A 220572-nucleotide genomic window follows, 5' to 3' on the forward strand; every position below is an offset into this window, starting at 1 on the left:
TCTACGAGGGTGACGAGAGAGAGTTCAACCTCGCTGCTCTGGACCAGGCACTGCTCGCGTTTACGCTACGGGTGGGAACGCAGGGCTCGTTCCAGGGCCAAGGCAGTGCGGGCTCCTACACGCTCTCGTCGCAGGGGCTCAGTATCACCGTTCCCACCAAGCCTGGGCCGCGCAAGTGACCCCGGAGCGCCTCCGGGAGCGGGTGCCGCTCTTTGCCGAGGCGCGTGCGCTGGAGCTGATGCCGCTGGCCGATGGGGTGAGCCACAACAACACCAACTACAAGGTGTGGGCCGACGGCACCGCGTACTTTCTGCGGGTTCCGGGGACGGCGGCGCCGTTTCTGGGGGTGCAGCGCGACGAAGAGCTCGCGGCGCTGCGGGCGGCGGGGGCGCAGGGTCTCGCCCCCGAAGTACTCTTTGCTGCGCCCGATGGCCTGCTCGTCTTGCCGTTTCTCGCCGGCGGGCACTGGACCCCCGCCGAGGCCGCGCGCCCGGAGAATATCGTCCGCCTCGCCCAGACCCTGCGCCGCCTCCACGACATCCGCGAGGTCGCGGCGCACTGCTCGGTCTACGAGCGGATCGAGCGGCTGATCGCCAGCGCGACCCAGCTCGGCCAGGCCCTCCCCGACAACCTCCCCGCGCTCCTCGCCTGGATGGCCACGCTCCGCCAGCAGCGCGCCACCGACCCCCGCGCGAGCGTCGGGCTCTGTCACGGCGACTTCTGGCTGCACAACTTCCTCGACGATGGCAAGCAGCTCTGGCTGATCGACTGGGAGTTTGCGGGACGCGGCGATGGGCTGGTGGACTTGGCCAAGATCACGATTGGCGGGAGCAGCTACACCCCCGCGCACCAGCAAGCACTCTTGCACGCCTACGGCTACACCGAGCCGGGCGACCTGACGCTCTTGGACGAGCAGAAAACCCTCCTCCTGCTTTTTCAGGCGGTCTGGGCGCTGGTGCTCCACGGCCTGCGCGGCCCCGAGAGCGCGTTTGACTACCTCGCCCACTCCCAGCAGACCTTCCGCCAGATTAACCGTGCGCTCAGCCTCTAAGATAGCCCTGGGTGGGGAGGAGCCCGTGCGCCTTCAGGAGCGCGATCCCCTCGACAATAAAGCTCTGCGGCAGGCGCGCACCGCCGTAGAGCAGGGGCGGCTCAACTTTTAGCGCGTCATCCCCGTAGGCGCGGCAGTGGTCGAGGACTTTGTTGGCGTTGGCGAAGGCATTGCCATGGGGAAACTCCGCGACCAGCGCAAAGGCGGCGCTAACCACGGTCTCTAGTGTCTGGGAGAGCGCCTCGGCGGCGGCTTGCTCACCGCTATCGAGCAGGCGCAGGAGCTCGGCGAGCTCGGGGGCGAAGACATTGGCGGTGCTTAGAAGAAAGCCGTCGTAGGGGCCGCCGCCCGTGCGGGGCCAGGGGACGTAGCCGCCTTTTTCCGCGCCGCGCACCAGGAATACCCCACCAAAGTCCAGGCCACTCTGGGCCACACGGTCTGCGCCGCTGGTGTCCTTGAAGAGGATGACATTGGCAAACTCCGCCGTGAGCGCCGCGACTGTCTCCGGCGCGAGCTCGTTCTGTGTCACTTGTGGGAGCTGGTAGAGCGCGGTCGGCCAGCCACGGGCGAGCACCTGCGCCAGGCCCGCACGAAGCGCCTCCTGCGAGAGCTCGCTGCCCTTAGGCGGGCAGATCGTCACCCCAGCCACAGCGGGATGCGTCCGCAGCGGCTCCAAAGATTCTAAGCAGGCGAGCAGCTCCTCCACGGAGGTCTTGAGCACGCCGATCAGCACGCGAATGCCTGCCACGGCGGCGGCGTCCAAGACAATGCCTAGGAGCCGGTGAATATCATCGTCACCCATCTCCCAGCCCTCGCCGGTGGAGCCGGGGACCAGGATGCCCTTCACCTGCGGCGCGAGCGCGGTCAGGTGCGCCTGGATGCGGGTAGGATCGGGCATGTGCGCGGCCTGAAAGTGCGTCAGGGTGGGGCACCAGAGGCGTGGGATACCACCGGGGAAGAGCGCTGCCTGGAGCGCCTGGCGCTGAGAGTTAATAGTACTCATTCTTTGGTACTGACCTTCAGCGCACGGAGCGTCCCGGCAAAGCGTGGCAGGCTGGCATACGCCGAATCGACCGGGTTGGCGCTATCGAACCCCACGCAGAACGGCTCCTGCGGCTGGCGGCTGAGCGGCCCGCTGAGCTTGTGGGTAGCGACGACCTCCCCATTCACCTTCAGGCTCAGCGCACCGTCGGCGGCGATTCTGGCTTCGAGCACGGCGTTCTCTGCGAGGGGGCGGGGTGAGGTGAGGCGCACGAGCTCTCCGCCCGACGGATGGACCGCAAAGACCGCGTGGCCGTCCTTGAGGTAGAGCGCGTAGCCCGTACTCGTCCCCCCGTGGGCAACCAAGACGCCACTCGTGGGCTTGCCCTCCAGCGTGCAGGAGATCGTCAGCGGGCGATTGACAACCTGCGGAGCTTGTGCACCGCTGAGCGTGTCACCTACCTTGAGGGAGTCCAGCGTGGCGGGCTTTGTGGACGTGGCTTGGGCGCTTTCTTCAAACGGGTAGAGGGTGACGGGGTTCTTGACCTCGCCTGCGGGGCGGCGGCCGGGGCCGGGGACGGTCTCACCCAGCTCGGCGCGCATTGCCACCGCAAGGGCTTTCAGGCGAGTGACAATCTCCGGGTGCGCGGCGGCCACATCGGTGCGCTCCCCGATCTCGGTGTCGAGGTTGTAGAGGCGGGGAGACTCCAGCGAGGCAGCGACGGTTGCGCCCGCCTTGCCCATTCCCTCGCTCTGGGGCGCGATGGCGAGCTTCCAGGGGCCGGAGCGGACGGCTTGAAGCTGGTAGCCATTGAAGTAGTAGCGGGCCTCGTGCGGCGACTGTTTTGTCTTCCCCAGCAGGAGCGGCGCGATATCCTTGCCGTCGATCTTGCGATCGGTGGGGACAGTGCCCCCGGCGAGCTGGACAAAGGTCGGGAGAAAGTCGATTGTCCCTGCCACGGCATCGCTGGTGCTGCCGGGGGCGATCTTTCCAGGCCACGCGACGAGGGTCGGCTCGCGGACCCCGCCCTCCCAGGTGCTGCCCTTGCCGCCGCGTAGCGGGCCGGCCTCGCCGCTGTCCTTGCCCTGGGTCAGCCAGGGGCCATTGTCCGACGTAAAGATAACAAGCGTGTTCTTATCCAGCCCGAGCTTCGCCAGGGTCTCCCGCACCCGCCCGACACTCCAGTCCACCTCCTCCACCCAGTCCCCGACACGGCCGTTGGCGGACTTGCCGCGGAACTGTGCGCCCGGATGGATCGGCGTATGGATCGCGGTGTGGGGCAAGTAGAGAAAGAACGGCTTTTTTTGATTGTCCGTGATGAACTTAATGGCCTCGTCGGTGTAGCGCTCCGTGAGGCGGCTCTGCTCCTCGCCCGTGAGTAGCTCGATCACTTTATCGTCGCGCAGGAGTGGCACGACGGGTTGTGTGCCGCCCTTGGCCTTCTTGAGCATGTCGTTGGAGTAGGGAAAGCCAAAGTAGTGGTCGAAGCCATGGCGCGTGGGCAGGAACTCCGGCTGGTCCCCGAGGTGCCACTTGCCGATACACATAGTCGCGTAGCCCTGGTCTTTGAGTAGCTCCGCCACCGTGTGCTCGTCTTTGTTGAGCCCGTTTTTCTCGCCGGGAAAGAACACGCCGGGAATCGAGACCCGCGCCCCGTAGCAGCCCGTGAGCACCTGCGCCCGCGAGACCGAGCAGACCGGTGCGGCATAGAACGAGGTTAGCTTCATGCCCTCGCGTGCCATCTTATCCAAGTTCGGCGTGCGGTTCTTGGTCGAGCCAAACGGCCCGATATCCCCGTAGCCCATGTCGTCGATAAAGATCAGGACGATATTGGGTTTTTGTGTGGCCCCCACCTGCCCCCTGGCCCCCACCGAGTGGGGGGAGAGAAAGGAGGGGGCGGCGAGCAGGAGCGCGGCACTGGCGAGAGAAAGAAGCGTTTTCATACGATTAACCTCGGCCCACGAGGGGCATCTTGGTGGCCATGACGGTCATAAACAGGACATTTGCGTCCAGCGGGAGGCTGGCCATGTGGAGCACGGACTGCGCGACATGCTCCACATCCATCACCGGCTCGACCGCCAGGGTGCCGTCGGCCTGTGGGACTCCCTGCTGCATCTTCTGCGTGTTGTCGGTGAGGGCGTTGCCGATATCGATCTGGCCGCAGGCGATATTGTAGGCGCGGCCATCCAGCGCCGTGGACTTGGTCAGCCCGGAGATCGCGTGCTTGGTGGCGGTGTACGATGCCGAGTAGGGGCGGGGCACCTGTGCCGAGACCGAGCCGTTGTTGATGATGCGCCCGCCCATCGGGTCCTGGCTCTTCATCAGCTTGAACGCCTCTTGCGTGCACAGAAAGGTCGCGGTGAGGTTTGTCTCCACCACGGCCTGCCAGTCGTCGAGGCTCAGCGTGTCGATGGGGCCATTGCGGACGATCCCGGCGTTGTTGAAGAGCACATCGAGCCGCCCAAACGCCGCCTTGGTCTGGGCAAAGAGCGCCCGAATCGCCTCGGGGTCGCGCACATCGGTGGGGACCGCCAGCGCCCGCTCGCCCGCCTCGCCCGCCAGAGCGACGGTCTGCTCCAGCGCATCGGCGCGGCGGCCGGCCAGCGCGACGGAGTACCCGGCGTGGAGGAGCGCTAGGGTGACGGCGCGGCCCACGCCGCTCCCTGCTCCCGTGACAAGGGCGATCTTACTCATGAGTGATTTTCTTCTTTCTGCTCGGGCCAAGTGAGCGCAAAGAGCGCTGCGAGGAGCGGCAGGACACCCGCCACGAGGATCATCGGGGCGAACTTGCCCATCGCATTGGTGTGCGTGTCGGCGTAGCGGCCCACGAGCGGGTGGAGCAGGGAGTTGATGAGCCACGACGAAGCACCGACGGCTCCGAGGCACTTCGCGGTGTGCTGTGGCGAGACATCTTGCATCAGGGCATAGAGGATCGCAAAGACCCCCATGAGCCCGGCCCCGACCAGGCAGTAGAGCGGCACCATGATCTCGCGGCCGGGGAGGAAAATAAGTGGGGTTGCGAGCAGGCACAGCCCCGATGCAAAGAGCAGAATTTTCTGGCGGGCACGCTCGATCGAGCACGTGGGGGAGACCAGCTTGCGTGTGAGAAAACCGATCCCAATGCTCCCCACATCGGCCGTCAGGTAGAACGCGATCAGGAGATACTGGAGCTGCTTGTCGGTGAACTTGAGGTCGATTACCAGGTGGCGTGGGAGCCAGACGCGATAAAAATGCCAGCTCATGTTCACCGCCACTCCTAGCGCCAGCACGATCCAGAACCTGCGCTGGGTAAAGAGCGAGACAAACGGCACCGTGACTGCCTCGGTAGCCTTAGCCGGAGTGTGTGCGATCTCGCGGGCCCGCTCGCCGCGGGTGACAAGTAGCCACGCGACCACCCAGACCAGCCCGATCGCGCCGACAATCATAAACATCCTGCGCCAGCCCTCGCCATTGTCTTTGACCAGCGCAAGCACCAGAAGCGGGGTGACTACCGCCCCGACTGTCATGCCGCTATTGAAGATACTGTTGGCCAGTGCCCGAGACTCGCGCGGAATGATCCGTCCGATAATCCCCACGGCAACCGGCCAGTTGAAGGCCTCGCCGCCGCCCAGAACAATCCGGCAGACCTGGAGCTGGAAGAGGGTCTCCACAAAGCCGGTCGCAAAGCCCGCCGCAGACCAGACCAGTAGCGCGATAGGGTAGAGCCAGCGTAGGTTCACCCGGTCGGCGAGGAAGCCGGCCAGGAGCAGAAAGACCGCGTAGGAGTAGCCAAACGCCGCCTCCAGCTTGCCGTAGCCCTCCTCCCCGAGCTGAAACTCCGCCTTGATATAGGTCGAGATAGACCCCAGGGTCTGGCGGTCCATGTAGTTGATCATGGTCGCAAAAAGCATCATCGCGACGACATGCCACTTCCATTGAGGAATCGTGGATTTCGGTGAGTCGGTCATTGAGCTCAAGGGCTTTGGCTTTCTTTGCGCTTCACGGGTAGGGCGGAAGCGCCTTTAGTTTCGCCGAGAGCTCGGCAACCACCTTCGGGTGCTGTGTGGCGACATTGTGATTCTCTTCCGGGTCGCTGTTGTGATCGTAGAGCTCGTTCGTCCCATCGCTCCACTGCGTGAAGCGCCAGCGCTCGGTGCGGACACTCTGGCCGTAGCGACTCTGTCCCCGAGTCACCAGCGTAAAGGCGGCGTCTTTGAAGGGGCGCTTGGGATCGCGCAGCACGGGGCGCAGGCTCTTGCCCGCAAGGCCCGTCGGCACACTTAGCCCACACGACTCCGCGACGGTGGGGAAGAGATCGACAAACTCCACCAGAGAGCGGCTGGTCTTTCCCCCTTTGATTCCGGGGGCGGCGATAATCAGGGGAGCGCGGCAGCTTCGCTCAAAGAGGGTGTTCTTGTTCCACCACTGACGCTCGCCGGTGTGGTAGCCGTGATCCCCGATAAAGACCACCACGGTCTTGTCCCAGAGCTTGCCTCTATCGAGTGCATCGAGTACCCGCCCGAGCTGGGCGTCCATGTAGCTGGCCGTGGCGCAGTAGGCACGTAGAAACTCCAGGCGCTCTTTGTCGGTGAACTTGTCGAAGGCCTGCTGGTAGCCCCCGGCAAGCGCCAGCGGCGGCGCAGCGGTCATGTCCACCGGGTCTTTCCAGAGCGTGAGCGCCTCCGGGGGATAGAGCTCGAAGTACTTCTTGGGTGCGATAAACGGATCGTGTGGCTTGAGGAACCCACAGCCGATAAACCAAGGGTTGCTCCCCTGCTGCTCGATAAGCTTCACCACTGCCGCGGCCGTCTGACCATCGGGCTGGTCGTCGTCACCGCCCTCCGCCATTCCCCACTGGCACCAGGGAAGTGTACCCCCCGTGAGGTTGCGGCCCTCGTTTTTCTGACCCAGCTTGGTCGGAGAGAACGCGGTGGCTGCGTGCCAGGACTGGGGTAGGTCCATCCAGAGGGCCTTCTCCGCCTCGCTGGCGCCGCTCAGGTGGTAGAGCTTCCCAAAAGCTTCGGCGTGCCAGCCGTTCTCCTTAAAGTACTGCGGCAGGGTCAGCACCGCGGGGAGCTGAGAGCGCAGGCGTGTCGTGTTGTTGACGATCTTCGTCTGCTCGGGGCGCAGCCCGGTGAGCAGCGAGCTGCGGCTGGGGTTGCAGACCGGGTACTGCACATAGGCTCGCTCAAAACGCACGCCATGAGCCGCCAAGCGCGCCAGGTTCGGTAGCTTGACTCTCGCGTGCGTGAAGACCCCGCCTTCGTCCCGAAAGTCATCCGCGACAATAAAGAGCACATTGGGCTTGGCGGTTGGCTTTTGCTGTGCGCTTGCGGGCAACACTGCCTGGAAAGTCAGCAGAGAGGCAACGAGAGTGCAAGGAAGATACTTCATGTCTTTTTCTTTTTTATCGAGCGATTGTTCTCTTCGCGCATGTTGCTGGAGCCATCCGTGAACTTTAAAGTGACATCGACAAGCTGGTTGTCTTGGAGGAGGCAGTCCAGACCTTGCTGGAAGAGAAGCTCACCCGTCTCCTGGTTGCTGATCCAGTTGTTCTTGAGGACGATATTGCGGGGGCGGGGGCCGTTGGAGCCCGCGTGGAACCAGAAGCGGAAGTCTTCGAAGTGGTTGTTCTCAAAGGTCACATCGGCGCAGCGGAAGCGGGTGCTGGAGCTATCCGTGCCAATGTCGGAGGTGCTACAGCGGCGGATCACCGAGCCACGGTTGAGGCTCTCCTCGTGGAGCACGATATCGCCCGCAGCGGCGGCAGTGGGCAGCGACTCAAGAGTGACGCGAAAGGTCTGGCCGGTGCTCGTGGCATCCACCGCAACCACGCGCGCCATCCCGCGCAGGTTCTGCTGGTTGGGGGACCAGACACTGGCCCAGTCACCCTTGCGCCAGAGAAACGGCTCCTTACTCTCAAAGGTCGGGGTGAGCGTGAGTGTCGTGCCCGCCACCTCCACCAGCTTCTGCGCCCGCGAGTAGATCGCAAAGCTATCGTCGTAGGTGGCCGCGCCGTCCCAGTCGCTGTCCTCAATCAGCACTCCCCAGCGGCTATTTTTGATGTGCAGGCCATCGCGCCAGGAGACAAAGAGCTCGGTCTCGGGGTGGGCCATCTTCAGGTCCATGTTGCGCAGGGTGATGGGGCCGGTATTGTGGGTGATCAGCGACCAGAAGTGCGGCGAGCTCTCGTACCGAAGGTTGCTGAAGAGCACGCGGGCGCTGCGGGTGATGAGGTTCACCCTGCCTCGGTGGGCGTACTTCACGTGTGGCACCACGAACTCAGTCGCCCCTTGCTCGGCGGCGCGGCGCATGCGTGGCTTCATGACCGCATCGGGGGTGGCGCTGTTCAGGGCGCTCGGGCGGATATGGAGGCGCACCCGGCGCTCGCTGTCGAGGCGGGTGACCTCTTCGATATAGAGGTTGTCGCCCCGCCCGGTTCGCGCTCCAGGAGAGTCCGGGAAGAAGGAGCGCCCGAAGAACGCGGCCCGAAACTCGTTTTTCCCGACCTCTGGCACCGGGTAGCGCTCCGGCACCTCCAGGTCGATCGTCATCGCCTCCACATCGACCTTGCGGATCGTCCCCTGGTAGTAGGGCTTGGGATCGTAGTCGATCTGAAAGCCATCGAGCTGGACATTCTCCGCGTCGTCGAGCTGCGCGAAGCTATCCGGGGGATGGAGCACGACCCGAGCCCCGCCGCCCTCGATCTTGAGGTTCTTTGCTCCCTTGAGCGCGAAGAGGGCCTCCTCGGTGAAGTCGCGCAGGCCGACCGCGCGGTAGGTCTTGGAGCCATCGAAGCGCAGGATCGCGCTATCGGCCTGGCGCGTAGCGGCGACCGCTCTTTGGATCGCGGCGAAGTCATCGGTGACACCATCGCCCACGGCCCCGAAGTCGCGCACCTGGAAGACCTTGGCACCGGGGAAGGTCGGGGTACAGAGTGCGAGCTGGAAGCCGAGGCGGTAGCGGGCATTTTTCGGGGTCGCAGTAACACGGATCTCGTCACCGGCGGCGAGCCCTTCGAGCCGTGTCTCCAGCCGCGTCGGTGCCAGGCCAGGGCGCACTTTCACCGTCCGGAGCGCTCTCTTGCCGACCCGGATCGTCACCTCAACCTCCTCACCCGAGAGTGTCTCCACCCATGCCATCCCGAGCTGGTAGTCGCCCGCCTCCGCGACCCGGTGGGTCCATGTCTGGGGTTGTGTCGTGCTAGTTTGATCGACCATGTAGACAAAAGTCTTACTGGCGGGGGAGGGCATGACCTTGGTCGGGGTGCCTTGGACAAAGGGCAGCAGGCTTGCCAGCAGGAGGGCGGTCTTCATGGCGATTTGACAGCGAGGAGCTTCTTCATCGCCTCGCCCATGGCCTCCCCGATGAGATAGTAGGTCTCGGCGTTGGTGTTCCAGTGGTAGCCCTGGCCCGTGGGAGAGAGCTCCTGCGGTCGCCAGAAGTTTCGGGTGCTCACAAAGGCGACCGTGCCCTTGAGCTCCGGGCGGGCGGCGGCGGCGGCCTGGGCCTTCATCAGCGAGAGGGCGCGCGGGTGAGTCTCGGTGGGGCCGTTCATCCCGGTCTCGGCGATCACAAACGGGAGGTTCGGGGCATTGAGGTCTCTTCGCATGTCTTTAATGAAAGTGACCATGTTGCTCTCGTACTCGGCGTTGAAGGTATTGCTGATGCGGTCGTTCCAGCCCTGGTGCCAGCCAAAGCCCGCCAAGACATAGCGCCCATCGCTGCCGGGGACAAGCTCCTTGAGCCGCGCCAGAGCCGCCTTGGTGAGCGCGACCGTCTCCCGGTAGTACTTGCCGAGGCTCTCGGGGTTCTTCGCCAGCTCCGCATCGCCCTTCTCGCCCAGGGAGTAGGGGAGCTTGCCGGCGCTGGGCGGACGAAAGTCCACGGCGAGGCTCTTGCCGCCCCAGGCGCACTTAATGAGCAGCACGGGTTCATCGAGCGCCTCGCCCAGCACCCACCCAAAGCCCAGCTCCGGGCCGATCTTCTCGGGAGTCGCGCCGTAGCCCACGGTGAGCGGCCCCTTGCGCTCCAGATACGAGATCCAGACATCGTCGCGCTTCTTCCACTGCCCTGTGCGCTCTTGCAGCGGCGCGAAGTGCTTGACCGTGGCGGGGTCTTTCGCCAGAAACTCCAGGGAGCCCTTGCCACCGTTGCGCTTGGGGTCGGCCGCGATAAAGCCCTGGCCCTCCATATTGGACTGTCCCGCGAGGATAAATACCTGCACGGGCTTGGTTTGTCGTTTTATCATAGCGTTTCACCGAAGCGCCAGCCCTCGCGGGCAGGCTCTTTCACAAAGGCATTGAGCTCCGGGCGGTTGGTGATGCGCCCGGCCTTGGCGTCCCACTCGATCCGGGTGTTGAAGCGCTGGGCGAGGACTCCCAGCAGGATGATCTCGGTGAGGTTGGCCGAGACCTTGAAGTTGGAGCCGGGCTCGGGCCCCTCGCCCTTGATCGCCCGGAGCCACTCGCGGAACGAGCCACCTTGGACGCGGGGGATGGTCTTGGGGGGCGGGCTTGCTTTCCACTTCTGCTTGACCTCGTCGGGAAAGAAGACCGGCTGCCCCGCGTGGGTCCCACAGCCGAGCAAGCCCTTGGAGCCAAACAGCCAGCAAGCGCGGCCCAGCAGCGCATCGCGCTCCACCCCGAAGGTGTTGACCTGCACGGCCTTGGTCCAGTCCTGGGGGCCATCGAACCAGTCTAGAATTACCGGCCCGCGTGCTCCCTTGGCGGGGAAGTGGAAGCGGATGTGGCTGGCCTTGGGGATCACGCCCTCCAGGGATTTCTCGCGCTGGAGGCACTCCACGACCGTCGGGGGATCGAGGTCGAGCGCCCAGACGGGGGTATCGAGCGTGTGGCAGCCGAAGTCGCCGAGCATGCCGCTGCCAAAGTCGTAGAAGGCGCGCCACTTGAGCGGCAGGTAGTCGCGGTAGAACTCCCGTTTCGCCGCCGGGCCCAGCCAGAGGTCCCAGGAGAGGCCGTCGGGGATCGCCGACGGCGGCGGTGGCATGGTCGCGGGGTTGCCAAAGTGCTGCCCGCCCAGCTCCGGCCCACTGTTGCAGCAGACCACCTGCGAGACACTCCCGATCACCCCCGCCCGCACCGCCTCCACCGAGTTGCGAATGCCATCGTCGGCGTGCCCCTGGTTGCCCATCTGCGTCACAACCTTGTAGCGCTCTTTGGACTTAGCCAGCGTCCGGCACTGCCAGATATTGTGGGTGAGCGGCTTCTGCGTGTAGACATGAATCCCACGCTCCATCGCCAGCTGCGTGGCGGCAAAGTGCGTGTGATCGGGAGTCGAGACCACGACCGCATCGAGCTCCTTGTGCATCTTGTCCAGCATCACCCGGAAGTCCTCGAAGAAGGGCTGGTTGGTCCGCCAGGCCTTCATGTTCTCGGCGCACTGGTTGTGGTCCACATCGCAGAAGGCGACCAGGTTTTCCTCGGAGCAGCCGAGCTTGTAGGGCTGCTGGGCGATCCACCCGCCAGCGCCGATAAAGCCGATATTGAGCTTGCCATTGGCGGACTTGCCCGGCTTGCCGATCGTAAAAGGAGCGGAGTTTTGCGGTTTCATAGGTTGCTTCTCTGCATCATTCCTTAGCCCCGCGCCCTTTTCCTGCGAGGGCCTTCTCCAGCAGCGGCTTCAGGCGCTCGGCGTAGACCGCGTAGCCCTCGGGCGTGAGGTGGATGTTGTCGGGGGTGAAGAGCCCGGGCTTGAGGGTGCCGCTGGCGCTGGTAAAGTCGCTCCAGAGGTCTAGCACGTGGACCTTGGGATCGCTCTCCAGCTTGAGGGGATCGAGCGCAGCATTGGTCTTCTTGATGTCCTCGTAGAACGCATTGCCGGGCGCGTGGGCGGGGAGGATCTTGGCGACAATTACCTCGGCCTTGGGGAACTTTGCGCGCAGGTTCTCGACGCACGCCTTGACCCCCTTGGCGGCGGCCTCGACACCGGTCTCGGGGGTGAAGAACATGTTGTTGTTGCCGATCATCAGCACGATCAGGCGTGGCTGGAGCCCTTCGACACCGCCGTGGTCCAAGCGCCAGAGGACATTCTGGGTCTTGTCGCCGCCGATTCCGATATTGACGGTCTTATAGCTCCCGAAGTGCCTCGCCCAGGACGTGCCCCACTGCTGGGTGAGGCTATCGCCCACCAGCAAGACATCCACGGGGCCTTGATTGGCCTTCACATAGTCCACGAGCTTGGCGTGGGTATCGAGCCAGCTGGTCCCGCCCCAGAACCCCGCCGACGGTGTGGAGGGCCAGAGCGCAGGCAGGTGCTTTTTCTCGTCGGCTCCGGGCCGGCGCTCGTACTCGGGCTTGAGGACATAGGCGCGCTCCGCCTCGGTCAGCGGCCAGCCCGTTTTCTGGGGCTCGTCGGCGCGCACCAGGGAGCCGCAGAGCAGCGTGAGGCAGGCAAGCGCCTGAGACCGGGTCATCGGGGGGCCTCCTGTCGGACGGCGATGGGGACGTAGCCGCGCTCCAGGCCGCGCGGGGGCTTGACCAGTAGCGCAGGATCGAGTGTCGCGAGGGTGCCCGTGCTGGGCGGCGGCAGGTACTCTTTCTTCTCCGTCCAAGCCGCGTGGATCTTCTCAACCACGGCCTGCAAGCGCTGCTTCTCCGCCTCGCTTAGATCGGCGTCCTGGAGCGACGGCTGGTCGATAAAGCGGTACCAGTAGTAGGTCACGACACTCCCATCGGCGAGCTTGGCTTCAAACGGGCCGGCCTTCGCGCCGGGCCTCTTCCAGACACTCTCGCTGCTCTCCGGCGACGAGTAGACCTGGCCGGTGCGGGCGGGCTCGAACTGCGCGGTCTTGAGCCCGGTCTGGTCGGGGACAAGCGAGACCGTGATGGCGGTGAGGGTCTTGCCCTCTTTTTTTGTGTACTCGGGGAAGGAGCCGCGCCGCATGGTCTTGGTCCACGGCTCCAATACGGACTCGTTCCACTGGAGGCCAAAGGTGCTCTGGTCAAACGCCTTGGTCTCCACCCAACCCTCGACCCCCTTCATCGGGAGCTTCTCACTACCCTGGCGAACCACCAAAGGCCGCGCTTTGCACGGAGGCGTGTTGGACGCCTTGTCGTCGAAGCGGCTTGGAGCTTTCCCGTCTCCTGCGAGCCAGCGCTCCACTTGATGATAGAGGGCGTCTTTGGAGTAGTGGGTCAGGTTGTGCAGCAGAACTGTCCGCCCCTGCTTGTCCACGGGAAACTGCAGGCGCGGGATCTTGTTGTAGACCGCCCCCCCAACCTCGGCGCTCTGAAACCGAGGGACGGTGTTGATCTCGATCGCGCCGCCGGTCACCAGGCCGGGCCGGGCATCGAGGCCGCGTGTCACCGCGGGTGCGTGGCGGCGGGAGATACGGCTCCAGGTCACGGGAGTGTAGAAGGCAACCGGCCCCTTGAAGTTGGTCGCATTGAGAAAGAGCGTCCAGCACTGGTTGCCCGTGGGAATCGGAAGCCCCGCGGTCTGGGACTTGGCCTGGGTCAGCGGCAGGGCCATCCAGGCGTAGCCGAGTAGCTCGCCGCAGGTGCCGTCCTGGAAGGTCATGCCATCGGGCGGGACCAGAATCCGCGGGCTGAGCTGCGCGATCCCCAGCTCGTCGGGCTTGAGCGCGTTGAGCTTCCCAAACCCCCAGCCTGGCGATGCGATCTCGTGGTTGTAGCCATTGGCGGTGCCGTTCATGCGAAACTTGGCGGTGGGGGAGCCAAAGCGCGTGCTGGCCCAGAAGCCCAGGCCGCCCTCGATCGTCTGAAACACATCGCGGTAGCTGGGGCCGCGCTCGGGCCAGTTGTCCCGCGCGACCGTGCCCGTGGGCAGGAGCGGCTCGTTGATCTTGCGGTTCTCGGGGACGATCCAAATCGACGCCAGCCCGATCTGGAAGTCCCGCAGAGGCCTCTCGACCAGCGGCCAGGCATTGGCGTAGAGGCTGACACCGTAGCCAAACTCCTCGGGCGGCGCGGGGACATCCATGCTGATATAGCCGCCCAGCCCCTCCCATACCCGCTGTAGTTTCTGTTGCATCTTGATCTCTTACTTCTTTCCCTGCGCCAGGAACTCGTCCCGCGTGAGGATACCATCGTGGTTGGTGTCGAGCTTGGCGAAGCGTGCCTTGGCGGCGGCGGGGTCGGTCTTGTTGCTCAAAAACTGCTCCAGAGTGAGCTTGCCCGTCTTCTTAGTATCGAGCTTATCGAAGCGCCCTTCCAGCACCTTGTCGGTGACCGTCGCCACCGCGTCTTCTTTCTTCTTGGCCTTGCTGGCGTGGCGGCCCGTGCCATCGCCTTGGTCGAGGATGCCCCCGGCGGGGTTGAGTTTGTCGAGCGCGGCCAGCAGGCGCTTGCGGGCGGCAAGCGCACTAGGGTCCTTGGTATCGGCGGGGACAAGCGGCTCACTAAACGGGGCACCGCTCATGTCAAAGAGCTCGCCAGCCTGGTTGAGCTTCCATTTCTGCTCACGGACATACCACTGGCGGGCCAGCTCGATAAAGATCCAGTCGCGCGGCGTCCCCGGCTTGCCCAGCACGGAGGCGCTAAAGCTCTGGCCATCAAGCCGGTTTTTCGTGGGGAGCGGCGCGCCTGCCAGCGCGGCAAAGGTCGGGAAAAAATCTGTGGAGTCGATTAGCTGCTCAGAGACGCGGCCTTGGGGGGTGACACTGGGCCAGCTGACGATCAGGGGGACCAGAGCCCCGCCCTCCAGCATCATGCCTTTCTGCCCCGAGAGTGGCTTGCCCCCGATGGTCGAGGTCTTGGCGTAGCCCCCCGCGGTGCCATTATCGCCCACAAAGACAATCAGGGTCTTCTCGCGCAGCTTCAGCCGCTCCAGCTCCGCGACTAGCTTACCCACCAGCTTGTCCATGTAGACCAGGTTGTCGCTGTAAAGGTCCTTGCTCCCCGGCGCGCTGTCGGGCGTGGGCTGAATCTCCCCATGGACATGCGACATCGAGTAGTAGAGATAGAACGGCTTTGCCTGGTTTTTGTTGAGAAAGCTCACAACATGCTGGTGCATCAGGTCGGGCATGTACGCTTTGGGGCCGAGGGTCTTGCCTTGACCGTTCTCGGTATAGGCCTCTTTCTTGCCGCCCTTACTCCAGTAGACCCCGCTCCCATTGAAGCGCAGGTAGTCGTCGAAGCCAAAGTCTGCGGGGCCGAGCGGGAGCTGACCCCACTTGCCGACTGCCGCCGTCACGTAGCCCGCTTGCTTGAGCACCGTGGGCATCATGGTCTCCCCATCCGGCGTCATCTGCCCCGTGGCGTCCTGATTGGTTGCCCCCGTGCGAAAGGCATAACGCCCCGTGAGAATGCACGCCCGCGAGGGTCCACAGAGAGGGGCGGTGTAGGCGCGGGTGTAGCGCGTCCCGTTCTTTGCCAGCGCATCGATATGGGGCGTCTTCACCCCATCGGCACCATAGCACCCCACATTGGCAACCCCAAGGTCATCGGCAAGGATAAAGACGATATTGGGCTTCGCGGGCTGCGCCATGCCAGGAAGCGTGGGCAGAGCCAGCAGGGCAGCGGAGAGAAGAAGTGTGGGTTTCATTGCGAGATTGGACGTGATTTAGGTGTGGTGGTTCAAAGGGCCTAGAAACTACTCTCCCGCGTGGTGAGCGGGCACCAGCGGGTGGTGTGGAAGTGGTGCAGGAGGGTCTTGAGCGCCTCCGGGGACGCCGACCCGAGCTGCTCTAGGGCGATCGTGGCGTGGCCGCGGACGTAGCGGTTCTGGTCGGTGAGGGCGCTGGCCAGCGCGGGGACGGCGGAGACGGCTTTCTCGCGGAACTTTGCCAGACCGTAGGCGGCATTGAAGCGCGTCTGGGCGTCGGGGTCTTCAAGCAGGCGTGTCAGCGCGGGCACGGAGAGCTCGGGCTGGCTCTTGATCTGGCCTAAAGCATCCGCGAGCTGGCGCCTGACAAACGCCGAGGGATCGTCGGTGAGAGGTGTGAGTGCGGGGAGTGCCTCCGCCGCACGTGCTCCCAGATCGCCCAGCGCATAGACCGCATAGCCGCGTGTGCGCTCGCTCTCCGACGCCAGCGCCTCGGTGAGCGTGGGAAGCGCCGCCGCTCCCGCCACACTCAGCCCGTAGCACGCCGCGCGCCGGAGATCGTCGCGCTCGCCGTCGTGCAGGAGACCCTCACGCAACACAGCGACGCCCTCCGCACCGAGGCCCCCGAGCGTATAGGCCGCACTCAGCCGCGTCTCCTCCGCGCTGTCCCAGAGCTCGGTTTTGAGCGCCTCGGGATCGCCCGTGGTCTCCCACGCACTCTCGCCCGCTAGCCAGTGCCACATCTGCCGCCAGAGCGGGCTGCGAGGATTTTTCGCCAGCTCCGCGCTTAGTGGAATCTCTGCCGACTCACGCTTCCAGTGCGCCTCGCCAGGCATCGGCTCATCGAGGCGCGTGAACTGGAACTTGAACATGTAGCGCTCTCTGTCCGTGTGGTTGGGAAACGCCCGGTGCCAGAGGTCGAAGTGGATGAGGATCACGCTCCCCGCCTCGCCCGCCACGGGAAGCCCGATGCCGTCGGGATCGAGCGCCGCGACTTCAGGGCTCAGCGGCAGGGTCGGCACCCGCGACTCGTAGTACTGGCTCCCGGGGATGGCACCGGTCGGCCCGATCTCTGCAGGGGCATCTTGCGGGTAGTACATCGCCATGATCCAGCGGGGATGGTGGTCGCGCACCTTGGAGTAGCCCCAGTAGCTATCTTTATGCCAGCCGCCGCCGTTGCCGCCCGGCCCATTGGGATGCGCAAACCGGTGGACATGCATCACGTACGACGGCCCTAAAAGGCTGGTCAGCGCGCCGCGCACTTGGGGCGCATCGAAGACCTCCTGCACCTCGGGGATGCGGGGGAGGATATTGTTGCCCGGGTTGCCGTCCTCGGCGAGGATCTTCTTGGTCTTCTCAAAAACCTGCTCATGAAACGATGGCGGAAGGTCTACTTTTAACACGCAGTAGCCATTGACAATAAAATCGCGCATCGCTGCATCGTCGAAAAGAAACGCATCCAAACCCATCTGCCCTTGCTCCTTCACGCTTCCCCACCGAAAGCTTGCGGGAATGATAACAGATTCCGCGCTCCGTGTCTGCCTATTTCCCACCTTGAAGGGCGATACGCGCCGCGCCGTAGGCCACGACAAGCTCTCCTGCAGCTACCCGTTTCAGCGTGCAGGCCTCCCAGAGCTCAGGCAGGCTGTAGGCTTGTGCGGCGCTCCGGGCCGCGGCTTCGTAGCCGGGAAGTAGAAATGTCCCGCCACCGACCGCCAAGTGCGCTGGGTTGAGGAGGTTGATCACCGCCGCAAGCCCAAGCCCAAGTGCCCTGCCGCCCTCACAAATCACCGCTTGAAGCTCTGGCTCCTCCGCCCTCGCCGCAAGCTCTGCGGGCGATACGCCACACCGGGCCGCGAGGGCCGCGCCGCCCGCGAGCAGATCGAGGCGCTGGACACTCCCCTCCCCGGTAAGGGGCAGGTACCCCAGCTCCCCGGCCCAGCCCGTGGCACCACGCAAGGGCACTCCCTCCACCAGGAACGCCGCCCCGACCGCGGTGCCTACCAGCACCACCCCCGCCGTCAGCCCCGACTCTGGGTTGGCAAATTCCTCCGCGAGTGCGGCCGTGAGGTCATTGGTGACCGTGACGGGACAGGCAAGGTCACGGAGGGCTTGGGGAGCGCTCCAGCCCACCAGCGCCGGGAGCACATCGCAGGCCACCACGCAGCCGCTTGCATCGACCAGACCCGGTACTGCAATTCCAAGCGCCTCGGGCCGCTCGGGCTGGTCCCGCACAAAGGCACGTAGCGCGGCCTCCAGCGCCGCCGGGGTAAACGCTGGCCCGGTCGCGAGACGCTCCACCCGTGCGCCACAGGCCAAGAGTAGCTTTGTTCCCCCGAGATCAACCCCGACGGATTCTCTGGCCGTCATTCTGCGGGGTGTCCCCAGTGTTTGTAGGGCACGGCTGCAAGGTTGGAGTTGTAGTACCGCGCCTCGCCGGTAATCTCCGCGCCGACCCAGTCAGGGAGGGCGAGCTCTTGCGCCTCGGACTCCAGCTCGATCTCCGCGACGATGAGCCCCTCGTTGTCCCCGAGAAAGGCGTCGATCTCCCAGCACATGCCCTTGTGCTCGACCACGTGACGCAGCTTCTCCACCAGCGGGCCGTCGCAGAGTGTGAGAAGCGCCTTGGCATCGTCCAAAGGAATCCCGTACTCAAACTCCGCCCGGCTCGCTCCCGTGGTGATTCCCTTGACCGTCAGAAAGCCGTGCTCCCCCGCCACGCGGACCCGCACGGTGCGGTGCTTGTCGCGGTTGAGGTAGCCCTGGCAGTAGTAGGTGGGCGTGGTGCTCTGCCAGCCGTCGCCCGTCACCAGAAACTTACGCTCTATCTCCGTTGCCATTCTTGAACCGTTTCCTTGCTCGGGGCCTGAAAGGCCCACCACCCAGAGGGTACCCGGGCCGCGCAAGCGCGAAGCGGCCCAGGGCCGCACCCCATCTTTCTGCACGGCCCCGTCAAATGTGGGGCTTACTGCGGCGTTGCGTTCCTTCGTCGGAAGCGCTTGCCTTGTCCCGCGAGGCTCTGGTAGCCCAGTGTGACGTAGTAGGGAACAAGCTCCGGGTCGCAGACAAGGTCGATGGAGTAGACCCCGGCCAGCCGCTGCTCTATCTGCTGCACCAGGGCTTTCCCTATCCCGCACTTTTGGTGGCCGGGGCGTACCTCCAGGAGCGGGATAAAGGCGGCAAAGACTCCGTCGGAGAGGGCGGTGACAAAGCCGACAACTTCCTGTGTGTCGGTGTCGTAGGCCAGTACAAAGGCAAAGCTTCGCTCTAGAATCTCCCAGTGCTGCTCGGGGGTAGGGGGCGTCGGCCAGCCCACAAAAAAGCCGCGTAGCGCCTCGGGAGTGAGTCCCTCTAAGTGGTCTCGGTAGACAATCATCGGCTACTTGGGGGCGAGGGGGGGCGGCATGGCGTCCCAGGCGAGGAGTGCTTTCTCCGTCGCGGGACCGTTCTTCTTCAGCCATGCTGTCGCTGCCTCGCTCACATCGGTGCCATAGAAGCGGCGGGAGTACACCACCGATCCCCCGACTCTTTTTCGTAGCCGGAACCGCGTGAAGGCGAGCTCTAGGAACGCATCGGTGGCGAGCAGGGCGACAACCAGGTGTTCCGCGGGCTTGGCCTTGGTCGCAGGCACGGAGCTGGTCTTGAGGACGACGACCTTCGCGGACTTGGTTGCTTGGTAGTTGTCCAGGAGCGTGTTTGCTCTCATGGCAAGCCCCTGCGGGTCGGTGACCTTGGGATAGACCACCAGGGTGACCATGTCGATCCACTTCTCCAGATCCTCTTGGTCTTTGGGCGTGTACTCGTGCTGGTCCCCTTGGCTCCAGCGGTGGAAGTAGGGAACTCCTGCGAGGGAGAAGGAGGGGGGCTTCATGAGGCCATTATAGCATAATCATAATTCGTAGAGCTCCAGCGGGAGGCCGTCGGGGTCGGCGAAGAAGACAAAGCGCTTGCTCGTGAGCGCATCGGTGCGGACTTCCTCGACCGTGATGCCTTGAGACTCCAGAGCGCCCTTACACGCCGCGACATCGTCCACAGCAAACGCCAGGTGCCGCAAGCCCTGTGCCTCAGGGTACGACGGCCTAGGCGGGGCGCCGGGAAACGAGAACAGCTCGAGCTGTGCGCCATCGGGGAGCGCCAGATCGAGCTTGTAGGAGTTTCGGGCCGCCCGGAAGTGCTCGCTGACGATCCGCAGGCCCAGGACCTCGGTGTAGAAGCGCTTCGAGACCGCGTAGTCCGAGCAGATGATCGCCGCGTGGTGGATTCCCTTGAGCATGGGGGATTGTAGCACAGGGCTAGTGCCTAGTTGTCGCCGCCGCTGTGCGTGGGCTCCAGCAAGTCCCAGAGGTTCCCGTAGAGGTCCTGGAACACCGCGACCGTCCCGTAGCTCTCTTGTGTCGGCTCTCGGACAAAGACCACGCCCTTGGCTTTGTAGGCCGCAAAGTCGCGCCAGAAATCGTCGGTGTAGAGAAAGAGAAAGACCCGGCCACCGGTCTGGTCGCCCACCCGCGCGCGCTGCTGCTCGCTCGTCGCCCGCGCCAGCAAGAGCCCCGATTCCTTGGCTCCGGGCGGCGCGACCACCACCCAGCGCTTGTCCTGGGCAGGCTGGTAGGTGTCTTCCCGAAGCGTGAAGCCCAGCGTGTCCACATAGAAAGCAAGCGCTTCGTCGTAGTCACGGACAACCACGGAGACAAGGCCAAGAGACTGTGGCATTTAAGATGCCTCTTCCCGATCGTCTGTCGTCGCAAGGACGATCTCCGAAGACTTAATATCAAAAATAAGTGCTGCGTTTGCAGGGACGCTCCCTAGCGCCATGTCACCATAGCACAAATGGGGGCTTGCGCGAAACCGGCGTACTCCGCCCGAACGGAGCCCCTCCAATCCGTACCGAAATCCCGCGACAAAGTCCCGGTCGCCCACGGTATACATGGCCTCCTGGTCTTGGACGAGAAAATCCCCGCGACAGAGCTGAATGTCGTACCGCAGGCGCACACAGTCGCCCCTTTTTAGCTCAGGGCCACTCCCGATGGTCTCTGAGAGGATTTTGATTCCTGACTTTGGCGAGGTCATGTTTGTTCGCTTTTGTTCAAACCGCTGCAATCGACCGCTCCATGGCTCATAAAGTCCTCCCGTTTGTGCTTCCAGATACTCGCCAGACGATAAAACGGCTTGCTCGGGTCGAGATGGTGCACGAGATGGAAATTTTGCCCCAGTAGCAGCCAGGTCAGCCAAGGGGAGCTGCGCACCGAGGTCGCCTGGTAGGGTGTTGTTGCTTGGTGCGGCGCATGAGGAAGCCAGGAGAAGGTCGCCGCTAGCGTAAACAGCGCCAGGCGCGCGGGAAGAATCCAGCCCAGCAACAAGGCACGAAAGAGAGAGGGGTGGAGCAACCCTGCGCCAACGGCGAGCGCAACATAGACACTTCCGCAAAGCACAAGGTCCGCCCGTTCAAGCCAGGGCCTGGTTGTCCATCGTGAAAGGTAGAACCGCAGGTAGCCGATGTCTTGGGTCAGCCAGCGCAGAGGGACGGCCCAGCTTGGTCCCGCTCCGCACCAAAAATCGGGGTCGTCGGTGGGGACATTGGTGTGCAGGTGGTGCTCGCGGTGGAGGAAGCAATACGGGCGAAACGCTCCTGTCAAGAGTACCGAGCAGAGATGTCCCACGGCTGCATTCAGGACTTTCCCCCGAGAGACATTGCCATGCACGGCTTCGTGGATGGGGGTAAACCCGGCGAAGGCGGCCACGAATCCGATTCCCACCGATAGCCATGCGGGGAGCCAGCCTTGGAAAGCACCGACCACGGCCAGCGCCATCGCGGTGCAGCAAGCGACCGCCAGCAGCGAGATAGGGAGATCGAGAGCGGGCTTTGGGGACGGTGTTTCGGAAGGCGGGGCCGCTTGTCGCTGTAGCCACTGACGGGCCCAGCGGCCGAGCGCGCGGGCGGCAAACCGCGGAACCCAGCCGTTGGCGAACGCCATCAAGATGGCACGGATGGTTAAAAAACTGACTTTTCCGCTGGAGACGATGTACACGGGCTCCCACGCGGAAGGCTTCATCTTGTCACGAAAGCGGTACAGGCCTTCTAGGTTATAGAGCCAGCCCATCGAGCGTGCGCAGACACGCAGCAGCCTTGTGAGCCACACATGATTTTGGGAGTTTTGCTCCGCATCAAGCCCTGCCAGTGCCACCATTCCTAGGCTCACCACCTCAGCGCCTTCGTCGCGCAGCTGGCACATCACCGCATCCACCAGGGACTCCCCACAACCGGCGGGCGCCTCGGGGGGGATCATCATGTCTTCAAGAAGCCAGCCATTCCGGCCGTAGATGGGCACGCAGACAGCGAAGCCATGGACAACTCCGTCCGACTCGACCACAAAGTAGCGGCGACGTTCCGCGTGCTGAAACAGCTCTAGGGTCACCATAAAACCCATCGGGGGGAGCGCCTTTTGCTCCGCCCACGAGTCGACAATCTCTACAAAGCGCTTTCGGAGCGGCGTGCCTGGGGCGACCTCGCCACAATCAATCAGCCGGACGGTAACACCGGCTCGTCTGGCCTTGCTGAGCCGGTTGCGTAGCTTGCCAGAGCTGCCCAAAACCTCTTGCCACTGCGCCGGATTCCAGACCGCGGCAAGCCCGACCAGCAAGGCATCAAAGGAGCCGCCAAGCCGCTCAACGAGGGGCCGAGTTACGCCGAAAAAAACGACCTTACGTCCCTTCTTCCTTGCCGCTTCACGAAACGCGCTGGCAACCGCGAGGGTCTCCTCCGAGGCGCAGAGCGGCCCCCCGACCGCGACCCAGTACCCTCCCCGGTCGGCGTACGCCACCATGGCATCGCCCTTGCTCCACACCGAGAGCCCCGGCTCCAGAACCATGAACGAGTGGAGGTTGCGACCGTACTTCGCCAGCGCTTCGAGCAACCGAGCCTGCTGGGGCTCAGACTCCCTCATGGCTTGCTCTTGGGTGCACGCCCATGCGTGACGGACTGCCTACCCCTGAAGATTTCATAGGTGGTAAACCAGCTCCCAAGCGCCGCGAAGATAGGGGATTGGTCGATGCTACGGTGCGTCTTCTCAAACAGAATGTGGCCTAGATAGGGCGGGCCAAGCTGGAACCAGACGCCCAGGGCAAAGAGGGGGAGGCTCAGAAACCAGGCACCGAGTCCGCAGAAAACCAGCGCCGAGAGATTGCTCAAGAAGTGAACCCACCGGTTCAGCGGAGCAGCGTGATCGGGCAGGTAGATACTTTCGTAGAACTCACCAAAGGATCTCCGAAACTCGCCGCTAGCCATCTCAACGTCTCCTATCTTATGGACTTAGTGAGATTATACCCCTTATCGAAGTAGGCCTGGACAACGAGTGTCCGGGCTTGAGAGGGCGATCAACCCGCCTGCGGGTACCCGGCCTTCGTCGCCAACCGAATCGATTGGGCACGAAGGTGTCCGTCGCCCTTTTAAGCCCAAGGACTTGTTCCTAGGGCACTACGTGCTACTGCCGCTCCAGCCAAGGCGCGACTTTCTCGACCCAGCGGGCGGCGTGTTCGCGGAGGCCGGGGCCGCTGAAGTGGACGCCTTTGCCGCCGGTGTCACGCCACTCGGACGTGAGGGCATCGCTGTCGGGGCCTTGCAGGGCGAGGCGCTCTTTCCAGAGGGCGGCTTGGGCGGCGCGAATCTCGGGCGAGGACTCGTCACCGGGGACATGGTAGCTCACTTGGGCCACAAACCACGGCGCATTCCAGCCGATCGCCCGGCGCGAGTCGCGGATGAGCTTGGCGAGGTAGTCGTGGTAGAGGGTCCCCGCCAGGGTGCGCGTCGTGTCTCTCTGGTTGGCATCGCTCTCGCCCTGGTGCCACAAGACCGCGCGAAAGCCGCGTGTGCCGAGCGGCTTCATGCGGCTGGTGAACATCACAAACGCCTCCCCTTTGGACTCCCAGAGACCGTCGGCGCGTCTTTGGACACGGCTCTCGATGGTCGGGGGATTGGGAAACGTGCTGCCTTGGGGAAGCCATTCGCGGACACTGCTCCCCCCGATTCCGCAGGCGATAAAGCCGACGGGGACACCAAAGCGCGTCGCGATCGCGTCGCCAAACGGAGGTAGAAAGCTCCCGCCGCCGCCGCTCGCACCGGGCTGTGGGTCGTTTGCAAGCTGCCAGCGCGTGCCCTCGAAGGTGACCACATTACCTGTCTTAGTGCTCTGTTTCTCCTCACCATGGTTGGCCGAGTTGGACTGCCCCGCCACCACAAAGACCTCACCGACTCCGACATGCGCGACGCTCGCTTCGGCGAGGACGGCATCCGCGCGCATGGCCCGGACCTCCAGACGGTACCAGCCCCCCGCGGGTGCCTCCAGTGTCGCCGTAAACGCCGTGCCGTCGAACGTCGGCTTGAGCCTTTGCCACGGACGGTCGCTCAGCCGCGCCTCCAGCACGGTGCCTTTCTCGGCAGGTGCTGTGAGCGTGCCGGTGATCGTGAGCTTACCCTTCGTCCGTGACGAGCGCTGGGTCACCTGGTAGTCCAAGGGGGCCGTGAGCCGCAGGCCGGTCGCCTGCGCGATCACAAAGTCCACTAGCTCCTGGCACTGGAAGAACCCGGGCCACATGTTGTGTCCCTGGCCGGGCGGGACGATCAGCTGCATCTTTCCGCCCAGCGCCTCGTAGCGTCGCTTGACCTCACCCGCATTCTTTTCCAGCGGCACAACCGTGTCGCTATCGCCCTGGATGGCGAAGAGGGGGACCTGTGCCTTTGCCAGCCCGGCCAGCTTCTCGATCGGGTTGTGCTCCTTCAGCCTGGCGAGCAGCTCGGCTTCCGTCAGGTGGTAGGCCCCGCTTGCCTTTGCGGCGCCGGGATAGCTGGTCAGATCACAAACCGGGTAGATTCCGGCAAAGCCCGCCACTTTCTCGGGGTTCTCCACCGCCCAGCCCAGGGTCATGAGCCCGCCGCGGCTTCTGCCCAGTAGCACCGGTTTTGCCGCAAAGCCGCGCTTCTGAGTGAGCTCCGTGTGGAGCGCGGTGAAGAGTGCGCGGCCATCGGGGCTCCCGTAGGACTCGCCCACATCGATTCCCGCAACCGCGATCCCCGCCGCTGCAAAGCGCTCAAACATCCAGCGCTCCTCGGGGCCGGGCAGACCGGGGAGCGTGGGGGCGTACCAGACCCAGGGAGTGGGCCGACTGATGGGCTTGCCCTCCGGGAGAGGCGGGAGGATCACAAACGCAGGTCGCCCTGCCACGGTGAATGTCTCACCGGGCAGGGGGCGGGTCTTCGTGGGAGCTTGGAGAGGTTCTCTCATAGTAGATCGATCTCGTAGATGGACCAGTGGTAGGTGGGGCTGGTGCCGGTCTGGGTGATGCGGACGAAGCGGGCGGTCTGGGGAGCAAACGTGATGGTGGTGATCCCGAGCTCGCCCTTGCCGGTGGCGACCGGCGAGCTCCAGTGGGTGCCGTCTTGGGAGACCGTCACCGCGTAGCCCACGGGCGAGTCCCAGAGCGCCCAAGTGTTGTCTAGGACGATCTTGAAGAAGCGCTCCGGGCGCTGGAGGTCGAGCTGGAACCACTGGCCGGGGTACTGGGTCTTGGTCATGTCCCGCCAGCCCGTCCAGTGGTCGCCGTCGATGGCGCTGCTGGCCGGAACCGCGATAGGGATCTTAGCACCGCTGAAGAGAAAAGAGCTGTCGGGCACGGACGCCGACGCGACCCAGTGCTTCTTCTCCAGCGGCTTGACCTTTTTAACGGGCTTTGGCGCGGGCTTGGGCGACGTGAGCGGCAGGCTCCCGAGGCCGCGGAGCTTCCACGTGCCCGTGGGAACGGAGAACGTGACATAGTCCGCGTCCTCCCCGAGAAACGCCACCCCCACCGGAGTGCGCTGGGCACGGCCACTCTCCCAGAGCGTTCGGTTGCCGAGCTTGATCGCCTTCAGCGCCGAGAAGGCCGCCTTGGGAATCCCGACAATGGCTTTCGTCGTTGGCGGCGCTGTCACCGTGAGGGCGTACTCGGTCTTGGTCTTCTTGATCGCGACCGTCACGCTGCCCTTCACCGTAGGGACAACGAGATTTATCTCCGTCAGAAACGCCTCTTTGGGCAAGACGTGGAAGGTCGCCCAGCCGGGCTCCACCGGGGTGACACCCGTGATGCTCTGGGAGAGGATCAGCGCGGGCGGGTTCCAGCCATGGTTCAGCGACGATGCATCGTCGAAGGCGTCTATCCGCGATGCCCACCAGCGGTCGTAGTGCTCCCAGAGGGTGGTGAAGGTGCAGGGGATCATGGTCTTGTAGCGCTCGTACATCCGAAGGAGCGCGTACTCTTGCCGCCCCATCGTGCAGAGCGCCTCAAAGACCCACCGGTCGAAGAAACAGCTCGCGTAGGTCTTCTTGGTCAGGACATTCTCGTAGATCGCGTCCCACTTCCCGCGCTCCGCCAGCCCGACATTCACCGCCATCGCATTGGCACGGTCATCGGGCGTAGTGACCTGCGCGGACTGGTAGTAGCTCCCCTTCCAGAACTGGCTGTCGAAGCTCGCCTGGATCGCGGCCCGCCTCCGGTCGAGCTCGGGCACATCAGAGTCATGGCCCGTGGCGAGCGCGATCTTCTTAAGCGTGCCGAGGCAGTTGTAGAAGAAGCATGTCTCCGTTACCGCGATATCCTTGACCTCCTTGCCCCAGTCGAACCACGTCCGCTTGCCAAATGGATACGTTTCAAACAAAAACCGCTTGGTCTGCTCGTAGATCTTCCGTAGCGACTCCAGATCGCCGGTGTGCAAGTAGTAGAACCACAGCCCGTAGTCTCCGAGGAACTCCAAGTGCTGGCCGGGGTAGAACTTGGGCTCTAGCTTGCGTAGCACCAGCTCCTTGGCCAGTGTGTGCGCTCTCTGGTCAAAGACATAGAAACACTGGTTCAGCTCCGGCGTCCCATCGCCCCAGAAGCCGACCCGCTCCCGGTCGGGACAGTCGTAGAAGTGGTCCCGCATGCAGATGTAGGCCGTGCGCGCCGCCTTGGTCCAGAGCGTGTTGTAGTCGCTATCGTTGCAGACAAACGAGCCGGCAAAGCTCGTGTCGTAGCCCGTCTCGCGGTACTGCACGGCTCGAACCGTCATCCCCGCTGGAATCGTGTAGACCGCGCCCTCGCCACTGACCCAGTTCTTCGCCTCGTAGCGCTGCACGCCCGGCTTGGCCGTGCAGGTCTCCGTAGGCGTCAGATAGAGCACCAGCGGGTTGCTGGAGTTGAAGGAAATCTGCCCCCCGCTGGGGCTCTCCACCTCGATCCACGGCTGAAAGTGGCAGTTGTACGGCATCGTGCAGACCAGCTTCCACGGCACGTCCTCGACGTGCGGTAGGTCCTTCGACGTTCGCAAGTAGGGCTTCAGCCCAAAGTCTTTAATGGCCATATTTTTACTTCGCCCAATTCCAACCGGCGGCATACGGGCGTGGATAGAAATACAAATCCCTCTCTTATGGTCGCTCAGGATTGTTACACAGGCATTGAATCTGGGCCCCATCATAGGGGCTAGGGTCCTCTGGTGAACGGAGAATAATAACCCCCGTGCCGTGGCACTCGGAGCACGAGGGATTCGGAATACTGCGCTCTTTAAAACCACGATTCCATGCTAATAGCTGCCAGTCCTGACCTTCTCGAAGAAAGGGATTCTCTTCAAATTGTCCGCCGCGTTCGGCGCACTGACGGCCTTGCTCGTGGAGTGCGGCGAGATGCTCCTCAAAGTCATCGATGGCTTTCCAATGAAAGTGGGCGGTGCGTGGCTCTAGGGTGAAGGCGAAGTAGTTGCCTCCCGCGTTGGGGGGCTGGTCCCAGCGCCGACTGATCGGCTCGCCGGTCAGGTGGCAGTAGAGCAGGGTTCCGACTGCGCCGTGGGAGACAATTGCGATTGGGCCGTCGGTGGGATCGGCGGCGACCAGGGCCTCGACAGCGCTCACGATTCGGTTCTGGGCAGCGCGTGCCGTCTCCCAGCCACGCACGGACTGCTCGGGGTGGGCGAAGAAGACATTGGCGACCTGCTCGAACTCGTCGGGCGGGAGAAACCCGGTCGCCGATCGGTCGTTCTCCCCGAGGGCCTCGAGCTGCGTAAAGCCAAGACCGAGGAGATTGGCCAGCAGCTCGGCACCGTCGATGGCCTTCTGCTCCGTGCTGGAGTAGATCGCCGTGAGGGTAGGGACCCAGGGCTGGCGCAGGCCCTGCTCCATGCGCTCCCGCCCGCGCTCCGAGAGCGGCCACTGCGGCACGGGCACCGCGGGGTCGATTTTTACATTGGGGTGGGTGATGAAGTAGATGAGCTTGGGCATTTGTGGGAAGTTTAGCACAAAGGAGCTACCCGTGTTCAGGCGGCGGCTATAATAGGCCATGGAGATTTTTCCTCAGAACCTGAGTAGCCGCTACCATATCGAGCTCGTGCGGCGACGCTCTGCCAAGGGGGTTGCAGAGCCGAGGGTGGATGAGCCTATCCCCAAGCCGGAGCTGGGGAAGATGGGGCGTTACTGGGCCCAGAGCATGGAACTTACTGAGGAGCAGGCGGCTCTCGCGGCACCGGCAGCCGCACCAGGAGCCAAGAGTATGGCGGCGCTGACGATGATGATGGGAGGACTCTTTGCTGTGCTTCCCGCCATTGTCGTGGGGGCGTCGCTGCGCAACGCAGCACTGGGATTTTCTGTCTTTGGCGCGGGCACGACCGCGCTTTGGTTTCTTGCCCATGGCCCCGTTGCCCAGTTTGTCTTTCGAAAGGCGCACGAAGCACTCACACCTAAAGAAGTGGAGGACATGATCAGCCGCTGCCAGGATGAGCTGACAAAAGCCTATCTTCAGCTCGTGCGCGATGCGGTGCTGGTCGAGGCCAACGACGCGACAGCACTCAAGGTGCGCGAGGCGCTCTCGGCGCTCGGGGAGGCCATTGAGGCGCTTCCTGCCGTCGTGATCCAGCCGCAAGATAGCACGCTACTACAGCGGCAGGCGCGGGAGCTGACCGAGCGCGCTGCGACCGAGACCGACCCCGTGATCTCCGCCTCGCTCCTGCGCCAGGCCGAGTCCGCCGAGCAGCGCGCCGAGAGCCAGGAAAAATCCGCGCTCGTGGGGCGCCGCGCCACTGTTTTGCGTGAGGAGATTCTCTCCAAGATCGCCGCGCTCCGGGACGCAATCGCGGCGCAGCAGTCGGGTGCACTCGATGCCACGGCGCTCGCTGCGCTCTCGGAGTCCGCCCGCAGTGTCGCCAAAGAGTCGCAGAGCGCCGCCTCCGCCCAAGACGAGCTCGCACGCTTTCTCGCTCCCCAAGAAACGCCACTCGTACAGAAAGTCCAGCCATGAACCGTCAAGATTTCCCGCTCGTCCCTGCCCAAGAGTGCCGCCCGCGCCAGGGGCTCCCGAACTTTTTAGCAAAGGCAAAGAAGCCCGGTGCCGAGGTCAAGATCGGCTATCTGGGGGGCTCGATCACCGCGCAGCCCGGCTGGCGGCCCAAGACCCTGGCGCACTTTCAGAAGGCATTTCCTGAGGCAAAGTTCTCGGAGATCAATGCGGCCATCGGCGGCACGGGCTCGGATCTCGGGGTCTTCCGGCTCAAGCAAGACGTCTTAGACAAGAAGCCGGACTTGCTGTTTGTGGAGTTCGCGGTCAACGACGGTGGCGCGGCACCGGAGCAGATCACGCGCTGCATGGAGGGGATTGTCCGCCAGACCTGGAAGGCGCTCCCGAGCTGCGATATCTGCTTTGTCTACACGGTCACCGAGAGCCTCGTCCCGCCGCTCTTGGAGGGCAAGTTCCCCCGCGCCGCCAGCGTGATGGAGGGAGTCGCGGAGCACTACGGGATTCCCAGCATTCATCTGGCGCTTGAAGTGGCGGCGCTGGCGAAGGCGGGGAAGCTGCTCTGGAAAGCGCCTCTGCCGAAGGAGAGAAGCGCCGACGGCCCGCTGGTCTTTGCCAACGATGGGGTGCATCCCTACCCCGAGACCGGCCACGAGCTCTATCTTCAGGCTATCGTTCGCTCGCTGGAGCCGATTGCAATGGCATCGCAGCGGGCGCGGCGGCACGGGCTGCCCAAGCCGCTGAACGGAGCAAACTACGAGAAGGCAACGCTGGTTCCGGTGAGCCCGGCGCAGCTCTCGGCGGGGTTTGTGGCGCTCGATCCGGCGAGCAACCCGGTCGCGAAGAGCTTTGCGGGGCGGATGGGCGGTGGACTTTACCGCAGCACGCAGCCTGGTGCCACCCTGACGTTCTCCTTTACCGGCACCTACGCCGCGCTCTACGATATTCTGGGGCCGGACTGTGGGCAGGTGACGGTCCTACTGGACAACCAGCCGCCGCGCCTCGTGCCGCGCTTCGATGCCTACTGTACCTACCACCGGCTGGCGACTCTTCTCATTGGTGCCGATCTGCCCGACACGCTCCATACGGTCATGATCACTCTTCACCCCGACCAGCCGGACAAGGCGAAGATTCTCGCCCAGCGCAAGGAAAAAATGGACAACCCGGCACGCTTCAACGACCGAGCGCTCTATCCCGGCGCATTGCTGATTGTCGGGGAGCTGAAGAAAGGCGCGTGACTATCGCTTGGGCGTAGGGCGCTTGGGCTCGACCGTCACCGCTTTTAGGACGGCGTGTCCTTGGGTGTCCACCCGCACCTCCGCGATGAGCTGACGGTCGTTGCGGCGCCCTTCGCGCTCCAGCTCCGGGCCTTTTCCACGGGGGACAAACCAGCTCTCGATACCGTAAGCGACGCGGCAGTGGGTCTTGTCCGCGCTGGTGACCGTCCCCTTGAGGAACGCGAAAGAGTCGGTGGGGCGCGTGCGGGAGGGGGCTCCGGGCTCCACAAAGCGGCCTGAGCGCTCAAGGGGCATGTAGACCGTCTCGCCTTTCTGCAAAGGTGGCCCCGCCAGCCAGCTACTCTGCACTTCCGAAATACTATAGCTCAGCACGACATACTCGCCGCGGAAGAAGTCCACGGGGTCGATGGGCTCGACCCGGAGCAGGACCGACTGCCCCGTGCGGAGCGTCAGCTGCCGCGCTCCCAGGAGCCCGAGTATCAGCGCCACTTGGAGCGCCACGATCAGCGCGAACCGTCTTGGAAACGCTTGCATTGCCTTACTCCCTCTCCGCCAGTTTCTTGAGCAGTGTCCGTCGCATGCGCTCCAGCGCCAGCCCGCCGCCCAGCAGGACAACTCCCGCGCTCAGGAAGAAAATCTCCATCGGGAGGCGCTCCCAGAGCAGCTCGACATAGCGGCTCAGCACCTCCAGCGCAAAGAACGCCAGCGCCAGCTGCACCCACCCCGGCTCCCGTCGCTCATAGCCGACCCAGAGGACGCCTAGAATCACCAGGAGCAAGAGAATATTAAAGCCCGTCCGTAGCAGGGCCTCGTCGATGCCGCCCCCCACGAGCAAGCCTCCCGCCAGCACTGCCAGTGCGAGGAGCACCAGCCCCTCGCCCCGCTCCAGCGGCTCTTGGCCCCGCCGGAAGAGTAGCGCAAGAGTGGTTGCCAAGGTCACCGCGCCCAAGAGCACTAGCCGAAGCTTCCCACCCGGCGCAAGGTAGGCCCACTCCGCGCTAGGGGAGCTGTAAAAGGAGAGCCCAAAATCGGCGAGGAGGGTCAAGGTGGCCAAGACCACAAAGGCACCGAGCCCGGCGAGCCCGGCGAGGCGGGGGACTAAGCGGCCTAGCGCCACGAGGAGCGTGCCCCAGAGCAGGGAGACCGCGCAGAACCCGCCGGGGCTGTCGTACCAGAACGCGGCCTCCCCACCCAGCGCGACCGTGAGCAGGATCAGGCCCAGCCCGAGCATCGCCCGCGACTCCAGGAGCCAGCCCAGCGGCAGGACACCCACGGCCCAGAGAACCAAAAGCGACGGTGCCTCGGCGTTGATGTGCATGGCCTGCGCCACCAGAAAGACATTCGCGCCGTAGAGCAGGACCCCCAGAAAGAGCAAGGCATTGCCCGTCCCATGGTAGCTCTCCCCAACATAGCGCAACCGAAAGCCCCCCCCGTACGCGAGCACCATCGCCACCAGCAGGCCACCGAGCTTTGCCGCGCCGGGGATCACGGCCCAGTTGGAGGCGACAAAGACAATCATCCCGATCCCGATCAGCAGCGCCCCCAGAAACGAGAGTGCCACCGCGAGCCTGCTCCGCGCCGGGCCATCTTGGCCATCGTAGCGCGCCAGCAAGCGCTCCGCAAGGGCGGCGTCCACCAGGCCCTCGTCGTGCCAGTGTTCCACTTCGAGCTGGAGCCGCCGAACGAACTCGGATTCTTTCATGGCTTACTGTAGCCCCGTTCTGCACTCTCTGCGTGGGGCTTTCGACGGAGTTTGTGGGCACGGGGTCTGGGTACAATGCCCTATGCGGCCGATTTCCAACCGGCGGCGAGGATTACAAGAAGTATGGCAAATAACTGGCTTCAGTACGGCGGCCCGAACCGGGATTTCTCGCTTCCTCAAGCCCCCGCCCCGAGAGGTGCGCCGACCGTGCGCTGGCGTCGGGGGCTGGGCGAGGGGACGGCGGGGATTGTCGGGGACGAAAAAGCGCTCTTTACGCTCTACGCCGAGGGGTTCAATAAGAGCCGCGAGGCCGGGGTTGAGGTGGTGGTGAGCCTGGATGCGGCGACGGGTAAGACGCGCTGGGAGCACAAGACACCCGTGGCGATGCTGCCCAAGCAGGAGTCGTACACAAGTGATCCAATCCGGCCTCAGGCGACCCCGCTTCTCTGGCAGGGCAAGTTGCTGACGCTGGGCTTTACGGGCTTTCTCAAGTGCTTTGAGGCCGCGACGGGCAAGATTTTATGGGAGCGCGACTTGGTCAAAGAGCTGGACGCGACACCCGTCCAGTTTGGATTTGCCGCAAGCCCCCTCGCCTACGACGGCGCGTTTGTGGTGCACGTGGGGGGAAAGCAGGCCACACTGGTCGCCTTTGAGCCACGCGATGGCCGCATCCGCTGGAAGTCTGCGCCGGCTGAGCCAAGCTACGCCTCCCCGATGCGGGTGCGTATCGACGGCGAAGACCAGCTGGTGCAGCTCACGCGGGATGCGCTGGTGGGGGTGGCGGCCAAAGACGGTGCGGCGCGCTGGAGCTATCCGATGCCCAAGCTCGGGCTGACCAATGTCCCCACGCCTTTGGTGCTCCCGGAGCAGCGTGTCGTGATCTCGGGCCAGGGCGTGCTCGGGACGCGCCTGCTGAGGCTTACTAAAAACGCTGCTACAGAGGTCTGGGTAAACACGAAGTCCACCTACTTCTACTGCAACTGGGCCGCCACGCGTGAGCTCGTGCTGGGCTGCAACAACGGCGGCTTTATCAGCGCGTTACGCCTCACCGATGGCCAGGAGCTCTGGCGCGAGCGGGGGCAGACTGACGGCAATCTCTTGCAGCTCGGTGACGACACGCTCTTTCTGCGCGGCGATGGCTTGCTCACGCGGGGCCGAGCGACGGAAGGGGGCCTCAAGACAGAGCCCGGTGTGCCGCTCCTCACCGGGCGCTGCTGGACCCCGCCAACCGTGATCGGGGAGCTGTTCTACGCGCGCGACAACAAGGAGATTCTTGCCGCGTCGCTGAAGTAGGTATCATCATGTTCCTGACTCCTCCCGACGAGAAAGCTCTTCGCGCCACTGCCTTCGCTGCCCTGATCGCCTACGCTCTCCAGCGCGACAGTGGGATGTGCGAGTACCGCCCGAGCTTCGCGCTGTTTCAGGTGCCTAGCAAGCCCCAGCTCGTCCGTGTCCCTAAGCTCTCTCTCCCCGACGATGCCCAGCAGCAGTTCGAGGCCCACAATGGGGCGTCTCTCAAGACCGTAGCTCTCTCCCGCTCCGAGCAGGCGCGGCTCACCGAGGCGTTTCGGGTGGAGCAGCGCCGCCAGAAGTTTCTCCCCGCAAAGAAAACAATTGGGAAAGTCACGCTGGAGCTTGGCCCGAGTTGGTGGGATGGCAAGCAAGCTGTCTTGGTGAGCTTTCGCTACCAGTACTCCTTCGACGATCACTCTCTCGGGGATGGCGGCAGTGGCTCGGCGGTCTTTGGAGGGATAGTGCTGCAGGGAGAGGCGCGCCGCTGGAAGCTCTCGCAGGTCGTCCCCGTGCTGGCCGCCGGATAAAGGAAAAAGCTCTCAGACCGCCGAACTAGATCGTACAATGGCGCACGCAAGACTCCGAGCACTGGGGCTGATCGTCTGGGGTCTGCTAGCAACGGCGGCGCATGCCCAGACTGCTTTCGAGGCGAAAGTGCGGCCACTCTTGCTCAAGCGCTGCACCCCCTGCCACGGGGCAGAGAAACAGCAAGGTAACCTGCGCCTAGACTCAAAAAATGGCTGGCAAGCAAGCGGGGTGATTGTCCCCGGCAAGCCCGAGAAGAGCCGCCTGATCGAGCGCATCAAGAGCAAAGACGCCCCCATGCCGCCGACCGGCCTCCTGCCTGCGAGCGAGCAAGCCGTGCTGACGGAGTGGGTGCGCGCCGGTGCTCCCGACCCGAGGACAGCCACAGTAGCGGCGAGCCCCGCGCTGGGCCCGAAGCTGCGGAGCCGGGACTTTGCGGTCACTGAGGCGGATAAAAAGTGGTGGGCGTTTCAGCCGGTCAAGCCGCCCGCGGCCGCAACAAACATCGACAAGCTTCTTCTGGCGCGGCTCACCCCCAAGGGCCTGGCACTGAGCCCGCCGGCGACACCCCGCGAGCAGGTGCGGCGGCTGTACTTCGACCTCTGGGGGCTGCCACCAAGCCCCGACGAGGTCGCGGCGTTTGAGAAGAACCCCAGCGAGGCGGCGTGGGCGGCGCTCGTGGACAAGCTACTTGCCTCGCCGCGCTATGGGGAGCGCTGGGGGCGGCACTGGCTCGATCTGGTGCGCTTCGCCGAGACCAATGGCTACGAGCGCGATAGCGAGAAGCCCCATGCCTGGCGCTACCGGGACTATGTCATCGATGCCTTCAACACCGACAAGCCCTACGATCGGTTTATCCAGGAGCAGCTCGCCGGCGATGAGCTGGAGGGCGGCGGCGATGCGGGGATTATCGCGACGGGCTTCTTCCGGCTGCATGTCTGGGACGACGAGCCCGATAACACGCTGGTGGCGGAGTTCGACGACCTCGACGATGTGATGGTGACCACGGGCGCGGCGTTTCTGGGGCTGACGATTGGCTGTGCGCGCTGTCACGACCACAAGTACGACCCCCTCAGCCAGCGCGACTACTACCGGTTGCTGAGCTTTCTACGCGGGATCGATCCCTACGGCCAGCACAAGACCGGCGGCGGCGGGCGTGGCACGGGGCGGATCACGCGCTCGCTCGCCAACCCTACGGAGCAGGCGCTGGCGGTGAACGAGAACGGGGCCAGTGCAAAGTCAACCTACGTGCTCTCCCGCGGCGAGGTGGGCTCTCCCCGCGAGGAGGTCTTTCCCGCCTTCCCTGAGGTGCTGGCGCAGAAGCCCCCGGTGATCCTGGCGCACGGTCAGTCGTCGGGGCGGCGCACGGCGCTGGCGGCGTGGATCGCGAGCCCGAGCAACCCCCTCACGGCGCGGGTGCTGGTCAACCGGCTCTGGCAGCACCACTTTGGGGTCGGGATCGTCCCCACGCCGGATGACTTTGGCAACACCGGGCTCCGTCCCACCAATCTCCCGCTGCTAGACTATCTGGCAGGTGAGCTGGTGCGCGGCGGGTGGCGGCTCAAGCGCCTGCAGAAGCTCATGGTCACCAGCCGCGCGTATCGGATGTCATCGCGGACCGACAACCCGAGAGCCCTCGCGCTCGACCAGGACAACACGCTCCTCTGGCGGCAGAACCTGCGGCGGATCGAGGCCGAGGCGGTGCGCGACACGCTGCTCGCCGTGAGTGGGCTGCTCGACCTGAAGCAAGGCGGCCCCAGTGTCTATCCGACCCTCCCCGCCGAGATCCGCGACTCCGGCAACCCTGCCAACGCCAACTGGCACGATAGCCCCGAGGCGGAGCAGAACCGGCGCAGTGTCTATTTGGTGGTCAAGCGCGCCCTAAAAGTCCCGCTCCTGGATGCCCTGGACTTCGCCAACAGCACCTCGCCCGCGGGCGTGCGCCCGGTCACGACCACGGCACCGCAAGCCCTGATTCTCCTCAACGACTCCTTTGTCCAGAGGCAGGCCGAGGCGCTCGCCACGCGCCTGGCGACGGAGAACAACCCCGACAAGCTCACCCGCGCCTTCGCCCTCGCGCTCCAACGCATGCCGCGCCAGAGCGAGCGCCAAGCCGCCCTGCACCTGCTCGGCCCCCAGCCCGACCACGCCGCCTGGGTCGGCCTCTGCCGCGCACTGCTCAACCTCAACGAGGTGATCTATGTGGATTAAGACCAGCCCCCTAACCCCCGCCCGGCGGGGGGAATCTAAGGAATCCGATTCCAATTTGTCCCCCCGTTTCACGGGGGTTAGGGGGGCAACACCATGAACCCCGACGACCACCGCCTTCTCACGCCGCTGCCGCGCCCACTCTGGGAGCAAGGCGCGGGCTTCCCCGCCCTTGCGCTGGCTAACTTGCTCGCTGACTCCCCCTTCGCGAAGCCGGAGGGGGCTGGGGGGAGGCAAAACACGCGCAAGAAGGCCAAGTCTTGCATCTTTCTCTTTATGTTCGGTGGCCCCAGCCAAGTGGATTTGTTCGACTACAAGCCGGAGCTGCAAAAGCGCGATGGGCAGACGATTGAGAACGAGTTTCGGCGCGGGACTAAGACAAAGGCGACCCTGCAAGCAAGCCGGCGGAGCTTCAAGCAGCATGGGAAGTCCGGGCTCTGGTGCTCGGATGCGTTTCCCCAGCTCGCGCGGCACATGGACAAGCTGGCGGTGGTCAAGTCGCTCTACTCGGACTCGTTTGCCCATGGCAGTGCGCTCTTGCAGATGAACAGCGGGCGGATTCTCCAGGGGCACCCGTCGCTGGGGGCGTGGCTCTCCTACGGGCTGGGGACGCTCAATAAAAACCTGCCGGACTACGTGGTGATGCTCGACCCGCGGGGTGGCCCGACCACGGGCGCACCCAACTGGAGCAGCGGCTTCATGCCGGCCAAGTACCAGGGAACCGTGCTCCGAACCGATAGCCAGCCCATGCTGGACCTCAAGCCGTCGGCGGGGACGAGCCGCGAGCAGCAGCGGCGCGAGCTGGATTTTTTGCAAGTGGTCAATGCGGAGCACGAGCGCACCCACCCCGGCTACTCCGAGCTGGCGGCCCGGATCGCGAGCTACGAGCTGGCCTTTAAGCTCCAGACCACGGCTCCCGAGGCGCTCGATCTCTCGAAAGAGGACCCGCGCACCCTGGAGCGCTATGGCATCAACACACCCAAGCCGACCTGGCACCCGCTGGCGCAGGGGCCCGCGCCGTTTGGGCGGCAGTGTCTCACCGCGCGGCGCTTGGTCGAGCGGGGCGTGCGCTTTGTGCAGCTCTACTCGGGCGGCGGCGGAGCGGGGGGGCAGAATACCTGGGACGGTCACCATGGGATCGAGGAGAACTTGCGGCTCCACTGTCCCGAGGTGGACCAGCCAATTGCGGCGCTCTTGGAGGACCTGGAGCAGCGCGGTCTGCTCGACGAGACCCTGGTGGTCTGGGGTGGGGAGTTTGGGCGCATGCCGGTCTCGGAGACCTTCAACACAGGCGGTAAGCCGGGCGGACGAGACCACAACCCGAAAGGCTTCACCTACTGGCTGGCCGGTGCCGGTGTCAAGGCGGGCACGAGCTACGGCGAGACCGATGAGCTGGGCGAGGCGGCGGTGGTCAATCGCCACCACCTGCGCGACCTGCACGCGACCATTCTCCATCTGATGGGGCTGGACCACACGCGCCTGACCTACCCGCACGGGGGCTTGCAAGAGAAGCTCACCGGGGTCTTGCCAACAAGTATCATTCAAGGAGTCGTGGCATAACAGGGGGATATGTGCCAGAACCACAGCCCGAGGATCAGGCCGGAACCACAAGGGTTCCGGCTTGAGAGGGCTACTATATTGTCCGGGCCTGCAAACTAAGCCGCAAAGAGCTGGAGGCCGCCATCGACCCGGAGGATCTGGCCGGAGATAAAGCGTGCCTCTGGCGAGCAGAGAAACACCACCCCGTCGGCGACCTCGGCGGGGAGGCCGTAGCGGTCCAAGGTCCCCTCGGTGACCGTCATGGCCGGGTCGAGCGGGCGGGTCGCATCGAAGCGTGCGGTGCGGGTGGGGCCGGGGCTGACCGCATTGACCCGCACGGCGTGGGGCCGGAGCTGATACGCCAGGCAGCGCGTGTACTCCACGATCCCCGCCTTCGCCACCGCATAGATCACACCATCGTCGCGGCCGATATGCGCCGCACTGGAGGCGATATTGACGATCGCGCCACCCTTGCGCTCGGCCATCTTCCCGCCCACGGCCTGGCACAGAAGGATCGTCCCAATGAGGTTGCGGTTGAGCATGGCGTGCATGTCCACCAGCTTCACCCCCAGGGCATCGTTGGGCTTGGGCTTGCCCCCCGCCGCCGCGATATCGCCGCCGGCTGCATTCACCAAGATATCGATCGGCCCCAGCGCCGCCTCGATCTCGCCGATAAAGCGTGCCACGTCGCTCTCGCTGGAGACATCGCCCACGACGCCCAGCTTTGCGCCCGCCGCCGCCGCGGAGGCATCGAGGTCGGCAAACTCCCCAAACTCCGCCGGAGCCTCACGGGAGATATCGTGAATCGCCACAATCGCCCCGCGCGCCGCGAGCCGTGAGGCCATCGTGTGCCCCAAGCCGCGCCCCGAGCCCGTCACCAGGGCCACCTTGCCTGCCAAGTCCATTGTTTCCATGCCAGACCGTTTCGCGCTAGCGCCGGCTTTTTCCTGCTCGGACGAGGCGTTATTCACGGTCATTCGGTTTTGCCTCCCGGCTCGCTTAGGCTCGCCACCCTCCAGCTTCGTGAAGGGTTTTATGGGCTTGAACTACCCCCTTCGCTTGCCGGAGGGGGTCGCGCTCTAAGGCGCGGGGGGAGGCAAAAACGTGAAGACCTTATTCGAGCTCCAGGTCCTCGACCCGCAGGAGAGGGGGCGTGGGGAGGTCCTGGCTGAGGTCGAAGTCCTCGAAGCGGGGGCGGGCGTGGCGTAGCCAGTCTGGGGCGGGCGTGTCCGGGGAGGTTGGCGCGGGCTCGGTGAGCTCGAGGGGCTTGAGGAACTTGATCTCCTCCATGTGCTTCCCTGAGCGCGACATCGAGGCAAAGACCGAGAAGAAGAGCCCCACCAAGTAGCAAAACGCGAAGCCCGGCCAGTCCGGAAGCGCAGGGACGAGCCGGGGGAAGAAGGTGAAGACGATCAGGGTTACCGCAGTGACGAGCCCCAGCAAGAGGACAATCCCCATCACGAGCAGGCTCGGGCTAAAGGCATTGGCCAGCCAGAGGTGGCGGCGGACCTCCTCAGGGATGGTGAAGTACTGGCGGCGGCGGTAGCGCAGGATCCAGTGGTCGGTGTCGAGCAGGTACATCGTGTTCCAGACCAGCACCACCAGCGACCAGAGCAGCCCCCACCAGCTCCACCAGCCGAGAATGTGGTGGGCGGCCCAGCAGAAGAAGCTGGTCAGGCACATCCAGAGATACCAGGGAAGCGCAAGCCACGCGGGCACGAGATAGCCACCCACTTGCTCCGCAAGGGCGCTCTGTGCGAAGGAGCTCCCAAGATCGGCGAGTACCCCCTCGCGGTAGGCCTGGAGCGACTCCGGGCGGCGTTTTTGGCCCCAGAGCGCACGGGCGAGGCTGATAGGGAGCCCCGCACTATCGGGCGCAACCCCTAGGCCATCGCGGGCGGCCTGCTCCGCCTCCTGCCAGCGCCGTAGCCCTAAGAGCGCCTCGGCGCGTGCCTGGTGGCTATCGGGGTCCTCCGGGTAGAGCTCGGTGAGCTCCTCGCCAATCGCCAGAGCCTCTTTCCAGCGCTTGGTCTGGCCGTAGACCTGGGAGAGCACCCAGAGCGCGGCGGACTCGTGGGGATCGAGGCGGACCGCCTCTTGCGCCGCCGCCAGTGCCTCGGGCTTCTTCCCCAGAGCGAGCAGGGCAAAGGCGCGCAGGCGGTGGGGATACTCCTCAAACGGGTCTTCGACCGCGGCACGCTCCGCCCAGCGCAGGGCCTGGACATAGTCGTTGCACTGGAGATAGGCACAGGCCAGGACCGCCAGCACCTCGGGATCGTCGGGGGCCTCGCGCAGGGCATCGGTCAGGAGCGGGATGGCCTGCTGCGGGCGGTCGAGCTGGAGCAGGTGGCGGGCACGTGTCAGGCTCTCTCTGCTACGGTCTTCGCTGTCCATGGTCTCCTCCTAGAGTAGCTTCTTGGCCCTCAGGTACTCCACGAGCTCATCGTAGATTCCCCCCTCATTGGCAAAGAGGGCGTAGTTGCGCGCCATGTCCAGCCAGGGCCGGGGGCTCGGGTGGACCTCGCGCAGGGCTTTCTTGAAGTCGTCGTTGCCGATAGGCCGGACCGTGCCGCGGACGACCGAGTCCTCTAGGGCGTACTCCGCAGCGGTCTCGACCAGGTGCACCAGATCGGCCCCGGAGAAGTCGTCGGTGCGGGCGCTGAGGGCGGCGTAGTCCAGAGTCCCGACCGGCCGCTGGGCACACTGCAGGCGCAGGATCGCCTCGCGCGCCGGGGCATCGGGAGGCAAGACAAGCAGCGTGCGGTCGAGGCGCCCCGGCCGCCGCAGGGCCGCGTCGATATCCCACGGGTGGTTGGTCGCCGCCAGGACAAAGATCCCCTCGTTGTCGCTGCCAACCCCGTCGAGCTCGGAGAGGAGCTGGTTGAGGGTATCGCGGGTGGCGGACTCCCGGCGTAGGCTGCGCTTGCGGCCCAGCGCGTCCATCTCATCGAAGAACAGCACGCACGGGCGGCGACGGCGCGCCTCGGCAAAGAGGGCGCGGATGTTCTTCTCGGACTCCCCGACATACATGTCCAGCACATCGGCGAGCCCGATCGAGATAAACTGCGCGCCCAGCTCGCCTGCAACTGCGCGTGCCAGGTAGGTCTTGCCACAGCCGGGCGGGCCGTAGAGCAGCATCCCGCCGCGCAGGGACTTGCCGTACATCGCCCGGAGCTCAGGGTTCTTGAGCGGGGCCAGAAACGCGATATTGAGCCGCCGCTTCACCGCCTCCATCCCCGCCACATCGGAGAGGCGTATGGTCGACTCCTCGGCAGAGAAGATCGGCTCCGGGGCCTCGTCCCAGCCGTCGGTGCGCAGGCGAGCCGGAGCGGGGGTGGAGGTGAGGGGCGTGGGTGGCTCTGGCGCGGTTGCGCCGTCGCCACGGAGGGCACGCAGGAGCCGGCGGTAGCTATCGGCGCGGCTGCTCTGCCCGGCTTCTTCAGCCGCACGGGCGGCGTAGGTCAGTGCCTCTGTGTTGTCGGGCTGGCGGCTGAGCACAAAAGCGCTGTGCTCCAGTGCCTCGGGGTAGCGCTCCGCTTCGAGCAAGAGGCGCACCAGATGGAGCCGCAGTGCCAGGTTCTCGGAGTCGGTGTCCAGGGCGACCGTCAGCGCAGCAATAACCGAGGGATCAACAGGCATCGTGGCTCTAAATATACCAGGAATGCGCCGGGGACGAAAGCCATAGGCGGGCAGGGTGAAGGTTCTGCTAAAATGGGAGTCGAAGAGCTCAGGAGAATTAAAAATGCTACTTATCACCCCGCCTACGCTGACTGTACTCACCCAGACCGATGCCAGGCCTCAGGCTGCGCGCCCGCGCGTTGCACCCATCAAGGTTGAGCTGACCCATCTCATCCCCACGGTGCTGGTGGAACTGCTCAGCACTCCCGAGCTCGCACCGCTGTTTTTCGAGGACGAGAGCCTGAAGGCGCGGGTGTCGGCGGGGAAGGTGCCGCTCGCGGCGCGGCCTGTGGGGCTGGACAATCTTATAGCAAGCGATGCCGACCATACGCTCATTGCCCAGGGCACCCCCGAGGCCCTTAAGGAGCTCCGGGCGTTTCTCAAGAGCCTGGATGTGGAGCCTCAAGGGGTTCTGTTGACGATGCGCCAGGTGCAGAAAGGCAAGCCCGAGAGCCACCCCGTTGTCCAGACATTTAGCAACTTAAAAGCAAGCATCACGGTGGGCGGGGCGGCGGATATCCAGAGTCTCACCGTGCCCCCTCCTCTCAGCTGTGATGTCCAGAGTGTCACGGTCATCCCACACCTCAACCGTGATGGGAAGACGGTTGTGGTGGCGGCAAAGGTCAATAAAGAAAAATGGCTCGTGCAGACCGGTAAGCTCGGGGGGGAGCTGAAGTTTGTCTTTCCCCACAACCAGGAGCTGTCTCTCACCGCGACACGACAGTAGATAAGGCTCTTCCCATGCCGTTCCCCCTTCCCCCCGCACTGGTTCAGCAAGCCCTCCCGCAGGAGAAACCGCGCCTTGTCAAGATTGAGCTCCATTTCGTAGCGCCATCGGCGGCGATGAAGCGAATCGACGGGAACGGGAAACAGAAGAGTCTCCGGCCCGATGGGCTGCGTAATGTCATTATCAGCGATGTGGATAAGGTGTTAATTCTCCAAGGCACCGAAGAAGCCGTGGCGGAGTTCAAGGCGCTCCTGCGTCTGATTGATGTCAAGCCCGTCGTCCTAGAGCTGAAGGTGCAGTTTGTGCAGGAAGGCGAGAACACGATCTACCTGCGCCTGCGCACTGCCGATGCCCAGAAAACCCGCGTGACTCTGGGAGAAGATGCCCTCGCCCGTGGCCTGCTGATCATCCCGCACTTGAGCGACGACAACAAGTCTGTCACTTTCGAGATTCTCCGTGAGGTCGGGGAGCCCTCAAAGCTGGCCGATCCCAAGAAAGTGCCCCTGATGAAGGCGGGAGCCCTCGGCCAGGAGCTGCGCATCCCGCTTGACGATGGCCTGCTCTTTCTCACCGCGACACTTCTGAAGACAGAAGGAAAGTAAAAGATGCTCTTGACGCCGCCACCCGCCTTGATCTTCCTGATGCAGGCCGCTGCAGAAAAAGAGCGAGGTATCACGCGTGTGAGCTACGAGCTGCGCCATGTCCCGCCGGGTTACTTTCTGTACATGGTCGATAGGTCATCGCCAGCGACGCTACGTCCCAAAGGTGTCCAAACGATCCAGTGCGACTACACGAAGCGGCAGATCACGGTCGCTGCGACCTCGACGGGGCATGCGGATCTGAAGCTGCTCCTCACGCGATTTGATGTGGTGCCCGAGCCCGAGCCCCTTCCCGTTAAGAAAATCATCCCCATTTTTTCGGAAGTCAGCCTGAAAATGAAAGGAAAGGACACGCTTGACGGAGCCATTATCGTCCCGATTGAAAAAGAGGCGACCGCGGAGTTCCCTCTCTCTGAGCCGACAGCCGTCTCCCTCTGTCCGCAGCCTGGCCGAGCTGCGAGCGAGGTCTCTTTCTACAAGTGGCGGATCACCCCACACTTCAGCCCCGATGAGAAGACCGCCACTCTTGATATTGTCTTGGTGGCGGAACAAAAACCGAAGGATCAGCTGATCTTCCTGGGGACGCAGACCGTGACCGTGGGAGTCTACACGAAAATCACCTTCCCCGCGACCATGGTACTCCCCGACAAACAGGAGTTCTTCGTCCGTGTCCGACGCGCCAACCCCGACGACTATTAGTTCCCTAACGGGCGCAAAGGAAATATCATCGAGCTCCTGTCTTGGAGCCGGAAAGAAGATTGAAGTTATGCTCTTACCCACTCCCCCCGCATTTGTCTCTCTAATCCAGGCTGCTTCGCCAAAAGACGAGCTCACAACCGTTGTCTACGACCTGCACAATGTCTCGCCGGCCTACTTTCTCCAAGAGCTAGACAGTCCTCGGAACCCGCGTCGGCCTGATGGAGTTGCGTCCATTACGCCCGACGATGTGCGGAGCATCATCATGGTCAAGGCAACTCCCGCCGGGCATACCGCGCTGAGAGCGGTTCTGGAGAAGCTCGATACGTCTGCGCCGCCCCAGTACATCCACTTCTACCTGCACGCAACCAAAGATGGCGAGATCACGCGAGGAATTCCGCTCTCGACAGAAATAAGCGAGTCGTTGACGGTAGGCATTCAGTACAACCAGGCGGAGCTCGACGAGATGAAAAAACGCCCTTGGAACTGTCAGGTTCCTGTCAAGCCCGAGGTCGCGCTGATCTTCACGCCACACCGTGATGGCGATGATAAGACGATTCGCTTGGAGTGGCGGCTTGTGCGTTCTTTGCCGAAATCACAGACACAGACCGTGGTTCTGCCGGAGCTGACGCTCAAGATTGGGGAGAAGACCACCCTTCCCCTCAGTGATGCCCTCCCGTCTTCACTCTCCGCTCTCAACATGACCGCGTGGCTGGAGCCGAAAGTGGCGCCCAACTCCGTGGCTGCTTCCCAACAAGCCAACTCCTCGATCTATGCCGAAACCCGCGTCCAGGTAAAGAAGAAGGGCGAGCTGTTTCAGGCTCCGATCACCGCGCACGCCAAAGACGCCCCGGCTGAGTTTTACTTCGAGGAGCTACAGGCTCAGGGGCAGACACTTGGCATTGTCGCCCACTTCAGCGACGATGAGAAAACGGCGCGGCTCGAATACTTTCTGCGGGTCAAAGACAACCTTCAGGCATCGGTGATCTCGCTGGGCACGCAGACCGTGACGGTCGGGGAGAACACCAAGATGGTTCTCGACAAGCCCCTTGGCCTGACGGATGCCGATGAGTTCTACGTCCGTGTCCAGCGTGTCACCCCCGACGACTATCTGCTTCCCTAAAATAACAGTAGGCATGTCAGGGACGCCCCTGAGCATCCAGAAGAAAAGTCTGACGCACGATTCCCCGGACGGCTTTTTCTCGTCCGAGAGAATCCAGAGGATGCGCTTGACACTCCTGCTCGGACTTGGATAGAAAGTTCAGTAACACGAGGCTTCGCTTCTCGTTTGCGCCAACGGCCAAGCTCAGATAGGAGGGATCCGCGCGTCTCAGGGTGAGAACGGCAAAGGGGCTTCCCGACAGCCCGGCTGTTTTCCAGAGGGTGTGGGGATCATCAGAGGACGTGTCGGGGTTGAGAAAGCTCTCTCCGTAGAGTGTCGCCTCAATCGTCCGCCCCGGTGCAGCCTGCCGCCACCTGTCCAGCCAATCGAGAGAGGCGACACTGTCAGTGAGTCGTTTTGCCTGACGCAGAAATGTCTCACCAGTGAGCTTTGGCTTACCGTGCACAAGCGGAATGTACCAGTCAAACTGGTCAATACGCTTCCGTCGGCGTGGCTTGAGAGTCATAGAGAGAGCTGCCCCCTCTTTTGAGAGAGATTCGAGAAACATATAGCTACTCTGGTCAAAATCTGACAGCAGGTACTGCGCGTCGAGGCGCGCAAAGCCAGGGAGCCGATGGAGACGTTTTTCTGCTGCACGGGTGTTTTGCTCCTCTTGGCGCTGCGAGCGAATCTCTATAGCAGCTTCTGTTTGCGAGTGAGGAATGTCACGAAGCCAGACCTGCTGTTTGCCTTTTTGTGCTGCGTCCTTTGCCTGCTCTCCAACCCTACTCAGACTCAAAACGGGTGTGGGTGGCAAGTTCCTCCAAGCTCGCCCTTTAGGGCTCTTGTGCAGTACCGCAAGATCGTGGGGTGACGCATCCAATAGATAACCGCTGGCGCAGCTTTCGTCTTTGTAGTGCTCTTCTCCTAGTACTAGGTCGCCTTTGAGCCAGGTAATTGCCACTTCCTTGAGCTGAGTACACCCGCTCCCGTGAGGGAGGCGGTAGTAGCGGATCAGATTTTGGAGCCGCTGGACTTGCGCGGGGGTGAGCAAAACATCGGCGAGGGGCTCTGGGGATGGGTTCGGAAGAAACGGTGCCGCCTTTTCCCTGACGCTGAGATAAGGCCGAGGCGCGGGATGGTAGGTGAAAAGATAGGAGTAGAAACCCCCATCGCCATACGAGCGAAAGTCAATAGTGACAGTCTGATTCGCCGAGCAGAGCAAGTCCATATCTCTCAGAGTACCGCGTGGGTTTCTTGCTTCAATGCCAGGATAGAATAGAGTCATGTCTTCTGATGTTGTTGTGGTTGTTTCCGAAAGGGGGGTGGGCTGAGTGCCACTTCCTGCCTTTCAAAGTGATGGAAACCTGCCGGAAGGGATCTACTCTGCTAGCTGGTCGGAGCTGGCCGAGCATTTCGGAGGAACGGAACGTCGCCAGCAGCTTCTTCAGCGCTTGGAACAGCTCTACGGGCTCGCGAGCGCAACCACGTTTTTGGAGCGCTTTGTTGTCTTTGGAAGCTTTGTTACCACAAAACCAGAGCCCGGCGATGTGGATGTCATCCTGGTGATGCGTCCGGGATTTCAGAGTGCTAGAGTAGGCGAACCAGCCTGTTTTCTCTTCGATCACGATGAAGAAGACCGGCGTTTTGGAGCCAGTATTTTCTGGATTCGGACAGACTTGCTGATCCTGGAGACCGTGGAGGAGTTTCTTGACTACTGGCAAACACGGCGTGACGGGGGGCGGCGCGGTATTATTGAGGTGGTGCCATGATTCAAAATGACCAAGAACTGAGAGTAACACAGGAGCGCATTGTGCGCTTTGAGAGCTTGCTGGCCCAGCTTCGGGTCAGTGCCAGCCGGGAAGAGTTTCCGCAGGTTTCGGGAGGCTACCGACGAGAGATTGAGCGAATGCACACAGAAGTGATGGAGTATCTCACGCGGCATAGCAGTGACGCGCCGCTCGCGATACAACGATAGCCATGTCTTTTGATGTCACAGTAATCGGGGCGGGGATGGCGGGGAGCGAGGCGGCGTGGCAGGCGGCGCAGCGGGGGGCGAAGGTTCGGCTGGTCGAGATGCGGCCCAAGAAGCTGACCCCGGCGCACCAGAGCGACAAGGCGGCGGAGATTGTCTGCTCGAACTCGTTTAAGAGCAACCATATTTCGAATGCGAGCGGCTTGCTCAAAGATGAGATGCGTAAGCTCGACTCGCTCATCGTGAGCTGCGCCGATGCCACTTCCGTTCCCGCGGGCGAGGCGCTGGCCGTGGACCGGGAGGCGTTCTCGGAGCTGGTGACCGAGCGGCTCCTGGCGCACCCGAGTATTGAGTTTGTCCGCGACGAAGCCACGGAGATTCCGGGCGAGGGAAAGGTGATTATCGCCAGCGGCCCGCTGACCTCCGATGCGCTCGCGGCCCAGATTGGGCAGCTCACCGGGCGCTACGATCTCTATTTCTACGATGCGGTCGCGCCGATTGTCGATGCCAGCACGATTGACTATACGAAGGTCTTTCGGGCGTCGCGGCGGGGCAAGGGGCTGGAGGCGGACACGTCGGACGATGCGGCCTACCTCAACTGCCCGATGAACAAGGAGGAGTACACCGCGCTCTGGCAGGCCATCACGGAGGCGGAGCTGGCACCGGTTCACGACTTCGAGGACATCAAGTACTTCGAGGCCTGCTTGCCTGTCGAGGAGCTGGCGCGGCGCGGCGAGCGGACGCTCTCCTTTGGCCCGCTCAAGCCGGTCGGGCTGGAAGACCCGCGCACGGGGCGTCGCCCGTGGGCCGTGGTGCAGCTGCGGCAGGAGAACAAGGCGGGGACTCTCTACAACTTAGTCGGCTTCCAGACCCGCATGAAGTGGGGGGCGCAGAAGAAAGTCCTCCAGCTCATCCCCGGCCTGGAGAACGCGGAGTTCGTGCGCTTTGGGGTCATGCACCGCAACACCTACATCCACTCCCCGAGCCTCCTCGACGCCACGCTCGCCCTCAAGTCCGACCCACGGATTCGCTTCGCCGGGCAGATTGTCGGGGTGGAGGGGTATCTAGAGTCCGCCGCGATGGGCCTGATCGCCGGCCTTAACTCCAGCCGTGAGACACCGATCATCTTCCCGCAGAGCACGTCGCTGGGGTGCCTGACGCACTATGTCGCCCACTACGAAGGCAAGCCCAAGGACTTCGCGCCCATGAACGCCAACTGGGGCATGATGCCTCCTCTGGAGGGCGACCGCATCCGAGACAAGAAAGAGCGCGGCCGCGCCATGGCCGCCCGAGGCCAAGCTGATTTCGACAAAGCACGGGAGCAGGTGGGGCTATGAGCCGCCCGACCATGACCGAGGCACTGGCGGCGCTTCGACAGCTCCCGTTGACTTTTTTCCCCGGAGCGGATAGCGTAGACTTGGAGCAACTGGACGAGGTGCCGGGAGCTACGTCGCCCGATCCCGTGCGTGCGCTGTACGCCGATCACAATGGGTTTTCCGACGACGGTTGGCCAACAGAGAGCGCCGAGTTCGCAAGGGGGCATGGAACCCGCTTCACCCTGATGCCCGTGGCGGAGGCGCTGGAGACACGCAGGGCGATTCTGGAGGAGTGGTTTGAGACGGAGGAAGAGGCCGCCCTCTACACAAACCTGTTGCCTCTGTGGACGGATAGTGCCAACTACATGTGTTACTTCCTTGCAGGTCCCTTGCAAGGCAGGCTGGGCTTTCTCTTCCACGAGGATCCGTACTTTATTCAGCCGCTCTTCCGAGACATCCCCGCGTTCCTCTGCGACCTTGTCCGCGAGGCACGAACAGGCAACAACGCTTTCGACTACCCCGCGCAGACGCCGCGCCCGGAGTGGGACGTGGTAGATACCGCGCTCTGTCAGGGATTTATCGAGGAGTATCTCACCTCGGAGAACCCCTTTCTGCAGCAAAACGCCGCCCGAAATGCCATCTACCTCTGTCCACCGGATCGTCTCTCGCTTCTGGAGCCTCTCCGAACAACCCCAAGAAACCTGGACGACTACGACTATGAAACCCTCCTGCGTGTGCTGGCAAAACGTGAAGCGGGGGAGCTGACCTAGGAGCGCGTCGATGGGCCTGGTTCTCGCACGGATCGAGTGGGCACTGGCGCACCCTTGCCCCTTGCGCGACCCGAACAATTCGTACGGGGGTGAGGTTGGATACGCGGCTACTCATAGTGATGCACTGCGCTGTGACATCGCAAACCCACCCTATGTAACCCGACAAGCCTACCAGGACATCTATCTGCTTTGGGATTCCTGCAAATTTGCAACGGGCTCTTTGGGAAGTCGAGCGGACGGCAGAGGGTGGGCGTATCCGGCATGGGGATTCTCCGTGGATCGGCGCTACCGAAAGCAGGGAGGCTGGAAAGGCTTGCAGATGCTCTGCGGCTCCTGCCCGGCGTGCTCGACAATAGAGGTTGTAGGGTGTACAGGAGGCTTTTCCGATGACGATCACGATGAGGAATATGGGTTTGTCGAAGACCCTGACCCGTTCGATCTGCTCGTCGAGGAGCAGGGGCTTCGGGGCGAGCTTGCCCGATATTTTCCGGTTACGACGCCACTCTGGTTTGGTCTCTGGATTCAGCCCATCATGCCTGCGGGGGGCGTCTCTGTCCTCCGTCAGCTCTTCGAGACGATGGAACGCAACGAAGGCAGCCGTAATGGCTGGGAGCTCTTTGGGCAAGCGGGTTTTCTGCGGGCATTGAAGACGGCGGAGAGAAATGGTCTGGAGCTCCATGTCCATCGCACAGCCGGAGGAACGATTGCGGGACCTAGGCCGCACTGCCCTCGTTGTAAAGCCGGTATGGAACTCGGTGAGAACTTGACCTGTAAGGTTTGTGGCAATGTCTGCTCCCCACAGGTGGGTAAGTGGGGCACGGGTCGGCGTGCTCCCTTGAAACCCTTGCTCAAAGAACTGGGCGAGGCACGTTTTATAGAGCTCGTGCGCTGGAGCCTGCTCCCGCAAAAAGCCCCTGAAGCGCAGCTTGACGAGCTGATGGAAGCGATTCTGGAACGAGAGCGCACGCGGCCGGTGTGGGAAGCGGAGAAGAAACAGTCGCTGAAGGCCATGATCGCTCGTGCACGAGTCTCGACACCGTAGACTAGCCCGCACCCGGAGGGTACCCGGGCTTTGCGGCGCGAAGCGTCACTGCAGACGCCGGTTTCCAACCGGCGGCACTAGCGAGCGGGGGCGGCGAGGCGGATTCCGGTGTTGTCGTTCTGGGTGTTGGGGGTGGCCCCGCTCCGGTGGCTGCACTGGAACTTGTCGGTGAAGTCTGCCCAGCCGCCGCCACGTAGGACACGGAAGTGCTTGCGGGAGGACGCCGGCCCGGTGGGGTCTTTGAGCGGGGATTTTTTGTAGTAGTCCTCGTCGTACCAGTCCGCGCACCACTCCCAGACATTGCCCGCCATGTCCAATACCCCGTAGGGCGAGGCGCCCTTGCGGTAGCGCCCCACGGTGGCGGTGCCAACCCGTGGGAGGTTGTTGCTGAAGTTTTTATTGCGCATGAGCAGAAGCGGGAAGTGCCCCCGCGCCGACTCGGGCTTCGACGGTCCCCACGGGTAGAGGCGGCCGTCGGTGCCGCGTGCCGCCTTCTCCCACTGCGCCTCGGTGGGGAGAGTCAGCCTCGCCCAGTCCGCCAGCGCCCTGGCATCGTCCCAGCTCACATTGACAATGGGGTGGTCCTTCTTGGTAAACCCAGGATTGAAGACCGGCGCCTTGGGCAGGGGGCGCTTGGTGGCCCGGCAAAACTCTTCGTAGAGCGCGACGGTCACCAGGTTCTTTCCGATACGGTAGGCACCAAGGGCCAGCTTCTGGGCGGGCTTTTCATCGCCGGTAGTGCCCCCCCGGAGAAACTCGCCCTCAGGGATCAGGATCAGCTCACGTCGGTACTGGTCCAGCATTGGGGTGTTATCACGAAATGGCATGGAACTCTCCTGTGGGGGATTTTACCACTGGATTTCTCTCTTGTGGGAATCTGGTGGAAGAGAGCAAGACACTCCTTGAAGGCTTGGCTTGCCGTTAGGGGGCAATGGAGCAATAATAGAAACATGAAAGCACAGGCGCAAAAGGTGGAACTCACTCCCAAGCAACAAAAGGATCTGCTTCCTAATCCCCTCGGGGTGGGCGAGCTACGCCCTCTGGCGGGTATTCAGCTACTGGGGACGTTTCGAACCGCTGCCGAGGTCGAGGAGCCTGAGGTCAAGGTTGCCTCCGAGGGCGACCGGGTGGTGGCGATCTGGCGGGCGAAGGAGCTACTCCAGGTCGCGGTGAGCACGGATGGCGGGAGCCGCTACACCGTGACCGCGCTCTCTGTGGGGGCACAGCCAAGCTCGATTGAGGGCTTCGCTTGGCAACCTCAAGTCGCACTGGGCGACGGGTTTATCCTGATTGCCTATGTCCAGCGACGGCACTTGCTGGTGCAGACCAGCACCGATGGGAGCCGCTTTAGCCCCCCTGTGATCGTCGCGAGCAATCTCTCAGAACAGCTCAATCGGACCGTGGGGGAGCGCTACCCGCTCCTCGCCTACAGCGAGGGGGGCTTTGGGATTGTCTGGCTGGAGACGGTTGGGATGCAGGATCAGGTGAAGTTCGCTCGACTGGAGCCGCGGAACTTCGCGCGCCAGAGTGTGCCTGAAGGGGGAACCCGACTCTCATCGGTACCGCTTCGTCGTCTCACCCTTACGCCCACCACCCTCAGCCGCGCTGAGTTCTCGGCTAGTGCGCCCCAGATTCTCGTGTCGGGCCGGGAGCTACGGGTCTTCTTTACCGAGGATCAGAACCCGGAGTACGTACTGGCAATGGCGACCAGCCACGACGGCGGGCGCACCTTCGATACCCTAGCCTCCGCGGCGGAGGGGGACAGTGGGCTCTTGGGGGAGCGTCGCCGCAAAGGCACCGTGGGGAGTGTCACCAAGCCGCTGACAGAGCAGATGCCCTTCAAGTTTGCGGCTCCGGTTCTGCTACCGGGGCGCGGGGAGTTTCTGCCCACCCGTCTCAAGGCCTATCGCGACGGAGTACCCCTCTGGGTGCTGGCTCCCGAGAGCGCGGCCCAGGGGCTGTTCCGGGGAAGGCTACGCAACCTGGTGATTCCCCAGACCTCGGCTCGCCCCGAGCCGGAGGCACGGCGAGAAGAGCGCCGCTTTGAGCGCTTCTGGCCTCAGAACTTCCAGGTTGTTCCCAGTGTCGCTGGCGTGCAGGTCTTCTATGTGGATGGCTGGGAGAACCCGACTCGCCAGCTCACGCGGGTGTGGACCTCCGCGATTGTCGAGGGACGTGGGGTCTCTCCCAACGTGTCCTTCTCCGACGAAGGAATGCTCTCGCTCGGGTCGGGCGTCTCGGGGGAGCAGGCGGTACTTCTGGCGTGCCAGAAGACTGCTGAGGGCTTTGCGCTGAGGTCGCGCTGGGTACGCGGGGCCAACCCACTGGGAGACTGGCAGCTCGTGACATCGGTTCCCGGGGCCGTCACGTTCTTCCTGCTCACTCCCACGACACGGGGGATGGCAGCGCTCTGGCTGGAAGGGCTCAAGCTCCAAGCGGCCTTCCTCCCTGCACCCCGCCTTTAGCACCCAGCGCTCCGCCATCGATAAAGCCCTCACGATGAAAGATGACCTGGGCGACCGTATGAAGCGCGACTACGAGAGCCGCACGCGCTTCCTACTACCGCGCCGCACTTACACGCTGCTCCGTATCGACGGTAAGGCGTTCCACACCTACACGCGCGGCTGCGCCCGCCCCTACGACCTGGAGCTCATGGCCGATATGGATCGGGCTGCCGCCGCGCTCTGCAAGGAGGCGCAGGGTGCCGCGCTCGGCTATGTCCAGAGCGATGAGATCAGCGTGCTTCTGACAGACTTTAGCGACACGGGCACCGAGGCGTGGTTCGACGGCAACCTCCAGAAGCTGGCCTCGATCTCGGCGAGCCTTGTCACCGCGCACTTCAACGCCGCCCGCATTGCCCGTGGTGTTGCGGATAAACTAGCTGTCTTTGATGCGCGGGTCTGGACCATTCCAATGCCAGTCGAGGTGGAGAACTACTTTATCTGGCGCCAGCAGGACGCCACCCGCAACGCGATCTCGATGACGGCGCACGCCCACTTCTCGCACGCCTCGCTCCAGGGGCTCTCCACGGATCAGCTGCAGGAGCGGCTCTTTGCGGAGAAAGGCATCAACTTCAACGACCTGCCGGTCGGCTTCAAGCGTGGCCGGGTGATCGAGCGCCAGACCCGCGAGGAGCCCGTGACCTACACGCATAAGCGTACCGGCGAGGAGCAGAGCGCGCTGGCTCTGCGGAGCGCCTGGGGCTCGGTCGAGCCGCCCGTCTTCACGCGGGATCGCCCGTGGTTGAAGGAGCGCATTCCGGTACACTAGGCGCATGGATGCTAGGCAAGTAGAGCTTCTTCCCACCGGCTACGACGCGCTCTTGAAGGCCATCAAGGAGCGAGTGAGCACCGTGCAGGTCCGCGCCGCCGTGGCGGTCAACACCGAACTGGTCCGTCTGTACTGGAGCATTGGGCACGACATTCTTCAGAAGCAACAAGCAGAGGGCTGGGGCAGCAAGGTGATTGACCGCCTCTCCCGCGACCTAAAAGCATCGTTTCCGACGATGCAGGGATTCTCGCGAACAAGCTTGTTGTATATGCGCGCTTTTGCTGCCGCTTGGCCAGACGAGGCAATTGTCCAACGGGTCGTTGGACAATTGCCATGGCGGCAAAACATCGCCTTGCTGGACAAGCTCAAAGACCCGGAGCTGCGGCTCTGGAGCTAATCGAGGGAAACTAACGCGATGCCGACACTGATTGTCCCGGATCGGGCGAGCAACCCGGATATCAAGGCGCTGCAGGAGGCGGCTGTCGCGCGGGGGTGGCGGTTTGCTCCCGTGCGCTACCAGCTCCCTGAGGGCTTTGCGTCCGATCAGCCGGTCCTCTACGGCGACCCGCTGTTTTGCGATATTGTCGCGGCGCAGCTGGGGGTGCGGCTCTTGGAGCCCGCCGATGATTTCCTGGTGCGCCTGCCGGATGCGTGGCGACTGCGCCACGTCGCGCTCACGACCCTGACCGAGGCGCGGCTCTGGGAGAGTGGCCCGGTCTTTGCCAAGCCCGCGGCGGATAAGTCGTTTCCGGCGCGGGTCTATGCTAGCGGTGCAGCGCTCCCGGGTGAGGAAGTCGTTCCCGGAACGACGCCCGTCCTGCTCTCCGAGCCCGTCCACTGGGAGGTCGAGTGGCGGCTGTTTGTGTGTGCGGGTAAAATCGTCACCCGCTCGCCGTACTTCCGCGACGGCAAGCTAGACTCGGTGGCGCGCCCCGACGAGCTCGGGGAGCTGCGGAGCTTCACCAAGGCACTGCTCCCCGAGCTTGAGGGACTCCTGCCTCCCGTGATGGTTCTCGATATCGGCAAGATTGTGGGCAAGGGCTGGGCGGTGGTCGAGGCCAACCCGGCGTGGGCCAGTGGGCTCTACGCCTGCGATCCGAAACAGACACTCACCGCACTCGCGCTGGCCACGGTTCCCGGCGATACCCAAAGCGCTTGGCTGCGCCCCGCCGCGCTTCTGGAGTAGAAGGCTAATCAGGAAACTTGATCTTTTTCAGCAGTGCCTGAAAGCGCGGCTCGTTGCGGATACTATCGAAGAGCGGATCGACCTTGAAGTTCCCGCACGAGCCGTCTTGCTGGTCGTAGCTCTTCTCCAGCCAGTCGAGTGCCTTCTCTTTTTCTCCCAGTCCGAGGTAGATCATGGCACGGAGACCAGGGGCCACAAAGCGCGTTTGGGCTTGGGTCTCTAGGTCCCGCAGAACCTGTTCTGCCTTGGCACGCTCGCCGATTCGGGCATAGGCGTAGCCGAGGTCCGTCAGAAACTGTGGCTGGGTATCGAGAGCTCTTGCCTTTTCAAAGTGGACAATCCCGGCGGCAGGGTTGCCCTTCCAGACCTCCGCCCAGCCTAGGAGATGGTAGGCAAACGAGAAGTTGGGATCTATCGTCAGCGCCTTCTTTGCCTGTAGGATCATCTCATCGTAGCGCCGGGCATACTCCAGATAAAAGGCATAGTCCGCGTGAAACAAGGCGGAGAGGGGGTCTAGCTCGGTTGCCTTTTGGATGAGAGAGAGCCCTTCGTCGAAGTCTCCACAGACGGTCTTAACCCAGCCCAGCTGATCGTAGGCAAAGGCAAGGTTAGGATTGAGGGCAATGGCCCGCCGGAGAGCCTTCTCGGCTTCCGTCCAGTCAAACGTGCTGGCGAGAACGATGCCAAGCGAGAGGTGCGCCTCCGCAAGGTTAGGATCGAGGGTGAGGGCTTTCTGCGCCAGCTCCTTTGCCGTTGCCCAGGCTTTCTGACTCTCCACCAGCGCGATACCGGCCCAGGAGTAGGTATCGGCAAGCCCGGTGTAGGCCAGTGCGTAGCCGGGATCACGCTGGATCGCCTGCTTAAAATACTTGAGCGCCTCCTTCCAGCCCGCCTCGGTGTTCTTTAAAAAGGCACGATGTCCCTTGAGATAGAGCTCGTAGGCGGGAATACTCTTCGTGGGCTTTTTGGCCAGCTGCTGCGCATCGTCGACACCGAGCTTGCCCTTGAGCGCGGCGACGACTTTCCCCGCGATCTCGCTCTGGATCGTGAGGACGTTGGTCATCTCGCGGTCGTAGGTCTCCGACCAGACATGGAAGCCGTCTGCCGCTTTGATAAGCTGTGCAGTAATGCGGAGCTGCTTGCCTGCCTTGCGGACGCTCCCCTCCAGCACAAAACGGACGTGCAGTTTCTCACCGACATCGCGGAAGATGGCTTCCCCACTCTTGCCCTTGAACGCAAAGCAGGAGGTGCGACCCGGGACACGGAGGTTCGGGACCTTGGCGAGGGCATTGAGCAGCTCCTCGGTCATTCCATCGCTGAGGTACTCGTCGCTTTTATCGGCGCTCATGTTGACAAACGGCAAGACCGCAACCGATTTTTGATCGGGGGGCTCTCCCACGCTCGCTGGCGGTGTCTTGGGCTGGCTGGTCCGACGGGTGAGCAGCCAGCCTGCGCTCCCCAGCGCGGACACGGCGACCGCGCCCAGCGAGAGCAGCTTCCGTCGGCTTGGGCTCGGTTTGACCGGGTCAGCAGGAAGGGGCTCTTGCCAGGGAAGCAGGACCCGGTAGACCCCTAAAGGCATGTCGATGTTCTTGAGCTTGGGAGAGTCCAGCGGGGCGAGCGCCTCCTCAAGCTTGTTGTGCACCTGCGCGTAGACGGTCTCAGAGAGGCAGATGCCCCCCCCGACAGCCAGCGGCTCGATCCGAGCGGCGATATTGACCCCATCCCCGTAGATGTCACTGTCGCGCTGCACGACCTCGCCGACATGGATGCCAATACGCACTTGGAAGGCATGGCTGACAGGCTGGGTGGTGTTGTGCTGGTGGAGGGCTCTCTGAAAGGCGATAGCACACTGGGTCGCCTGGAGGGCACTGGGAAACTCTGCCAGAAAGCCGTCGCCGGTGGACTTGACCTCGTGGCCGTGGAAGAGCGCAAAGTTCTCCCGCTGGAGGCGCTGGCTGGTGCGAAGGAGCTCCAAGGCAACGGTCTCGTTTTCTTGGGCCCGCTTGCTGAAGCCCACCATGTCCGTAAACATAATGGCCGCGAGCCGACGTCGCTCGGTGGTTTCAGAGGACATGGCAGTATTTAACCACAGAAGGTTTTGGAGTAGAAGCTGTTGTACACTGGACTTGAAAATGCATACCGTAACTTGGCGCTGGGCAAAAGAGGACTGGGAAGTCTGGTACCACTCGTATGTGCAGGGAGAGACCTACCGAGACCAGTGTCGGCAAGCAAAGACTGTCGGAGCGGTGGCGGGAGTTTTTGTAGGGCTTTTGGGGCTACGCCTGCTGACTAACTGGTTAGAGTTGGTTGGAGTGTTGCTCGCAGGTGGGCTACTGGGCTTCACGGTTGTGAGTCTCTATCTTGCTATCTACACGCGCCGCTCGATCGCGAAGCTGATTCAGGATGGTCTGGCTCAGTATCCTGTCACGGAGAGCTACACAATGAGCCTGGAGCCTGAGGGAGTGCGCTTTAAGCTCACGGGCTCGCAGCACCTTTACGAGTGGAGTGCGATTGAGTGCCTTGGGAAGATCCATGGAGAGTTTCTCTGGTTTCGTATCCAAGGACAGGACTGGTATCTTCCTCCCTCGGCCTTCCCCGATACAGAGCTTCGTACCGCTTTTCTGGAGACAATCGAGCGTGCAAAAGTGGCAGGGGGAGCCTCACCGACAAGTGCTCCTTGGTGGCGACAGGGTCAGGGAGCTTAGCGTATGAACCTAGCCCTGCTCCCCGAAACCTACGCGATCTGGAAGCTCCCTGCCTCGGCTCCGTTGCCGCAAGTGCCGTTCTTCGCCGCGATTCGCACGGGTGAGGAGCTCTCGCTGGTCACGGAGGAGACATAGGCCCCGAGCGGTGTCCCCTGCGAGCGGGGCTGGCGTGCCCTCAAGGTCGCCGGGCCGCTGGACTTCTCGCTCACTGGGATTCTCGCCGCCCTCGCCGCTGCCAAGGTCCCCATCTTCGCCCTCTCCACGTTTGACACCGACTACGTCTTGGTGAAAGAGACCCAGCTCACCGCCGCCGTCGCCGCGCTGGAGGCGGCTGGGCATATTTGCGGCGGGGGCTAAAAGTCCCCGCCTCGGATTTTGGGAGCGTCCCGAGGACGCGCAGAAACCAAGCCGTTTCCGCGCCCTCGGGGCGCTCTCTCTGGGAGACGGGTATTTTACTGCCCGGCGAGAATCGCGGGGGCGAGCCAGGTGGCCCAGCAGTAGGCTTCTTTCCCGTTGGCGTTGGTGGTGAAGGTGAGCGCGATCGCGCGGCCGGCGTAGGGCGTGAGGTCCAGCGCGTGGGGAGTGGGCTTGCCGCAGTCGGTGAGCGTGGTGCTCCAGATTTCTTTGCCGTCGATGCGGACGCCGAAGGTGATGCCTCGGGGCGCGGGTTCTTTGGCGCTGTTGAGCACCTCGAAGCGGAGTGTTAGGCGCGTGGCCTTGGGGAGTGTCACGGGGAAGCTGGCCTCGGCCACTCCGACCGCTTTCGGGTGCTGGAAGAGGCCAGGGACACGCTTGCCGGTGCTGGTCTTCTCCTTGGCCTGCCGCCAGTCCAGGCAGTTGGTGGGAGTTGCCGTCCAGAGCTGCTTGACCCCATCCCAGACCACCTCGCCAGGATAGAGGCTCTCCACCCCGACCCCGGAGCGCTCCCCGATGCGTTTTGTGGTGGGCTTGGCATCGTCCCAGCTCTTGAGGCCCGTGAGCGGCAAGAGCGGCGCGATCGTGGCGGCCCACTCGGAGGTCTCGGCCTTCTGGCAGACACTCCACATCGGGCGGCGGCGGCCCTCTAGGTCGCGCAGACCGAGCTTGAGGCCCCCTTCTGCCGGATGATCCTGGTGGCGGTGGAGAATAAAGGCATCGACTCCGGGCATGTGCCGCACCTTCTCAAAGGCGTAGGCATAGGCCGCCGCCTGGACTTTTTCGGCCTGCTCGCCGCTGCCCTTGCAGTTGAAGCCCTGCTCGGAGAGGATCACCCGCCGCGCTGCATTTTTGACGCGCTGGCCGGGCTGGTTGAGATAGGCGAGGAGCACTTCCAGGTTCTTGAAGGTGACAATCGGCGTGTCGAAGCCCAGGCCCGCGTCTTCGTCGTCCCAGAATACCGGATCGAAGAGCCCTTGGGGGTACGGGTGATGTGCCACATGCCAGTCGAAGTCCCCCTCGGCCTTGGCGAGCGCATTGAGACCGTCGATGAGCTGGCGACCGGGCATCGTCCGGTCCGGCGCTTCGTGGCGGTCGGTCCAGTAGTAGTCCATCGAGACATAGACTCTGAGGTCGCGGTGGGCGCTCTTGACCGCGAGCCAGGCAAGGCGTAGCGCATCGGCGTACTCGCGCACGAGCGTCTCGGGTGTGGCCTTCCCCAGGTTGTACCAGTGCCAGTGGCTCTGGACTTCGTTGCCGATAATGAAGCCCCCGACCCGCCCGAAGCGCCCCTCGGGCTCGGTCCAGCGCTTGGCGAGAAACTGCAAGAGCCCCCGGTAGAGCCGCTCGCTCTTGGGGTTGCTCAGGTTAAACGCCGAGAGGGGGTTGGCCGCGCCTTTTTTGTCGCAGTGCGGGTGGATCAGCAGGTCACCGTCGGCGGCGTCGCGCGGGAAGTAGTTGAGAAAGATCACGGTCACCAGAATCCCGGCCTGGGTGAACGCCCGGACTTCGTCGTCGTAGCGGGCGAGTGCTCCTGCGGCTAAGGGAATCTTCTCGCCGTCCACCTCCATAAACTCCACCGGGCCGCCGTAGGGGCCGCCAACTGCGGGCAGGAGCACCTCGCGGATGCTGAGGTTCATCCCGACATGCTTGGCCCCGAGCGCCACGGCATCGGCGCGGTCTACGACACACTGAACCCCTTTGATGCTCTTGGGCCACGGCAGTGGGCTTGTCCGCGTCGCTGTCTCCGCCAGCTCCGTCACCCACTGCGACGCCTCGGTCTCACTGGTTCGGAAGCGCCAGAACAGCCGATCCCGCCCGGCGCTATCGAACCGAGGGAGGGTAAAGTCCTTCCCCGCGATCCGCTCCACCGCCAGCGTCTCCCACGCCGCCGCCCCGACACCCTGCCCGAAGAGCTGGCGGGGCACTTGGTGGTTGGAGCGAATCGTAAAGGTCAGAGACTGCGCATCGGCACGGATGCGGGCAAGCGGCGTCGGAGTTTCCATAGCTGATTATACGGTGCTACTTGTCTCGATCCATGGGCTTGGCTATACTTCGTTCCATGAAAGCAACCCCACTGACCATCTGGCGCCCGCCTGCCTTCTTGCCCTATCTTCAGTCCACGCTCACTCCTGAGCTCGTGGCGCAGGCGGAGCAGCGGCTTGGCGTCACTCTTCCGGCGGAGTACCTTGCGCTGCTGGAGGTCCAGAATGGGGGCTACATTCGCTACGGTCTTCCTGACTTGGTGCACAACGTGATTCGTGGAATCGGCCCCCACTATCCCAACCTGCTGGACGTCGACTGGGATCACTTAGACGATGCGCCGAGCTTCCCTCTTGAGGGCTTGATTCCCTTTGACGGCGATGGGCACTGGTATCTGTGTCTCGACTATCGCGATCGCTCGCAAGAGCCTGCTGTCGCCTATATTGATGTGGAGTGCGATGAGCAGCTTGAGCTCGCCCCGAGCTTTGCAGCGTATCTGGCGCTACTGGAGTACGACGCCCCCTCCGGAGTTGTCCTCACACCCGTTGCGGAGATTGCTACACTGGTTGCTACTCTCGAAGCTCATTTGAAGATCACTTTTGAACCACCGAGCTCTTCGAACCATGGGTATCCCGTCTATCGCGCCCAGCTGGGGACAAAGGCTCAGCCGGAGTGGATTTGGCTCAGTCCCAATACCGTTCCTCGTGGCTTTGTCCGTGAGAGTGATCGTCGGTACTCCGAGCTCCGCGACCTCTTGCCCGGGACGGCGCTACGCTTCCTCGAGCTTCCTCCAGAGAGCTATCTGTTGGTAGTAGACGCCAAGCGCCAGAGTGCAGTACTCGCCGCCTGTGCAGAGCTCGGACTAGCCGCTCGACCCGCGGAAGACTATGCCTCATGAGCTCAAGTGAAGGGGTGGTGCGGCGCTTCTGGGAGCTGATGGCTACCAATGATTTTTCCTCCGTGGCCGAGGTCCTCGCCCCGGAGTTCGTGCTGGAGTGGCCGCAGTCGGGCGAGCGCCTGCGCGGGGCGGAGCGCTTTGCCCAGATGAATGCGGAGTACGAGAGCCATGGCCCGTGGCGCTTCACGATCCATAAGATTGTCGCCAGCGAGACCGAGGCCGTCAGCGATGTGTCCGTGACCGATGGCGTCCAAAACGCCCGAGCACTCTCATTTTTTACGATCAAGGATGGCAAGATCACGCGCCTGGTCGAGTTCTGGCCCGAGCCGTATCCCGCCCCTGAGAGCCGCAAGCACCTGACAGAACCCCTTGAGCCTGTGTAAAATGGATCGGTTGCCGCCGGTTCGAAACCGGCGTCTGCAGTGGCGTTCCGCCGCAAAGCCCGTGCCGGGCTACCGAACTTAGCTCCCTAGCCCGGCACGGGCTTTGCAGCCGCAGGCTACTGATGACGCCTAATTTCATTGGGCGAACCAAAATGGAGGCGTTAGACGAATCATATGCAGGTACCTTTGAAACCGTCCTACGACACAGAGCTCACCAAGAAAGTCGCGCAGGTGCTCCAGGAAGTACAGAAGCTCAAGGTGGGCATGACCCGCGCCGAGCTGCTCAATACCTTCACCACGGAGGGCGGGCTCTCGTCGCGCACCTGGCGGCGCTATGTCTCCCAGCGCTGTCCCTACATTAAAATCGATGTCGAGTTTGCTCCCGTTGGCCCACGAGTGGGTGTAGGGGATGAGAGCCCCTGCGACAAAATCACGAAGCTCTCACCTCCCTTTCTGGAGTGGAGTATCAAGAACTAATCCCAAAAGGGGAACCACACCGGAAAAGCGTCATAGGAGGTGCTTGGAGAGAATATGAATAAAACTCAGCTCAAACAACTCAGCAACCTCTGTTTCGCTTTAGGGTTCGCCTCGATCATCGGCTCTATCGCGATCTGGTTTTTTACGGGGGGGAAAGAGGCCGATACCCAAGCACACGCCGAGCGTTTTGGCATCTTTGTCGGGCTCTGGGCCCCAACTTTCTTGATCCTATCCAATCGCTTTGACCGCTATGCAGAGACAGGCGTGTAGAGTCGGAGAGGGGGTGCAACCGAATCCCCAAGACAAGAGTCTGAGACGACGTTGCCGGGCAGGTACGTCTGGCGTGGAGGATTTTTGTATGAAACCGGTTGCGATGATTTCGCTGTTAGCTGTCTCTTTACTGGCGTGCACTCCCAGTACACAGGCGCAGACACGTGTCCAGGAGCTCTACGGCAAGGCCCAACAAGCCCTCAAGGCAGGAGATATCCCGGGGGCAAGCAAGCTCGCGCGTGAGGTTCTCCAGAAAAACACGGACAAGAAAGCCTGGTACTACGGGAACCTGGTCTACGAAGCCAATCAGCTCTTGGGGCTGGTGGCGCTACGCGAGGGGAAAGTTGCCGCGGCAAAGAGCTATCTGCTTGCCGCAGGGAAGACCCCCGGCTCGCCACAGCTAAGCTCCTTCGGCCCGACAATGACCTTGGCGCAGGAGCTCCTGAAAAAAGGCGAAAAACAAGCGGTGCTGGACTTTCTGGACGAGGTCGCAGCCTTCTGGGCGACGCCCAAACCGGGGCAACCTGCTTCCCTCAAGGCGCTCATGGACGGTCATGCTGCGCAGCTTCGCCAGTGGAAAGCGGAGATTCGTGCGGGGAAACAACCAACCCTCAATCGTGTCCGGTAGAATCTAGTCACTATGGCGCTCTCTTCTTATCTCGAAACCTACCCGACCCTTGGCGAGCGGGTCTTTGTGCACGACTCCGCGCAGGTGATCGGCGATGTGACTCTCGGGGCAGATGTCTCGGTGTGGTGCAACGCGGTGCTGCGCGGCGATGTGCACAAGATCGTGATCGGGAAGGGGACCAACTTCCAGGACCTGGCGATGGGGCATGTTACCCATGTCGGCTACAACGGCTCGAAGGGCGCGCCGCTGACCATTGGGGAGTACGTGACCGTGGGGCACTCGTGCGTTCTCCATGGCTGCACGATCGGGGACGAGTCTCTGGTGGGGATGGGCTCGATTGTCTTGGACAACGCCGTGATCGAGCGCCATGTGATGCTCGGGGCGGGGAGCTTGGTCTCGCCGGGGAAGGTCTTGGAGAGCGGGTTTCTCTACCTGGGACGCCCCGCGGTTAAGATTCGGCCCCTCACCGCCGACGAGATTGCGTTTCTGCGCTACTCGGCGGAGCACTACATCCAGACCAAAGACAACTACTTGCGCACGGTATAATCGGCGTATGCTTTTTTCAAGACAGTCCCAACAACGAAGTGACAGACCGGCGCGCAGTGAGGTGATCACGCCGATCCGCAACGAGACATTCAACAAGAACGGCACGGCCAAGGAGCGCAGGCAGGGCGGCAACCCGCGCACGGTCAATGGGGTCTTTGCCTTCGATGGCTCGATGGACGGCAACCGTCAAGTCGACCCGCAGATCGCGGTGGGCGGCGGCTTTGTGCTCCACGGTACCAACAGTGGCCTGGTCATCTACGATAAAAAAGGCAACTATCTACAGGGGGTCTCACAGAAAGCCTTCAACGATGGCATCGACCCGAAGCTCTTCTTCGATGTCCACAACAAGGTCTTTGCCTTCGATCTCTGGTGGTACTACGACAAGGAGAAGACCAAGCCGGTCAATATCTCGGTCTCGGAGACATCCGACCCGCGTGGCGCGTGGAACACCTACCCGATCTCGATCACGCAGGCGGTCGATGGCGGGGGCAATGGCTACAGCCGCAAGTGGTTTGGCTACAGCTTCCCCGGTGGCCCGGAGCGGACGATTGTGATGAAGATGGCGGAGCTCAAGTCCGGCAAGCCCGCCACGGCCTGGCACTTTGCCGGCAGCCTCGGGCACCCGGTCAACACGCTCGACCCCATCGACGATCTCTACTTCGTGGACTTGACCGAGAGCGAGATCGTCCTGACCCGCGTCACCGATGCGGGCGATGGGACGCCCAAGATCGCGTCGGTGGTCCGCAAGCCCCATGGCTTCACGCACTTTGGCTGGCCGCCGCAGTCGCCGCAAAAAGGGACTCCGCAGAAGACGTCATCGGGGGATCGGAATCCCAAGAACCTGGTGATCCAGAACAAGCACCTCTGGTTCTCGCACGTGGTCAGCTTCGAGGGCCGCGCCGCCGTGCAGTGGCACCAGTTCACGCTCGATGGGGCCGAGGTGCAGGGCGGGCGGATCGCGCACCCGACCAATGGCTACATCCAGACCACGATCGCGGTCAATAAAAACAACGATGTCCTGATCGGCTTCCAGGAGGCCGGCCCCGAGATGTTCATCAGCCCGCGCTACGCCACGCGCAAGGCCAGCGATCCCAAGGGCACGACCCGCCCGGTGCAGAGCCTCGGGGAGGGCGAGGGCGCGACCGACGGGGTTGCCTGGGGTGACTACTCCTGCACCGTGCTCGACGGCGACAACCGCACCGACCTTTGGACCATCCAGAGCCGCGCCAACTCCAAAGGCCGCGGCGAGTGCGTCATCGCCAAGATCACTGTGAAATGACCGGAGACTGTCCCGAGTTTATCGAAGCCATTCGCCTGACTCGGGACTTCTTCCCCGAAGCAAAGCCCTACATTTCGTTAGAGCGAGGCCTTCACTGGGATCACCTCTGGCAGGCACTCTTGGATGCCGGGGCAAGGATGGATTTCTCCTGCGACTCTGGCTGCCACCGACCTGGGGAGCATGCTTTAGTGCACAAGCTTCACCGTCCCGAGGTCGTCAGCGACGATGAAATCTACCGGGTACTTTTAGAGCACACCGGCTTTTCTCCCACGGGGAGGGTTGTCGTGATCCCGGATGCCTCGTGGCGGCCAGGCTTCGTCCCAAGCGCTCGCCTGCCTTTTGTCTGTTCGTCTCAAACCGTCGCGACACGCCTGCATGAGTACGACGACCTCTTTTTCCAGGGCAACGACACCGTTTTTGTGTTTGAGTCTGGTGAGGCTTTCCTACTGAACCACGACGAAAAGTTTATCTGGGCTAAGTCCAAACAGCGTAAAGGATAACGATAAACGATGGAGCTCTCGGTCCACGATAACTTTCTGATCTCCTACGAAGTGCTCTGCGAGAGGCGCGAGATTCGCCTGCACACGGAGTTTCGCGATGTCGCGCTTGGTGCGCCTTTTGAGTACACCGACGTGGTTTTTCGTGGGGTCTTTGCGTATCACTTCAAGCAGGACACCCTGACGAACCTCCTTTTTGATATCGAGGAAGTCGCTGTTTCCAGCATTCTGGAGGAAGCCCAAGCACTCCTAGACGCCGGTCGCCCCTACGGCTGGCCTCGGGTGGAGGGGAGCCCGTCTCCCACTCTGGAAGCCTATCTGAGTGCAAACGACGTGCGCGGTTTTGAAATTGCATCGTCGTACGGGCTGGACGGCTGGGTGCTGGCCCAGAGCATGGAGTTTATCGCGGTGACGCCGTCGGTGTAGTCATGGAACCCTCCCAAACGAGCATCTTCTGGCCTTTCTCCGAGAGGCGCTTGGCGTGCCCATCGGCGAAGGTGAAGCCTAGGCTGCTCCCGTGCCGCCTCTGGGAGACTGTCGTTCCATTGTCGCTCTCGAAGAAGAGCACAACGTCGGCGGTACGCTCTAGCTCCTCTAGCTTTTTCTTGCTGAGAGCCTTGTTCATCGCGTAGCCCACCTCTCCCTTCGACAACGGGCACTTGGGTAGCGTCTTTAGATACGGCTTCAGAGCGTCTTCCCAGTTTTCGGCAGGGGGAAGTGTCTCGTGGTGATCCTGTGCGTACATCACCGCGGCGGTTCCCAGCATCTTCATATTCGAGAGGCACTGGGTCTCGTTGGCCTTCGTGGCCGCGCAGGCAACGTGAAAGACCCCGGCAAAGACCAGCCAGAGACTGGTGAGTAGCGAGACCCAGATACCGACTAAGCCGAGAAGCAGCTCGCGGTGCCGGGTCTGTCGCCAGCGCAGCTCCACACGATATGCCGCAAACCCCAGCGCGACGGCGGCGATTACCGGGACAATACCCCAGGCCGTATGGCTCAGAGCGCCATAAAAGGCGATACTCCGCTCGCTCATGGCCTATTCTATCTGAGATTAGACCAAGTGGGTGCCATTAGGTACAGGGCGCTCGGGCTGGGCGAGGATGATCGCGCCGGTTTCGTCGGTGAAGCCGGTGACGAGAACTTCGCTCATAAATGAGGCGATCTGTTTCTTGGGGAAGTTCAGTACGGCGATCACCTGACGCCCGAGGAGCGATTCGGGCGTGTAGTGGACCGTGATCTGCGCCGATGACTTGCGCACGCCCAGCTCCGGCCCGAAGTCGATCCAGAGCTTGATCGCGGGCCGTCGCGCCTCGGGGAAGGCCTCGGCACGGACAACGGTCCCGACACGCAGCTCCACGCGCTCGAACTCCTCCCAGGTCAGGTCGTTGCTCACTTTGCCAGCTCCGCGAGCTCGATCAGCTGCCGCACGAGGGGCTTGCCAAGCGTTTTGGGGACACTGGTATTGACTTGGAGAGCCATGCTGAGCTTGTGCTCGGGGAAGTAGAGGAGCTCGGTGAGGTAGCCGGGGAAGTAGCCACTGTGGCCCCAGGCAACTCCCAGCGGTGTGGGGCGGATCATGGTCCCCAGGCCATAGGTGACATTAGGTCCGAGCTGAGCGGGAACCCCGTGCACCTGCTCCTCGTGCAGCTCCTGCGAGAACGCCTTTGCCTCATAGAGCCGCTTACCCCAGCGGGCGAGGTCCTTGGCGGTGGATGCCATGCCACCGCCGCACCACTCCACCTGGGGATTGAAGGCAAGCTGGCCGTCTTTGAGCATGGTATCGGAGCCTCCGAAGGGGTTGTCTTTTCCGGCGTAGCCCTGCACCAGGCGGGGAATCCGGCGGCGGTCCGAGGGGAGGGTGTCGCTGAGCTGGAAGGGCTTCAGGAGCCGCTTTTTTGCCTCGTCGTAGTAGGTTGACCGCGTGGTGTGCTCGATCACCATGCCCAGCACGATGTAGTTGGTGTCGGAGTACTCCCAGCCCTGGCCGGCGGCGAAGGGGGCTTTGGTGTCAAAAATATAGGCTAACCGCTCCTCGGGCTTCCAGACTTTGTCGGGGTGGGCGAGCAGGTCGCGGATAAACTCGTCTTTGAACTCGAAGCGCACGAGCCCGCTGGTGTGGTTCATGAGTTGGCGGATCGTGAGCTCGGCGGCGTTGGGCAGGCGTGAAAACCAGGACTCTTTCCCCAGGTAGACCGAGAGCTTCTCATCGAGGACGAGCTTCTTCTCCTGCACGAGCTGGAGCGCAACCGCCGCGACATAGGTCTTGCCGACACTCCCTTGGAGCATCCGGTCGGTGGGCTTGAGAGGGATCTTGCGCTCCTTGTCCGCCCAGCCGATCACCAGCCCCTGCGGCGCTTCATCGCCGCGCACGATACCAAGGCTTGCCCCGGGAAAAGAGACGGACTCCTGCCAGTGCTGCAGTGCGGCTTGAAGAGAGGTCTGTTTCATGCGTGCCATTATACGGGGCCTGAAAGTCCCCGTCTAGGACCGCCTTCGGCGAAGCGGGCCGAGCCCGCGGAGAATGCTTCCTCGGTGCGGGCTCGGCCCGCTTGACGCGAAGCGTTGCCCCGGGTACCCGTTGGGTGGTGGGACTTTCAGGCCCCGACCCCTCCATCATTTTTGGGGTGGCTGGCTGGTGAGCTGGACGAGGGCTTCGAGGACGCGGGCCTTACGGACGGGGTCCAGGATCAGGAAGCGGTCGCGGCCTCCGTTCTTGGGGGTGAAGCGTGTGAAGCCATCGCCCTCGACTGTCACCTGGCCGGGGGGAGAGAGCGCGAAGTAGTCCCGGTCGGGCTGGGCGGCGTAGAGGCAGCTTGCCAGGTCCCAGCAGGGGCGCTCCTCGCCCGGTTGGCAGTAGACCTTGTAGGCCAGCGGGATCGGGTGGGCGGGGACATACGAAAAGTCCTGCTCGATGCTCTTGACCGGGTAGCGCAGGGCGTAGCCGATCTCGAAGCCGCCCCAGACAATCGGGGTGGGCCAGCCCTGCGCGAGCTTCTGCGCGGCGGGGATGTCCTGGGTGACATTGTACTCGCAGAAGTGATTATTACTATCAACGGTTGCGAACGCCCCTGCCATGATCGAGAGGAGCTTGACCTTGCGCTGGACCAGCTCACGGTCCTTGGGATCGTCCAAAAGTCGCGCTAAGTTGGAGAAAAAGCCGACCTGAGCAATCGCGACCGAGCCATCGGGCTGGGACTGGAGGGTCTTGCGGAGCAGCTCGACAGCATCCGGGGCGCGGTCCGGGTTGATCCGGTGGGGGAACTTCTCGGCCACCTTGAGATAAGCGCTCGGGTCGCCGGGCTTGCCGTCGCGCTTGACCCCAATCGGAGTCTCGGGGCGTCCATAGAACGTGTTGACCGCGTCCGTAAAGCGCGCCGACCAGGGATCGACTCGGGTGAGCGTGACTGCGAGAAGCTTGCACGCGCCCCGGCTCTGGAGGCTGTGCAAGACCGCAAGGGCGAGGGCATCGTCCACATCGTTGCCCATGTCGGTATCAAAGATCAATGGTGTCATGGTGTATTCTTTTTATCGCCCCGGTTGGAGCGGGGCGTCAACGGGCGTCGCAAGCTCCGCCGCAAAGGCCTTCGGCCATAGGGCTTTCTGATGGCCGAAGGCCTTTCCAGCCGTAGGCTCGTTGACGCCCCGCTCTAACCGGGGCGATCATAATGGGAGCGATAACAGCTCCCGTGCTGCGTGTTCTACCTGATCCGGCGTGATCGCGTCCAGCGCCGCGCGGATGGCATCGTCGGTGGGCTTGACTCCTTCGGCGAGGGGAGAGACCAGGCTCCGGTGCCGGGGACCGTCGTAGTGCCAGCGGGTGTACTTGGTCGGGCCGAAGATTCCCACGGTGGGCAGGCCGACACCCGCGGCAAGGTGCAGGAGGCCACCATCGTTGCCGATCCAGAGCTCGCAGCAGGAGATCAGGGCCATGGCCTCGCGGAGCTTGGTCTTTCCCGCCAGCATCAGGGGCTTGTGGCGCATCGCCGCCTCGACCGCCTCCGCCGCCTTGCGCTCGGTATCGGTGCCGAAGAGAACCACCCGCGCCCCGAGCGTCTCACTCAGCCGATCCCCGACAAGGGCGTAGTGCTCGGCCTTCCACTCTCGCACATAGGGGTCGTTGGCACCGGGCTGCATCCCGATAAAGCATGTGCCTTCGGGTGCTAATCTAGCTTGCGCGGCGGCTTTTTCGTCGCCTTTGACCCAGAGAATGGGGCTGGGATCGTAGGTGCCGGGGGTAATGGCTTGCAGTAGGTCTAAATAGGCAACAATCTCGCGCTTGTCCCAGAGATACGGGACCCGGTGCGTGAGCATAAACCCGCGCCCTTCGGCGTTGAAGCCGACCCGCTGCTTGGCACCGCACGCCACCCCGAGCATCGCGGCACGAAACGAGCGGTCCACGAGAAAGCAAATGTCAGGCTTGGCAAGCTTCTGGGCGAGCGCAAAGAGGCCATCGTCTTTTTTGTAGGCCAGGAGCGTGTCGGTGTAGGGGCAGTTTTCGAGAAGCTGCACCGCCGCGCCGCCCGCCATCAGGGTCACGTGGCTCTCGGGGTAGGCTTGCTTGATCCCCCGCAGGAGCGGAGTAACAATGAGCGTGTCGCCCATGTACTTGTGCTTGGTGACAACGGCAATTCTCTTAGGCATCTTTCGCCCACTTTACCGTAAATTCTAGAGGGAGATCACAAACATGTTTGGAAATCTGTTGTGGGTGACCAGTGCCTTCTTACTGTCAGGGGAGAAGAACATCTCAAAGCCCATGGAGGAGGCTGCAGCGTTTTCTTCGGTGAGTGGCTCGCGCACAAGACAGCGCCGGCTGCTACCATCGCGGGCGACGAGCCAGAGCTCATTGAAAGCGATGGGTAGCTTCCGCTTGAGGAGCACTTCCCAGGTCCCTTGCTCGGGGAGCTGCTGGGGGACGGCGCGACTAATCAAGACTGTCTTGCTATCGGGGCTCATCACAAAGTGGTGTAGCTGCCCGGTGAGGAGCTTGTCGTGCACCACGACATTTTCACACGGCCGCGCTCTGTCGCGCTCACAGAGTTGGAGGGACTCCTTACCACTGTAGCAATAAAAGAGAAAGCGTCCGTCGTCTTGGATCTGGATTGGCCAGGATACGTACGATGTCTGCGGCTCGGGGGGCTTGGGAAGGACGCTATAGAGCTGGGTGTTGTGCCCTGGGCTTGCTTTCGTGAAGTCCCGCCAGACGAGCCAGCCGGAGCTATCCGGGAGCCAGAGCGGAGCGCTCTGCAAGCCGTTGTTTGTGACGGGGATACGCCGCAGACCACTGCCGTCGGGGTGCACCAGAGCGTAGCTTTTATGGGTAAGCCCCTTTACATCCATAAGGGTCTCTGGGTAGAGAAGCCACTTGCCATCGGGCGAGGGGAGAGACTGCTCACGAAAGGTCGCAGGTGGAGAGAGGCTTTTGGCTGGTCGCACACTGCCCATCCCTACCATCCCGTACGGAGAGATCTCTAGTGGCAGAGGGCGCAGCTTTTGTGTCCTTAGGTTGTAGATGCCTTGGGCACTGACCACTTCCTCCAACCCAAGCCAGCTAAAATAAGACAGAGACGGTAGCTTCTGCCCCGCGCTTTCGAGCCGTGGGGGCGAGGCCACGCGAACCGCCACGCCGGTGACGGCTGTGACAAAACCGAGGGCGGCGACGAGAAGCTTTGTCTTGGTGCGCATGGAGCAATAGTACCTTATGGGAACCACGCGAGTCCGGAGGAACGAGTCCTCCGGCTTAAGAGGGCGACGGCTGCCTTCGCAGCCAACCGAGCTTACTGCTCGCGAAGGCGAGCGTCGCCCTCTTAAGCCCGGACACTTGTTGTTCGGGTTTGGTCTTGGTGCGCATGGCGTTTTAGTTTCTCTGTCTCGACAAATGGTTCACTCCACCGTAAACTGCGCGGCGTGGAGCTGGGCATAGACCCCATTTTGCTCCAAGAGCTCGCTGTGGGTGCCGCGCTCGACAATCTTTCCGGCCTCCATCACCAGAATCAGATCAGCGGCGAGGATGGTCGAGAGACGGTGGGCGATTGCAAAGGTCGTGCGGCCCTCGGAGAGGCGCGTCAGGGCGTCTTGGATCAGCCGCTCGCTCTGGGTGTCTAGGGCGCTGGTGGCTTCGTCGAGGATCAGGATCTGCGGGTTCTTGAGGATCGCGCGGGCGATTGCGATGCGCTGCTTCTCTCCGCCCGAGAGCTTGTAGCCGCGCTCCCCGACCACGGTATCGTAGCCGGCGGGGAGGCTGGCGATATGGTCGTGGATCGCGGCGGCCTGCGCGGCGGCGATCAATTGCTCATCGGTGGCATCGGGGCGGCCGTAGCGCAGGTTCTCACGGATCGTGTCGTGGACGAGATACGTCTCCTGGGTCACCACCCCGATTGCCTGCCCGAGCGTGGCCAGCGGTAGGCGCTTGATCTCGTGGCCGTCGATTCGCACGATCCCCGAGTCGGCATCGTAGAGGCGGGGAATCAGGTAGGTGAGCGTCGTCTTGCCCGAGCCGCTGTGCCCGACCAGCGCGACCAGCTGTCCCGGCTTGGCCGTGAACGTGATCTCCGAGAGCGTTTGCTTGTCGTCGTCGTAGGCGAACGACACATTCTCAAAGCTCACCTCGCCGCGTACCTCCTCGGGCTTGAGCGCGACCGCATCGGTGGGCTCCGGGTCGCGGATCTCCTGCTTCATGTTGATGTACTCAAAGATGCGCTCAAAGAGCCCCAGCGCGGTGAGCACCTCCACCTGGACATTGAAGAGGCTGGTCAGCGGGAAGAAGAGCCGGCCCTGGAGCGCGGTGAAGGCGACAATCAGCCCGACGGTCAGGCGCTGCGACTCGCCGTGTGCCATGAAGTAGCCCGCCAGCCAGTAGACCAGCGCGGGCGTGAGGGAGAACGTCAGCGGGATCAGGCTAAAGAAGATCCGCATGATGGTCGACTGGAGAACCTGGGTCGCGGTGAGCGCCTCGTTCTCCTTGGCGAACTTGGCCAGGGTCCGTGCCTGCTGCCCGCTGGTCTTGGTCAGGAGTACCCCCGAGACCGAGAGAGTCTCCTGCATCGTCGCGGAGAGGTCGGCGTTCTGGCCCGCGGCGGTCTTGCGCATCTCGCCCATTCGCATTCCGAGCTTGGCGGAGACAATAGCAAATACCGGGAGGATACTCAGCGCCAGCAGGGTGAGCCGCCAGTCCAGCAAGATCATGGCGATCAGGGTGGAGATCACGACCGTGACATTGTTGAGGAAGTTGGCGATGGTGTCGGAGAGAACCCCTTGGACGCCGCTAACATCGGAGATCAGGCGGGACTGAATCTCTCCGGTGCGCGTGCTGGTGAAGAAGCGAAGGCTCATCCCTTGCAGGTGGTCGAAGAGCTGGAGCCGCAGGTCCCGCATGATCTTCTGGCCCACCAGCACCGAGAGGTAGCCAAACCAGAGCGAGAAGCCGCTGGAGGCGACCGTCATGAGAAGTGTCAGGAGCGTGAACTGGGTGACAATCCCAAAGTCTTGCTTGCCAAAGCCTTCATCGACAATGCGCCGCAGGTAGGCTGGCGGGTAGAGCCCCAGGAGTGCGGAGATCAGCACCAGCACGACAATAAAGGCGAGCTGGCGTCGGTACGGAATAAAGGTCGCAAAGACACGCTTGACGGTCTCTGGATTTGGCTTCTTCGGCGCTCCGCCCGGCCCGCCTGGCCCTCCCATACGAAAACCCATACGCAGATTGTATCGCAACTTAAGAGAACTTTTGTTTTTAGGGTCGGCTATGGCCAGGACGGTACTGATAGAATAGGGGGATATGTCTCTTAAACGCCGCAGTTTTCTCGGTCTGCTCTCGTTGAGTCTTCTTGGCTGCCAGAACACCGCCAAGCCGCCAGCTGCCCCCCCACCGCCGGAGGGCGCAAGGTTTGTCGAGGTTGCGGAGTCGTCTGGTCTGAAGTACGCATGGACCGCGCCGGGCAAGCGTCCCCTCAATATCCTGCAGACCATCGGCAACGGCTGTGCGTTCCTCGACTTCAACAACGACGGAAACCTAGATATCTTGCTCGTGGGTCCCAAGCCGGCGCTGTTTGCCGGCGATGGCAAGGGCAAGTTCACGGACGTGACCTCCACGGTTTTAGGGAGCTTATCGGGCTATTTTCTGGGTTGCGCGGTTGGCGACTACGACGGCGACGGGTTCGCCGATGTGTATATTTCTGGGTACCGTGAGGGACGCTTGCTGCACAACGAGGGGGGGAAGAGCTTCCAAGACGTGACCGCGAGCTCGGGGCTGAAGCCGCAGCCTTGGGGGACATCGTGCGGGTTTGCGGATCTCAATGGCGATGGAAAGCTGGATTTGTATATCGCCAACTACGCGGATTTTAACGACAAGACCGAGCCACAGCTCTGCAAGTTCCGCACGGAGAAGCACGGCGAGGTGCTGAGCTCCTGCGGGCCGACACGCTATATCGGGCTGAAGGGGACTCTCTGGCAAAACACGGGCAAGGGCTTCACGGAGATCTCGCAGGCGGCGGGGTTTGGGACGCAGAACGGGCGCGGGCTTGGGGTGGCGTTTGCCGATATCCATGGCAAGGGCCTCGTGAGTGTCGCGCTGGCCAACGACGAAGCACCGGGCGATCTTTTTAGCGCCCGTGGCGGGGGCAAGTTCGAGAACACAGGCCAGGCTGCCGGGGTCGCCACCGACTCCGAGGGGAAGGTCCACGGCGGGATGGGGATCGACTGGGGCGACTACGACAACGACGGCAAGCTCGATCTCTTTGTGGCGACCTTCCGAAATGAGGTCAAGAACCTCTACCACAACGAGGGCGATGAGGCCTTTAACGACAAGAGCAATGCATCCGGGATCGGCCAGGCGGCGCTGCCGTATGTCTCGTTTGGGGCCAAGTTCCTCGATGCGGACAACGACGGCTGGCTGGACTTGGTTGTCACCAATGGCCATGTCCAGGACAATATCGAGCTGATCGAGGACACGACCTACCGCCAGAAGACCCTATTTCTCCACAACCAGCAGGGCTTCTTCACCGATGCGGGCCAGGCCTCGGGAATCGGAAATCTCCCCCCGATCGTGGGGCGCGGTCTTGCGGTGGGGGACTACGATAACGATGGTCGGGTGGACGTCCTGATTGTCGATAGCGAGGGCAAGCCCCTCCTCCTCCACAACGAGAGTGCGCCCCAAGGCTGGGTGGGCTTTGACTGCGGTGGGCGCTACGGCGCGGTGCTGACCCTCAAGCTCGCCAGTGGCCAGACCCGCGTGCGCCAGTGCCAGAGTGCCGGCTCCTACCTGAGCGCCTCGGATTCTCGCGTGCACTTTGGGCTGGGCAAGGACACGGTGGAGAGCCTCACGGTACGCTGGCCCTCTGGCAAGAGCGAGACCTGGAAGGGCTTCCCCACCGGGAAGTACCTCACGCTGGCACCCGCCCAAGCGCCGCACTAGGGCTTCTTGGGCGTGTCGGCCGTCTCGCGCATCGTGGCGTCCATCAGGGCTTGGAGGCCACGGGCGGCTTGCTCGGGGTGGGTCTTGAGCATCTGGATCATGCCCATCTGCTGCTTTGCCTTCTCCAGCTCGCCGGTCTGCTGGTAGAGTAGCGCGAGCTTCTCGTGGATGGCGATATCGGCGGGGTGGGCGAGCTCCTGCTCCACCAAGCGCCGTACCTCGTCATCGATTCGCGAGACCTCCGTGGCGACCTCCTGAATCTCCTTGGCCTTGTCGGGCTTGCCAATCTTGCGGTAGGCCAGGGCCATCAGGCGCAGGGCACTGATGTCGCGCGGTCTTGCCTGGAGCACCTCATTGAGCAGAATTCCCGCATCGGCGGCCTGCTTGGGATCGTTTTTATCGAGGAGGATCTGCGCGAGTGCCTGCTTTGCGGAGATCGCATCGGGCTCCAGCTGGAGGGAGAGGCGCAGGTGCTGCTCGGCCTCCGCGACCCGGGCGGGGCTGCTCTGCTGGGTGGTGAGGTGGTAGCCCAGCATGTAGTGCGCCTGGGCATCGCGGGGGGCGGCGGCGAGGCGACGGCGCAGCAGGGCCTCGGACTCCGCAGGCTTGTAGTTGGCGCGCAGGGCATCGGCCATGGGGGTGAAGAAGTCCGTGCGCTCCGGGGCGAGCTGCGCGGCTTTCTGGTAGGCGGCTAGCGAGAGATCGTAGCGCAGGCCCTGGTAGAAGTAGGCCTTCCCCAGCGCGATCCAGACCTCGACGTTCTTGGGGTCCTGCTTGCTGGCCTTCTCCAGGTTCTCCAGCGCGAGCCGGTGGAGCTTGAGGAGGGTCGCGGCGCGTCCCAGACCCACCACGGCGGGGAGCCAGTCCTTGCGCTGGGCGAGAATTTTCTTGTAGGCAAGTGCCGCTTTGACGCCCGCACCCCCCGCGAGGAGGACATCGGCGCTGGCAAGCTGTGCCTCCAGCGAGTCGGGGGCGAGGGTGAGAGCCTTCTGCGCGGCCTGCTCCGCATCACGGTAGCGGCCGTTGCGCACCAGCGCCTCGGCCCAGAGGAGCTGTGCCTCCAGCGAGTCGGGGTTGGCGTGGGCGAGCCGCTCACGGTAGATAAAGCCGCTGTGGGCACGGTCCCGGCGGGCTTGGCCGTCGAAGTAGCTATTGAGGTAGCTTCCCAGGGAGTAGCGCTGGCTGACCTCGCTGGGGCCATTGGGACAGAGTGCCTTGGCGACCTCGATATCGCTTGCCCCTTTGGGCAGTGCCTCCGCTCGCTTCAGTGCCTCTTCCACCACCTCCGGCTTATCCGCACCGCCCTTGCGTGCCTCTTCAAGGACCGAGCGGGCAGCGGGTCGCTGGTTTGAGGTGGTGAGGCAGGCGGCCCAGGTACGCCAGAGGAGCTCATCGCGCATCCCGGTCTGGATCGCCTTTCCCAGGGCATCGGCGGCCTCTCCAAAGCGATTGACCTCTGCGAGCCGTCCCCCGAGCAGGGCGAGCGCCGGTCCATCGGTGGGGGCGCGCCGGGTGTAGAGCTCTAGGTCGTCCAGGTAGGACTCCCGTAGCCAGGTCGCGTGGTAGGCCTGAACCAGGGAGCGGCTACCGAGTCCTAGGGTAGCAAGAACTAAGGCCACACCGAGCCAGCGGAGGCGCTGACGCGATGTAGCCTTAGACGAAGCGTGCGGAGAGGGAGAAGACATACTTCGAGTGTATCTCGAAACTACTTCCCGCCACCCATCTGTGCCTGAATTTTTGCCTTGACCTCAGGCGGGGTATTGGGGTCGTTGAGCGCTTTGCTCATCTGACCCTGAGCCTCGGCGGGGAGCTGCGCGGGGGCACCTCCGGACTTGGCAGCATCTGCGGCAAGCGCCTTAGGATCGTCCTTAACCGGCTCCTGCTCGGTCTTGCAGCCCACAAGGCAGCTCAGGGCGGCCAGTGCGGCGATGATCAGGGAGAGCTTGTGTGTTTTTGTCATGTCAACATTTCCTTTTCACAGAGTAAAGACGCACTGCCGCTCAGGGCAGTGCGTCTGTGGAAAGTGATTTCCTACGAGCTACGGGACGAAGACCGTGGTGCTCTTGTTGTTCTTGAAGAGGTAGAAGTCGTTTGCACGAGCCGCTCCCCACTTGAGTGCCTTGACATGGCCGTCGGCGAAGACATAGTTGCCGGCGTCGAAGTGACCCTTGGTGCCTGCACTCGCGTACTGAGCATTACAGCCGCCCGAGGTCGCTGCATCCTGGCCCGCTTGACGTCCGCCGAGCTTCCAGGTGTCACATCCGGTGAAGAGGGAGCCCCAGGGCGAGCCGTAGTTGATGTCGCCACCGTTGACATCGACGACCTCGATGGTCTCTGCCGGTGCGGTCATGGCTGCGAGCGCGGTGGGGGTTCCACCCCAGTTGGACATACCGGTGTTGGGATCGGTATTGTTTCCTGCCTCACGGGTGTTGATGCGTCCCACGGAGCTGTAGGTGCGGGTCTTGGGGGCCGTGTTGAACTTACCGTCCCAGTAGTTGCCCAGGCCATAGTTTGCGCCAGCGCTACCACGAACACTGGGACACTTCCACATGTCGGTGTTCTTGGTGTAGGGCTCGATCATGGACTCAAACGGGGTAACGGCCTGGCCACCACCGTTGATGGGCGGGTTTGCCGGGAAGGCCACGGGCAGGGTCTCGTCATAGTCTTGAGCATACATCATCAGCCCAAGCCCGATCTGCTTGAGGTTGGAGATACAGGAGACGGCACGGGCGCGCTCACGTGCCTGTGCAAAAACGGGGAAAAGAATCGCGGCAAGGATCGCGATAATGGCGATAACAACGAGGAGCTCAATAAGCGTAAAAGCTCTTCGTGTATTAGAAAGACGAGTCATTTTAAACCTCTTATAAAAAACCAAGGATTAGTGCGTGATCCCAAGCCTGCGACGCCTATCACCGAGTGGATTTGATCTTCTTAGATGAGACGCTACTCTGAGCGTTTTTTGGGTTCTGGCTTAAGGATGGTTTATACCATGACAATCAAGTTCTGTCTATGACGCGTATGAAATTTGTATTAAAATTTCGGTGCGCCAGAAAAAAACGAACCCGGGCTGGTGGGCCCGGGCTGAGAAAAAAATAAGAGACGATGGGGGGCTAGCGGCCGCCGCCACCCATCTGTGCTCGGATCTTTGCCTTGACCTCGGGGGGGGTGTTGGGGTTGTTGAGAGCATCGCTCATCTGGCCCTGAGCCCCTTGGGGAACGGGAGCGGGAGCCGCGTTGCTACCTGCCTTCGCCGCATCGGCTGCAATGGCCTTGGGGTCGTCTTTAACAACATCGCCACCTTTCTGGCAGCCTACGAGACAGGGCACGGTCAGTGCGGCGACAAAGAGGGAGAGCTTAAGGGAGTTAGTCATGGAGTTGGGGTCTTTCAGAAGACGGAAGACGCACCACCCCGGGAGGCGGTGCGTCTTTTCTTGTGGCGTTACGACGAGCTACGGTACGAAGACCGCGGTGCTCTTGTTGTTCTTGAAGAGGTAGAAGTCGTTTGCACGAGCCGCTCCCCACTTGAGTGCCTTGACATGGCCGTCGGCGAAGACATAGTTGCCAGACTCAAAGTGTCCCGAGGTCCCTGCGTTGGCGTACTGTGAGTCGCAGCCACCCGAGGTTGTGGCGTCCTGTCCGGCCTTGCGTCCGCCGAGCTTCCAGGTGTCACATCCGGTGAAGAGGGAGCCCCAGGGCGAGCCGTAGTTGACATCGCCGCCGTTGACATCGACGACCTCGATGGTCTCCGCCGGTGCGGTCATGGCTGCGAGCGCGGTGGGAGTTCCACCCCAGTTGGACATGCCCGTGTTCTGGTCGGTGTTGTTTCCTGCCTCACGGGTGTTGATGCGTCCCACGGAGCTGTAGGTGCGGGTCTTGGGGTCGTTGTTGAACCGACCGTCCCAGTAGTTGCCCAGACCGTAGCCGGCTCCGGCCTTGGCGCGGGAGCTCGGACACTTCCACATGTCGGTGTTCTTGGTGTAGGGCTCCAGCATGGACTCTAGGGGAGTGACCGCCTGGCCGCCACCGTTGATGGGCGGGTTTGCCGGGAAGGCCACGGGGAGGGTCTCGTCGTAGTCCTGGGAGTACATCATCAGCCCAAGCCCGATCTGCTTGAGGTTGGAGATACAGGAGATCGCACGGGCGCGCTCACGTGCCTGTGCAAAAACGGGGAAGAGAATGGCAGCAAGAATCGCGATAATGGCGATAACGACCAGGAGTTCGATGAGCGTAAACGCTCTTTTTTGAGAAGAAAGACGAGTCATTTAGAACCTTTTCAGTAGAAAATCGTACGATAATTCGTGAAATCGTACGCCCGACGCTGGGTGATTTTAGGTCATCATTGATTCAGAGGCTTTGAATGAGTATGAGATTTTTCAAAGTATTGTAACTGATGCCAGCGTTAAGTGATTCTATACCATACTTAGTTAAGAAAAGCGATTTTTTCGAAAAACTAAATTTATTTTTCAGGAATTTTGATTTTGTGATCTGCCATTTTCATCGGTATATCCGACCCTGAGAGCGCTTTCCTAAGAGGCATATGGCAAGAAACACAGTTTGTTTTGGGATTTATAGGACATGTTTTTTGATTTGATGCGGGTGTTGAGTGGCATTTTAAACAGATGCGCTCGTAGAAAACAGGCTGTGTCTTGGCATTCTCATGGGGGTTGTGGCAGGTCACGCAAGAGAGGGTCTCCGGGCTCTTTTGGAAGCACTTACTCTCCATGAGGCCGTAGGTCTGCATCCGGTTGGTCACATCGCCCGGCAGGTGCGCGGCAGCCACATCCTCCGGTGTCCCGTGGCACTTCCCACAGCGCAGGTTGAGCTCACGGGCAGGGAGCTTGCCGAGGGACTCCATCTTGCCTTGGGTGTAGTTCCCTGCGCGGGCGGCGGCGACATGGGCGGTGCCCGAGCCATGGCAGGACTCACAGCCCACGCCAAAGAAGCGGCGCTCGGGGAGGGCGACCGGGTCGGGGACACTGACCGCGTGGCAGAGCAGGCACTTCTTGGCGTTGGCGGCGGAGTGGATCTTGCCAAGGGAGCCGGGGGCGAGCTTCTCCTGCCCGGGGGTGATGTACCAGGTTGACTTGGCCGGGAAGTAGCTCATCCGAAACTCCGCCATCTTGCTCTCGTCGAGGAAGGCGACATAGGTGACTCCGGTCTTGCCCGAGCCCAGAGCGAGCTCCAGGGGGACCGTCTCCTGGGAGAGGCCTGGGATCGCGACCGTGAGGGTCTCCGCCACTTTTTGGAGCACAAACTCGGAGCTGCCGATCTTGCCGAGGGGCGGGAGGCGCACCCCGGCCTCGTCGTGGGTGAGGAGGCTTAGGGTGTGGGCATGGTTGCTCTGGCTATGGCTCTTGGCGATATCGGGGTGGCACTCCGCGCAGGCGGCGTTGCCCACAAAGGTCACCGCCGCCGGGGTGGGCTTGGGCGACGAGGGAGTCAGGCTGGGGTCACCCAGGCACCCGGCCATCACGGCCAAGAGAACGGGGAGCCCCACCACGAGAGCTCTTTGAAGGGCAGCACGGTATCGCATCTTGCCGGATTGTACCGCAGGCGGCTACTCTTTCAGGGAGTGTACCTGATCGGCGGCGAGGTCTTTGTGCTCGGTGGTCTTGCCATCGGGCCACTTAATGCTCACGCTGGCCTTGGTGGCGCTACCCAGCCCGACATGGACACGTGGGTCCGACGCGCTCAGGTAGGAGCCATCGGTCTGGCAGTGGCGCAAGAGCTTCTTGCCGTCGGGGAGGGTGATCGTCACCAGCGCGCCGTGGCTGGGCTTCCCACTGAGGGAGAGCAGGAGCCAGTGCCCCGCTTGGGGAGTCTCGTTGTGCAGGAGCAGGGGCTTGCCCTCGCTATCGACAATCAGGACATCCACCCGACCATCGTTATCGTAGTCCCCCACCGCAAGGCCACGACCCACGATCCGAGGCAGGCTCCCGATTCCCGATACCGCACTCTTGTCGTCGAAGCGCTGCCCTTTATTGTTCTGGAGGAAGATCACCGGCTGGGGGTAGCTCTCGGTCTTGTCGATCTGGGCGATATTGTCCTGGACATGGCCATTGGCTAGGATCAGGTCGAGGAGGCCGTCGTTGTCCGCATCGAAGAACTTGATCCCAAAGGTGATAAAGGGCAAGACCGTGTCGCCGAGGCCCGAGACAGCGGCTTTCTCCTGGAAGAAGCCCTGGCCCTCGTTGTGGTAGAGCGCCTTGACCTCGTGGCTGAAGGTTGCGACCACCAGATCGGGCTTGCCATCGTTGTCGTAGTCGCCCCAGTCGATCCCCATTCCCCCGTGGGCACGTCCCTCGGTGTCGTAGGCCGTGCCGGATGCGGTCCCTTCGTTGGTGAACTTCAGGCCCGTGTTGACCAAGAGATCGCCGGGGAGCTCATCGTTGGCGATGGCGATACTGTCTTGCCCCGAGCCGTTGAAGTCGAGACACGCCACCCCGAGGCCGCGCCCTGCGACTTTCTTTGCCCCGGTCTTCTCCGCCACCTCCGCAAACTTGCCGCCGCCCTGGTTGTGGTAGAGCACACCCCGCTCGGGGTCGTAGAAGCGGGGGCCACAGGAGCTCAGGATGCCATTGAAGCTACAGAGCTGCGGCTTGGTCTCGGGGCCAAAGACCGCGTAGTTGGCCACATAGAGATCCAGCTTTCCATCGCGATCCAGGTCCGCCCAGCTCGCCGATGTTCCCCAAGGCTGTGCCTTCATCCCCGAGCTCGCCGTCACATCCGTAAACTTTTTCCCACCGTCGTTGTGCAGCAAGCGACCCTCACGATAACCCGAGAGATACACATCGGTGAACCCGTCACCGTCGTAGTCACCCACCGCGCAGCCCAGAAAATAGCCCGATAAGCTCCCTAAAACCGTGGAGGTCACGTCGGTGAACTTGCCCTTGCCATCGCCGGCAAACAGCGCCGGCTTGGGACCCACGAGCAAGATGTCTAGGTTGCCGTCGTTGTTGAAGTCTAAGAACGCGCAGCCGTTGCCGATCGTCTGTAGGATATTCAAGGGGCGCTTGCCCGGCGCGGTCCACGTGTACTTCAAACCTGCTGAATCTGCGACATTGACAAAGCGAGGGGCCGTCGTGGCCGTTGCGGGAGGAGCCGTTTTGGCGGTGTTCTGGCAGCCGGTCGCCACCAGCAGTGGGGCGAGGGCTAGGCCAGTAAGTGGGCGTTTCATTGCGGTATTTTACCTGGACTCGGGGTCTGCTTGGGGGCGCTGACCGCCTCGGTGGAGGCCAGCGCTTGGTTGAGGGCGCTCAGACCGCGCTCGGCTTTCTTGGGGTCTTTGCGGAGCATGTAGGCGGCATCGTGGTGGAGCTTGGCCTTCTCTTTTTCGCCGCCTTGTTCCAGGAGTGCGGCCATCTTCTCGTGGAGCTCGGGGCGCATGGGCTCGCGGCGGAGCTGGTCGTCGATGAAGTTGCGCTTCTCCATATACTCGGTGAGCTGGGCAAAGCTCTCTTGGGCGTCCTTGGCCTCTTGGAGCCGACCCGCTTGTCGGTAGGCCTGGGCGAGGTCTTTGGTCGCCGCCACGTGGTACATATCGTCGGCGATCACGGCCTCCAGCAGGGGGATCGCCTCGGCTGCCTGGTTTTTCCGCACGAGCAGGCTCCCGAGGCGCGCCATCGATGCCACGGCGCGGGGCTCTAGCTCCAGGGAGCGGCGCAGCAGCTTCTCCGCCTCGGCCTCGCGCTCGGGGGTTCGGTTGCTGTCCAGAAGAATAGTCGCCAGCTGAAAGTGCGCCTCGGCATCGTCGGGGACATCGGCGAGGCGCGCGCGCAGGAGTTTCTCCGCCTCGGCCCAGCGGAAGATCGCCCGGAGCGCGTTGGCGTTGGAGAGGGCGTAGTCGGTGCGCTGGGGAGCGAGCGTGCGTGCCTTGGCGAAGGCATCGACCGCGGCACCGAAGTTGAGGCGCTGGTTGTAGTGGGCGCGTCCCAGCCCGATCCAGGCATCCGCGTTTTGGGGCGCGAGGGTCGTGGCCTTGGTAAAGACCTCCAGCGCGATGGGATAGAGGGATTTCTCCAGCGAGACCTGGCCCATTCCGAGGAGAGCGGGGAGCAGGTCGGGCTGCTTCTTCAGGAGCGCGGTGTACTCCAGGCCGGCCTTGGCCAGAGCGCCTGCGTTTCGGTAGACCTCGGCGCGGAGCAGGCGGGCATCGGTGCGCTCGGGCTGTGCCTTGAGGACCACCTCAAGCTCTTTTTCCGCATCGGTGTAGCGCCCGTTGCGCACTAGCGCCTCGGCCCAGAGGGTGCGGCGGTCCAGGTTGTCGGGGGTCTCGCTTGCCCAGGCCTGGCGGGTGGCAAAGCCGCTCTGGGCGGGGCTGCGCTCCGCCTGCCAGCGGGCGTAGCCATTGAGGAAGCTCCCCCGGGTGCGGCGGGCGACAAAGGTGCTAGGGCCTTCTGGGGCGATCGCACGGGCGAGCTCCTGGCCGGTGGCGGTCGCGGGAAGTGGCTTGCAGCGCTCCAGGGCCTCTTGGGCGGCGGCGTGGGACCCGGGCTTGCTCAGCGCGAGCTTGAGCACCAGCCCCGAGCGCTCCCGCTCGTTGGCGGCGGCGAGGGCGGCGGCCCAGGTCAGCCAGACATCGCTCTGGGTCTCGCCGGCGGCGATCGCGCGCTCTAAAAGCTTAGCGGCCTGGGGGAAGTCGCCGGTCTCGGCGTGGCGTCCCGCCAGCACGGCAAGGAGGGAGCCGTTGGTGGGATCGTTGTGGGCCTGTAGCTCCAGGTCGGGGAGGTAGGCCTCGCGCAGGCAGGTGGCGTCCCAGGCCTGGCGCGTGGCATAGGCACCTCCTCCCAGGCAGAGCGTGCCTAGGAGGAGGCTGGCAGCGACACGGAGGCGCGGGGCTCTCGTGCGCGTTCCGGTGCTCATGGGCTAGCGGCCACCGTAGCCCGAAGGAGCGCCATAGCCCATGGGACGACCCATGCCACCGGGCGGGCCACCGGCATTGCCGCCACGGTTGGCGTGCTCCATGTACTGCTTCACCGACGACGGTGCGTTGGCGGGGATCTGGCTCTGGACACCCGCCGGCATTCCGGCCTGTGGCATGGGGGCGGGGGCCTGTGTCTGTGGAGCGGGGGCTGCGGGAGCCGGCTCCGAGTTGTTACACCCGGAGACGACTACCCAGAGCGCGCCACAGAGAAGGGCTCCAAGGAGAGTCTTCTTCATGTGGTTTCTTCTTCCTACGGAGTGAAGGTCGCCGTGGGCTTGACCAGCTTGAAGAGGCGCCAGTCGTTCTGGCGAACCGCGCCGTAGTTCATGGCCTTGGCATGGCCATCGGCGAAGGCATAGTTGCCCATCTTGGAGTGGCCCGGCATGGGGAGCTTCTGGGGGTGGGTGAAGTCGCCCGTACACTCGGTGGAGTTGTCGATTGCCGCAGCCGAGGGCTTCACGCGGCCGGCCAGCTTCCACATGTCACAGCCGGTGAAGAGGGAGCCCCAGGGGGTACCGACATAGAAGGTCTCGGCCTCACCGTTCTCGTTGCGGCCGTAGGCCTCGACAAGCGCGATGGTGTCGGCGGGGGAGTCGAAGGCGGCGAGGGACTTGCCCTGGCCCCAGGCGCTCATACCGGTGTTGGGATCGTCCCACTGACCACGCGCCGCGGCCTCTTTGGTGCAGATCTGGCCCACATAGCCGTAGGAGCGCTTCACCAGCGGGCGGCGGGTGGCGTAGGCACCATCGTAGAACTCACCAATCCCACGCGCAGGGCGGGGCTGGGCGTCGCTGGGGCAGCCAAAGATCTGGTCGTTCTTGATGTAGGGCAGGATCTGGTGCTCGTAGGGGATCTCGGCGCGGCCACCGCCGTTGATTCCGACGGTACCGGTCGGGCTGGCAAGGATAAAGGCCGCCGGCATGGTCTCGTCGTAGTCCTGGGCATACATCATGAAGCCAAGGCCCATCTGCTTCAGGTTGGACAGACAGGAGGTCTGGCGTGCCTTCTCACGGGCTTGTGCAAAGACCGGGAAGAGAATAGCGGCCAGAATCGCGATAATCGCGATCACCACTAAGAGCTCGATCAGGGTAAAGCCCTGCTTGCGAAGATTTATAGACATTTCTTATTCCTTTATAAGAGCAAGCTCGGTGAAGCAACAGCGACAGTGGCTTGCAGCTCGTTTCAAATTATTTTAAACAGTGAAGACGATAACAGTGCGGATCTCTCCGCGGGGATAGATGTCCGAAAAGATGGTTTCTTAGACCCTCCTTTCTGGTAAAGGCGGTGCAGCGACCGTGCCACGCTCAATCCACTCTCCAGGGAGCAGTACCCGCTGAAGAGAACACTTTTTATCTTGAATTTGTTCCAAGAGCATCTCAATTGCGTGCTCGCCGAGTGCTCTAAGGGGCTGTTGTATCGTTGTCAGCGCCGGAGTTGACTTTCGCCCAATCTCATCATCGTTAACCCCAATCAGAGAAAACTCTTCCGGGACCCGGCCCCCCCGCTCCTGAAGCGCTGTGAGAGCCCCAATCGCGATGGCATCGTCCCCACAGAAAAACGCCGTCGGGTGCTGCGCGGCAGGGAGCGTCTCCAGGAGCCGCTGGGTCTCACGGTAGCCCGATGCCTCGCTGTAGTGGCCCAGGACGGAGAGCTCGGATGTCAGAGAGATTCCCGCTTGCTGGAGAGCTGTTGTGTAGCCCGCCTGGCGCTCAAAGCTACTGCGCAGGTCGGCGTCGCCGCCAAGATAGGCGATCCGGCGGTGCCCCAGAGCGATCAGCTTACTGGTCGCCAGCTTGCCGACCGCCTCGTTGTCCATGTCGATCACGGAGACCGCGAGCTCGGGGCGGTTCTCGCCGAGGAAGATAATCGGGAGCTTGGCCTTTAGGATCGGGGCGAGCACTTTATTGGGAAAGGTCGGGGTGACAAAGATCAGCCCGTCGCAGTGGCCATCGAGGTAGCGGGAGATATTGCCCGGGAGGTCGTCCCAGTGGTCCTCGGTGATGATCAGGGCGCGCTGATGATGGCGCTGTGCACCGACAAGTAGCCCATCGAAGACGGGGCCAAAGTAGCGGTCGTGGGTCAGCGACGGCCGGTCGGAGAACGAGGCGACAATGCCGATGGTATCCATGCGCCGACGAGCGAGGCCACGTGCCACCCCATTGGGATGGTAGCCTAGCTCCTCCACGGTTTTCAAGACCTTTGCACGGGTCTCTTCGCTCGCCTGACCTGTCTTGCCGTTCAGCACAGAGGAGACGGTCATTGCGGAGAGCCCACATGCTCGGGCGACATCGCGTATTGTCGGCACCTTAGCGTTCCTTGCAATCAACCAAGCCTTACCGGTAAGGCTTGGCGAATTCTACCACCCCAAGCGTTTGGGGTGCAAGTGGGAGGCGAAATTTTTCTGAGAGATACCGCAGGGAGCTACTGCACTTCGAACTCGAACTTGAAGCGCTGGGTGCTGGCGACCGCCTGGCCACTCTTGAGCGCGGGCCGCCACTTCCACTTCTTCAGCGCCTCCAGCACGCGCTGGTCGATCTCGGGGTTGCCCGACGACGTGCGCAAATTAACCTCGAAGCTGCCGTCGGCCTCGATCTCGACCACGACACGGACAAAGGACTTAAACTCGCCCTTCTTGAGCGTATCGGGGATCGTGGGCTGGACCTGCTGGCTGGGCTCGGCCTCGCGTGTGGGGCCGCTGGGCTTGGGAGTCGGCGGTGGGGTGGGCCGAGGTGTCGGGGTGGGCTCCGGGGTCGGCTTGGGAGTGGGGCGCGGGGTGGGCGTGGGCTCTGGGGTCGGCTTGGGAGTGGGTTTGGGAGTCGCAGCGGGCGCGCTCACCGGAGGCGCGACAGTCGCCTGCACCGGAGCCTGCGCGGGCGCACTGGGGCGAGGCGTTGGCTGGGGGAAGCTATCGACCGAGGGCTGGGCACGCTGGCTGGCACTGGGCGCAGGACCACCCACTGCGGTGAGCACGGGGCGGACATCGGGAGCCGGAGCGGGCTGCTTGGGAGCGGCGACGGGCCGGAGGTTGGGCTGAGGCCGCGCGGCAGGCGGACTCGGCTGTGTGGGCGGCGGGCTGGCCGCAGTGACGGGCGGGGGCACCGGTGTCGGGGCGGGTGTCGCTTGGGGAGCGGGCGTTGCCTGGGGAGCAGGCGTGGCCTTCGGAGGCGTGCGACACTCCGGACAGTCCTGAAAGACAACCTCGACAAAGCCAGGGTGTGGGTCCTGGTGGCCCGCGTGGCCGGCGGAGAAGCGGCCCACGGCAAGCAGGAGCAGGGCATTGAGCCCCACCGAGAGCCCCAGTGCCACGCCAAAGCGAGTATTGCGGTTGTCTTTCAGGTCGGTCATGGTCTTTGCCTAGAACTTATGGGTCAGGCTGAGCAGCACGCGGCGGCCCTGCTGGAAGCGGGTGCCGGTGAAGGGCGAGTTGAAGTTCATCACGCTCCGACTATCGAGCAGGTTCTCCACCGAGAGGTCGGCTTGCAGGCCGTTAGGGAGCAGCTTGCCCCCCGTGGAGTAGCGGAAGTTGAGCTCGGTGCGCGCCTGGCGCTTGCCACCGTCGAGGGCCACGTTCTCGTCCAGCGGGCTAACAATCGGCGAGGAGAACGCGCCGCTGCCGTAGTAGCCACTGAGCGCGACACTGGAGCCATTGTGGAGCCCGTAGGTCAGGCCCGCCGAGAGGGTGTTGAGCTGGTCGTGGTCCGAGTAGGGCTCGTCGCCGCCGATCAGCTTGTTGATGGCATTGGCCCAGGTAAAGAACCCGCCCAGCCCGACCCCGTTCTTGGGGGCCTTGTCGTAGGAGAGCTCCAGGCCATTGGCAAACGAGCCCGCGCTGATATTGACCGTGGAGAACACCCCGATCTGGGTTCCGGGGATAAGAATGGCGGTATCGAGCTGGTTCTGGAACCACTTGCGGTAGGCGGCCACCTTGACGGTCTGGTTCTGGGGCAGCTGGCGCTCCAGGCTGGTCTCGACCATCTTGACACGCTGGGGCAGCACACCTGTCCCGATCAGCGCACCCTGCGCCAGCGGCGGCTGGGAGAAGAGCTGGTTGTAGGACGCCCGCGCGACGGTCTTAGGGGCAACGGTGTAGGCGAGGTTGACACGCGGAGAGAGATCGGTGACATTGACGGTGTCGCCCGCCGTGCCATCGACTGTCTGCTCGGAGCGGTAGCTATCCAGGCGCAGGCCGTAGTTGACCGTCAGCTTCTCGCTCGCCTTGAAGGTATCCTGGGCGTAGGCCGCGCCGTAGTAGCCCTTGCGCTTGACGCGGAGAGTGGGGGTGAGGCTTGAGCTGCCCAGGATGTAGTCATCACCGACCATCGTGCCGCCGGCAGGAACCAGGCGTGCATCGAGCTCATGGAGGGCGTTGAGGGCGGTCTGGCTCCCGGCGACAATCTGGTAGCTCTCGTTGCCGCGCTGGTCGGAGAAGAGGCCACCGAACTTGAGGGTGTGCTTGCCCTCGTTGACGGTCAGGTTGGCCTGGAGCTGGCTCTGGTTGTACTTGCGCCTGATGGTGGGGTGGAACTCAATCGACGAGTCCGCGGCGAGGGTACTTGAGGCGATACTCGCGCCATTGCCCGGCGTGTTGTTGAGCAGGTCCTGCTGGGACTCCGACGAGCCAAAGGTCACGACCGCGGTGGTCTTGGCGTTGAGCTGCTTGCGGTACTGGAGCGTCCCAAAGCCGTTGTTGTCTTGCTGGTAGATATCCTGACCGAGAGCATCCTGCGACGCGAGCCCATCGCTGGCGTTCTTGACACCGCCGTAGCCAAAGCCCTGCCCGACGGGAATATACTTGGAGCCCAGGCCCGTGCGGTTGGCGATCTGGGTGCGCGCCGGGGCGGTGTTGACGGTCAGAGAGAGCTTCTCCGCGCCCGAGAGGTCGTAGTCGAAGTTGGCAAAGAGGGTCTGGGAGGTCTGGCCGTTGTGGCGGCTCTGCTTGTCGGGCTGTGGGGCCTCGATGGCGTTGTTGGTGGTGCGACCGGTGTAGTTGACCAGGTAGCCCAGCTTCTTGCCCTCAGGGCCGGTCTGGCCGCCGGCGGTGAAGCTGGTCTCGCCCGTGCCAAAGCTCCCGCCCGTCATGGTCAGCGAGCGGAACGGCACCAGGGTCCCCGAGCGCAGGGTCAGGTTGAGCGCCGCCGCGGTCTCGGAGCCGTACTCGGGGGCGAATCCACCGGTGATCACGTCGATTGTCTGGAGCGCATCGGGGGCGAGGAACTGGCCCGCGCGGCCCTGGAAGGCACCCGGCAGGAGGAAGCCATTGAGGTAGATCGAGGTCGCGGAGTGCTCGGCGCGGGGGTGGATCTGGTTCACCGAGTCCTCGGCGAGGCCGGGGACGGCGCGCACGGCCTTGGTGAGGCTCTGGCGGTTGCCCGCCGTGAGCGGGAAGGTCTGCACGGACTCACGGGAGAGAGACTTGGCCGAGGTGGTCTCGCCACTGCGAATGCGATCACGCTCGGCGGTAATCTTGATGGTCTTCTCCTTCAGTGGCTCCAGCAGTACCTCGACATCGGTGGTGGCATCGGCGACCACGGTGACCGACTGGGTGTCTTTCTGGAACTCGCCCGCCGATGTGGTGAGCTTCCAGGCACGGTTCTCCAGCGGTGGCGTGAGCGCGATCCCATCGGCACCCGTGGTGACCGTCAGGGGCGCACGGACTCCCGCACTATCGGTGAGCAGGACCTTCGCGCCGACAAGCGGCTTCTCCGACTCGGCGCTGAGGACTTTGATCTTAAGACGCCCGACGACATCGGCGTGGGCAACGGAGGAAAGAGAGACTGAAAAGGCAAGCACAAGCCCGAGGCGGGCAACAGACGAAACACGCATGAAAAATCAAGCTCCTGAAAAAGAGAAATGTTGAAGAGGCGATAGCAAGATTGTGCGAGCGAAGACGCTCGGTTCAGGAGAGGCGTGTGGGCGGACCGCGTGTCGCAAGGGACGGGGCCAGCGTGCGCGGCGACGAGACCGCAGGGGGGCTGTAGACTCCGGGCAGGCACGGTGCGGGGGGCAGTAGCGGCGTGATCGCCGGCGCAAGGGAGACAGGGGCCGACTCAAGCACGCACTGTGCACACGAGTCGCTCCCCGCAAACGCCAGCGAGGCCGCATCAGGGCGGAGGTGGGACTTAAAGTGGGTGAGGGGACACCAGACACAGACAAACAGCCACAGCCCCGCAACCAGAGGCGCGAGGTGTTTTAGAAATCGTTGCTGTTTGCAAGAGATGTCCACAATGTAGCCGGTGGTTATTGTATCACGATTGCAATAGGCCGGCGAGAGACAGCAACGCCAATAGGGCTAGGGCTGGAGCTACTTAGACGAGGGCTGGGTCTGGCAGCGCTCGCAGGTTCCATGGAGGGTGAGTGTGTGGCTGGCGACCTGGAAGTTATTGGGCAGGACGGTCTGGGTGAGCATCTCCTCGACCATGCAGCCCTCAAAGTCGGCGATCGAGCCGCAGCTATCGCAGACCAGGTGGTGGTGGTGGGCGGTGTCCGAGGGGCCGGGGGCGGGCTCGTAGCGGTAGAAGCCCTCGCCAAACTCGGTGCGGATGAGCAGCTCGAGCCGCGTGAGCTCGTTGAGCGTCCGGTAGATCGTCACGAGGTTAATGTCCGAGCCGGTCTGCTCGTAGATATCCTGCGCCGAGAGCGGGGTCTCGCTGGCCGCAAGGAGGCGCAGGAGAACCCGACGAGGCAGCGTCCGTCGCAACCCCGCCTGCTCAAGGGTGGCTTCAAACCACTGGAGGCGCTCATCCTTGGTCATGGGTAGTTGAGGAGATTATATCACGGTGGGGTTTTTGGTATTGTTTTTTAGATGCTAATGAAATCTCATTGCATTAGTTATCGAGGTGCGATATTCTTCCCAGAGAGGAGGGGCCGGTGCGACAAGGATTTAGCCTCGTGGAGCTTATGGTGTGCATTGCTATTATTGCCATACTGTTGGCGATTGCCCTACCCACACTAGCGCTGGCGCGGGCACGGGGGCGGCAGACTGTCTGTGTGCGCAACTTGCAGCAGCTCACCATTGCGGCACGTCAGTATGCCGCCGACTACGAGGGAGTCCTGCCTCTCACCAGTCACTCAGGGAGTGAGTCCGCCTGGCTGAAGACACTCCAAGGCTACGGGATCACCCCAGCACAGGCTCTCTGCCCCGACGACCCTCTGCGCGGGCGACGCCAGCGTCAGGGGGGGACGAGCTACGCTTGGAACGAGCAGCTCCTTGGGGAGCTTGCGGCTGCCCACGATGCGGGAGCACGCCCCCAGGTCGCCTATCTGGCGGCACCGTCGCTGGAGCAGCTCGCACGCCCCGCCGAGACACTGCTCCTGCTCGAACAGAGCGAGGCCAGCGGCACCGACCTGCGCGGCGACCATATCCACAACCGGGCCTGGAAGCGCTTCCCCGAGCGTCTCTGTGAGCTGCTCCAGAGCGATCTAGCCCTCGCGCGACACCCCGGTGGGACACTCACGACCTGCGCCGATGGCCACCTCCAGCACTTTCCCCCGGGGGCTCTGGAGGCCCTGGCCCGCCAGGGCGACGACCCCCTGCAAGTCCCTCTCTGAAAGCACCTCTATGAAGTCCCTACGTTTTCTCTGGCTCTTTTGTCTTCTCCTTGCCGCACCTGTCTGGGCACACCCCATGCAGGTGGAGGCGGTGGTCGCGAAGCTTCGGCCCCAGGAGACCTATCTCTATATCGAGTTCGTGGGCAATGTCCAGGACATCACACAGATCCCCGGCGTCACCCTGGGCGATGACCGCCGCAACCCCGATGGCACCTTCCCCACCGACTTTCAGAAGAAGCTGGAGGGCTACATCAACGGGGGCTTCAAGCTGGAGCAGGCCGGTCAGCCCTGGCCCGGAGAGCTGACCCAGGTCCGCTACGACACGAGCCTGGATGTCACCCGCTCGCGCTTCACGCTCTCGATGCGCTACCCTCGCACCCCCGGCCAGACCCAGGCCATCACGATCACCAACACGCTCTTTGACTACCTCCCCAACGCGGAGACGATGATTGTCGCGGGAGGCACCACGCAGCGCCTGAAGACTGGTAGCCAAGCGACCGTGAACCCGGCGGACCTGACCACCAACCTGCTGCGCAATATCCAGCAGTTCCTCCTCTCCGGCATGGAGCACATCGTCACTGGCCCCGACCACCTGCTCTTTATCTTCGCCTTCCTGCTGGCCACCACGAGCTTCCGCGCGATCATCAAGACCCTCACGGGCTTCACGATCGCCCACTCTGTCACCCTGATCCTGACCACCTTGGGGATCCTGAGCTTCCCCGCCCGCTGGGTCGATGTGATTGTGGCACTCTCGATTGTGTTTGTGGGGGTGGAGAATATTATTGGGCTGCGAAAAAAGAGCGCCTTCAAGAACCGCTTCTGGGTGGCGACCTGCTTTGGGTTTATCCATGGCTTCGCCTTCGCCGGCAACCTGCGAGACATGGGCCTCCCCGAGGGAAGCGCCTTGGTCTGGAGCCTGCTCTCCTTCAACCTCGGGGTGGAGACCGCACAGGTGCTACTCTGCTGCATCGCCTTTCCTCTGCTCCTCTGGTGGCGCAGAGACACCGAGAAGCGCCCCAGCTCCAGCCTGACCTGGAAGAGCATCCAGCTGATGCTCTCCGGGCTGATCGCAGGCGCAGGGGCGGTCTGGATGTTCCAGCGACTCCTGGGCGGTTAATGTTATTTTGTTGCAATAGTATTTTAGTTGTGATATTCTTGTCGATGTGAGTTACTTGATGCGTGGCTAGTGAGAACAACTAACCCACCCGTCCCGGCGCTGTTCAGCCTCCTGCCGGGACGGCTTTTTTTGTGAGGAGATAGATGAGACCACGACGAAGCGTCTTTACGCTGATTGAGCTTTTAGTTGTTATTGCCATTATTGCGATCTTGGCCTCAATCCTCTTCCCGGTCTTTGCCCAGGCACGAGGCAAGGCGCGGCAGGCGAGCAACCTCTCGAACCTGAAGCAGATCGGGCTTGCGGTGCTGATGTATGCCCAGGACTACGACGAGACCATGGTGCCCTATCTCTTGCCGCGGGTCGGGGGAGGGACGGTCTGGTGGCATGGGGTGACCCTACCCACGAGCCCCTTGACCTACCGCCGCGAAGAGGGGTTGATCCAGCCCTACATGAAGAATGTCCAGATCCAGGACTGCCCCGTGGGAAAAGACATTCCCACGCCGTTTAACTGGGTGGGAGGCAACCTCGTGCCCGCCTACGGCACCAACGCGCTAGCCTTTGTGCAGCCAACCGCCGCCAATCCCACGACCGTGAGCCTGGCGGCGTTTCAGGAGCCCGCCAGCACGATGCTGATGCTCGATGCGGTGAATGCGGTCAATCCCGCGGCGCTGACCAAGTCGTTTTTTATCTCCCCCAACTGGACACGTAATGCCGCCGGTGCGGTAGTCGATAATGGCGGAGCGGCCAGTAGCCTTGCGCCCCGCGTGCATGGCCGCCACTCGGGCAACACGGCGTGCGTGCTCTGGGCCGATGGGCATGTGACTGTCGCGCGTCCCCAGTTCCGCCCCGCAGGCTCTGCCGCGATCAACGACAACCGCCGCGCTCGTAATGTGGGGGAGCTCTCGCCCGTGGCTCTGCCCGCCACCATCACCGCCAGCGACCCGCGTCTGGTAGAGTACAACCGATTCTTTGCACTGGATAAGACCACGGGCCTATGAAACGACGCGTTTTTCTCTTGGCGGCACTGCTCCTGCTTGCACCGCTCCTCCCCGCCAAGGCAGGCGCTCAGGCACTCTTCCCCTCGGAGTGCTTTCCTGTCGAGCGCCTGCCTGCTGCCCTTCGCCCCAAGGCTGAGGAGATCCTTCTCAAGCTCTTGGACTCGGAGGGGCTCTACACCGTGGTGGGGGGGATGAAGCCCATGTCCAGCGGGTTTGTGAGCGCCTATTTCGCGGTGGATCGGCCCGATACCGCGCGGCTGGACGAGCTGCGCCAGGTGCTGGGGGCGCTCCGCTGTGGCCCCAACCTGCGCTGTGAGCTGCTGGTCTTTCATACGGCCAACGACGGCAAGCGCTACGCCGAAGCAGTCGTGTTCTACCGGCCCGCGGTTGCTCAAATCACCCGCACCTACGAGAGCTACTTCGCCCCGCTGGGCCTCACACCCCACACCGATCCGCTCGAAGTCGCACTCTCCGTAGAGCATCTTGAGGGTGCCCCGCGCAACCGGGGGCTAGGCTACCTCTACGGCTACCCCAAGCCTGCGGTGGACTTCTTTGTGGCAGGGCAGGAGGAGTACGCCCGCACCAAGAAGATCACCCCCCGCGACTTTCGCCAGATACCCACGTTTGGCCGAGAGAGCGGCAGCTTTGTCTACGCGGTTCCCAAAGGCACGCCCGAGACCGACGAAGACCGCCGGCTCAAGGCACGTGCGGGGCAGATCCTGGCTGAGTACAAAAAGCGCCGTGCACGCTTTATCGGCCCTGGCAAGCCGGGGATTGTCGCCCTCCTGCGCGACTGGTTCACCAATGAAAAGGGGGAGTGCGCCCCGGAGAATGCACGATTCTGATAATTTAATGTAATTGCAATTATGTTGCTCTAAAGATCGAGTTGCATCCTGTCGATACTACTTGTATGCAAGATGCAACCTCCGCAGCCCTCTGGATCGAGCGGCTCTGTGTCTCCTATCGCACCAGCGCTCTCCAGCCCCCGCGCCGTGTCGTTCATGAGCTCTCCCTTGCCGTCGCACCGGGGGAAGTGGTGGGCTTCCTCGGCCCCAACGGGGCGGGTAAGTCATCGACAATCAAGGCCATCCTCGGATTTCTCACCCCCGACTCCGGCCAGGTGCGTGTCTTTGGCCAGTCCGCCGGGACACCCGCCGCCAAGCAGCGCCTTGGCTACCTGCCCGAGGTGGCGCTCTACTACCCGTTTCTCACCCCAATGGAGACCCTCTGGCTCTACGGGAAGCTCCAGAAGCTCGGGGGCAGGGAGCTCCAGCGCGAGTCCTACGACCTCCTCAAGCGGGTCGGGCTGGAGGGCTACGAGAAGCGCCCGCTCAAGACCTTCTCCAAGGGAATGCAGCAGCGCCTTGGAATCGCGCAGGCGCTCCTGGGGAGCCCGGACTTGCTTGTTCTCGACGAAGTGACCAGTGGGGTGGACCCGATTGGGCGGCGCCACCTGCGTGAGCTTCTCGCCGAGGTGCGTGCACGCGGCACGACTATCTTCTTCTCATCGCACGAGCTCGATGAGGTTGCTCAGCTCTGCGATAGGGTGCTGCTGATTGCAAAGGGGCGCTGCCTGGACGAGCGCCGGATGGACACGGCCCTACGTGCGGGGATTGGCTCGCCCCTCGAAGATTATTTTGTGACCACGATTCAGAAAGCTGCCTAAGTAAAATGCGATTTAAGCTCACTGTCTGGGGGGCACTGGCCGCCGCGGCCTGCCTGGAGTCCCTCCGCCGAAAAGACCTCTGGGTCTCGGCCATTCTCGCTGTCTTAATGATCTCCGCCGCCGCGCTAGTGGGCAAGTTCGGGGTTGCCGGGCTTGAGATGTTCCTCAAGGACGTCACCCTGACCGTGGTGAACCTGCTCTCCCTGGTGCTGGCCGTGCTCTTTGCCGCCCGCCAGCTCCCCGAGGAGCTCAGCCGCCGGACGGTCTACCCGCTGCTGGCGCGGCCGATCACCCGCTTTGACCTGATCTTTGGGAAGTATCTTGGCGCGGTGGTGCTCTCGACCCTGGCCCTCTTACTCTTTGCGCTGATCGGCTGGGGAGCGCTGAGCTGCTTTGGGCTGAAAGTGGGGGCGATCTTTGGGCAGTATCTCTGGCTGCGTTTTCTCTCGCTGCTGCTGATCTGCGCCCTGACCATGGCCCTCTCAGTCTTCCTCACCCCACAGGCCACCGTGACCATGGCGCTGCTCCTGGCCGCGGGCTCGTCGACCTTTGCCACTGCGGTGAAGCTTCTCCACGGGACGGCAGGGGCGATCGGTCGGGCACTCTTGAGCGGGGCCTACTTTGTCCTGCCACAGCTCGACCTCTTCGACCTCTCCAAGAAAGTCAGCTACGGCTGGAACCCGGTGATGCACAGCACGATGCTCTTTCTCTTGGGCTACGCTCTGGTTCATGTTGCCATCTGCCTCGCACTGGGCAGCCTGCGCTTTAGAAAGCAGGCGCTCTAGATGAAGCTTGAGCTGACTGTTTTAGGGCTCTGCGCCGTGGGCCTGAGCCTCAACTCCCGGCTCGCCGCTCAGGTGCGCCCCGACCTCGCCGCCCCGACCGCGATGAGTGTCTCCCAGCAGGAGAAGCTGGAGCAGGTGGCGTCGGCCTCGCTCTTTGGGCAGTTTCGCTCCAATATGTCCGATTTTCTCTGGCTGAAGGTGGATAAGTACCTCCACCGCGGAGTGGACATGCGTGGCCTGACAAAAGAAGAGAGGGAGCACGACTCCGCCCAGCGTGTCCAAAATGGCACCGCCGAGGCCGGCAACCGCGAGCACACCGACGAGACCACGGTTGTCCCTACGGCTCGTACGGACTGGCGCGGTGTTCTAGGCGATGTGGAGCGCGATATCAAGCCCTTTGCGAATATGGGGAGCCACACCCACCGGGACCCACGTGAGGCCCTTCCGCTCTTTCGCCTGATGACCTGGAGCAATCCAAAGTTCATCCAGGGCTACACCACAGGGGCGGTGATGATGGCGCGGCAGAAGCAGAGCAAGCAACAGGCGCTTGCGTTCCTGGCAGAGGGCCTGCGCAACAACCCCGACAGTGTGGAGATCGAGGCGACCTTTGCCTTCCTCCTCATGAAGGGGGAGGCGCGGCGCTGGGACGAGGCGGTGGACCATGCGGAGCGGGGGCTGGCAGCGCTCCAAAAACGGGATCTGCGCACCCTCAGCGACGATGAGCGGGGGGCTTGGCAGGACTGTATCCGCTGGCGGGTGCTCGCCTACCGCAACCTAGGACGCTCGCAGCAAGCGATCCAAGCGGCACAGGAGGGGCTCCGGCAGTTCCCCGACGATGCGACCTGTACGAAGCTGCTCAAGGACATGGGGCAGTATAAAAAGGCATTATAAATGCAATTGACTTGCAATAAATCAGAGGCCATGGTACCTTTAGCTCCTACCATGACCTCCTCGCCCTCTCTCTTGGATCGCCTCGGTCTTACCGCCTCGCTTGCCTGCGCGGCGCACTGTGCCCTCATGCCACTCCTGGTAAGCGCTCTGCCCCTCTTTCTCCAAGACGAGCGGCTGGAGTGGGCGCTCGTGGGAAGCTCCGCGGGTCTGGGAATCAGCTCGCTGGTCCGAGGCTACCGAAGACACCAGAGGCGCTTGGCACTGGTGGTCCTCGCGCTGGGGCTACTCCTGCTGGTGCTGGGACGGCTCACTGAGGAGGCAGGAGGACAGGGATATCGGGGGGTGGTGCTGGTCGTGCTCGGCGGGCTCGGGGTTGCGCTGGCGCACTTTCTTAATCATCACTTGAGCTGCCCACGGTCCTGAGCGGGTATGCTGAGAGAATGAATCGGCGAGCTTTACTTCTGGGGGCTGGGCTGGGCCTCACGGGCCTGGTCACACGCGGCGCACGGGCGCTTGATCGGAGCGCGGTGGCACCGGGCTACGGTCCCTTGCTCCCCACCCCCGCACGCAACACCGGTGAGGTCGTCCTCGCCCTGCCCGAGGGGTTTTCCTACACGGTCCTGAGCCGACAGGGGAGCCGCATGACCGATGGACACCTCACCCCCACCCACCACGATGGCATGGCGACATTCTCGGTCGAGGGGAAGCTGCGTCTGGTGCGCAACCACGAGGTGCCCTACACCCTCGCACGCCCCGGCACGGCGCTGCTGCAGGACGCCCATGCCTACGACCCGAGCGCGGGCGGGGGAGTGACCACCTTGACGGTCGATCCGACCACGCGTGAGCTTCTCTCCAGCCACCTGAGCCTCGCCGGCACCCACACCAACTGCGCGGGCGGCCCGACTCCCTGGGGCTCGTGGCTCTCCTGCGAGGAGACCACCCTGGGGGCGGCGCTCGGCAAAGACGAGAAGGGCAAGCCGATCGGGGGCTTTGAGAGAGAGCACGGCTATATCTTCGAGGTGCCCGCGAGCAACGAAGCCCCCGTGATGCCCGTGCCGCTGAAGGCCATGGGCCGCTTTGTCCACGAGGCGATCGCGGTCGATCCCGCCACCGGCATTATCTACGAGACCGAGGACCGCAAGACCGCCGGGGTCTACCGCTTTCTGCCCCACAAGCCCGGTCAGCTCCACGAGGGCGGGCGGCTCCAGATGCTCGTGATCGACGGCAAGCCGCAGGCCGATCTGCGCAAGGGCCAGACAGTCGGCAGGCCGCTTCCCTGTGCCTGGATCGAGATCGACGACCCCGACCCGGCGGCGGCGGGGACCAACTCCCTGGCGGTCTTTGAGTCCGGGAAGGCCAAGGGGGGCGCGACTTTTGCCCGCCTGGAGGGCTGCTGGTGGGGCAATGGCCATGTCTACCTCAATGCCACTATCGGCGGCGACAAGGAGCTAGGCCAGGTCTGGCGCTACACCCCGCAAGGCAGCGAGAAGGGGGAGCTGGTGCTGCTCTTTGAGTCGAGCGCCAAAGAGGTCCTCTGGAACCCCGATAATCTCTGTGTCACCCCCCGCGGCGGCCTGGTGCTCTGCGAGGATACCTACGGCGGAGACTGCTACCTGCGCGGCCTGACCAAAAAAGGCGAGATCTTTAGCTTCGCCCACAATGTCTACGCTGGCTACGAAGAGAGCGAGTTCGCGGGGGCCTGCTTCTCCCCCGATGGCCAGACGCTCTTTGTGAACCTGCAGCTCCCCGGAGTCACGCTGGCGATCTGGGGACCCTGGGAGCGCGGCCCGTTCTAGCCAGCGTTCTCATTTGTTTTATTGACATCTGATTTCTTTTGCAGTAGAATTGCAATTGGATATGATGCGGTCTCTTCGGCGCTACCTGCAGCACCTCACTCTCTTTCTTGGGGTGATCTTGTCGGTCGTGTACGGCCCGGTTGAGATGCTTCACTCTGCGGCGCACGCGCAGGCCATCGCCACCGCGCAGGTCCACCAGAGGGCGCAGGGAGCTGCGCCCACCGATACCCTCGCTGCGCCCACGGAGGCGTGTGCTCTCTGTGTGCTTGCGGCCCTCTTGGTTGCTCTGCCGCGGGTAGAGTGCCTCCTCCACGAGCCCCCGACACAGCCGCGACAGGTCTGCCTGGTCCTCTCCCACCCCGAGAGCCTGCGGCTGGCCGCGCCGTGCTTTCAGCCCCTTCGTGCCCCGCCTGCCCCCACTTGCTAGATAGATCGTCGTCGTTTTCTCTAGAAGTGAGGTGTTTTATGTGTTCGTCTGACAGTAGACCCACGCTGCTTGTCGCGGTTGCGGTCGCCCTGCTGGGGGGCGGGTTGCTCCAGTGGGCAGGTAAAGAGGCAGAGAGAGCCCCCGCTCCCGGCTCCGGTGCGCCCGTGCCACAGCAAGGGGGAGCTCATATCGAGACCGCCCGCCACTCGGCCAATGTCCAAGCGGCAGGGGACTACCACGTGGAGGCTCAGCTCAGTGCCTTGGGCGAGCTCACGCTCTATATCTATGGTGCCAAGGAGAAGCAGCTCCTTCCGATCCCCGCAACCCTCGCACGGACAGGGATCGAGGCTGTCACGGTGACCAGCGGCGAGGGAAGCCAGCCGCTGGTGCTGGCACCACGTCCCCTCTCCACCGACCCGCAGGGGATGTCGTCACGCTTTGTGGGGAGCCTGGGGCGGCCCGTGAAGGCGATGCAGGTTGGGCTCTCGCTGACCATCCCCCTCTTTGGCCAGACCTACCGGCTCCAGTGGCGACCCGAGTACTTGGTTCCTGGGGCCACCCTCGCGGATGCCTCCCTGCCTGCCGATGCCTCCCTGCCTGCTGCAGTGGGAGACGCGGAGGCGCAGAGGCTCTTTCTCACGCCGGGAGGGCTCTACACCGCCGCCGATATCGCTGCCAACGGCCGCCAGACCGCGACCCAGAAGTACGGCAGTCAGATGTCCCAGCACAACGCCCACCCCAAGCCCGGGGAGCGTCTCTGTCCCATCTCGGAGACGGCGGCAAGCCCCAAGTTCGCCTGGATCATTGGCGGCAAGACCTATCTCTTCTGCTGCCCGCCGTGTATCGAGGAGTTTGTCAAGCGGGCTAAAGAGAAGCCTGCGTCTATTAAATCGCCAGAAAGCTATACCAAGAAATGAAAAAAGCCTTTACTCTTATTGAGCTTCTCGTCGTCATTGCTATTATCGCCATCTTAGCGGCCATTCTCTTCCCGGTCTTTGCCCAGGCCCGTGCCAAGGCGCGCCAGACCTCGGACCTGTCGAACCTCAAGCAGCTTGCTCTGGGCTGGCTGATGTACGCGCAGGACTACGACGAGACCGTGATGCCCTCCGGGCTCCAGACCGCGCTGACGACCGGAGTGCGGGTGCAGTACTGGTACGCGGCGGTCCGCTCCGGCGCGGCCTTTGGCTCCGCTCCCGACCTAGGGGAGCAGAACGGCCTGCTCTGGCCCTATCTCAAGAACGCCTCGATCCTGGGAGACACCGCGGCCAGTGGGATGCCCTTTAGCACGCTCTGGGGGAGGGTTCACTACGGCTACAATGTCTGCTACCTGGGCGGCTACGGCACCTTTGCCCACCCCGGCGGCCCACAGCCCGGCTGGACCCAGAACCCGGCGAGCATGGCCGCTGTCGAGGTGCCCGCCGACACACTGGTCTTTGCCAACAATGGCCTCTGGAACACGGTCGAGAACCGGGTGACCCTGCACCCCTGGGCCTGGCCACCGTCGAGCCGCGCCGGCGCAACCCCCACGATCCATGCCCGCCACAACCAGAAGGCCAATGTCGCCTTTGCCGATGGGCATGCCAAGGCGTTCTCGGTGCAGACCCCTGCGACAATCGCCAATGCCGCCGCGATACGTAGCGCCAACCTCGGCTTTCTCACCCCAGGTGCCGCGATCAACGATGCCTTCTACAATGGGCGGGGGACACCGTAGCATGCAAGCAAGCTGGACATCGTTTCGCAATGGGGGGAGCGTCGGGGGCGGCATCAAGCGCCTGCCCCTGCGCTGGTCACCCACCCAGAGTATCGCCTGGAAGACCGAGCTCCCCGGCTACGGGCAGTCGTCGCCGGTGGTCTGGGGAGGGAGGGTCTTTGTGACATCGGTGCAAGGCCCGATGCGCGAGCGCTGCCTGGTGCACGCCTGCGACCTTAAGAGCGGGAAGCTGCTCTGGAGCCGCGCGTTTGCCTCCAGCCTCCCACATGAGATGAGCTACTATGTCAGCCGTGCCGCCCCGACTCCGGTGGTGGACAGCAAGGGAGTCTATGTCTTCTTCGAGAGCGGTGAGCTGGCCGGGCTCGACCACGGCGGCAAGACCCTCTGGAGCCGCTCCCTCGTCAAGGAGTACGGGACCCTCACCAATGAGTTTGGGATCGGGCAGTCGCTGGCCCAAAACACCGACACGGTCTTTGTGCTGGTCGACGATCCCGGAGTGGCGTACCTACTTGCCGTGGATAAAAAGACGGGCAAGAACCGCTGGAAGGTGAGCCGGGAGCCGCGCAAGAGCTGGACGTCGCCGGTGGTGACAAAGCAGGGAGAGAAGGAGCTCCTCCTTGTCAGCGCCAACGGCTTTGTCGAGGGCTTTGATACCAAAGACGGCACGCTGCTCTGGTCGGTGGACCGAATCACGGGAAATATCATGCCGTCGGTGTGCGTGGACGGCGACTCGGTCTTTGTGGGGGCAACCCCCGCGCAAGCGCGTCTCGCGCGGCCCGGGGGGCGGACCGCGGCGGAGTCGAACTGCTGCTTGAGGCTCATTACCAAAGACGGCAAGCCAAGCGCCGAGGTGGTCTGGGAGGGGAAGAAGGCGACCTGCGACTTTGCGAGCCCACTCGCCTACCGCGGGCTGGTCTACTATGTCACCGCCGCGGGGATCGTGTTTTGCGTGGATGCTAAGACTGGCAAGGAGCTCTACTCCGAGCGCATCGACAGCCCGTGCTGGGCATCGCCGCTGGCAGTGGGGGAGCATGTCTACTTCTTCGGCAAGAACGGCATCACGACAATTATCAAAGCGGGGCCGGTCTTTGAGAAAGTCGCGAGCAACCCGCTCTGGGACACCCAAAACCCACCCAAGACCAAAGAGCCCTTCTCGACCACGCCCAACAACCCTGCCAACGCGGGAGCGGCGCGTGCCACCAGCCCCGACTCCCTCGACCCGATCCTCTACGGCTACGCCGCGCTTGAGGGCCAGCTGGTGATCCGGCTGGGCTCGCACCTCTTCTGCGTGCGCTAGCCGACTGGCACCAGTAGCTCGGCATCGTCGTTTGCCGGCGAGCCGACACGCTTGCTGACAAAGATCGCGTCCATTTGATCGGCGGGAAAAGGAGAAAACAAAGGCGGGAGGTCGAGGGGCTTGTAGCGCCCCACCTCCAGCCACATCGCCTCGTCGTCGGGGTTTTGCAGGATCACCGGCATGCGCTCGTGGATTGGGGCGACCAGCGCGTTGGCCTCGGTGGTGAGCACCGTGCAGGTACGCAAGGGCGAGCCATCGGGCGCGTGCCACTCTTCGTAGAGGCCCGCGAAGGCAAAGAGCTCGCCGCCGCGCACACGGAAGTGCGTGGGCTGCTTGGTCTTGCGGTCCCACTCGTAGAACCCATCGGCGGGGATCAGGCACCGGCGGCGGGAGAGGGCGTGCTTGAAGCTGGGCTTCTCCTGCACGGTCTCGCTGCGGGCATTGATGAGCTTGCTGGCGATGGCTGTGTCTTTCGCCCAGAACGGCACCAGCCCCCAGTGAAGCGGCTCCAGCAGGCGCTCCGCGCGCGGCCCGTGCGCCGTGACCGCCGCGACGGGCTGGGTCGGGGCGATATTGTAGCGCGCGGTCGGCTCGAACAAGCTCCCCTGAATGTCGAAGCGCGCCATAAGCTCATCGGGGCCGTGGTGCATCGTGAATCGTCCACACATAAGTTTGTTATACCTGATGGTCCCGCCCGTTGGATCGCCCCGGGTAGATCGCCCCCATGAACGGGGGCGTCTTGCTGTCGTCGCAAGCTCCGACACGAAGGCCTTCGGCCATACCGAATTATGGCCGGAATGGCCTTCGTAGCCAAAGGCTCTCCAGTCCGGCCGTTCTAATCGGCCGGAGCTCCAACGGGCCGGGTTGGCAATATCTCAAAAATTGAGATATGATGTTTTTGGAGATAACTCAAATGGCATTTCGTGGGGACACCGAGGCACTTATTCTTGCGACTCTTTCCGGGGGGCCACAGCACGGCTATGAGATCACACGGCGGGTCAATGGGCTGGACGGCATGAAGATTCAAGACGGCCAGCTCTACCCGATCCTGCACCGGCTGGAGAGCGAGGGGATGATCACGGCGGAGTGGGTGCCCCAAGAAGGTAAGCCCGCCCGCAAGGTCTACCGGCTCACGGAGGCGGGGGGGAAGAAACTGGAGGAGAAGCGCACGGACTGGGAGACCTTCGCTAGCTCCGTCTCCGCGCTCTTGGCCAAGCCGGAGGTACGCAATGCCTAAGCTGAAAGCCGCGCCGGAGACTATCGCCGAGTACAGCGATGCCCTCCGCCAGCGCCTCGCCGGAACCCTGCCTCCTGAGAAAATCGACGAAGTGGTCGCCGAGACCCAGGCACACCTGGAAGACAGCGCCGCCGACCTACGCTACCAAGCCGATATCTACGAGCGCCAGGCCATCAGTCAGTTTGTGCCCGTGGGCACGCTCTCCCAGGGAATCAGCCGCGCGTGGGCACCCACTTTCCTGCGGCACAGCGGGACACGGCCTCTCCAGCTGGTCAGCTGCCTCCTCGCCTGCCTGGGGACTCTGGCGGGGCTGGCGGCACTCACCTGGCGGGGCTACGCAAACCCCCTCACGCTGGCGGCTGTGCTCGTCCTGCCCCTGAGCTTTCTCCTCGCAGCTCTCGCCTGCCGCCCCCAGCCGCGTCGCTTTATCCCCGGAGGAGTCGCCGCGATCCTGCTCTGTTCGGTCTGGGGCGGCTGGAAGCTCACCCTGCTCTATCCAAAGCCCATAGTTGCATTTGATCCCAGCTGGCTGGTCTCGCGCTTCGATGCGCCGGCTCAGGCCCAGCAGGCTCGCCTAGAGAGTGTCCGGACCGCCAAGCGAGTGGCCTTTCTCCATCTGGGCCTCAAGTTTATCGGGAATGCCGTGACCGACCACGAGGTGAAAAACAGCCTTGCGAGCTACCGAAAAACCGTCTGGGGAGCGGGAGGCATCCCTATCTCCAAGGCGATCTTCAATGCGGAGAGTGCCTGGTACGGGCGCCTACGGCGTGATCCCCAGCTCAAGCTCACCCGCGAGCTTGTCAATAACGCCACCACCACGAGCTTCTCTCTTATCGCTCGTTTCCTTCCCGCTGGCCTAAAGGCAGAGAGGAGCATTCTTGTCCCCCGTGAAGATGGTAGGGGCTATGACCGCGAGCCCTTTCCGATCGCGGCACGCGCCTACTGGCATGAGCGTGGCCCCCAAGACCTTGAGTTCACTGTCGGGGCCCGGATCATTGCTCAGGACGAGCTGGCCAAGCTAGAGCGGCTCATGGCGGCGCCCCGTGAGCGCTTTGAGGCGCAGGCGGCACGGCAAGTCGGAGTCCTGGCGGCGGGCTATGTCGGGAGCCTCGTTCTCGCCGACCTGCTGGGGGGCTACCTGGGAATGGCACTGCTGCGCCTGAGCCGGCGGCGGCGCACGCGGCGGGTTGGGCTGGGAGCGTAGTGGGTATACTTGGGGTAAGGAGAACAACCTATGCCTGAGTTTGATGCCCGCTCCGAGACCAATCTCGCCACGCTACGCCCCAAGGCCCAGCCCCACTTTCGCGCGCTGCTGCGCGCCCTGAAGACCTATGCCACGAGCCACGGCCTCGACGTGAAGATCATCAGCGCCAACCGGACCTGGGCGGAGCAGGACGCGCTCTTTGCCAAGGGGCGCACGGCACCGGGGCCGAAGGTCACCAATGCGCGTGGGGGCCAGAGCAACCACAACTTCCAGATCGCGGTGGATATTGGGCTCTTCAAAGATGGCAAGTACCTCGAGGAGTCCGTGCACTACGATAAGATGGGGCCGCTGGGCGAGGCACTGGGCCTAGAGTGGGGCGGGAGCTGGCACGATCTCTCAGACGCGCCGCACTACCAGATCAAGACCAATAAAAAAGTCTCCGTGCTCCGTGAGCTCGTGCGCACCCAGGGCTGGCCCGCGATCGATGCGCTCATCCCGACCTTTGTCGAGCACCCGAGCCCTGTACCTGCACCCACCCCGAGCCCTGCCCCCACTCTGGACCCGGTGACGGTCTTTCTGGACCACGGCGACGGTGCCAAGAAAATCGAGCTGGATGCCTGGTTTATCGAGAGCCGTGTCTGGGTGGCGATCCGCGACTGGACGGACTATTTTGGCGGTAGCCTGCTGGAGAAAGACGGCAAGTACTCCCTGCTCCTCAACGACCAGAGCGCGGCGATCAAGACCCAGGTGATCAACGAGCGGACCGTGGCGAAGTTTGCGGATATCAATGCCGTGCTGGGCTGGAACTTCTCCTTCAACGGTGCCGCCCGCCCAAGAACCCTCACCATCCACCCCGACAAGGACTAGCGGTGGTCCTTCATTGTGCTGTCTGTGGTATCGCCCTCACGCGGGAGCTGAGGGCTCTTACCGATCTGGCACTTCTTTCCGGCCAGGAGGAGACTCCTCTTCTACCCCAGGGATACTCCTACCAGGAGCCCGAGTCTGACTTGGAAGCGTGGCATCCTGGAGAGCTCATGGTAAACCTGGCGGACCTTCTTCAGATAAGGCACCACCCTGACCGTCGTAGGCACAATGGCTGCTGCGGGCGGGATGGGCTGGATGGCATGAACTTGGTCTGTGTCAATGGACACGAGGTAGGAACAGAGCGCTCTGACTGTTGCATGCCGCACTATGCGCATTTCCCTCCTGAGACCATACGCGTGATCGAGGACTAGCTCTGCCACTTTGCCTTGAGCGCCGCTCGGTCGTAGCCGGCGGGCCAGTGGGCGGCGTTTTTGTCGTCGAAGGCGGATTTCCAGCGGTTGTGGAGCCAGAGGTACTGCTCGGGGTAGGCACGGATGCCCTCTTCAAGCGCTACATTGATCCGCGCCATCAGGCTCGCCTCGCTCTCGCCTTCTTGCGGCCAGAGCGGGGCGTGGATGACGATCTTATAGCTGGTGTCGGGTTTCATGACACAGTAGCAGGGCATGATAGGCGCGCCTGTCTTGAGCGCGAGCGTCGCTGGGCCGCTGACCGTGCCCGCAGGAACCCCAAGAAACGGGACAAAGACATCGCCGCTGTTCTGGTCGGGGAGGATGGCGATTGCCTGCCCTTTTTTGAGGGCCACAAAGAGCTTGCGCACCGACGCGCCACCCTTGCTGACGATCTCATAGCCGCCGCTGGCGCGGATCTTCTTGACGGTCGCCCCAAAGACGGGATCGTTGGGATCGCGGGCGACCACCGTGAGCGGGACACCGCACTTGGCGGCGTAGCGTGCGAAGATCTCAAAGTTCCCCAGGTGCCCACAGACCCCGATAATGCCTTTCCCCGCCGCGAGCGCATCTTGCGTGTGCTCCCAGCCCTCGATCTCCGTCACCATCTCAAGGATCGTGTCGTCGCCGCGCATCGCCGAGCGGTAGAAGTCCAGCGTGACCCGTCCAAAGTGCTCAAAGACCTTGCGGGTGAGCGTCAGGCGCTGCGCCTCGGTGAGGGAGTCGCCGTAGATCAGGTTCAGGTTCCGCAGTGCCGTGGTGCGAGAGCGCTTGACCGCCCGAAAGCCGAGGCGGCCCAGCCTCTCCCCGAGGCGCAGGGCTTTCTCGCGGGACATGCGGCCCACCTTATCGCCCAGACGCTCCAAGGTGTGGGCAAGAAACCGCTGAAAGACAAGGGTCGAGCGTGTCATACCCCTCTATCATACCGTCCCCCCGTGATAGAATTCAGGCATCGCAATCCGCAAAGACATCTGGCAGGGAACCACGTGCCGCCGCTGTGGCCTGACCTTTGAGGCGCTCTGTGACGAGGGGCTCTTTGGCTGTGCGCACTGCTACGTGACCTTTCGCGGGCTGATCGAAGCCGCCATCCCCGAGCTCCACGGGGTCTCCGTTCCGCTTCCCTGGGCCACGCGCCGCGCGGTGCTTCTTACGGCAGAAAACGAAACGGGCGAGCAGCCCGAAAGCCACTCGCCCGTGGTGTCTCCTCTTCCTCGTCGTTAGGTCTTGGACCCATTAGTCCACCATGCAGGCCGTCTGGGTGACATCGGCGTAGGCCTGGCGGATGCCGCGGACGTGGTAGGCGACGTTCGCAGAGGTGCAGCCCAGCGAGTCGCCGATCTGCCGCCACGTTCGTCCCTCCAGGAGCCCGCGCAGGATCGCCCGCTGCCGGGTGTTGAGGCGCGTCTCCAGGATCTCCAGCATCAGCCGGGTCTCCACTTCATCGGCGCCGGGCAGGTTGGCCCGGGTCGCGAAGTTGTTCTGAGTGTGCTCCTCGGTCTCCACCGTCAGGTCCTCAAGCGCCTCGTGGGAGCGCTTCTTGTTCCAGCGGATGTGGTCCAAGATCTGCCAGCGAGCATGCTTGAGCAGGTACTGGGACGGGGTTCCGATGGTCATGTCAACCGTGGGCAGGACCTCGTAGACCGCGACCCAGGCCTCCTGAAGCAGGTCGTTGGCATCCATCCCGGTTCGGGAGGCGTAGTAGCCCGCCAGAGACTCCAGGCGGGGGGTGAGCGACTTGCGAAGGCGCTCTTGCGCCCGGGTGTCGCCCTGCTTGGCACGCTGTAAAGTGAGCGTGTCCTGGTGCAGTATTCCCTTATCGATAGTTGCAGTGTTCACGGGATTCTCTCCGTCGGACCTGCGTAGAGACACAGCTCTAGCAGGGGCGGGCAGCATAAAAAACCGGTGGCAGGCTCTGCTGAAAAACTCAGGAGACTACCACTCTGCCAGGCATAAAGCTTGAAGGCAGACCTACACAAAAGTAGGGGCTATCGCTGCGGTAAATGATGACGAATGAGCGAAAAGGCGGGATGGGTTGGGGCCTCGGCTGCTTTCTCTGCAGCGTATCCCCTCCTGCGCTTCGCTCTTACAGGCGCGTTTGGGGTAGATACCCTGGTGAGGCGGTTCCGACCTGGGTACTTTGTTTACCCTGAATCGAGCCTCTATCCCGCGCTGCGGAGAGTAGATGGAGTATGGGGGTTTCGCTACAGAGAAACGCCAGGCGGGCATCCATCGGCATACCATTATTTAAGAGCCAATTGTTGCTTACCATGTTAGTCGTTCCTCCTGAGCATTCTGATGAGCCGTCTTTAGGGGTGCCGTCGTTCACGCACGAGCCCATCGTAAGCATTATACGTTCTTCTCCCCTTTCTGCTAAAGAGTTAAAAAGAAATTTATTTTTTATTTTTTCTGGCGATGCCTCCCCCGGCTCGCTCAGGCTCTCCAGCGCCCCCGCTCCAACCGGGGGGGCTTAGGGGTATACTCAAGCCATGAGCACAACCTTGCAAGCCAGCCTTCTGGACCTCATCCGCCGTACGTCGTCTGATCTGCCCGCCGATATCCGCGAGGCGATGGAGAAGGGCCGCGCCAGTGAGCTAAAAGACAGCCGCGCCCTGATGGCTCTGGACACCATCGACTGCAATATCGAAACTGCCGCCGCCGAGAGCGCCCCGATCTGCCAGGACACGGGGATGATCAAGTTCTATGTCCACTACCCCATCGGCTACGATATCCTGACCTTTGAGGACGCTGCCCGCGCGGCCGTGGCGGAGGCGACCGCGATCGGCTACCTGCGCCAGAACTCCGTGGACTCGCTCACGGGCAAGAACACGGGCAACAACCTGGGGCCGGGGACACCGCAGTTCCACTTCCAGGCCTGGCGCAACCCCACGGTGGATGTGCGCCTGATGCTCAAGGGCGGCGGCTGTGAGAATGTCGGGGCGCAGTACAGCCTGCCGTTTGAGCTGAAGGAGCTGGGCAAGAAAGCCGGCCGCGATAGCGAGGGGGTCAAGCTGGCCGTGCTCGATGCGGTCTGGAAGGCGCAGGGCAAGGGCTGTGCGCCGGGCTATATCGGGGTGTGTATCGGCAGCGACCGGGCGCACGGGCTGGAACTGGCCAAGGAGCAGCTCCTGCGGGTGGTGGGCGACACCAACCCGGATGCGACACTCGCGGCACTGGAGAGCGAGATCACGCGCATCTGCAACGGCCTCGGGATCGGTCCGATGGGCTTTGGGGGAAACACCAGCCTGCTCGGCTGTAAGATCACGTCGCAGAACCGCCTCCCCGCCAGCTTCTTTGTCTCGGTCAGCTATGCCTGCTGGGCGCACCGGCGGCGTGGGGTCACCCTAGATCCCACCACGGATGAGATCACGGGCTGGCTCTACGAGGAGACAACTCAGGCGCTACCACACTAGGAGGAAAGTCATGACCTGGAGCGAAGCGCGCCAGCAGTTTCCTAACCGCTGGCTGGTTTTTGAGGTGATGCGTGGCCATCGCGATGCCGGATACTGGCTCGTGGATGAGCTTGCTGTTTTAGAGAACACGGATACTTCCGCTCACGTTTTCCGTCGTTATGCCGAGCTTCAGCGCACTTATCCCGGGCGAGAGTTTGGTTTCTACCATACGAGCCAAGAAGTCATCTCTTTGGAAGAGGCCACTGGTCCACGCGTTCGTCCACGCTCATGACGGCACTACGACTGGAATCAGGCTTACTGTTTGTTTCTCTGAAACTTCGTTTTGCAGGCAGGGAAGAGATGGTATACGGTGCACTCTTGGATACAGGTTCTGCCTCGACGGTTATCACTGCTCACGTTGCAGACCGGCTTGGGATCGAGCCTGCGTCCACAGACTCTTTACGGCGCCTCCAAGGAATTGGTGGGGCTGAGTGGGTATATACGAAACAGATAGAGAGTTTGCAAGTAGGACTACTTTTTCTAAATCTTCCAGAGATTGAAGTCAGTGGCTCCGATTATGGCTTTGGCATTGAAGCTATCCTTGGTACAGATTTTTTACTTTCTGTTGGTGCCGTGCTTGATCTGAGAAATCTGACGATTTCAGCATTATGAGAGAGGTCAAAGAAGATGGATAGTATTGCGCTCATGCAACTCATGCTTCGTGATCCGGTCTACCACAAGTTTTCGTGGCCTCGCTACCAGATGCCGCGTCGACCAACTACTTTGCAACAGGTAGAGGAAAGAGAAAAAGCTCTTGGAATTCGTTTTCCTCCGTTGCTTAAACGTATCTACTCCGAGGTTGCTAATGGGGGTATAGGGCCGGTCTATGGTTTGTTTCCATTAGAAGAATTGTGCAATAACCAAGCCCTTCCCGTGAGAGAAGATATCTTGCCAGGGATCCCTGTTTGTTTGGTTCGAAAAGCGGATCTAGTGCCTGATACTGCTGGGGATGACTACGAGTTGTCAATAGAGGAGCGCGACTGGATCTGGCTACCTGGACTCATTCAAGTGGCACATGGTGGCTGTCAGTATTGCTATTATTTTTATGCTAATAGCAAAAAATATCCGATATTGATGAATGAGGAGCCTATTTTCCCGCCGGATGCATTATTGGATTTTCCTGGGGAGAAAGCACTTCTGGAATATTTTGGCTGTCTTGAGGCCGACAGCTTTGATACTTGGATTTCTGATTGGATTGCTACTTTTCAGAATGAGCACAAGCGTGATTATTCAAACCTGGCCGTCCTCGCCGAACTGCTTCCCGAACCGCGTTACACCAATTAGACAAAAGCCCTCCTCCCGTGAGCTTGCGAACAAGAGGAGGAGAGGACTACCGTTTTATCAGCTTGATCTCGAAGAGCTTGCTCCAGAGCTTGCCGGTCACAAAGAGCCGGTCGGCCTTGGCATCGTAGGCGATTCCGTTGAGGACATCTTCCTGGCCGGGGAGCAGGCCGGTCAGGTCGATAATCCCGGTGACCACGCCGCTGCTGGGGTTGATGCGGATGATGTAGTCGGTCTGCCAGATATTGGCGAAGATCTCGCCCTTGACCCACTCCAGCTCGTTGATCTGCGTGACGGCTCTGCCGTTGTTGGTGACACGGATGCTCTTGACACTCTTGCCGGGGGCCTTGGGATCGAAGAAGCGGATGGTCGCGGTGCCATCGCTCATGATGAGGTGCGTGTCGTTGTGGGTGAGCGCCCAGCCCTCGCCCTGGTAGCTGAAGGTTCCCAGCTCTTTGAGGGTGTTCTTGTCGCGGATAAAGCCCTTGTGGTTCTTCCAGGTGAGCTGGTAGAGCTTGTCGCCGAAGATGGTCATGCCCTCGCCGAAGTACTGTGGGTCGATGCTGACGGTCTTCTGGTACTTGGGGTTCTCAATCGTGCGGATCCCGATCCAGGACTTGCCCTCTAGGCCCGTGCTCTCGTAGAGGAGGCCGTTGTGGAGCTCCAGCCCCTCGGTGAAGGCTGCTGTATCGTGGGGGTAGGTATTGACGACTTTAAAACCATAGACCGGGGGCTGCTTGAACATCGCGATTATCCTCCAAAGAAGGCGTGGATACTCTCTACTACAGAGACGCGCTGTGCTTCGGAGAGTTCCGGGAAGATCGGCAGGGAGAGAACTTCCTCACAGGCGCGCTCGGACTCAGGATGGTCGCCGAGCTTTCCACCGAAGCGCTCGGCGTAGGCGGGGGCCAGGTGCAGGGCCACCGGATAGAAGATACCGGTCGCGATCCCACGCTCGGCGAGAAACGCCTTGAGAGGTGCACGGGTGCCGTTGGGGACACGAACGGTGTACTGGTGGAAGGTGTGGACATTGCCCGCCCGCGTTTTAGGAAGCACGAGGCCCTCGATATCGGCGAGCGCTTGGTCGTAGAAGGCGGCATTGGTGCGGCGCGCTTCGTTCCAGGTGGCCAGGTGGGGCAGCTTGACATTGAGGATCGCCGCCTGGAGCGCATCCAGGCGCGAGCAGACCCCGACCAGGTGGTAGTCGTACTTGCCGCCGGAGCCATGGAAGTGGAGCAGCCGGAGCCGCGCCGCCAGGGCATCGTCGTTGGTGAGAATCATCCCGCCATCGCCCGCCGCGCCGAGGTTCTTGGTGGGGTAGAACGAGAGCGTGGTCAGCTCGCTCCACTGCGCGACCTCTTGGCCGTGCTGCGCCGCCCCGATTGCCTGCGCGCCATCGCCGATCAGGGGCAGGCCAAAGGCGCGGAGCCCCTCCATGTCGGCGAGCTGGCCAAAGAGGTGGACGGGGACAATGGCCTTGGTGCGGGGCGTGAGCTTCCGGGCGACATCGGCAGGGTCGAGGGTGAAGTGCACCGGGTCGATATCGGCAAAGACCGGTGTTGCTCCGAGCAAGACCACGGTCTCGACTGTCGCCACAAACGTAAAGGGCGGGGTGATGACCTCGTCGCCGGGGCCGATCCCGAGGGCCATGAGGGAGAGCAGGAGCGCATCGGTGCCATTGCCCACCCCGATCCCGTGCTTAGCCCCACAGAGGGCGGCGACCTGGGTCTCGCACGCGGTGACTGTCGGGCCGAGGATGAAGCCACCCGTGGACATCACCCGAGCGATGGCGGCATCGAGCTCGGGCTTGAGTGCGGTGTACTGAGCGGGCAGGTCCGCCATGGGAACCGTCATTCGATACGTGTCCCCTTACGCAAGACTGTTCCCGAAGCCAGCACCGACGGGACCGTGACCACCGTCTCCGCCTCGACATGGCAGCCATCGTCCAGGATCACCCCGGAGAGCTGTGCCCCTTGCCCGACAATGACCCCTTCTTGCAGGATGCAGTCGGTGAGGGTGGCGTTGGCCTTGATGCAGCAGCCCGGCCCGATCACGGTCTTGCCCGAGAGCGAGACACCGGGGCCGATCTTACTGCCGGCTCCGAGGTGCACGGTGGGGGCGATATGCGCCGTGGGGTCGACCTGGACATTCTCCATCGCCCAGTAGCCCAGCGCGGTCCACTCCCCGGCGACCTCGACCGCGATATCCCGGGACAGGATGGCCTGGGTGGCCTGGCGGTACTGCTCGGGGCGGCCGATATCCAGCCAGAATCCGCGCCGTGCGACCGCAAAGATCGGCTTGCCATCGGCGAGGAACTGCGGGTAGGTCTCGCGCTCGATGGAGACCGGGCGGCCCGTGGGGATGGCATCGAGCGCCTCGGGCTCCATGATGTAGATTCCGGCGTTGATGTAGTCCACCCCCGTGGTCTCGATATGGGGGTTGGTCGCCAGCGCCTTTTTCTGCGCCTCGCTGGGCTCGCGGAACTCCCGCACCCGGCCGTCGTCATCGGTGACAATCACGCCGTAGGGGGAGGGGGAGGGGACATCTTTGAGGGTGAGGGTGACCAGGGCGTTCTTGCTCTGGTGGAAGGCGATGATCGACGAGAGATCAAAATCGGTGAGGATATCGCCGTTGAGCACGACAAGGGTCTCCCGGCCCGCGACGGTCTGTGCGTTTTTAATGGCACCGGCGGTTCCAAGGGGAGTCTCTTCGTTGACGAACTGCATCTTTACTCCGAAACGTGACCCGTCGCCAAAGTGTGACGCGATCTGCTCGGACATGTAGTTGGTACAGAAGATGATTTCGTCGATACCGTGGCGCTTCAGCAGCGCCACTTGGTACTCCAGAAAAGGCCGGTTGACCACGGGGATCAGGGGCTTGGGGCGGGTGTAGGTCAGGGGGCGCAGGCGGGTGCCGGCTCCTCCTGCGATAATGATACCCTTCATAGTTGCAGCGTCTCTTTCAGATAAGTGCGCAACGCTGCGCCGTACTCGGGATCGTTCATGGCAAATGTGACAAAGGCCTTGAAGTAGGTCTCAAAGCCGCCAATGTCGTGACGTGTCTCTCCTGGCAAAAGTGGCACCGCGCTCCCCGGAACCCCTGCACGAAGCAAGAGCTGGAGGGCATCGGTGAGCTGAACCTCCCCGTTCTTTGCGGGCGGTGTCTTCTCAAGTGTCTCAAAGAGGGTATCGGGCAGGACGTAGCGGGCCGTTACCGCAAAATCACTAGGAGCCTGGTCGGGAGCGGGTTTTTCCACGATATCTTGGATACGAAAGGTGCTCCCCTCGGTTCCCGCTTTCGGTGCGACAACCCCGTACTTGGAGAGGCGCTCACGAGGCACTTGCTGGACGGCTATCGAGATCGGGGAGTCAGTGGCGAGGACGCGGCGGGTGAGGCCTCCCAGCTCTGGCTCCTCAAAGACCGCATCGCCCAGCGCAACTAAGAGGCGGGAGGCGCCGCTTGCAAGAGCACGCGCCTGGAGGATCGCATCCCCGAGGCCGCGCATCTCGGGCTGGAGGGCGTAGCCGAAGCTCTCGCCGAAGTGCTTCCGAAGAAACGCCTCTTTTTGGGGCGAGACCACAAAGACAATGCGCTCTACCCCCGCAGCATGAAGCTCGGCGACAATGCGCTCCAGTGCGAGCGCGCGTCCCACAGGAAGCATTTCCTTAGGAATAGCATCGCTCAGCGGCCTCAGGCGGGTGCCCAGACCGGCGGCGGGGACGATGGCGACCACAGACATAGCGACAATAAAAACACCGCACCGATAGCGCGGCGCGGCGTGAAACCTTCAGGAAAGAATACCTCAACTTCTGCGCCCTGTCAAAAATAACCCCCTCTTAACCTCAAGGCCGAGCGAATTTTGCGTAGAATAGGGGCATGAAGAAACCACTCGCCTCGCTGCTCGCTCTTGGCCTCGCTGGAGGAGGGCTCTGGCTCGCCCGGGCCCGCCAGGCCAATCCCACGACTGCCTCTCCCCTGCCGCTCTCCAATGGCAAGCGCATCACCCCGCTGGGGGAGCAGGTCAATGTCGGCTCGTTCCCCACGACCTTGCTGCCCTCCCCTGATGGAAAGTATGTCGTGGTCAGTAGCCTGGGAGCACGCTCGCAGCTCACGGTACTGGACGCCAAGACCGGCAAAGTGGTCAGCACGCTCACCCCCGAGGCGATCGGTAAGAAGAAGCCGGGGCTGTACTACGGGCTGGCCTTTGCTGGAAATACCCTCTACGCCGCGCGCGGCTCCGACGATGTGGTGAGTACCTACACGCTCTCCGACGACGGCCAGCTGAGCAAGGGGGCACTCGCCTTTGAGGCCCCCAATGCGGCAGGGGTCGCGGTGAGCACGGACCACAACCAGCTCTATGTCACCCGCAGCTACGGCGACCCGAAAGACAAGCTAAAAGGCGAGCTGCTGATCTTCGATACCAAGACGGGGGCGCTGAAAAAGAAAGTGACTCTGGCGGGCTACCCCCTCGATATCGCGGTTCTTCGTGAGAAAGTCTATGTCACCAGCGAGCAGGCGGGCGGCGTGGATGTCCTGAATGCCGAGACGGGGGCGCTGCTCCACCGGATCGAGACCGGCGCTCAGACCACCAAGCTGCTACGGGTGGGAGGGAACAAGCCGTATTTACTCGTGGCGAATGCGGGCTCGGACACGGTGAGCGTGATCGATATTATTAATGACACCGTCACCAAGACCATCCTCCTGCGCCCCGCCGAGGCACGCGGGATTCCCGGTGTCACCCCGATGGGCATGACCGTCGCCCCCCCTGCCCCCACCCGTGGGGGAGCCTCGCTTCTGTATGTCGCCTGCGCCGATCTCAATGCCGTGGCGGTGGTCGATCTGACCAGTGGAAACCTGCGGGGCTACCTGCCCGCCGGCTGGTACCCGACTGCTGTCGCACTGACCGAGGGGGGATTATTGGTTGCCAATGCCAAGGGAGTCAATGCACGCAATCCCAATGGCAAGCCCGCCGAGATCGCCAAGGGGGTGCAGCCGCAGTACATCCAGAACATTATCGAGGGGACGGTCAGCCGGATCGCGAGCCCTATGGCGACCAAGCAGACCACGGGCCAGGTGCTGACCAACAACGCGCTGAGCCAGGCGCGTGCGACTCTCAAGAACCCGGGGATCGAGCACGTGATCTATATTGTCAAGGAGAACCGCACCTACGACCAGGTGCTGGGCGACCTGGGCAAGGGCAACGGCGATCCCAGCCTGACCCTCTTTGGCCGCGAGGTCACTCCCAACCTCCACGCCCTCGCGGAGCGCTTTGTGCTGCTGGATAATTTCTACTGTGCCGCCGAGGTCTCGGGCGATGGCTGGAACTACTCGGTGAGCGGGATGGCGAGCGAGTACGTGGCGCGCAATGTGCCCTACGGCTACACCGGAAAGACCCGCCCCTACGACTACGAAGGCACCAACAATGGGGGAGTTCCGGATCGGCTGGGGGTCAGAGATGTCGCGACCGCACCGGGGGGCTACCTCTGGGATAAGGCGATCGAGAAGAAGGTCTCGCTCCGCAACTTTGGAATGTTCACCGACTCGCTCACCGCGCCCCGCACGACCGCGGAGGAAGGGACCACCGACGAGCGCACGGTGCCGGTGAAGAATGCTCTGCTGGGCGTCACCAGCGATGAGTTCCGGGTCTACGACACGAGCTATGCGGACTCCGAGGCATGGGTGAAGCACGGGCTCGCTCCCGCGCCCAAGCAAAAGCCGGTCTACGGCAAGAAGGGCGATAAGTCGCGCATCTCGGCGTGGCGGCGCGAGTACAGCGAGCTGCTGGCCACCAATAAGATGCCCAAGCTGATGCTCGTGCGCCTCGGCCGCGACCACACGGCGGGCACGGCGGCGGGGCAGTCCAGCCCCCGCGCGATGGTCGCCGACAACGACTACGCGGTGGGCCAGCTGGTGGAGACCGTCAGCCATAGCCCGCTCTGGAAGAAGACCGCGATCTTTATCCTTGAAGACGATGCCCAGAACGGCTACGACCATGTCGATGCACACCGCTCGATTGGCTTTGTGATCAGCCCGTTTGTTCCCAAGGCCAGCCACGATAGCCGCTTCTTCAACACGGACTCGGTGCTGCGGACCATGGAGCTGCTGCTGGGGCTGAACCCGATGACCCTCTACGATGCCACGGCACCCGCGCTGACGGTCTTTGGCGCAAGGCCCGACAACGATGCGCCCTACACCGCGATCCTGCCGCGCAAGGAGATTATCGGGGAGGTGAACGGGCGCACGGCCTACCGTGCTAAGGACAGCGAGCGCCTGCTCAACCCGCTCGCGGAGGAGTCCGAGGCCGATGAGGAGCTCAATGAGATCCTCTGGCGCTCGATCAAGGGGGTTAAGAGCACGCCGCCCGCCCGGCGCTACGGCCCCCTCGCCGCCGTCCACGAGAGAGACTAGAGGCGGGCTAGCTCTGCGAGGAGCTGGTCTGCCCAGGTGGAGAGACGCGTGCGGGTCGTGGTCCAGCTATCGTCGGTGTCGAGGGCGAGCCCTAAAAAGTGGCCGTCCTCGACACCGCGCGATGCCGTGAAGGTGTAGCCGTCGGTGGGCCAGTGGCCGATCAGGCGAGCCCCGCGTGCGCGCAGCTCCGCCCCAAGAATCCCCTGGGCGTCTTGGAACGTGTCCGGGTAGCAGAGCGCATCGCCCGAGCCAAAGAGCGCCACGGGCTTGCCCTCCAGCCGTAGCTTCCCGACCCGGCGCAACAGACACTCCCAGTCCCGCTGGAGCTCGCCTTCGTCCCAGGTAGGGCACCCCACGACCAGCGCATCGAACTCCAGGAGCCGCGCCGGGTCGATCCCGCTCACCGAGATCGCCCGCACCTGGGCATCGCTGCGCCCACAAAGAACCCGTGTGAGCTCCTCCGCAGCCTCTTCCGTATTGCCGGTCGTGCTACCGTAAAACACCCCAATGGAACGTACTTGCATGCGCACAGAGTAGCCGCGAGAGGGCAGAGGCGGCGTCCTCTAAATGGCAGATTTTGTGAGTTATCCACAGGTTATCCACAGGCTGTGGATAACTTTTTGGCAAAGAGCACCGCTGCCACCATTAGAAAGGCGACCGACCCAAAGAGCACGGGGCGTGGCCCGAGCGTGTCCCCGAGGGCGCCGGCGAGCAGGGTGCCCACGAGGCTCGCGCCCAGCCCTCCTACCTTGGTCACCGCGTTGATGCGGCTCAGGAGCTGCTCGGGGGCGAGCTGCTGGCGCAGGGTGGTCTGGTGGATATCGAAGATTGTCCAGCCAGGGTCGGTGAGGAGCTGGTTGCCCGCCAGAAAGACATAGCTCAGGGCGCTCCGAGCGGGGGCAAGGGGGACCAGGAGCATTCCTAGGGGGATGGTCGCAAAGCCCAGCACGGTGGCACGGGGCACCCCAAGGCGCTTGGCCAGCGGCTCGGCGAGGGTTGCGCCCAGCAGCGAGGTGACCCCGCCGATAGCAAAGACCATCCCCAGGTACTTGGGCTCCAGCGCCAGGGTGCGGGTCATGAAGAGCAGGATCAGCGGCCCCATGAGGGAGAACCCCAGCGAGAGCGCCACTTGGGCCAGGGCCAGGGCACGCAATGTCGGCTCGCCCTGCACGAAGCGCAGCCCCTCCGTCGCCTCGTGGAAGAGACCCAGCCCCTCGCTCTGGTCGGTGGGCGCAAGGACTCTATCGGGCTGGCGGATCAGGGCCAGGGAGACAGCGCTCACCAGAAAGGTCGCGGCATCGATCAGGAGCGCTTGGGGGCCGCCTAGGGTCTGCACCAGCCAGCCCGATGCCGAGAACGCGCAGATCTCCGCCACCGATGCGCTGGCGGAGAGGCGGCTATTGGCGCGGCCCAGCCCCTCGCTCTCGACCAGTTCGGGGAGGTAGGACTGGTAGGCGATCTCAAAGACCGTCGAGAGGGCACCCATGAGCGGCGCGACCGCAAAGAGATAGCCGAGGGAGAGCCTGCCCGTCAGCGCGAGCGCGGGAATGCTCGCCACCAGGAGAAAGCGCAGGATATCCGAGAGGATCATCACCGGGCGCTTGGTGCGCTTGTCTAGCCAGGCCCCCGCAAAGAGCCCGAGCAAAAAGCCGGGGAGCAGGTCGGCCAGCACCAGAAAGGCCATGTCGAGCGCCCGCGCGTGGAGAAAGAGCAGGGCGCACCAGGGCAGTGCGGTCCGGGTGATCAGTGAGCCAAAGACCGAGACCGCCTGCCCCACCCAGAGTTTTTGAAAGTCACTCACACCGGCAGTATCGCCTGGGTAGGGCGGCGCTGTAAAGTGGCGGGGATTGGAAATCCCCGCCTCGGGTTTAGGAGCGTCCCGAGGACGCGCAGAGAGCCGTGCTCTCCGCGCCCACGGGGCGCTTCCTACGGGAGACGGGGATTTCCAATCCCTGGAGGTTGTAACGAATGGTCGTGCTGGCTTGTACTAGGGGTGTCATGCAGCAGGAGGCGTCCGATGAAGCGCTGATGGAGAGGGCGCAGAGCGGGGATCGTGAGGCGTTTGCCACGCTCTACGTGCGGCATCGTCCGGCGCTGGCGGCGTTTCTGACGCGCTTCACGGGGAGTGCGACTCTGGCGGAGGACCTAGCCCAAGAGAGCTTTGTGCGCCTCTGGGAGGCGCGGGCGCGCTTTGAGACGCGGCGCAAGTTTCGAGTCTGGCTCTATGTTGCGGCGAAGAACCTGGCCCTCAATGCCCTCAAGGCACGGCAGACCCAGGCGCTCCCGGACAACTATGAGTCGGGGGAGCCGCCGCGCACGAGCCTGCTGGGTGAGGCGGTGGCCGAGGCGCTGCAAGCCCTGCCCGAGCCCCAGCGGCTGGTCTTGGTGCTGACGGTCTACGAGCAGTTTTCGCACAAAGAGGCGGCGGAGGCACTGGGCTGCACCGAGGTCAGCGCCCGCGTCCTGGCGTTCCGTGCGCGGCAGGCACTGAAGAAGCGGCTCGCGCCGCTGCTGGAGGGAGAGTATGAGACCGAGAGTATCTGAGGATGCCCTAGAGGCACTTCTGCACGAAGGCGATCCGGCACCAGCCCTAAATCCCGTCTCGGAAACGGAGAGAGTGGCGCTGCTTGCCCGCCTTTCGGAGGGGGATTGTGTGGGCGCTGCGCCTCGTCGCCGTCGGAGCGGGGCACCGGCAGTCGGGTTTATGCTCGTGTCGGCGCTGTCCCTTGCGATTTTTTGGCCGAGAGAGTCTCCTCATGTCGTGTCATCGCCTGTTTCGCCGAGCCCATCGCCTGCTTCTAGTACATCATCGTCTGGTTTTAAGTCAGCATCGTCTGATCACAAAGCTCCGATGTCTGATTTTATCGCTTCCTCATCTGCTCACAAGTTATCATCGTCTGATTTTGTTGCTTCATCGTCTGTTTCTCATACGTCATCCTCCGTTCGGAATCCATCATCACCCTCTCCCCAGCGTCAGAGAGAGGCACATGAGGCCCACTTGGTGATTGTCGCCGACGATACCTGCACGGTGGAGACACCTGTGCCGGTGACCGAGCACGTGACGATTATGGGGGATGAGACTAGTGTCGTTGCCGTTACAGAATCCATTGCCCCTACATCTAATGAAAAAACGAGAGAGGTTTCCCTATGATCTATCCTCCTGCTGCTATCGCGGCTTATGTACTGACCCTGCCCCTGCAAAAGGCAGAGCAGCTGATCAGTACGGATTTCAATAACACACCGCTCCGCTCCGCCCTAGAGACTCTGTTTAAGAGTGCAGGTATCAAGAACTATGTGATCGATAACAAGGTGACGGGCACGGTGACACTCAAGTCGAGGGAGCAGCCCTTCGATAAGCTCATGGTGCTGCTGCAGCGGGCGGCGACCCAGCCTTTTCTCTACCAAACAAGCAACGGTGTGGTGATTGTCAAGCCCTCTGTACAGACAAGCGCTGGTGGGGGAGGAGGGGGCGGTCAAGGGAGACTACCCACTATTCCTGAGGGGCCACTCTATCCCATCACCGTGCGCTATCGAACTCTGGAGGAGCTGGAGGCGGTTCTCGGGGGGATCGTTCGGCTCGCCGACTCCGATCCCCTCTCGGAGAAGCCTGCTCCGGTTGCGAAGGCTCCGGCGGGAATAAATCCGATGGCAAATCTGGGCGGCGGCTTCGGCCCCGGCTTTGGTGGCGGGGGGGGCTTTGGTGGTGGTGGGCTCTCCGCGCGCCAGAGACGGCAGCTTAGCGGTGGGGGCTCGGGCGCGCTTCGGCCACCCGGGGTCGATGCCATCTATGCACTGGCCAATGGAACCCTCTTGGTGCAGGGAGACAAGGCGGAGATCGAGGAGCTTGCACGACGCCTGAAGACCATTGATGTTCCTACCCCAACCCTGGAGTGCCGGATTGAGGTGGTGGCTGTGGGGACAGGCAAGGGACGACGCACCACGCTGCTCTCGGCGGTGGAGTCGGGCAAGTGTGGTAGGGAGATCACGGCGCTGAGCAAGTTCTCCGGGACACCCGCGCAGACATCACGGATCGAGGTGGCCCTTGTGGCGACACCGCTTGGCGATAACTACTTCGAGGTGGAGTCGCGCTGGGAGGCATCGGTTCCGCTCCTCGGGCCCCAGAAAGGCCAGCTCATTCGGCTGGAGAAGAGCTTCAGCAATACACGTCGGGTCCGGGCAGGCGAGATCGTGATGTTTGGTGGGGTGGTACTTAAGGAAGAACAAGGCGCGGTCAAAGGCGGGCAAGAGGTGCTCTTTTTTCTGACGCTCAAGCCGCTCTAACTGCTACAATAGGCTCATGTGGCGATGGCAACAGAAACTGATCCGGGTGGCGGTCTACACCGACACCGGCACGAGCAAGGACCTCTCGGCGGTGCTCAAGGCGCTGGCGGCGTTCCCCGAGCTGGCGGTAGAGACTCTCAAGGTCAAGGATATTCAGGCTGGGCGGCTCTCTGAGTTTGCGCTGGTGGTCTTCCCCGGCGGCTCGGGCGGCGGGGAGGGCAAGGCACTCGGGGACGAGGGGCGGGAAAAAGTGCGGCAGTTTGTCCGTGAGGGCAAGGGCTATATCGGGATCTGCGCGGGGGCGTATCTTGCCAGCAGCGACTATCCCTGGTCGCTGAACCTGCTCAATGCCAAGGTCCTGGACAAGCAGCACTGGGCACGGGGCAATGGGACGGTCGAGATTCGCCTCTCCGACGACGGCAAGACGGTGCTCAAGCGTCCCGAGAGCGCGTCAGTGCGTATCGCCTACCGCCAGGGGCCGCTGCTGGCACCGGCGGGGAAGCCCGGTCTGCCGCCTTATAAAGAGCTGGCGACCTATGTCGGGGAGGTGGCGCTCAAGGGCGCACCCAAGGGAGTCATGCCCGGCACGACGGCGATCGCGGCGGGGGAGTTTGGCAAGGGGCGCGTGCTCTGCTTCAGCCCGCACCCGGAGAAGACCCCCGGGCTAGAGGACTTCTTGCGCCACGCCATCGCCTGGATCCAGCAGGCTCCGTAGGTGCACGATCTGCGGTGTCTGCGGGAGCTGGGCGAGCTGCTGCCGTAGCTCCGGGCTCTGGCTGTCCAAGGCACGAGCGAGGCGGGCGAGGGCGCGGAAGTGCCGGTGCCAGCCGTCGAAGGCTAGCCGCCGCAAGAGAACGCCACAGACACGGTCTTGCTGGCTCGGGGAGAGCGCTCCGGCGCGGAGGAGCTGCCGCAGCAGGTGCGCGACATGGGGGCGGAACTTGAGCTGGGTCTCCAGCTCCTCCACCAAGGGCTCAGGATCGACCGGCTTGCCGTCTTTGTGGCGCTGGAGCGCGAGGGAGAGCTCGGTGGAGGGCATGCCGATATGGCGGAAGAGGTCCCAGTAGCTGCGGTGCACCGCCTCAAAGTGCGTGTAGGCAGCGTCGGAGTCGAGGCGGTGGAGGGTGGCGTTGCGCCACTCGTGGTAGAGCGCTTTTCCCCGGTCGTGCTGTGCCAGCCACGCCTCCCGCCGGCCGAGGGCCTGCTCGCGATCTAGGGCGTGGCGGTCTCGGTCGGCGGCAAGGCGCTCTTTCTTCTGGCTACGACTCTCCGGAAGGCGTTTCTTTAGCTTCACCCACCGGTAGTTTACCCCGAAGCTCGGCCACAAAGGTAGTGTAGTCGTCGGGGGAGGCAAACGCGCGCCGAGGGATAAGGAGGCTCTCTATCCCCAGCTTGCCAAGGCGCACCACCAGCACCCGCTCCAGCTCGATCAGCTCGGTGAGGGAGTCCCAGTAGTGGAGAATCTCGCGCTTGGCAGAGGGCTCGGCGACCCGTAGGCCGCCCAGCTCCAGGGTGACGGTCTTGAGCTGGCGCAGCTCCTCGGGCACCTGCTCTCCCGCCTTCTCCGACATCTCCAGGCGCCGACGCCATGTCGCACGCTGCCAGGGCTCTAGAAGCGGCCCGGCGGCGAGCGAGATCGCGATGGCGATCAGCACCCACGCGATCGCGTCTTGGCCGCGCTGCAAGAAGCCGTAGCCGATAATCACCAGGGTGATGATCGCCCGGAGCGGGTACTCCCGCTTGCGCTTGCTGCGCTGGTGCTCGATCCAGTCGTAGATATCCTGGAGGTTCTGCTCAAAGGTGACGGTCATGCCTCAGCCTCCTCCCCGATTCCTTGGGTGGCCTGTGCGGCGGTCTGGCGGGCCTTGAGCTCGGCGAGAAACGCGACCTTGGTATCGGGGCTCTCGAACGCGCGGGCGGGGATCACCACGACCTCCAGCATCCCAAAGGGCAGGAACAGATGGGTCTCGGCCTCGATCACCTCGCTAAAGCTGGCCCAGTAGATCAGGCGCTCGCCACGGGTGCTGACCACGCGCAGGCCGCTGTCCTCAATGGTCACGGTCCGCGAGCCCAGCCACTGCTGGAAGCCATCGGAGTTGACCCACTTCTTGCCCTTGTTCTCCCGCAGGCGGGGTAGCGACTGGAGCAGCGCGAGCCCAATCGCCAGCGCGACCAGCAGCCCCAGGCTCCCCGATGCGCGGGAGACCAGCATCCAGATCACCACGGCGAAGGCCACCGCAATCGTGTCGTTCTCCTTGCGCTCCTGATGACGTCGCTCCGGCCGCTGCCACAGGTACTTCATCAGGGCGACGCCATCATCTTTTGTTAGTTCATACGAAATGCTCATGGTTGGATTCCTTGTACCCCCAAGGATAACGCCCGAGCGGATTTGGTTACGCGCGAAACATCACTTCGCTATCGCCGAGTGCACCCCCATCTCTGGGGTGCCGCTCCCATCACGGAGCGCATCTAGTAGCTGGTGATCTTTCTTGTAGGTCCATGCCTTTGTCTGTGGGTTTGCGCCCTGCGCCAACAAGAACGCAACCGCCTCGGTCTTTCCATCCATCGCGGCACGCCAGAGCGCACCGCTGCCATTCGACGTGTCGTTCACTCTTGCCCCGCGCTGGATCAAGAGGCGCATCATGGGGAGATTGTTCTTTGCCGCCGCCGCCGCTAGGGGACTCTCATGCCAGCCGTCGCCCTGGTTGGGGTCGGCGTGGTAGTCCAGCAAGGCCTTGACAACAGCTTCGTTGCCTTCGTCCACGGCACAGTTCAGTACCGAATAATCGGCCTCTGCTTGAATCGAATCGGGATCATCGGGGAACTTGTTGGGATCGGTGCCCTGCGCCAGAAGCTGCCGTACCTGCTTGGCATCGTGCTTGTCCACCGCCGCCATCAGCGCATCGTAGGCAGGGTAGCGTGGGCGAGTAACCGGGTTGCCAAAGAGCGCGGAGAGCCCGATAAAGCAAATCCCCGCCAGCCCCAACACAACAGAAACAACGATAAGGAACACTTTGGCGACAGGGTTCATGTTCGTATTCTACGGCCAGAAGGCGTAGGTGGGGACTTCGCGGGCGATTCCGGTGAGGTTCCAGAAGCCGCCCATGAGGCACTCCCCGAGGATCACGCCCAAGAAAAACGGGACACACTTGCGGTAGAGCCCGAGGCCGCCGTAGCGCAGGATCAGAATCTTCAGCACCCACGCGATAAGCATGGGGACCCACAGGACGCTCATTCCCCAGCTCGATGCGATGGCGTAGCCGACCGGGTGGAAGGGGAAGCCGATCCAGCGCCCACGGATCATGTTGAGAACCAGTGTAAAGCCCAGCCCGCCAAGCACCGCGGCGCCCTCGCGGTAGTGGGGCGGCTCGGGGATTCCGGTCCAGTTGTTGTAGCGGTTCCACGCCTCGCGACCAAAGATCTCCATGACATTGGGCGGGGCGATTGCCCCCGCCGCGCCGTAGGCATACGAGAGGTGCAGGAGCGCCCAGAACGCGCAGAGCGGCCCGAGAATGGCGGCGGCGCAGAGAGCAAAGAACATCCCGCGTGTCCCCAGCTTGCCCTGCTCCGCCATCTTGAGCGACTCGATCCCGATGGGCATGGTGTGGCCACGGTAGGCGCGGTTGAAACCCCACCAGAAACTCAGCCCAATGTGCTCGTCGCGGGAGAACGCCGTGGGGCCGAAGATCTTGGGGAGCATCGTGTCCGCACCCGCGTGGTGCAGGTCATGAACGGGCGGCCCCAGCTCGGCGCGCATGCGGGTGATGGCGATCGCGATCCCGAGATAGATCACCAGCCCCGCCCCGATCACCAGAAAGCTCAGCCCCGAGAGGCGGAAGAAGGTCACCAGGAGGGTCAGGCAGATCAGGACGCCCCAGACTGCGGTGCGCTGGGGGATCGGGTCGTTGGGGTCGGGAGTCTCTTTCTCCTCGTTGAAGAAGACCCGCGCTAGCCAGGAAAAGTGCCGCCGCGCCGCCCAGAGCGCCCCAAACCCAATCCCCAGGTACGCCCCGAGCGCCTGGGCATCGGTGTAGGGGAAGTTGGGCTCCTGGTCCCAGGCCATCCACGCGGAGACAATCAGCTGGACTTTGTAGAACAGAAAGAAAAACCACGACGAGAAGATCAGGTCCACGGGGAGCAGCACGCCCAGCGCGATCCCAAAGGGGTAGAAGCCCACCGGGAGCCAGCCCATCGCGCTCCAGGGACGGTTGGGGAAGTTCGCCGGCCCCTGATCGACATACTTGAGCTGGATCAGCGGCACCTGGGGGTTGAGCACCGCCACCCCGTTCCAGAGCTGGAGCACCACCGAGATCGCCACGCCCGCCCAGAGGACTTTGTTCTTCAGCAGCGGTGCCCCCGGCGCGGTGAGCTCCAGCGGGAGCTGGATCAGCGGAAAGGCCAGCTTCTCGCTCTCGGTCCAGCGGCGGCGCAGCAGGACATTGAGAAACATAAACAAGATCATCAGGGTGGTCAAGAACCCGCACCAGCAGAGGGTGGGCACGAGCCAGGCCTGAAGATGGCTCGCTTCGTAGAGGCTGGAGTGGCCCTCGAAGTACGGCTTGAGCGCGTCTTTGTCCGTGACCACCAGGTGCTTGGGGAGCCGCGGAATGAGGTTTTGGTCCCAGTTGTTGGTGGCGTTGGCGCGGTAGAGCGGGTAGGCCAGGATGGGCAGGAGCACCTCGATGCTATCGTGGCCTGCGATCCCGGTGCAGATATTGAGCATCCCGTAGAGGGTGAGCATCTCCAGCCGCGAGAAGGTCGCCTTGGGGAAGAAGCGCCCGACCAGGCCATTGATCGCCAGCAGTACGCAGAGCCAGAAGATCGTGTTGTAGAACAGCGAGATCGTGGTGGGGTGCCCGGCGTAGCGCATCACCTCCGACTGGATAATCCAGAAGGCATTGATGGGGATAAGCAACGTCGCTGCAAAAAAGAACCGTCCTCGAAGACGCATAGCTCTATAATTCACCAGCCCCGAGGGATTTCCTGCCAGTGATACAATAGAGGCAACTCCATGCAGCTCTCCATCGTGATTCCTGCCTACAACGAAGCCCAGCGCCTGCCGCGTACTCTGGAGGCGACTCTGGGCTATCTTCGCACGCGCGGCCTTAGCTCCCAAGCGGAGGTGCTGGTGGTCGATGACGGCTCGCGTGACGAGACCACGGCCGTGGCGGCGGGATTTCCCGGCGTGACGGTCCTGAGCTACGGTGGCAACCGGGGCAAGGGCTACGCCGTGCGCTACGGCGTGCTCCGCGCTGCGGGAGAGCGGGTGCTCTTCATGGACGCCGACCTCGCGACCCCTATCGAGGAGCTTGTCAAGCTGGAAGCGGCGCTCGATTCGGGCGCGGCCTATGCGATCGGCTCCCGGCCCCTGCGCGAGTCCGAGCTCACCGTCCGCCAGCCGCTGCTGCGGGAGCTCTGTGGGCGGGCATTCAATAAAATCGTCCAGGTGGCGGCCACCCCCGGAATTGAAGATACCCAGTGCGGTTTCAAGCTTCTGACCCGCGATGCCGCTCAGGCGATCTTCTCCCGCTGCCAGCTCGATGGCTTTAGCTTCGATGTCGAGGCGCTCTTTCTGGCGCGGCGGCTGGGGCTTAAGATCGCGGAGATTCCTGTGCGCTGGGCACACCAAGAGGGAGCGGCGGCATTCCCCACCCGCGCGGCCTACCTCAAGGCGGGCCTGCGGATGCTGCGGGATGTCGTGAAGATTCGGACACTCCATGCCCGTGTGGAGCCCGTGAGCGCGGCGGCGGCGCCGCTCTCGCGATGAGCAGGAAAGGGCTAGGACTGGCGGCAGGGGCCGCGGCAGGGCTGGCGGTCTACGCCCTCAAGATCGAGCCGATGCTGGTCGAGGTCACCCACCCCGAGCTCTTCTTGCCGCGCCTGCCCGCCGCCTGGGATGGGGTCTCGATTCTCTTTCTCTCGGACCCGCATGTCTGGGAGTTCGGGGAGCGCGAGCGGCGCGTGGTGGAGCTCTGCGCAGGGCTGGAGCCACCCGACCTGATCCTCTGGGGCGGCGACTTCCTCGGCAGCTACCGGGGCGTGGTCCACGCGGTTCGTCTTGTCAAGGAACTCGCGGAGCTCTTTCCCGGCACGCCGACCTTCTCGGTCTGGGGCAATGCGGAGCACAAGATTCGCCCCGAGCGTCGCGCCTGGCTCGAAGCACTCCTCGCCGATGTGGGGGTCTGCACGCTCACCAACGAGAGCCTGCCGCTGACCCTGCGCGGGGAGACCATCACACTGGCGGGTTGCGACGATCCCTACTATGGGTTTGCGGACCTGGAGGCCACCTTTGCCGCGCTCACCCTGGAGCGCTTCACGCTCTTTCTTGCCCACTCGCCCCAAGTCGCGGCGCTGGCGGCACGGGCGGGTGTCGATCTGATGCTCTCGGGCCACACGCACGGCGGGCAGGTGCGCTTCCCGTTTGTCGGGCCGTGGAAGACCCAGAACCCCCTCAGCCGCCTGCTGGACTGCGGCGCGTTCGACCACGCCCGGCTCACCAAGATCCTCGGCTACGATCCGGGGGGCAACCTGACCACCTACATCTCCCGCGGCATTGGCCTCGCCTTCCTACCCTACATGCCCTGGCTTGCCCCCCGCTTCGCCTGCCGCCCCGAGGTGGCACGATTGACGCTACGGGTGGGATAGGCACTACGCCGGGCAACTCCCCCCGCATACATACACTCCCCCCGCATACCCCACGAGTGGGGCCCCTGCGACCCCCTCTCCCTCTGGCTCCGCGTTCCGCGGGAGGAGAGGGGGTGCCGAGGGACGAGGCGGGAGTGGCACCACCCCCTCGGACTCCCCCTCCCTTCGTCCCCGCGAAGCGGGAAACAGAGCGAAGGGAGGGGGCCGGGGGGAGGGATGCCCGAGGGATGCCGGAGGGATGCCACCCACAAATGCTGTAAAATGCCTCCATGATCGTGGCAACTGCGCCCGGACGCTGTGGCGTCTTGGGCAACCCGACCGACATGTACGGCGGCTCCGTTATCTCCTGCTCCCTCTCCGAGCGTGCAACCTGCACCCTCACCGACTCCGATTCCCTGATCCTTGAAGCCGACAACGGCGAGAGCCAAGTGATTCATGCACTGGCGGACTTGGAGCCCTCTGCGGAGTTTCCGCGCCTGGATTTAGCCAAGGCCGTGCTCAAGGGGATGGGGATTGTCCCGGGGACGGTTGGGTTTCACCTGACCACGAGCACCGAGATTCCCATGCAGGCGGGGCTGGCCGGCTCGACCGCGCTCATGGCCGCGGTCTACGGTGCGGTCTCCAAGAAGATCGGGCGGGTGGAGCACAAGCACGCCATCGCCGCCGCGATCCGCAAGATTGAGTACGAGATTCTGGGGGTGATCTGCGGCTTCCAGGACCAGCACATGGCGGTCTTCGGGGGCCTCAACTACATGGACTTCCGCGACAAAGGTAGCCATATCGCCATGGACGCCCAGCCCTACGCGACCGTCGAGCCGCTGATCGAGCTGGTGCCCCAGCCCCTGCCCTTTGTCTTAGCGCACACGGGGGTTAAGCACCACTCCGGCGCGGCCCACAAGCCCGTCCGCCAGCGCTGGCTCGACAACGACCCCGAGGTGCGCGAGCTCTACGACAACGTCGTCCCGCGTTTAGCACGCAACGGGAAGAAGGCGATACTGGAAGGCGACTGGGAGACAATCGCCGCCCTCATGAACCAGAACCAAGAGGTACAGTTTCGCCTGGGAGCGAGCGGTGCCGCCGTGGACAAGCTGGTAGAGGTCGCGCTGGCAAACGGGGCAATCGGAGCCAAGCTGGCTGGCGCGGGGCAGGGGGGAACTGTCCTCTGCCTCACTTTTGAGCCTGAGCGGACCATCGCCGCGCTCAAGGAGGCCGGCGCGGGACGGATCATCCGCCCCGTGCCCTCGCAAGGACTGACCGTGACCCAAGAATAAAAAATTTCCCCCGTTCAAAGGGGGCTAGGGAGTAGGCCCGATGGCAAAAAAGTGGACGAATGAAGAGTTTGAGGCCTATGTGCATCGCTTGGAGACCCAGGCGCAGCGCGATCCGGCAGCCTATCGAAAAAAGATTGTCGGCTGGATCGCTCTGGGCTATGGCTTTATTGCCCTCCTGCTACTGGGGACACTCGCCCTGCTGGCACTGGTGGTAAGTGCCATGATCTCGGGGCGCTTCTCAGGGGGGCTCATCAAGGTCGCGATTATCCTGCTGGCCTTTGCCGGGACACTGCTACGCTCGCTCTGGATCACGGTGACCGAGCCCGAGGGCGTGCCTCTCACACGCGACGATGCCCCGCAGCTCTTTGAGATGGTCGAGCGCCTGCGCCAGAAAACGGGGGCACCGGCGTTCTCCAAGCTCCTGCTCACCACGGAGTACAACGCCGCCGCGGCACAGCTCCCCCGCCTGGGAATCCTGGGCTGGCCGAAGAACTACCTGATTGTGGGCCTTCCGCTCATGCAGGCACTCTCCCCGCAGGAGTTTGAGTCCGTGATCGCCCACGAGCTAGGCCACCTGCGTAGCGGCCACGCCCACTTTGGGAGCAAGGTCTACCGCATCTTTGAGACCTGGGAGCGGCTGGCGGAGTCTGGGAAGGGCATGCTGGCGAGCTTTGCCCACTGGTACCTTCCCCACCTGAATGCCTACACGTTCCCACTGCGCCGCCAGGACGAGTACGAGGCCGATAAGATCGCGGCGGAGGCGGTGGGCGCGCGGGTGGCCGCCGATGCGCTCTGTGCCGGACGGGTGCGCTCCAGTCTCCTCACCAAAAATCTCTGGGAGCCCCTGCAAAAGCGGCTTTCGCAGGAGAGTGAGGCACCGCGGCATATCTTCCTGGAGCAAGGCCGCATCCTGCGTCAGGAGAGCTCCGATCCGACGACCGATGCCCGCACGCTACGTATCGCGCTGCTGGAAGACACCAGTTTTGTCAACTCTCACCCCGCCCTCAAGGACCGCTTGGCGGCACTGGGCGAGGAGGCACGTGTCCCCGAGAAGCCGACGCGCTCGGCGGCGGAGGCGTTCTTTGGCAACAACCTCGCTCGCCTCACGGAGATCCTGGACGGCATCTGGTACCGGTCGGCCTCTGTGGGCTGGCGCAAGGGGCACGAAGAGGCGCTGGCAGCGCGCAATAAGTTCGATGTGCTCGCCACACGCCGCGGCAATGGGGCTGTCTTCACCGACGAAGAGGCCTATGAGTACGCATCGGGGGTGGAGGAGTATGAGAGTGAGGACGCTGCCTTGCCGCTCTACCAGGCACTCTTTGACTCGGAGAAAGTGGGCAATCAGGCGCGCTTCGATGTGGGCCGGATTCTGATCGAGCGCGACGAGCCCGAGGGCGCGGCACTCCTTGAGGAGCTCAGCCAGCGCTGGCCCCTGGCCACAGGGGCGGCGATGCGCCTCCTGCGGAACTACCACAAGCGGGTCGGTGACGAAGACGCGGCGCGGCAGGCCTACACCCGCGCGCTCCGTCACGCTGACCAGGTGCAAGACTGGAACCAAGAGCGGAGCCGGCTTACCTCGAAAGACACCCTGATCGCCCATGGGCTGAGCGCCGAAAAGGTGGTCGAGCTTCGGGAGACGCTGGCGCAGTTCGAGGACCTGGGCAAGGCGTATTTAGTGCAGAAACAGGTGGTGAACTTCGCCGAGGACACGGAGTTTCTGATCCTAGTAGTGCAGCTGAAAAAGAAGTCGATGCGGATGAACGAGGAGGGGGACTGGAGAAAGCTCCTCACGGCTGTGGATGAGGCCGTCCCCATGATGGTTGTTCCGATCTATAGTAGCTACTCGTGGATTCGCAAGGCCGTCGAGGCGATCCCGAGCGCCCTTATCTACGCGGCATAGCGCCGGTCCAGGTCACGACGGAGCGGGGGGGCACCTGGAGCGCTTGCTGGGCACTCCCCAGCTCCAGAGTCTGGGTGTCACGGGTCGTGTAGGGGGTCAAGAGCACGGGCTCGCTTGGCTCTAGCGTGTGCGCGTGGTCGCTGGTGTTGACCGTCACCAGCGCCAGGCTCTCACCCGCAGGATCGCACCAGACGGAGGCATAGAGTCCGGTGGCCTCGCTCTCCGGGGGGAGTGCGGCGTCGATGCGCCGCCAGCCGGGGCGGAGAAAGCGCGCAAAGTTCCCCAGCACCCAAAGGGTCTTGCTGGTCTCGTAGGTCTGGTCGGGGCCGAGGTAGATCAGGCCGTCTTTGTAGTCGTAGGGGGAGAGCGCGAGCCACCAGAACCAGGCAGTCGCATCGGCGTGGACAAAGTCCTGGTGCACCATACGTGCCACCCGGAGCGCGGTCTCCATCCCCAGGTCGCGGCCGGGCTCCATGATACAGACCTCCGACTGCCAGAAACGGCCCCCGGGGACGTGCTTGGCAACTGTCTCCCGCACGGCCTCGCGCAGGCGCCGGCTCTCGTCTTGCGGGTCGTAGGTCCAGTAGCCGTGCCCACAGAGCTTCCCCTCACAGACCGCCGCGAGCGCCTCGGCTTGTCCGTCGATCAGGAAGCGCAGGTCGGCGGCCTCGGGCAGGTCGAGCTCGATAGAGAGCCCCCGGCGGTCCAGCACGGCACGGAGCGCGTGGGCAACCGCGAGAATGTCCAAGTTGCTGAAGCGGCAGCCCTCTTGCGTGCCATCTTCCCACGCCCACTGCGGCTCGTTGACCGGGCTGAGAGCGGTGAAGGGGAGCCCGATGCTCTCAAAGTGCGCCACGACCTCGGCGAGAAACTCCGCAAACGCCTCTTCAGCGCCGGGCAATAGGTTGGTGGTCAGGCCCTGCTGGCTCTTGTCGTGGGTGGCGCGTCCGTTCTGGGTGAGCCAGCACGGCGGGCTATTGGCAAACGCGACCCGGCAGCTCGCCCCGCGCTCGGCGGCGGCGCGCAGGAACCACTGCTGGCCGGCGTGGCAGCTCGGGTCGAAGGGGGAATCGGCGGTTCGCTGGAAGCACTTCGGGTGGCGCCACGGGTCCGCAGGGCTCTCTTCCACCCAGGCACCCCCCGCCCCGATATTGAAGCGCACCCCGGAGAGCCCCGCCCCGCGCTCGGGGCAGAAGAGCAGGTCCGCGAGTGCGGTCTTGGTCGCCAAGGGCCAGCTCTCGCCGACGGGGTCGCCGCTCCAGGCGAGCGAGGCCCCGATTCCCTCTAGGGTCTGGAAGGTCTGGCTTGGGTCGAGAGTGAGCGTCATGGGGTCTCTTTCACGGGGTTGTAGCGATTCAGTGCGGCACCGGTGACTGTCTGGGTGACCCCCGAGGGCCAGAGGATGCTGATTTTCTCAACTGTGGTGGCCGCGCCCAGCCCGACGTGGACGCGCTTATCCGATGCCGAGAGGTAGGAGCCGTCGGTGTGGCAGTGGCGCACGTAGGTCTTGCCGCCCGCTGTGACCGTCACCCGGGCTCCGTAGCCGTTGCGGTTGCTCTTGCTCCCCTCCAGCACGAACCCGATCCAGCTCTTCTGGGGGCTCTCGTTATGCAGGAGCAGGGGCGTTCCCTCGATATCGCCGATCAGCACGTCCACGCGCCCGTCGTTGTCGTAGTCCCCGACCGCGAGGCCGCGCCCGACAAGGGGCTTGGTCAGTGCCGCGCTCACGGCCTTGGAGAGATCGGTGAAGCGCGTGCCGCTGTCGTTGTGGAGAAAGACGGTCGGCTGGCGGTAGCTCTGCGACGGGTCGATCTGGGCGATATTGTCCTGGACATGGCCGTTGGCAAAGAGCAGGTCCAGAAAACCGTCGTTGTCGGCATCGAAGAACTTCACCCCAAACGAGACATAGGGCAGGAGCGCCAGGCTCGTCCCGGCAGCCTGTGCCTGGTCGGTGAAGAGCCCCTTGCCCTCGTTGTGGTAGAGCGACTTGGGCTCGTTGTTGAACGTGGCGACCACCAGGTCCAGCTTGCCGTCGTTGTCGTAGTCGCCCCAGTCTGCGCCCATCCCGCCGTGGACATTGCCATCGCGGTCGGTGTGGACCCCGGCATCGGGGGCGTGGTTGACCAGCTTTTCGCCCTCGCGCTGGAGCAAGTCCCCCTCGATCTCATCGTTGGCGAGCGCGAGCTGCTGCTGGCCCGTGCCCTCGGGATCGGCGGCGGCGGCACCGAGGCCACGGCCTGTCGTGGGGGTGGGCTCGGCCCGAAAGTGCCCCTTGCCGTCGTTGCGAAACAGCACTGCGGGAAGCGGTGGGTACTGGCGCGGCGGGCACGACGTCTGTATCGGCTTGCCGTCGCTACTCTTGGCATCGCAGAGCAGGGGCTGGCCCTGATCGGCACCAAAGCGGGCGTAGTTGGCGACAAGGAGATCGAGCTTCCCGGAGCCCTTGACACTCTCCACCCAGACACAGGCCGTGCCAAAGGGCTGCGCGGCCAGCCCACTGCCCGCCGTGACATCTTTAAAGCCCTTTCCCGTCTCATTGTGGAGCAGGACGCCCCCGCGGTAGGCCGAGAGGTAGAGATCGTCGTAGCCGTCGCCGTCGTAGTCCCCCACCGCGCAGCCGATAAAGCGTGCGCTCAAGTGGGGGAGGAGTGCCACGCGGGTGAACTTGCCCGTCCCCTCGCCCAGAAAGAGCTGCGGCGTCTCCGCGATCAGCAGAACATCCAGGTTGCCGTCGGCGTTGGCATCGAGAAACGCACAGCCGCTCCCGATTGTCTGGAGCGCGTTGAGCGGGCGCGTGCCGGGAAGCTCCGCCTTAAAGTCGAGCGCACCCACCACCTCCTGAAAGCGCACGGGCGCCTCAGGAGGCTTGGGGCTCTCGGACGATGGCGCACTGGGATGGCACCCGCTGAGTGCGAGTGTCAAGAACGCCAGAGGGAGCGACGTGCGGCAAGCCCGCACGCTAGCGACCGCCATTGGGGGCTTGCTGGCCGTTTTGTTGCATCTGCTGGACATAGTGCGCGCCCTCGCTGGGGACGTTCTGGCCGTTGACCTTCATGGCCGGCGGCGGGGTCGGGGCACCTGCATCCTCGGGCTTGTTGGAGCAGCCGGTGAGGGTGGCAAGTAGCGCAAGAGCGGCAAAGAGAGAGAGAGTTTTCATGGTCTAGGGTTTCCTTTGGGTGAGAAGATCGAGCTGTTTCCGGGCGTTGGCCTCGGTGGTGGAATCGCCTGCTTGCTGCGCGGCCTCGATAAGCTTGGCAAAGACGGCGCGCGACTCGGGGTCAAGCTGGGCGGACTTGGTGAGATAGACAAGAGCATCCTTGGGCTGTTTCCGAGCCAGCGCAAAGAGCCCACGACCGTAGAGGAGGGTGGGCGTGGCTCCCCCGCTTACCTCGGCGCGGTCGAGCAGGGCGCTGATCTGGAGGGTACGGTCCTCGGTCAGGGGCTCGCGCAGCAGGATCAGCGCCGCAAACAAGCTTCCTTTGCTATCGTCGGGGAGGAGCGCCAGCAAGCGCCGGGCATCCGTGAGGGCGGGCTCGGGCTGGCCAAGGCGGTAGTAGAGCTCCATGCGGGTGCGCAGGCTCTCCACGTGCGCCTGGTCGGCGTCCAGCGCCTTCCCGAGCTCCGCGAGGGCCTCGGTATCGCTGGGGGCGCTCTGGGCGGCGAGGAGGTGCTTCCAGGCGGGAGTCGGGTGCGCCTGCCGGTTGGCCACTGCCTCGGCGAGACGCTTTTTATAGAGCTCGCGCTGGCGGGGGGCACCATTGGTCGCCGACTGGAACGCGACCGCAGCCTCATGGATCCAGTCACGGGCGAGGTAGGCATCTCCCAGGGCCTCGTAGGCGGCGACATTGTTGGGCGCACTGCTGATGGCCTGTCGCGCGAGGGGGATCGCTGCGGCGGGAAAGCCTCCCGCGGTCAGCGATCGGGCGGCGGCGGTCAGCACCGACGGCTCATCGGGGCGCTGGCGGAGGGCGCGTGCCCACTCCTGAACCGTGCCCTCGACACTGCCGGTCTGCCCGATCAGCCCCGCGAGCTCCCGGCGGAGCGCACTGTCTTGTGGGGTGACCTTGAGCTGACTCTCCAGCTTTCGCCGGGTGCTCTGGTAGCTCTGGCGGCGCTCGTACTCGGCGCGCCAGTGCGTCTCGGTCGCGGTGTCTTGCGCGTGACTGGCGATCAGGCGCAGCTCCTGGGCCGGCAGGGGGTTGAGCGGGGCGAGGGCGGCGGCGCGCTCCAGCTCCGGTCGTGCCGCGGCTTCGTCGCCGCTTTGAAGCAGGCCCCGGCCCAGGACATAGTGGTTCTGTGCCTCCTCCGGGGCCAGCGCGACCGCTTTTTGGGCCCGCTCGACGGCTTTCTTGGCCTCACCGCGCCCCAGGCAGAAGTTGGCCCAGGCACGGTAGCTCTCGGCGTGGGCGGGAAGGAGCTGGGTGGCCTTTTGAAACTCCGTCTCGGCGCGGGCGGGGTTGCGGCTGGCCTCCAGGAGCGCGAGCTGGAGGTGGTCGAGGGCGGCGTAGGGACGGGCCTGCAGGGCGCGCTCTAGGTAGGTGCGGCCTTGGTCGATAAACTGCTGCTGAAGGCAGACATTGGCGAGCAGGGAGAGCGCTTGCCCGTAGTCCGGGCGAAGTGCGACCGCTTGCTCCAGCGCTTTCTGGGCGAGAGGCCAAGCTTTCTGGGTGAGGTGGTAGCTTCCCAGGAGATAGTGGGCCTCGGCGAGGCGGGGGTTGGTACCTGCGAACTGCTTGAGCTGGCCAAAGGCGGCCGAGACCTGCCCCGAGCCTAGGAGCGCCTGCGCCCAGGCCTCCCGGATGCGCGGCGAGCCGGGGTCGAAGCCCGCGGCCTGCTCCAGAAACGGGGCGGCCTCGGTGAAGCGACCTTGTTCGTTGAGGCGCCGGCCCAGGTAGTACAGGAAGACTGGGTCGGAGGCGCTTGTTTTTTGTTGCGGGGCGAGCTGGGCGAGCGAGAGGGCACGCCAGCGCTGGTCACGAAACCTGCCTGTCAGAGAGGGGGCTACCGCCGCCGCGAGGGCGGCGACGGCAACCCAGAGGACTACCCACGTTCGTCGTGTTGTCTTCAACTAGTTGGTGTAGTTGTGCCAGATGTCATCGGCGGAGCCGACCTTTGCGCGGAGGGAGTTGGCATTGACTGCCTTGGCATGCCCATCCGCGAAGACACAGTTGATCTTGTTCATGTGGCGACCGTAGGGGCGGCGTCCACGGCCGTAGTCGCCGTTGCCGGTGTTGTTTCCGGGAACGTCGAAGTCCCATGCCGCGGCGCGGTCCGAGATCGGCTTCCAGGCCTCGGGGGTGAGGTTGTTGAAGGGGCCACAGTTGGCAGAGGCATCGCTGGCAGACTGCGAGGCGCAGGCACCGCCACCCTGGGCCGTGACATTGCCCGCCTGAATCACGGCGGAGTCGGCGAAGGCGACCAGGCTCGCGGGCTGGTTGAGCGACGAGAGAGAGACGGGCATGAACAGGTTGAGGTTCGAGCCATCGCTCTGCCGGATGCTGGTCCAGGCATTGCCGGTGAGCGCGGACTTGTTCATCGAGTAGGACTGGCCGATCAGGTTCGCCGGGCTAAAGGGGTTGCCATCGGGGTTCTTGTTGGGCTTCCCTGCCGAGGGACAGACAAAGATCGAGCCCGTGGTCAGGCCACTATTGACCACATCCGAGCCGACCGCACCGAGCTTCTGCAGGTAGGGTCCCAGGGAGATTGTGTACATCGTCCCGCCCCACTCGCTATCACTGCCGCCGTCTTTCCAGACATAGCCTAGCGGGTAGGTCTCGTCGTAGTCCTGGATATACTGCATGGTCGCCATGCCGATCTGGCGCAGGTTCGACAGGCAGGAGATCGCGCGGGCCTTCTCACGGGCTTGGGCAAAGACCGGGAAGAGGATGGCTGCCAAGATAGCAATAATAGCAATCACGACAAGAAGCTCAATGAGGGTAAAGACGTGCTTTGTGCTCCGTTGATTTTTCATGGATTCACCTCTGAATAGCGGGGACCGGGTGTCGTGTTGTGCTGAGAAGCAGCCCCGGTCGGTACTGCTCCTAGCGTCGTTCCCGCGAGGAAGCTCGTGGGGAGGTACTGGACTTGAGGGAGAGGGCTCTCGCCTTGGACCAGCGCCACAGCCTGCGCGATCGCGGCCTCGGCGAGCGCCTCGATATCTACCTTGACCGATGCCACGGTGTGCCCGCTCTGCGTCTCCCACGGGAGGCCGTCGTAGCCCACCAGGCTGAGCTGCTCGGGGATGCGGATGCCGTGCTCGGTGCACTGGTCCAGCAGGAGATAGGCCAGGCGGTCACGGGGGCAGAAGAGGGCGGTGGGCGCTGTCTTGGCCTCTAGGTGCGCGGCGAGCTCCGCAAAGTCGGTGATACAGGTCTCCGGCAGAGCGACTCCCTGGCGGGCCAGCTCCTGGCGCAGGAACCCGACACGCTGCGGAAAGTCCGGGCTCTTGCTATCGTCGAAGAGCACCCCAATCTCCCGGTGCCCTGCCTTGAGGAGCTGCTGCGCCACCTGCTGCATCCCACCTTCGACATCCTCGACGACTTGTGGCAGGCTTCCCTCGACCTGGCCTCCGATCAGCACGGTCTTGAGGCGCGAGTTCTTGAGTAGTGCCAGCAGGGGATCGTCGGGCTGGGGCGCGAAGAACAAGACCGCATCGGCGATCCCGCCATTGAGGTGCTGGTAGATCTCCTGTGGGGAGCGTGAGAAGTCGCAGTGGATCAGCAGATCGTAGCCCAGGCGTCCCGCGGCCCGCTCCAGCGCGGTTCCCAGGGTGTTCATGTAGAGGTCCTGCGGGGTACGCGTGCGGTAGCCGTTGAAGAAGCTCAGGATATGGGTTCCCCGGCCCTGCATCGAGCGTACCAGGCGGTTGGGGGAGTAGTCTAGCTCTTGAGCCGTCTGCCGCACCCGCTCGATCACATCGGTGGAGATGCGGTACTGGCCCGATTTCTCGCTCAGCGCCTGCGAGGCTGTGGCGACCGAGACCCCGGCCTGACGTGCGACATCTTCCAGGCGGATTCGGCGAGAGGCGGGCGTTGCTACTCTGCTCATCGTTGTTGCTAAAGTATTTTAGCAACGTTTTCTACTTTATGCAAGTTTTAACAATACCCAGGGTTTTCGCAGGAAATTGCGGAGGGGGTAGCGAACCCAAGGAGCATGTCACAGACGATTCCACAACCCGAGCCGACTCCCGGCGATACGTCCTGGTTTACCCACGACCGCTTTGGTATGTTTATCCACTGGGGCCTCTACGCCCTGGGCGCGCGCCACGAGTGGCTCAAGAACCAGGAGCAGCTCACCGACGAGCGCTACGAGCGGTACTTTAAGTTCTTCGACCCCGATCTCTACGACCCCGAGGTTTGGGCGAGCGCCGCCGAGAACGCGGGGATGAAGTACTTTGTCATCACCACCAAGCACCACGAGGGGTTCTGTCTCTGGGACTCGAAGCTGACCGACTACAAGGCCACCAACACGCCCTACGGCAAAGATCTCTTGCGCCCGATGGTCGATGCCTTCCGGGGCCACGGCCTCAAGACGGGCTTCTACCACTCGCTGATCGACTGGCACCACCCGGACTTCGTGGTCGATCATATCCACCCGATGCGCAACTCCCCGGATAAAGACAAGCTCAACGAGGGCCGCGACCAGAGCCGCTACGCCAAGTACCTGCACGGCCAGGTGCGCGAGATTCTCTCCGAGTTTGGAAAAATCGACATCCTCTGGTGCGACTTCTCCTACCCGCCTGCCAAGGGCCGCGCGGACTGGGACAGCGAGAACCTCTACAAGCTCATCCGCGAGCTCCAGCCCGGCATCATCCTCAACGACCGCCTCGACCTCGACGCTGGCTGGGATATCAAGACCCCCGAGCAGTTCCAGCCGCGCCAGTGGGTGCAGTTCCAGGGCAAGCCGGTCACCTGGGAGGCCTGCCAGACCTTCTCCGGCTCCTGGGGCTACCACCGGGACGAGTCCAGCTGGAAGTCGCTGGAGATGCTGGTGCAGATGCTGATCGACACGGTGAGCAAGGGCGGCAACCTCCTGCTCAATGTCGGCCCCACCGGGCGCGGCGAGTTCGATGCCCGCGCGCTGGACCGTCTCCAGGGCATGGGCGAGTGGATGAAGCGCCACTCCCGCTCGATCTACGGCTGCACCCAAGCCCCCGCCGAGCTGGGCGACGCCCCCCGCGACTGCCGCTACACCTACAACCCGACTACCAACCGGCTCTATGTCCATGTCCTCGCCTGGCCCTTCGGACAGCTCTACCTCGATGGCCTCGACCCCGCCCGGGTGGAGTACGCCCAGCTCCTCAACGATGCGTCGGAGGTGCTCATGAAAGATATCGAGCCCTGGCAGCACGACTTCTCGGGCGACAACAAGCGCGCCTCGCTGGCCCTGCGCCTCCCGATCCAGAAGCCCAATGTGGCGGTCCCGGTAATTGAGATTTTTCTAAAATAACCCGATGATTTGGGAACGAACGACTTTTAATTCACGTTTCTGAATACGGAGGTTGTTGATGAAACGTCGTTTATTTGTCTTTGGGTTTGCTGCCTCGGTCCTTATGCTCGCGGGCTGTGGGGGTGGAGGAAGTGTCTCGTCTACGCCGGCGGGGACACGTGTCACCAAGCAGGAGATTCTGACCGCGGTCGAGCAAGGGTTCGCGTCGAAGCAGCAGGGGCAGAGCGGTGTCGCGGGTGCCTCCGGTGCCTCTCGCGCAACCCGCGCCGAGAGCCTCGCGGTCTACAATGAGTTCTACGAGCTCTGGGTTCTCCCCGTGGACGGTGGCGAGGACTTCTTCGCCGATGCCGCGCTGACCCAGCCGGCGGGGAAGATGCGCTACTTCTACACTCCCGGCGAGCAGGGGCAGTTCTCGAAGGGCTCGACGGTCGAGATCACGGCGGGGCCACAGAAGGGCTACAACGCCACCTACAGCGTGATCCTCGATAGCACCGGCCTGCGCTACGACTTCCAGGGAACCAGCCCGGAGTTTGGCCCTTTTAGCACGGTGGGCTCCAGTATCAACGGGGTGACCATTGTCAAGAATGGCTTCCGCGACCCCCAGGGCAACATGCGCTACTACGATATCGAGTACGGCACCGATAGCACGACCAAGGTGCGCTACAACAACGACAAGCTCTTCAATATCGAGCTGAGCTACACCGCAGAGGGCACCGGCACCGGAACCGTCACCGGCTCGTCGGAGCTGCTTCCTGCCACGGTCATCTGGGATCGGGATGGCACTGGAACCATCACGTTTAAGGATGGCTCCACCCAGAGCTTCACCGACTTCCGCTTCGATATCTAGCGGTACAATGGCGGCATGATCTTTCAGGATGTTGTCATTCAGCGCGAGGTCGCGTTTCTTACTCCCGACCGGAAAGAGAAGCTCGACCTCTACCTCCCGCCCGGGCGCACACCGGGGACACGCTCGCCGGGCATCGTGATTATCCACGGGGGCGGCTGGACGGGCGGGAGCAAGTCCGCGGGGCGAGAGCTCAATATCGGCACCACTCTCGCCAAGGCGGGCTATGTCTGTGTCAGTATCGACTACCGCCTGGATGCCAATGGGCGCTGGCCAACCAATGTCTGGGACTGTAAGAACGCGGTGCGCTACCTAAGAGTCAACGCCGAGAAGCTGGGGATCGATGCCGCTCATATCGGGGTGATTGGTGGCTCCGCCGGCGGGCATCTGGCGCTCATGCTGGGAGTCACCGACGGTGTCAAAGAGCTGGAGCCGCCCACCCCCTACCCCGGAGTCTCCAGCCGAGTGCAGGCCGTGGTCGATCTCTACGGGGTCTCGGATATTCGGAGCCGCAAGCAGATCTCGCCGGATGGGACGCCGCTAGAGAAACGTGTGCCGTCGGATGCTGTCTTTGGCGACAAGCCCACGCTCTCGGAGGCCGACCGCGCCCTCGCCTCGCCGATCACGCACCTCAAGAAGGGCATTCCCCCGATCCTCATCCTCCACGGCGACCGCGACACCACGGTGGATATCGATCAATCCCGTGACCTCGACAAGCGCCTCACCGAGCTCAAGCTAGAGCACCAGCTGATCGTTGTCCCCGGCGCAGGCCATACCTTTGACCTCCAGACCTGGAATAAAAAGCCCCTCGCGATGGACCTCCGCCCAATTGTCACGGGTTTCTTCGACAAACACCTCAAGACCAAGTAGCCGCCCAATCGAATTGGGCGGCTGCAATAGCCTGCGGCTACGAAGCCCGTACCGGGCTACCGAATTCGAGCCCGGCACGGGCTTTGCGGCGGAGAGACGACGCCATTGCAGCCGCCGATTTCCAATCGGCGGCTACTCCGGCGTGATGCCCAGCACGATATCAAAGCCCGCGGTAAGCTCGCCGATCTTGGAGCCCTTGAGCGGCTTAAACGTCGACTCGACCAGCTTGCGCTGCGCTACGGGGATGCCCTTGAAGACACCGTCGGTGGCGTTCTGTGCCTCGCCCGCGATGTAGCACTGGGTGATGAGCTCTTTCTTGCCCTTGAGCTTGACCGCGACATGGATGTGCGGAGCGCGGCCGGGGTAGGGGACGGGCTTGATCGTGCGGAAGAGGTATCCGCCCGTGGAGCCCGTGACAAAGCGCCCAAAGCCCTGGAAGTTCTTGTCTTGCTTGTCTTTCTTGGGCTCGCTGTCCTTGCTGTGGATATAGACCCCGTTGTTGTCGCACTGCCAGATCTCGACCGTGGCGTTGCGCACCGGGTTACCGCGACTATCCAGAATGCGCCCCGAGAGGTAGGTCACGACTCCGACCGCGGGGGTGAGGGCATCGTTGACCTGTAAGAGATCGTTGTCGGTGTCCAGCGGGAGCTTGTCGGGGTAGAACGGCCCCTCGGTCTGCTTGGGCGTGCGCGCAAGCTCGTCGGCGAACGCGCCCGGGGTGGTGAGGAGCAGGCTCCCTAGCGTGAGAAAACTTCGTCGTTGCATCGTAGGAAAAGCGTACCATAAAGCCGAATCTGTGGCCATGCAAGTTTCACGTGGCTACTCGATTCCTCTGGTCGATCTCAGTGACGATAAAAAGCGCCAGTTTTTAGTGGACCGGGAGCCGGGGCAGTATCTAGGGCACCCCACAACAGTGCTCCTCGACGATAAAAAAACGATTCTTTGTGTCTATCCCAAGGGTCATGGCAAGGGGCCGATTGTCTATAAAAAGAGCCTCGATGGCGGCAAGACCTGGAGCGAGCGCCTCCCGACCCCACCCAACTGGGTGACGAGCCAGGAGTGCCCGACACTCTTTCGGACTACAGATAAGACTGGAAAGAAGCGCGTCCTGCTGATCTGCGGGCTCTACCCGATTCGCCAGGCGATCTCCGAGGATGAAGGCGCGACCTGGAGCGAGCTGGCACCGATCGGGGACTACGGTGGGATTGTCCCGATGGGCTCGATGGTGCGGCTGGCCAACGGCGACTACCTCGCCTTCTTCCACGATGACGGCCGCTTCTACGCCAACTCAGGAAAAGCGACCGGCAAGTTCACTGTCTACTCCGTGCGCTCCGCCGATGGGGGTGTCACCTGGAGCAACCCCACCGTGATCGCGCACCTGCCCGATGCACACTTGTGTGAGCCGGGGACACTGCGCTCGCCCGATGGCAAACAAATCGCGGTGCTACTGCGCGAGAACTCCCGCAAGCACAACTCCTACGTGATCTTCTCCAACGACGAAGGCGTCACCTGGACCAAGCCGCGCGAGCTTCCGGGCGCACTCACGGGCGACCGGCACACGGGGGTCTATGCGCCCGATGGGCGGCTCTTTATCTCGTTTCGCGACATGTGCCACGAGTCTCCCACCAAAGGCGACTGGGTGGCCTGGGTGGGCACCTACGACGATATCGTCCACGGCCGGGAGGGGCAGTGCCGGGTGCGCCTGATGCACAACACCAATGGCTCGGACTGCGCCTACCCCGGTGTTCTCTGCCTCAAGGAGGGGACGATTGTTACGACCACCTACGGCCACTGGGCCCAGGGCGAGCCGCCCTACATCATGACGGTCCGCCTGAAGCTCACCGAGCTACTTGCCCGCTAGCTCCTGGTAGAGGGTGTAGTAGGCGCTGGCGATCTTCTCCCAGGTGTACTGCGCCGAGTCCGCATGGGCCGCGCGGGACATCTGCTGGAGCCGCTCCGGGCTTGCAGTGAGCTCGCGCATCGCGGCGGAGAGGGCGGCGATATCCTCGGTGTCTTTGAGGCGAATCCCGGTCTTGGGGGTGACCACCTCCGCGCCGCCCGTGGTCTCGGCGGTGATGATGGGCAGCCCCGACGAGAGCGCCTCCACCAAGACAAGGGCGCAGGCTTCGTAGCGCGACGGAAAGACAAAGAAGTCGCAGGCGCGCATGATCGCGGCGATATCCCGGCGGAAGTCTAGGAAGTGCACGCGGCCGGCGACCCCAAGCTGCTCGGCGAGGGCGGGGAAGGGGCTCTCGGCCTTCTTGCCGACGACTGCCAGGTGGAGCCCCGGGGCATCGACCAGGGCCTTGAGCACGGAGTCCAGGTTCTTGCGACCCGTGCGAATATCGCCCGCAAAGAGCGCCAAGGGAACCCCGACCGGCAGGCCGAGCGCCCCGCGGTCCTCGGTGCCGGGGTGGAACTCGGTGGGCTCGGCACCATTGAGGATCACCCGCATCTTCGACTCGGGGACCCCAAGCTCGTCATGCAGCTCACGGCGCACGGTATTGGACGCGGGCACGACAAAGCGCGCATTGCGGTACGATGTCCGCTCAATGGCCGAGTTGACCCGCGAGTAGGTGCTCTGGTAGAGGCCGTAGAAGCCCTTGTTGGTCCGCGACGGGTGCATGGCGTTCTTGAGCCAGGCGGTGTGGACAAACTGCGACGTGTTGAGCGTGTGCGGAACCGTTAGGCAGCCACCGTAGGCGTGGATGATATCGAAGTCCTTGCGGAGCCGGTTGACCAAGGGGTTTGCCTTGAGCAGAAACTCCGTGCCGTGCATCAGCCAGTTGCTCCGAATCTTGGGCTGGATCTTGATCCACTCCACCCCGTCCTGGAGCACTTCGTCGTCGACGCGGTCTGAGATCAGGGTGATCCTTGCGCCCTGCTGGCGGGCGTAGCGGACAATCTCCAGGTTCGCCCGGCCCTGACCATCTCCGCGGACGACATTATGAGTGACAACGGCTATTCGCATCGCGGCCATTATACCCACATCACTTTCGGCTCAAGCACGGGCGATGACCACGGCACCGTCGGGGTCCAGCGCGAGGGGCATCCACTGGGCCAGGACCCCGGCCTCGCGGATCGCGCCGGCCATCGCCTCCCCGATCTGCTCCTCATGGGCCTCGGTGAGGGCAAGGAGGGCGCTCCCACTGCCCGAGAGCGCGGCCCCGTAGGCTCCCGCAGCGAGTGCGGCATCGAGTGCGGCACGGAAGCCGGGGATGAGCTTCTCGCGGTAGGGCTGGTGTAGGCGGTCGTCCATGCCCACTCGCAGGAGCTCCCAGCGCCGGGAGAGCAGCGCGGTCATCAGCACCGCCACCCGCCCGAGGTTGGCGACTGTCTCCGCCCGTGTCCAGGACTCCGGGAGGGCCGCGCGCGCCTGCTCGGTGGGCAGGATCAGCTCGGGGATGCAGACCACGGCCTTCAAGCCCTCTGGCGCGGGCACCGAGACCCGGGTGATGGTTCCATCGGGCTCGCGCACCGCGATCTGGAAGCCCCCAAAGAGTGCGGGAGCGACATTGTCGGGGTGCCCCTCGATCTCCAGGGCAAGGGCGAGGATCTCCTCCCGATCCAGCGGGTCCCCTAGGAGCGCATTACCACCCAAAAGCCCCCCGACAACGGCTGTCGAGCTACTGCCAAGGCCGCGCGAGAAGGGGATATTGGCCTCGGTCTGCACAAAGAGCCTGGGGCGGGTCTTCCCAAGCCGCTCGTAGAGCCGGTTGAGGGCAAGGTGCGCGAGGCTATCCTCGCCCAGCACCAGGGTGCGGGGCCGAAGCGGCGGGGCCTTTCCCTCCACCAAGACATCGAAGTGGAAGACATTGTGCAGGTCCAGGGCCAGCCCGATGGTATCAAAACCGGGGCCGATATTGGCCGAGGTGGCGGGGACACGAACGGAGACGGAGTTACTCAAGGTGTTTTCTCAGGTAGTTTTCATAGAGTGGGCAGCGTAGGTGCGCCGTGGTCGCGCTCTCACCCACGAGGACCCCTGCGGCACGTAGGCGAAAGAACGCCTCCACCGACGGTGCCTTGCCTGCGAGGACCTGCCGAGTCGCCTCGCGGAGCAGGGGCTCCTGGCTCAAGGAAAAGAGTAGCCGCTCCAGGTGGTCGTCGAAGGTGTGGGTCGCCTCCAGGGTACCACCTGCCGCGAGCACTTCCAAGCCCCGCCGTGTCAGAAAGGGGTGGCCGGCGAGGAGGTCATAGACAGGCTGGCTCTGCGCGATCCCAAAGCGCGCGGCAAGCTCCGCGACCTCGTCGACGCTAAAGTCTGTCAGGAGCAAGCGCACCCCCACATTAAAGGGCGACTGGTTGGGATCGGTGATAAAGAGGTGCGCCTCGGTGGCGTAGGTGAGTGTCATGGTCAGGCGGCTCCATGGCCCCGCGGGGTCCAGGGTTCGGCGGTTGTGCCAGGAGCGCAGGAGCCCGAAGACCTCGCTCCCAAAGCTCAGCGGAAAGAGCCGGTCGGCCTCGTCCATGCCCCAGACCAGCGCTCGCTCGCTCGCGGCAAAGACCACGCGCCGCAGGTAGCGCTCCAGGTTCGCCGCCCCCGAGCGGCTCGCGCTCCAGTGGCTCTCGGGGGGAGTCTCCAGCTCCAGTTGCTCACAAAGCGCTTCTGCTAGGGCGCGGTAGAGGCTCTCCGCGGAGGTCAGCACCTCGCTCCCCAGGCTCTGGAAGTCCACGATCACCACCTGAGCGCCCCGCTCGCGCGCCGCCTGGAGCCCGCGTGCCAGGAGGCTGGTCTTGCCCACCTGGCGTGCGCCTTTGAGCAGCACGATCGCCTCTTGCCGCTCAAGAGCCGCATGGAATGCGCCGTCCACGGCGCGTGTGATGTAGTGCTCCGAGCGCAGCGGGACCGCTCCGCCTGGAGTCGAGGGGGGGGGCATCTCCCCGCTGGCCATCTCCCTGCCGCTGAGACGGCTTCCCTCTTCCCCTGATGGCTCGCAAGCTCGCCGGGAAGAGGGGAAGCGCTCTAAGGCGCGGGGAGATGGCCCGAAGCTGGCCAGATCTCTCCCCTGCACCTCCCAGACCCGCACCCGCTCGCCGTGCTTGGTGGCGCGCTCGCCCACGAAGCGCAGGCGCTCTCGCCAGGTATCGTGGTCTTTTACCAGCGCCATGGCCGCCTCGCTGAGAAGCACCTGGCCGGTCGTGGCGAGGTCCATCACGCGCTTGGCGGTGTTGATGCCGCTCCCGGTGACACTCACCGCGCCGTTGATATCGCTCACCCGGGTCACCGGGCCGACATGGATTCCCAGGCGCAAGGGGAGCTGTGGGCGGTGCTGGAGCAGCTGGTCGGCGCACTCCAGCGGGGCCGTGGGGTAGCGCAGGAAGACCAGCGCGACTCCGTCGCCAGTGGCAATGGGAATCAGCTCGCCCGCCTGCTCCGCCCGCTGAAACGCCGCTGTCGCGCGCACGGCCTCCAGGAGCTCCGTGACACGAGCCGCTTGGGCCTCTTGGGAGAGGAGCGAGTAGCCGACCAGGTCCAGAAAGAGAACATGGCCGGTTTCCGACGGAGAGGGCAGGGACATCTTATTTCCGGGGTTTAGGGCGCTTGGGCTTGATAAGGCCCTTCGAGTGCTCCTGCCAGAGGTGGAAGATCGCACGGGAGAGGCGCTCGGGGTCGTGGCGCACGAGCTGGGTCTCGGAGAGGAACTTGCCCGTGATGGGGTGGTAGCCCATGGTTTGCAGGACATCGGTATCGGCGGCGACCACCTCGGCGCCGGTCTTGGCATAGCGCTCCATGGCGTCCAGCGACGGCCGGGCGTCGTTGACCAGGACATAGTCTACGATCTTTTTGCCGGGGGGGAGCTGCGGCAGGTGCTTCTCGATCGCGGCGAGGTGCTGCGACGCCGAGAAGCCATCGGTCTCCCCGGGCTGGGTCATGACATTGCAGATGTACATCCGCAGCGCGCGGCTCTTAGCCAGCTCCTGGGCGATCGGGCCGACCAGCAGGTTGGGGATCACCGATGTAAACACGCTCCCCGGGCCCAGCACGACAATATCGGCATCCCGGATGGCCTCCAGGACCTCTTGGGGCGGGGCAGGGGCCTCGGGGCAGAGCTTGATCTGCTCGATCGCGGCGGGGTCCTTGACAATCCGGGTCTCCCCCGTGACCTCGCGGCCATCGGCGAGGAGCCCCACCAGCGCGACCGACTCCACGGTCGAGGGCAGGACCCGGCCACGGATCGCCAGAATCTCACTGGTCTTCTGGACTGCGGTCTCAAAGTCACCGGTGATCTGGGTCATGGCGGCGATCAGCAGGTTGCCAAAACTATGCCCGCTCAGGCCGTCGTCGCCCGCCCGTGTCTCAAACCGAAACTGAAAGAGCTCCTGCATCAGCGGCTCGGCATCGGCTAGGGCGACCAGGCAGTTGCGGATATCCCCGGGGGGAGGCATGCCGCCCAGCTGCTGCTGGAGCAACCCCGACGAGCCCCCGTCGTCGGTCATGGTCACCACGGCGGTCAGGTTCGACGAGTACTGCTTCAGGCCGCGCAGAAGCGTGGAGAGGCCCGTCCCCCCGCCGATTACGACAATCCGTGCGCCTTGGTTGAGGGTTCGCTTACGCTGGATCACCTCCGGCAGCGACTCCAGGTTCTCGGGCGAGATCACCCCGACAATGCTCCGGTTGATGGCGATAAGAGCGCTTAAGATCAGCAAGAGCCCCAGCGCGATCAGGGCGAGCCCCACGGGGAGGTAGAAGTGGGAGTCGGCGATATCGACATGCAGGTGGGTGAGGATCTGCCGGTCCAGCCAGTCGTAGTAGTCCGTGTTGCGGATATTGATGAGGAGCGCGACCCCGATCACCACAGGGATGAGCCCAATGGGGATAAGAAAGAGAAAGCGCTTGACCTTGAGGCCTGGTGTCAGCCACTTGACACCACTCACCACCATCTTACGCGGACTCGACAGGGGGGTGGCCACGCCTAGCGCCTCTCCACATCGCGGTGCTGGGTCAGGACACGGTAGCCCTGGCTGCGCAGGAAGACTGAGAGCCGCTCCGCGACAACCACGGAGCGGTGCTTGCCCCCGGTGCAGCCGATCCCAATCGTGAGGTAGGCCTTGCCCTCGGCGATATAGTGGGGAAGCGACCAGCCCACCAGCTCGGAGAGGCGCGTGAGGAACTCCGCCGTGCGCGGGTCGGACTCCACAAAGGCCTGCACCTCCGGGCCGCGGCCGTCTTTCTCCCGGAGCGCATGGTTGTAGTAGGGGTTCTTCAAGAAGCGCACATCGAACAAGAGATCTGCGTCCGAGGGCGTCCCGTGCTTAAACCCAAACGAGGCCACGGTGACCGTGATGGGCTGCTGCTGGTGCTGGGGCGCGGCAAAGCGCTCACGGAGAAACGCCCGCAGCTCGGTGGTGCTCATCCCCGAGGTGTCCACGACCAGCTCGGCCTGCTCTTTTAGCTCCGCCAGCCGCTCCCGCTCTAGGGCGATCGCGGGCAGGATTCCCCCGGCATCGAAGAAAAACGGGTGCGGCCGCCGGGTCTCTTTGAAGCGCCGCACGAGAATCTCGTCGGTGGAGTCCAGAAATACCAGGGTCGGGGTGACCGGGAGCGAGAGAATCCCCGCCGCCAGCATGTCAAACTCCCCCGTGCGCACATCGTTGACAATGCACAGGGGCTCGTCCTTGGGCAGCCCCGAGAGCAGGGGCGCGAAGAGGCGCGGCGGGATGTTCTCCACCACCTGCCAGCCCATGTCTTCAAAACAGCGTGCCGCAGTCTGCTTGCCCGCGCCGCTCATTCCGGTCAGAACCACCACAGAGGCCATCTTCGTTGTCTCCTTAGTCCTTGTCCTTGGGGATCAGCAGGTCCAGCAGCCCCGAGAGGATCGAGAGCGCAACAGAGCCGTAGAGCGCGGGCAGGAAGCCCTGCACGGAGAGCCCGAGCCCCAGCGAACCGGCGATCCAGAAGAGGAGCGCATTGACCACAAAGCGCATGAGCCCCATGGTCAGGCAGTTGAGGGGAGCGGCTAGCAGGCGTAAGATCGGCCCTACAAAGGCATTGACCAGGGTGACAACGGCGATGGAGAAAAACGCCCCGATTGGCCCATCGAGCGCCAAGCCTCTCTTCCCGCCCAGGAACGGTGCCATCGGCTGGACATAGCTCCAGGAAAACACCGTCAGGTAGAGCGCCACCGCTCCCACAATCCACCGAATGATCCAGGTCATCTTTTTTATCCTCTCCTCCTCGCATTATACGGCGTCTGTGGGGCGGGAAAGACGCCGTACAATACCGTATGACCTTCTTGCCAGTGCTGATCTTTATCGCGGCGTTTCTCTACGCAGCGGTGGGGCACGCGGGGGCATCGGGCTATCTGGCTGCGATGGCCCTGGTGGGGCTCCCTGAGAGTGTCATGAAGCCCACGGCCTTGGTGCTGAACCTGCTTGTCTCGAGCATTGGGACCGTGCTCTTTGCCCGCGCCAAGGCGTTCTCGTGGACCTTGTTCTGGCCGTTTGCGCTTGGGGCGGTTCCTCTGGCCTACTTTGGTGGGGCGATCAAGCTGGAGGGGGGCTGGTACAAGCCACTGGTGGGGCTAGTGCTACTCTTTGCCGCCGTACGCCTGCTTGTCGGAAAGCTCACTGATGTCGAGAGCCCCACGCCACCACCGGTCTGGGTGCGCGTGCTGATCGGGGCGGGGATTGGTTTTCTGGCGGGGCTGACAGGGACGGGCGGGGGCATTTTTTTAACCCCCCTGTTGCTGCTCATGGGCTGGGCAAGGGCCAAAGAGGCCGCGGGGACATCGGTGGCCTTTATCTTGGTCAACTCCCTGGCGGGGCTCGCTGCCAAACCGGGTAGCCTGGCACACCTGCCTCACAACCTCTGGCTCTGGGCACTCGCGGCGGTCGCGGGCGGCTCCCTGGGCGCGGCGCTCGGCAGCAAGCGTCTCCCGCCCCCGAGCCTGCGCCGCCTCCTTGCCCTCGTCTTGCTGATCGCCGCCGTCAAGCTCCTCTTTGCGATAAAATAGTCCCATGGAAATCGTCACGGAGACCTTGGGTGGAGAGCTGTATCAGTATGTTCCGCTGGGGGAGTATGTTGTTCGCGCTCTGGGAGTCTGTGGCGGACGACCGACGTTTAAATACACGCGAATTGAGGTTGCCGGCGCTCTCAGCCGGTTGGCTACGGGAGAGGCGATGTCGCAGATTGTGGAAGGCTACGGTGGTCGTGTCTCTCGGGAGGCCATGCAAGAAGCCGTGGATATTGCGGTGGGACGGCTTTTGGACTCTCTCCCCACAATGCCCGAAGCTACGCAGGTATGATCGTTCTCGACGAGCAGCTTCTGGGACGTGGGATTGAGACCGCGATTGCAGAGTGGTATCCCGGCACGGTGTGCTTTATCACCGAACTTCGGCCGGGGACGATCATCAAAGACGAAGCGATCCCTGCTCTTTTGGGCCAGGCCCAACAACCTCTCTTTGTGACAATCAATGTCACCGATTTCTGGCAACGGGCTGAGCTGACCCCCCGGTACTGTCTTGTCTGTGTGGCTCTCACGGACGCTCAAGCCGCACAGATCCCGGAGCTACTTCGTCGCTTGTTTCGTCACCCTGAGTTTCATACCCGAGCCGCTCGGCTGGGAAAGGCAGTGCGCCTCACACCGACACAAGCACTGTGGTACCGAAGAGAGAATTTAGTCCCACAAGCTCTGACTGACTGGTAGAGCTGGCTTTGCGATAAAATAAACGTCTATGGCTGAGCTTCCTCCGCGCGAATCCATCACCTTGCATGGGATGCGCATTGATCGTGTGACCATGGAGGGGACCCTAGAGTGTGTTGCCTCTTATATCGCCTCGGGTCGGCCCCATCACATTGTGACGGCGGATGCATCGATGGTGATGACCTACCGTGAGGACAAAGAGTTTGCCGCGATTGTCGATCAGGCCGCGCTGATCACCTCCGACGGAGCGGGGGTTCTCTGGGCCTGCAAGCGCCTCAACCTGCCCGTCCCGCCCAAGGTCAGTGGGGTCGATCTCTCCGCGATGCTGGTCGAGCTCTCGGGCAAGAAGGGCTGGCGGGTGTTTTTCTTTGGCGGTGCTCCGGGGGTGGCGGAGGCGGCGGCGCAGAAAATGCGGGAGAGGTTCCCGGATGCCAATATCTGCGGCTTTCGTGATGGCTACTACAAGCCCGACGAAGAAAATACGGTCGCGGAGCAGATCGCGGCCACGAAGCCCGATATCTTGTTGGTGGCGATGGGAATCCCACGCCAGGAAAAATTTATTCTTCGCCAGAAGGAGCGTGTGGGAGCAAAGGTCTATATCGGGGTTGGGGGGACACTGGATGTGTTCTCGGGGACTGTCAAGCGCGCCCCGGTCTGGATGCAGAGGTCCGGGCTGGAGTGGTTCTACCGGATCGCATCCAACCCCAACGCCGCTCGGCTGAAAAAACTCGCCGCCCTCCCACGGTTTGCCCTACTCACCCTCACAAAAAAATGAACATCTGTCTTGAATATGTCTCCGCTAATCCCAATAGCCCCATCACGATCCAGCACGCACGTGCCGCGGTTGTGGGGGATATTCTCTCCCGTGTCTTCGCCGAGGCGGGCCACACGGTCACCCGAGAGTTCTATGTCAACGATGCGCCGGGCACAACCCTGACGGCCTTTGCGCGCCATGTCGCCGCCGAGACCGAGCCCTTTGCCGCCGAGATCGCCAAGGCAGCGCGGGGCGCGACCCTCTCGGATATCCTGGCCGCGGTCCGCACTCGCCAGACCACCAGCCTCGCCGAGCTCGGGGTCGCCTTCGACTCATTTATCTCCGAGGCGGAGCTGCTGCGCTCCGGCGAGGTCGACCGGCTCCTGACAGACCTCACCGCTAGTGGCCACACGACGTGGCGCGGCGGGGCACTCTGGCTTAAGAGCGGCGAGCAGGACTGGCCCCTGGTGCGCACACAAGGCGGCCCCACCTACCTGGCGAGCGACCTGGCCTACCACCGCCAGAAGCTCGCACGGGGCTTCGAGCTGCTCGTGGATCTCTGGGACGACGACCACGGGGCCTATGTGGGGCGGACACGCGCCGGGCTGAGTGCGCTGGGCTGTGCACCCGAGGCGCTGAAGATTGGGCTGGTCGCGCCGGTAAGAATTTTGAAGGATGGCCAGGAAAGAAGGGTCGGAAGGTACGGTGCATCGCTGACGTTGGAGGAGACTCTGACGCTAACGACGCCCCAGCAGCTGCGCTGGTGGTTTGCCGAAGCGGATCCGAGTACCCCGCAAAACATAAACCTGGATGTGCCCACACAGGCCCCCGCGCAGCTGCATGCGGCACTTGCTCCCTTGCCGGGGGGGCAGGACGAGCAGGGGAGCGCGGCGCTCCGCGCGGCGTGTGCGGCGGTTGCTCCTGCTCTGGAGCTCGCCCGGCAGACGCTCTCTCCAAGGCCCGTGGCCGAGGCCGCACTGGGGCTGGCCACCGCGCTCACACAACACACCGACGCTTCCCCCGAGGCTGCTCTGGAGGCGCGTGAGGCGCTCCAAAAACTACGGACGATCCTGGGGTTCTGACATGCTCAATATCATCGCACTTCTGGCGCTCTCTGGCCCAGCCACCTCTGGCGGGGTCTACACCGATGGGACCGGGGAGAAGCATCCCTGGCGGGTCTCCGAGAACCACACGCTTCTCTGGGACGGCAAGCCCTTTGTTCCTGTCGGCGGGCTGTTCCAGGTGCGCTCGTGGGCTCCCGGAGCGACCGAGGCCGACTTCGCCGACGATGTCGCGGCGCTGCGGCGCCTCAAGGCCGCGGGAATCACCGATATCTACCTCCAGCCCCTCAAGGGGGGAATCACCCTGATCAAGCCCGCCGCGATCCAGCGGGTGATCGATGCCGCGGAGACCGAGGGCTTCACCTATGGCCTCTCCCTGGCCGATGGCCCCCGGACACCGCTGATTGGCTACCAGATCCTGCCGGGGCGCTACCTCCAGGACGCGCCCGCCCGCGGGGGGCTGGTGCGCTTCCCGATCAAGGGGCTCAAGGAGGCGCTCTGGTTCCTCGCCGACCCCGGGACCCGGCAGATCCTGGACTCAGGGCGCGCGGATGTGGTCGCCGAGGGGGCACGGGCATCGGTGCCCGGCAAGGAGGGGCGCAACCGCCTGGTCCTCTATCCCGAGCGGCTCTTTCTCCCCGGCATGAGCGATGTCGGGCTACCCAATGTCTGGGAGGGGTTTGATAAGTACCGCGATGAGCTGCTCACTCTCTTTGGTCAGGTGAAGCTGGGCAAGGGCTTTCGCTTCTTCTCCGATCCCTTGAGCCTCTCGCTCTCCCTGGCCGGCGAGGCGCGGCAGGTTGTTCCCTCCGGCACGGCGTTTCAGAGCGAGTGGGCGCTCTACCTCTCCCACCACTACGCGACTATCGCGAGCCTGGAGGAGAAGTGGGGCCTCACCGAGCGTGGCTCCCTCAAGGACTTCAACGATGCCGCGCTCCTCGTGCCGCTCTGGTGGGCCGAGAAGGGGCTGCCCCAGTTCTTCCATACCGGGAGCAAGTCCCTGTTCCCCGCCAAAGACGCCGCATCGAGCTTCTGGCAGGACCTAGAGAACTTCAAGACCGAGTCGCTCCGGGGCTACATGAACCAGCTCGCGATCGCCCTCAAGCGAGGGGTTGCGGAGGTGCCGGTGGTCTACCGCTCCCGTGGGTTCTCGCCGCTCTTTAGCCGGATCGACCCGCGTGCCGGCTTTGATGGGGTGGGGGTTGAGGCCTACGGTAAGGGAGTCGAGATGGTGGCCTATGCGGGGGCAGAGACCTACGCCCAGCTCACCGATGCCCCCCGTGCGCTCTGGCTGCCGGTGCTCTCGACCCAAGAGGCGCGGGTGCCCCAGACCACCCAGCCGGGCTTTGCGAGCAAGCGCCTGCTCTTCTCCGTGCTGGATGCCCTGCGCGAGACCGGCGCTCGGGGGTTCTACGTGGACGGTGCCCGGATGGCCGAGACCGCCCGCCTCCCCTACGACCTCTCCCAGCAGCCCGAGCAGCTCGGCTGGCTCGGGGACTATGCGCGCCAGCTGAGCGTGATGGGGATCGCCTCCGCGGCTCCTCCCCGTGCCCGCGCGGTCTTCTACCCCCGCACGTATCGTCCGCTCCAGCCACGCCCCCTCCAAGACGGGAGCTGGTGGCTTCCCACCGACCGGGAGTACGCCCTCTACAACTTTGGAGCCGCCGGGCGTGCCTACAGCCTGAGCGAGCCGGAGGGCCCGGTCTTCTATCTCTGGAACCCCACCGAGACCCGGCAGATCAAGCTTAAGATTCCCAAGCAGGCCTCGCTGGCAGGCGCTCCGCCGCTTGCCTGGCTCCCCGCCGAGCGCGGTGTCCGCACCAAAGACACCCTGACCCTCACCATCGGCCCTGAGCCCGTGCGCCTCTATAACTTCCCGTCGCTGCCCCTTCCTCAGGAGGCCTTCCCGGAGCTCATGGCCCGCGCCGAGACCTTGGTCGCGGCACTCAACAAGCGCAAGCTCAACGAGGCCGCGCTCTTCACCATTGAGCTCCACAACCTCAAGCAGCGCTACAAGAGCAAGAGCGATATCACCACGACCGCCTACCAGTCGCTGGTCGAGCTTCAGGGCAAGGTCGACCGGATGAACCTGCTGCTGCGGCCCTACCTTTGGATTGAGGCGGAGGATATCACCGGCTACACCTTCGACATGATCGACGAGCGCGTGGGAGCGAGTGGCGGCCGGGTCCTGGTCAGTACGAGTCGCCCCACGGACGCTACCTTCCCCGCCGCGACATTCCCGATCTCGATCAATGCGGAGAACTCTCTGCGGCTCTATATCGCCGCCACACCGGGTGCGAACTTTCGGGTCCTGCTCGATGGCCAGCCCTACGGCGGGACCGATGCGCCCGTCCCACGGCCTATCGGTGAGCCTTTTGCCGTCGGCACACTTGTCTGGTACGATTGTGGTGCGGTTGTGATGCCACGTGGCGCACATCAATTGGAGATCCGTGCCGAGGGAGCTCTCTCTCTGGACGCCATGTTGCTGACGCCTCCAGGATACGTGCCTCGTGGTCCCATGCCGCCGCCCTTCCTGCCATAAGATGAAACTCTTTATCGGATGGTTTGTCTAAACGGGCACACCCTAACTCCCTGAAAAGGAAAGAAGCAATGATCAACCTCAACCGGATCGTCCTGGCGACCCTTGCTCTCACGCTGGCGAGTAGCGCCTTCGCTCTGCCAAAGTACGCACAAAAAGAAAATAAGAAGTGTGGCTTCTGTCATGTCAACGCAGCAGGCGCGGGTAAGCGCACTGCGGCGGGCGAGTGGTACAAGTCCCACGACCACAGCCTCAAGGGCTTCAAAGAGCCCGCTCCGACCAAGCCTGCTCCCAAGAAGAAGTAGTAGGAGCTATGCAGACACCGCAGAAACCTCCTCAGGCCTCTCCCGAGGTGCCCGCTACCGATAAGATCAAGGATCTCTCGGTAGCGCTGCGGATTGTCCATGAAGAGACCAACTACGACGAGCTTAAAAAGATCGGGGGGGCTTTTGCCACCTCGTATCGTGTCCCGACCTACGAGATAACCTACAAGTGGCCGGGCAAGCTCCGTGTCGAAGGAAAAGCAGGGCCGCTCTCGGCCCTGCTGATCTATGTCGGCGATACCAAGCTGTTTCGCGTGGGGCTGATCAAAAAGACACAGGATGTCCACGGCAACCCTGGCCAGAAACAGAGCTTGATGGACGTGGGGATCTTCTCCAAGGACTGGCTCAGCACCGACTACCAGGCAGTCTTTCAAAAGCGCGAGGGGCCACTGCTGGTCTACAAGCTCGTGCAGCGCAACACGGATAACAAGAGCTACGAGCTCGCCTGGGTGAACCCCAAGACCTTTATCACCGAGAAGCGCCAGAGCCACAACACCGAGGGAGAGCTCCAAAAAGAGATTCGCTACCTCAAGCCCCGTGAGCTCCGCCCAGGGATCTTCTTGCCCTCGCGTGTGGAGATCTACAACCAGTTTGGCAAGCTCGGGGCGGTGCAGACGGTCGAAGAGGTGCGGGTCAATACAGGGATTGCGGAGAGCGTGTTCCAGCTATGAGGGGCTTGCTGGGCCTTTCGTGTGTCGTCCTGGCACTGCCTGCAGGGGCACAGCCGCAGCAGTCTACCGAGCGCCCTGATTTTTTTGCGATCTATCCCCCCGCCCCCCGTGGAACCTTCCAGCCCACTCGGCCCCCTGCCTCGACCGCCTCGCGTGACCCCGATCTGATTGGCCCCAAGCCTTTCTACCGGGACCCCGCGACCTGGCTCTTTGGCGGTGCCCTGGACTGGCGCTACCGCAATGGAAGCAACGATACCCGGGGCGGCTATATCGCGTCGGGGCGCTACACCCTCGACTACATCCGGGCCAACCCCAAGGACGGTGACGAGCGCGGGGGGGTGCGGCTTCAGGTGGTGAGTGAGTCCGAGGGACCACGGGGTACCGCCCTAAACCGGCTCCATGCGTCAGAGGCCTATGTCTTCTACCGGTTCCTACTGCCCGGTGTCGATGCCACTGTCCGCGCCGGGCAGTTTGTGATTCCCTTTGGCCTCGCCGCGGTCTACGACACGCCCTTGCAGCCGATCCAGCCGCTCTATGAAAAGTCTTTGGGCCTCCGGATCGACACGGGGGCGATGCTCGAAGGGCGCTACGGCCCCTACCGCTACTATGTGGCCGCGACAACCGGCTCGGGGCCGAACCGCTCGGACTTCGATGGCAATAAAGTGGTGATGATGCGCCTGGAGAGCACGTTTCGCACCCAGGCCGAGAGCGGTCGTCTCCAGCTAGGAGGCTCCTTGCTCACCGGGCGTGGCCCCGTGACTACTTTTGACACCCAGCTTCCGGCATCGGGGATCTCCAGCGCCCGGGACTTTATCGACAAGACCCGCATGGCCGCCGATGCGATCTACCGCCTAGAGAAGCTCGAAGCACGCGGCGAGGTTGTCTTTGGTGCCGATGGCCAGAACCCGGTCTGGGGCTACTTTGGCGAGGCGAACCTGGCAGTCGCCCGAAAGACCACGGCGGTGGGGATGCTCAAGAGCTGGAAGTTTGGCGACAAGCCCCAGTCTGCCACCGCGGTGGGCCTGGGAGCCAACTACGCGCTCACCAAAGGCCTCACGGTCCGTGCCCTCTACGAGTACGAGCGTGATGTCCCCAGCAAGACCGCCGGGGGCAAGCCGACCATCGAGCAGCGTTTTACCCTCCAGACCCGCCTGAACTTCTAGCCGCTCCCTACTCCCGCACAAGGCGAAAGCCGACATAGGGGCTCTTGAAGCCAGGGAGGTTGCCGCCGCGCTGCCCGACACGCTGCTTGGCGGGATCGAGGGCGAAGCAGCCCCCGCGGAGCACCCGCTCTGTGGCGCTGGGATCGCGCGCGAGCGGGTCGGTGAGGGGGCCGGTGGCGTAGAAGTTTTGGACATAGCTGTCCTCGCACCACTCCCAGACATTCCCACAGACATCAAAGAGCCCCCAGACATTGGCGGCTTTCTTTCCCACGGGATGCGTTCTCTGCCCCGCATTGGCAAAGACCCACGCGAGCTGCGGGAGAGTCTCTAGAGTCGCCTCGCCGGTCTTGGTGGCGGGGAAGAGCCCCGTGCTGCCCGCACGCGCGGCGTACTCCCACTCCGCCTCGGTGGGGAGGCGGAAGCGGGCACCGCCGCTGCGCTTGCTGAGCCACTGGCAGTAGGCCCTTGCCTCGTCCCAGCTCACGGAGTCCACGGGAAGGGTCTCGCCCTTAAACGCCGACGGATTGGCGCGAAACTTCCTCCACTGGCCCTGGGTTACCTCGGTCTCGGAGATAAAGAAGGGCTTGCTGATGCGGATCGGACGGGCGGGCTGCTCCTCTTGCGCGAGCCGTGTCCAGAGCCCCGCTTTCTGCAAGAGTGCCTTCTGCGGCTCGGTCAGGCCACGGGTAAAAGTCCCCGCCGGAATCTTCACAAACCAGATCCCCCCAAAGCGTGCTCGCCCAAAGTCGGGGATGCGTGCCGGGTCGTCGTCGGCGGCATCCAGCACGAGTCCCGGCGGCGGTGGGCTCGGTGTCCCCTCCACCAGGGTCACGTTGCTGATCCAGAGCACGGGGTTCTCGGGCGTGGTCTTGGCGATCGAGAAAAGCAGGAGGTTCTTCTCGGGGTCGGGGCTGCTGGCGGTGAACTGGATCGCAAAGGGCCGGTCCTCCGTCGTCAGCTTGAAGCTCTCCTCGAGCCCGATATTGCGCACGACTCCTTGGCTATCGGCGGTCGTGGTGGCGGTGAGGGGAAGCACATACGGCTGGCTCGCCCGAGCGGTGAACCAGAGCGTGTAGGTCTGGCCGTCTTTGAGCCCTTCGAGTCGGTGGCTGAGCCGCGCGACCGTCCCCGGGCGACGGGCCAGGTACTCCAGGCGCATGGTCTCGCCTTCGTAGGTCACCGACGGCCCATCGCCCACTTTCTTGGGCGTTACCTCCCACCCCGAGCCCGTGCGGTCCCGCAGGTCCGAGAGCAGGCCGCGCTTGGCGTAGCCCTGTAGCGCGTGGGCAGGCAGGGCGGCGAGCAGGCAGATCCCGCCGATCAGAACGGCGGGCCATGCCTCCCCCTGGCGGGACAGCCCGCCGACCCCCTCCGGCTTCGCGAAGGGGGTATGGGCGGCACGCCCTTCGTAGCGCGTAGCGCTCTCCAGCCCCCCCGCTCTAACCGGGGGGGACTTAAAGCGAGAAGGTCTGGTAGTCGCTCTGGTCGGGGGGGCCGTCGGTGAGGTGAAGAACCCGTGCATCCAGGTCCATAACAGCGCTGGTAACCGTGACATAGTGTTGCTCCGGGGGCTCTGCTAGGTTTCGGTGGCGGCAGAGGCCAAAGGGATCGTCCTGGGTATCGCGCAGCGCGGTCTGGATCGACTCAAGCGTGGTGGGCCGGGCGGCAAGGAGCAGCTCGGCGAGGCGGGCTTCGCGGCGGCGCGAGTAGATGCGGCGCGGGTTGGGCGGCTCAGCGACCCCCAGCTCCGCGGGATTGACAAAGTGGTTGGCGTGGGTCAGCACCCCCTCGACCGGCGCGAGAAAGCCCTCGGTGTCGGGGGCGGCCTCGATATCCAGCACAAAGCCGGGGGGCTGCGCGATCAGGAAGTTGGTCGAGCAGGCGCGTGGCTCGCCGGTGATGACCTTGACCGCATCGTTGAAGTCCCGCTGGCGCAGGATCTCGTAGAAGCGCACGTGGGCCGGGCGGGAGAAGCGCGACCAGTCGTCGTCGGTGGTGGTAATCCCATTGATCGCCAGCCCGACTCCTGCGGAGTTAAAGCCCACCTTCGCCCCGACAATCCCAGACTCCGTGAAGGCTAGGGTCTCAAGGCCATCGGGCTCATGAGTGTGCAGGACCGCGCCCTGGACCTCGGGAATCCAGTCCCAGTTCTGCCCGATAATCAGGTGCTTCTCGGTAGTCACCTCGGGGAGGAGCGCAAAGAGCGTGCAGCCATCGGCCTGGGCCTCGCGCGCCATCGCCATCTTCCCAAACTGGTAGTAGAGGATCTCGTAGCGGACATTCAGCGCGACAATATCCAGAAAGTCGAACCCACCGCCCTCCGCGACACCCTGCATCCCGGCGAAGTACTCCGGGCTCTGGCGCTCGATATGACCGGCGTACTGCGCCGCGATCTCGTGCACTTGCTCGCGCTCTAGGAGCGTCTCACGCAAGAAACGGTCAAAGTACACCGCGATATTGGCCGCGACCCGGTCTTTGAGCTGTGCGCCGTGCTGGCGGCCTTGCTCAAGCGGCGTGCCACGAAGGGTTACAAGAGGAAGCATTGTCGCTATTGTAGCATGGCGTAGCGGTAGATCGTGCGCTTCCCATCGAAGAGGCAGAGCGTCTGCCCCTCGTCGGTGAGGAAGGGAAGGGCCTCGGGAAAGGGGAGCGGCGCTTGCCAGCGAGGCTCGCCCGTCGCGGTGTAGCAGACGAGCGCCTTGTCTCCGGCAACCACGACATGTTTTCCGTCGTAGGCGAGCTCGGGATAGTCGCCGAGATTGTCGGGGAGGGGAAACTGCCGCAGAGGCTCTCGGGCTGGCGTGTAGAGACAGACCTGCTTGTCGTCCAGCAGAGCCAGCGAGCCGTCTCTTGCCACGGCCCCAGGAGCAAGACGCAGACGAATCCTATCCAGCCACCGCCCGTCGGGGCGGCGCTCCAGGGGGCGACGGTAGGGTAGCTTGGGGCGTGGGATTGGCTTGCCACGAAGATCGAACCACTCATCTTCGATCCTAAAGGTGTCGCTGGGGCCAAACGTGAGGGCAGTGCCCAGAAAAGAACGAAACGAGCTCTGTGGCTTCATCGGTCGGTAGCGTGTGCGCCAGGTTCCGTCTGCCGCGAAGAGGTGCGCGGTGGAGGTGCGCTTGTCCACCGCGAGGATGCGCCCATCGGGGTGGATCGTCAGGTCCGAGATCGCTGTCAGCGAGCGGGTATCAGGCGGCGTCCCGAGCAGTCGAACCGGGCGGCCCTTCTGATTCTGCTGCAGGAGGCAGTAGTCATCGCTCACCCAGAGGTTGCCACTCGTGGTGATGGTTGGCTGAGGGAACTCGATCGCCTGCCCTGCCAGATCGTGCGGAGTCGCCTCGGCCAGCACCCTCCCGGTCTTCGTCATCCAGATCAGCGAAGGCTCGCTGTTGAAGTCATGGATCAGAAAACCGCCGTCGGGAGTCGCACGAATATCGTTGGGGTAGCGGGGCTCACGCTTCCAGGCCTTTTGGAGCGAGATTGTCTTGAACCAGTGCCCTGCTTCGGTATAGAGATGAACCGTTTTCTGAGTGACGTCCAGCACCGCGACGGTTCCGTCTCGAAGGACGGTCGCCGACTCGGGGCTGAGAAGTGCCCGAGGTTTCTCACTGTCTCGGTAGCCATCGACGATCAGCTCCCAGCGTTTTTTGAGAGCTCCGTCGTAGGCAACAAGGGCATGAGAGATGGTATAGCGCTGGTGGATCGAGCCCAGGGTGATAAAGCCACCTCTTGGCAGGGCTGCGGCAGCTTGAAGCAAGGTCTCTTCCGAGCGGAGCGGTTTTCCAACTGTCTTCGTCCGAGCATCCACAGGGTAGGTATGGAGGAAGCGCTTTCCCTCCTTCTCGCGTTCCACAAAGACCAGAAACTGCTCGCTGTTGCGCCAGAGAAGCTGACTGAAGCGGTCCTTCTCTCTCTCCAGAGCGATGGGGGCGAGGGAGATGGTAGAGAGAAGCTTTCCCTGCTCACTGACCACAACCAGGTCTTTGTCCTCACGAAGGAACGCCAGACGGCCCGGCCCGGCGGCGATGAGGTTGCGAATCTCTCGGATCGGGTGGGCGGCTTGTGTGCTCGGGGAGCGCAGGGTGAGCGTGCCTTGGTGCGTGAGGGCGACCGTCGGGGCGGTAAAGACGAGGGGAGGCGGCTTTGGGACGACATAGGGCTCGCGGCCAGCCTCCATGACGCGCCAGGCGCCGTCAGGCTCTTTTGCGACCGTGAAGGTCACCCGCTGCTTCTCGCGCACGAAGCGCAGGGTGAACTCTCCTGGTTTCGTCGTCTCCAAGATCGCTCCGTCTCGACGAATCTCGTTGCGAAGGGAGTCTTGTGCGTCTTCATCGTGGGGGATGTCGTAGTCGGTGGGAAGCGCTTGTTTCCAGACACTCTTGCCGTTCAGGTCAATGAGGGTGAAGCGTGCGCCGGTGTGCCAGGGATCTCCGTCGGTGAAGAGCCACTGGTGAAGGAGAAAAAGGGGTGTTCCCGCAACCGACTTGGCCTTCAGAATACTGACGTGCTCCTCGTTGAAAACGAGGTCTTTGAGCCGCTTGCCGGTGCTCAGGGCATAGACAAACCACCTCTCTTCGCGCTGTTGACGGGCGTTGCCAGTAAGGATGAAGAGGCGGTCGGTGGTCTCGCTTGCCAGCACGCCCTCGCCCCAGGGACTCGGAAGCCCGTGCAGGTAGCCGGACTCGCGCGGCACGGAGGTGCGAAGCCGGGTCGTGCCATCGGGGGTGAGGATAACGACATCGAGCGTCCCATAGCCGCGTGATTGGCGTAGGCCCCAGAAACCCTCTTCGCCCTGCGAGTAGGCGTAGCCCGCCAGCGTCCCCGAGTCGGTGAGGTCGGCTTCCCAGAGGGTGAAGGGGCGTTTCCCTTCCCAGAGAACCGTCTGCCCCCGCTTGACCCGGTAGTGGGCGGGGCCGCCGCCCTCGCGGTTGGTGGGATTGACCAGCGCGGTGTACTCCCCCGACGGCGACACGTAGGTGCGTGGCTGCAAGACGGAGGGGAGGCGCTGTTTCATGGCTTAGCTACGCTCGACGGGCTTAGGGTCCTCGGCACCGACTCCGAGTCGATGAACGGCGAGCAGGTCTTCCAGGGAGTGGAGCTTGCGCACGAGGGTCTCGACATACTCCGCCGACGGTGCCTCGAAGTCCAGGCGCAGGACGGCGGTGTTCTTGGCGCGGTCGGAGCGGGTGTTGATGCCCAGGATGAAGACCTTGTTCTCGGAGAAGAGGTCGGTGACATCGCGCAGGAGGCCGTGGCGGTCGAAGGTCTCGATAATCACGCCGGTCTCGAAGCGCTCGGTGTCCGACGGGTGCCAGTCGATGGGGCTGAGGCGCTCGGCTTCGTAGGCCGCCACATTCGGGCAGCCATCGCGGTGGAGGATCATCCCCCGGCCACGGGAGACATAGCCCAGAATCTCATCGCCGGGTAGCGGCAGGCAGCAGCGCCCCCGGGTGACCGCGACCCCATCGACCCCGCCGGGAGCCAGCGCCAGCTTCTCTTTATTCCGGCGCCGCGAGAAGTCTTCGTCGGGCTTTTTCTTCTCTTTCTCCAGCTCGGGGCGCAGGCGGTTGACCACCATCCCCAGCGCCACATCGCCAAAACCCAGCGCCGCAAAGAGGTCCTCGACACTCTCTTTATTGAGCTGGTTGGCCAGTGGGAGCATCTTCTTGTTGTCGCGCAGGATCGCGGTGGAGAGCTGGAGGCGCTCTAGCTCCTCCATCAGCACCTCACGGCCCTGGATGACGTTGTCGTCGTACTTGAGCTTGCGGAAGTAGTTCTTGATCTTGCCACGCGCGTGGCCGGACTTGGAGTAGGTGAGCCAGTCCAGCGACGGCGTGGCCTGCGGGCGGGTGAGCACCTGGCAGATATCGCCGTTCTGGAGCTTGTAGGAGAGGTTCACGACCCGCCCGTTCACCTTCGCCTGCACGAGATGGTCGCCCACATCGGAGTGCACCCGGTAGGCAAAGTCGATCGGAGTCGCGCCCGCAGGCAGGTCGAGCACATCGCCCTTGGGGGTAAAGACAAAGACCTGGTCGGCGAAGAGATCGGTGCTGGCGCGGGAGAGAAACTCCCCGGGGTTGGCCTCGGCCTGCTGGGCATCGAAGAGCTGGGCGCGCAGGAAGGCCATCTTGCGCTCAAAGACATCCTTGCCCGCCCGTGCCGCCTCGCCGCGCTCCTTGTACGCCCAGTGCGCCGCGACCCCAAACTCGGCGGTCTTGTGCATGTCCCAGGTCCGAATCTGCACCTCCAGCGGCTCGCCCCGGGGGCCGTAGACCTTGGTGTGCAGGCTCTGGTAGAGGTTGGCCTTGCGCTTGGCGATGTAGTCGTCGAACTTGCCGGGGATGGGAAGATAGGTCTCGTGGACCACGCCGAGGGCGGTGTAGCACTCGGGGACCGTGGGGACAATCACGCGCAGAGCGATCAGGTCGTAGATATCGGTGAGCTCCAGCTCCTGCTTGATCATCTTGTTGTAGATGCTCCAGAGGTGCTTGGGACGGCCCTGGATATCCGGCGTGAGGCCTGCGCGCTCGAAGCCCTCCCGGAGCTTTTGGAGCGCATCGCGGATGTCCTCTTCGCGCTCGACCCGGGTGCGGGCGATCCGCTCGCTGAGCTCTTTGTACTCGGTGGGGTAGAGGTACTTAAAGGCCAGGTCTTCGAGCTGCCACTTTACCTGCCAGATCCCAAGGCGGTGGGCCAGCGGCGCGAAGATCTGCATGGTCTCCTCCGCGACCCGCTGCTGGCGCTCGGGGCGCAGGCCCTGGAGGGTGCGCATGTTGTGGAGCCGGTCCGCCAGCTTGATGACCATCACGCGAAAGTCTCGGGCGGTGGCCAGCAAGATCTTGCGCAGGTTCTCCGCCGACGAGCGGGTCTCGAGGCGCTTGCGGCGGCGTGAGTCCACTTTTCCGGTCTCCGCCTCTTTTGCTGCGGCCTCTTTTGCGGCGGCGGCCAGCTCGGGGGCGAGGCGCTCAAAGTCGGCGAGCTTGAGCTTGGTGACTCCATCGACCAGCTGCGCGATCTCCTCGGAGAAAGTCTCTTTGATCTCGTCGCGCGTCACCCCGCAGTCCTCGACCACATCGTGGAGGAAGCCCGCCGAGATACTGGCCTCGTCCATCTCCAGCTCCGCGAGGATCTGGGCGACCGCGACCGGGTGGATAATGTAGGGCTCGCCGCTCTTGCGGAGCTGGCCATCGTGTTTCTGTGTCGCAAAGTCGTGGGCGCGGCGGAGCAAGGCTATATCCGCGTGAGGGTTATAGCGAGCAACACGCTCTAGAATGCTCTCCAGACTTGCTGTCATAGGTAGGGGTTATTATAGTCTATCTGACGCTTCTTGCCCAGAGAGGCCTGGTACTCTGCATTTTGGTCTAGGATGATAAATTTTTCTTCTGTTGATAATTTTATAAGGCTGATTATCGCAAAGTGCTAAAATTTCTGGTAGAATTGGACGATTACCTGGCATAGTGATCCAAAATTAACTCTTGCCAGAAGAGAAGAGAGAGAAAATATGGGACGAAGACCAAAGGTTTTAACTGAAGGAACAGAAACCGCCACACCCGCACCTGTAGTGCGCCGCCGCCGCCGATCGACGGTAGATCATGGGGCTCAGGGGCAGATTCTCGTGGCCTCGTTGCTTAAATCGCGCGGTGAGCGTGGTGCAACGCAGGAAGAAGCGCTTGCTGTGGTGATGTGGGCTCGGGGAATTCACGAAGAGGCTGCGGAACTAAAGGCACTCTCCACCCGTGTTCGCCGTGCTAAGACCGAGAACGCCGCCGAGCGACAGGTTGCGCTGATGCTGAACCAGGCGCTCCTCGACGGAGTGCTCTCGGGCGCGCTGGCAGTCGATGTCAGCGAGTCGGGTGCGATCACCTTCAGCCAGGCCTAAGTGCCAAAAAAAGCCTCCCCGGCATGTCGCCGGGGAGGCTTTTTACTTTTCTAGAGCTTCAGCCGAATGACGTTCCACGAGGCGGCAGGGAGTGTCGCCGTGAGCGTCTCGCCGCTCACGACGGCGCCCGTCGCCTGCTGGGGCACGACATTCTCGGGGTTGGTCTCGGTATTGACGGCCTTAAGATCGGCGTGGTGCATCGTGGTCCACTCGATCACCTCGGCCTTACCAAAGCCCCGGAGCGTCGTGGTGAGCTCCAGCGGCTCGGTGAGGCTGCGGTTGATCGCAAAGATCGTCAGCGCATCGCCCGACTCACTGATAACCGCACTTGTTGCGAGGTACGGAGCCTTATCGCGAGTCGCACAGTCGTAGGTGGGGGAGCTGACTGCCGTTCGAAGCGCGGTGCCACGGCCGTACTGCGAGCACTGCTGGAGCGGGTAGAAGATGGTCTGCCGCCACGCGCCGCCACCGGGGCGAGTCATGATCGGCGCAATGACGTTCACAATCTGCGCGATACAGCCGATCTTGAGGCGATCCGCATACTGGAGCATCGCCAGCAGCATCCCGCCGACCACCAGCACGTCCTCCATGTTGTAGATGTCTTCCAGCTGCGGCCGGACCTCGTCCCAGCGCGCCCCGAGCTGGCCCCAGTCGCCGCTGTGGTACCAGACATTCCACTCATCGAAGCTGAGATTGATGGTCTTCTTGCTCTTCTTGGCTGCCTTCACCGCATCACAGAGCGCGATCGCCTCCGCGATAAAGTCGCCCATGTTCTCGGTCTCGGCGAGAAACGCGGGCGTGTCGTTGGCGCGGTTGTTGTAGTAGGTGTGCAGCGAGAGGTAGTCCACATTGTTGTAGCTCTCGTGCAGCGACTCCCACTCCCACTTGCCGAAGCTGGCCATGCCCCGCCCCGACGAGCCGCAGAGAATGGTCTCGATACTGCCATCCACCCACTTCATCAGCTTGGCGGCCTCGTTGGCGACCCGGCCGTACTCATACGCCGTGCGAGCACCCATCTGCCAGGGGCCGTCCATCTCGTTGCCCAGGCACCAGACCTTGATGCCGTACGGATCGGTCGCGCCGTGGCTCTTTCGTAAATCCGAGAGCTGCGTCCCGCCGGGATGGTTGCAGTACTCCACCAGCTGACGTGCCTCATCCGGGCCACGGGTCCCCAGATTGACGGCCATCATCGCCTCGGAGCCGACTTTCTTGCACCAGCTCATGAACTCATTGGTGCCAAACTCGTTGGTCTCGGTGATGCCCCAGGCCAGCTCCAGGCGTCGTGGACGGCTCTCGCGCGGCCCGACACCGTCTTCCCAGTTGTAGCCGCTGACAAAGTTGCCGCCGGGGTAGCGGATAATCGGCATCGAGAGCTCCCGTACCAGCGCGATCACATCCTCACGGAAGCCCTCGCTATCGGCGGTCGGGTGGCCGGGTTCGTAGATTCCGGTGTAGATATGGCGTCCCAGGTGCTCCGCGAAGCCCCCATAGACGCGTGGGTCGATCTCAGAGAGGACAAAGTCCTTGTCTAGTGTCAGCGTTGCGTTCATAAAGACAGTTTACAAAATAATCGAGGCTTATGCCAGCACCACCTCATGTGCACCTGTCGTCACCTCCCCTATCACACTCGCCGTCTCACCCGAGGCGCGGAGCGTAGCGAGGGTGGCGTCGGCGTGCTCGGGGGCGACCACGAGCACGAGGCCGACTCCCATGTTGAAGGTCCGGTACATATCCGCCTCGGGGACATTGCCGATCTGCTGGATGCGCTCGAAGATCGGGAGCACGGTGAAGCTGGACTTCTGGACCACCGCGCCGCAGTTCTCGGGGAGGGAGCGGGGGATGTTGTCGTAGAAGCCGCCGCCGGTGATATGGGCCATCGCCTTGATCGTGTCGCCCGCGTCGAGAATCGGCAGGATCGCGGGGGCGTAGCAACGGTGCGGCGCGAGCAGCTCGTCGGCGACCTCCTCCACAGGAACATTGCCGACCTCGAAGAGAACTTTCCTTGCCAGCGAGTAGCCGTTGGTATGGAGCCCCTCCGATGCCAGCCCGATCAGCACATCGCCTGGTGCGACACTCGCGCCGATGAGGATCTTGCTCTTATCCACCATCCCCACGATGCAGCCGGCGATATCGTACTCACCGTCGGTGTACATCCCCGGCATCTCCGCGGTCTCGCCCCCGATCAGGACGCAGCCACTGGTGCGGCAGCCCTCCGCGAGGCCCTTGACCACATCGGCCGCGACAATCGGGTCGAGCTTGCCGGTGGCGAAGTAGTCGAGAAAGAAGAGCGGGCGTGCGCCTTGGACCAGGATGTCGTTGACACAGTGCCAGACCAGATCGCGGCCCACAGTGTCGTGCTTGCCGGTCATGAAGGCCACTTTGAGCTTGGTGCCGACGCCGTCCATGCTACTTACCAGCACGGGCTCGCGCATCCCGCCAAAGTTGGGCTGGAACATCCCGCCGAAGCTGCCCACATCCGCTAGGACACCCTCGTTGAAGGTCGAGCGAATGTGCTGCTTCATCCGCCGTACCGCCTCGTTGCCCGCATCAATACTCACGCCGGAATCGGCATAGGTCACGCTCATAAACTAGCTCTCTTCTCCTCGCGCCCACGCACGCACTTGCTTGCGCCAGGCAATCTGTGTTGTCTTTTGGCCCTGAAGCACGAGCTCGGTGAGTCGTATTGCCTCGGCTCCCTCTAGCACCTTGCTACTTGTTAGGGCGACGAAACCTGCCTCCGTGCGGCTCAAAATTTGTAGCTTTGCCCCCCGCCAGCGCCAGATTTCCTGGACGCCTAGCGTGTGGTAGAGGCTATCCTTCCCGACCGAAGGGCTGGTGACATCCACTTCGATCACCAGATCAGGGTACATGGTGACAGGGTCGCTCTCCGTGTAGTCCTCGGAGATCTCGGCACGTGCTCCTAGTATGAAACCCGAGTCGGGTTCGGCTCCCTGGAGCCTCTCCTCGCGGGAGAACGTGGTGCTTCCGAGGGAGAGAAACGCAAGCTCGTGCTCCTCGCAGAAGAACTCCACCAGACTTTCGAGGAGGCGTTTGGGGGCTTCGTGCTTCAGAAGAGGGCTCATCTCGATTTCCAGGCAGCCACGGTCGTAGGTGAGGCGTGCCTGCTCCCCGACTTCAAAGAGAAGCCGCTGGTAGGTCTCCCAGGCCACGTTCTCCAGCACAACCGTCGACATTGTTTATCTAAAAGCTGGGTAGAGGGGCATTGGCTCTAAATCCGCCCAGCGCGTTTTCAGGATACCATACAGCTCTGCGGCCACCTGCGCGACTCCAGGCAAAAGAGCGACGAGCGGGGGCCGCGCCAGCAGGTTCTCCAGGCGGTGCAGGTGCCGCTGACGGAGCGTCACAAGCCCCCAGGTGTGGTCTTCTTCCTCCCAGTTGCCTGCCCAGTCCCACGTCAGGGTGAGCAGCACCCAGCCCGCAAGGACTAGCGTCAGCTGCTCTTCAAAATCGTCTCCGCCGGGAAAGTGCTCGCGGTAGCCGGCGAGCAGGCGCTCCGGTAGACCTTCGGGGAGCTTGCTCGTGCACCAGCAGGTGGGGAAGGGGGCGAGGAGATAGGCGGCATCTAGCAGAGCGTGGCGCATGCGTGCTCCCTCGCAGTCGAAGAAGACCACGCGCTCGCCGCGCAGGACATGGTTATCGGGGCAGCAGTCGGTGGGGCTGAAGGCGAGGTAGTCGCCGGGGCTCTCCACCACCACGCCGATCCGTGCCAGCTCCGAGACGAAGCTCTCGGGGAGCACGACCCCGTAGCGCTCCGCAAGCTCGCCAAATTTTGCTACCTCGCTCTGGAACTCGCCGGGCACGCTGGGCTTTGGTGGTGCTCCGCCGCGTGCGGTTCGTAGCGCGTCCCACTGCGCCGCGCTTTCCTGGGTCGCCGCATGGAGCGCGCCAAGGCTCCGTGCGTAGGCAAAGAGTGCGGCTTCTGCGGCTGTGGGATCGCTTCCTGTCAGCCGGTCCGCGAGGCTCTGCGCGTCCGCCCCCAGGTCCTCCATCAGATAGAAGCCACGCTCGGGATCGCCCGTGTAGGCCACCGGCCCCAGTCCGAGCGGCCCCAAGACTTCGCAGCCCGCCCACTCGTTGCAGAAGCGAGAAAAGGCACTGCGCGGGGCATCGTCGCCCACCACATATGGGTTTTCGTCGTCGCCGAGGGATGCCTTCAAGATCACGCTCGCCACGGGGCCATTTTCGACGGCGAGGCGGTAGACCCGGTTGCGGCCCTGCTCCCGAAACGTGTCGGTGATCGTGCAGGTGATCGCCTCGCCCCACAGTGTCCGCAGGGCTTGCTCCGCGGCGGATTGCCAGTTCTCGGTCTCGGTCACTTGGGGTGTACCACGAAGGTTTTGATCTCAAAGGGCCGGTAGGGAAAGGTCAGGGTGTTGTTTTTAAACGGCACGGGCATGGGGTCTTGCTCCAGGGAGTTGGTCTCGTAGGCGGCGGCGAGCTTGAAGCCGAAGGTGAGGGTTGCCTCGCCGCGGGTTTGGAGGGCTTCGTAGAGGCGGACAACCAGCGCGTTGCCGTCGGTCTCGGTGCGCTTGACGGTCTCGATAATCAGGCCTTGGTCGTCTATCGAGACAAAGTCGTAGCGGGGGGGGAGTGCGGCCTTGGGGTTCTTCGGGGCGAAGCGGGCGAGCAGCGGGTAGCTGAGCGCGTGGGCTTCATCGACCGTCTCGTTGCGCCAGTCGCCGGTGTGGGGGAGGATCGCGTAGGTGAAGCGGTGGAGCCCCTGGTCGGCGTCGGGGTCGGGGTAGATACCGGACTTGAGCAGCGTGAGCGAGAGCGTGTTCTCGCGGGCATCGTAGCCGTACTTGGTGTCCGAGAGAATGCTGACCCCGAAGTCTCCCTCGGAGAGATCGGCCCACTTATGACCACAGACCTCGAACTTGGCGGCGTCCCAGCTCGTGTTGCGGTGCGTCGGCCGCTCGATCGCGCCAAAGGGAATCTCGTAGGTGGCGCGGCTGGCGAGCACGGTGGCGGGTACATGGGCCTTGAGCAGGGTCTGGTGCTCGTGCCAGTCGATCTCCGTGACCAGCTCGACACGGGCAGAGTGCGCCCAGAGCTGGATGCGCTGGGTGATTCTGGAGTTCCGGAACTGACGCTCGACCAGGATACTCGCACGCACCGGGCCGTTCTCGATCACCTCAAAGCGGGTGACGGTGGCTTCGTCGGCGAGGGGGCAGGGGCTGTCGCGGTAGGTTGCGTCGATATTCCAGGCATCGTAGGCGGCGGGCTTGTCCTCATACGCGACCAGGGTGGCCGGGGCGGCCAGGGCCTCGCGCTCGCCGTCCTCGGTCTTGTGGACAATCGAGGCCAGCTCGCCGTGGGCAGTGAGCGTCACCCGGACAAAGTCATTTTCGAGGACATTCTCCTCGGCGACTACCGTGCTCTCATCGGCGGGGGCATCGGTGCGGCCCAGGCCAATGGTCTGGTAGCCAAGGGGCTCGACCTCCAGAAGCGTTACTAAGTACTCACGCTCCTTGCCGACCATGCGCAGGAACTGACTGCTGAGGGGCTCGCCGTCGGGGTCGGTGAAGAGGACACGGCCCTTGCGCACCAGATCGCCAGGGAGCCGGACATAGAACGAGTCGCTGGGGCGGAGCGTGTCGGTCGGGTTGAAGACAATCACGGAGTCCGTGGGCGTGGCGATATTCTGGGAGAGCTCCGTCAGTGCGGCATCTTGCAGGGCGAGAGCCCCTGAGACCACCTCACCCAGCTCGCGCTCGGCTTGCTCGACTGCAGGGCGGATGCAGGTGCCGGGGAGGATATCGTGGAACTGGTTGAGGAGCAGTGTCTCCCAGAGCGTGTCGAGCGCGGCCTTGGGGTAGGGCGTCCCCAGCTGGGTCTGGGCCAGCGCGGCAAATAGCTCGGCGCTGCGCAGGGCGCGCTCGGCGGTACGGTTGCCCTGCTTGATGCGCCCCTGCGACGTGTAGGTGCCGCGGTGGTTCTCCAGATAGAGCTCGCCGCTCCAGAGAGGCAGGTTGGTCTTGGGGAGGCGTGCAAAAAACGCATCGGCGCGGTCGAAGCCGCACGAGCCGAGGCCCGCGACACTCTGGAGCCGCCGCGCCACTTCAAGCATCCGCCGGGTCACGCCGCCGCCGCCATCGCCGTGCCCGACACAGTGGCAGATCTCTTGGTGCAGCGCCTTGTCCTGGTAGCGCTCCCAGCCACGGCGCAGCTCAAAGGGCGTCAGCTGCCCGTTGTAGGTGGAGATCTCCTGATTCAGCCCACGGTGGAACTCGGGCGCGGTCAGGAACTGGGTGAGGACCTCGGTGCCGTCGATCCCGCGCCAGCGGAACGTGTCGTGGGGCATGCGGTTGGTGTCCGACCAGGAGATCTTCGACGTCAGAAAGTACTCCAGCCCGCAGGACTTCATCAGCTGGGGCAGCGACGCGCTGTAGCCAAAGACATCCGGGAGCCAGAGAATCTTGGTCGTGACACCGAACTCTTGCTCAAAGAAGCGATTGCCAAAGAGCACCTGCCGGATGAGCGCCTCGCCCGATGCGAGGTTGCAGTCGGCCTCCACCCACATTCCCCCGGTCGGCTCCCAGCGCCCCTCGGCGACACGGGCTTTGATCTGCTCATACAGCTCGGGATAGAGCGTCTTGCACCAGGCATAGAGCTGGGGCTGGGACTGGGTGAAGGTAAACTCGGGGAACTCCCGCATCAGGCGCAGGGCCGTGGCAAAGGTCCGCCCCACTTTTTGCTTCGTGTTGGGAATCGCCCAGAGATATGCGAGATCAATGTGTGAGTGCCCCAGGAGCGCGACATGGGGCTCGGTGCTGGCGGCGGCGTGTTGTGTAAAGAACTGTGCCAGTACCGCCCGCGACTCCGCGTTGGTATCTGCCTGGAGTGCTTGCTCCAGTGCCTCCCGTAGGCTCTTGCCGGAGGGGGACCGCTCCGAAAGAACCCCGAGTAGCTCACTCGCCGTGAGGAGGTCGTAGTAGAGCCCCTCGGCCTCGCGATCGATCACGACCAGCTCGGCTGTCTGGAGTATCGCCTCGCCGCCGCGCGACGGGCTGTAGCAGGAGATCTCCAGCGTGTGGCTCTCGCCGCCGGTGGTGGGCTCGTGGAGGAGCACATCGCCGTGGTTGTAGTCCAGCGCTTGCCAGAGCTCTCCATCGACCGAGAGCAGCGGCTCGCAGCCGGGTAGCTCAAACCAGAGCCCCACTCGCTTGCCCGCCCAGTCTGGGGGAACCATGACGCTGGCACGCAACCAGCACTCTTCCTCGGTAGCGGTCCAGACAAAACCAGGGGCGACGGCTTGCACGTGCCCGGCGCGCTCAAAGGTCCAGTTGGTGATCGGGAGGCGCTGGGAGAAGACGGTGTGCTCGCAGGCGGTCAGCCACTGCTGCACCCACTCGGGGATAGAGGGAGAAATCATCGGCTCATTTTACCCCGCCCGTTGGAGGGGCTGGTCACCCCCCCGCTCCAACCGGGGGGACTACTCCGGGTCGTGCTGGAAGACTTCATCGAGGGGCTTGCCAAAGACAGCGGCGATACGAAAGGCAAGCTCCAGGGTGGGGGAGTACTTGGCAGCCTCGATAGCGATCAGGGTCTGGCGTGTCACTCCCACTTTCTCCGCGAGCGCTTGCTGCGTCAGCTCGCCGTGCTCGAAGCGGAGCTTGCGGATGTTGTTGCGGATCGGCATGGCTAGTACCCCCGCCGGTAGCCGTGGACTAGGGTGGCGTAGTGCACCAGCTCGCTCAGGACAAAGCTAAGGAGCGCGAGCTGCCCGACAAAGACCACCGAGATGAGCTGCGGAAAGACGGGCGCTAGAAAGACCCCGCCGAGCACCAAGAGCCAGAGCGCGATCACGAGAGTCCAGTGGGCGCTGCGAAAGGCCCGGTTCTCAATTGCGGTGTCCCGCTCATCGCGGGGCTCCTGGCGGGTGCGTAGCGCGATGACCGTCATGTAGACCGAGATCAAGGCTATCTGTGCCAAGACAGCGGCGACAAAGGCGACCACCACACGCGGCAGAACCAGCTCGCCGCGGCTCGCGAGCTGCGCGATAAAGGTGAAGTAGGGGACAAACACCACCCCGGTCGTGACCAGGCAGGCCCAGGCACTCTTCTCACGAAACGACATATCCATCGAAGTAACCTCCGTGGATAATGTACGGTATTTTTGACTTTATGTCAAAAATTTTTTACATTAGGTCAAGAGGGCACGGAGCTTGGCGACATTCTCCCGGTGGCCCTTGTTATCGTCCACGGGGGTCTCCACGATCAGCGGCAGGCTCTCCGGGAGGCGTGGGTCCGAGAGGAAGGCGACAAAGCCCGCATCACCAATCGTCCCCTCCCCGATATGGGCGTGGTGGTCGCGCTTGCTGGCGAGTCCGAACTTGGAGTCGTTGGCGTGGATAATCTTGAGCCGGTCAAAGCCGACCGTCGCCCCGAAGCGGTCCCAGACTCCGGTGGGATCGCCCACGAGGTCGTAGCCGGCGTCGTAGATATGGCAGGTATCCAGGCACACCACCAGGCGCTCCGGCTCGGCGACCCGGTCGATAATGGCGGGGAAGTGCTCAAAGACTCCGCCTAGGGTCGTGCCCTTGGCCGCCGTGGTCTCCAGCGCCACGCGCACATGAAAGCCCGCAGTGGCCTGGTGCACGGTGTCCAGCGAGGCCGCAAGCTGGACGCAGCCCGCGTCCTCGCCCGCGCCCATGTGTGCACCGGGATGCGAGACCAGAAAGTCCAGCCCCAGTGCCTCGCAGCGCTCCAGCTCCGCGATAAAGGCATTGAGCGATTTCTGCCGGGTCTCGGGATCGGGCGAGGCCAGGTTGATCAGATACGAGTCGTGGGCGATCAGGGGCGCAAGCTTGGTCTCGGTGGCCTTGACCTTCCAGAGCGCAATCGCCTCGTCGGTGAGGGCCTTGGCGGCCCACTGGCGCGGGCTTGAGGTGAAAATCTGAATCGTGTCGCAGGCGATATCGTGGCCCTCGATCAGGCCATTGTGCAGGCCACCGGCGACACCCGTGTGGGCTCCAAAGAGAAAACGAGGCATGTCCTAGATACTACCCGATCAGCCCGGACACGGAAAGGCGCTGCCCAGAAACTCGTCCCAGGTGTAGCTCCCGCACGACCAGCGGGTGGGGCTGGTGTTGCTCTGCCAGTCAAGCGGCTCGGCGGCGGCTTGCTCCATGGCGGCTCGGGTGAAGGCTTCGACCAGTGCCGCTCGCTGCTCCGGGCCGATGGCGTCCGGGTCGGCGGAGACAAAGAGAGGCGTGCCGCTTTTGGCAAGCAAGTCCAGCCACTGCCGGTTGTGCTCCCAGGGAACGGCGCTTGTCAGCCCCACGCAGTCGGCATCGACCGCAAAGAACGTGTTGTGCTGGGGCATCCGAAACGCCAGCGTATTGACCCCCATCTTACGCGTTCGCTCCCAGTGCCTGCCGCTGGTATCGTCGCCGGTGCGCTGGAGCTCAAACAGCCCCGCCCCTAGGTGCCCGACCGTGTTGCAGCCGATGAGATAGGTATCCCCCGCGGCCTGCCGAATGGTCTGGTAGAGCCCCGTGAGCGCCTCCGCCGTGGTGACTCCCCGATTGGCAAGGTGCCAGCCATCCGCAGTCACACTCCCGCCCATCCCAAAGCCCCAGCGCCCGGTCACATCGAAGGTCGTGAAGTCGTGCTTGAGCAGCTGGTAGCCCCAGTCCGCAAGCCGCGCGATATCGGTGTGGACAAGGTCCAGCACCTCAGGGACGGTCGGGTCCAGGTACGTCCTATCGCGCATCAACCGCCAGCTCTCCGGCGGGGCGCTGTTGAGGAGGGGACGAATCCAGATTCCAGGGCGCACGTCTTCGGACTTCATCCACGCGGCGAGGCCAGGAAGATCGGGGAACTTTGCGTTGCCCTGCTCGTAGGGGCCACCGTCGCAGCCGCTTGCCGGAAACCAGCCGGCATCGATCACGAAAAACGGGGCGTTCTCCCGGCTGGGCGAGAGCGCACGGATGAGGGCTGCGTCGCCCTTGACGGTCTCCTCGGAGATATTGCCGTAGCGGAAGTACCAGTCGTTGCCGCCATAGACCGGCTGTTTCGGAAGGCGCGGCGCGGGGCAGAGGGCGCGGCAGAAGCGGGTGGCAAAGGCAAAGGCGCTCTCACCCGGCTCCGACTCCAGGGGGATAATCCTCGCTGCCTCCAGGGTCCGCTCCCCCAGCCGGACACCCGCGCCGCCGTTTCGCACATCCAGCACGAGCGTGATTCCTGCGGCATCCACGCGCCACGACGCAAGGCTCGCGGCGCCGGTCTGCACCCCAAAGCCCCGTGTTGCCCCGGACTTGGGCTCATGAACGAGGGCGTACCACGGCAAGACGCGCTCCGCGGAGATTCCCCGCCACTCCAGGTCGCCGTAGCCCCGCTCCCAGGCATCGCCCAGCACCTGCACGCCCTCTGTCATCGGCAAGCTCCAGCGCAAGACCACCCAACAGAGCGGCTCCGAAGACGAGATCAAGACGCGCCCATCGGTAATCACAACTTCGGCGGCGGAGTCGTTGCGGCCGGTCTCGGTGAAGACGGCAAGCTGGTCGGGGGAAGAGGACAACATGCTCCAGAGATTCGGCCTGCCCCGCCCGATTCCCTGCCCTCTGATAAAATGACGACATGGCTGCCTCGACCCAAGCCGACCCTCTCCTCCTGCGCTTCCCCTTCGCAGGAGATGCCTCACTTCGCCTCCGTCCCGGCCTGAATATGGCGGACAACGAGGATTTCTTCCTCTTCTGTCAAGACAACGCCGAGCTCCAAATCGAGCGAACTGCGACAGGGGAACTCTCTATCGAAATGCCGACAAAATCTCTTACCAGCAAGCGCAACGCGCTCCTCACCACCTACCTGGGCATGTGGAACCTCCAGAACGGCCTCGGCGATACCTACGAATCCAGTGGTGGCTTTATCTTGCCCAACAGCGCGGTTCGCTCCCCCGATGCGGCCTGGATCTCCCACGAGCGGCTCGCCACCCTCACCCCCGAGCAGCGCGATGGCTTCCTGCCCCTCGCCCCGGACTTCATTGTCGAGCTGCGCTCCGAGACCGACCGGCTCCTGGCTCTCCAAGACAAGATGGAAGAGTGGCGCGACAACGGTGTCCGCCTCGGGCTACTTCTTGACCCCACCACCCGCACGGTCTACCTCTACCGCCCCGACACCGAGCCGCTCACCCTCACGGACCCTGAGGTCGTGGACTGCGCGCCGGAGCTTCCCGGCTTCGCGCTCAATGTCCGCTCGCTGTTTGAGCTGACGGTCTGAGATGTCTCTCACGACAACCTACAAATTTCCGCTTCTTGGCTCTGAGCCTCCCTACAACCACCCGATCCAGTTTTCATTGCCGACATCCTGGAAAAAAGTAAAATTTGAAGCCCCCGAGCCTCATGCGTCGCTGACGCGGCACGGCTATACCTATAGTTTCAAGCACCGAAACCTTGGACTTGATGTGACTCTTATGCTGGAAACCAGTGGGCATCGTGCGCAGACACGCAAGTGGGTTCATGAGTCACAGTTAAAACTGAAACAGGGAAAGACTTGTACCCGCTGGCTCTCCGCGACGGAGATAACCGACGATGGGATTGAGCTGTACCCGTTCTACGAAGTGGGGATGGCTATTCTCTTTTGTGAGTATTCAACGAAGCATCGGAAAGTGATGGAGCCAGTTGTCACAGAGCTGCTTCGTGGAGTGCGGTTTTAGCTGTTTTCGACCGTATACGGCGCGTAGCCGTAGTACTTGGGGCGCTTGTCGAGGCGGACATGGAGCCAAGCGACTCCCGCGCCGGCGGTGCTGAGCCAGAGTGGCGTGTCGCTGAGCTGGGCTTCGATAGTCTTTCCCATGAGCGCGAGGAGGGCGTGCTGTTGCTCCTCGGGGGCGTAGCGGACAAAGGCAGCAAGGTGGGCGTAGGTGGCGGGATGGCTGGTGGGGCAGGGGACAATCAAGGTGGAGTCGCCGCTGAGGTTGGGAAATGCGACCGCGGGCTCGGTGGGCGAGAAGTGCTCCGCAAAGGCAAGCGGGTCAGAGTCGCGCTCCAGCCAGGGGCTGTCGAGAGTCACAAACGCAAAGGGCTGGTCGAGCGTGACCCGTGTGACGGCAGGAGTCTCCCAGCGAAACGCGGTGTAGGGCTGCTCGGCGAGGAGCGTGAGAAAGTGGGTGCGAAACTCGGGGTCACGCTGCCAGAGTGTCAGTACCTCACCGTAGGATTGCTCCAGGTGACAGGGAAGGCGCTCCATCTACCCCTTCTTGCGCGAGAGCACGATGCCGTCGTCGATGGGCACGGCGACCGACTCTAGCTCGGGGTGGGCGAAGGCGAGCGCGAGGTACTCGGGCATCTGGGCGGCGAGGGAGATGGTGTCGTCGCCGATAATCAGGCCGTTGGTGCGGGTCAGGGGAACCGCGAGGCGCAGGTACTCGGCGTACTCGGGCTTCTCGGCATCCAGAAAGACAAAGTCAAAGGGCGCGGAGCCCGTGAGGGTCTTGAGGGTCTGGCAGGCATCGCCCTCGATCAGCGTGATAGTGGCGGCGAGGCCCGCTCGCTCGAAGTTCTCCCGCGCCAGCGCGGCACGGCCCGGGTCGAACTCCAGGGTCACGACCTCGCCGCCATTGGCCGCCACTGCCTCGGCGAACCAGAGAGTGGAGTAGCCATTCGACGTTCCCACCTCAAGCACACGCCTTGCGCCCATGGCCTTGAGCAGCGACGAGAGCAACACGGCGTTCTCGCGGCTGATGTTCCAGTAGGCATCCGCGGTGACTTCGAGCTCGGCGAGGAGAGAGTCGAGGTGAGACATGGCGAGAGGTTATCCTTCTTTGAACGTGAAAAACTTGGCCGCGACAAAGTTCCAGCCTAGGACCACAAACGTGGCGCAGAGCTTGGCGGCATTGAGCGCCTGACGGGTGAAGCCTTGCGTATCGTTGGCCGCCCGGTAGAGCACGAGGTGGAGGGTCTCTTGTGGGGTGTGGTGGGCATTGGTCAGGTGCCAGTGCGCCGCCAGCACGAGCGCCAGAGTCGTGACAATCAGGTTGAGGAGCCAGCCGATCCCATTGGCGGCTAGAAACCGAGAGATCTGCTTCCCCTGGTCGCCTTGGGTGGCGCGGAAGGTCCAGCGCCGGTTCCAGTGGAAGCTATTGGCGACCCCCGCGAGAAAGGCGACCGTCAGCGCCAGGAGAGTCGAGAGCCCTACCCCCAAGAGGAAGTTGTAGATCCCAAAGTCGATGATGGTGGAGGAACCGCCCACGATACAGAACTTGACAAGCTGTGTCAAGCCGGGGCGCTCGCGGAGGGCGTGGAGGATCACGCCCTCAGTATAGCACCTCCGCTTATTGCGAGCTTCCTAGCAACGGGGGATGGCGATCAATAAGCATCAGGAGGCGGCGCAGGTTTACAATCGCAGGCTCGTTCATCTGGAGACGTTCAACGGTTGCTCGTCCTATCGGGGTAATTCCCTCGATATGCACCTGCTCCTCATCCCAGCGGAAGTGCTCGCTCCAAGTGTCCCGACGCGGATGAAAGAGAGGGACGTTCTGATTCGTCTGAGGGTCAAGTGCCGTTAACGCAGCAGCTTTATGACTATTGCAGTTCCAGCAGCACCAGGCGAGATTTGCAAGGTCATCTGAGCCGTGCGCGGAACGAGGCTGTAAATGATCAATCGTGAACGATGCCGAGGAGTGATCGTCGGGCGCTAGACAGTACTCGCAGTGGCCATGGGCACGTTCCCGGACGGCTTGCCGTAGGCGCTCGGTCATTCCACAACTACCGGCTCAAGATGAAGCTCTTGCTTGAGCTGTGCGAAGGGGATCTCTCGCCGCTTGGCCAGAGCAATGGCAGCTTCCAAACGCTCATTGTGCCACTCGTTAGCTTGGCGGACAACGGCAATCAGCTCCCCACGCTCCAGCTCAGTGATGGTTTCGGATTTTTGCTTTACGACGAGTGCGCGGTAGCGCACCCAGAAACTCTCTGAGAGCTCTTGTGTGGCCCGACGTAGGAGCTCCTCATCGCTCGGAGGATTCGGAGCTGTGGCGAACTTGGCCTTTACCGCCTGACGGAGAAGCTCTACGGCAGGGACACCTGTCCTGGCTTCTTCCGCTCGCAAGAGGGACTCGGTTTCCGCGGGGATGGTTAGTGCCATGTGCGTAGTTATCCTGCGACGTTTTCCAGTGCCTTCATGACGGTATTGACATCTTTATCGCCGCGCCCGGAGAGGCAGACGACGAGAATGGTGTCTTTGGAGAGGGTGGGGGCGAGCTTGCGGACATGAGCGAAGGCATGGGCGGTCTCGAGCGCGGGGAGAATCCCCTCGACACGGGAGACCCAGCCCAGCGCATCGAGCGCCTCCGTGTCTGTCACCGCCACATACTCGGCGCGGCCTCGGAGCTTAAACGACGAGTGCTCGGGGCCGATTCCGGGGTAGTCGAGGCCCGCGCTGATGGAGTGCGCCTCCTGAATCTGCCCCCACTCGTCTTGGAGCAAGTACGTGTTGGCACCCTGGAACACCCCCGGACGGCCCATGGTGATGGTCGCGGCGTGCTTGTCGGTGTTGACTCCCGCGCCCGCCGCCTCAACCCCGACCAGCTTGACCGATGTGTCACCCGCAAAGGGGTGGAACATGCCCATGGCGTTGCTCCCGCCCCCCACACACGCGACCACGACATCCGGGAGGCGGCCCTCGACCTCCAGCATCTGCGCCCGTGTTTCCTTGCCGATGACGCTCTGGAAGTCCCGCACGAGCGAGGGGAACGGGTGCGGCCCGACCGCGGAGCCCAGAATATAGTGCGTGTCCCGGACATTGGCGATCCAGTCCCGCATCGCCTCATTGCCGGCGTCTTTGAGGGTCGCGGTGCCGCTGGTCACGGGGCGAACCTCGGCTCCGAGCAGCTTCATGCGAAAGACATTGAGCGCCTGCCGCTCGACATCGACCGCGCCCATGTAGACAATGCAGGGAAAGCCAAACTTGGCACAGACAGTCGCCGTCGCCACGCCGTGCTGCCCCGCGCCCGTCTCGGCGATGATGCGTGGCTTGCCCATACGCCGTGCCAGCAGGATCTGCCCAATCGTGTTGTTGATCTTGTGCGCCCCGGTGTGGCAGAGATCCTCGCGCTTTAAGTAGATCTTCGCCCCGCCCAGCTCACGGGTCAGCCCCTCGGCAAACGTGAGAGGGGTCTCCCGGCCCACAAAGTTCTTGAGGTGGTAGTGGAACTCGCGGTCGAACTCCGGGTCCGCCAGCGCGTCCTGCCACGCCTGCGCAAGCTCTTCCAGCGCGGGAATCAGGGTTTCCGGGACGTAGCGCCCCCCAAACGGGCCAAAGTGCCCGAGCTTATCGGCAGCAGAGACGAAGGTTTCCATACTCCCATTCTACCCGGTGCCGGGTGTCAGGGACGACACGGGCACCGCTTCGCTGCTGGCGTGCCGCCACAAAGTCGCTCCGCGACATGTTGATGCGATAAAGTGAGCAACACATTCAAGGAGGTTGTCGATGAAGTACAGCAAAGAAGTGGGTAGGATCTTGCAAGAAGGCACGCCCGATGAGGTGGCGGCGTGGCTGGAGCATGAGGAAATCGATGTCAATGCGTCGCTGGTACCCTCTACCCCTGCACTCTCTCTGACACCACTCCGGGTGGCGCTGATGGGGAGAAACGCGCCCGTGGTGAAGCTGCTGGCAGAGCGTGGGGCAGTGGTAGACGCAGTGCCGGGCGAGGAACATGCGCCTCTGGCAAGCGCCCTTGTTGCCCAGGATGCCACAACCGCGCGGGTTCTTCTGGAAGCCGGAGTCAATCCTAACTTAGTCGTCGAGGGAGTGTTGCCCCTCGTGCTTGCTCTGGTGAAGAAAGACGAAGCGCTCGTGCGGCTCCTGGTGGAGTTTGGTGCCGACCCTGACCTCGTCTACGATCAATTCGGCACCACACCCCGGCGAATGGCAACCGCCCAAAACTGGGACATCTTCGCCTAACCCCACTCCTACTACTCCCACTCCCCTGTCGCGGAGCGACTTTGCGGCGCCCCGCGCCAGAAGCGCAGCGGAGCCCGCGTCGTTCATGACGCCACGGTGTCGTGGAGGAACGTGGCGGGGACGTGGTCGGTGAGCCAGACGCCGTTGTCGGAGCAGTAGAAGAGATAGCCGGCGGCGTGCATGGCCTGGGTATCGACCGTAAAGAGATGCGGCTTGCCGTGTCGCGCCCCGACACGCCGTGCGGTCTCCAGGTCCGGGGAGAGGTGGACATGGTGGCGCTGCATCTTCTGCAAGCCCTCGTGCCGAATGGTCTCCACACTGCCTGCGCCCGTGCCGTGGTAGAGAGTCGCCGGCGGGGTCTGGGCCACCAGTGCGAGATCGACTTCTACCGAGTGCCCCTGGTTGGCGCGGATGCGCTCGCCGGTCTCATCGAAGCTAAAGCGCTGCTTGTCGTTCTGCGCCACGACCTCGTCGAGCTGGGCGCGGGAGATGGGGAAGCGGTTGCGGGTGCACGCGGCCAACAGCTCCGTCACCCCGACCCAGCCGCCGGGCTGGAGGGTGAGGCCCAGGCGCTCGGGCTGGTGCCGGAGGTGCTTGGAGAGGTACTTGCTAACCTTGACGAGTCGTTCGTCGTTCATGTATTTTTCCTTTTCCGTGGCTCGCGTTTAAGGCAGCGCACCGCCTTACCACGGGTATTGTTCTTTTTTGTTCGTGTCAATTTATCACAAATCTGAAATTGCCGCTCGAATTTAGGGAAAAATCTCGCGAGGTGCCACCAAGCGTGGCATAATCAAGACATGACCAAACTCAAGGCAGGAGTGATTGGGGCGGGCGGGATGGGCTCGACCCACGCGCGGGGCTGGGCAAAGGCCGAGGGCTTTACGCTCGCAGGGATCGCGGATGTGGATTTGTCCAAGGCGGAGGCGCTCGCGGGTAAGTTTGGAGCCACTGCATTTAGCTCGGTGGAGGCGCTACTGGCGTCGGGCGTGGACGCGGTGAGTGTCTGCTTGCCCAGTGCGCTCCATAAAAGTGTCACAGAGCAGGCGCTGGCGGCGGGGTGCCATGTGCTCTGTGAGAAGCCGATGGCGCTGAGCGCAGAGGACTGCGACTCCATGATCGCGGCAGCAAAAGCGGCGGGCAAGCTGCTCTCGGTGGCGCAGGTGGTGCGCTTCTTCTCCGAGTTCGCTAGTGCGCATCGCTTGGTGCAGAGCGGCGCGGTGGGCAACCCCGCCGTGGTGCGCACCCGGCGCGGCGGGGGCTTTCCCGGCTGGTCGAGCTGGTTTGGCGACGAGGCACAGTCGGGGGGGATTCTCTTTGACCTCGCCGTCCACGATATCGACTGGCTCCTCTGGACCTTTGGACCGGTGGTGCGGGTCTACGCCAAGGGCCTCACCGAGCGCGGGTTTGAGCGGCTCGACCACGCGCTGCTCACGCTACGGCACGCCAGCGGTGCGATCAGCCACACCGAGGTAACCTGGGCCGATCCCAAGGGCGGCGGGGCGACCTTTGAGATCGCGGGCGATGCGGGGCTCCTCTCCCACGACTCGCGCAAGGAGGTCTCGCTGAGCTTTCGGACCGAGACCCGCACCGGCACCGGCCGCCCGCTGATCCCCGAGGACGACCCCTACGACCAGCAGATTGCCGCCTTTGCCAAGGCCATCACGGAGGGCGGTCCGCTTGCCGTGACCGCAGACGAAGGACGGGCAGCGGTCGCGGTCGCCGCCGCCGCCCGAGAGTCGTTGAAGACAGGCCGCGCGATCGCACTCTAAGGAGCTATGACTATGTTCTCGTTCTCCCCTAACCCCTACACCCGCCGCCGCCAGCAGCTTGCCACGGGGCTCGCCGCGGTCTCGGGAGTCACGCTGGCGCTCGTGCTCGGCAGCACCCTCCGGCTACGTCCTCGGGCGGTGTCCCCGCGCCCCAACCTCCTCTCCACCGCGAGCTTTGGGCAGGTGGCTCTCTCCCCGGACGGGACCCGCGAGGTGGCGTTTAAGGGAGGACAGGTTGTCTTGCGGGATCGGAACACCGGTAAGCCGCTGGCGCTCTACCGCGACAGCAGTATCCAAGGCGTGCGCTTCACGCCCGGCGGGAGTGAGGTGCTGGTGCATGTCCTGAGAATGCGCCGTGTTCCCGGCCAAGCGCTGGCGCAGCTCTCAGACCACGTCATGGTGCTCGACCCTATCACCGGACAGAAAAAAGGCGAGGGGCCGTACACCCTGACCCGCTAAGCAGGGCCCCAAGGAACCATGACGATGTTTTCCCACAACTCCTCAACACGACGCCGTCAACTTATTGCCTTAGGTTTCCTGGCGAGTACTGCCCTCCTGACCGGGACTCTGCTGGTGGCCTACTCGCTTCGTCTTCCTTCCGTAAAGCGCACCAAGAACCCACGGTCGATACAGGCTCTCGGTGCGGCTCGCTCCCAGGGCAAGCTCCGGCGTGTGGGATCGGTTGCGCTCCCCGGCCGCCCGACGGCTCTTGCGATGCTCCCCGATAACCGAGTTGTCGTGGGGCTGACCCGGGACGACGGTGAGGCCTTTCTTGAGATTCGGGATGCGACAGCCAAGGCCGTCGAGCACCGCTTCTCAGTCAAGGCCCCGGTCTATCTCCTGCGGGTGGCACCCAGTGGCAAGGAGCTTGTCTACGCGACCGATCTGCCGGAGGGCAAGCTGTATCGGCTCGACCTGACCCAGATGCAGACCAGCCTGCTCGCGGTTGCAGATCATCCCAGTAACCCGTGGTGCCGTGCTGCCTACTCACCCGATAGCCAGCTCTTGGCCTTCGTGACAGGGGGAAGAACTGCCACTCTGATCGATACCAAGACCGGGGCGCAGCGCGCTCAGATTCCTCTTGTGGGCACAGGGACATATGATGATCGGATCGACTCGCTGAGCTTCTCGCCGCAGGGAGACCAGCTGGCGCTGGGCGGGGTGGTGCAGCACCAGAGTGTCCTCCAGCTCTGGGACGTCAATACACAGCAACCGAGTGTGTTTTGGGTTCCTGGCACCGGCTCACTTACCTACTCGCCCGATGGCCAGTTCGTCGCAGGCCTCGATCGCGACGGCCGCTACTACGTTCGTCGCGTCACCGATGGCCGGGCAGTTCGCCAGGGCGGCGACCTTCCTGCGATCTTTAGAGACACTCCTACGAGCTGGGGCGATGAAGCGATCCACTACCCTGGACGGGGTGGGACGCTACGCTTTCTTCCGGGGACAAACTATCTTATCTTTGCGGGCGACACCGAGGCGGGAGTGGTGGATTTGACAGGGCAAGCACAGTGGCTCTTCCTCCCGGTCTCGTTTCCCAGCCACCTCCAGCGCTACTATGGCGATGCCCACGCGGCGTGCTCGGAGGATGGCAAGCGCTTGCTGCTACATGACTTTCACTCTGTGTATTTCTTTGAGCGGGACTAAGAACAACTATGCTGAAAATTGGAATTCTCTCGACGGCGCACATGCACGCTGGGGCCTATGTCGCGGGCCTGCGTGGCTCGTCGGAGGCGCAGATCGTGGGGCTCTGGGACGACGACACGGCGCGTAAGGACCAGCGGGCGGCGGGCTTTGGGATCGCGGCCTACGAGACCCTGGAGGGCTTGCTGGACGCGTCGGACGCTGTGGTGATCTGCTCGGAGAACGTCAAGCACCGTGCCCTCACCGAGGCGGCGGCGGCAGCGGGCAAGCACGTGATCTCCGAGAAGCCCCTCGCGCCCGATGCCGACGATGCCAAAGCTATGGTGGATGCCTGCGCCAAGGCGGGCGTGCACCTCTATACCGCGTTTCCCTGCCGCTTCTCCCCAGCGTTCTGGCAGCTCAAGAGCGCGGTCGAGAACGGCGACCTGGGCGAGGTGCTGGCGGCGCGCTGCACCAACCAGGGAATGTGCCCCGGCGGCTGGTTTATCGACACCAAGCTCTCCGGCGGCGGCGCGGTGATGGACCACACGGTTCATGTGACCGACCTGCTCCGCGCCCTGCTCAACGACGAAGCCCGCGAGGTCTACTGCGAGGCCAGCAACGCCTTCGCGCACTCGGACTACGACGACGCGGGGATCTCGACGATCACCTTTGAGAGCGGCATCTACGCCAGCCTTGATGCATCGTGGTCCCGCCCGAAGTCCTTCCCTACCTGGGGCAATGTGACGATGAGCGTGGTCGGCACCAAGGGCGTGATCGAGATGGACATGTTCGCGCAAGAGTCTGTTCTCTACTCGGACAAGACCAATAAGGTCAGCTACCAGAACTGGGGCAGCAATATCGATGCCGGGATGGTGACCGCCTTTGTCCGCGCCTGCCAGGGCGACGAGGCATCGCACAAAATGCTCGCGTCGGGAATCGACGGCCTCCGTGCCGTAGAAGTGGTCGAGGCGGCCTACAAGAGTGTCACCACCCACCAGCCTGCGCTGGTGGTACGGCGCTAACCTGTGGGGCAATGTGCCGGGCATTGAAATACCCGGCACAGAGTTGGGAGCGTCCCGAGGACGCGCAGAGCTCCTGATATCCTGCGCTCTCGGGGCGTGGGCTTCGCGGAAGGCGTGATGCACCAAACCTCCCCCTTCGCGGAGCCGGAGGGGGAAAGCCGTCTAAGCGGCAGGGGGAGGCAGAGTGGCCGGGGGTAGGCAAAAAGCCGCTAAACGCTCCGCACAACACTGAGCGAGAACGGGGGTAGCTCTATGGCTTGGCCTGTGACCATGCGCTTTGTCGGAGGGAGGCTGCGGCGGGGGCGGCTCTTCTCCCCGGCGTCTTTCCAGGCGTACTCCGCGTCGCTGTAGCGCCAGGTGTCTTGCCAGTGGGGGCCGTCGGGGAGCGGGAGGCGGTAGGTGCGCCTCCGGTCCCGGTTGAGCAGGAGCAGCGCCCAGCGGCTGTCGGGGCGCTTGACGGCATAGACTCCCACATCGGGGTGGGATGCCGTGGCCTCGTAGAGCTGGTGGGGCTGCTCGCCGGGCTGTGCCCAGACCTGCGTGAGCAAGTAGGCGCTCCAGTAGGCGGGGAGCCGTGCTACGATTTTCCCTTCGTCGTCGGCGAGAAACGGGGTGAGGTTGCCCCAGCTCGCGCCCTTCATGTCTTTCTCTTTGAGCAGTGTCGCGGGCTCGTAGCCGTAGAGATAGGCCGTCGTCCCGCCGCGTAGCAGAAATCGTGCGACAATCTCGGCATTGAGGAGTGCACTCGGCAGATCGACTTCGGCGCGGGCGGCAAAGGGCGACCAGCCGTACTCGGAGATCATCCAGGGAATCTTGCGGCTCAGCCCCTCGCTCTGGAGCTTGGCGAGGGCATCGTCGAGGAGCTTGGGGTGCTGCTTGAGCTGCTTGGCGGGGTCGAGGTCCAGCGCGTCGAAGGGGTACCACTCAAACGTAAAGAAGCCAAAGAGCTCCTCGGCACCGTGGCCCTTGAGGTAGCGCAGGAAGCGGCGGTACCAGGCGCGGTCGCCGTGGGAGTCGGGCCAGTGGATCCAGCCCTCGACCGCGGTCTGGAAGCTTGGGCCACCCAGGGTGAGCTGCGGGTCGGCGGCGTGGAGGGCACGTGCCCACTGGAGATAGAGCGCCCCGTAGTCCTCCGGCGTGATGTACTGACCGTCGGGCTCTTCCCCCAACTCCAAGTGTGTCACAGGCAGCTTGTTCTCACGAAGATAGCGCAGCAGGGCCAGCGCGTTCTCGGGGGTGTCGTAGACCACGCTGACGGGCGTGAGCATCGGGAGCCCCGATGTCAGCCCGCTGGCGACCACGGTGTCGAGACCGGGCTGCTCGGTGTCTTTATCGCGGTCAACGGCGCGGTGCCAGGGATCGGTGGACGAGGCCCAAGTCGGGGTTTGCTTGTCGTGGTGGGGTGCATGGCGCACCAGCTCGCGGCCCTTGTGATCTTGCACATCGAGAGAGTGGAGCGCGTAGCCACAGGCATCGCGCGGATCGGCGGGGGGCGTCGTGGGCTCGCTGCGCTCTAAAAGCCAGAGCCGTAGGAAGCGCACCTTCTGGGGAATCGAGCCAAGGGCGATGGTCTGCACGCCGCCTGTGCCGTTTTCAATGATCCCCTTGGGGAAGACTTGCCAGGTGGTTGCTTCCTCGAAGGTCTGCTCAAAGGTCTCCGCCCCGAGTGCGTACTCCACCCGGAAGTGTGTGGCGTAGGGGGTGGCCCAGTGCAGGCGCAGGCTCCGTACCGCGACAAAGCGCCCCAGATCGACCACGACCCACTGCGGGTGCGCGGCGTTGGGCTCGTGGGTGTAGACCCGGTCCAGGTAGGGATTGCTCTTCCAGAACGAGCGCGGGTCGCCGTCGGTCAGGCGCGAGTAGCCATCGTCGTTGGCTTGGTCGATCGTGTTGCCGCGCCGTGGCAGGCGGTAGCCCCAGCTCTTGGCAATTCCGCCGGAGGGGGCGCTCACGCTCGAGGAAGAGGTCCAGTACCCGGAGCGGGTCTGTGGCTCGCTCCAGGTGCCCTCGGGGTTCCAGTGCCAGGCCTGGATCGCCAGCTCGGTGCGGAGGCGGTAGCTCAGGCGCGGCAGGCCCATCGCGCGCATCTGACGCACCACCTCAGGCCGGTAGACACGGTCGGTGATGCCTTGGTCGGCACCATCTACCCCCGCACCAAAGGCCACGTTTGGGCGAAAAATCGCGGTGGGTTTTCGGGTCGAGAGAGCAATGGTGACGGTCGCTGTCGGGGGGGTGAGTCGTGGCACGGGAGAGAGTATACCCGCTGTCAAAGTGCCCGATGCCCAACGCTCAACGCCCGGACACTCGTTGTCCGGGTGCTTGCGTCCCTACATCAACTGCGTCCCTACGGTAACCCGGGTACACTGTGAGCATGCGCACCCCAAAACTAACCGATGCCGCGGTGCAAGCGGCGCTGGCGCTCCGTGCGGGCTGGAGCCTAGAGAACGGTAGGATCTCCCGCACCTTCACGTTCCCGGACTTTGTTGCCGCGATGCGCTTTGTCAACGCCGTGGCCGACGCCGCGGAGGCGGCGGACCACCACCCAGATATCGACATTCGCTACAACAAAGTGACTCTTGCGCTCACGACCCACGACTCGGGGGGGCTGACGGAGAAGGACTTCGCGCTGGCCGCACAGGCCGATACAATAGCCGCGTGAAGTTTACGGTCCTAGCGGAGCACGAGGGAGTCGCCACGGTCGCGGGGTGGGAGCGCAGTATCGGGCAGTTTGTCGCGCAGGGCGAGCCGTTGCTACGCCTGCGAAAGACCGACGGCACGGAGCTCTCCCTCGTCTCCCCGGTCTACGGCGTGCTCTTCAAGAAAGCGGTTCTGGAGGCCGAGGCGGTCGAGGCGGGCGAGCCACTTGCGGTGCTAGCCGGTGTCACCGAGGTGAAGACAACGAGCGCCCCCGAGCCGGACTATGTTCCGGTCGGCCCCGAGACTAGGCTCCTCCCCACTGAGCGTGAGCAGCAAATCGCCCGGCACCATGCCGCCGCCCTTGCGCTTGTGCCGCACCAGTACACCACTCTCGCAGTCCATCTCACCGAGGTGCAGCGCTTGCAGGAAAAGACCGGCGCACCCCGCGTCGCGTTCTTTCTCGCCGCGGTTGCGGCCGCGCTCAAGGCACATCCCCGCTGCAACGCCGCTTGGCTCGCCCCCGACGATATCCGGCTCCGTCAAGATATTCATGTCTGCCTGCCCCAGCCCGACGGCACCTTTCCCGTGATAGTGGATGCGGACCGGCAGAGTGTCCTCGCTCTTGCACGTGCCCTCGAAGCTCCTCACAACCTACCGCCGACCCAGGCCACCTTCACGCTCACGCTTGGCGAGGCGCTCACCCAGACCCCGATCCTGCACACCCCACAGACGGCGCACCTGTATCTCGGCTCCACGGGAGTGCTCACCCTCGCCCACGACCCGCGCGTGGTGGACAGCTTCGCCGCCACTGCGTTTCTTAAAGAAGTCCAGCGCAACCTAGAAGAGACCCGCTTCCTCTTTATTTAACCTGTCGCGGAGCGACTTTGCGGCGCTCGCGCCAGCAGCGAAGCGGTGCCCCCTCGTCCATGAGGGCTTGGCCTAGGCGCCGGGGCCTTTGATGCGCCCGATACGCTCCAGAATCCGCTTGGTCTCGCCTTGGCGGTAGCGCACCCAGTCGTCCCAGAGCTTGGTCGTGCTGGGGAGGCGCTCCTTGGCGATCGCGAGGCCCTTGAGCGTGTACTCGAACTGCTCGTTGAGGAGGGTCCCGTTGGGGTAGGTCGAGCACTTGTAGCGGTGGGTCCAGCTCGCAAACGGCCCCTCGACCTGCTGGATCGCAAAGACACGTGGCTCCTCGCGCTCGCTGACGGTCGCGGTGATATCGCCCCAGGGGCCGCCCCGGAAGAGCACCAGCGCGCCCACTTGCTCCGCGATCCCCGTCGCCGTCTCTTTCTGGTCATCGGGGCAGACGCGTGCGTGGTTGCTGAGCTCGGTGACAAAGGCAAAGACCGCCTCGGGGGGGCGCTCGATAAAAAGCTGGTACTGGCGACGGATAGGTGAAGACACGGTTAATATTCTATCCGATGCAGAAAGTCTTCTAGAGCACCTTGCGGATGCCCCGGAGCCAGCGGGAGGGCACCGAGGCCACCGCCGCCGTTTGGGGTGGGCCACCAGCGGGTCTTGGTGCCGGGATAGAGCGCGACTGCGGCGAGCGTGCCGGGGATGGCATCGCGGTAGGCATGCATCGTCAGGAGATCGTCGGTGAGGGCATCGTCGTGGCTCGTGAGGCGGTACTTGGCATCGAAGTGAATACGCGTCTTGCCCAGCTCCAGGGTGATATCGGGGCGCACCGGACGGGTCCAAGTGGTGAGGGTGGGGTTGTAGGTTAGGCAGAGAGTCGGGGTCTCCAGGCGTAGCTCGGTGCCCCGGCGCAGGGTGAGTGCGGTGCCATCGCGGGCGGGCGTAAGGAGCTTGTCGTAGGGGAGCGCGACCCCAAACACGCTCTCCACCGCCTCAGCGACCTCGAAGAAGCACCAGTACTCGTAGAGCGTTGCCACATCGCGCCGGCCCGCCCCAAAGACCGCCTGACCACCGTCCCAGGAGAGCCGGAGTGCTTGCTGGGCGGCGAGCCAGGTGCGGTAGAGCTCACGGTAGCCGCTGCGCCGCTCCCAGAGCTTGCTGGAGACGGGAATCTGCGTTAAGGCCCCGACCTCGGCGAAAACCGGGTGCGCCAGAGCACGCTCCAGCCGGTGGATGAGCCCACGTGCCTCACGCTTGAGGCGCTCGGTGACGCAGCACTCCTCCAGTGCGTGCAGGAGCTGGCTCAGGGCATGGCGGACGAAGCGGTTCTCGGGGGTGTCGTAGGTCTCGGTGGGGTGGGTGTGGGGGAGCTGTTGCGGGACCGTGGTCAGGCCGCGCTCTGCCAGCCGGTGCCCTGCGGGGACAGGCTGGCGTGGTGTGGCCGTGGCGAGCCAGCGCACCGCACGGGGCGTGAGCCGCCGTGCACGACTGAGGGGCTGCTGCTCCGTTTCCGGGGTCAGCACGCGGTGCGGGTCGGCGAGGATACGCGCGAGCGCTTGCTGAAACTCCCCGCTCTCCAGCAGGCCACGCAGGAGAAAAAAGCGCTCGGTGAGACGGGCGGGGTCGGTCTGCTCGCTGGGGGTCACGGGTGAGGTGATATCGGTGCGCTGGCGCAGGAGCAGGTCGGTGGCGCGCCGTGCAATCGCTTCGAGCAGGAGGCGAAAGTCCGTGCGGTAGGAGAGCTTGGTCGAGACAATCTCCAGTCCCACACGGGCTCTCTCTCTACCCGTTTCGTCTTCCAGCACCAGAGTCAGTAAGCCGGCTTCGTTGCCCGCCGTGAGGGTGCCCGTGTGCGGGTTGGTGCGGCTACGCTGGACAGGGCCACCGTCGCGGAGCCGCCAGCCGTGGGGGGCACCCGACAGAGCCCACTCCGCCACCCCGTTCTCCCGGAGCTGCACGGGCTCCTCGCCGAAGGCGGACGCCTCGGTGGGGGAGATTTGCTGGAGGGAGTCGGAGTAGAGGATGAGCTGCCCCCCGCCCCCCGCCTGCCCCCTGCCCCCCGCAAGCGGGGGAAATATAAGGGTGTGGGGGTTACTCAAAGGCGTAGCCCCCGAAGCCATCGCGCAGGAGCCGGGCTTGGAGGGTGCGGAGGGCGGCGGTGGTCTGGGGCCAGTCCTGGGCCTGGGCGAGGGTGAGCAGGGCATCCAAGGCGGGCGCGAGGCGTCGCTGGGAGCCATGGAGGCGGGGGAGGATCTTCAGGCAGAGCGCGGTATCGAGTGCCATGTCGACCTGGTCATCCCACTGGAGCTGCTGGTAGGCGGTGCAGAAACGCAGGATCTCCGTGGCGGTACGCAGGCCGAAGCCAAGGTCGTGGGGGGTGAGGGTCTCGCTGAGGCGCAGGAGGCTTGCTTTCTCCTTTCCCAGCCCCGATGGGCTCGGGAGGGGCGAGAGAAGTGTCGTGCCGAAGCTGCTCCCTTGGCCGGCGAGCAGCTCAGGGCGGACGGGAGTCGGGTTGTCGAGGAGGGTGGCCAGGTTGGCGCTATCGACCGTCAGGACACTCGCCCGATCCAGCACCTTGGGCGAGAGTGGGTGCGTGGTCTCATCGATATTGACTGTGCCGATCAGAAAGAGATTACGCGGCCAAGCCAGAGTCTCCGGGGGGGCTCCGCCTAGAAAAATCGCCTCGCCCGACTCCATCGCGGAGAGCAGGTCGGCACCGTAGCGCTCGATCGGGCTGAGGTTGAGCTCGTCGAGGATCAGGAAGTGGGGCAGGTCGGGCTGCTGGTTGGCGGCGCGCAGGAGCTCCAGGGCGGGTGTCGTGACATAGCGGCTGGGATCGAGCGCATCGGGGTAGCCGAGCAGGGGGTCGCGGCTGGTCCAGTCCGGCCCGACCGCCACCAAAGCATAAGGCGCACCGAGCCAGCGTGCCAGCGCCTGCGCCAGCCGTGTCTTCCCCGAGCCCGAGAGCCCTGCCAGGATCACAAAGGGCTTGGCGCGCAGGGCGGCGAAGAACGCCGTGAGCCGCGCCTCGCTGTAGTGCAGCCCGACTGCCGTGCAGGCGCTCCGAAACGCAGGCACGAGCCCGGTCATATCCGCCGTCGCTGTATAGGCCACCTCGGGCTCGCGGACAACTGCTGGAGCGATAGGCCTTGCACTGACTGTCGGCTTGCGGCCCTTGCGGCGGTAGATCGGCTCGGGCTGGTCCTCGGTGAGGAGCTCGGTGTAGAGGCGCAGGCTCTCGCGCAGGTGGGCAAGGAAGCTCTCGCCGTCGAGGGTCTCGGCAAAGAACTCCTGCGGGTTGTGGAAGGCATCGTTGAAGCGGTAGGTGGGGCTGTCGACATCCAGCGCGCTCTCGGGGAGCGGCGTGCGCTTCTGCGTGCTGAGGAGCACCTCCGGGGGATGGGTCGCCGACTTCATGATCCCGGCTACCAGCCCGCGCCCGTGCGGCTCGACACTGACAGCCAGGTAGAAGCCCTCTTGGATCTTTTGCTCCGGTCCCAGGATGCAGAGCCAAGGCACCTTGACCGCCTTGCCTCGCCCTACGGAGACCTCTACGGTAAAGGGCAAGAACGACTCCGGGAGAAGCATTCGCTCGAGCTGCGCCTTGAGCTCCAAAAGCTGGGTGAGGGTCGCCTGAACACGCGGGTCTTTGACGGTAACGGCGGCGGGTGGTTCGTTCCACGCGGCGCGGCTCTGGCAGAGATCTTGGAGGATTTGGGTAAGAGACATGGGGCCTCTAAAACAAAAAAACGATCTCGCCGTTCCCCGGCGGATCGCTGTTTACTGGTTGAGTATGAATATAGTATAGCACGTCCAAGTGGTAATTTGCCACAGTATTTGTGGGATTTGGATTTTGTTCTAGTAAGGAAATAGTGGGTTTATGTTCTCTCTGAAGCTCTGGAATTTGTTTAAATTAGAAGGGATGCCCTGTAAATGCTGTATTTGTGTCTCGTAATTGTCTCATTATCTGATGTCGCGGAGCGACTTTGTGGCGCAAGCGCCAGCCGCAGAGCGGAGCCGCCCACGTTAATGTGGGCAGCTCCGAAGTATTTTAGAAGCGCACGCCGACCCCGAGGCTGAGGTTGCTGGGGTTGATCTTGTTGGTTCCTAGGCGCGGGGAGGCGGTCGCGGTGTAGGCGAGCTCGGCGACATAGCGGCGGCCAAAGCTCTGCCCGACAAAGAGACGTCCCCCCAGCACATCGGACGATGTCGTGGTGGTGGTCATGGTGGTGGTGGTCTTACCGCTGGTGTTGCTGGTGGAGAGCGACGTGCTGAGGCTGTAGATCCCAACCCCGACCCCGTAGTAGAGGGCCGGGTTGCTGGCGGAGCGCACTCGGTACTGGAATCCAAACCCTCCCGCCATCTCGTTGCTACTCACATCGTCGCCCGCGCTGTTTTCGTAGCTGCGGCTCTTGCTGACTCCCTGCGCATAGAGGCCCCAGGTGCCCTCTTTGAAGCCCCCGAGGTCGTAGCTGAGAATGCTGGAGGCGGGGCTGTCGCCCAAGAAGGTCTTCCCCGACGACGAAAGCGGGCGTGCGACTCCGAGCTGGAGCTGCCAGCGCTTCTCCTTCCCGTCGGCGTGGGCGGCCAGCCCAGTCAAAAATAGGGCGCAAAGGGTGATGCTAAGTTTCTTCATGGTTGTTGTCCTCTTTGATTTCTAGAGCTTTTTCGTGTTGTCGTCGAGCGTGCGGTCGATATAGAGGTGCTGGGGATCGACCTCCACCTTGTCGGGCTCGGCGCTGTCCGTTTCTAAGACGACACGCCCGGGCTCGGATGTGACAGTCTTCACAGGGAGCGCCTGCTCTTTTTTCCAGAGCCCGAACCCAAACCCCGTGGCGGGGCCGGCATCGGTCTCGTTGCCCTTGCCATCGGCGTACTTCTTGACAGCGGTGTAGGTGACAGTCACGCGCCACTTGCCGCCGACCTTCTCCTTCTTGGCATCGGTGAGGCGCAGGTCGTAGAGGGTGATCTTTTCAAAGAGATCGCTCAGATAGGCCTGGTCGGTCGAGGGCGTGGCGGCGCGCAGGGTCTCCATCAGCTCCAGCGCCGTCGTGTAGGGCGGCTCCTGGAACGCGGTCTTCTTCACAAAGCCGGCCAGTGCGGCGTTGAGGGTTCCCTCCCCGATTCTGTCGGCGAGGGCGCAGAAGGCGATCGCGCCCTTGGGGTAGTGGATGTACTGCTGGTGCTGCATGGTCGTCAGCGGGTTCTCCTCCTCGCGCTCGGAGCCGCGACCGCGCAGATAGCGGTCCATGTCCAGCTTGAGGAAGCGTGCCAGTGCCTCTTTGCCGTAGGCCTTTTTGAGGGTCTGGAGCGCACTGTACTCCGCGAGCGACTCGGAGAGCAGCTCACTGCCCGCGACATTGCCCCCGAGTACCTGGTGCGCCCACCACTGGTGCGCCACCTCATGGGCCGTGACATAGAACGGGATATCCAGCGCGTCTTTCTCCGTTCCCACCTTGAGGATAAACCCGATTCCCTCAGAGTAGGGCACGGTGTTGGGGAACGACTGCGCAAACTGCTGGTAGGCCGGGAACTCCAGGATGCGCAGCTGGCGGAACTGGTAGGGGCTGAAGTTCTCGGAGCAGTAGCTCAGGGCGGCCTTGGCCCCCGCCATCATCCGCTCCAGGTTGTACTCATGGCCGGGGTGGTAGAAGATCTCCAGCGCCACTTTCTTACCGTCTTTGCCCACCCACTGGTCGCGCTTGACCGCATAGCGTGCCGAGACAAAGGTGACAAAGTGACGGATGGGCGCGTCCATCTTGTAGCGGAAGCAGCGGCGCCCGTCCTCGCTCCACTCTTTCTCTAGGTAGCCAGGGGCGATCGCGGTTTGATCTGGCGCGGTGCGGACGGTCGCGGCAAAGCTCACCCAGTCGGCATCGGGGCCGATATAGGTGTTCTTTCGCGCCTCTTGGTCGCTGGCAGGGGCCATACGCGCCTTGGGGGCCAGCTTCTGCCGCCGTCGCTCGGACTCGTCGCTGAGCTCCGCCTCTGTCTGGTAGCCAAGCTGAGGGCAGGGCATGGTGACAAAGGCTCCGTTGGCCGCGATCGCCGTGTTGGGCTCACCGTTGGAGAAGCCGACTTTGTCGTAGGCGAGGGTGAAGGCGAGAGTCGTGGTCGCGCCCGGTGCGAGCGGCTGGGCGAGGGTGAGGGTGCGGAACCCACGGTCCTTGTCCGTGATCCCCGGTGTCGCAGGGGCTCCGAGAGTGAGCGCCTTGACCGTTAGGTCCGGGTCGGTCTGGACCACCAGCTCCGTCACGGGCTTGTCGGTCTTGTTCTTGAGCGTAAAGACTCCCTTGGACTCCCACTGCCCACGCTCGGGCCAGAGGGTGACATCTAGCTCCACATCGGTGATGCGGGGCTGGGGGATTTTCTCGTAGCGCGCCTTGTACTTCTGCTCAAACTCCACCCGGAGCTTGGTCTGCTCCTTCTCAGGGCGGTAGGTATGGCGGAGATTGGTATTGACAAAGATCCACCCCCCGATCGCCACAAAGCCCGCCGCACACGCCGCCGCGATAGCCCGCGCCGCGGGGGGAAGCTGCCCCACCTGCCAGCGCAGCGCCAGGCGGTCGTCCTTGCCCCGCACCCAGAGCTTGATGGCGACGATAACTAATAGCACCGATGCCAGCAGCCAGTAGCTTGCAAACCAGAACACCGGCTGGACAAACGGCCCAAAGCCATTCATGTCCGAGAGCTTGACCGTGGGAATGTCCCCGAAGAGATAGAGCTTGTGGTCGAGGCCCATGCTGGGAAGCGCCTGGGTGGCGATAAAGCTCACCAGCACCAGCGTGTGGCCCAGAAACTTCTGGTTGACCACGGTATGGACAAAGAACGCCAGCGCGGTCAGGCAGACCAGGGTGGGGTAGATCGTCCCAAAGAGGTAGGAGACATACAGCCCCAGCTCAAAGTGGAAGTAGCCCTTGGCCGCCTGCACGGCGACCCCCGCGACAATCAGCCCGCCGGTGAGGAGCGCGAGCACCAGAAGTAGCGCCATAAACTTGGCCAGCGCGACCCGGTAGGTGGGCACAGGCAGGGCATCGGCGATCTGGTCCAGCTTGACGGTGCGCTCGCGCCAGGCGAGCTCTCCGGCGTAGAAGGTGATGAGGATCAGAAAGAACAGCATGAACGAGCCGCTGACCTGCTCGACCATGACACGGGTGACCGGGTAGATGGTGTTGTCGAGGAGCTTGTCGGCCATCCAGGCGTTGGTGATGAGCAGCAGCATTCCGGCGGCAGCGATCACCAGAAACGGGACACTGCGGACGATGTCGCGGAAGTAGAAGCGCAGGAGGGCGGTGAAGCCGCTTGGCATCCCTCCAGACATCCCTCCCCCCGGCCCCCTCCCTTCGCTCTGTTTCCCGCTTCGCGGGGACGAAGGGAGGGGGAGTTCTGAGGAGGTGGGTGGGAGGGGCTTTTTGCGGATCGTCATGGCTCGGGCGGAGAACTGGAAGAGGCGGAAGCCGACCATGAGGAGCGTGGCGGCCACTGCGAGCCAGAGCAGGCGGTTGTAGAGGAGGGCGCCCGTGAGTGGGAGGAGCTGCGTGTTCTTCTCCGCCAGGGTCCAGTAGCGCGTGACCACGCCCGTCGAGGCCAGCCCGAAGGGGTCGAAGAGCGAGGCGAGCATTCGGTTCTCGACCGAGCCCAGCAGCGCTAGCGCGATCGCCCAGCCGACAAAGACCAGCACGCCCTGGAGATAGATCGCCAGCAGGCTGCGGGTCAGGGTGCCAAAGACAAAGAACAGGGCCGAGAGAAAGAGCACATTGGGGAGCAGGATGGTGAAAAAGACATTGACATAGCTCTCCAAGCGGAACGGCCCGAGGCTCGCCTTATCCACCCAGGGCATGGCGGTGCCAAAGAGGACCCCAAAGAGCAGCCCGGAGAAGACAAAGAGTGTGATGGTCAAGGCGCCTAGATACCGCCCGAAGAAGTACGATGCGCGGCTCAGGCGTGTGGTGAAGAAGAGCTCGTGGGCCTGCGCCTCGAAGTCGCGGTAGATCGCGGTGCCGACCAGGGCGCTGGCGATCACGGCACCGAACGCGCCCATGATCCCGACAATCTGGCTCAGGACAATCGGGGCGTTGACCTTGACTTGCCCATCGCCGCCGCCTATCTTGACCGCATCGGTGGTGACAAAGAGAAAGGTCAGCAGGAAGAGCACAAGAAAGAAGAGGTAGGTCGAGACCTGGCGCAGGCGGAAGCGCAGCTCGAAGAGATAGACAGCTCGCATGGCGCTACGCCTCCCCGACCGCGTGGAAGTAGGCATCCTCCAGGTCCGCGGCAATCGCCTCAAAGCCCTCGCCAGGGTCGGTGGACTGGTAGACCGTGATGACCGGCTTTCCCGCGATCAGGCGGCGGGAGATCACCCGGTAGCGCGCCTCGTACTCCGCGAGCTCGTCCTTGCCGATCACCTTGCGCCAGACACTCCCTGCCACCCGCCCGATCACCTCCTCGGGGTTGCCCTGCGCGACCACGCGGCCCTTGGCCAGAATCGCCATGCGCTCACAGAGCTCGCGGACATCCTCGACAATGTGGGTGGAGAGGATCACGGTCGCGCCCTCCCCGACCTCGGCGAGCAGGTTGAGGAAGCGGTTGCGCTCGGTGGGATCGAGGCCCGCGGTGGGCTCATCGACAATGATGACACTCGGATTTGCCAGCAGCGCCACCGCGATCCCCAGCCGCTGCTTCATCCCGCCCGAGTACCCCCCCACATTTTTCTTGCGGGCGTCCCAGAGGTTCACCTGCGCCAGCAAGCCCTCGACAATGGCCTTGCGCTCCTTGCCGTTATGGAGCCCCTTGAGCGTCGCGAAGTGGTCCAGCGTGGACTCTCCCGAGAGGGTGGGGTAGAAGCCGAACTCCTGCGGCAGGTAGCCCAAAGTCGAGCGCATGGCGTCTTTGTTCTTGAGCGTGTCGGTCCCATCCAGGCGAATGCTCCCCGTGTCGGGCTCCTGCAGGGTCGCGATCGTGCGCATCAGCGACGACTTCCCCGCCCCGTTGGGCCCGAGCAGGCCAAAGAGCCCGTGGGGAATGCTCAGTGTCACTCCGTCGAGTGCCCGTACGCCATTGGGGTAGGTCTTGGTTAGGTTCTCAATCTCCAGCGCCATGTCTCATTTACCTCGCTACTAGCACTATTTCCATTTTTGGAAACAGTGATAGCCTCTAAGACAGTGGTAGCTGGGAGAAGGTTACAAGAGCCGCGTGACAAACCAGTAGAGCCCGGCAAGGCCGATCCCAACGGAGGCGGCGCGTAGGACCTTGGCATGGAGCCCCGGCTTATCGTCGGCGAGCTTGGCGAGGGCGGGAGCGACCGCGACAACGATCAGGGCCTGCCCAAGCTCGACCCCGCCGTTGAACGCCGCCAGCGCGACTCCGAGCGCGTCTTTGGGAAGCCCCACCTCCGCGAGGGCACCCGCGAAGCCAAAGCCATGGATCAGCCCAAAGCCAAAGGCGAACCAAGGCCGTAGATCGCGCACATCCCCCCGCTCGCACCGCTCGCGACCCCCTTCGCCTGACCGGTCGTTCCTCCCTGCGAAGGGGGAGGTGAGGGATGTGGGGCGGAGCTTGCGGAGGTTCTCAGCGGCGATGGCGACAATCGAGAGGGCGATGAGCGGCTCGACGATACGCGGGGAGGGGTTCCAGAGGCCGAGCGCGGCGACCGTGAGGGTGATGCTGTGCGCGAGGGTGAAGGCGGTGATGGTCTTAAGGAGGGTCTTGAGGCCACCGCCGAGGAGCAGCAAGCCTAGCACAAAACACACATGATCGGGGCCGCCGAAGATATGCACGACTCCCTCGCGGACAAAGCGCAGAAAGACCTGCCACCGGCTCTCGGGGGGAGTGTTGCGGTGAAGCTCCAGCGCGGGATGGTCGGCATCGAGCAGCGTCTCCAACTCGGACTGGCCGTCGCGGAAGACCGAGACCACGAGCTTTGAGGTGCTGTCCTCAGGGTAGAGCCGCGCGAGAATCTCGGGTGTCTCTACAGGTTTATCGAGTGTCGCCTGCCAGGTCAGCAGGTCATTGGCGTCGTCGCGCAGGAGCTTCGTGGTGGCGGGGGTGAAGGCGCTCCCATCGAGGCGCAGCCGCACGCGCTTGCGGAGCGCGATTTCGACTTGGGGATCGGTCAGGGCGCTCTGCCCCTCTGCCCTTGCCAGTGTACTGAGATGGGTCGTCACGCTCACTGTGGTCTTCCCCCCGCCGATCAGCACCCGCAGCCCCGAGAGCTGCGGGTCGTGGGCCAGCGCGGGGAGCGTCAGGAGAAAAGTGAGGAGAAGGCATACGATCGACGTGGTATTGGCTCGGACGGTAGCCTGGGCGGTAAACGTGCGGCAAGCCAGGACGGTAAACGTCCGGCTATAGGGCCTTCGGCCGCCTCCTCGTGCCTCGTCGGTACAAGGTTTTTCCGAGCGGAGCGAGGCGGCGGAGGCACGACGCCCCCGGGTACCCTTTGGGTGCGGATGATTTCCATCCTGGCTTGTAGGGTGGGCACCACACACGCGTCTCACGGCGGCGGGAGCTCCGTCTTGCTGAGGAGCTTGAGGCCATCGGCGCTGTACTGGTAGAGGGTATTGCCGCGCTGGATGAAGAGATACTGGCCCTTGGCCGCGAGGCTTGCGGGGCCGCCACCGGGCTGGCCTCCCCCAGGTCCTCCGGGACCGCCACCACCGGGGCCGCGGCGCTGGAAGCTGGCATCGGGCTTGCCGCGGAACTTGCGGGGGATGAAGGGGAACGAGTCGGTGAGGACATAGTAGTAGGTGCCCTTGGGGAACTCTGGTGTTACCCCGTAGCGCCCGTTCCAGGGATCGAGGTCGCCGCTGCCCTTCACGAACTCAAAATCGCTCTCAAACGAGCCATCGTAGACCCCACCGGGGCCGCCTGTCTCTGTGCGCTCCCCGCTCTTGAGCTTGTAGCTGGACTTGAGCTTCTTGAGGGGGGAGCTAGCCTTGCTCGCCTCGGCGTAGGCGTAGGGGCTATAGACCGGGTAGCCGTCTGCGGCCCAGCCCACGAGCGCCATCTTGTGGGTGTAGTCGAGCTTCTTAAGCAGGCCCATCGGCATGCCGTGGTAGTGGTAGGCCCCACTCGGCTGCACGTGCGCCAGGTTCTCATCGACTCCCAGCCCGCCGCGTGCGCCCATGAAGCCGGTCATTGCTTCGTAGCGCCACTGGCGGTTGCCACTCCAGAACTCCGCGGTGGTCGGGTCGAAGGTGACACCATTGACCGCGATCCCAAAGTTCTGCCCCGTGTCGGTGCCGCCGTTCTCGTCGGGCTCGGGCTTGACGGGGACGCGGAAGGCGTAGCGTTGCGGCGAGATAGAGTTAGGGTTGCCACGGTTGGGGAACTGCCCGGTGACGTGGTCGGGAATCCCGTTGGCCGTGATGTAGCGAAAGCCCTCGCGAACCTCGATCGAGACCTCGTTTTTATACTGCGGCGTGCTCTGCGCCCGGAGCGCTACCGCGGTCGTGGTCAGCGTCAGCGCCGTGGCAAGAAGGATTGTCGTGCGTTTCATGATGGCTCTAGCGTAGGATACCCGAGTGAAGAAGTCATGAAGGCTTTTAGACCGCCCCCGTGGGAGGGGGGCGTCTCGCTGTCCTCGTGCCTCGGACACAAAGGCCTCCGGCCATACCGATACTATGGGTGCGTAGCGCCCTTCGTGTCGGAGCCTGCGACGACAGCAAGACGCCCCCCTCCCACGGGGGCGACCTAAAACGGGGGCGGTCTAAACGTGTACTCAAACGCCTTGGATGCCTCCCCGTTCTCGGTGCGCACAAACGTAAAGCCCGCTTTTTGGGGTGTTACGCTGAGCTTGATAATCCCCGAGCCATCGAGCATCTTGCCCTGCTTGTAGCCGTACTCCTCGGCGCTGCGGCTGCCACCGCCGCGCCCGTGGCTGGGTTGGGGGACACATTGGTAGATAATGCCGTCCACTTCCTGGTGCGCGAAGAGATGGTCGTGGCCGTGGAAGACCGCGCTGACCTTGTTCTTGAGCAGAAGCTGGTGGATGGGCATGTCCCAGCCGGGGCGTTTTTCTTTGAAGGTATCCGTGCCATCGGCGCTCTTGCCCCCCCACTCCCAGAGCGGCGCTGCCTCCGCGCCCCCACGGCCGTCGCGGCCCAGCCCCCCGACCAGGTTGTGGATAAAGACAAACTTCCACCTCGCCTTGCTGGTCTCCAGGGTCTTCTTGAGCCAGTCGTACTGCTCTTTTCCGAGGGTGACATACCAGTTGTCGATAATGCCATCGGCGTTCTGGCCGCCGCGGCGAGGCCGGTTGGTGGTGTGCCCGTAGGGATCGAGGCCGATCAGGAGCGCATCGCCGGACTCGTAGGCCCAGTGGTTCTCGGGGGCGCTGGGGAAGTAGCGCAGCCGCTCTTGGCGCGCCCAGGAGGCCATCTCCCGATCCGCCCCACGCTCGCCATCGTGGTTGCCCGGCACCATCAGGACGGGCACCTGTGCTTGGTCGAAGTAGTAGCGCTGGGCCACATACTGCGCGTGGGCATCCCGGAAGTTGGGGTACTTGTCGGTCATGAAGGTATCGCCCAGATCCACCATAAAGTCCGTGTCGCGCATCGCGGCCAAGGAGCGCAGGTAGACCGCCTGCACGGTGCCGCCATCGAGGTGCGAGTCTGCCTGGATCGAGAAGGTCAGGGGGCTCCCGGCGGGGCGTGCGGTCACAAAGCTGCGCTCGGGCGACGGCTCTTTCCCGCCGCTGAACGTTACCTGCCAGTAGACCCGCGCCCCCGGCGCAAGCCCCGTCAGCTCCAGCACGACCGGCTCGCCCTTAGGGAACTTGGTGAGCGGTAGGCTCTTGGTCAGCTTTCCGGGCGCACTGCCGTAGACCAGCGTTCCCTCGGAGTCCGCATAGCACAGCACACTGATCGTCGCGCCGGTCTTGGTCACCCGCCCAACCACCATATCGTAGTCATGCGCCGGAACTTCTGTGCGATAGACCACCGGCGGCCCGCCCTGGCGCCGTCCCTGCGGGTCGCTGCTCGCCTCCACCGCATCGTCGCAGCAGTCGTCTTGCCTCTCCCCGTCATTTTGCCTCTCCCCGCCGCTTAGACGGCGACCCTCTCCGGCTTCGCGAAGAGGGTAAGACTTGGCGCTAGTATTATCACTACTCCCCCCCTTCGCAGCGAGGAACGAGCGATCAGCCGGAGGGGGTGGCGAGCCTAAGCGAGCCGGGGGAGGCAAAAACGCCACGACAAGCGGAAGTGCCGCAAAGAGTGTTACTAGCTTCATAGTCCGCCACCGCCTCCTTGACCACCGCCTTGGCCCTTTTTGCGGCCCCCTTGGCCGCCTCCGCCCCCCTTGCCGCCGCGCCGGATATTGGTCTCGGCAGGCTTGCTGGGGTCGTAGCTGGGGTTGACTGTAGCGAACTGGGCGTTGATCTCTTTGAGGTAGTCGGTCAGGCGCTTCTCCAGGTCCGCGCGCTTCTCAGGCTGGGACTCCGCAAGGTCGGTGCGCTCCGATGGGTCTCTGGCGATATCGTAGAGCTGGACGCTGCCGGTCTCGTAGAACTTGATCAGCTTCCAGTTCCCTAAGACAATCGCCGATGCCGGGCCGCCGTTGTCGAAGTCGTAGTGGGGGAAGTGGAAGAAGAGTCCCTCACGGGAGCGCTTGACCGTGCCCGTGCCGCCGGACTTGAGGATCGGAAGGAGGCTCCCGCCCTCGATCCCTGTTGGCAGGCTCTTGAGCCCGGCGAGGCTGGCGATGGTGGGGAAGAGATCGACTCCCGTGGTGGGGACACTCGACGTGCTACTTGCCGCGATCCCAGGGCCTTTGACCAGGAGCGGGACACGGATTCCGCCCTCCAGCACATGGCCCTTGCCGCCCCGAAGCGGGAAGTTGCGGCCGGGGGTGCCGTGGTCGGTGGTGTAGAGGATATAGGTGTTATTCTCGGCGTTTTGGGCCTTCAGTGCCTGCATCAGGTCGCCCAGCACCTTGTCCATGTCCTCCTGCGCCTTGTCCTCTTTGCTGGCGTACTGGTCGAGCTGGAGGTAGAAGGGCTTGCCGGCCTTGAGCTGCTCGGTGATAAAGGCGACACTCTTCTGACCGGTGAGCGGGGTCTGTTCGGTGCTGGGATCGGCGCTATTGTCGGGGCCGCCGTTGTTATTGGGCCCATCGTTGACCGGGAACCCATGGCGGCTGGGGTTAGCCCGCCCGACATGCCACTTGCCAAAGTGCGCCGTCGCGTAGCCTGATTCTGTCAGTAGCTCCGCGATTGTCTTCTCGCTCTCGGAGAGCTCGGTGCTGGTCTGGGGGGCACGTAGCTTGGTGTTGCCCACATCGCCGTCGCGCTTGCCCTCGTTGACAAAGGTCATGTGCAGCTGCGCCGGGCTCTTGCCGGTGAGCAGTGCCGCCCGCGACGGTGTGCAGCGCGGTGAGGCGGCGTAGAACTGGGAGAAGCGCATCCCTCCCTGGGCCAGTGCCTCGAAGTGGGGCATCCGCACGCCGTTGTTCTTCGCGCTGGGTGTCTTGGGATCCTGGGCAAACGGCAGGCTGCTCCACCCGTGGCCCTCGCCCTGGATGACAATAAAGTTAGGCCGCTTCGTCGCGCCCTGTGCCTGCGCCTTCTGCGTGGGAGCGTTGCCCAGAAAGAGGCAGCCTCCCAGCAGAGCAAGAGAGAGAACTTTCTTCATACTCCACAGGATTTCGGGAAAAAATGAATCCCGCATTAATGCCTCGGTGAGAGATGATATTTCTACACCCTGCGACGATAATACAACAGGCAGAGGAGATATTACAGAAGGCAGAAGCCTTATGACAAAGGAGGGAAGGGTTAACGCGAGTGCCAGGGACGATAGCGCACGAGGCAGAAGCCATCGCGCAAGACAGAGAAGCGATCCTGCGGGAGGCCGATCTGATAATACGACTCCCAGAGGCGATAGGGCTACGGCTCAAGACGCGAACCCACAACGGTGAGGTGCGCGACCTTCCCCTCCCACGCGCTCCGGCTGAGCGAACTATCCGCACGGCAGACGTCGATCTTGCGTAGTTTGGTTAGCTGACCATTTTTCTCGACTTTGAAGATAGTCACTTGGTCGTTGGGGGGCGACTGCTCTGGATCGCCGTAGGTAAGGACGCAGGCAAAGCGCCCCGGGGCATCGAACCAAAGCGGGCTTGGGTTGGTTGCAACATACGTGGCGAGAGGCTTGAGGGGAACCAGTGCTCCGGCTTGCACACGGTACTGGCAGAGTGCTCCGTGCGAGCAGCTGATATAGGCAAAGCGACCACTCGGGTGAAAGCGCAGGAAGCTCGGGTGGCTATGTGCCTCGACCTGGTGGGGGGAGAGCTTCTTTAGAGCTGCATCCCGCCCTAGACGCCACTGGTAGAGCTGGGCACGGGAGCCATCCAAGCTGTAGGCAAAGTGACCCGTGGGATCGGTCTCTACCTCCCAGTCGCCCTTCATCGCAACGGTACGAAGGGGGCTGTTTTTGAAGCGCAGTCGTAGGGGCAGTAGGGACGCTGGGGTTTCCATGGTAGCTGCCGCTATTGTAACATAGCGAGTAAAATGGCTATCATGATGCGAGACAACCTCACCCCGGCGCAGCGCCGTGCACGTTTTTTGAAGCTTATCGACCGGCCTCGCGTCCCCCTCAATGTCACGATTGTGGGAAGCGAGAGTGGCATGCTGGCGATCGAGCAAGGGAAGTTTGCCAGCGAGCCGGGTGAGCGCGTCCCGTTTCTGCTCCACCGTCCCGCCGACGATAAGACCAAGCGGCCTGCGGTGCTGGTGCTCCACGGGACGGGCGGAAGCAAAGAGGGCAATAAAGCGCTTCTCACCGAGCTGGCCGAGCGTGGGTTTGTGGCGCTGGCCATCGACGGCCGCTACCACGGGGAGCGGGTGCCGGGGGGAGCCAAGAGCACCAAGGAGTACAACGAGGCGATCTTCCGCGCCTACCAGACACCCGAGCCACGTCCGCATCCGCTCTATTTCGACACGGTCTGGGACGTGCTACGCGCGGTAGACTTTCTGCAGAGGCACCCTGCCGTGGACGGCAAGCGCATCGGGGTGGTGGGGTTTAGCAAGGGGGGAATCGAGACCTGGCTCGCCGCCGCCGCCGATGAGCGCATCCAAGTTGCGGTTCCCGCGATCGCGGTGCAGTCGCTGCGCTGGAGCCTGGAGAACGAGAAGTGGCAGGCGCGCGCGGGCACGGTCAAGGAGGCGCACCTCGCCGTGGCCCGCGAGCTGGGCAAGAAAGAGCTCGACGCCGAGGTCTGTCGGGCGCTCTGGGGGAGGGTGCTTCCGGGGATCCTCGATGAGTTCGACTGCCCGCAGATGCTCACGGCAATCGCGCCCCGCCCCCTGCTGATCCTCAGCGGCGAGAAGGACCCCAACTGCCCCCTGGAGGGCGCAAAGCTCGCCTTCGCCGCCGCCGAAGAGGCCTACAAAGCCAGGCGGGACTGCCTAAAAATCGATGTCGCCACGGGAGTGGGGCACCAGGTGACGGACACGCAGCACAAGCTCTTTGTCCGCTGGCTCGTCACCTGGCTCAAACCGTAGTCGCGCTGGGGGAGGCTAGCCGCCGCCGCCCTTGCCACCCTTACCGGCCTTACCGCCACCCCCCGCACCGCCGCCGGGAGGGCCACCGACACCGCCGGGCGCACCCGGACCACCAGGTCGTCCGCCGCCGGGGCCGCCGCGCTGGCTGCTGCGAATCTCTTCCAGCTTCTTCTTCTGCTCGGCGGTTAGGACCGCATTGATCTGATCGGTGTGCTTGGTGCGCAGGGCGTTCATCTCCTCGCGCTGCTTATCGGTGATGGCCTGGAGCTTGGTCTTCTGCTCCTCGGTCAGTCCAAGCTGCTCCAGAGTCTGCATATTGATCCCACCGCCGCGCTGGCCACCGCCACCACCACGCTGACCACCGCCTCCGCCGGGGCCACCCTGGCCACGACCGCCGCCTTGACCGCGTCCCCCGCCCTGGCCACCGCCACCTGCCGGGGGCTGGGCCGAGGCCATCACACCGAGGGCCAGAACGGCCACCAGAGAAACCATCACTGATCGGGTTGTCTTCATGGAAATTTCCACTCCTTCAGGGTCGTTATAGGGCGAAAAAATGAAGAATTGATGACGGCCTCAGTGAGAGTTTTGCGCCTCCAGCACCGCCAACGCCGTCAGGTTGATGATGTCCTTGACCTCATCGTCGCGCTGGAGGATATGCACGGGCTTGCGCATCCCGACCAGAATAGGGCCAATCACATCGGCTTGGGCGAGCTGCTGCACGAGCTTGTAGCCGATATTGCCCGCCTCTAGGCTGGGAAAGATCAGGACATTGGCCTCGCCACCGAGCCGGTTGAAGGGATAGGTGCCATTGAGGATATCGGCGACCAGGGCGGTGTTGGCCTGCACCTCGCCATCCACATTGAGCTCCGGGGCGCGCTCGGCGAGGATCTCCGCGGCGCGGCGCATCTTATCGGCGCGGGGGTGGCGGACACTGCCGAAGTTGGAGAAGCTGAGCATGGCGATCCGGGGCTTGATATCAAAGCTCTGCGCGAGGCGCGCCGTGAGGAGCGCGATCTCCACGAGCGTCTCGGCATCGGGGTCGATATTGACGGTCGTGTCGGCGAAGAAGAGCACCTTGTGGCGCGTGGCGACCAGATAGACCCCCGCGACATGCTGCCCCCCCGATGCCGAGCCGATGATCTGCAGGGGCGGCTTGAGGCCATCGGAGTAGTGCGAGCCGATCCCCGAGACCATGCCATCGGCCTCGCCTAGATCGACCATGATGGAGGCGAAGTAGTCCGGGCGGCGGATCAGCTCCTTGGCCTCGCGGTGAGTCACTCCCTTGCGCTGGCGCAGTGCTAAGAGGCGGGCCACATAGTCGTCGTGGCGCTCCGAGAGCGCCGGATCGAGGATCTGAATCCCCCGCAAATCGAGGAGCATCGCGGCGGCCTTGGCGGCGATGGTCTGCGCATTGCCCAGCAGAACCGGCTTGGCGATGTGCTCCTCGGAGAGCTGGTAGGCCGCCCGGATCATCTTCTCGTGCTCGCCCTCGGTCAGGATAATCCGCTTGGGGTCGGACTTTGCCTTGTTAAAGACAATGCGCATCATCTCGCGCGACTTCCCGAGGCGCGCTTCTAAAAGCTCGGAGTACTTCGCTAGGTCGATTGGCTGCCGGGCCACCCCGGACTCCATCGCGGCTTGGGCGACCGCCGGAGCCACCCAGAGCAGTACCCGTGGGTCGAGCGGCTTGGGGATCAGATAGTCCGGGCCGAAGCGCAGCGCGTCTAAGCCGTAGGCCTTGGCGACCGCATCGGGGACATCCTCGCGTGCCAGCGCGGCCAGGGAGCGGGACGCGGCGATCTTCATGGCCTCGTTGATTCCCGTGGACCAGGTATCGAGCGCCCCTCGGAACAGAAACGGAAACCCAAGGACATTGTTGACCTGGTTGGGAAAGTCCGAGCGGCCCGTGGCGACAATCGCATCGGGGCGCGCGGCCTTGGCATCGGGGTAGCTAATCTCCGCATCGGGGTTGGCGAGCGCAAAGAGGATCGGGCGTGGGGCCATCGGGGCGATCATCTCGGGGGAGACAATGCCACCTGCGGAGAGGCCCACAAAGACATCGGCCCCGACCAGGGCATCGGCCAGCGTGCGGCAGTCTGTGGTGCGTGCGAACTCCGCCTGCACGGCGTTGGGAGCGGGCTCCCGGTCCGGGCGGAGCACGCCGTAGATGTCCACCATCATGATGTTCTCGGGCTTGGCCCCCAGCACGTGGTAGAAGCGTGCGGTCGCGATCGCCGCCGCCCCTGCCCCACTAAAGACAATCCGGACATCCTCGATCTTCTTGCCGACCAGCTCCAGCGCGTTCTGCAGCGCCGCCCCCGAGATGATCGCCGTCCCGTGCTGGTCGTCGTGGAAGACCGGGATGCTCATGCTCTTGCGGAGGCGCTCCTCGATCTCGAAGCACTCGGGGGCCTTGATGTCCTCCAGGTTGATCCCGCCAAAGCTGGGCTCCATGAGCTGAACCGCCTGGATAAACGCCTCGGGGTCTTGGGTGTCTAGCTCTAGATCAATCGCGTCTAAGTCGGCAAAGCGCTTGAAGAGAACCACCTTTCCCTCCATCACCGGCTTGCTGGCCAGAGCTCCGATATTGCCCAGGCCCAGCACGGCGCTCCCGTTGGTGATGACCGCGACCAGGTTGCCGCGCCCGGTATAGAGATAGGCCTCCTCAGGGTTTTTCTGGATCGCACGGCAGGGCGCGGCCACTCCGGGGGTGTAGGCAAGGGCGAGATCGTGCTGGGTGAAACAGGGCTTGGTGGGCACGACTTCCAGCTTGCCGCGGGGGGCGCGGCGGTGGTACTCCAGTGCCTCGATATCTAGTGGGTTCATAGTTGTGGGGGGAGGGCAGGCCGTTGGGCGTGCCGGTAGTGGGATTATATCGCGGGAACGCAACCTCGGTGGGAGAGCTTTCATGTGGGATTCATCTTTTTCGCGGCACAATGGAGGCTAGTATGCGCGTTTTGGTTGTGGAAGATGACGAGGTAATCGCCGGGCTACTCCAGCAGGGGCTGGAGGATGCCGGGTACACGGTCGTCGTGGCCTACGAGGGCCGCGAGGGGCTGCGTGAGGCGAGCGAGAGCGCGTTTCATCTGATCCTGCTCGATGTGATGCTGCCCGGCCTGGACGGCATGGCGGTCTGCAAGGCGCTGCGGGACCGGCGCAACCGGACACCGATCCTGATGCTCACGGCGCGCGATGCGGTCGATGATAAGGTGCGCGGTCTCGATAGCGGTGCCGATGACTACCTCGCCAAGCCCTTTGATTTCAAGGAGCTGCTCGCGCGGGTGCGAGCGCTCACCCGGCGGGAGCGGGCGCAGAAGAGCAACCTCATCCGGGTCGCGGACCTGGAGATCGACACGGTCGAGCACCGCGCGACCCGGGGCGGGCGGGAGCTGAGCCTGAGCCACCGGGAGTACGAGCTCTTGGTGGCGCTGGCCTCCCACGAGCGGCAGGTATTCACCCGCGAGATGATCCTGGAGCGGGTCTGGATGAGCGAGCCCACGACCTCGAATGTGGTAGATGTCTTTATCAAGTCGCTTCGCAAGAAAGTGGATGAGGGGCACGAGAGCAAGCTCATCCAGACTGTCTGGGGGGTGGGCTACACCCTGCGAGGCCCGGAGTGAGGCGCCTGCTGATCCTCTGGAACACTGTCGCGCTGCTGGTGCTCTTTGGGATCTTCGGCGTGGTTGTCCGCGGGATTGTCCGGGTGGGGATGTTTGGGGCGGTGGACCGGGACCTGCAGCTGCGCATCCGGCGCTTTATCGACTTCCCCCCCCGTCCCGATCCCAACCGCAAGCCGCCCAAAGGACAAGGGGGGCAGGGAGGCCAAGGCGAGCGTGAGCGTCCCGCCAAGGGCCAGGGCGATCCCTTCAAGCCGCACCGCTACGATCTGTCCGGGCGCTCCGTGGTTCCTCCTGGCAAGCACCCGCTCTGGGACGAAGCGGCGTTCGTGCGGGCGCTGCGGGGCGAGGCTCTCACGACAACTATCAAGCGTGACGGCGAGCCCCTGCGCGTACTCTCGGTGCCCGTGCGGGAGGGGGGACAGGTGGTGGGGGTGGTGCAGGTGCCCTACCCCGTGGTCGAGGTCGAGCGGGCGGGGATCCTGCTGGACCAGGCGCTCCTGGCGCTCATTCCTCTGGTCTTGCTTGCCGCGTGGGGTGGAGCGCTCTTACTGACGGGGCGGGTGCTTCGGCCCGTGACCCAGCTCACCCAGGCGGCGGCGACACTGGGGGCACAGAACCTCTCGGAGCGGCTTCCGGTCACCGGCGACGATGAGTTTGCGACTCTGGCGCGGACGTTTAATGGGATGCTGGAGCGGCTTGAGGTGGCCTTTGAGCAGCAGAAGCGCTTCACCGCGGATGCGAGCCACGAGCTCAAGACCCCGCTCACCCGCATCAAGGGAATCGCCAGCATGACCCTGCTGAGCACCGCCAAGCCCGAGCGCCTGCTGGTCGCCCTCGCCGATATCGACCGCGCCGCCGATACCATGGCGCAGCTTGTCCAGGACCTGCTCCTGCTGGCCCGCGGCGACTCAGGGCACCTGGGTGAGAGCCAGAAGTCCCTCTCCGTGCGAGCACTGTTCGAGCAGGCGCAGGAGCGTGTCGCCCGCCCCGAGGCCGCCCCGATCGTGCTCGATCTCACCCCCGCGGAGCTCACTCTCTCCGGCAATGAGTCTGAGCTGCTGCGGGTGCTGGTGAACCTGCTGGAGAACGCCCTGCGCCACACCCCGCCCGACGGCAAGATCACGGTCACGGCACGCCCGGGCACGCTCACGGTCACCGACACGGGCTGCGGTGTCCCCCCCGAGCACCTCGCGCGGCTTGGGGAGCGCTTCTACCGTGTCGATAGCGCCCGCACACGGCAGGGCGGCGGCACGGGGCTGGGGCTCGCCATCTGCAAGAGCATTGTCCAGGCCCACGGCGGCACCCTCACGATTGAGAGCGAGCCCGGACAGGGGACGCGTGTCCTCATTCACTTGCCTGCCTAGAGCGAGTTTGGGACGAAGATAGGTTCCAGAAAGCGGTTGAGGACTGGGTGAAAGATCGGCTCCAGAAAGGGCGGCAGGAGGGGGGCAACAAGGGAGTCTTTGAGAGGCGTGATCTGCGGGTCAAAAGCCGGGGCGGGGTAGTACGCAAGGTGAGGGAGGGCGTAGTTGCGCGAGAGAAAATCGGTCTTGGTGTAGGTGGAGTGGCACGAGATGCAATGCGTGATCCGGCCGCGTGCTTGCTCTTGCTGACCTGCCCCGTCGTAGACCAGAAACTCCCAGTCGCCGCAGGAGCGGTTGAAGCCTTTGTGCCGCTTGATCATGATGGTCAAGAGCTCCGGGGTCTTTGTCTCGGGGGACGAGAGCTTCTCTTTAACCACCACCGCTCCCACCGGGAGCGCGGGAAGTTCTGGGCAGAGGTGGCCAAAAGAGCGGGGGGCTTTTTGGCTAGCAGCATCGAGCGCTTTTTTCCCGAGGGGATTGACGTACACCCGGACATACTTCTTTGTCGTGTAGGAGCTTAGTGTCTCGGGGTTTGGTCGGCTCTGACGGAAGTGGGGATCGATCCTGAGGATCTCTTGCTGGCGCTGGGTTGGCCCAAGGCAGGAAAACTGGAAGGTTGGCGTGGTAACCAGCTCGGGCTCTTTCATCAGGCACAGCCAGGTTTTGTAGCTTGCAATCGGGTTGTCCGGCGCTTTTTGGAGGGGCGTCTGGCTGAACAGAGCTAGGGGGAGCAACAGGCACACAGCGAGCTTCATGGCAAATCTCCTGTGCTCTTCGACGGAGCTCTTGCGCGGTGTGTTCCTCACGGTAGGGTGAGGTAGTTTGGTGGAGCAGAATTTTTTTTCAACCCCCCAACTTTTTGGGGGGGCGTCTCCGATTAACCTGGTGGGGATGCCTGTTACCTCATCCCCGTTTGGATTTGGTCGTTTAGTACTCTCCCGCCGCCGCTGGTTTGGTTCACGAGCCAGTGGCGGTATTTTTCTGCCCGCTTCTAATCCCGCCGAACATAGGCCCAGCCGTCGGTCTGCTTCTTCACCAGCTCGCCAATCGCGGAGGGGACTGTCTTGACAAAGGGCAGGAGATCGCGCTTTCGTAGGTTCGCCCCGTGCATCGTGTTCTCGCAGAGCACAAAGCGCACGCCCCGCCGAGCCAGAGCCTCCGCTTGCAGGTGTATCTCCGACGAGCTACTCATCTGATTCCAGGCGACCAGTGGCCAAGCGCGGCTATGCACCAACACATGAATCTCCAGCCCCTCCGTCGCGAGCTCTTGCTGGAGCACGGAGAGCTCGTCGAGAGTTGTGGTCCACGTAGGATTGGTGCCTCCGGCAATATCGACCACGACCCGGTGGCGGCTCACCTACACTCCAAGCTTGAGGTAGGCCCAGCCGTCGGTCTGTTTCTTCACCAGCTCGCCAATCGCGGAGGTGACCGTGGCAGCGTAGGGCAGCACATCGGGCTTCTCGAGCTTATTGCGCTTCATCGTGTTCTCACAGAGCACCAGCTTCACCCCCGAGCGGATCGCGGCCTCGACCTTGGGGTGGAACTCCACGGCACCGCCTTTTTCGGGGCGCACCAGCAGCGGCCACGCCTTGCCATGGATCACGCCCTCGATCTCGACATTGTTTGCGCCTAGGTCGGCGCGCAGGTTGTCGATATTGCGGAAGACCGCCTCCCACTTATCGGCACCCTCGATCCCGATATCCAAGACCACACGGTGTTTTTTCATTTCTTGCTATCCTTATATTCTTCGTACCACGCCATTTGAATGGCTTCTAACTTAGCTTCGTTCGAGGTCAGCGGGTCGTCGTCGAAGTCCGCCAGTGCCAGCACTCTCTTGTGCAGGTCGGTGAAGCGCACGGTCAGCGGGTCGGTCTCCGGGTCGGCATCAAAGAGCTCGATCCCGATATCCTCAGCGTCGTTCCAGGTCATTTTCATGCCTTGCAGTGTACCCGCCGCCGCAACTTTTGGGTAAAGCGAGCCACAAATCCGTATGCAGAAGCAACTTTCTCGTCGTACTACTTGGCTTCTCAAGACCGCCTACTGGCTGGGCTATGGGAGTATCCCCACGGTGGGGACACTCGTCTACTATCTCTACCAGGCCCGGCTCGCTGAAGGGGCACAAAGCGCCGTGTTTTTCTGTTTCTATGTGCTCCATATCTTTTTTAGCTCCGTCTTGGGCAACTGGCTCGTGGGCACCACGGGGCACTCTCAGGCCCGGCTGCACGAAGAAATCTGGAGACGTACTCCGGGGCTGCTGCCGACATTTCCCGCTCTTGAGGTGGGGAGCGACATGGCCTTTGCGGCTCGGACCCAGCGCCGCGATCTCTTGATTGCGTGGCTGATTGCTCTTGGATTCATTGCCTATAACGCCCTCTCGGCACCGACCTACCTGGTGCGCTCGCTGGTGATGCTGAGCTTGCCGCTCGTTGTCTTTCTCTTGCGAACATCTCCCGCCGAGGCCATCGCGTGGGCAGGTCCTGAGGGAGTTCGGGGCACGGGCAGTGCCGATGCCTGGGGGCCTTGGGAGGAGCTTGCTCGTGTGGAGGTACGCCTGGAGTACGACTACCTTGGGGACCCGAAGCTACTTGCGCTCAGCCTCTTTGATGTCTTTGGGAAGAGCCTTGGCCAAGTCTGGCTAGACACCGAGCGCGCTCGGCGACCCGAGCGAGCCTCACTGGAGCGCTTCTATGAGGCGCTTCGGGAGGAGTTCGCTGTTGAGGTAGTCTCGTGAGCCAGAGGCAAGCGCCGCAGAGGGTGCCGCTCACGGAGCGGGAGAGACAGCAGCTCCTCTGGGCGTACTGGTCGGGAACGGTCCTCACGACTATCCTGGGGCTTCTCCTGTTCCTGGGCTTTCACTATCTCAAGGGAGCCTTCCCGGATGCGCTGCCCAAGTGGCTCTGGACCCTGCTGAAAGACATTGCCTTCGCCACGCCGCTCTGGGTGTTGCTCGCCCACGGTCAGGGGCAGCACCGTGCACGGGCGACCGGCCTCTCGCGGGAGGGAACGCTCACCGAAGTGTGGAGCCGTCGGCCACGCGGCTACCAGCTGCCGCGCCGGGTGGCGGTCGGGCGGGAGTATAGCGCTGTCGGAAAGGGGGGCTTGCTCCTGCTCTCCCTATTTGGCCTCTGCTTCGGGAGTTTTGCCGCGTGGTTCCTTTGGCCGCGCGCTCACACGCTCGCCACGATGGCATTTGTTATTTTCAGCTGTGGGCTGATCGCGCTCGTCGGGCTGGCCGGAATCGCCTACTTCTTCCGCCTGCGAGAGCCAAGGCTCCTGCTCGGGCTCTCGGACGAGGGGCTTGTCGGGGAGCTGGTCCTAGCTTGGGAGCAGGTGGTGCGTGTCGAGGTCACCTGTGAGTTTGACTACCTCGGGCGGGAGACCAAGCTCGGCCTGCTCTTCACCGATAGCCAAGGCGGGCTCCACCCGGTTAGCCTCTCGACCAGCCAGCAGCAGAAAGAAGAGCCAACAACCTCGCTCCAGCTCCAGACCTTCTACGTTGCGCTCCGGGCGGCATTTGAACAGCACGAAAACCAGGGAACCTGAAGCAGTGCGTGGTGCGTATTTACTCCCATGGCTCGCGCCAGGAGCAACAGCGGTGTTGCCGATCCAAAGAAAGGGGGTGGCGAGCGTGGCGAAGAAGAAAGATAAAAAAGACAAAAAAGATAAGAAAAAATAGCCGCAAGCCTTCCCTCAAGCCCCTTGAGCGGAAGGCTTCTCCGTTTCAAGCGATTCCACGTCTCCCAGCACCCCCTCGGCGAGGTGCAGACGATAGGTGGGGACAAGCCGCGCGTACCGGTCGCCGCTTTGGAGAACCTTTACCAGCTCCAGAGTGCCGGTGAAGGCCAGGGGTATCTCGGGGAAGGTGTAGATCAGGCAGGGCTTGCCCGCACCGTTTGGGGCCTTGGTTTGATGCACCTCTGGTTCGACCCCATAGATCACGGGAATTTTGGAGGACCAGACACGCGCTCCCGTCAGGAGGAGGCGCTCCGTGACAGCATAGCTGGCGGTCCAGCCGCTCCAGCAAAAAGACCCCGGTGATTTTGGGCGCAGGCCATGCAGCTCGGGGACAAAGAGAGAGCGTCCTCGGGCGTGGTGTAGCACAAAGCGTTCGCCGCGGAAGACACAGATATCCTGAAGCTGGGCAGTCATGCTCTCTTATCGGCGACGCGTGAGGTTTTACTCAGCACCCGCAACTAGGCAGAGCGCTAACACGTCTTAGTGCAACGGAGTATAATACAAATCACCATGCCTGATGAGACCACGACACCTTCTGCACCGCCGCTCCCGACCGCTGCTTCCGTTGCCAGCGCTTCGTCCAATGCCCCGATTCTCTCCCAAAACGAGGACCAGAAGCTCCGGGGAATCTCCCGCTCGCTGCTAATCGCGGTCGGAGGGACGGGCCATAAGATCCTGCTCGATGTGCGCCAGCGCATGATCCAGAAGTACGGCTCGCTCGATAAGCTCCCGATTGTCTCGTTCTTGCTCCTCGATACCGACCAGGCGATCTTTGGGAAGAACCCCAACTACTCCGATGCCGCCAACCTAGACAACGCCGACAAGATCCACTGCTCCGTGCACGGGGTTGAGCAGCTCCGGCGCAACTTAAGAGAGTACCCGCATCTTAGAGACTGGCTGGACCCCCGGACCCTCTCGGGCGATATCCACCAGGGAGCGGGCGCGGTGCGTGCGCGCGGGCGCCTGGCCTACTTCTGGAACTACGACACGATCGCCCGGCGTATCGAGGAGGAGTACACCGAGATCACCAAGGACGCTAGCAAGGCGATGGCGATCAAAAACGGGATGCAGGTCTCGGAGGGGGTGACGGTCTATGTCGTGGGCTCGCTGCTCGGCGGGACGGGCTCGGGGATGTTTTTAGACCTGGCCTACACGATCAAGGACCTGCTCAAGGACCAGCGCATGCTGGAGATCATCGGCATCTTCGGTATCCCGCCAAACACCGCCGCGGTCTCGGTGGACAACCGGCCCAACGCCTACGCCAGCCTGCTGGAGCTCAACCACTACACGGACTCGGCGTCGGCCTTTACCGCCCAGTACAAGCCCGACCAGCCCGGGATCGAGAACGCCGACCCACCGTTTCGCTACACCTATCTGGTCGATACATCGAGCCCCGCCGCCAATCTCGGCAGCGTGGATAAGATGATCGAGATGGTCGGGCACTCGGTGTTTCTGGACCTGACCAGCGAGTTCCAGCGCCAGAAGAAATCCAACCGCGACAACTTCGACCAGTTCTTGACCAACCCCGACGACCTCGGGTGCGCGCAGAACTACCTGGCGATGGGCCTGGCCGCGATCCACTTCCCGAAAGATAAAGTGCTCCATGCCTGCGCCAGCCGCCTGGCACGCCAGATCCTCACCCGCTGGACCGAGCCGCTGGCGCGTGTCAGCAACGTCGGCGCGTTTGCCGAGCAGGAGATCGGGCGCATGGGCCTCGATCCGGAGAACATCCAGCGCGGTATCCAGGTGGCCAATATCGAGTCCGGCGAGCTGATCCGCGATGTGGCCCTCGCCTACTGGAATGGGGTGAACCGCAGCTACAGCGCCGCCTACCCGGGCCACGACAATGTCGGGGCGTTTCTGATGGCGCGTCAAGAGGAGCACCAGACCCGCTTCACCGACACCGACCCCAACCCCGATATCCTCTCCAAGCAGCGTGCCAACCTTGGGGAGTATCTCTTCCAGATGCAGCAGAACCTGCGCGGGATGATCCCGGCCAAGGAGCAGGCACTGCGCAACTTTATCAGCGAGTGTGTCAACGATCCCAACCGCCGCCACGGGGTGGCCCGCGCCTTCCTGGACCATGCGGTCGAGCGCTTCCGTGCCTACGCTGTCGAACTGGGGCGGATGCGCGACGAAGCCCAGCCGACCATGGCCCCGATCGCCGAGGCGCGCGACGGCCAGGTGGCGGAGATGAACCGGCTCGCCAAGGACGCCATGCTCTCGCTGATCATGGGGGCCAAGCGCAAGGAGATCGACGAGAAGAAAGAGGAGTACCTGACCCGCGCCCGGCAGTGGGAGACCACCCTGCTGGATATCCGCACCGCGGAGCACGCGATCTACTTCTACACCGGGATGCTGGGGGTTCTGGAGAGCCTCAAGACCGAGATGGATGCCTATATCGAGCGGATGAAGGGGCTGGAGGCGTTCTTCCACAAGGAGGAGCAGACCGCAGTCGAGAACCCGGTGGATGTCAATGGCCTGGTGATCTTCGACCGGGGCCAGCGCCAGGAGCTCGAGAACGGCCAGGTGACCTATGTCAATGGCGATATCGACAAGCGCTACACGGCCTATGTCGGCAATGGCTCCGACCCGGGCAACGCGACCGTGAATACGACATCGGCGGATATTCTTTCGGAGCTGGGCACGAGCGGCAATATCTATGGCCTGCGCGATGCCGACCTCAACCGGGTGCGCTCGGGGATTATCGGGCGCTGCCGGACGGTCTTTAAGGCAGTCGAGCAGGAGTCGGTGCTAGATAAGTTCTTCGAGCGCTTCGGGGTGGGCACCGACCGCGCGATCGAGGAGCTGCGCCGCATCCACGCGCTCTCCCAACCCTTTATCCACCTGGCGGAGAACGCGCCCAACTACAAGCACCACCAGAACAAGTCCCAGACCATTGTCGGGGTCATGCACGGCTCCGAGCCCCGCTCCGACGGCGAGCAGGTCTTTATGAAGATGCTCAAGGAGACGGTGCAGGGCATCCGCGACGGCCAGATCACCAATGCGGGCGAGCAGCACCAGGTGCTCTTCCTGCGGGAGCGGGCGGCCTTCCCCCTGCGCCTGCTGGAGGGGATGGAGAACTACCAGTTCGCCTACGAGCAGTCCAAGGCCGCCGGGGCGAGCGCCAACCCGATCCACACGCGAAAAGATGTCAAAGAGTGGCTACGGATCGCACCACCGAGCTTCGAGGACCAGAAAGGTGCCTGGCAGACCTTCTGTGTCGGCTGGGCGGTGGGGGTCATCAGCGAGGAGCGCGACACGCGCTACACCGCCGCGGGTGCGAAAGAGACCATCAAGTTTATCGCCAGCTACCGAGACCGCTTCGGCATGGCCAAGACCGACCCGCTGGGGACCTTTGTCTCGATCACGGGCGATCTGGCCAAGCTGATGCAGGCCGCAGAGACCGAGGTGGAGCAGTCTAGCCGCCCGCCACGCGAGGCCCGCGAGATGGTGCTCCTGCTCTCCGACCAGCGCCAGCTCAAGGAGCAGATCGACCGCGGTATCCAGGCCAAGCTGGTCGAGCTGGGGGTGCAGCTCATGGGCCAGCAGCTCCTGGCACATGTCGAGGCGCAGAACTCCCGCAACTTCGGCCGCGCGATCCTGCGTCCCTACCAGCAGGCCATCACGGACTACCTGGAGAGCATCAACTACAACCCCGAGGCCCCCGCGGTCGTGGTTGCCCCCGTGGCACCGCCGCCTGTCGCCGCTCCCGTGGCCGTTGCCCCCCCCGCCCCCACGAGTGGGGGAGCCAGCACCGGGCCGGCCAGCTTGGGAAGCCTCAAGGAGCGCCTCGCCAACCTCCGCGAGCTGCTCACCGAAGGGCTCATCACTGAGGCGGACTTCGAGGCCAGAAAAGCCGCGATCCTCACCGAAGTGTAGCCATCTCCCCGCGCTCCACGCGACCCTCTTCCCCGGTTTGCTCGCAAGCTCGCGGGAAGAGGGCCTACTTTTCGGGAAGGTGAGTAAGAAAGCCAATGAACCCCGTCGTTCTTTTCTTCCTGGGTATGCTCGTGGGCATCGTCGCCCTCCTTGTCTTGCTCTGGTTCGTGCCTTCATCGGAGTCAAGCAAGCCCGATCCGCGCCCGACTCTTCCACCCTTTCCCCCGAACCCCGTTCCTCAAGGGGAGCATATTCTGGTGGTGGACGATAATCCCCAACTTGCCGACCAGGTCGCTGCCTGCCTCCGAGAGGCTGGCTATGCGGTCGAGATCGTCCACAGCGCCGAAGAAGCCTGGGTTTCGCTGCGTCTCAAGCTCCCCGTTCTCGTCATTACTGATGACATCCTGCCTGGCGCAGATGGCTGGGAGCTGCTGCGCTGTACTCGACGTTCCGAACTGATGGATATAATTCCAGTAGTTCGTCTAGGAGAAAAAGAGCATGAGCGATTTATGTTTGGTTATCCCGGCTTCATGTTTGACATGGAACTTGTAAAACCGTTTGACTGTGAAGAGCTGGTGTCTTTTGTGCGGCGGATTTTACAGCCTGCGTCCGTTGAAGGTGAGCGGTATCGGATCTAGCGAAGGTTAGGAAGCGACCATGGACGAGCGTCTTCTTCCACTCCCCGACAAACCCATCCCACAAGGCGAGCATATTCTAGTGGTGGACGATACGCCTGCCATGGCGAATCTGATCGCGGGCTATCTTTGCGAGGCTGGCTACAACGTTGAGATTGCCCACAACGCGGAAGAAGCCTGGGAATCGCTTTTGCAGAAGCTTCCGCTCTTGATCACTGTTGATGACTTCTTGCCAGGAGTAAGTGGACTCGGATTATGCTATCGGTTACGAGACTTGAGTGACGAGGGAAACATCTGGTCAAATACGATAATGATTGCTGATAATTCTATGCCTGAACATCTCCTTTGGGGATATAGGCAACCTCTAATAAGTATCTATCTTACGAAGCCCTTCAACCCTAAAGAGCTTCTTTGGTCTGTTCGGCGTATTTTAAAAACTTCGTCGAAGGGAGATGAGCGGTATCGGATTTAGAGGGCTGTAGAGCGGCATAAGAGGGGATTTTGCCGATACGTTTCTATGCCGCTTTTTTAAGAAGTTCCGGGGTGGGAAGGGGCTCTTCGAGGAGATCGGCATGCTTGCGAATCTCGATCCACTCCTGCTCGGGGATGCGCATGAAGGCCTCGACGAGGCGGGGCTCGAACTGCTGGCCGATCTCGCTGGCGATGATGGCGCGCGCGGTGGCGTAGTCGCGGCCCTTGCGGTAGGGGCGGTCGGAGAGGATGGCATCGAAGGTGTCGGCGATGGCGAAGATGCGCGCTGAGAGTGGGATCGCCTCGCCGCGAAGGCCATTTGGGTAGCCCTTGCCGTCCCAGCGCTCCTGGTGGGTGAGCACCAGCTCCCGCTCGCGATGCAGGTGGGGGATTCCCTGGAGCATCTCAAAGCCCAGCTGCGGGTGGCGCTGCATGACCCGGCGCTCGTCTTGGGTCAGAGGTCCTGGTTTGTTGAGGATGGCATCCGGGATACCGATCTTGCCGATATCGTGGAGGAGCGAGGCGCGGCGCAGGAAGCGTTGCTCCTCAAGCGGGAGGCCGATCTCCTGGGCCAGGCGCACCGTAAACTCCGAGACCCGCTGGGAGTGCCCCTCGGTCTCGTGGTCGCGCTGGTCGAGAGCAGTGGAGAGCACCTCCAGCGTGGCGTTGTAGCTGCTCTCAAGCTGCGTGTAGAGCAGGGCATTCTCCAGCGCGAGGGCGGCCACATCGGCAATAGCCCGGTAGAGCTCCAGGTCCGCGTGCTCAAAGACTGGGCTCTCTTGCTTATTGATCGCCTGCATCGCACCGATAACCGTGCCGCCGCGCACCAGAGGCACCGAGAGCAGAGAGTGGGTGACCCGCCCCGTGCGCTCATCGGCGAGGCGGCTATGGCGGATGTCGAGCTGGGCATCGTGGATCAGCAGGGACTGCTGGCGCATGATGGTCGCCCCCACAATTCCCTCGGTGAGGTGAAGCGAGAGGCCCTGGACCTGCTCCGCACCCGGCCCCGTGGCAAAGCGACAGGTGACCCGCTGGTTGAGGTGATCGGCCAGCCAGAGGGACTGCGCCTCGGCCCGAAGTGCGGCATTGACCTCAATAAAGAGTCGGGGAATCAGGTCCTCTAACCGGAGGGTCTGCTGGAGGTGGGCCCCGATATGATCCAGAAGGGCCCGGCGCTGCTCCGCGGCGTGCAGCGCCTTCTTCATCTGCTCGTTCTCGGTTCTGAGCCGCTCAAGCTCCTCGACGGTTAGGGACATACTTCCCCAATTATTGGAGATTTAATGATATTTCTAGAGGGATGGGGGCGCTATAATAAACCGATGAAGCGAATGTTTATGGGGACGCTGGTCTCCCCGGTGCTCTTGGGACTCGCCGCCGCCTCCCAGCCGCCCGCTGAGCTGGTGGCGCGGCATGAAAAAGAGGCAACTCCCCTGCTCAAGCAGTACTGCGTGAGCTGTCACTCGGGGGCGCAGCCCAGTGGCGGTGTCTCGCTCGACCCCGCCGATGTGGCCGGCATCCACAAGAACGCCGACAACTGGCGCAAGGGCCTGGCACGCCTCAAGGATAGGAGCATGCCCCCGCGGGGAAGCAGCCGCCCCAGCGAGCCCCAGCGCCAGGCCCTGATCGCGGACTTGACAGCGGTCCTGGACGCCGCCCCGGTGAAGGCCACGCCAGGGCACACGGTCCTGCGCCGCCTGAGCCGCCTGGAGTACAACAACACGGTCCGCGATCTCTTTGGCGTGACAACCAAGCCCGCCGACTCCTTCCCCGCGGATGGCGGTGGCGGCGGCGGCTTCGACAACAACGCCGACACGCTCTTTCTGCCGCCGGTCTTGCTGGAGCGCTACCTGGTCGCGGCGCAAGAGGTGATCGACGCTGCCCCGGCCGAGCGGCTCTTTCCGGTCAAGCCCAGCGCCAAGCTCCCCGCACGCGCGGCGGCCAAGCTCCTAATCGAGCGCCAGGCGTCGCGCGCCTTTCGCCGGCCCGTCCAGCCCGAGGAGACCGCCCGCCTGCTGCGCCTCTACGACTCCAAGACCAGCTACGAAGACGGTGTCAAGGCGGCGCTCAAGGCCGTTTTAATCTCCCCGAGCTTTCTCTTCCGGGTCGAGGAGGCACCGGTGAACACGGGCAATATCGCCCTCACGGACTACGAGCTCATCAGCCGCCTCTCGTATTTCTTGTGGTCGTCGATGCCCGATGACACGCTCTTTGCCCTCGCCCGCGAGAAGAAGCTACGCCAGCCTGGCGTGCTCACGGCGCAGGTGCGCCGCATGCTCCTAGATCCCAAGGCCCGGAGCTTCTACGATAGCTTTGTGAGCCAGTGGCTCCACACACGGGATTTAATGACGGGGATCGCCGCGCCGGACCGGGGCCGCTTCCCCCAGTTCGATACCGCCCTGCGCGATGCGATGTACCAGGAGCCGGTGCTCTTCTTTGAGAGCCTCTGCCGCGACAACGCCCCGCTCACCCAGCTCCTCTCTGCCGACTATACGTTTGTGAACGACAAGCTCGCCGCGCACTATGGGATGGAGCCGGTCTCCGGGGGCGGCTTCAAGCGGGTTCCGGTGGACACAGCAAGGCGCGGGGGGATCCTGACCATGGCGGCAACCCTGACGGTCTCCAGCTACCCCCAGCGGACCTCGCCGGTGCTCCGTGGCAAGTGGATTCTCTCCGAGGTGCTGGGGACCCCGCCGCCGCCCCCGCCGCCCGTGACCAAGACCCTGCCGCCCAGCGATAAAAAAGAGGGGGGCCTGACCTTCAAGCAGCGCCTGGAGAAGCACCGGGAGGAGCCCGCCTGCGCGGGGTGCCACGCGCGTATCGACCCGATGGGCTTTGGCCTGGAAAACTACGACCCGATCGGCCGCTGGCGGGATAAGATCGCCGACGATCCCGTGGACGCCAGCGCGAAGCTGCTCACGGGCGAGGAGTACCACAACCCGGCGGAGTTCAAGGCGCTGGTGGTCAAGCAGCAGGAGCAGTTCCTGCGCAACCTGGTGGAGAAGACCCTCGCCTACGCCCTGGGCCGCGGCCTGGAGCCCACCGACCAGCCCGCGGTGAAGAAGAT

Annotated in this window: 215 protein-coding genes and 1 pseudogene (2 of these 216 running past the window's edge); 94 read left to right on the forward strand and 122 right to left on the reverse strand. The window is 63.5% G+C overall.

Annotated features, from left to right (window positions below):
• Positions 1 to 179 carry the end of a hypothetical protein gene (locus tag HNQ39_RS09420; protein WP_184194425.1) on the forward strand. 1468 nt of this gene lie to the left of the window's left edge, so the window shows 179 of its 1647 coding nt (coding positions 1469–1647); its start codon lies beyond the left edge, outside the window; it ends in the stop codon at positions 177 to 179.
• A complete protein-coding gene (locus HNQ39_RS09425) occupies positions 176 to 1051 on the forward strand; it encodes a phosphotransferase (RefSeq protein ID WP_184194428.1) in 876 nt (291 codons plus the stop codon). The genes HNQ39_RS09420 and HNQ39_RS09425 overlap by 4 nt, the downstream gene beginning before the upstream one ends.
• On the opposite strand, the gene HNQ39_RS09430 is transcribed toward HNQ39_RS09425, so the two are convergent.
• From HNQ39_RS09430 to HNQ39_RS09545, 24 genes are all read right to left on the reverse strand, one after another.
• A complete protein-coding gene (locus HNQ39_RS09430; RefSeq protein WP_184194431.1) occupies positions 1041 to 2054 on the reverse strand; it encodes a dihydrodipicolinate synthase family protein in 1014 nt (337 codons plus the stop codon). The genes HNQ39_RS09425 and HNQ39_RS09430 overlap by 11 nt on opposite strands.
• Positions 2051 to 3976: a sulfatase-like hydrolase/transferase gene (locus HNQ39_RS09435; RefSeq protein ID WP_184194435.1), complete on the reverse strand. Its 1926-nt coding sequence runs from the start codon at positions 3974 to 3976 to the stop codon at positions 2051 to 2053. The genes HNQ39_RS09430 and HNQ39_RS09435 overlap by 4 nt, the downstream gene beginning before the upstream one ends.
• A 4-nt stretch (positions 3977 to 3980) precedes the next feature.
• A complete protein-coding gene (locus HNQ39_RS09440; RefSeq protein WP_184194438.1) occupies positions 3981 to 4727 on the reverse strand; it encodes an SDR family oxidoreductase in 747 nt (248 codons plus the stop codon).
• Positions 4724 to 5980: an MFS transporter gene (locus HNQ39_RS09445; protein WP_246385500.1), complete on the reverse strand. Its 1257-nt coding sequence runs from the start codon at positions 5978 to 5980 to the stop codon at positions 4724 to 4726. Before HNQ39_RS09445 ends, HNQ39_RS09440 begins: the two co-directional genes overlap by 4 nt.
• 31 nt (positions 5981 to 6011) lie before the next feature.
• Positions 6012 to 7406 carry a sulfatase gene (locus HNQ39_RS09450; RefSeq protein ID WP_184194445.1) on the reverse strand — a complete coding sequence of 465 codons (1395 nt, stop codon included), beginning with the start codon at positions 7404 to 7406 and terminating at the stop codon, positions 6012 to 6014.
• On the reverse strand, positions 7403 to 9328 hold the full coding sequence (locus HNQ39_RS09455; protein ID WP_221289935.1) for a glycoside hydrolase family 55 protein: 1926 nt from the start codon (positions 9326 to 9328) through the stop codon (positions 7403 to 7405). The genes HNQ39_RS09450 and HNQ39_RS09455 overlap by 4 nt, the downstream gene beginning before the upstream one ends.
• Positions 9325 to 10263 (reverse strand): sialate O-acetylesterase, encoded by a 939-nt coding sequence (locus tag HNQ39_RS09460; protein WP_184194448.1) that lies wholly within the window; start codon positions 10261 to 10263, stop codon positions 9325 to 9327. Before HNQ39_RS09460 ends, HNQ39_RS09455 begins: the two co-directional genes overlap by 4 nt.
• Entirely contained in the window at positions 10260 to 11585 is a 1326-nt protein-coding gene (locus tag HNQ39_RS09465; protein WP_184194451.1) for a Gfo/Idh/MocA family protein, read from the reverse strand. Before HNQ39_RS09465 ends, HNQ39_RS09460 begins: the two co-directional genes overlap by 4 nt.
• Before the next feature lie 16 nt (positions 11586 to 11601).
• On the reverse strand, positions 11602 to 12447 hold the full coding sequence (locus HNQ39_RS09470) for a GDSL-type esterase/lipase family protein (RefSeq protein ID WP_184194454.1): 846 nt from the start codon (positions 12445 to 12447) through the stop codon (positions 11602 to 11604).
• The gene (locus HNQ39_RS09475; protein WP_184194456.1) at positions 12444 to 14027 is read right to left on the reverse strand and encodes a hypothetical protein; all 1584 of its coding nucleotides are present in this window, start codon (positions 14025 to 14027) and stop codon (positions 12444 to 12446) included. Before HNQ39_RS09475 ends, HNQ39_RS09470 begins: the two co-directional genes overlap by 4 nt.
• A 9-nt stretch (positions 14028 to 14036) precedes the next feature.
• Positions 14037 to 15539 (reverse strand): sulfatase-like hydrolase/transferase, encoded by a 1503-nt coding sequence (locus HNQ39_RS09480; RefSeq protein WP_184194459.1) that lies wholly within the window; start codon positions 15537 to 15539, stop codon positions 14037 to 14039.
• A gap of 41 nt (positions 15540 to 15580) precedes the next feature.
• On the reverse strand, positions 15581 to 17002 hold the full coding sequence (locus tag HNQ39_RS09485; protein ID WP_184194462.1) for a HEAT repeat domain-containing protein: 1422 nt from the start codon (positions 17000 to 17002) through the stop codon (positions 15581 to 15583).
• Between the two features lie 79 nt (positions 17003 to 17081).
• Complete coding sequence (locus HNQ39_RS09490; RefSeq protein WP_184194466.1) at positions 17082 to 17909, reverse strand: ROK family protein; 828 nt, start codon at positions 17907 to 17909, stop codon at positions 17082 to 17084.
• Complete coding sequence (locus HNQ39_RS09495) at positions 17906 to 18379, reverse strand: CYTH domain-containing protein (protein WP_184194469.1); 474 nt, start codon at positions 18377 to 18379, stop codon at positions 17906 to 17908. Before HNQ39_RS09495 ends, HNQ39_RS09490 begins: the two co-directional genes overlap by 4 nt.
• A 125-nt stretch (positions 18380 to 18504) precedes the next feature.
• A complete protein-coding gene (locus tag HNQ39_RS09500; protein WP_184194472.1) occupies positions 18505 to 18915 on the reverse strand; it encodes a GNAT family N-acetyltransferase in 411 nt (136 codons plus the stop codon).
• A 3-nt stretch (positions 18916 to 18918) separates the two neighbouring features.
• Positions 18919 to 19410 (reverse strand): hypothetical protein, encoded by a 492-nt coding sequence (locus tag HNQ39_RS09505; protein WP_184194475.1) that lies wholly within the window; start codon positions 19408 to 19410, stop codon positions 18919 to 18921.
• An 18-nt stretch (positions 19411 to 19428) separates the two neighbouring features.
• Positions 19429 to 19812, reverse strand: a complete 384-nt coding sequence (gene gloA2 / locus HNQ39_RS09510; protein ID WP_184194478.1) for an SMU1112c/YaeR family gloxylase I-like metalloprotein — start codon at positions 19810 to 19812, stop codon at positions 19429 to 19431.
• A gap of 26 nt (positions 19813 to 19838) precedes the next feature.
• Positions 19839 to 20249, reverse strand: a complete 411-nt coding sequence (locus tag HNQ39_RS09515; protein ID WP_184194481.1) for a VOC family protein — start codon at positions 20247 to 20249, stop codon at positions 19839 to 19841.
• On the reverse strand, positions 20250 to 20606 hold the full coding sequence (locus tag HNQ39_RS30790; RefSeq protein ID WP_184194484.1) for an FKBP-type peptidyl-prolyl cis-trans isomerase: 357 nt from the start codon (positions 20604 to 20606) through the stop codon (positions 20250 to 20252).
• Positions 20603 to 22480 (reverse strand): phosphatidylglycerol lysyltransferase domain-containing protein, encoded by a 1878-nt coding sequence (locus HNQ39_RS09525; RefSeq protein WP_184194487.1) that lies wholly within the window; start codon positions 22478 to 22480, stop codon positions 20603 to 20605. Before HNQ39_RS09525 ends, HNQ39_RS30790 begins: the two co-directional genes overlap by 4 nt.
• Positions 22477 to 22821, reverse strand: coding sequence for an Mpo1-like protein (locus tag HNQ39_RS09530; RefSeq protein ID WP_184194490.1), 345 nt, complete (start codon positions 22819 to 22821; stop codon positions 22477 to 22479). The genes HNQ39_RS09525 and HNQ39_RS09530 overlap by 4 nt, the downstream gene beginning before the upstream one ends.
• 196 nt (positions 22822 to 23017) lie before the next feature.
• Positions 23018 to 24814: a sialate O-acetylesterase gene (locus HNQ39_RS09535; protein WP_184194493.1), complete on the reverse strand. Its 1797-nt coding sequence runs from the start codon at positions 24812 to 24814 to the stop codon at positions 23018 to 23020.
• Positions 24811 to 26904, reverse strand: coding sequence for an alpha-L-rhamnosidase-related protein (locus HNQ39_RS09540; protein WP_184194496.1), 2094 nt, complete (start codon positions 26902 to 26904; stop codon positions 24811 to 24813). The genes HNQ39_RS09535 and HNQ39_RS09540 overlap by 4 nt, the downstream gene beginning before the upstream one ends.
• Positions 26905 to 26968: 64 nt before the next feature.
• A complete protein-coding gene (locus HNQ39_RS09545; protein ID WP_221289936.1) occupies positions 26969 to 27814 on the reverse strand; it encodes a histidine phosphatase family protein in 846 nt (281 codons plus the stop codon).
• 58 nt (positions 27815 to 27872) lie between these two features.
• Here HNQ39_RS09545 and HNQ39_RS09550 point away from each other — a divergent pair, with 58 nt between their 5' ends.
• Together HNQ39_RS09550 and HNQ39_RS09555 are read left to right on the forward strand one after the other, a co-directional pair.
• Positions 27873 to 28826, forward strand: a complete 954-nt coding sequence (locus HNQ39_RS09550; RefSeq protein ID WP_184194502.1) for a hypothetical protein — start codon at positions 27873 to 27875, stop codon at positions 28824 to 28826.
• On the forward strand, positions 28823 to 30058 hold the full coding sequence (locus HNQ39_RS09555; RefSeq protein WP_184194505.1) for an SGNH/GDSL hydrolase family protein: 1236 nt from the start codon (positions 28823 to 28825) through the stop codon (positions 30056 to 30058). Before HNQ39_RS09550 ends, HNQ39_RS09555 begins: the two co-directional genes overlap by 4 nt.
• On the opposite strand, the gene HNQ39_RS09560 is transcribed toward HNQ39_RS09555, so the two are convergent.
• Entirely contained in the window at positions 30059 to 30592 is a 534-nt protein-coding gene (locus HNQ39_RS09560) for a GDYXXLXY domain-containing protein (RefSeq protein WP_184194507.1), read from the reverse strand.
• 4 nt (positions 30593 to 30596) lie between these two features.
• Positions 30597 to 31760, reverse strand: a complete 1164-nt coding sequence (locus HNQ39_RS09565) for a DUF2157 domain-containing protein (protein ID WP_184194510.1) — start codon at positions 31758 to 31760, stop codon at positions 30597 to 30599.
• Positions 31761 to 31883: 123 nt separating this feature from the next.
• Here HNQ39_RS09565 and HNQ39_RS09570 point away from each other — a divergent pair, with 123 nt between their 5' ends.
• From HNQ39_RS09570 to HNQ39_RS09585, 4 genes are all read left to right on the forward strand, one after another.
• On the forward strand, positions 31884 to 33053 hold the full coding sequence (locus tag HNQ39_RS09570; protein WP_184194514.1) for an outer membrane protein assembly factor BamB family protein: 1170 nt from the start codon (positions 31884 to 31886) through the stop codon (positions 33051 to 33053).
• An 8-nt stretch (positions 33054 to 33061) separates the two neighbouring features.
• Complete coding sequence (locus HNQ39_RS09575; protein WP_184194517.1) at positions 33062 to 33580, forward strand: hypothetical protein; 519 nt, start codon at positions 33062 to 33064, stop codon at positions 33578 to 33580.
• 37 nt (positions 33581 to 33617) lie between these two features.
• Positions 33618 to 35789 carry a PSD1 and planctomycete cytochrome C domain-containing protein gene (locus HNQ39_RS09580; RefSeq protein WP_184194519.1) on the forward strand — a complete coding sequence of 724 codons (2172 nt, stop codon included), beginning with the start codon at positions 33618 to 33620 and terminating at the stop codon, positions 35787 to 35789.
• 93 nt (positions 35790 to 35882) lie between these two features.
• The gene (locus HNQ39_RS09585; protein ID WP_184194522.1) at positions 35883 to 37346 is read left to right on the forward strand and encodes a DUF1501 domain-containing protein; all 1464 of its coding nucleotides are present in this window, start codon (positions 35883 to 35885) and stop codon (positions 37344 to 37346) included.
• Positions 37347 to 37441: 95 nt separating this feature from the next.
• Here HNQ39_RS09585 and HNQ39_RS09590 read toward each other — a convergent pair whose 3' ends face one another.
• The 3 genes from HNQ39_RS09590 to HNQ39_RS09600 form a co-directional block, all read right to left on the reverse strand.
• On the reverse strand, positions 37442 to 38239 hold the full coding sequence (locus HNQ39_RS09590; RefSeq protein WP_184194525.1) for an SDR family NAD(P)-dependent oxidoreductase: 798 nt from the start codon (positions 38237 to 38239) through the stop codon (positions 37442 to 37444).
• 199 nt (positions 38240 to 38438) lie between these two features.
• Positions 38439 to 39719 (reverse strand): tetratricopeptide repeat protein, encoded by a 1281-nt coding sequence (locus tag HNQ39_RS09595; protein ID WP_184194528.1) that lies wholly within the window; start codon positions 39717 to 39719, stop codon positions 38439 to 38441.
• A gap of 9 nt (positions 39720 to 39728) precedes the next feature.
• Positions 39729 to 40964: an ATP-binding protein gene (locus HNQ39_RS09600; protein ID WP_184194531.1), complete on the reverse strand. Its 1236-nt coding sequence runs from the start codon at positions 40962 to 40964 to the stop codon at positions 39729 to 39731.
• 103 nt (positions 40965 to 41067) lie between these two features.
• Between HNQ39_RS09600 and HNQ39_RS09605 the strand changes: the two genes are divergently transcribed.
• The 4 genes from HNQ39_RS09605 (at position 41068) to HNQ39_RS09620 (ending at position 44148) form a co-directional block, all read left to right on the forward strand.
• A complete protein-coding gene (locus HNQ39_RS09605; protein ID WP_184194533.1) occupies positions 41068 to 41730 on the forward strand; it encodes a hypothetical protein in 663 nt (220 codons plus the stop codon).
• 14 nt (positions 41731 to 41744) lie between these two features.
• Entirely contained in the window at positions 41745 to 42332 is a 588-nt protein-coding gene (locus HNQ39_RS09610; RefSeq protein ID WP_184194536.1) for a hypothetical protein, read from the forward strand.
• 3 nt (positions 42333 to 42335) lie between these two features.
• On the forward strand, positions 42336 to 43028 hold the full coding sequence (locus tag HNQ39_RS09615) for a hypothetical protein (RefSeq protein ID WP_184194539.1): 693 nt from the start codon (positions 42336 to 42338) through the stop codon (positions 43026 to 43028).
• 67 nt (positions 43029 to 43095) lie between these two features.
• On the forward strand, positions 43096 to 44148 hold the full coding sequence (locus HNQ39_RS09620) for a hypothetical protein (protein WP_184194542.1): 1053 nt from the start codon (positions 43096 to 43098) through the stop codon (positions 44146 to 44148).
• Positions 44149 to 44164: 16 nt separating this feature from the next.
• Here HNQ39_RS09620 and HNQ39_RS09625 read toward each other — a convergent pair whose 3' ends face one another.
• Positions 44165 to 45358: a hypothetical protein gene (locus HNQ39_RS09625; RefSeq protein ID WP_184194544.1), complete on the reverse strand. Its 1194-nt coding sequence runs from the start codon at positions 45356 to 45358 to the stop codon at positions 44165 to 44167.
• Between the two features lie 103 nt (positions 45359 to 45461).
• Here HNQ39_RS09625 and HNQ39_RS09630 point away from each other — a divergent pair, with 103 nt between their 5' ends.
• The 5 genes from HNQ39_RS09630 (at position 45462) to HNQ39_RS09650 (ending at position 49230) form a co-directional block, all read left to right on the forward strand.
• Positions 45462 to 45899 (forward strand): DUF6932 family protein, encoded by a 438-nt coding sequence (locus HNQ39_RS09630; RefSeq protein WP_184194547.1) that lies wholly within the window; start codon positions 45462 to 45464, stop codon positions 45897 to 45899.
• Positions 45896 to 46105, forward strand: coding sequence for a hypothetical protein (locus HNQ39_RS09635; RefSeq protein ID WP_184194550.1), 210 nt, complete (start codon positions 45896 to 45898; stop codon positions 46103 to 46105). Before HNQ39_RS09630 ends, HNQ39_RS09635 begins: the two co-directional genes overlap by 4 nt.
• A complete protein-coding gene (gene trmFO, locus HNQ39_RS09640; protein ID WP_184197697.1) occupies positions 46102 to 47439 on the forward strand; it encodes a methylenetetrahydrofolate--tRNA-(uracil(54)-C(5))-methyltransferase (FADH(2)-oxidizing) TrmFO in 1338 nt (445 codons plus the stop codon). The genes HNQ39_RS09635 and trmFO overlap by 4 nt, the downstream gene beginning before the upstream one ends.
• Complete coding sequence (locus tag HNQ39_RS09645) at positions 47436 to 48188, forward strand: SMI1/KNR4 family protein (protein ID WP_184194553.1); 753 nt, start codon at positions 47436 to 47438, stop codon at positions 48186 to 48188. Before trmFO ends, HNQ39_RS09645 begins: the two co-directional genes overlap by 4 nt.
• A gap of 274 nt (positions 48189 to 48462) precedes the next feature.
• Complete coding sequence (locus tag HNQ39_RS09650) at positions 48463 to 49230, forward strand: hypothetical protein (protein ID WP_184194555.1); 768 nt, start codon at positions 48463 to 48465, stop codon at positions 49228 to 49230.
• A gap of 77 nt (positions 49231 to 49307) precedes the next feature.
• Here HNQ39_RS09650 and HNQ39_RS09655 read toward each other — a convergent pair whose 3' ends face one another.
• Positions 49308 to 50057, reverse strand: coding sequence for a formylglycine-generating enzyme family protein (locus tag HNQ39_RS09655; RefSeq protein WP_184194585.1), 750 nt, complete (start codon positions 50055 to 50057; stop codon positions 49308 to 49310).
• Positions 50058 to 50180: 123 nt separating this feature from the next.
• Here HNQ39_RS09655 and HNQ39_RS09660 point away from each other — a divergent pair, with 123 nt between their 5' ends.
• From HNQ39_RS09660 to HNQ39_RS09675, 4 genes are read left to right on the forward strand one after another with little or no spacing between them, the layout of a single operon-like run.
• On the forward strand, positions 50181 to 51695 hold the full coding sequence (locus HNQ39_RS09660; RefSeq protein ID WP_184194588.1) for a hypothetical protein: 1515 nt from the start codon (positions 50181 to 50183) through the stop codon (positions 51693 to 51695).
• Between the two features lie 34 nt (positions 51696 to 51729).
• The gene (locus tag HNQ39_RS09665; RefSeq protein ID WP_184194591.1) at positions 51730 to 52500 is read left to right on the forward strand and encodes a tRNA(His) guanylyltransferase Thg1 family protein; all 771 of its coding nucleotides are present in this window, start codon (positions 51730 to 51732) and stop codon (positions 52498 to 52500) included.
• Between the two features lie 4 nt (positions 52501 to 52504).
• Positions 52505 to 52897, forward strand: a complete 393-nt coding sequence (locus HNQ39_RS09670) for a DUF1016 N-terminal domain-containing protein (protein ID WP_184194594.1) — start codon at positions 52505 to 52507, stop codon at positions 52895 to 52897.
• An 18-nt stretch (positions 52898 to 52915) separates the two neighbouring features.
• The gene (locus tag HNQ39_RS09675) at positions 52916 to 53686 is read left to right on the forward strand and encodes an ATP-grasp domain-containing protein (protein ID WP_184194597.1); all 771 of its coding nucleotides are present in this window, start codon (positions 52916 to 52918) and stop codon (positions 53684 to 53686) included.
• Positions 53687 to 53690: 4 nt separating this feature from the next.
• On the opposite strand, the gene HNQ39_RS09680 is transcribed toward HNQ39_RS09675, so the two are convergent.
• Positions 53691 to 55763 (reverse strand): adenylate/guanylate cyclase domain-containing protein, encoded by a 2073-nt coding sequence (locus HNQ39_RS09680; protein WP_184194601.1) that lies wholly within the window; start codon positions 55761 to 55763, stop codon positions 53691 to 53693.
• A gap of 58 nt (positions 55764 to 55821) precedes the next feature.
• Here HNQ39_RS09680 and HNQ39_RS09685 point away from each other — a divergent pair, with 58 nt between their 5' ends.
• The 3 genes and pseudogenes from HNQ39_RS09685 to HNQ39_RS30540 form a co-directional block, all read left to right on the forward strand.
• On the forward strand, positions 55822 to 56394 hold the full coding sequence (locus HNQ39_RS09685) for a hypothetical protein (protein WP_184194604.1): 573 nt from the start codon (positions 55822 to 55824) through the stop codon (positions 56392 to 56394).
• 3 nt (positions 56395 to 56397) lie between these two features.
• The gene (locus tag HNQ39_RS30255; protein ID WP_281380217.1) at positions 56398 to 56529 is read left to right on the forward strand and encodes a hypothetical protein; all 132 of its coding nucleotides are present in this window, start codon (positions 56398 to 56400) and stop codon (positions 56527 to 56529) included.
• Between the two features lie 33 nt (positions 56530 to 56562).
• Positions 56563 to 56751 (forward strand): annotated as a pseudogene (locus HNQ39_RS30540) (ACT domain-containing protein); the annotation flags it as partial.
• A gap of 95 nt (positions 56752 to 56846) precedes the next feature.
• Here HNQ39_RS30540 and HNQ39_RS09695 read toward each other — a convergent pair.
• Positions 56847 to 58814 (reverse strand): DUF5722 domain-containing protein, encoded by a 1968-nt coding sequence (locus HNQ39_RS09695; RefSeq protein ID WP_184194607.1) that lies wholly within the window; start codon positions 58812 to 58814, stop codon positions 56847 to 56849.
• Positions 58815 to 58870: 56 nt separating this feature from the next.
• On the opposite strand from HNQ39_RS09695, the gene HNQ39_RS09700 reads away from it, so the two are divergent.
• From HNQ39_RS09700 to HNQ39_RS09740, 9 genes are all read left to right on the forward strand, one after another.
• A complete protein-coding gene (locus HNQ39_RS09700) occupies positions 58871 to 59689 on the forward strand; it encodes an SMI1/KNR4 family protein (protein WP_184194610.1) in 819 nt (272 codons plus the stop codon).
• Positions 59686 to 60072, forward strand: a complete 387-nt coding sequence (locus tag HNQ39_RS09705) for a nuclear transport factor 2 family protein (RefSeq protein WP_184194613.1) — start codon at positions 59686 to 59688, stop codon at positions 60070 to 60072. Before HNQ39_RS09700 ends, HNQ39_RS09705 begins: the two co-directional genes overlap by 4 nt.
• Positions 60073 to 60258: 186 nt before the next feature.
• Positions 60259 to 60549 carry a hypothetical protein gene (locus tag HNQ39_RS09710; RefSeq protein ID WP_184194616.1) on the forward strand — a complete coding sequence of 97 codons (291 nt, stop codon included), beginning with the start codon at positions 60259 to 60261 and terminating at the stop codon, positions 60547 to 60549.
• Between the two features lie 54 nt (positions 60550 to 60603).
• Positions 60604 to 60819, forward strand: a complete 216-nt coding sequence (locus HNQ39_RS09715; protein ID WP_184194619.1) for a hypothetical protein — start codon at positions 60604 to 60606, stop codon at positions 60817 to 60819.
• Between the two features lie 103 nt (positions 60820 to 60922).
• Positions 60923 to 61447 carry a hypothetical protein gene (locus HNQ39_RS09720; RefSeq protein WP_184194622.1) on the forward strand — a complete coding sequence of 175 codons (525 nt, stop codon included), beginning with the start codon at positions 60923 to 60925 and terminating at the stop codon, positions 61445 to 61447.
• Positions 61448 to 61459: 12 nt separating this feature from the next.
• Positions 61460 to 61993 (forward strand): gamma carbonic anhydrase family protein, encoded by a 534-nt coding sequence (locus HNQ39_RS09725; protein ID WP_184194625.1) that lies wholly within the window; start codon positions 61460 to 61462, stop codon positions 61991 to 61993.
• Positions 61994 to 62000: 7 nt separating this feature from the next.
• Entirely contained in the window at positions 62001 to 63272 is a 1272-nt protein-coding gene (locus tag HNQ39_RS09730; RefSeq protein WP_184194628.1) for a hypothetical protein, read from the forward strand.
• Entirely contained in the window at positions 63269 to 63772 is a 504-nt protein-coding gene (locus tag HNQ39_RS09735; RefSeq protein WP_184194631.1) for a hypothetical protein, read from the forward strand. The genes HNQ39_RS09730 and HNQ39_RS09735 overlap by 4 nt, the downstream gene beginning before the upstream one ends.
• Positions 63773 to 63781: 9 nt before the next feature.
• Complete coding sequence (locus tag HNQ39_RS09740) at positions 63782 to 64195, forward strand: hypothetical protein (protein WP_184194635.1); 414 nt, start codon at positions 63782 to 63784, stop codon at positions 64193 to 64195.
• Here HNQ39_RS09740 and HNQ39_RS09745 read toward each other — a convergent pair.
• The 7 genes from HNQ39_RS09745 to HNQ39_RS09775 all read right to left on the reverse strand — a co-directional run bounded on the left by HNQ39_RS09745 (position 64170) and on the right by HNQ39_RS09775 (position 71458).
• Complete coding sequence (locus HNQ39_RS09745) at positions 64170 to 64802, reverse strand: hypothetical protein (protein WP_184194638.1); 633 nt, start codon at positions 64800 to 64802, stop codon at positions 64170 to 64172. The two genes, HNQ39_RS09740 and HNQ39_RS09745, sit on opposite strands and share 26 nt — an antisense overlap.
• Before the next feature lie 18 nt (positions 64803 to 64820).
• Positions 64821 to 65162, reverse strand: a complete 342-nt coding sequence (locus HNQ39_RS09750; RefSeq protein ID WP_184194641.1) for a tRNA-binding protein — start codon at positions 65160 to 65162, stop codon at positions 64821 to 64823.
• Positions 65159 to 66217, reverse strand: coding sequence for a serine hydrolase domain-containing protein (locus tag HNQ39_RS09755; protein WP_184194645.1), 1059 nt, complete (start codon positions 66215 to 66217; stop codon positions 65159 to 65161). Before HNQ39_RS09755 ends, HNQ39_RS09750 begins: the two co-directional genes overlap by 4 nt.
• A 165-nt stretch (positions 66218 to 66382) precedes the next feature.
• Positions 66383 to 67282 (reverse strand): nucleoside hydrolase, encoded by a 900-nt coding sequence (locus HNQ39_RS09760; RefSeq protein ID WP_184194648.1) that lies wholly within the window; start codon positions 67280 to 67282, stop codon positions 66383 to 66385.
• A gap of 147 nt (positions 67283 to 67429) precedes the next feature.
• The gene (locus HNQ39_RS09765) at positions 67430 to 68410 is read right to left on the reverse strand and encodes a glycosyltransferase family 9 protein (protein WP_184194651.1); all 981 of its coding nucleotides are present in this window, start codon (positions 68408 to 68410) and stop codon (positions 67430 to 67432) included.
• A 24-nt stretch (positions 68411 to 68434) separates the two neighbouring features.
• On the reverse strand, positions 68435 to 69451 hold the full coding sequence (locus HNQ39_RS09770; protein WP_184194654.1) for a TolB-like translocation protein: 1017 nt from the start codon (positions 69449 to 69451) through the stop codon (positions 68435 to 68437).
• 198 nt (positions 69452 to 69649) lie between these two features.
• Complete coding sequence (locus HNQ39_RS09775) at positions 69650 to 71458, reverse strand: ABC transporter ATP-binding protein (protein ID WP_221289938.1); 1809 nt, start codon at positions 71456 to 71458, stop codon at positions 69650 to 69652.
• Between the two features lie 82 nt (positions 71459 to 71540).
• Between HNQ39_RS09775 and HNQ39_RS09780 the strand changes: the two genes are divergently transcribed.
• The gene (locus HNQ39_RS09780) at positions 71541 to 73175 is read left to right on the forward strand and encodes a CRTAC1 family protein (protein WP_184194657.1); all 1635 of its coding nucleotides are present in this window, start codon (positions 71541 to 71543) and stop codon (positions 73173 to 73175) included.
• Here the strand turns inward: HNQ39_RS09780 and HNQ39_RS09785 are convergent.
• From HNQ39_RS09785 to HNQ39_RS09855, 15 genes are all read right to left on the reverse strand, one after another.
• Positions 73172 to 74860 (reverse strand): tetratricopeptide repeat protein, encoded by a 1689-nt coding sequence (locus HNQ39_RS09785; RefSeq protein ID WP_184194661.1) that lies wholly within the window; start codon positions 74858 to 74860, stop codon positions 73172 to 73174. The two genes, HNQ39_RS09780 and HNQ39_RS09785, sit on opposite strands and share 4 nt — an antisense overlap.
• 20 nt (positions 74861 to 74880) lie before the next feature.
• Positions 74881 to 75135 carry a hypothetical protein gene (locus HNQ39_RS09790; RefSeq protein WP_184194664.1) on the reverse strand — a complete coding sequence of 85 codons (255 nt, stop codon included), beginning with the start codon at positions 75133 to 75135 and terminating at the stop codon, positions 74881 to 74883.
• 78 nt (positions 75136 to 75213) lie between these two features.
• Positions 75214 to 76026 (reverse strand): DUF1559 family PulG-like putative transporter, encoded by an 813-nt coding sequence (locus HNQ39_RS09795; protein ID WP_184194666.1) that lies wholly within the window; start codon positions 76024 to 76026, stop codon positions 75214 to 75216.
• A gap of 259 nt (positions 76027 to 76285) precedes the next feature.
• Positions 76286 to 76546: a hypothetical protein gene (locus HNQ39_RS09800; protein WP_184194669.1), complete on the reverse strand. Its 261-nt coding sequence runs from the start codon at positions 76544 to 76546 to the stop codon at positions 76286 to 76288.
• A 78-nt stretch (positions 76547 to 76624) separates the two neighbouring features.
• Positions 76625 to 77437: a DUF1559 family PulG-like putative transporter gene (locus HNQ39_RS09805; RefSeq protein ID WP_184194672.1), complete on the reverse strand. Its 813-nt coding sequence runs from the start codon at positions 77435 to 77437 to the stop codon at positions 76625 to 76627.
• A 194-nt stretch (positions 77438 to 77631) separates the two neighbouring features.
• Positions 77632 to 78708 (reverse strand): multiheme c-type cytochrome, encoded by a 1077-nt coding sequence (locus HNQ39_RS09810; protein WP_184194676.1) that lies wholly within the window; start codon positions 78706 to 78708, stop codon positions 77632 to 77634.
• A gap of 24 nt (positions 78709 to 78732) precedes the next feature.
• On the reverse strand, positions 78733 to 80352 hold the full coding sequence (locus HNQ39_RS09815) for a CRTAC1 family protein (RefSeq protein ID WP_184194679.1): 1620 nt from the start codon (positions 80350 to 80352) through the stop codon (positions 78733 to 78735).
• On the reverse strand, positions 80349 to 82037 hold the full coding sequence (locus HNQ39_RS30260; RefSeq protein WP_184194682.1) for a tetratricopeptide repeat protein: 1689 nt from the start codon (positions 82035 to 82037) through the stop codon (positions 80349 to 80351). Before HNQ39_RS30260 ends, HNQ39_RS09815 begins: the two co-directional genes overlap by 4 nt.
• 3 nt (positions 82038 to 82040) lie before the next feature.
• Complete coding sequence (locus HNQ39_RS09825) at positions 82041 to 82334, reverse strand: hypothetical protein (RefSeq protein ID WP_184194684.1); 294 nt, start codon at positions 82332 to 82334, stop codon at positions 82041 to 82043.
• 14 nt (positions 82335 to 82348) lie between these two features.
• Entirely contained in the window at positions 82349 to 83218 is an 870-nt protein-coding gene (locus HNQ39_RS09830) for a DUF1559 family PulG-like putative transporter (protein ID WP_184194687.1), read from the reverse strand.
• 138 nt (positions 83219 to 83356) lie between these two features.
• On the reverse strand, positions 83357 to 84403 hold the full coding sequence (locus tag HNQ39_RS09835) for a LacI family DNA-binding transcriptional regulator (protein WP_343075960.1): 1047 nt from the start codon (positions 84401 to 84403) through the stop codon (positions 83357 to 83359).
• A gap of 116 nt (positions 84404 to 84519) precedes the next feature.
• On the reverse strand, positions 84520 to 85443 hold the full coding sequence (locus HNQ39_RS09840) for a TonB family protein (RefSeq protein ID WP_184194690.1): 924 nt from the start codon (positions 85441 to 85443) through the stop codon (positions 84520 to 84522).
• 9 nt (positions 85444 to 85452) lie between these two features.
• Complete coding sequence (locus HNQ39_RS09845; RefSeq protein ID WP_184194694.1) at positions 85453 to 87921, reverse strand: TonB-dependent receptor; 2469 nt, start codon at positions 87919 to 87921, stop codon at positions 85453 to 85455.
• 73 nt (positions 87922 to 87994) lie between these two features.
• The gene (locus HNQ39_RS09850; protein WP_184194697.1) at positions 87995 to 88321 is read right to left on the reverse strand and encodes a hypothetical protein; all 327 of its coding nucleotides are present in this window, start codon (positions 88319 to 88321) and stop codon (positions 87995 to 87997) included.
• Positions 88322 to 88399: 78 nt separating this feature from the next.
• A complete protein-coding gene (locus HNQ39_RS09855) occupies positions 88400 to 88849 on the reverse strand; it encodes a Fur family transcriptional regulator (protein ID WP_184194700.1) in 450 nt (149 codons plus the stop codon).
• Between the two features lie 116 nt (positions 88850 to 88965).
• On the opposite strand from HNQ39_RS09855, the gene HNQ39_RS09860 reads away from it, so the two are divergent.
• From HNQ39_RS09860 to HNQ39_RS09920, 13 genes are all read left to right on the forward strand, one after another.
• A complete protein-coding gene (locus tag HNQ39_RS09860; protein WP_184194704.1) occupies positions 88966 to 89646 on the forward strand; it encodes a prepilin-type N-terminal cleavage/methylation domain-containing protein in 681 nt (226 codons plus the stop codon).
• A gap of 10 nt (positions 89647 to 89656) precedes the next feature.
• Complete coding sequence (locus tag HNQ39_RS09865; RefSeq protein WP_184194707.1) at positions 89657 to 90763, forward strand: HupE/UreJ family protein; 1107 nt, start codon at positions 89657 to 89659, stop codon at positions 90761 to 90763.
• Positions 90764 to 90906: 143 nt separating this feature from the next.
• Positions 90907 to 91761, forward strand: a complete 855-nt coding sequence (locus HNQ39_RS09870; RefSeq protein WP_184194710.1) for a prepilin-type N-terminal cleavage/methylation domain-containing protein — start codon at positions 90907 to 90909, stop codon at positions 91759 to 91761.
• A complete protein-coding gene (locus HNQ39_RS09875; RefSeq protein ID WP_184194713.1) occupies positions 91758 to 92606 on the forward strand; it encodes a hypothetical protein in 849 nt (282 codons plus the stop codon). Before HNQ39_RS09870 ends, HNQ39_RS09875 begins: the two co-directional genes overlap by 4 nt.
• A gap of 65 nt (positions 92607 to 92671) precedes the next feature.
• Positions 92672 to 93427 (forward strand): ABC transporter ATP-binding protein, encoded by a 756-nt coding sequence (locus HNQ39_RS09880; RefSeq protein WP_184194716.1) that lies wholly within the window; start codon positions 92672 to 92674, stop codon positions 93425 to 93427.
• 5 nt (positions 93428 to 93432) lie between these two features.
• A complete protein-coding gene (locus tag HNQ39_RS09885; protein WP_184194719.1) occupies positions 93433 to 94212 on the forward strand; it encodes an ABC transporter permease in 780 nt (259 codons plus the stop codon).
• A complete protein-coding gene (locus HNQ39_RS09890) occupies positions 94213 to 95103 on the forward strand; it encodes a hypothetical protein (protein WP_184194722.1) in 891 nt (296 codons plus the stop codon).
• 30 nt (positions 95104 to 95133) lie between these two features.
• Positions 95134 to 95526 carry a MerC domain-containing protein gene (locus HNQ39_RS09895; protein ID WP_184194725.1) on the forward strand — a complete coding sequence of 131 codons (393 nt, stop codon included), beginning with the start codon at positions 95134 to 95136 and terminating at the stop codon, positions 95524 to 95526.
• Positions 95527 to 95543: 17 nt separating this feature from the next.
• The gene (locus tag HNQ39_RS09900) at positions 95544 to 96899 is read left to right on the forward strand and encodes an alkaline phosphatase PhoX (RefSeq protein WP_184194728.1); all 1356 of its coding nucleotides are present in this window, start codon (positions 95544 to 95546) and stop codon (positions 96897 to 96899) included.
• Between the two features lie 61 nt (positions 96900 to 96960).
• The gene (locus tag HNQ39_RS09905) at positions 96961 to 97326 is read left to right on the forward strand and encodes a hypothetical protein (RefSeq protein WP_184194731.1); all 366 of its coding nucleotides are present in this window, start codon (positions 96961 to 96963) and stop codon (positions 97324 to 97326) included.
• 38 nt (positions 97327 to 97364) lie between these two features.
• A complete protein-coding gene (locus tag HNQ39_RS09910; RefSeq protein ID WP_184194735.1) occupies positions 97365 to 98243 on the forward strand; it encodes a hypothetical protein in 879 nt (292 codons plus the stop codon).
• Positions 98240 to 99037, forward strand: a complete 798-nt coding sequence (locus tag HNQ39_RS09915; RefSeq protein ID WP_184194738.1) for a prepilin-type N-terminal cleavage/methylation domain-containing protein — start codon at positions 98240 to 98242, stop codon at positions 99035 to 99037. The genes HNQ39_RS09910 and HNQ39_RS09915 overlap by 4 nt, the downstream gene beginning before the upstream one ends.
• Position 99038: 1 nt before the next feature.
• Positions 99039 to 100334 (forward strand): outer membrane protein assembly factor BamB family protein, encoded by a 1296-nt coding sequence (locus tag HNQ39_RS09920; protein WP_184194741.1) that lies wholly within the window; start codon positions 99039 to 99041, stop codon positions 100332 to 100334.
• Here HNQ39_RS09920 and HNQ39_RS09925 read toward each other — a convergent pair.
• The gene (locus HNQ39_RS09925; protein ID WP_184194745.1) at positions 100331 to 101002 is read right to left on the reverse strand and encodes an SOS response-associated peptidase; all 672 of its coding nucleotides are present in this window, start codon (positions 101000 to 101002) and stop codon (positions 100331 to 100333) included. The genes HNQ39_RS09920 and HNQ39_RS09925 overlap by 4 nt on opposite strands.
• 245 nt (positions 101003 to 101247) lie before the next feature.
• Between HNQ39_RS09925 and HNQ39_RS09930 the strand changes: the two genes are divergently transcribed.
• The 3 genes from HNQ39_RS09930 to HNQ39_RS09940 are packed head-to-tail and all read left to right on the forward strand — an operon-like array spanning position 101248 to position 103642.
• Positions 101248 to 101571 (forward strand): PadR family transcriptional regulator, encoded by a 324-nt coding sequence (locus HNQ39_RS09930; RefSeq protein ID WP_184194749.1) that lies wholly within the window; start codon positions 101248 to 101250, stop codon positions 101569 to 101571.
• Complete coding sequence (locus tag HNQ39_RS09935; protein ID WP_184194752.1) at positions 101564 to 102775, forward strand: hypothetical protein; 1212 nt, start codon at positions 101564 to 101566, stop codon at positions 102773 to 102775. The genes HNQ39_RS09930 and HNQ39_RS09935 overlap by 8 nt, the downstream gene beginning before the upstream one ends.
• Positions 102776 to 102805: 30 nt before the next feature.
• On the forward strand, positions 102806 to 103642 hold the full coding sequence (locus HNQ39_RS09940; RefSeq protein ID WP_184194755.1) for a M15 family metallopeptidase: 837 nt from the start codon (positions 102806 to 102808) through the stop codon (positions 103640 to 103642).
• Between the two features lie 364 nt (positions 103643 to 104006).
• Here the strand turns inward: HNQ39_RS09940 and HNQ39_RS09945 are convergent, their stop codons facing one another.
• Positions 104007 to 104957, reverse strand: a complete 951-nt coding sequence (locus HNQ39_RS09945) for a lysophospholipid acyltransferase family protein (protein WP_184194758.1) — start codon at positions 104955 to 104957, stop codon at positions 104007 to 104009.
• A gap of 322 nt (positions 104958 to 105279) precedes the next feature.
• The gene (locus HNQ39_RS09950) at positions 105280 to 105882 is read right to left on the reverse strand and encodes a sigma-70 family RNA polymerase sigma factor (RefSeq protein ID WP_184194761.1); all 603 of its coding nucleotides are present in this window, start codon (positions 105880 to 105882) and stop codon (positions 105280 to 105282) included.
• 650 nt (positions 105883 to 106532) lie between these two features.
• On the opposite strand from HNQ39_RS09950, the gene HNQ39_RS09955 reads away from it, so the two are divergent.
• Genes HNQ39_RS09955 through HNQ39_RS09970 form a run of 4 tightly spaced genes read left to right on the forward strand, consistent with a single transcriptional unit; the run spans position 106533 to position 108779 of the window.
• Positions 106533 to 107456, forward strand: a complete 924-nt coding sequence (locus HNQ39_RS09955; RefSeq protein ID WP_184194764.1) for a fumarate hydratase — start codon at positions 106533 to 106535, stop codon at positions 107454 to 107456.
• Positions 107457 to 107466: 10 nt separating this feature from the next.
• Positions 107467 to 107727 (forward strand): hypothetical protein, encoded by a 261-nt coding sequence (locus HNQ39_RS09960; protein ID WP_184194767.1) that lies wholly within the window; start codon positions 107467 to 107469, stop codon positions 107725 to 107727.
• On the forward strand, positions 107724 to 108107 hold the full coding sequence (locus HNQ39_RS09965; RefSeq protein ID WP_184194770.1) for a retropepsin-like aspartic protease: 384 nt from the start codon (positions 107724 to 107726) through the stop codon (positions 108105 to 108107). Before HNQ39_RS09960 ends, HNQ39_RS09965 begins: the two co-directional genes overlap by 4 nt.
• Before the next feature lie 15 nt (positions 108108 to 108122).
• The gene (locus HNQ39_RS09970; protein WP_184194773.1) at positions 108123 to 108779 is read left to right on the forward strand and encodes an SMI1/KNR4 family protein; all 657 of its coding nucleotides are present in this window, start codon (positions 108123 to 108125) and stop codon (positions 108777 to 108779) included.
• A gap of 46 nt (positions 108780 to 108825) precedes the next feature.
• Here the strand turns inward: HNQ39_RS09970 and HNQ39_RS09975 are convergent, their stop codons facing one another.
• The 4 genes from HNQ39_RS09975 to HNQ39_RS09990 are packed head-to-tail and all read right to left on the reverse strand — an operon-like array spanning position 108826 to position 112515.
• Positions 108826 to 109521: a glutaminyl-peptide cyclotransferase gene (locus tag HNQ39_RS09975; RefSeq protein ID WP_184194775.1), complete on the reverse strand. Its 696-nt coding sequence runs from the start codon at positions 109519 to 109521 to the stop codon at positions 108826 to 108828.
• 5 nt (positions 109522 to 109526) lie between these two features.
• The gene (locus HNQ39_RS09980) at positions 109527 to 110630 is read right to left on the reverse strand and encodes a DegT/DnrJ/EryC1/StrS family aminotransferase (protein ID WP_184194778.1); all 1104 of its coding nucleotides are present in this window, start codon (positions 110628 to 110630) and stop codon (positions 109527 to 109529) included.
• Positions 110627 to 111721, reverse strand: a complete 1095-nt coding sequence (locus HNQ39_RS09985) for a nucleotidyltransferase family protein (RefSeq protein WP_184194780.1) — start codon at positions 111719 to 111721, stop codon at positions 110627 to 110629. The genes HNQ39_RS09980 and HNQ39_RS09985 overlap by 4 nt, the downstream gene beginning before the upstream one ends.
• Positions 111718 to 112515 (reverse strand): sugar phosphate nucleotidyltransferase, encoded by a 798-nt coding sequence (locus tag HNQ39_RS09990; RefSeq protein ID WP_184194783.1) that lies wholly within the window; start codon positions 112513 to 112515, stop codon positions 111718 to 111720. Before HNQ39_RS09990 ends, HNQ39_RS09985 begins: the two co-directional genes overlap by 4 nt.
• Positions 112516 to 112652: 137 nt before the next feature.
• Here HNQ39_RS09990 and HNQ39_RS09995 point away from each other — a divergent pair, with 137 nt between their 5' ends.
• Positions 112653 to 115184, forward strand: a complete 2532-nt coding sequence (locus HNQ39_RS09995; protein ID WP_184194785.1) for a bifunctional YncE family protein/alkaline phosphatase family protein — start codon at positions 112653 to 112655, stop codon at positions 115182 to 115184.
• Here the strand turns inward: HNQ39_RS09995 and HNQ39_RS10000 are convergent.
• Together HNQ39_RS10000 and HNQ39_RS10005 are read right to left on the reverse strand one after the other, a co-directional pair.
• The gene (locus HNQ39_RS10000) at positions 115181 to 115708 is read right to left on the reverse strand and encodes a flavodoxin (protein ID WP_184194787.1); all 528 of its coding nucleotides are present in this window, start codon (positions 115706 to 115708) and stop codon (positions 115181 to 115183) included. The two genes, HNQ39_RS09995 and HNQ39_RS10000, sit on opposite strands and share 4 nt — an antisense overlap.
• Positions 115709 to 115779: 71 nt before the next feature.
• Positions 115780 to 116985 carry an MFS transporter gene (locus HNQ39_RS10005; protein ID WP_184194790.1) on the reverse strand — a complete coding sequence of 402 codons (1206 nt, stop codon included), beginning with the start codon at positions 116983 to 116985 and terminating at the stop codon, positions 115780 to 115782.
• 197 nt (positions 116986 to 117182) lie between these two features.
• Between HNQ39_RS10005 and HNQ39_RS10010 the strand changes: the two genes are divergently transcribed.
• The 3 genes from HNQ39_RS10010 (at position 117183) to HNQ39_RS10020 (ending at position 120180) form a co-directional block, all read left to right on the forward strand.
• Positions 117183 to 117728 carry an RNA polymerase sigma factor gene (locus HNQ39_RS10010; protein ID WP_184194793.1) on the forward strand — a complete coding sequence of 182 codons (546 nt, stop codon included), beginning with the start codon at positions 117183 to 117185 and terminating at the stop codon, positions 117726 to 117728.
• Positions 117729 to 118331: 603 nt separating this feature from the next.
• Positions 118332 to 119465: a hypothetical protein gene (locus HNQ39_RS10015; RefSeq protein WP_184194796.1), complete on the forward strand. Its 1134-nt coding sequence runs from the start codon at positions 118332 to 118334 to the stop codon at positions 119463 to 119465.
• A gap of 16 nt (positions 119466 to 119481) precedes the next feature.
• Positions 119482 to 120180, forward strand: coding sequence for a BPL-N domain-containing protein (locus tag HNQ39_RS10020; protein WP_184194799.1), 699 nt, complete (start codon positions 119482 to 119484; stop codon positions 120178 to 120180).
• Here the strand turns inward: HNQ39_RS10020 and HNQ39_RS10025 are convergent.
• Genes HNQ39_RS10025 through HNQ39_RS10045 form a run of 5 tightly spaced genes read right to left on the reverse strand, consistent with a single transcriptional unit; the run spans position 120130 to position 124416 of the window.
• Positions 120130 to 120759, reverse strand: a complete 630-nt coding sequence (locus tag HNQ39_RS10025) for a hypothetical protein (protein WP_184194802.1) — start codon at positions 120757 to 120759, stop codon at positions 120130 to 120132. The two genes, HNQ39_RS10020 and HNQ39_RS10025, sit on opposite strands and share 51 nt — an antisense overlap.
• The gene (locus HNQ39_RS10030; protein ID WP_184194805.1) at positions 120725 to 121276 is read right to left on the reverse strand and encodes a YcxB family protein; all 552 of its coding nucleotides are present in this window, start codon (positions 121274 to 121276) and stop codon (positions 120725 to 120727) included. The genes HNQ39_RS10025 and HNQ39_RS10030 overlap by 35 nt, the downstream gene beginning before the upstream one ends.
• Positions 121273 to 121812: a YcxB family protein gene (locus HNQ39_RS10035; protein WP_184194808.1), complete on the reverse strand. Its 540-nt coding sequence runs from the start codon at positions 121810 to 121812 to the stop codon at positions 121273 to 121275. The genes HNQ39_RS10030 and HNQ39_RS10035 overlap by 4 nt, the downstream gene beginning before the upstream one ends.
• Positions 121813 to 121872: 60 nt before the next feature.
• Complete coding sequence (locus HNQ39_RS10040; RefSeq protein WP_184194810.1) at positions 121873 to 122496, reverse strand: ankyrin repeat domain-containing protein; 624 nt, start codon at positions 122494 to 122496, stop codon at positions 121873 to 121875.
• Between the two features lie 9 nt (positions 122497 to 122505).
• A complete protein-coding gene (locus tag HNQ39_RS10045) occupies positions 122506 to 124416 on the reverse strand; it encodes a DUF6785 family protein (protein WP_184194813.1) in 1911 nt (636 codons plus the stop codon).
• 60 nt (positions 124417 to 124476) lie between these two features.
• Here HNQ39_RS10045 and HNQ39_RS10050 point away from each other — a divergent pair, with 60 nt between their 5' ends.
• From HNQ39_RS10050 to HNQ39_RS10065, 4 genes are all read left to right on the forward strand, one after another.
• Positions 124477 to 125232, forward strand: a complete 756-nt coding sequence (locus HNQ39_RS10050; RefSeq protein WP_184194817.1) for a dolichyl-phosphate beta-glucosyltransferase — start codon at positions 124477 to 124479, stop codon at positions 125230 to 125232.
• Complete coding sequence (locus HNQ39_RS10055; protein ID WP_184194820.1) at positions 125229 to 126110, forward strand: metallophosphoesterase; 882 nt, start codon at positions 125229 to 125231, stop codon at positions 126108 to 126110. The genes HNQ39_RS10050 and HNQ39_RS10055 overlap by 4 nt, the downstream gene beginning before the upstream one ends.
• 269 nt (positions 126111 to 126379) lie before the next feature.
• Entirely contained in the window at positions 126380 to 127381 is a 1002-nt protein-coding gene (locus HNQ39_RS10060) for a GHMP family kinase ATP-binding protein (protein WP_184194823.1), read from the forward strand.
• A 40-nt stretch (positions 127382 to 127421) separates the two neighbouring features.
• Positions 127422 to 129281, forward strand: coding sequence for a M48 family metallopeptidase (locus tag HNQ39_RS10065; RefSeq protein ID WP_184194826.1), 1860 nt, complete (start codon positions 127422 to 127424; stop codon positions 129279 to 129281).
• Here the strand turns inward: HNQ39_RS10065 and HNQ39_RS10070 are convergent.
• Genes HNQ39_RS10070 through HNQ39_RS10095 form a run of 6 tightly spaced genes read right to left on the reverse strand, consistent with a single transcriptional unit; the run spans position 129265 to position 136328 of the window.
• Complete coding sequence (locus HNQ39_RS10070) at positions 129265 to 130608, reverse strand: glycoside hydrolase (RefSeq protein WP_184194829.1); 1344 nt, start codon at positions 130606 to 130608, stop codon at positions 129265 to 129267. The genes HNQ39_RS10065 and HNQ39_RS10070 overlap by 17 nt on opposite strands.
• A complete protein-coding gene (locus tag HNQ39_RS10075; RefSeq protein WP_184194832.1) occupies positions 130605 to 132254 on the reverse strand; it encodes a CRTAC1 family protein in 1650 nt (549 codons plus the stop codon). The genes HNQ39_RS10070 and HNQ39_RS10075 overlap by 4 nt, the downstream gene beginning before the upstream one ends.
• On the reverse strand, positions 132241 to 132438 hold the full coding sequence (locus HNQ39_RS10080) for a hypothetical protein (RefSeq protein ID WP_184194835.1): 198 nt from the start codon (positions 132436 to 132438) through the stop codon (positions 132241 to 132243). The genes HNQ39_RS10075 and HNQ39_RS10080 overlap by 14 nt, the downstream gene beginning before the upstream one ends.
• Positions 132439 to 132441: 3 nt before the next feature.
• Positions 132442 to 134349, reverse strand: a complete 1908-nt coding sequence (locus HNQ39_RS10085) for a tetratricopeptide repeat protein (RefSeq protein ID WP_184194838.1) — start codon at positions 134347 to 134349, stop codon at positions 132442 to 132444.
• Positions 134350 to 135252 (reverse strand): DUF1559 family PulG-like putative transporter, encoded by a 903-nt coding sequence (locus HNQ39_RS10090; protein WP_184194841.1) that lies wholly within the window; start codon positions 135250 to 135252, stop codon positions 134350 to 134352.
• Positions 135249 to 136328 (reverse strand): LacI family DNA-binding transcriptional regulator, encoded by a 1080-nt coding sequence (locus HNQ39_RS10095; protein ID WP_184194844.1) that lies wholly within the window; start codon positions 136326 to 136328, stop codon positions 135249 to 135251. Before HNQ39_RS10095 ends, HNQ39_RS10090 begins: the two co-directional genes overlap by 4 nt.
• Before the next feature lie 105 nt (positions 136329 to 136433).
• Between HNQ39_RS10095 and HNQ39_RS10100 the strand changes: the two genes are divergently transcribed.
• The 3 genes from HNQ39_RS10100 to HNQ39_RS10110 are packed head-to-tail and all read left to right on the forward strand — an operon-like array spanning position 136434 to position 139443.
• Positions 136434 to 137729: an alpha-L-fucosidase gene (locus HNQ39_RS10100; RefSeq protein ID WP_184194846.1), complete on the forward strand. Its 1296-nt coding sequence runs from the start codon at positions 136434 to 136436 to the stop codon at positions 137727 to 137729.
• A 58-nt stretch (positions 137730 to 137787) separates the two neighbouring features.
• On the forward strand, positions 137788 to 138576 hold the full coding sequence (locus tag HNQ39_RS10105; RefSeq protein WP_184194849.1) for a hypothetical protein: 789 nt from the start codon (positions 137788 to 137790) through the stop codon (positions 138574 to 138576).
• 15 nt (positions 138577 to 138591) lie between these two features.
• Positions 138592 to 139443 carry an alpha/beta hydrolase gene (locus HNQ39_RS10110; protein WP_184194852.1) on the forward strand — a complete coding sequence of 284 codons (852 nt, stop codon included), beginning with the start codon at positions 138592 to 138594 and terminating at the stop codon, positions 139441 to 139443.
• A 132-nt stretch (positions 139444 to 139575) separates the two neighbouring features.
• On the opposite strand, the gene HNQ39_RS10115 is transcribed toward HNQ39_RS10110, so the two are convergent.
• Positions 139576 to 140208 (reverse strand): dioxygenase family protein, encoded by a 633-nt coding sequence (locus HNQ39_RS10115; protein WP_221289939.1) that lies wholly within the window; start codon positions 140206 to 140208, stop codon positions 139576 to 139578.
• A gap of 37 nt (positions 140209 to 140245) precedes the next feature.
• On the opposite strand from HNQ39_RS10115, the gene HNQ39_RS10120 reads away from it, so the two are divergent.
• Positions 140246 to 141304: a sialidase family protein gene (locus HNQ39_RS10120; protein WP_184194858.1), complete on the forward strand. Its 1059-nt coding sequence runs from the start codon at positions 140246 to 140248 to the stop codon at positions 141302 to 141304.
• On the opposite strand, the gene HNQ39_RS10125 is transcribed toward HNQ39_RS10120, so the two are convergent.
• Genes HNQ39_RS10125 through HNQ39_RS10150 form a run of 6 tightly spaced genes read right to left on the reverse strand, consistent with a single transcriptional unit; the run spans position 141290 to position 147600 of the window.
• Positions 141290 to 142414: a glycosyltransferase family 4 protein gene (locus HNQ39_RS10125; RefSeq protein ID WP_184194861.1), complete on the reverse strand. Its 1125-nt coding sequence runs from the start codon at positions 142412 to 142414 to the stop codon at positions 141290 to 141292. The genes HNQ39_RS10120 and HNQ39_RS10125 overlap by 15 nt on opposite strands.
• Before the next feature lie 30 nt (positions 142415 to 142444).
• Entirely contained in the window at positions 142445 to 143350 is a 906-nt protein-coding gene (gene thrB / locus HNQ39_RS10130; RefSeq protein ID WP_184194863.1) for a homoserine kinase, read from the reverse strand.
• Positions 143343 to 144962, reverse strand: coding sequence for an AAA-like domain-containing protein (locus HNQ39_RS10135; RefSeq protein WP_184194866.1), 1620 nt, complete (start codon positions 144960 to 144962; stop codon positions 143343 to 143345). Before HNQ39_RS10135 ends, thrB begins: the two co-directional genes overlap by 8 nt.
• Before the next feature lies 1 nt (position 144963).
• Positions 144964 to 146355: a uridine diphosphate-N-acetylglucosamine-binding protein YvcK gene (locus HNQ39_RS10140; protein ID WP_184194869.1), complete on the reverse strand. Its 1392-nt coding sequence runs from the start codon at positions 146353 to 146355 to the stop codon at positions 144964 to 144966.
• A 2-nt stretch (positions 146356 to 146357) separates the two neighbouring features.
• On the reverse strand, positions 146358 to 147200 hold the full coding sequence (gene rapZ / locus HNQ39_RS10145; protein ID WP_184194872.1) for an RNase adapter RapZ: 843 nt from the start codon (positions 147198 to 147200) through the stop codon (positions 146358 to 146360).
• A gap of 13 nt (positions 147201 to 147213) precedes the next feature.
• Positions 147214 to 147600, reverse strand: coding sequence for a phage holin family protein (locus HNQ39_RS10150; RefSeq protein ID WP_184194875.1), 387 nt, complete (start codon positions 147598 to 147600; stop codon positions 147214 to 147216).
• Positions 147601 to 147668: 68 nt separating this feature from the next.
• Between HNQ39_RS10150 and HNQ39_RS10155 the strand changes: the two genes are divergently transcribed.
• The 9 genes from HNQ39_RS10155 (at position 147669) to HNQ39_RS10195 (ending at position 155598) form a co-directional block, all read left to right on the forward strand.
• Positions 147669 to 148397: a sulfite exporter TauE/SafE family protein gene (locus HNQ39_RS10155; protein ID WP_184194878.1), complete on the forward strand. Its 729-nt coding sequence runs from the start codon at positions 147669 to 147671 to the stop codon at positions 148395 to 148397.
• Positions 148398 to 148401: 4 nt separating this feature from the next.
• A complete protein-coding gene (locus tag HNQ39_RS10160) occupies positions 148402 to 148689 on the forward strand; it encodes a DUF433 domain-containing protein (RefSeq protein WP_184194881.1) in 288 nt (95 codons plus the stop codon).
• Positions 148686 to 149090, forward strand: coding sequence for a hypothetical protein (locus HNQ39_RS10165; RefSeq protein ID WP_184194884.1), 405 nt, complete (start codon positions 148686 to 148688; stop codon positions 149088 to 149090). The genes HNQ39_RS10160 and HNQ39_RS10165 overlap by 4 nt, the downstream gene beginning before the upstream one ends.
• A 28-nt stretch (positions 149091 to 149118) precedes the next feature.
• Positions 149119 to 149862: a WecB/TagA/CpsF family glycosyltransferase gene (locus HNQ39_RS10170; protein WP_184194887.1), complete on the forward strand. Its 744-nt coding sequence runs from the start codon at positions 149119 to 149121 to the stop codon at positions 149860 to 149862.
• Complete coding sequence (locus tag HNQ39_RS10175) at positions 149859 to 150923, forward strand: ArgS family protein (protein WP_184194890.1); 1065 nt, start codon at positions 149859 to 149861, stop codon at positions 150921 to 150923. Before HNQ39_RS10170 ends, HNQ39_RS10175 begins: the two co-directional genes overlap by 4 nt.
• Position 150924: 1 nt before the next feature.
• Positions 150925 to 153444 (forward strand): hypothetical protein, encoded by a 2520-nt coding sequence (locus HNQ39_RS10180; RefSeq protein WP_184194892.1) that lies wholly within the window; start codon positions 150925 to 150927, stop codon positions 153442 to 153444.
• Between the two features lie 68 nt (positions 153445 to 153512).
• Positions 153513 to 153746 carry a hypothetical protein gene (locus HNQ39_RS10185; RefSeq protein ID WP_184194896.1) on the forward strand — a complete coding sequence of 78 codons (234 nt, stop codon included), beginning with the start codon at positions 153513 to 153515 and terminating at the stop codon, positions 153744 to 153746.
• An 8-nt stretch (positions 153747 to 153754) separates the two neighbouring features.
• On the forward strand, positions 153755 to 154435 hold the full coding sequence (locus tag HNQ39_RS10190; RefSeq protein WP_184194899.1) for a LolA-like protein: 681 nt from the start codon (positions 153755 to 153757) through the stop codon (positions 154433 to 154435).
• Positions 154432 to 155598 (forward strand): hypothetical protein, encoded by a 1167-nt coding sequence (locus HNQ39_RS10195; RefSeq protein WP_184194902.1) that lies wholly within the window; start codon positions 154432 to 154434, stop codon positions 155596 to 155598. Before HNQ39_RS10190 ends, HNQ39_RS10195 begins: the two co-directional genes overlap by 4 nt.
• Before the next feature lie 7 nt (positions 155599 to 155605).
• Here the strand turns inward: HNQ39_RS10195 and HNQ39_RS10200 are convergent, their stop codons facing one another.
• From HNQ39_RS10200 to HNQ39_RS10215, 4 genes are read right to left on the reverse strand one after another with little or no spacing between them, the layout of a single operon-like run.
• Positions 155606 to 157153, reverse strand: a complete 1548-nt coding sequence (locus HNQ39_RS10200) for a formylglycine-generating enzyme family protein (RefSeq protein WP_184194905.1) — start codon at positions 157151 to 157153, stop codon at positions 155606 to 155608.
• Positions 157053 to 158141: a C45 family autoproteolytic acyltransferase/hydrolase gene (locus HNQ39_RS10205; protein ID WP_184194908.1), complete on the reverse strand. Its 1089-nt coding sequence runs from the start codon at positions 158139 to 158141 to the stop codon at positions 157053 to 157055. The genes HNQ39_RS10200 and HNQ39_RS10205 overlap by 101 nt, the downstream gene beginning before the upstream one ends.
• 5 nt (positions 158142 to 158146) lie before the next feature.
• Entirely contained in the window at positions 158147 to 160615 is a 2469-nt protein-coding gene (locus HNQ39_RS10210; protein ID WP_184194911.1) for an NHL repeat-containing protein, read from the reverse strand.
• Positions 160616 to 160618: 3 nt separating this feature from the next.
• Positions 160619 to 162895 carry a RelA/SpoT family protein gene (locus HNQ39_RS10215; RefSeq protein WP_184194914.1) on the reverse strand — a complete coding sequence of 759 codons (2277 nt, stop codon included), beginning with the start codon at positions 162893 to 162895 and terminating at the stop codon, positions 160619 to 160621.
• A 321-nt stretch (positions 162896 to 163216) separates the two neighbouring features.
• Here HNQ39_RS10215 and HNQ39_RS10220 point away from each other — a divergent pair, with 321 nt between their 5' ends.
• Positions 163217 to 163480 (forward strand): hypothetical protein, encoded by a 264-nt coding sequence (locus HNQ39_RS10220; protein WP_184194917.1) that lies wholly within the window; start codon positions 163217 to 163219, stop codon positions 163478 to 163480.
• A gap of 50 nt (positions 163481 to 163530) precedes the next feature.
• Here the strand turns inward: HNQ39_RS10220 and arfA are convergent, their stop codons facing one another.
• From arfA to HNQ39_RS10265, 9 genes are all read right to left on the reverse strand, one after another.
• Positions 163531 to 165030 (reverse strand): arabinosylfuranosidase ArfA, encoded by a 1500-nt coding sequence (arfA, locus tag HNQ39_RS10225; RefSeq protein WP_184194920.1) that lies wholly within the window; start codon positions 165028 to 165030, stop codon positions 163531 to 163533.
• A 27-nt stretch (positions 165031 to 165057) separates the two neighbouring features.
• Positions 165058 to 166065: a phosphoribosylformylglycinamidine cyclo-ligase gene (purM, locus tag HNQ39_RS10230; protein WP_184194923.1), complete on the reverse strand. Its 1008-nt coding sequence runs from the start codon at positions 166063 to 166065 to the stop codon at positions 165058 to 165060.
• Positions 166066 to 166068: 3 nt separating this feature from the next.
• A complete protein-coding gene (locus HNQ39_RS10235) occupies positions 166069 to 166674 on the reverse strand; it encodes a Uma2 family endonuclease (protein WP_184194926.1) in 606 nt (201 codons plus the stop codon).
• A 3-nt stretch (positions 166675 to 166677) separates the two neighbouring features.
• Positions 166678 to 167817, reverse strand: a complete 1140-nt coding sequence (locus HNQ39_RS10240) for a hypothetical protein (RefSeq protein ID WP_184194929.1) — start codon at positions 167815 to 167817, stop codon at positions 166678 to 166680.
• Positions 167814 to 170876: an alpha-mannosidase gene (locus tag HNQ39_RS10245; RefSeq protein WP_184194932.1), complete on the reverse strand. Its 3063-nt coding sequence runs from the start codon at positions 170874 to 170876 to the stop codon at positions 167814 to 167816. Before HNQ39_RS10245 ends, HNQ39_RS10240 begins: the two co-directional genes overlap by 4 nt.
• Positions 170877 to 170936: 60 nt before the next feature.
• Positions 170937 to 171143: a helix-turn-helix transcriptional regulator gene (locus tag HNQ39_RS10250; protein WP_184194935.1), complete on the reverse strand. Its 207-nt coding sequence runs from the start codon at positions 171141 to 171143 to the stop codon at positions 170937 to 170939.
• A gap of 2 nt (positions 171144 to 171145) precedes the next feature.
• A complete protein-coding gene (locus HNQ39_RS10255; RefSeq protein ID WP_184194938.1) occupies positions 171146 to 171580 on the reverse strand; it encodes a hypothetical protein in 435 nt (144 codons plus the stop codon).
• 66 nt (positions 171581 to 171646) lie between these two features.
• Positions 171647 to 172495 carry a deoxyribonuclease IV gene (locus HNQ39_RS10260; RefSeq protein ID WP_184194941.1) on the reverse strand — a complete coding sequence of 283 codons (849 nt, stop codon included), beginning with the start codon at positions 172493 to 172495 and terminating at the stop codon, positions 171647 to 171649.
• Positions 172496 to 172513: 18 nt separating this feature from the next.
• Positions 172514 to 174028 (reverse strand): alpha-amylase family protein, encoded by a 1515-nt coding sequence (locus tag HNQ39_RS10265; protein ID WP_184194944.1) that lies wholly within the window; start codon positions 174026 to 174028, stop codon positions 172514 to 172516.
• A 56-nt stretch (positions 174029 to 174084) separates the two neighbouring features.
• Here HNQ39_RS10265 and HNQ39_RS10270 point away from each other — a divergent pair, with 56 nt between their 5' ends.
• Together HNQ39_RS10270 and HNQ39_RS10275 are read left to right on the forward strand one after the other, a co-directional pair.
• Positions 174085 to 174723 carry a Uma2 family endonuclease gene (locus tag HNQ39_RS10270; RefSeq protein WP_184194947.1) on the forward strand — a complete coding sequence of 213 codons (639 nt, stop codon included), beginning with the start codon at positions 174085 to 174087 and terminating at the stop codon, positions 174721 to 174723.
• 1 nt (position 174724) lies between these two features.
• Entirely contained in the window at positions 174725 to 175159 is a 435-nt protein-coding gene (locus HNQ39_RS10275) for a hypothetical protein (protein WP_184194950.1), read from the forward strand.
• On the opposite strand, the gene HNQ39_RS10280 is transcribed toward HNQ39_RS10275, so the two are convergent.
• From HNQ39_RS10280 to trpB, 6 genes are read right to left on the reverse strand one after another with little or no spacing between them, the layout of a single operon-like run.
• A complete protein-coding gene (locus tag HNQ39_RS10280; RefSeq protein WP_184194953.1) occupies positions 175156 to 175692 on the reverse strand; it encodes a DUF6940 family protein in 537 nt (178 codons plus the stop codon). The two genes, HNQ39_RS10275 and HNQ39_RS10280, sit on opposite strands and share 4 nt — an antisense overlap.
• On the reverse strand, positions 175693 to 176247 hold the full coding sequence (locus HNQ39_RS10285) for an O-methyltransferase (RefSeq protein ID WP_184194956.1): 555 nt from the start codon (positions 176245 to 176247) through the stop codon (positions 175693 to 175695).
• Positions 176248 to 176256: 9 nt separating this feature from the next.
• Positions 176257 to 176754, reverse strand: a complete 498-nt coding sequence (locus tag HNQ39_RS10290; protein ID WP_184194958.1) for a GtrA family protein — start codon at positions 176752 to 176754, stop codon at positions 176257 to 176259.
• A gap of 22 nt (positions 176755 to 176776) precedes the next feature.
• Positions 176777 to 177202 carry an HNH endonuclease gene (locus HNQ39_RS30545; protein ID WP_184194961.1) on the reverse strand — a complete coding sequence of 142 codons (426 nt, stop codon included), beginning with the start codon at positions 177200 to 177202 and terminating at the stop codon, positions 176777 to 176779.
• Positions 177199 to 177585 (reverse strand): hypothetical protein, encoded by a 387-nt coding sequence (locus HNQ39_RS10300; RefSeq protein ID WP_184194964.1) that lies wholly within the window; start codon positions 177583 to 177585, stop codon positions 177199 to 177201. Before HNQ39_RS10300 ends, HNQ39_RS30545 begins: the two co-directional genes overlap by 4 nt.
• An 8-nt stretch (positions 177586 to 177593) precedes the next feature.
• Positions 177594 to 178799 carry a tryptophan synthase subunit beta gene (gene trpB, locus HNQ39_RS10305; protein WP_184194967.1) on the reverse strand — a complete coding sequence of 402 codons (1206 nt, stop codon included), beginning with the start codon at positions 178797 to 178799 and terminating at the stop codon, positions 177594 to 177596.
• 130 nt (positions 178800 to 178929) lie between these two features.
• Between trpB and HNQ39_RS10310 the strand changes: the two genes are divergently transcribed.
• Positions 178930 to 179403 (forward strand): ankyrin repeat domain-containing protein, encoded by a 474-nt coding sequence (locus HNQ39_RS10310; protein WP_184194970.1) that lies wholly within the window; start codon positions 178930 to 178932, stop codon positions 179401 to 179403.
• Positions 179404 to 179486: 83 nt separating this feature from the next.
• On the opposite strand, the gene HNQ39_RS10315 is transcribed toward HNQ39_RS10310, so the two are convergent.
• Positions 179487 to 180041 (reverse strand): RNA 2'-phosphotransferase, encoded by a 555-nt coding sequence (locus HNQ39_RS10315; RefSeq protein ID WP_184194973.1) that lies wholly within the window; start codon positions 180039 to 180041, stop codon positions 179487 to 179489.
• Between the two features lie 159 nt (positions 180042 to 180200).
• On the opposite strand from HNQ39_RS10315, the gene HNQ39_RS10320 reads away from it, so the two are divergent.
• Genes HNQ39_RS10320 through HNQ39_RS10335 form a run of 4 tightly spaced genes read left to right on the forward strand, consistent with a single transcriptional unit; the run spans position 180201 to position 183817 of the window.
• Positions 180201 to 181172: a Gfo/Idh/MocA family protein gene (locus tag HNQ39_RS10320; RefSeq protein WP_184194975.1), complete on the forward strand. Its 972-nt coding sequence runs from the start codon at positions 180201 to 180203 to the stop codon at positions 181170 to 181172.
• A 12-nt stretch (positions 181173 to 181184) separates the two neighbouring features.
• Entirely contained in the window at positions 181185 to 181631 is a 447-nt protein-coding gene (locus HNQ39_RS10325; RefSeq protein ID WP_184194978.1) for a hypothetical protein, read from the forward strand.
• A 24-nt stretch (positions 181632 to 181655) separates the two neighbouring features.
• Positions 181656 to 182816 carry a WD40 repeat domain-containing protein gene (locus HNQ39_RS10330; RefSeq protein ID WP_184194980.1) on the forward strand — a complete coding sequence of 387 codons (1161 nt, stop codon included), beginning with the start codon at positions 181656 to 181658 and terminating at the stop codon, positions 182814 to 182816.
• Positions 182817 to 182824: 8 nt separating this feature from the next.
• Positions 182825 to 183817 carry a Gfo/Idh/MocA family protein gene (locus HNQ39_RS10335; RefSeq protein WP_184194983.1) on the forward strand — a complete coding sequence of 331 codons (993 nt, stop codon included), beginning with the start codon at positions 182825 to 182827 and terminating at the stop codon, positions 183815 to 183817.
• 209 nt (positions 183818 to 184026) lie between these two features.
• Here HNQ39_RS10335 and HNQ39_RS10340 read toward each other — a convergent pair whose 3' ends face one another.
• Positions 184027 to 186063, reverse strand: a complete 2037-nt coding sequence (locus HNQ39_RS10340; RefSeq protein ID WP_184194986.1) for a discoidin domain-containing protein — start codon at positions 186061 to 186063, stop codon at positions 184027 to 184029.
• Between the two features lie 125 nt (positions 186064 to 186188).
• On the opposite strand from HNQ39_RS10340, the gene HNQ39_RS10345 reads away from it, so the two are divergent.
• The gene (locus HNQ39_RS10345) at positions 186189 to 186476 is read left to right on the forward strand and encodes a 4a-hydroxytetrahydrobiopterin dehydratase (RefSeq protein ID WP_184194989.1); all 288 of its coding nucleotides are present in this window, start codon (positions 186189 to 186191) and stop codon (positions 186474 to 186476) included.
• Positions 186473 to 187321 carry a 2-oxo acid dehydrogenase subunit E2 gene (locus HNQ39_RS10350; protein WP_184194992.1) on the forward strand — a complete coding sequence of 283 codons (849 nt, stop codon included), beginning with the start codon at positions 186473 to 186475 and terminating at the stop codon, positions 187319 to 187321. The genes HNQ39_RS10345 and HNQ39_RS10350 overlap by 4 nt, the downstream gene beginning before the upstream one ends.
• A 72-nt stretch (positions 187322 to 187393) precedes the next feature.
• Here HNQ39_RS10350 and HNQ39_RS10355 read toward each other — a convergent pair whose 3' ends face one another.
• From HNQ39_RS10355 to HNQ39_RS10405, 11 genes are all read right to left on the reverse strand, one after another.
• On the reverse strand, positions 187394 to 187858 hold the full coding sequence (locus HNQ39_RS10355; RefSeq protein WP_184194995.1) for an SRPBCC family protein: 465 nt from the start codon (positions 187856 to 187858) through the stop codon (positions 187394 to 187396).
• 2 nt (positions 187859 to 187860) lie between these two features.
• Positions 187861 to 189411 carry a DUF2357 domain-containing protein gene (locus HNQ39_RS10360; RefSeq protein WP_184194998.1) on the reverse strand — a complete coding sequence of 517 codons (1551 nt, stop codon included), beginning with the start codon at positions 189409 to 189411 and terminating at the stop codon, positions 187861 to 187863.
• Positions 189404 to 191041, reverse strand: coding sequence for an McrB family protein (locus HNQ39_RS10365; RefSeq protein ID WP_184195001.1), 1638 nt, complete (start codon positions 191039 to 191041; stop codon positions 189404 to 189406). Before HNQ39_RS10365 ends, HNQ39_RS10360 begins: the two co-directional genes overlap by 8 nt.
• A 322-nt stretch (positions 191042 to 191363) precedes the next feature.
• Positions 191364 to 191948, reverse strand: a complete 585-nt coding sequence (locus HNQ39_RS10370; protein ID WP_184195005.1) for a hypothetical protein — start codon at positions 191946 to 191948, stop codon at positions 191364 to 191366.
• A 21-nt stretch (positions 191949 to 191969) separates the two neighbouring features.
• Entirely contained in the window at positions 191970 to 195536 is a 3567-nt protein-coding gene (locus tag HNQ39_RS10375) for an ABC transporter permease/M1 family aminopeptidase (protein ID WP_184195008.1), read from the reverse strand.
• Positions 195537 to 195540: 4 nt separating this feature from the next.
• On the reverse strand, positions 195541 to 196410 hold the full coding sequence (locus tag HNQ39_RS10380; protein WP_184195010.1) for an ABC transporter ATP-binding protein: 870 nt from the start codon (positions 196408 to 196410) through the stop codon (positions 195541 to 195543).
• A gap of 81 nt (positions 196411 to 196491) precedes the next feature.
• Positions 196492 to 197805: a HupE/UreJ family protein gene (locus HNQ39_RS30550; protein ID WP_184195013.1), complete on the reverse strand. Its 1314-nt coding sequence runs from the start codon at positions 197803 to 197805 to the stop codon at positions 196492 to 196494.
• Positions 197802 to 198806 carry a YHYH protein gene (locus HNQ39_RS10390; RefSeq protein ID WP_184195017.1) on the reverse strand — a complete coding sequence of 335 codons (1005 nt, stop codon included), beginning with the start codon at positions 198804 to 198806 and terminating at the stop codon, positions 197802 to 197804. Before HNQ39_RS10390 ends, HNQ39_RS30550 begins: the two co-directional genes overlap by 4 nt.
• Positions 198807 to 199000: 194 nt before the next feature.
• Positions 199001 to 200536, reverse strand: a complete 1536-nt coding sequence (locus HNQ39_RS10395; protein WP_184195020.1) for a metallophosphoesterase family protein — start codon at positions 200534 to 200536, stop codon at positions 199001 to 199003.
• Positions 200533 to 201936 (reverse strand): sulfatase-like hydrolase/transferase, encoded by a 1404-nt coding sequence (locus HNQ39_RS10400; protein WP_184195023.1) that lies wholly within the window; start codon positions 201934 to 201936, stop codon positions 200533 to 200535. Before HNQ39_RS10400 ends, HNQ39_RS10395 begins: the two co-directional genes overlap by 4 nt.
• A gap of 251 nt (positions 201937 to 202187) precedes the next feature.
• Positions 202188 to 202775: a beta-propeller fold lactonase family protein gene (locus HNQ39_RS10405; protein ID WP_184195027.1), complete on the reverse strand. Its 588-nt coding sequence runs from the start codon at positions 202773 to 202775 to the stop codon at positions 202188 to 202190.
• A gap of 42 nt (positions 202776 to 202817) precedes the next feature.
• Between HNQ39_RS10405 and HNQ39_RS10410 the strand changes: the two genes are divergently transcribed.
• Positions 202818 to 203801 carry an alpha/beta hydrolase family protein gene (locus tag HNQ39_RS10410; protein WP_184195030.1) on the forward strand — a complete coding sequence of 328 codons (984 nt, stop codon included), beginning with the start codon at positions 202818 to 202820 and terminating at the stop codon, positions 203799 to 203801.
• Between the two features lie 15 nt (positions 203802 to 203816).
• Here the strand turns inward: HNQ39_RS10410 and HNQ39_RS10415 are convergent, their stop codons facing one another.
• Positions 203817 to 204314 carry a hypothetical protein gene (locus tag HNQ39_RS10415; protein WP_184195033.1) on the reverse strand — a complete coding sequence of 166 codons (498 nt, stop codon included), beginning with the start codon at positions 204312 to 204314 and terminating at the stop codon, positions 203817 to 203819.
• Between the two features lie 60 nt (positions 204315 to 204374).
• Positions 204375 to 206627 carry an NADP-dependent malic enzyme gene (locus HNQ39_RS30265; protein WP_184195036.1) on the reverse strand — a complete coding sequence of 751 codons (2253 nt, stop codon included), beginning with the start codon at positions 206625 to 206627 and terminating at the stop codon, positions 204375 to 204377.
• A 122-nt stretch (positions 206628 to 206749) separates the two neighbouring features.
• Between HNQ39_RS30265 and HNQ39_RS10425 the strand changes: the two genes are divergently transcribed.
• Together HNQ39_RS10425 and HNQ39_RS10430 are read left to right on the forward strand one after the other, a co-directional pair.
• The gene (locus HNQ39_RS10425) at positions 206750 to 207421 is read left to right on the forward strand and encodes a response regulator transcription factor (protein ID WP_184195039.1); all 672 of its coding nucleotides are present in this window, start codon (positions 206750 to 206752) and stop codon (positions 207419 to 207421) included.
• The gene (locus HNQ39_RS10430) at positions 207418 to 208785 is read left to right on the forward strand and encodes an ATP-binding protein (RefSeq protein ID WP_184195042.1); all 1368 of its coding nucleotides are present in this window, start codon (positions 207418 to 207420) and stop codon (positions 208783 to 208785) included. Before HNQ39_RS10425 ends, HNQ39_RS10430 begins: the two co-directional genes overlap by 4 nt.
• On the opposite strand, the gene HNQ39_RS10435 is transcribed toward HNQ39_RS10430, so the two are convergent.
• From HNQ39_RS10435 to iscX, 4 genes are all read right to left on the reverse strand, one after another.
• On the reverse strand, positions 208782 to 209540 hold the full coding sequence (locus tag HNQ39_RS10435; RefSeq protein ID WP_184195044.1) for a cytochrome P460 family protein: 759 nt from the start codon (positions 209538 to 209540) through the stop codon (positions 208782 to 208784). The genes HNQ39_RS10430 and HNQ39_RS10435 overlap by 4 nt on opposite strands.
• Before the next feature lie 236 nt (positions 209541 to 209776).
• Positions 209777 to 210142: a DsrE family protein gene (locus tag HNQ39_RS10440; protein WP_184195047.1), complete on the reverse strand. Its 366-nt coding sequence runs from the start codon at positions 210140 to 210142 to the stop codon at positions 209777 to 209779.
• Positions 210143 to 210511 (reverse strand): DsrE family protein, encoded by a 369-nt coding sequence (locus tag HNQ39_RS10445; RefSeq protein ID WP_184195050.1) that lies wholly within the window; start codon positions 210509 to 210511, stop codon positions 210143 to 210145. It abuts the gene before it with no gap.
• On the reverse strand, positions 210508 to 210720 hold the full coding sequence (gene iscX, locus HNQ39_RS10450) for a Fe-S cluster assembly protein IscX (protein WP_184195053.1): 213 nt from the start codon (positions 210718 to 210720) through the stop codon (positions 210508 to 210510). The genes HNQ39_RS10445 and iscX overlap by 4 nt, the downstream gene beginning before the upstream one ends.
• A 55-nt stretch (positions 210721 to 210775) precedes the next feature.
• Here iscX and HNQ39_RS10455 point away from each other — a divergent pair, with 55 nt between their 5' ends.
• Together HNQ39_RS10455 and HNQ39_RS10460 are read left to right on the forward strand one after the other, a co-directional pair.
• Positions 210776 to 211516: a hypothetical protein gene (locus tag HNQ39_RS10455; protein WP_184195056.1), complete on the forward strand. Its 741-nt coding sequence runs from the start codon at positions 210776 to 210778 to the stop codon at positions 211514 to 211516.
• Positions 211513 to 212328, forward strand: a complete 816-nt coding sequence (locus HNQ39_RS10460; RefSeq protein ID WP_184195059.1) for a hypothetical protein — start codon at positions 211513 to 211515, stop codon at positions 212326 to 212328. The genes HNQ39_RS10455 and HNQ39_RS10460 overlap by 4 nt, the downstream gene beginning before the upstream one ends.
• Positions 212329 to 212475: 147 nt before the next feature.
• On the opposite strand, the gene HNQ39_RS10465 is transcribed toward HNQ39_RS10460, so the two are convergent.
• Positions 212476 to 212934, reverse strand: a complete 459-nt coding sequence (locus HNQ39_RS10465; RefSeq protein ID WP_184195062.1) for a hypothetical protein — start codon at positions 212932 to 212934, stop codon at positions 212476 to 212478.
• Positions 212935 to 213030: 96 nt separating this feature from the next.
• On the opposite strand from HNQ39_RS10465, the gene HNQ39_RS10470 reads away from it, so the two are divergent.
• The 3 genes from HNQ39_RS10470 (at position 213031) to HNQ39_RS10480 (ending at position 217509) form a co-directional block, all read left to right on the forward strand.
• Positions 213031 to 216402 (forward strand): tubulin-like doman-containing protein, encoded by a 3372-nt coding sequence (locus HNQ39_RS10470; protein ID WP_184195065.1) that lies wholly within the window; start codon positions 213031 to 213033, stop codon positions 216400 to 216402.
• A gap of 95 nt (positions 216403 to 216497) precedes the next feature.
• On the forward strand, positions 216498 to 217040 hold the full coding sequence (locus HNQ39_RS10475) for a response regulator (RefSeq protein ID WP_184195069.1): 543 nt from the start codon (positions 216498 to 216500) through the stop codon (positions 217038 to 217040).
• A gap of 19 nt (positions 217041 to 217059) precedes the next feature.
• The gene (locus HNQ39_RS10480; RefSeq protein ID WP_184195073.1) at positions 217060 to 217509 is read left to right on the forward strand and encodes a response regulator transcription factor; all 450 of its coding nucleotides are present in this window, start codon (positions 217060 to 217062) and stop codon (positions 217507 to 217509) included.
• 43 nt (positions 217510 to 217552) lie between these two features.
• Here HNQ39_RS10480 and HNQ39_RS10485 read toward each other — a convergent pair whose 3' ends face one another.
• A complete protein-coding gene (locus HNQ39_RS10485) occupies positions 217553 to 218764 on the reverse strand; it encodes an HD-GYP domain-containing protein (RefSeq protein WP_184195077.1) in 1212 nt (403 codons plus the stop codon).
• Between the two features lie 63 nt (positions 218765 to 218827).
• On the opposite strand from HNQ39_RS10485, the gene HNQ39_RS10490 reads away from it, so the two are divergent.
• Positions 218828 to 220572, forward strand: partial view of a DUF1592 domain-containing protein gene (locus tag HNQ39_RS10490; RefSeq protein ID WP_184195080.1) — the 5' portion only. 94 nt of this gene lie beyond the right edge of the window; only the first 1745 of its 1839 coding nucleotides appear in the window; its start codon is at positions 218828 to 218830; its stop codon lies off the right edge, out of view.

The organism is Armatimonas rosea, assembly GCF_014202505.1.
Lineage (GTDB): Bacteria > Armatimonadota > Armatimonadia > Armatimonadales > Armatimonadaceae > Armatimonas > Armatimonas rosea.

Bases quoted from the DNA above. Each gene is read 5' to 3' on its own strand.
- HNQ39_RS09430 (WP_184194431.1), bottom strand. From the start codon at position 2,054: ATGAGTACTATTAACTCTCAGCGCCAGGCGCTCCAGGCAGCGCTCTTC.
- HNQ39_RS09435 (WP_184194435.1), bottom strand. From the start codon at position 3,976: ATGAAAACGCTTCTTTCTCTCGCCAGTGCCGCGCTCCTGCTCGCCGCC.
- HNQ39_RS09440 (WP_184194438.1), bottom strand. From the start codon at position 4,727: ATGAGTAAGATCGCCCTTGTCACGGGAGCAGGGAGCGGCGTGGGCCGC.
- HNQ39_RS09445 (WP_246385500.1), bottom strand. From the start codon at position 5,980: ATGACCGACTCACCGAAATCCACGATTCCTCAATGGAAGTGGCATGTC.
- HNQ39_RS09450 (WP_184194445.1), bottom strand. From the start codon at position 7,406: ATGAAGTATCTTCCTTGCACTCTCGTTGCCTCTCTGCTGACTTTCCAG.
- HNQ39_RS09455 (WP_221289935.1), bottom strand. From the start codon at position 9,328: ATGAAGACCGCCCTCCTGCTGGCAAGCCTGCTGCCCTTTGTCCAAGGC.
- HNQ39_RS09460 (WP_184194448.1), bottom strand. From the start codon at position 10,263: ATGATAAAACGACAAACCAAGCCCGTGCAGGTATTTATCCTCGCGGGA.
- HNQ39_RS09465 (WP_184194451.1), bottom strand. From the start codon at position 11,585: ATGAAACCGCAAAACTCCGCTCCTTTTACGATCGGCAAGCCGGGCAAG.
- HNQ39_RS09470 (WP_184194454.1), bottom strand. From the start codon at position 12,447: ATGACCCGGTCTCAGGCGCTTGCCTGCCTCACGCTGCTCTGCGGCTCC.
- HNQ39_RS09475 (WP_184194456.1), bottom strand. From the start codon at position 14,027: ATGCAACAGAAACTACAGCGGGTATGGGAGGGGCTGGGCGGCTATATC.
- HNQ39_RS09480 (WP_184194459.1), bottom strand. From the start codon at position 15,539: ATGAAACCCACACTTCTTCTCTCCGCTGCCCTGCTGGCTCTGCCCACG.
- HNQ39_RS09490 (WP_184194466.1), bottom strand. From the start codon at position 17,909: ATGACGGCCAGAGAATCCGTCGGGGTTGATCTCGGGGGAACAAAGCTA.
- HNQ39_RS09495 (WP_184194469.1), bottom strand. From the start codon at position 18,379: ATGGCAACGGAGATAGAGCGTAAGTTTCTGGTGACGGGCGACGGCTGG.
- HNQ39_RS09500 (WP_184194472.1), bottom strand. From the start codon at position 18,915: ATGATTGTCTACCGAGACCACTTAGAGGGACTCACTCCCGAGGCGCTA.
- HNQ39_RS09505 (WP_184194475.1), bottom strand. From the start codon at position 19,410: ATGAAGCCCCCCTCCTTCTCCCTCGCAGGAGTTCCCTACTTCCACCGC.
- gloA2 (WP_184194478.1), bottom strand. From the start codon at position 19,812: ATGCTCAAGGGAATCCACCACGCGGCGATCATCTGCTCGGACTACGCG.
- HNQ39_RS09515 (WP_184194481.1), bottom strand. From the start codon at position 20,249: ATGCCACAGTCTCTTGGCCTTGTCTCCGTGGTTGTCCGTGACTACGAC.
- HNQ39_RS30790 (WP_184194484.1), bottom strand. From the start codon at position 20,606: ATGACCTCGCCAAAGTCAGGAATCAAAATCCTCTCAGAGACCATCGGG.
- HNQ39_RS09525 (WP_184194487.1), bottom strand. From the start codon at position 22,480: ATGAGGGAGTCTGAGCCCCAGCAGGCTCGGTTGCTCGAAGCGCTGGCG.
- HNQ39_RS09530 (WP_184194490.1), bottom strand. From the start codon at position 22,821: ATGGCTAGCGGCGAGTTTCGGAGATCCTTTGGTGAGTTCTACGAAAGT.
- HNQ39_RS09535 (WP_184194493.1), bottom strand. From the start codon at position 24,814: ATGAGAGAACCTCTCCAAGCTCCCACGAAGACCCGCCCCCTGCCCGGT.
- HNQ39_RS09540 (WP_184194496.1), bottom strand. From the start codon at position 26,904: ATGGCCATTAAAGACTTTGGGCTGAAGCCCTACTTGCGAACGTCGAAG.
- HNQ39_RS09545 (WP_221289936.1), bottom strand. From the start codon at position 27,814: ATGCCCAAGCTCATCTACTTCATCACCCACCCCAATGTAAAAATCGAC.
- HNQ39_RS09550 (WP_184194502.1), top strand. From the start codon at position 27,873: ATGGAGATTTTTCCTCAGAACCTGAGTAGCCGCTACCATATCGAGCTC.
- HNQ39_RS09555 (WP_184194505.1), top strand. From the start codon at position 28,823: ATGAACCGTCAAGATTTCCCGCTCGTCCCTGCCCAAGAGTGCCGCCCG.
- HNQ39_RS09560 (WP_184194507.1), bottom strand. From the start codon at position 30,592: ATGCAAGCGTTTCCAAGACGGTTCGCGCTGATCGTGGCGCTCCAAGTG.
- HNQ39_RS09565 (WP_184194510.1), bottom strand. From the start codon at position 31,760: ATGAAAGAATCCGAGTTCGTTCGGCGGCTCCAGCTCGAAGTGGAACAC.
- HNQ39_RS09570 (WP_184194514.1), top strand. From the start codon at position 31,884: ATGGCAAATAACTGGCTTCAGTACGGCGGCCCGAACCGGGATTTCTCG.
- HNQ39_RS09575 (WP_184194517.1), top strand. From the start codon at position 33,062: ATGTTCCTGACTCCTCCCGACGAGAAAGCTCTTCGCGCCACTGCCTTC.
- HNQ39_RS09580 (WP_184194519.1), top strand. From the start codon at position 33,618: ATGGCGCACGCAAGACTCCGAGCACTGGGGCTGATCGTCTGGGGTCTG.
- HNQ39_RS09585 (WP_184194522.1), top strand. From the start codon at position 35,883: ATGAACCCCGACGACCACCGCCTTCTCACGCCGCTGCCGCGCCCACTC.
- HNQ39_RS09590 (WP_184194525.1), bottom strand. From the start codon at position 38,239: ATGGAAACAATGGACTTGGCAGGCAAGGTGGCCCTGGTGACGGGCTCG.
- HNQ39_RS09595 (WP_184194528.1), bottom strand. From the start codon at position 39,719: ATGGACAGCGAAGACCGTAGCAGAGAGAGCCTGACACGTGCCCGCCAC.
- HNQ39_RS09600 (WP_184194531.1), bottom strand. From the start codon at position 40,964: ATGCCTGTTGATCCCTCGGTTATTGCTGCGCTGACGGTCGCCCTGGAC.
- HNQ39_RS09605 (WP_184194533.1), top strand. From the start codon at position 41,068: ATGCTACTTATCACCCCGCCTACGCTGACTGTACTCACCCAGACCGAT.
- HNQ39_RS09610 (WP_184194536.1), top strand. From the start codon at position 41,745: ATGCCGTTCCCCCTTCCCCCCGCACTGGTTCAGCAAGCCCTCCCGCAG.
- HNQ39_RS09615 (WP_184194539.1), top strand. From the start codon at position 42,336: ATGCTCTTGACGCCGCCACCCGCCTTGATCTTCCTGATGCAGGCCGCT.
- HNQ39_RS09620 (WP_184194542.1), top strand. From the start codon at position 43,096: ATGCTCTTACCCACTCCCCCCGCATTTGTCTCTCTAATCCAGGCTGCT.
- HNQ39_RS09625 (WP_184194544.1), bottom strand. From the start codon at position 45,358: ATGGACTTGCTCTGCTCGGCGAATCAGACTGTCACTATTGACTTTCGC.
- HNQ39_RS09635 (WP_184194550.1), top strand. From the start codon at position 45,896: ATGATTCAAAATGACCAAGAACTGAGAGTAACACAGGAGCGCATTGTG.
- HNQ39_RS09645 (WP_184194553.1), top strand. From the start codon at position 47,436: ATGAGCCGCCCGACCATGACCGAGGCACTGGCGGCGCTTCGACAGCTC.
- HNQ39_RS09655 (WP_184194585.1), bottom strand. From the start codon at position 50,057: ATGCCATTTCGTGATAACACCCCAATGCTGGACCAGTACCGACGTGAG.
- HNQ39_RS09660 (WP_184194588.1), top strand. From the start codon at position 50,181: ATGAAAGCACAGGCGCAAAAGGTGGAACTCACTCCCAAGCAACAAAAG.
- HNQ39_RS09665 (WP_184194591.1), top strand. From the start codon at position 51,730: ATGAAAGATGACCTGGGCGACCGTATGAAGCGCGACTACGAGAGCCGC.
- HNQ39_RS09670 (WP_184194594.1), top strand. From the start codon at position 52,505: ATGGATGCTAGGCAAGTAGAGCTTCTTCCCACCGGCTACGACGCGCTC.
- HNQ39_RS09675 (WP_184194597.1), top strand. From the start codon at position 52,916: ATGCCGACACTGATTGTCCCGGATCGGGCGAGCAACCCGGATATCAAG.
- HNQ39_RS09680 (WP_184194601.1), bottom strand. From the start codon at position 55,763: ATGTCCTCTGAAACCACCGAGCGACGTCGGCTCGCGGCCATTATGTTT.
- HNQ39_RS09685 (WP_184194604.1), top strand. From the start codon at position 55,822: ATGCATACCGTAACTTGGCGCTGGGCAAAAGAGGACTGGGAAGTCTGG.
- HNQ39_RS30255 (WP_281380217.1), top strand. From the start codon at position 56,398: ATGAACCTAGCCCTGCTCCCCGAAACCTACGCGATCTGGAAGCTCCCT.
- HNQ39_RS09695 (WP_184194607.1), bottom strand. From the start codon at position 58,814: ATGGAAACTCCGACGCCGCTTGCCCGCATCCGTGCCGATGCGCAGTCT.
- HNQ39_RS09700 (WP_184194610.1), top strand. From the start codon at position 58,871: ATGAAAGCAACCCCACTGACCATCTGGCGCCCGCCTGCCTTCTTGCCC.
- HNQ39_RS09705 (WP_184194613.1), top strand. From the start codon at position 59,686: ATGAGCTCAAGTGAAGGGGTGGTGCGGCGCTTCTGGGAGCTGATGGCT.
- HNQ39_RS09715 (WP_184194619.1), top strand. From the start codon at position 60,604: ATGAATAAAACTCAGCTCAAACAACTCAGCAACCTCTGTTTCGCTTTA.
- HNQ39_RS09720 (WP_184194622.1), top strand. From the start codon at position 60,923: ATGATTTCGCTGTTAGCTGTCTCTTTACTGGCGTGCACTCCCAGTACA.
- HNQ39_RS09725 (WP_184194625.1), top strand. From the start codon at position 61,460: ATGGCGCTCTCTTCTTATCTCGAAACCTACCCGACCCTTGGCGAGCGG.
- HNQ39_RS09730 (WP_184194628.1), top strand. From the start codon at position 62,001: ATGCTTTTTTCAAGACAGTCCCAACAACGAAGTGACAGACCGGCGCGC.
- HNQ39_RS09735 (WP_184194631.1), top strand. From the start codon at position 63,269: ATGACCGGAGACTGTCCCGAGTTTATCGAAGCCATTCGCCTGACTCGG.
- HNQ39_RS09740 (WP_184194635.1), top strand. From the start codon at position 63,782: ATGGAGCTCTCGGTCCACGATAACTTTCTGATCTCCTACGAAGTGCTC.
- HNQ39_RS09745 (WP_184194638.1), bottom strand. From the start codon at position 64,802: ATGAGCGAGCGGAGTATCGCCTTTTATGGCGCTCTGAGCCATACGGCC.
- HNQ39_RS09755 (WP_184194645.1), bottom strand. From the start codon at position 66,217: ATGAAACAGACCTCTCTTCAAGCCGCACTGCAGCACTGGCAGGAGTCC.
- HNQ39_RS09760 (WP_184194648.1), bottom strand. From the start codon at position 67,282: ATGACACCATTGATCTTTGATACCGACATGGGCAACGATGTGGACGAT.
- HNQ39_RS09765 (WP_184194651.1), bottom strand. From the start codon at position 68,410: ATGCCTAAGAGAATTGCCGTTGTCACCAAGCACAAGTACATGGGCGAC.
- HNQ39_RS09770 (WP_184194654.1), bottom strand. From the start codon at position 69,451: ATGCGCACCAAGACAAAGCTTCTCGTCGCCGCCCTCGGTTTTGTCACA.
- HNQ39_RS09775 (WP_221289938.1), bottom strand. From the start codon at position 71,458: ATGGGTTTTCGTATGGGAGGGCCAGGCGGGCCGGGCGGAGCGCCGAAG.
- HNQ39_RS09780 (WP_184194657.1), top strand. From the start codon at position 71,541: ATGTCTCTTAAACGCCGCAGTTTTCTCGGTCTGCTCTCGTTGAGTCTT.
- HNQ39_RS09785 (WP_184194661.1), bottom strand. From the start codon at position 74,860: ATGTCTTCTCCCTCTCCGCACGCTTCGTCTAAGGCTACATCGCGTCAG.
- HNQ39_RS09790 (WP_184194664.1), bottom strand. From the start codon at position 75,135: ATGACAAAAACACACAAGCTCTCCCTGATCATCGCCGCACTGGCCGCC.
- HNQ39_RS09795 (WP_184194666.1), bottom strand. From the start codon at position 76,026: ATGACTCGTCTTTCTAATACACGAAGAGCTTTTACGCTTATTGAGCTC.
- HNQ39_RS09800 (WP_184194669.1), bottom strand. From the start codon at position 76,546: ATGACTAACTCCCTTAAGCTCTCCCTCTTTGTCGCCGCACTGACCGTG.
- HNQ39_RS09805 (WP_184194672.1), bottom strand. From the start codon at position 77,437: ATGACTCGTCTTTCTTCTCAAAAAAGAGCGTTTACGCTCATCGAACTC.
- HNQ39_RS09810 (WP_184194676.1), bottom strand. From the start codon at position 78,708: ATGCGATACCGTGCTGCCCTTCAAAGAGCTCTCGTGGTGGGGCTCCCC.
- HNQ39_RS09815 (WP_184194679.1), bottom strand. From the start codon at position 80,352: ATGAAACGCCCACTTACTGGCCTAGCCCTCGCCCCACTGCTGGTGGCG.
- HNQ39_RS30260 (WP_184194682.1), bottom strand. From the start codon at position 82,037: ATGAGCACCGGAACGCGCACGAGAGCCCCGCGCCTCCGTGTCGCTGCC.
- HNQ39_RS09825 (WP_184194684.1), bottom strand. From the start codon at position 82,334: ATGAAGAAGACTCTCCTTGGAGCCCTTCTCTGTGGCGCGCTCTGGGTA.
- HNQ39_RS09830 (WP_184194687.1), bottom strand. From the start codon at position 83,218: ATGTCTATAAATCTTCGCAAGCAGGGCTTTACCCTGATCGAGCTCTTA.
- HNQ39_RS09840 (WP_184194690.1), bottom strand. From the start codon at position 85,443: ATGACCGACCTGAAAGACAACCGCAATACTCGCTTTGGCGTGGCACTG.
- HNQ39_RS09845 (WP_184194694.1), bottom strand. From the start codon at position 87,921: ATGCGTGTTTCGTCTGTTGCCCGCCTCGGGCTTGTGCTTGCCTTTTCA.
- HNQ39_RS09855 (WP_184194700.1), bottom strand. From the start codon at position 88,849: ATGACCAAGGATGAGCGCCTCCAGTGGTTTGAAGCCACCCTTGAGCAG.
- HNQ39_RS09865 (WP_184194707.1), top strand. From the start codon at position 89,657: ATGAAGTCCCTACGTTTTCTCTGGCTCTTTTGTCTTCTCCTTGCCGCA.
- HNQ39_RS09870 (WP_184194710.1), top strand. From the start codon at position 90,907: ATGAGACCACGACGAAGCGTCTTTACGCTGATTGAGCTTTTAGTTGTT.
- HNQ39_RS09875 (WP_184194713.1), top strand. From the start codon at position 91,758: ATGAAACGACGCGTTTTTCTCTTGGCGGCACTGCTCCTGCTTGCACCG.
- HNQ39_RS09880 (WP_184194716.1), top strand. From the start codon at position 92,672: ATGCAAGATGCAACCTCCGCAGCCCTCTGGATCGAGCGGCTCTGTGTC.
- HNQ39_RS09885 (WP_184194719.1), top strand. From the start codon at position 93,433: ATGCGATTTAAGCTCACTGTCTGGGGGGCACTGGCCGCCGCGGCCTGC.
- HNQ39_RS09890 (WP_184194722.1), top strand. From the start codon at position 94,213: ATGAAGCTTGAGCTGACTGTTTTAGGGCTCTGCGCCGTGGGCCTGAGC.
- HNQ39_RS09895 (WP_184194725.1), top strand. From the start codon at position 95,134: ATGGTACCTTTAGCTCCTACCATGACCTCCTCGCCCTCTCTCTTGGAT.
- HNQ39_RS09900 (WP_184194728.1), top strand. From the start codon at position 95,544: ATGAATCGGCGAGCTTTACTTCTGGGGGCTGGGCTGGGCCTCACGGGC.
- HNQ39_RS09905 (WP_184194731.1), top strand. From the start codon at position 96,961: ATGATGCGGTCTCTTCGGCGCTACCTGCAGCACCTCACTCTCTTTCTT.
- HNQ39_RS09910 (WP_184194735.1), top strand. From the start codon at position 97,365: ATGTGTTCGTCTGACAGTAGACCCACGCTGCTTGTCGCGGTTGCGGTC.
- HNQ39_RS09915 (WP_184194738.1), top strand. From the start codon at position 98,240: ATGAAAAAAGCCTTTACTCTTATTGAGCTTCTCGTCGTCATTGCTATT.
- HNQ39_RS09920 (WP_184194741.1), top strand. From the start codon at position 99,039: ATGCAAGCAAGCTGGACATCGTTTCGCAATGGGGGGAGCGTCGGGGGC.
- HNQ39_RS09925 (WP_184194745.1), bottom strand. From the start codon at position 101,002: ATGTGTGGACGATTCACGATGCACCACGGCCCCGATGAGCTTATGGCG.
- HNQ39_RS09930 (WP_184194749.1), top strand. From the start codon at position 101,248: ATGGCATTTCGTGGGGACACCGAGGCACTTATTCTTGCGACTCTTTCC.
- HNQ39_RS09935 (WP_184194752.1), top strand. From the start codon at position 101,564: ATGCCTAAGCTGAAAGCCGCGCCGGAGACTATCGCCGAGTACAGCGAT.
- HNQ39_RS09940 (WP_184194755.1), top strand. From the start codon at position 102,806: ATGCCTGAGTTTGATGCCCGCTCCGAGACCAATCTCGCCACGCTACGC.
- HNQ39_RS09945 (WP_184194758.1), bottom strand. From the start codon at position 104,957: ATGACACGCTCGACCCTTGTCTTTCAGCGGTTTCTTGCCCACACCTTG.
- HNQ39_RS09955 (WP_184194764.1), top strand. From the start codon at position 106,533: ATGAGCACAACCTTGCAAGCCAGCCTTCTGGACCTCATCCGCCGTACG.
- HNQ39_RS09960 (WP_184194767.1), top strand. From the start codon at position 107,467: ATGACCTGGAGCGAAGCGCGCCAGCAGTTTCCTAACCGCTGGCTGGTT.
- HNQ39_RS09965 (WP_184194770.1), top strand. From the start codon at position 107,724: ATGACGGCACTACGACTGGAATCAGGCTTACTGTTTGTTTCTCTGAAA.
- HNQ39_RS09970 (WP_184194773.1), top strand. From the start codon at position 108,123: ATGGATAGTATTGCGCTCATGCAACTCATGCTTCGTGATCCGGTCTAC.
- HNQ39_RS09975 (WP_184194775.1), bottom strand. From the start codon at position 109,521: ATGTTCAAGCAGCCCCCGGTCTATGGTTTTAAAGTCGTCAATACCTAC.
- HNQ39_RS09980 (WP_184194778.1), bottom strand. From the start codon at position 110,630: ATGACGGTTCCCATGGCGGACCTGCCCGCTCAGTACACCGCACTCAAG.
- HNQ39_RS09985 (WP_184194780.1), bottom strand. From the start codon at position 111,721: ATGAAGGGTATCATTATCGCAGGAGGAGCCGGCACCCGCCTGCGCCCC.
- HNQ39_RS09990 (WP_184194783.1), bottom strand. From the start codon at position 112,515: ATGTCTGTGGTCGCCATCGTCCCCGCCGCCGGTCTGGGCACCCGCCTG.
- HNQ39_RS09995 (WP_184194785.1), top strand. From the start codon at position 112,653: ATGAAGAAACCACTCGCCTCGCTGCTCGCTCTTGGCCTCGCTGGAGGA.
- HNQ39_RS10000 (WP_184194787.1), bottom strand. From the start codon at position 115,708: ATGCAAGTACGTTCCATTGGGGTGTTTTACGGTAGCACGACCGGCAAT.
- HNQ39_RS10010 (WP_184194793.1), top strand. From the start codon at position 117,183: ATGCAGCAGGAGGCGTCCGATGAAGCGCTGATGGAGAGGGCGCAGAGC.
- HNQ39_RS10015 (WP_184194796.1), top strand. From the start codon at position 118,332: ATGATCTATCCTCCTGCTGCTATCGCGGCTTATGTACTGACCCTGCCC.
- HNQ39_RS10020 (WP_184194799.1), top strand. From the start codon at position 119,482: ATGTGGCGATGGCAACAGAAACTGATCCGGGTGGCGGTCTACACCGAC.
- HNQ39_RS10030 (WP_184194805.1), bottom strand. From the start codon at position 121,276: ATGACCGTCACCTTTGAGCAGAACCTCCAGGATATCTACGACTGGATC.
- HNQ39_RS10035 (WP_184194808.1), bottom strand. From the start codon at position 121,812: ATGAGCATTTCGTATGAACTAACAAAAGATGATGGCGTCGCCCTGATG.
- HNQ39_RS10040 (WP_184194810.1), bottom strand. From the start codon at position 122,496: ATGAACCCTGTCGCCAAAGTGTTCCTTATCGTTGTTTCTGTTGTGTTG.
- HNQ39_RS10045 (WP_184194813.1), bottom strand. From the start codon at position 124,416: ATGCGTCTTCGAGGACGGTTCTTTTTTGCAGCGACGTTGCTTATCCCC.
- HNQ39_RS10050 (WP_184194817.1), top strand. From the start codon at position 124,477: ATGCAGCTCTCCATCGTGATTCCTGCCTACAACGAAGCCCAGCGCCTG.
- HNQ39_RS10055 (WP_184194820.1), top strand. From the start codon at position 125,229: ATGAGCAGGAAAGGGCTAGGACTGGCGGCAGGGGCCGCGGCAGGGCTG.
- HNQ39_RS10060 (WP_184194823.1), top strand. From the start codon at position 126,380: ATGATCGTGGCAACTGCGCCCGGACGCTGTGGCGTCTTGGGCAACCCG.
- HNQ39_RS10065 (WP_184194826.1), top strand. From the start codon at position 127,422: ATGGCAAAAAAGTGGACGAATGAAGAGTTTGAGGCCTATGTGCATCGC.
- HNQ39_RS10070 (WP_184194829.1), bottom strand. From the start codon at position 130,608: ATGACGCTCACTCTCGACCCAAGCCAGACCTTCCAGACCCTAGAGGGA.
- HNQ39_RS10075 (WP_184194832.1), bottom strand. From the start codon at position 132,254: ATGGCGGTCGCTAGCGTGCGGGCTTGCCGCACGTCGCTCCCTCTGGCG.
- HNQ39_RS10080 (WP_184194835.1), bottom strand. From the start codon at position 132,438: ATGAAAACTCTCTCTCTCTTTGCCGCTCTTGCGCTACTTGCCACCCTC.
- HNQ39_RS10090 (WP_184194841.1), bottom strand. From the start codon at position 135,252: ATGAAAAATCAACGGAGCACAAAGCACGTCTTTACCCTCATTGAGCTT.
- HNQ39_RS10095 (WP_184194844.1), bottom strand. From the start codon at position 136,328: ATGAGCAGAGTAGCAACGCCCGCCTCTCGCCGAATCCGCCTGGAAGAT.
- HNQ39_RS10100 (WP_184194846.1), top strand. From the start codon at position 136,434: ATGTCACAGACGATTCCACAACCCGAGCCGACTCCCGGCGATACGTCC.
- HNQ39_RS10105 (WP_184194849.1), top strand. From the start codon at position 137,788: ATGAAACGTCGTTTATTTGTCTTTGGGTTTGCTGCCTCGGTCCTTATG.
- HNQ39_RS10110 (WP_184194852.1), top strand. From the start codon at position 138,592: ATGATCTTTCAGGATGTTGTCATTCAGCGCGAGGTCGCGTTTCTTACT.
- HNQ39_RS10115 (WP_221289939.1), bottom strand. From the start codon at position 140,208: ATGCAACGACGAAGTTTTCTCACGCTAGGGAGCCTGCTCCTCACCACC.
- HNQ39_RS10120 (WP_184194858.1), top strand. From the start codon at position 140,246: ATGCAAGTTTCACGTGGCTACTCGATTCCTCTGGTCGATCTCAGTGAC.
- HNQ39_RS10125 (WP_184194861.1), bottom strand. From the start codon at position 142,414: ATGCGAATAGCCGTTGTCACTCATAATGTCGTCCGCGGAGATGGTCAG.
- HNQ39_RS10135 (WP_184194866.1), bottom strand. From the start codon at position 144,962: ATGTCCCTGCCCTCTCCGTCGGAAACCGGCCATGTTCTCTTTCTGGAC.
- rapZ (WP_184194872.1), bottom strand. From the start codon at position 147,200: ATGGCCTCTGTGGTGGTTCTGACCGGAATGAGCGGCGCGGGCAAGCAG.
- HNQ39_RS10150 (WP_184194875.1), bottom strand. From the start codon at position 147,600: ATGACCTGGATCATTCGGTGGATTGTGGGAGCGGTGGCGCTCTACCTG.
- HNQ39_RS10155 (WP_184194878.1), top strand. From the start codon at position 147,669: ATGACCTTCTTGCCAGTGCTGATCTTTATCGCGGCGTTTCTCTACGCA.
- HNQ39_RS10160 (WP_184194881.1), top strand. From the start codon at position 148,402: ATGGAAATCGTCACGGAGACCTTGGGTGGAGAGCTGTATCAGTATGTT.
- HNQ39_RS10165 (WP_184194884.1), top strand. From the start codon at position 148,686: ATGATCGTTCTCGACGAGCAGCTTCTGGGACGTGGGATTGAGACCGCG.
- HNQ39_RS10170 (WP_184194887.1), top strand. From the start codon at position 149,119: ATGGCTGAGCTTCCTCCGCGCGAATCCATCACCTTGCATGGGATGCGC.
- HNQ39_RS10175 (WP_184194890.1), top strand. From the start codon at position 149,859: ATGAACATCTGTCTTGAATATGTCTCCGCTAATCCCAATAGCCCCATC.
- HNQ39_RS10180 (WP_184194892.1), top strand. From the start codon at position 150,925: ATGCTCAATATCATCGCACTTCTGGCGCTCTCTGGCCCAGCCACCTCT.
- HNQ39_RS10185 (WP_184194896.1), top strand. From the start codon at position 153,513: ATGATCAACCTCAACCGGATCGTCCTGGCGACCCTTGCTCTCACGCTG.
- HNQ39_RS10190 (WP_184194899.1), top strand. From the start codon at position 153,755: ATGCAGACACCGCAGAAACCTCCTCAGGCCTCTCCCGAGGTGCCCGCT.
- HNQ39_RS10195 (WP_184194902.1), top strand. From the start codon at position 154,432: ATGAGGGGCTTGCTGGGCCTTTCGTGTGTCGTCCTGGCACTGCCTGCA.
- HNQ39_RS10200 (WP_184194905.1), bottom strand. From the start codon at position 157,153: ATGTCACGGTTACCAGCGCTGTTATGGACCTGGATGCACGGGTTCTTC.
- HNQ39_RS10205 (WP_184194908.1), bottom strand. From the start codon at position 158,141: ATGCTTCCTCTTGTAACCCTTCGTGGCACGCCGCTTGAGCAAGGCCGC.
- HNQ39_RS10210 (WP_184194911.1), bottom strand. From the start codon at position 160,615: ATGAAACAGCGCCTCCCCTCCGTCTTGCAGCCACGCACCTACGTGTCG.
- HNQ39_RS10215 (WP_184194914.1), bottom strand. From the start codon at position 162,895: ATGACAGCAAGTCTGGAGAGCATTCTAGAGCGTGTTGCTCGCTATAAC.
- arfA (WP_184194920.1), bottom strand. From the start codon at position 165,030: ATGAACGCAACGCTGACACTAGACAAGGACTTTGTCCTCTCTGAGATC.
- purM (WP_184194923.1), bottom strand. From the start codon at position 166,065: ATGAGCGTGACCTATGCCGATTCCGGCGTGAGTATTGATGCGGGCAAC.
- HNQ39_RS10235 (WP_184194926.1), bottom strand. From the start codon at position 166,674: ATGTCGACGGTTGTGCTGGAGAACGTGGCCTGGGAGACCTACCAGCGG.
- HNQ39_RS10245 (WP_184194932.1), bottom strand. From the start codon at position 170,876: ATGATTTCTCCCTCTATCCCCGAGTGGGTGCAGCAGTGGCTGACCGCC.
- HNQ39_RS10250 (WP_184194935.1), bottom strand. From the start codon at position 171,143: ATGCCGATCCGCAACAACATCCGCAAGCTCCGCTTCGAGCACGGCGAG.
- HNQ39_RS10255 (WP_184194938.1), bottom strand. From the start codon at position 171,580: ATGTCGTTTCGTGAGAAGAGTGCCTGGGCCTGCCTGGTCACGACCGGG.
- HNQ39_RS10260 (WP_184194941.1), bottom strand. From the start codon at position 172,495: ATGCCTCGTTTTCTCTTTGGAGCCCACACGGGTGTCGCCGGTGGCCTG.
- HNQ39_RS10265 (WP_184194944.1), bottom strand. From the start codon at position 174,028: ATGTTGTCCTCTTCCCCCGACCAGCTTGCCGTCTTCACCGAGACCGGC.
- HNQ39_RS10270 (WP_184194947.1), top strand. From the start codon at position 174,085: ATGGCTGCCTCGACCCAAGCCGACCCTCTCCTCCTGCGCTTCCCCTTC.
- HNQ39_RS10275 (WP_184194950.1), top strand. From the start codon at position 174,725: ATGTCTCTCACGACAACCTACAAATTTCCGCTTCTTGGCTCTGAGCCT.
- HNQ39_RS10280 (WP_184194953.1), bottom strand. From the start codon at position 175,692: ATGGAGCGCCTTCCCTGTCACCTGGAGCAATCCTACGGTGAGGTACTG.
- HNQ39_RS10285 (WP_184194956.1), bottom strand. From the start codon at position 176,247: ATGTCTCACCTCGACTCTCTCCTCGCCGAGCTCGAAGTCACCGCGGAT.
- HNQ39_RS30545 (WP_184194961.1), bottom strand. From the start codon at position 177,202: ATGACCGAGCGCCTACGGCAAGCCGTCCGGGAACGTGCCCATGGCCAC.
- HNQ39_RS10300 (WP_184194964.1), bottom strand. From the start codon at position 177,585: ATGGCACTAACCATCCCCGCGGAAACCGAGTCCCTCTTGCGAGCGGAA.
- trpB (WP_184194967.1), bottom strand. From the start codon at position 178,799: ATGGAAACCTTCGTCTCTGCTGCCGATAAGCTCGGGCACTTTGGCCCG.
- HNQ39_RS10310 (WP_184194970.1), top strand. From the start codon at position 178,930: ATGAAGTACAGCAAAGAAGTGGGTAGGATCTTGCAAGAAGGCACGCCC.
- HNQ39_RS10315 (WP_184194973.1), bottom strand. From the start codon at position 180,041: ATGAACGACGAACGACTCGTCAAGGTTAGCAAGTACCTCTCCAAGCAC.
- HNQ39_RS10320 (WP_184194975.1), top strand. From the start codon at position 180,201: ATGACCAAACTCAAGGCAGGAGTGATTGGGGCGGGCGGGATGGGCTCG.
- HNQ39_RS10325 (WP_184194978.1), top strand. From the start codon at position 181,185: ATGTTCTCGTTCTCCCCTAACCCCTACACCCGCCGCCGCCAGCAGCTT.
- HNQ39_RS10330 (WP_184194980.1), top strand. From the start codon at position 181,656: ATGTTTTCCCACAACTCCTCAACACGACGCCGTCAACTTATTGCCTTA.
- HNQ39_RS10335 (WP_184194983.1), top strand. From the start codon at position 182,825: ATGCTGAAAATTGGAATTCTCTCGACGGCGCACATGCACGCTGGGGCC.
- HNQ39_RS10345 (WP_184194989.1), top strand. From the start codon at position 186,189: ATGCGCACCCCAAAACTAACCGATGCCGCGGTGCAAGCGGCGCTGGCG.
- HNQ39_RS10365 (WP_184195001.1), bottom strand. From the start codon at position 191,041: ATGTCTCTTACCCAAATCCTCCAAGATCTCTGCCAGAGCCGCGCCGCG.
- HNQ39_RS10370 (WP_184195005.1), bottom strand. From the start codon at position 191,948: ATGAAGAAACTTAGCATCACCCTTTGCGCCCTATTTTTGACTGGGCTG.
- HNQ39_RS10375 (WP_184195008.1), bottom strand. From the start codon at position 195,536: ATGCGAGCTGTCTATCTCTTCGAGCTGCGCTTCCGCCTGCGCCAGGTC.
- HNQ39_RS10380 (WP_184195010.1), bottom strand. From the start codon at position 196,410: ATGGCGCTGGAGATTGAGAACCTAACCAAGACCTACCCCAATGGCGTA.
- HNQ39_RS10390 (WP_184195017.1), bottom strand. From the start codon at position 198,806: ATGAAACGCACGACAATCCTTCTTGCCACGGCGCTGACGCTGACCACG.
- HNQ39_RS10395 (WP_184195020.1), bottom strand. From the start codon at position 200,536: ATGAAGCTAGTAACACTCTTTGCGGCACTTCCGCTTGTCGTGGCGTTT.
- HNQ39_RS10400 (WP_184195023.1), bottom strand. From the start codon at position 201,936: ATGAAGAAAGTTCTCTCTCTTGCTCTGCTGGGAGGCTGCCTCTTTCTG.
- HNQ39_RS10405 (WP_184195027.1), bottom strand. From the start codon at position 202,775: ATGGAAACCCCAGCGTCCCTACTGCCCCTACGACTGCGCTTCAAAAAC.
- HNQ39_RS10410 (WP_184195030.1), top strand. From the start codon at position 202,818: ATGATGCGAGACAACCTCACCCCGGCGCAGCGCCGTGCACGTTTTTTG.
- HNQ39_RS10415 (WP_184195033.1), bottom strand. From the start codon at position 204,314: ATGAAGACAACCCGATCAGTGATGGTTTCTCTGGTGGCCGTTCTGGCC.
- HNQ39_RS30265 (WP_184195036.1), bottom strand. From the start codon at position 206,627: ATGAACCCACTAGATATCGAGGCACTGGAGTACCACCGCCGCGCCCCC.
- HNQ39_RS10425 (WP_184195039.1), top strand. From the start codon at position 206,750: ATGCGCGTTTTGGTTGTGGAAGATGACGAGGTAATCGCCGGGCTACTC.
- HNQ39_RS10435 (WP_184195044.1), bottom strand. From the start codon at position 209,540: ATGAAGCTCGCTGTGTGCCTGTTGCTCCCCCTAGCTCTGTTCAGCCAG.
- HNQ39_RS10445 (WP_184195050.1), bottom strand. From the start codon at position 210,511: ATGAAAAAACACCGTGTGGTCTTGGATATCGGGATCGAGGGTGCCGAT.
- iscX (WP_184195053.1), bottom strand. From the start codon at position 210,720: ATGAAAATGACCTGGAACGACGCTGAGGATATCGGGATCGAGCTCTTT.
- HNQ39_RS10455 (WP_184195056.1), top strand. From the start codon at position 210,776: ATGCAGAAGCAACTTTCTCGTCGTACTACTTGGCTTCTCAAGACCGCC.
- HNQ39_RS10465 (WP_184195062.1), bottom strand. From the start codon at position 212,934: ATGACTGCCCAGCTTCAGGATATCTGTGTCTTCCGCGGCGAACGCTTT.
- HNQ39_RS10470 (WP_184195065.1), top strand. From the start codon at position 213,031: ATGCCTGATGAGACCACGACACCTTCTGCACCGCCGCTCCCGACCGCT.
- HNQ39_RS10475 (WP_184195069.1), top strand. From the start codon at position 216,498: ATGAACCCCGTCGTTCTTTTCTTCCTGGGTATGCTCGTGGGCATCGTC.
- HNQ39_RS10480 (WP_184195073.1), top strand. From the start codon at position 217,060: ATGGACGAGCGTCTTCTTCCACTCCCCGACAAACCCATCCCACAAGGC.
- HNQ39_RS10485 (WP_184195077.1), bottom strand. From the start codon at position 218,764: ATGTCCCTAACCGTCGAGGAGCTTGAGCGGCTCAGAACCGAGAACGAG.